Origin of the sequence: Streptomyces sp. NPDC101219, from assembly GCF_044767675.1 — a bacterium.
Lineage (GTDB): Bacteria > Actinomycetota > Actinomycetes > Streptomycetales > Streptomycetaceae > Streptomyces.
The window spans coordinates 247850-431785 of the sequence record NZ_JBIWOK010000007.1 but is presented as its reverse complement, the minus strand read 5'-3'; the positions used below and the strand labels follow the sequence as shown (position 1 = coordinate 431785).

General features: G+C 73.4%; 154 protein-coding genes, 7 tRNA genes, 1 pseudogene and 1 riboswitch (1 of these 163 running past the window's edge). Of the genes and pseudogenes, 45 read left to right on the top strand and 117 right to left on the bottom strand.

Annotated elements, in window-relative coordinates; genetic code table 11:
* Positions 1-409: 409 nt before the first annotated feature.
* Both ACIRPP_RS17135 and ptsP read left to right on the top strand, forming a co-directional pair.
* Entirely contained in the window at positions 410-859 is a 450-nt protein-coding gene (locus ACIRPP_RS17135; protein WP_403643031.1) for a PTS glucose transporter subunit IIA, read from the top strand.
* An 89-nt stretch (positions 860-948) separates the two neighbouring features.
* The gene (gene ptsP, locus ACIRPP_RS17130; RefSeq protein ID WP_403643029.1) at positions 949-2619 is read left to right on the top strand and encodes a phosphoenolpyruvate--protein phosphotransferase; all 1671 of its coding nucleotides are present in this window, start codon (positions 949-951) and stop codon (positions 2617-2619) included.
* A gap of 115 nt (positions 2620-2734) precedes the next feature.
* On the opposite strand, the gene ACIRPP_RS17125 is transcribed toward ptsP, so the two are convergent.
* Together ACIRPP_RS17125 and ACIRPP_RS17120 are read right to left on the bottom strand one after the other, a co-directional pair.
* Entirely contained in the window at positions 2735-3625 is an 891-nt protein-coding gene (locus tag ACIRPP_RS17125; RefSeq protein WP_403643026.1) for a hypothetical protein, read from the bottom strand.
* 22 nt (positions 3626-3647) lie between these two features.
* The gene (locus tag ACIRPP_RS17120) at positions 3648-4931 is read right to left on the bottom strand and encodes an MFS transporter (protein WP_403643023.1); all 1284 of its coding nucleotides are present in this window, start codon (positions 4929-4931) and stop codon (positions 3648-3650) included.
* A gap of 54 nt (positions 4932-4985) precedes the next feature.
* On the opposite strand from ACIRPP_RS17120, the gene ACIRPP_RS17115 reads away from it, so the two are divergent.
* Positions 4986-6305, top strand: coding sequence for an aminotransferase class I/II-fold pyridoxal phosphate-dependent enzyme (locus tag ACIRPP_RS17115; protein ID WP_403643020.1), 1320 nt, complete (start codon positions 4986-4988; stop codon positions 6303-6305).
* 108 nt (positions 6306-6413) lie between these two features.
* Here ACIRPP_RS17115 and ACIRPP_RS17110 read toward each other — a convergent pair whose 3' ends face one another.
* Positions 6414-8381, bottom strand: a complete 1968-nt coding sequence (locus ACIRPP_RS17110) for an acetoacetate--CoA ligase (RefSeq protein WP_403643017.1) — start codon at positions 8379-8381, stop codon at positions 6414-6416.
* Positions 8382-8593: 212 nt separating this feature from the next.
* Here ACIRPP_RS17110 and ACIRPP_RS17105 point away from each other — a divergent pair, with 212 nt between their 5' ends.
* Positions 8594-10957: a glycoside hydrolase family 31 protein gene (locus ACIRPP_RS17105; RefSeq protein ID WP_403643014.1), complete on the top strand. Its 2364-nt coding sequence runs from the start codon at positions 8594-8596 to the stop codon at positions 10955-10957.
* A 24-nt stretch (positions 10958-10981) separates the two neighbouring features.
* On the opposite strand, the gene ACIRPP_RS17100 is transcribed toward ACIRPP_RS17105, so the two are convergent.
* Positions 10982-11539 carry an NUDIX domain-containing protein gene (locus tag ACIRPP_RS17100; protein WP_403643012.1) on the bottom strand — a complete coding sequence of 186 codons (558 nt, stop codon included), beginning with the start codon at positions 11537-11539 and terminating at the stop codon, positions 10982-10984.
* Between the two features lie 331 nt (positions 11540-11870).
* Here ACIRPP_RS17100 and ACIRPP_RS17095 point away from each other — a divergent pair, with 331 nt between their 5' ends.
* Together ACIRPP_RS17095 and glpK are read left to right on the top strand one after the other, a co-directional pair.
* Positions 11871-12596 carry an MIP/aquaporin family protein gene (locus ACIRPP_RS17095; protein ID WP_403643009.1) on the top strand — a complete coding sequence of 242 codons (726 nt, stop codon included), beginning with the start codon at positions 11871-11873 and terminating at the stop codon, positions 12594-12596.
* A gap of 99 nt (positions 12597-12695) precedes the next feature.
* The gene (glpK, locus tag ACIRPP_RS17090; protein ID WP_403643007.1) at positions 12696-14207 is read left to right on the top strand and encodes a glycerol kinase GlpK; all 1512 of its coding nucleotides are present in this window, start codon (positions 12696-12698) and stop codon (positions 14205-14207) included.
* 109 nt (positions 14208-14316) lie between these two features.
* On the opposite strand, the gene ACIRPP_RS17085 is transcribed toward glpK, so the two are convergent.
* The 5 genes and pseudogenes from ACIRPP_RS17085 to ACIRPP_RS17065 form a co-directional block, all read right to left on the bottom strand.
* A complete protein-coding gene (locus ACIRPP_RS17085; RefSeq protein ID WP_403643004.1) occupies positions 14317-14922 on the bottom strand; it encodes a GTP-binding protein in 606 nt (201 codons plus the stop codon).
* Positions 14906-18566 (bottom strand): annotated as a pseudogene (locus tag ACIRPP_RS17080) (hydantoinase B/oxoprolinase family protein); the annotation flags it as partial. The pseudogene ACIRPP_RS17080 and the gene ACIRPP_RS17085, both read right to left, overlap by 17 nt.
* A 24-nt stretch (positions 18567-18590) precedes the next feature.
* Entirely contained in the window at positions 18591-18986 is a 396-nt protein-coding gene (locus ACIRPP_RS17075; protein WP_164337998.1) for a DUF742 domain-containing protein, read from the bottom strand.
* A gap of 9 nt (positions 18987-18995) precedes the next feature.
* Positions 18996-19430, bottom strand: a complete 435-nt coding sequence (locus tag ACIRPP_RS17070; RefSeq protein WP_164337999.1) for a roadblock/LC7 domain-containing protein — start codon at positions 19428-19430, stop codon at positions 18996-18998.
* Positions 19427-22516, bottom strand: coding sequence for a nitrate- and nitrite sensing domain-containing protein (locus ACIRPP_RS17065; protein ID WP_403642999.1), 3090 nt, complete (start codon positions 22514-22516; stop codon positions 19427-19429). The genes ACIRPP_RS17070 and ACIRPP_RS17065 overlap by 4 nt, the downstream gene beginning before the upstream one ends.
* A gap of 417 nt (positions 22517-22933) precedes the next feature.
* Here ACIRPP_RS17065 and ACIRPP_RS17060 point away from each other — a divergent pair, with 417 nt between their 5' ends.
* Complete coding sequence (locus ACIRPP_RS17060; protein WP_403643078.1) at positions 22934-23611, top strand: hypothetical protein; 678 nt, start codon at positions 22934-22936, stop codon at positions 23609-23611.
* A 306-nt stretch (positions 23612-23917) separates the two neighbouring features.
* Positions 23918-24826, top strand: a complete 909-nt coding sequence (locus tag ACIRPP_RS17055) for an IclR family transcriptional regulator (protein WP_403642997.1) — start codon at positions 23918-23920, stop codon at positions 24824-24826.
* Between the two features lie 78 nt (positions 24827-24904).
* Here ACIRPP_RS17055 and ACIRPP_RS17050 read toward each other — a convergent pair whose 3' ends face one another.
* From ACIRPP_RS17050 to ACIRPP_RS17035, 4 genes are all read right to left on the bottom strand, one after another.
* On the bottom strand, positions 24905-29782 hold the full coding sequence (locus ACIRPP_RS17050; protein WP_403642994.1) for a hypothetical protein: 4878 nt from the start codon (positions 29780-29782) through the stop codon (positions 24905-24907).
* A gap of 43 nt (positions 29783-29825) precedes the next feature.
* A complete protein-coding gene (locus ACIRPP_RS17045) occupies positions 29826-30707 on the bottom strand; it encodes a hypothetical protein (protein WP_164348453.1) in 882 nt (293 codons plus the stop codon).
* A 166-nt stretch (positions 30708-30873) separates the two neighbouring features.
* Complete coding sequence (locus ACIRPP_RS17040; RefSeq protein ID WP_164348455.1) at positions 30874-32400, bottom strand: hypothetical protein; 1527 nt, start codon at positions 32398-32400, stop codon at positions 30874-30876.
* A gap of 257 nt (positions 32401-32657) precedes the next feature.
* On the bottom strand, positions 32658-33365 hold the full coding sequence (locus ACIRPP_RS17035) for a GntR family transcriptional regulator (RefSeq protein ID WP_403642989.1): 708 nt from the start codon (positions 33363-33365) through the stop codon (positions 32658-32660).
* 186 nt (positions 33366-33551) lie between these two features.
* Between ACIRPP_RS17035 and ACIRPP_RS17030 the strand changes: the two genes are divergently transcribed.
* The 5 genes from ACIRPP_RS17030 (at position 33552) to ACIRPP_RS17010 (ending at position 38197) form a co-directional block, all read left to right on the top strand.
* The gene (locus tag ACIRPP_RS17030) at positions 33552-34871 is read left to right on the top strand and encodes an MFS transporter (protein ID WP_403642987.1); all 1320 of its coding nucleotides are present in this window, start codon (positions 33552-33554) and stop codon (positions 34869-34871) included.
* 188 nt (positions 34872-35059) lie between these two features.
* Positions 35060-35857 carry a putative hydro-lyase gene (locus tag ACIRPP_RS17025; protein ID WP_403643076.1) on the top strand — a complete coding sequence of 266 codons (798 nt, stop codon included), beginning with the start codon at positions 35060-35062 and terminating at the stop codon, positions 35855-35857.
* Positions 35858-35904: 47 nt separating this feature from the next.
* Complete coding sequence (locus tag ACIRPP_RS17020) at positions 35905-36663, top strand: LamB/YcsF family protein (protein ID WP_403642985.1); 759 nt, start codon at positions 35905-35907, stop codon at positions 36661-36663.
* A complete protein-coding gene (locus ACIRPP_RS17015) occupies positions 36660-37331 on the top strand; it encodes an allophanate hydrolase subunit 1 (RefSeq protein WP_403642983.1) in 672 nt (223 codons plus the stop codon). The genes ACIRPP_RS17020 and ACIRPP_RS17015 overlap by 4 nt, the downstream gene beginning before the upstream one ends.
* Entirely contained in the window at positions 37328-38197 is an 870-nt protein-coding gene (locus ACIRPP_RS17010; RefSeq protein ID WP_403642981.1) for a biotin-dependent carboxyltransferase family protein, read from the top strand. The genes ACIRPP_RS17015 and ACIRPP_RS17010 overlap by 4 nt, the downstream gene beginning before the upstream one ends.
* A gap of 48 nt (positions 38198-38245) precedes the next feature.
* On the opposite strand, the gene ACIRPP_RS17005 is transcribed toward ACIRPP_RS17010, so the two are convergent.
* Both ACIRPP_RS17005 and ACIRPP_RS17000 read right to left on the bottom strand, forming a co-directional pair.
* Complete coding sequence (locus ACIRPP_RS17005) at positions 38246-39664, bottom strand: HEAT repeat domain-containing protein (RefSeq protein WP_403642980.1); 1419 nt, start codon at positions 39662-39664, stop codon at positions 38246-38248.
* Between the two features lie 297 nt (positions 39665-39961).
* Complete coding sequence (locus ACIRPP_RS17000; protein ID WP_192235576.1) at positions 39962-40354, bottom strand: ankyrin repeat domain-containing protein; 393 nt, start codon at positions 40352-40354, stop codon at positions 39962-39964.
* A gap of 307 nt (positions 40355-40661) precedes the next feature.
* On the opposite strand from ACIRPP_RS17000, the gene ACIRPP_RS16995 reads away from it, so the two are divergent.
* A complete protein-coding gene (locus ACIRPP_RS16995; RefSeq protein WP_164332459.1) occupies positions 40662-40856 on the top strand; it encodes a hypothetical protein in 195 nt (64 codons plus the stop codon).
* A 46-nt stretch (positions 40857-40902) separates the two neighbouring features.
* Positions 40903-42654, top strand: a complete 1752-nt coding sequence (locus ACIRPP_RS16990; RefSeq protein ID WP_403642978.1) for a hypothetical protein — start codon at positions 40903-40905, stop codon at positions 42652-42654.
* 29 nt (positions 42655-42683) lie between these two features.
* Here ACIRPP_RS16990 and ACIRPP_RS16985 read toward each other — a convergent pair whose 3' ends face one another.
* The gene (locus ACIRPP_RS16985; RefSeq protein WP_403642976.1) at positions 42684-44183 is read right to left on the bottom strand and encodes a PLP-dependent aminotransferase family protein; all 1500 of its coding nucleotides are present in this window, start codon (positions 44181-44183) and stop codon (positions 42684-42686) included.
* 101 nt (positions 44184-44284) lie between these two features.
* Here ACIRPP_RS16985 and ACIRPP_RS16980 point away from each other — a divergent pair, with 101 nt between their 5' ends.
* From ACIRPP_RS16980 to ACIRPP_RS16965, 4 genes are all read left to right on the top strand, one after another.
* The gene (locus tag ACIRPP_RS16980; RefSeq protein WP_403642973.1) at positions 44285-44950 is read left to right on the top strand and encodes a YitT family protein; all 666 of its coding nucleotides are present in this window, start codon (positions 44285-44287) and stop codon (positions 44948-44950) included.
* Complete coding sequence (locus ACIRPP_RS16975) at positions 44947-45714, top strand: glycerophosphodiester phosphodiesterase (protein ID WP_403642971.1); 768 nt, start codon at positions 44947-44949, stop codon at positions 45712-45714. The genes ACIRPP_RS16980 and ACIRPP_RS16975 overlap by 4 nt, the downstream gene beginning before the upstream one ends.
* Before the next feature lie 58 nt (positions 45715-45772).
* Positions 45773-47125, top strand: coding sequence for an MFS transporter (locus ACIRPP_RS16970; protein ID WP_403642968.1), 1353 nt, complete (start codon positions 45773-45775; stop codon positions 47123-47125).
* Between the two features lie 278 nt (positions 47126-47403).
* Positions 47404-47778: an RNA polymerase-binding protein RbpA gene (locus tag ACIRPP_RS16965; RefSeq protein WP_003977404.1), complete on the top strand. Its 375-nt coding sequence runs from the start codon at positions 47404-47406 to the stop codon at positions 47776-47778.
* A gap of 271 nt (positions 47779-48049) precedes the next feature.
* Here ACIRPP_RS16965 and fxsA read toward each other — a convergent pair whose 3' ends face one another.
* The 4 genes from fxsA to ACIRPP_RS16945 all read right to left on the bottom strand — a co-directional run bounded on the left by fxsA (position 48050) and on the right by ACIRPP_RS16945 (position 52317).
* The gene (gene fxsA / locus ACIRPP_RS16960) at positions 48050-48631 is read right to left on the bottom strand and encodes an FxsA family membrane protein (protein ID WP_403642965.1); all 582 of its coding nucleotides are present in this window, start codon (positions 48629-48631) and stop codon (positions 48050-48052) included.
* 46 nt (positions 48632-48677) lie between these two features.
* On the bottom strand, positions 48678-49607 hold the full coding sequence (locus tag ACIRPP_RS16955; RefSeq protein WP_403642962.1) for a polyprenol monophosphomannose synthase: 930 nt from the start codon (positions 49605-49607) through the stop codon (positions 48678-48680).
* Positions 49608-50183: 576 nt separating this feature from the next.
* Entirely contained in the window at positions 50184-51788 is a 1605-nt protein-coding gene (locus ACIRPP_RS16950) for an amidohydrolase (protein WP_403642959.1), read from the bottom strand.
* 88 nt (positions 51789-51876) lie between these two features.
* On the bottom strand, positions 51877-52317 hold the full coding sequence (locus tag ACIRPP_RS16945) for an Lrp/AsnC family transcriptional regulator (protein ID WP_164338175.1): 441 nt from the start codon (positions 52315-52317) through the stop codon (positions 51877-51879).
* Positions 52318-52584: 267 nt separating this feature from the next.
* Between ACIRPP_RS16945 and ACIRPP_RS16940 the strand changes: the two genes are divergently transcribed.
* A complete protein-coding gene (locus ACIRPP_RS16940) occupies positions 52585-53013 on the top strand; it encodes a hypothetical protein (protein ID WP_403642956.1) in 429 nt (142 codons plus the stop codon).
* Between the two features lie 465 nt (positions 53014-53478).
* Here ACIRPP_RS16940 and ACIRPP_RS16935 read toward each other — a convergent pair whose 3' ends face one another.
* Entirely contained in the window at positions 53479-54651 is a 1173-nt protein-coding gene (locus ACIRPP_RS16935) for an acyl-CoA dehydrogenase family protein (protein ID WP_403642953.1), read from the bottom strand.
* A 326-nt stretch (positions 54652-54977) separates the two neighbouring features.
* On the opposite strand from ACIRPP_RS16935, the gene ACIRPP_RS16930 reads away from it, so the two are divergent.
* Entirely contained in the window at positions 54978-56216 is a 1239-nt protein-coding gene (locus ACIRPP_RS16930) for a glycoside hydrolase family 18 protein (RefSeq protein ID WP_403642950.1), read from the top strand.
* Positions 56217-56304: 88 nt separating this feature from the next.
* On the opposite strand, the gene ACIRPP_RS16925 is transcribed toward ACIRPP_RS16930, so the two are convergent.
* The 3 genes from ACIRPP_RS16925 to ACIRPP_RS16915 all read right to left on the bottom strand — a co-directional run bounded on the left by ACIRPP_RS16925 (position 56305) and on the right by ACIRPP_RS16915 (position 58719).
* Positions 56305-56964 (bottom strand): TetR/AcrR family transcriptional regulator, encoded by a 660-nt coding sequence (locus ACIRPP_RS16925; RefSeq protein WP_403642947.1) that lies wholly within the window; start codon positions 56962-56964, stop codon positions 56305-56307.
* Positions 56965-57028: 64 nt separating this feature from the next.
* Positions 57029-57175, bottom strand: a complete 147-nt coding sequence (locus ACIRPP_RS16920; RefSeq protein WP_164333228.1) for an SCO1431 family membrane protein — start codon at positions 57173-57175, stop codon at positions 57029-57031.
* A gap of 164 nt (positions 57176-57339) precedes the next feature.
* On the bottom strand, positions 57340-58719 hold the full coding sequence (locus ACIRPP_RS16915) for a peptidase C39 family protein (RefSeq protein ID WP_403642944.1): 1380 nt from the start codon (positions 58717-58719) through the stop codon (positions 57340-57342).
* 297 nt (positions 58720-59016) lie between these two features.
* On the opposite strand from ACIRPP_RS16915, the gene ACIRPP_RS16910 reads away from it, so the two are divergent.
* Both ACIRPP_RS16910 and ACIRPP_RS16905 read left to right on the top strand, forming a co-directional pair.
* Positions 59017-59637: a uridine kinase gene (locus ACIRPP_RS16910; protein ID WP_403642941.1), complete on the top strand. Its 621-nt coding sequence runs from the start codon at positions 59017-59019 to the stop codon at positions 59635-59637.
* 433 nt (positions 59638-60070) lie between these two features.
* A complete protein-coding gene (locus tag ACIRPP_RS16905) occupies positions 60071-61930 on the top strand; it encodes an AAA family ATPase (RefSeq protein ID WP_403643073.1) in 1860 nt (619 codons plus the stop codon).
* A 22-nt stretch (positions 61931-61952) separates the two neighbouring features.
* Here the strand turns inward: ACIRPP_RS16905 and ACIRPP_RS16900 are convergent, their stop codons facing one another.
* From ACIRPP_RS16900 to ACIRPP_RS16860, 9 genes are all read right to left on the bottom strand, one after another.
* Positions 61953-63041 carry a hemolysin family protein gene (locus ACIRPP_RS16900; RefSeq protein ID WP_403642939.1) on the bottom strand — a complete coding sequence of 363 codons (1089 nt, stop codon included), beginning with the start codon at positions 63039-63041 and terminating at the stop codon, positions 61953-61955.
* Complete coding sequence (locus tag ACIRPP_RS16895) at positions 63038-64369, bottom strand: hemolysin family protein (RefSeq protein ID WP_403642936.1); 1332 nt, start codon at positions 64367-64369, stop codon at positions 63038-63040. The genes ACIRPP_RS16900 and ACIRPP_RS16895 overlap by 4 nt, the downstream gene beginning before the upstream one ends.
* Positions 64370-64781: 412 nt before the next feature.
* Positions 64782-65252 carry a PH domain-containing protein gene (locus ACIRPP_RS16890; RefSeq protein ID WP_403642933.1) on the bottom strand — a complete coding sequence of 157 codons (471 nt, stop codon included), beginning with the start codon at positions 65250-65252 and terminating at the stop codon, positions 64782-64784.
* Between the two features lie 20 nt (positions 65253-65272).
* Positions 65273-66136, bottom strand: a complete 864-nt coding sequence (gene hisG / locus ACIRPP_RS16885; RefSeq protein ID WP_403642931.1) for an ATP phosphoribosyltransferase — start codon at positions 66134-66136, stop codon at positions 65273-65275.
* A 48-nt stretch (positions 66137-66184) separates the two neighbouring features.
* Positions 66185-66457 (bottom strand): phosphoribosyl-ATP diphosphatase, encoded by a 273-nt coding sequence (locus tag ACIRPP_RS16880; protein ID WP_004990764.1) that lies wholly within the window; start codon positions 66455-66457, stop codon positions 66185-66187.
* A 34-nt stretch (positions 66458-66491) separates the two neighbouring features.
* Complete coding sequence (gene ribH, locus ACIRPP_RS16875) at positions 66492-66977, bottom strand: 6,7-dimethyl-8-ribityllumazine synthase (RefSeq protein ID WP_403642928.1); 486 nt, start codon at positions 66975-66977, stop codon at positions 66492-66494.
* Between the two features lie 20 nt (positions 66978-66997).
* Positions 66998-68353: a bifunctional 3,4-dihydroxy-2-butanone-4-phosphate synthase/GTP cyclohydrolase II gene (locus ACIRPP_RS16870; protein WP_403642925.1), complete on the bottom strand. Its 1356-nt coding sequence runs from the start codon at positions 68351-68353 to the stop codon at positions 66998-67000.
* Positions 68350-68994, bottom strand: a complete 645-nt coding sequence (locus ACIRPP_RS16865; RefSeq protein WP_403642923.1) for a nicotinamide riboside transporter PnuC — start codon at positions 68992-68994, stop codon at positions 68350-68352. Before ACIRPP_RS16865 ends, ACIRPP_RS16870 begins: the two co-directional genes overlap by 4 nt.
* Positions 68991-69605, bottom strand: coding sequence for a riboflavin synthase (locus ACIRPP_RS16860; RefSeq protein WP_164346022.1), 615 nt, complete (start codon positions 69603-69605; stop codon positions 68991-68993). The genes ACIRPP_RS16865 and ACIRPP_RS16860 overlap by 4 nt, the downstream gene beginning before the upstream one ends.
* 145 nt (positions 69606-69750) lie before the next feature.
* A riboswitch (FMN riboswitch) is annotated at positions 69751-69881 on the bottom strand.
* 268 nt (positions 69882-70149) lie between these two features.
* Between ACIRPP_RS16860 and ACIRPP_RS16855 the strand changes: the two genes are divergently transcribed.
* A complete protein-coding gene (locus ACIRPP_RS16855; protein WP_403642920.1) occupies positions 70150-72480 on the top strand; it encodes a chitinase C-terminal domain-containing protein in 2331 nt (776 codons plus the stop codon).
* A gap of 281 nt (positions 72481-72761) precedes the next feature.
* The gene (locus tag ACIRPP_RS16850) at positions 72762-73520 is read left to right on the top strand and encodes an SDR family oxidoreductase (RefSeq protein WP_403642917.1); all 759 of its coding nucleotides are present in this window, start codon (positions 72762-72764) and stop codon (positions 73518-73520) included.
* 184 nt (positions 73521-73704) lie between these two features.
* On the opposite strand, the gene ACIRPP_RS16845 is transcribed toward ACIRPP_RS16850, so the two are convergent.
* Entirely contained in the window at positions 73705-74910 is a 1206-nt protein-coding gene (locus ACIRPP_RS16845) for an ROK family transcriptional regulator (RefSeq protein ID WP_403642914.1), read from the bottom strand.
* 138 nt (positions 74911-75048) lie between these two features.
* Between ACIRPP_RS16845 and ACIRPP_RS16840 the strand changes: the two genes are divergently transcribed.
* A complete protein-coding gene (locus tag ACIRPP_RS16840) occupies positions 75049-76254 on the top strand; it encodes an MFS transporter (protein WP_164439003.1) in 1206 nt (401 codons plus the stop codon).
* Here the strand turns inward: ACIRPP_RS16840 and ACIRPP_RS16835 are convergent.
* Positions 76214-76678, bottom strand: a complete 465-nt coding sequence (locus ACIRPP_RS16835) for an acyl-CoA thioesterase (RefSeq protein WP_403642912.1) — start codon at positions 76676-76678, stop codon at positions 76214-76216. The two genes, ACIRPP_RS16840 and ACIRPP_RS16835, sit on opposite strands and share 41 nt — an antisense overlap.
* Before the next feature lie 176 nt (positions 76679-76854).
* On the opposite strand from ACIRPP_RS16835, the gene ACIRPP_RS16830 reads away from it, so the two are divergent.
* Entirely contained in the window at positions 76855-78282 is a 1428-nt protein-coding gene (locus tag ACIRPP_RS16830) for a uracil-xanthine permease family protein (RefSeq protein ID WP_403642909.1), read from the top strand.
* Here ACIRPP_RS16830 and ACIRPP_RS16825 read toward each other — a convergent pair.
* A complete protein-coding gene (locus tag ACIRPP_RS16825; RefSeq protein WP_403643071.1) occupies positions 78264-79376 on the bottom strand; it encodes a glycoside hydrolase family 6 protein in 1113 nt (370 codons plus the stop codon). The genes ACIRPP_RS16830 and ACIRPP_RS16825 overlap by 19 nt on opposite strands.
* Before the next feature lie 173 nt (positions 79377-79549).
* Here ACIRPP_RS16825 and ACIRPP_RS16820 point away from each other — a divergent pair, with 173 nt between their 5' ends.
* Positions 79550-80311, top strand: coding sequence for a DUF5995 family protein (locus ACIRPP_RS16820; protein ID WP_403642906.1), 762 nt, complete (start codon positions 79550-79552; stop codon positions 80309-80311).
* Here ACIRPP_RS16820 and ACIRPP_RS16815 read toward each other — a convergent pair.
* The 10 genes from ACIRPP_RS16815 to fmt all read right to left on the bottom strand — a co-directional run bounded on the left by ACIRPP_RS16815 (position 80272) and on the right by fmt (position 92959).
* A complete protein-coding gene (locus ACIRPP_RS16815; protein WP_403642903.1) occupies positions 80272-81969 on the bottom strand; it encodes a flavin monoamine oxidase family protein in 1698 nt (565 codons plus the stop codon). The two genes, ACIRPP_RS16820 and ACIRPP_RS16815, sit on opposite strands and share 40 nt — an antisense overlap.
* Positions 81970-82027: 58 nt before the next feature.
* Complete coding sequence (locus ACIRPP_RS16810) at positions 82028-82816, bottom strand: carbon-nitrogen hydrolase family protein (protein ID WP_164442836.1); 789 nt, start codon at positions 82814-82816, stop codon at positions 82028-82030.
* Between the two features lie 259 nt (positions 82817-83075).
* A complete protein-coding gene (locus ACIRPP_RS16805; protein ID WP_403642901.1) occupies positions 83076-84350 on the bottom strand; it encodes an MFS transporter in 1275 nt (424 codons plus the stop codon).
* A gap of 332 nt (positions 84351-84682) precedes the next feature.
* Positions 84683-85135, bottom strand: a complete 453-nt coding sequence (locus ACIRPP_RS16800) for an Lrp/AsnC family transcriptional regulator (RefSeq protein ID WP_164343190.1) — start codon at positions 85133-85135, stop codon at positions 84683-84685.
* Between the two features lie 10 nt (positions 85136-85145).
* Entirely contained in the window at positions 85146-86624 is a 1479-nt protein-coding gene (locus ACIRPP_RS16795) for an amino acid permease (RefSeq protein ID WP_403642897.1), read from the bottom strand.
* A gap of 298 nt (positions 86625-86922) precedes the next feature.
* On the bottom strand, positions 86923-88365 hold the full coding sequence (locus ACIRPP_RS16790; protein WP_403643068.1) for a GuaB1 family IMP dehydrogenase-related protein: 1443 nt from the start codon (positions 88363-88365) through the stop codon (positions 86923-86925).
* A gap of 226 nt (positions 88366-88591) precedes the next feature.
* Positions 88592-89635 (bottom strand): sugar-binding domain-containing protein, encoded by a 1044-nt coding sequence (locus ACIRPP_RS16785; protein WP_164334253.1) that lies wholly within the window; start codon positions 89633-89635, stop codon positions 88592-88594.
* Positions 89636-89713: 78 nt separating this feature from the next.
* Entirely contained in the window at positions 89714-90400 is a 687-nt protein-coding gene (gene rpe, locus ACIRPP_RS16780; RefSeq protein WP_403642894.1) for a ribulose-phosphate 3-epimerase, read from the bottom strand.
* 128 nt (positions 90401-90528) lie between these two features.
* Positions 90529-91947, bottom strand: a complete 1419-nt coding sequence (locus ACIRPP_RS16775) for an RsmB/NOP family class I SAM-dependent RNA methyltransferase (protein WP_403642891.1) — start codon at positions 91945-91947, stop codon at positions 90529-90531.
* Between the two features lie 79 nt (positions 91948-92026).
* The gene (gene fmt / locus ACIRPP_RS16770) at positions 92027-92959 is read right to left on the bottom strand and encodes a methionyl-tRNA formyltransferase (protein ID WP_403642889.1); all 933 of its coding nucleotides are present in this window, start codon (positions 92957-92959) and stop codon (positions 92027-92029) included.
* 292 nt (positions 92960-93251) lie between these two features.
* On the opposite strand from fmt, the gene ACIRPP_RS16765 reads away from it, so the two are divergent.
* Complete coding sequence (locus ACIRPP_RS16765; protein WP_403642887.1) at positions 93252-93791, top strand: hypothetical protein; 540 nt, start codon at positions 93252-93254, stop codon at positions 93789-93791.
* Between the two features lie 660 nt (positions 93792-94451).
* On the opposite strand, the gene ACIRPP_RS16760 is transcribed toward ACIRPP_RS16765, so the two are convergent.
* The 15 genes from ACIRPP_RS16760 to pyrR all read right to left on the bottom strand — a co-directional run bounded on the left by ACIRPP_RS16760 (position 94452) and on the right by pyrR (position 111206).
* A complete protein-coding gene (locus ACIRPP_RS16760; protein ID WP_403642884.1) occupies positions 94452-94589 on the bottom strand; it encodes a hypothetical protein in 138 nt (45 codons plus the stop codon).
* A gap of 53 nt (positions 94590-94642) precedes the next feature.
* Positions 94643-96793, bottom strand: coding sequence for a primosomal protein N' (locus tag ACIRPP_RS16755; protein ID WP_403642882.1), 2151 nt, complete (start codon positions 96791-96793; stop codon positions 94643-94645).
* Between the two features lie 131 nt (positions 96794-96924).
* On the bottom strand, positions 96925-98133 hold the full coding sequence (metK, locus tag ACIRPP_RS16750; protein ID WP_403642879.1) for a methionine adenosyltransferase: 1209 nt from the start codon (positions 98131-98133) through the stop codon (positions 96925-96927).
* 240 nt (positions 98134-98373) lie between these two features.
* The gene (gene coaBC / locus ACIRPP_RS16745; protein ID WP_403642876.1) at positions 98374-99576 is read right to left on the bottom strand and encodes a bifunctional phosphopantothenoylcysteine decarboxylase/phosphopantothenate--cysteine ligase CoaBC; all 1203 of its coding nucleotides are present in this window, start codon (positions 99574-99576) and stop codon (positions 98374-98376) included.
* A 109-nt stretch (positions 99577-99685) separates the two neighbouring features.
* The gene (gene rpoZ, locus ACIRPP_RS16740) at positions 99686-99958 is read right to left on the bottom strand and encodes a DNA-directed RNA polymerase subunit omega (RefSeq protein ID WP_004933985.1); all 273 of its coding nucleotides are present in this window, start codon (positions 99956-99958) and stop codon (positions 99686-99688) included.
* 62 nt (positions 99959-100020) lie between these two features.
* Entirely contained in the window at positions 100021-100614 is a 594-nt protein-coding gene (gene gmk / locus ACIRPP_RS16735; protein ID WP_403642873.1) for a guanylate kinase, read from the bottom strand.
* A gap of 37 nt (positions 100615-100651) precedes the next feature.
* Positions 100652-100975, bottom strand: a complete 324-nt coding sequence (locus ACIRPP_RS16730; protein WP_003977346.1) for an integration host factor — start codon at positions 100973-100975, stop codon at positions 100652-100654.
* A 256-nt stretch (positions 100976-101231) separates the two neighbouring features.
* Entirely contained in the window at positions 101232-102077 is an 846-nt protein-coding gene (gene pyrF, locus ACIRPP_RS16725; RefSeq protein ID WP_403642868.1) for an orotidine-5'-phosphate decarboxylase, read from the bottom strand.
* Positions 102074-103180, bottom strand: a complete 1107-nt coding sequence (locus ACIRPP_RS16720; protein ID WP_403642865.1) for a quinone-dependent dihydroorotate dehydrogenase — start codon at positions 103178-103180, stop codon at positions 102074-102076. The genes pyrF and ACIRPP_RS16720 overlap by 4 nt, the downstream gene beginning before the upstream one ends.
* Positions 103181-103248: 68 nt before the next feature.
* Positions 103249-106557: a carbamoyl-phosphate synthase large subunit gene (carB, locus tag ACIRPP_RS16715; protein WP_403642862.1), complete on the bottom strand. Its 3309-nt coding sequence runs from the start codon at positions 106555-106557 to the stop codon at positions 103249-103251.
* Positions 106550-107692 (bottom strand): glutamine-hydrolyzing carbamoyl-phosphate synthase small subunit, encoded by a 1143-nt coding sequence (gene carA / locus ACIRPP_RS16710; protein WP_403642860.1) that lies wholly within the window; start codon positions 107690-107692, stop codon positions 106550-106552. The genes carB and carA overlap by 8 nt, the downstream gene beginning before the upstream one ends.
* Positions 107689-108249 carry a hypothetical protein gene (locus ACIRPP_RS16705; RefSeq protein WP_403642858.1) on the bottom strand — a complete coding sequence of 187 codons (561 nt, stop codon included), beginning with the start codon at positions 108247-108249 and terminating at the stop codon, positions 107689-107691. The genes carA and ACIRPP_RS16705 overlap by 4 nt, the downstream gene beginning before the upstream one ends.
* The gene (locus tag ACIRPP_RS16700) at positions 108246-109532 is read right to left on the bottom strand and encodes a dihydroorotase (protein WP_192230420.1); all 1287 of its coding nucleotides are present in this window, start codon (positions 109530-109532) and stop codon (positions 108246-108248) included. The genes ACIRPP_RS16705 and ACIRPP_RS16700 overlap by 4 nt, the downstream gene beginning before the upstream one ends.
* A 4-nt stretch (positions 109533-109536) precedes the next feature.
* Complete coding sequence (locus ACIRPP_RS16695) at positions 109537-110517, bottom strand: aspartate carbamoyltransferase catalytic subunit (protein ID WP_192230421.1); 981 nt, start codon at positions 110515-110517, stop codon at positions 109537-109539.
* 119 nt (positions 110518-110636) lie between these two features.
* A complete protein-coding gene (pyrR, locus tag ACIRPP_RS16690) occupies positions 110637-111206 on the bottom strand; it encodes a bifunctional pyr operon transcriptional regulator/uracil phosphoribosyltransferase PyrR (protein ID WP_164343087.1) in 570 nt (189 codons plus the stop codon).
* A 276-nt stretch (positions 111207-111482) separates the two neighbouring features.
* Between pyrR and bldD the strand changes: the two genes are divergently transcribed.
* A complete protein-coding gene (bldD, locus tag ACIRPP_RS16685) occupies positions 111483-111986 on the top strand; it encodes a transcriptional regulator BldD (RefSeq protein ID WP_210875293.1) in 504 nt (167 codons plus the stop codon).
* Positions 111987-112427: 441 nt separating this feature from the next.
* Here the strand turns inward: bldD and nusB are convergent, their stop codons facing one another.
* The 13 genes from nusB to ACIRPP_RS16620 all read right to left on the bottom strand — a co-directional run bounded on the left by nusB (position 112428) and on the right by ACIRPP_RS16620 (position 125535).
* Entirely contained in the window at positions 112428-112856 is a 429-nt protein-coding gene (gene nusB / locus ACIRPP_RS16680) for a transcription antitermination factor NusB (RefSeq protein WP_164343085.1), read from the bottom strand.
* 2 nt (positions 112857-112858) lie between these two features.
* Positions 112859-113425 (bottom strand): elongation factor P, encoded by a 567-nt coding sequence (efp, locus tag ACIRPP_RS16675; protein WP_403642853.1) that lies wholly within the window; start codon positions 113423-113425, stop codon positions 112859-112861.
* A gap of 55 nt (positions 113426-113480) precedes the next feature.
* Positions 113481-114587: an aminopeptidase P family protein gene (locus tag ACIRPP_RS16670; RefSeq protein WP_403642850.1), complete on the bottom strand. Its 1107-nt coding sequence runs from the start codon at positions 114585-114587 to the stop codon at positions 113481-113483.
* A 143-nt stretch (positions 114588-114730) separates the two neighbouring features.
* Positions 114731-115615, bottom strand: a complete 885-nt coding sequence (locus ACIRPP_RS16665; RefSeq protein ID WP_403642848.1) for a Pro-rich N-terminal domain-containing protein — start codon at positions 115613-115615, stop codon at positions 114731-114733.
* 246 nt (positions 115616-115861) lie between these two features.
* Entirely contained in the window at positions 115862-116956 is a 1095-nt protein-coding gene (gene aroB / locus ACIRPP_RS16660) for a 3-dehydroquinate synthase (protein ID WP_403642845.1), read from the bottom strand.
* Entirely contained in the window at positions 116953-117465 is a 513-nt protein-coding gene (locus ACIRPP_RS16655) for a shikimate kinase (protein WP_403642842.1), read from the bottom strand. Before ACIRPP_RS16655 ends, aroB begins: the two co-directional genes overlap by 4 nt.
* Complete coding sequence (gene aroC / locus ACIRPP_RS16650; protein ID WP_403642839.1) at positions 117462-118646, bottom strand: chorismate synthase; 1185 nt, start codon at positions 118644-118646, stop codon at positions 117462-117464. The genes ACIRPP_RS16655 and aroC overlap by 4 nt, the downstream gene beginning before the upstream one ends.
* A gap of 195 nt (positions 118647-118841) precedes the next feature.
* Complete coding sequence (locus ACIRPP_RS16645) at positions 118842-119669, bottom strand: shikimate dehydrogenase (RefSeq protein WP_403642836.1); 828 nt, start codon at positions 119667-119669, stop codon at positions 118842-118844.
* Positions 119669-121435, bottom strand: a complete 1767-nt coding sequence (gene mltG / locus ACIRPP_RS16640; RefSeq protein ID WP_403642834.1) for an endolytic transglycosylase MltG — start codon at positions 121433-121435, stop codon at positions 119669-119671. The genes ACIRPP_RS16645 and mltG overlap by 1 nt, the downstream gene beginning before the upstream one ends.
* A gap of 120 nt (positions 121436-121555) precedes the next feature.
* A complete protein-coding gene (ruvX, locus tag ACIRPP_RS16635) occupies positions 121556-122020 on the bottom strand; it encodes a Holliday junction resolvase RuvX (RefSeq protein WP_403642831.1) in 465 nt (154 codons plus the stop codon).
* 11 nt (positions 122021-122031) lie between these two features.
* Positions 122032-124701, bottom strand: a complete 2670-nt coding sequence (gene alaS / locus ACIRPP_RS16630) for an alanine--tRNA ligase (protein WP_403642828.1) — start codon at positions 124699-124701, stop codon at positions 122032-122034.
* Positions 124701-125081 carry a hypothetical protein gene (locus ACIRPP_RS16625; protein ID WP_403642825.1) on the bottom strand — a complete coding sequence of 127 codons (381 nt, stop codon included), beginning with the start codon at positions 125079-125081 and terminating at the stop codon, positions 124701-124703. The genes alaS and ACIRPP_RS16625 overlap by 1 nt, the downstream gene beginning before the upstream one ends.
* Positions 125082-125088: 7 nt before the next feature.
* On the bottom strand, positions 125089-125535 hold the full coding sequence (locus ACIRPP_RS16620; RefSeq protein ID WP_403642822.1) for a DUF948 domain-containing protein: 447 nt from the start codon (positions 125533-125535) through the stop codon (positions 125089-125091).
* 160 nt (positions 125536-125695) lie between these two features.
* Here ACIRPP_RS16620 and ACIRPP_RS16615 point away from each other — a divergent pair, with 160 nt between their 5' ends.
* The gene (locus tag ACIRPP_RS16615) at positions 125696-127858 is read left to right on the top strand and encodes an ATP-binding protein (RefSeq protein WP_403642819.1); all 2163 of its coding nucleotides are present in this window, start codon (positions 125696-125698) and stop codon (positions 127856-127858) included.
* 21 nt (positions 127859-127879) lie between these two features.
* Here ACIRPP_RS16615 and rpsD read toward each other — a convergent pair whose 3' ends face one another.
* The 5 genes from rpsD to ACIRPP_RS16590 all read right to left on the bottom strand — a co-directional run bounded on the left by rpsD (position 127880) and on the right by ACIRPP_RS16590 (position 133125).
* Positions 127880-128494, bottom strand: coding sequence for a 30S ribosomal protein S4 (gene rpsD, locus ACIRPP_RS16610; RefSeq protein ID WP_164332637.1), 615 nt, complete (start codon positions 128492-128494; stop codon positions 127880-127882).
* Positions 128495-128825: 331 nt separating this feature from the next.
* Complete coding sequence (locus ACIRPP_RS16605) at positions 128826-130181, bottom strand: replication-associated recombination protein A (RefSeq protein WP_403642814.1); 1356 nt, start codon at positions 130179-130181, stop codon at positions 128826-128828.
* A 43-nt stretch (positions 130182-130224) separates the two neighbouring features.
* Positions 130225-130884 (bottom strand): vitamin K epoxide reductase family protein, encoded by a 660-nt coding sequence (locus ACIRPP_RS16600; protein ID WP_403642811.1) that lies wholly within the window; start codon positions 130882-130884, stop codon positions 130225-130227.
* 256 nt (positions 130885-131140) lie between these two features.
* Entirely contained in the window at positions 131141-132403 is a 1263-nt protein-coding gene (hisS, locus tag ACIRPP_RS16595; protein WP_403642807.1) for a histidine--tRNA ligase, read from the bottom strand.
* An 11-nt stretch (positions 132404-132414) separates the two neighbouring features.
* Positions 132415-133125: an MBL fold metallo-hydrolase gene (locus tag ACIRPP_RS16590; protein WP_164332633.1), complete on the bottom strand. Its 711-nt coding sequence runs from the start codon at positions 133123-133125 to the stop codon at positions 132415-132417.
* 179 nt (positions 133126-133304) lie between these two features.
* Here ACIRPP_RS16590 and ACIRPP_RS16585 point away from each other — a divergent pair, with 179 nt between their 5' ends.
* Together ACIRPP_RS16585 and ACIRPP_RS16580 are read left to right on the top strand one after the other, a co-directional pair.
* The gene (locus ACIRPP_RS16585; RefSeq protein WP_403642804.1) at positions 133305-134138 is read left to right on the top strand and encodes a peptidylprolyl isomerase; all 834 of its coding nucleotides are present in this window, start codon (positions 133305-133307) and stop codon (positions 134136-134138) included.
* Between the two features lie 137 nt (positions 134139-134275).
* On the top strand, positions 134276-135505 hold the full coding sequence (locus ACIRPP_RS16580; RefSeq protein WP_403642801.1) for a DUF349 domain-containing protein: 1230 nt from the start codon (positions 134276-134278) through the stop codon (positions 135503-135505).
* Positions 135506-135605: 100 nt separating this feature from the next.
* On the opposite strand, the gene relA is transcribed toward ACIRPP_RS16580, so the two are convergent.
* The 16 genes from relA to pgsA form a co-directional block, all read right to left on the bottom strand.
* Positions 135606-138137: a GTP pyrophosphokinase gene (relA, locus tag ACIRPP_RS16575; RefSeq protein ID WP_403642798.1), complete on the bottom strand. Its 2532-nt coding sequence runs from the start codon at positions 138135-138137 to the stop codon at positions 135606-135608.
* Between the two features lie 232 nt (positions 138138-138369).
* The gene (locus tag ACIRPP_RS16570; protein WP_403642795.1) at positions 138370-138819 is read right to left on the bottom strand and encodes a hypothetical protein; all 450 of its coding nucleotides are present in this window, start codon (positions 138817-138819) and stop codon (positions 138370-138372) included.
* A 210-nt stretch (positions 138820-139029) separates the two neighbouring features.
* Positions 139030-139569, bottom strand: coding sequence for an adenine phosphoribosyltransferase (locus tag ACIRPP_RS16565; RefSeq protein ID WP_164332628.1), 540 nt, complete (start codon positions 139567-139569; stop codon positions 139030-139032).
* Positions 139566-140678, bottom strand: coding sequence for a protein translocase subunit SecF (gene secF, locus ACIRPP_RS16560; protein ID WP_403642793.1), 1113 nt, complete (start codon positions 140676-140678; stop codon positions 139566-139568). Before secF ends, ACIRPP_RS16565 begins: the two co-directional genes overlap by 4 nt.
* A gap of 1 nt (position 140679) precedes the next feature.
* Positions 140680-142407: a protein translocase subunit SecD gene (gene secD / locus ACIRPP_RS16555; protein WP_403642790.1), complete on the bottom strand. Its 1728-nt coding sequence runs from the start codon at positions 142405-142407 to the stop codon at positions 140680-140682.
* A 137-nt stretch (positions 142408-142544) separates the two neighbouring features.
* Entirely contained in the window at positions 142545-143036 is a 492-nt protein-coding gene (yajC, locus tag ACIRPP_RS16550) for a preprotein translocase subunit YajC (RefSeq protein WP_164343714.1), read from the bottom strand.
* A 165-nt stretch (positions 143037-143201) separates the two neighbouring features.
* A complete protein-coding gene (ruvB, locus tag ACIRPP_RS16545) occupies positions 143202-144272 on the bottom strand; it encodes a Holliday junction branch migration DNA helicase RuvB (RefSeq protein ID WP_164343712.1) in 1071 nt (356 codons plus the stop codon).
* Between the two features lie 29 nt (positions 144273-144301).
* Positions 144302-144907, bottom strand: a complete 606-nt coding sequence (gene ruvA / locus ACIRPP_RS16540; RefSeq protein WP_403642786.1) for a Holliday junction branch migration protein RuvA — start codon at positions 144905-144907, stop codon at positions 144302-144304.
* Positions 144904-145524, bottom strand: coding sequence for a crossover junction endodeoxyribonuclease RuvC (gene ruvC, locus ACIRPP_RS16535; RefSeq protein WP_403642783.1), 621 nt, complete (start codon positions 145522-145524; stop codon positions 144904-144906). Before ruvC ends, ruvA begins: the two co-directional genes overlap by 4 nt.
* A 144-nt stretch (positions 145525-145668) precedes the next feature.
* On the bottom strand, positions 145669-146421 hold the full coding sequence (locus ACIRPP_RS16530; RefSeq protein ID WP_362093257.1) for a YebC/PmpR family DNA-binding transcriptional regulator: 753 nt from the start codon (positions 146419-146421) through the stop codon (positions 145669-145671).
* 49 nt (positions 146422-146470) lie between these two features.
* Positions 146471-147079, bottom strand: coding sequence for a pyridoxal 5'-phosphate synthase glutaminase subunit PdxT (gene pdxT, locus ACIRPP_RS16525; RefSeq protein WP_192231712.1), 609 nt, complete (start codon positions 147077-147079; stop codon positions 146471-146473).
* A gap of 8 nt (positions 147080-147087) precedes the next feature.
* Positions 147088-147999 carry a pyridoxal 5'-phosphate synthase lyase subunit PdxS gene (pdxS, locus tag ACIRPP_RS16520; protein ID WP_164335858.1) on the bottom strand — a complete coding sequence of 304 codons (912 nt, stop codon included), beginning with the start codon at positions 147997-147999 and terminating at the stop codon, positions 147088-147090.
* A gap of 196 nt (positions 148000-148195) precedes the next feature.
* Positions 148196-148738, bottom strand: a complete 543-nt coding sequence (locus ACIRPP_RS16515) for a hypothetical protein (RefSeq protein WP_192231710.1) — start codon at positions 148736-148738, stop codon at positions 148196-148198.
* A gap of 717 nt (positions 148739-149455) precedes the next feature.
* Complete coding sequence (locus ACIRPP_RS16510; protein ID WP_403642779.1) at positions 149456-150619, bottom strand: glycosyltransferase family 4 protein; 1164 nt, start codon at positions 150617-150619, stop codon at positions 149456-149458.
* A complete protein-coding gene (locus ACIRPP_RS16505; RefSeq protein ID WP_403642776.1) occupies positions 150616-151548 on the bottom strand; it encodes a phosphatidylinositol mannoside acyltransferase in 933 nt (310 codons plus the stop codon). Before ACIRPP_RS16505 ends, ACIRPP_RS16510 begins: the two co-directional genes overlap by 4 nt.
* Positions 151545-152327, bottom strand: a complete 783-nt coding sequence (gene pgsA, locus ACIRPP_RS16500) for a phosphatidylinositol phosphate synthase (protein ID WP_403642773.1) — start codon at positions 152325-152327, stop codon at positions 151545-151547. The genes ACIRPP_RS16505 and pgsA overlap by 4 nt, the downstream gene beginning before the upstream one ends.
* A 240-nt stretch (positions 152328-152567) precedes the next feature.
* Here pgsA and ACIRPP_RS16495 point away from each other — a divergent pair, with 240 nt between their 5' ends.
* Positions 152568-154766: an elongation factor G-like protein EF-G2 gene (locus ACIRPP_RS16495; RefSeq protein WP_403642770.1), complete on the top strand. Its 2199-nt coding sequence runs from the start codon at positions 152568-152570 to the stop codon at positions 154764-154766.
* 243 nt (positions 154767-155009) lie between these two features.
* The gene (locus ACIRPP_RS16490) at positions 155010-156665 is read left to right on the top strand and encodes a hypothetical protein (RefSeq protein WP_403642767.1); all 1656 of its coding nucleotides are present in this window, start codon (positions 155010-155012) and stop codon (positions 156663-156665) included.
* Between the two features lie 33 nt (positions 156666-156698).
* Here ACIRPP_RS16490 and ACIRPP_RS16485 read toward each other — a convergent pair whose 3' ends face one another.
* From ACIRPP_RS16485 to ACIRPP_RS16470, 4 genes are all read right to left on the bottom strand, one after another.
* A complete protein-coding gene (locus ACIRPP_RS16485) occupies positions 156699-157247 on the bottom strand; it encodes an HIT family protein (RefSeq protein ID WP_403642764.1) in 549 nt (182 codons plus the stop codon).
* A 78-nt stretch (positions 157248-157325) separates the two neighbouring features.
* Positions 157326-159302 (bottom strand): threonine--tRNA ligase, encoded by a 1977-nt coding sequence (gene thrS / locus ACIRPP_RS16480; RefSeq protein ID WP_403642762.1) that lies wholly within the window; start codon positions 159300-159302, stop codon positions 157326-157328.
* A gap of 93 nt (positions 159303-159395) precedes the next feature.
* Positions 159396-160694, bottom strand: coding sequence for a hypothetical protein (locus tag ACIRPP_RS16475; RefSeq protein ID WP_403642759.1), 1299 nt, complete (start codon positions 160692-160694; stop codon positions 159396-159398).
* Positions 160691-161257 (bottom strand): DUF4365 domain-containing protein, encoded by a 567-nt coding sequence (locus tag ACIRPP_RS16470; RefSeq protein WP_403642757.1) that lies wholly within the window; start codon positions 161255-161257, stop codon positions 160691-160693. The genes ACIRPP_RS16475 and ACIRPP_RS16470 overlap by 4 nt, the downstream gene beginning before the upstream one ends.
* Positions 161258-161426: 169 nt before the next feature.
* Here ACIRPP_RS16470 and ACIRPP_RS16465 point away from each other — a divergent pair, with 169 nt between their 5' ends.
* On the top strand, positions 161427-162152 hold the full coding sequence (locus tag ACIRPP_RS16465; protein WP_403642755.1) for an exonuclease domain-containing protein: 726 nt from the start codon (positions 161427-161429) through the stop codon (positions 162150-162152).
* A gap of 65 nt (positions 162153-162217) precedes the next feature.
* Here the strand turns inward: ACIRPP_RS16465 and ACIRPP_RS16460 are convergent.
* The 4 genes from ACIRPP_RS16460 to ACIRPP_RS16445 form a co-directional block, all read right to left on the bottom strand.
* Positions 162218-162289, bottom strand: a tRNA-Val gene (locus tag ACIRPP_RS16460).
* A gap of 39 nt (positions 162290-162328) precedes the next feature.
* Complete coding sequence (locus ACIRPP_RS16455) at positions 162329-162778, bottom strand: SRPBCC family protein (RefSeq protein ID WP_403642752.1); 450 nt, start codon at positions 162776-162778, stop codon at positions 162329-162331.
* A gap of 431 nt (positions 162779-163209) precedes the next feature.
* A tRNA-Val gene (locus tag ACIRPP_RS16450) sits at positions 163210-163281 on the bottom strand.
* Positions 163282-163381: 100 nt separating this feature from the next.
* Complete coding sequence (locus ACIRPP_RS16445; RefSeq protein ID WP_403642749.1) at positions 163382-163843, bottom strand: TIGR02611 family protein; 462 nt, start codon at positions 163841-163843, stop codon at positions 163382-163384.
* Positions 163844-164034: 191 nt separating this feature from the next.
* Between ACIRPP_RS16445 and ACIRPP_RS16440 the strand changes: the two genes are divergently transcribed.
* Both ACIRPP_RS16440 and ACIRPP_RS16435 read left to right on the top strand, forming a co-directional pair.
* Entirely contained in the window at positions 164035-164448 is a 414-nt protein-coding gene (locus ACIRPP_RS16440; RefSeq protein WP_004002642.1) for an SsgA family sporulation/cell division regulator, read from the top strand.
* Between the two features lie 349 nt (positions 164449-164797).
* Positions 164798-165358, top strand: coding sequence for a CGNR zinc finger domain-containing protein (locus tag ACIRPP_RS16435; RefSeq protein WP_164338926.1), 561 nt, complete (start codon positions 164798-164800; stop codon positions 165356-165358).
* Between the two features lie 70 nt (positions 165359-165428).
* Here ACIRPP_RS16435 and ACIRPP_RS16430 read toward each other — a convergent pair whose 3' ends face one another.
* Complete coding sequence (locus tag ACIRPP_RS16430; protein ID WP_164338920.1) at positions 165429-165602, bottom strand: hypothetical protein; 174 nt, start codon at positions 165600-165602, stop codon at positions 165429-165431.
* A gap of 167 nt (positions 165603-165769) precedes the next feature.
* Complete coding sequence (locus tag ACIRPP_RS16425; protein WP_403642746.1) at positions 165770-166213, bottom strand: hypothetical protein; 444 nt, start codon at positions 166211-166213, stop codon at positions 165770-165772.
* Positions 166214-166442: 229 nt separating this feature from the next.
* Here ACIRPP_RS16425 and ACIRPP_RS16420 point away from each other — a divergent pair, with 229 nt between their 5' ends.
* Positions 166443-166964 (top strand): DsbA family protein, encoded by a 522-nt coding sequence (locus ACIRPP_RS16420; protein WP_403642743.1) that lies wholly within the window; start codon positions 166443-166445, stop codon positions 166962-166964.
* 35 nt (positions 166965-166999) lie between these two features.
* On the opposite strand, the gene ACIRPP_RS16415 is transcribed toward ACIRPP_RS16420, so the two are convergent.
* The 3 genes from ACIRPP_RS16415 to ACIRPP_RS16405 form a co-directional block, all read right to left on the bottom strand.
* Complete coding sequence (locus ACIRPP_RS16415; RefSeq protein ID WP_403642740.1) at positions 167000-167824, bottom strand: GNAT family N-acetyltransferase; 825 nt, start codon at positions 167822-167824, stop codon at positions 167000-167002.
* Between the two features lie 64 nt (positions 167825-167888).
* Positions 167889-168710 (bottom strand): aminotransferase class IV, encoded by an 822-nt coding sequence (locus ACIRPP_RS16410; protein ID WP_403642737.1) that lies wholly within the window; start codon positions 168708-168710, stop codon positions 167889-167891.
* A complete protein-coding gene (locus tag ACIRPP_RS16405; protein WP_403642735.1) occupies positions 168711-169760 on the bottom strand; it encodes a chorismate-binding protein in 1050 nt (349 codons plus the stop codon).
* Positions 169761-169937: 177 nt separating this feature from the next.
* Between ACIRPP_RS16405 and ACIRPP_RS16400 the strand changes: the two genes are divergently transcribed.
* The 5 genes from ACIRPP_RS16400 (at position 169938) to ACIRPP_RS16380 (ending at position 170399) form a co-directional block, all read left to right on the top strand.
* Positions 169938-170010, top strand: a tRNA-Gly gene (locus ACIRPP_RS16400).
* A 36-nt stretch (positions 170011-170046) separates the two neighbouring features.
* Positions 170047-170120, top strand: a tRNA-Cys gene (locus ACIRPP_RS16395).
* A gap of 1 nt (position 170121) precedes the next feature.
* A tRNA-Val gene (locus tag ACIRPP_RS16390) sits at positions 170122-170193 on the top strand.
* 19 nt (positions 170194-170212) lie between these two features.
* Positions 170213-170284 (top strand) — tRNA-Val (locus ACIRPP_RS16385).
* 43 nt (positions 170285-170327) lie between these two features.
* Positions 170328-170399 (top strand) — tRNA-Val (locus ACIRPP_RS16380).
* A 68-nt stretch (positions 170400-170467) separates the two neighbouring features.
* On the opposite strand, the gene ACIRPP_RS16375 is transcribed toward ACIRPP_RS16380, so the two are convergent.
* The 3 genes from ACIRPP_RS16375 to ACIRPP_RS16365 all read right to left on the bottom strand — a co-directional run bounded on the left by ACIRPP_RS16375 (position 170468) and on the right by ACIRPP_RS16365 (position 172167).
* Positions 170468-170749: a zf-TFIIB domain-containing protein gene (locus ACIRPP_RS16375; RefSeq protein ID WP_403642732.1), complete on the bottom strand. Its 282-nt coding sequence runs from the start codon at positions 170747-170749 to the stop codon at positions 170468-170470.
* A gap of 80 nt (positions 170750-170829) precedes the next feature.
* The gene (locus ACIRPP_RS16370; protein ID WP_403642729.1) at positions 170830-171792 is read right to left on the bottom strand and encodes a phosphotransferase family protein; all 963 of its coding nucleotides are present in this window, start codon (positions 171790-171792) and stop codon (positions 170830-170832) included.
* A gap of 165 nt (positions 171793-171957) precedes the next feature.
* Complete coding sequence (locus ACIRPP_RS16365; protein ID WP_403642727.1) at positions 171958-172167, bottom strand: hypothetical protein; 210 nt, start codon at positions 172165-172167, stop codon at positions 171958-171960.
* Between the two features lie 562 nt (positions 172168-172729).
* Here ACIRPP_RS16365 and ACIRPP_RS16360 point away from each other — a divergent pair.
* On the top strand, positions 172730-174163 hold the full coding sequence (locus ACIRPP_RS16360; protein WP_403642725.1) for a protein kinase: 1434 nt from the start codon (positions 172730-172732) through the stop codon (positions 174161-174163).
* A 47-nt stretch (positions 174164-174210) separates the two neighbouring features.
* Here ACIRPP_RS16360 and ACIRPP_RS16355 read toward each other — a convergent pair whose 3' ends face one another.
* From ACIRPP_RS16355 to ACIRPP_RS16330, 6 genes are all read right to left on the bottom strand, one after another.
* Positions 174211-175029, bottom strand: coding sequence for a TrmH family RNA methyltransferase (locus ACIRPP_RS16355; RefSeq protein WP_403642722.1), 819 nt, complete (start codon positions 175027-175029; stop codon positions 174211-174213).
* A 69-nt stretch (positions 175030-175098) separates the two neighbouring features.
* Positions 175099-176325 carry a uroporphyrinogen-III C-methyltransferase gene (cobA, locus tag ACIRPP_RS16350; protein WP_403642720.1) on the bottom strand — a complete coding sequence of 409 codons (1227 nt, stop codon included), beginning with the start codon at positions 176323-176325 and terminating at the stop codon, positions 175099-175101.
* Between the two features lie 322 nt (positions 176326-176647).
* A complete protein-coding gene (gene cobT / locus ACIRPP_RS16345; RefSeq protein WP_403642718.1) occupies positions 176648-180589 on the bottom strand; it encodes a nicotinate-nucleotide--dimethylbenzimidazole phosphoribosyltransferase in 3942 nt (1313 codons plus the stop codon).
* Positions 180590-180969: 380 nt separating this feature from the next.
* A complete protein-coding gene (cbiE, locus tag ACIRPP_RS16340) occupies positions 180970-182178 on the bottom strand; it encodes a precorrin-6y C5,15-methyltransferase (decarboxylating) subunit CbiE (protein ID WP_403642715.1) in 1209 nt (402 codons plus the stop codon).
* A 126-nt stretch (positions 182179-182304) separates the two neighbouring features.
* Positions 182305-182943 carry a GNAT family N-acetyltransferase gene (locus tag ACIRPP_RS16335; RefSeq protein ID WP_403642713.1) on the bottom strand — a complete coding sequence of 213 codons (639 nt, stop codon included), beginning with the start codon at positions 182941-182943 and terminating at the stop codon, positions 182305-182307.
* A gap of 173 nt (positions 182944-183116) precedes the next feature.
* Positions 183117-183936 carry the 3' portion of a MetQ/NlpA family ABC transporter substrate-binding protein gene (locus tag ACIRPP_RS16330; protein ID WP_403642710.1) on the bottom strand. Its footprint extends 11 nt past the window's final position, so the window shows 820 of its 831 coding nt (coding positions 12-831); its start codon lies beyond the right edge, outside the window; the stop codon is at positions 183117-183119.

The following is a 183936-nucleotide window of genomic DNA, read 5'->3' as shown; positions in this document are numbered from 1 at the left end:
ACTTTTGGCACGCTGTTGAGTTCTCAAGGAACGGACGCTTCCTTCGTACTCACCCTCTCGGGCTTTCCTCCGGGCGCTTCCCTTCGGTGTTTCCGACTCTATCAGCACTTTTCCGGCCCTTTGACCACCCTCCCGCGAGCACGCAGAAGAGGATCCCCGGAGTAGGATCTGACGAGTTGGTTTGCCTGCCGGGCAGGACGCACGTTCGCATCCCTCAGCCCCAAGCAGGAGTCACGACTGTACACGGGGTCGCGGACCACGCGCAAATCCATTAGGGTGATGTGGTCTAGACCTCTAATCCGGATCTTCCGCCCGGAACCGGTACGTCCTATGACATACCCTGCTGCAGTGCGCGGTCCGGGACAGGTAGTGGCCGCGCTTCTCCAGATCTCCACCCGGGAGGCTTCCCATGACCACCGTGACGTCCCCGCTCTCAGGACGGGCCATCGGACTGGCAGCTGTGCCCGATCCCGTCTTCTCCGGGGCCATGGTCGGCCCGGGTACCGCGATCGATCCCGTACGGGAGCCCTCCACGGCCGTCTCCCCCGTGGACGGTGTCATCGTCTCGCTGCACCCGCACGCCTTCGTCGTCGTCGACGGCGGTGGACACGGCGTCCTCACCCACCTCGGCATCGACACGGTGCAGCTGAACGGCGAGGGTTTCGAACTCCTCGTCAACAAGGGCGACACGGTCACCCGGGGCCAGAGCATCGTGCGCTGGGACCCCGCCGCCGTCGAGGCCGCCGGCAAGTCCCCGGTGTGCCCGGTGGTGGCGCTGGAAGCCGGTGCCGACGTGCTCTCCGAGCTGCGCGAGGACGGCGACGTGGCGGCCGGGGACACCCTCTTCCTCTGGAAGTGATGACCGCGGTGCCGGCGCTCCTGGCGTTTACGTAAGAACGACAACCAACGCTGCGGCCGGGTGCGCCGCACTATTCGGAGACGGGTGAGATGGAGACAACGCTGCAGGGTGTGGGCGTGAGCCACGGCGTGGCGATCGGCGAGGTGCGGCACATGGGTACGGCCGTGCTCGAACCGCCGGCCAGGCAGATCACGGCCGACGAGGCCGAGCGTGAGCAGGGGAGGGCTCGCAAGGCCGTGGAGGCGGTCGCCGCCGACCTGATGGCGCGCGGCAATCTGGCGGGCGGCGAGGCCCAGGCGGTGCTCGAGGCGCAGGCCATGATGGCGCAGGACCCCGAGCTGATGACGGACGTGGAGCGGCGCATCACCGGCGGGAGCACCGCTGAGCGGGCGGTGTACGACGCGTTCGCGGCCTACCGTGAGCTGCTGGCCGGAGCCGGTGAGTACATGGCCGGCCGGGTGGCCGACCTGGACGACGTGCGCAACCGCATCGTCGCCCGGCTGCTGGGCGTGCCGATGCCGGGCGTTCCGGACAGCGACGAGCCGTACGTCCTCGTGGCCCGTGACCTCGCTCCCGCGGACACCGCGCTGCTCGATCCGACGCTGGTGCTCGGTTTCGTGACGGAGGAGGGCGGGCCCACCAGTCACAGCGCCATCCTGGCGCGGGCACTCGGGGTGCCCGCCGTGGTGGCCCTGCCGGGCGCCGGTGAGCTCGCCGAGGGCACGGTGATCGCGGTGGACGGCAGCTCCGGCGAGATCTTCGTGAATCCGAGCGAGGAAAAGAAGGCGCAGCTGGAGGCCGCGGCGGCCGAGCGCCGGGCGGCGCTGGAGGCGGCGACGGGCCCGGGGGCGACCTCCGACGGGCACAAGGTGCCGCTGCTCGCCAACATCGGTGGTCCCGCCGATGTGGCGGCGGCCGTGGAGGCGGGTGCCGAGGGCGTCGGTCTCTTCCGTACGGAGTTCCTCTTCCTGGACGACAGCAAGAACGCCCCGTCCAAGGAGAAGCAGGTCGCGGCGTACCGGCAGGTGCTGGAGGCGTTCCCCGACGGCCGGGTCGTCGTGCGGGTGCTGGACGCGGGTGCGGACAAGCCGCTGGACTTCCTGACCCCGGGCGACGAGCCGAACCCCGCCCTGGGCGTGCGGGGCCTGCGGACGCTGCTCGACCACCCGGAGGTGCTGCGGACGCAGCTGTCCGCGCTGGCCGAGGCCGCCGAGGGGCTGTCGGTGTACCTCGAGGTGATGGCGCCGATGGTGGCCGACCGCGCGGATGCCCGGGCCTTCGCCGAGGCCTGCCGGGAGGCGGGTCTGCGGGCGAAGATCGGTGCGATGGTCGAGATCCCGTCGGCCGCCCTGCGGGCGCGGTCCATCCTGCAGGAGGTGGAGTTCCTCTCGCTGGGCACGAACGATCTGGCGCAGTACACGTTCGCCGCCGACCGGCAGGTGGGTGCGGTGTCGCGGCTGCAGGACCCGTGGCAGCCCGCGCTGCTCGACCTGGTGGCGCTGTCCGCGGAGGCGGCGCGGGCCGAGGGCAAGAGCTGCGGTGTCTGCGGTGAGGCGGCGTCCGATCCGCTGCTCGCGTGTGTGCTGACCGGTCTGGGTGTCACCTCTCTTTCCATGGGTGCGGCGTCCATCCCCTATGTACGGGCGACGCTGGCGAAGTACACGCTGGCGCAGTGCGAGCGGGCCGCGTCGGCAGCTCGGGCGGCGGACAGTGCCGACGAGGCGCGCAGCGCCGCCCGGTCGGTGCTGTCGGGCGAGTAGTCCGTCCGTCAGCAGGTTGCAGGTCGGCGGGTCGCTCACGCGGCCGGCGAATGGGGTGCTCCCGTGGCCGGGAGTGCCCCTTCGCCGTGTGCGGGCCGGGTAGCGGTGGCGGGTGTCAGTGGCCGTGGGCCGGGCCCGCTCCGCTGTCGCCCAGGTCGGGTGCTGCGCAGTAGTCGACGTTGGACTCGGGGGCGATGAGGTCTCCGGATTGCACGTCGGTGCAGTAGGCGTCGAAGACCTCGCCGGCCGTGAGCGGGACGAGGCCGTAGCCGCGCAGTCGCCAGCCGTGGACGCGGTCGGGGGCGCCGGGTGTGCTGACCCGCACGACGAGTCCGCCCGGGCTGTGGGTGGCGAGTCCGACGGCGAGGACGGCGGTGAACTCCAGTGCCTCGGCCTCGTCCAGGTCCGGCCGGCCGTCGTGGTCGTCGGCGTGGAGGACGGCGAGGAGTGTCTCGGCGGGCCCGGAGACGCTGCACACCAGGTGCAGGTGGCCGGGCGGGGCGGTGTCCAGGATGCGGGTGAGCAGGTGAGAAGCGCGGGCGTGGGCCGCGCGGCCCAGGTCCTCGCCGCAGGTGGTGCAGGGGCCCAGGCGGGCGAGGAGGGAGGCGGCGTACTCCCAGGTCGCCTGCCGGACGCTCTCGTCTACGAGAGTGGGGACGAGGGCGGACAGGGATTCGCCGTCGTAGGGGACGGCGGGGCCGGTGGCGGCGAGTTCCGCGGTGAAGCGGGTGCGGCTGGTGTGGCTGTCCGGGTCGAGGCCGCCGCGCGCGCAGTAGTCGGCGTACTCCTCGGGGTCGAAGAGGGTCAGGGTGGTGTGGCCGCCCTGGAGGGCGCGGGTCCGTAGGACGGCCTCCACGTGCCTGAGGTAGGTGGCGTGGTCCTGGAAGGCGAAGCTGCGGTAGCGCCGCATGGCGCGGAAGTCGTGTTCGTCGGTGAGCAGGCCGATGGTGCCCGCGATCTCACGGCGCAGGGCGCGTCGCAGGGTCCGGTGGTCGGTGTGTGCCATGTGTCCCCCTGTGCACGGTCGGTCAATGCTCACTCACCGTAGTCGGGGGCACTGACAGTGGGGTCCGGGTGAGGCGGTCGCGCACCAGCCGGTGCTGAACCAGGCAGGTCGCGGCGATGGTGGTGCCGAAGGCGGCCCAGCCGAGGGGGCCGACGGCGATGGCGGTGGTGACCGTGAGCGGGCCGATGCTGCGCTGGGCGGCCTGGGCGAGGCCGTGTGCTCCGAGGTAGGAGCCCTGGGCGGCCTCGGGTGCGAGGGCGACGGAGAGTTCCCAGGAGACGGTGGCGTGGAGCATCTCGGCGACGGTGAACGCGACGGCGGCGGCGGTGAGGAAGAGGGTGGCGGCGACGGCTCCGTCGGCGGTGGAGAGGGCGAGGGTGATGCCGCCGAGGCAGAAGAGGCCACTGAGGGGCAGCAGGAGGGTGCGGGCTGCCGCGGTGGTGGCGCCGAAGCGGGCCAGGGGGACCTGGAGGGCCACGACCATCACGTTGTTGAGCACCATCAGCAGGGGGGCCAGGCCGTGCGGGGCGTCCGTGGCGTGGACGATCCACAGCGGGAGGCCCACCTTGAAGACCGCGTCGTCGAGGAAGAGGACGGTCTCGGTGGCGACGTAGGCGAGATAGGTGCGGTCGCGCCAGGGACTGGCCGGGCGGGTCGCGGGGGCGTCGTCGCGGGAGGTGGTGACGGTGCGGGAGGTGGTGACGGTGCGGGAGGCGGACGGGGGTTCGCCGCAGCGCAGGGTGAGCAGGGCGCAGGCGAGGAAGGACAGGCCGTCTCCGACGAGGAGCCACTGGTAGGCGGCGGAGTCGTTGAGGGCGAGGGCGGCTGCCGCGGCGAGGCCGCCGAGGGCCCAGCCCGCGTTGGCGACGGTGCGCTGGATGGCCTGGTACCGGACGCGGTCGGGGCCGGCGATGCGGGTGGCGTACAGCTTGGTGAGGACGTTCCCGGCGCGGTCGCCGAGGCTGCCGACGGCGCAGAAGGCGAGGAGCAGGGCGAAGTCGTCGGTGGTGAGCAGGGCGAGGGCGGCGAGGGCGCGCACGGTCTGGACGACGATCAGCACGCGCGTGAGGGGAAAGCGGTCGGCGATGTGGCCGGCCAGCGGCGAGCCGATGATGCCGACGGCTCCGGCGACGGCGACGAGGGTGCCGATCCGGGCGACGGAGAGGTGGGAGACGTAGGTGAAGTAGAGGACGGACACGGAGGTCCACAGGCCGCTGCCGATGCGGTCGACGAGGGCGATGGTGACCATGCGGCGGCCGTCCGGGCCGCCGGGAACGCGTTCGGACCAGATGACTGCGCGGCGCACCGGATGCACTGCTCCCCCTTGCGTCAAATTATGTATTGATACATAATTCATTCTGTGGCATCACAATATGCGATCAGTGGGACGACAGCCAAGGGAATTGCCGCATCGGTCGAACGCGGCGTGGCCGAGGGCGCTTTGGGGCCGGGCACCGCGCTGCCCCCGGTGCGGCGGCTGGCGGAGGAACTGGGCGTCAGCCCGGGGACGGTCGCCACGGCGTACAAGGAGCTGCGACGGCGCGGCATCGTCGTCACGCGCGGGCGCGGCGGGACGGTGGTCGCACCGGCGCCCGCCGTGGCGTCACGACGTCCGCCGCGCGTCCCGGAGGGCGTGCGGGACCTGGCCGGGGGGCACCCCGACCCCGCTCTGCTTCCCGGGCCGGTCCCTCCCGGGGGCCTGGCCCTCGACGCCCGCTCGCACCGGGCCACGCCCCGGCTGGCCAAGCTGGAACAGGCGGTGCGGGAGCTGCTGGAACCCGACGGCGTGCCCGTGGCGCACGTGAGCTTCGCCCACGGGGCACTGGATCTGATCGGACGGCTGCTGTCCGTGGAGCTGCGTCCCGGGGACGCGGTGGCCATGGAGGACCCCGGCTACCACCATCTGCTGGATCTGCTCACCGCGCTCGGGCTGCGGGCGGTGCCGGTGGCGGTGGACGACGAGGGCATGCGGCCGGACGCGCTGCGGGCGGCACTGCGGGCCGGGGTGCGCTGCGTGGTGTGCAGTCCGCGCGCCCAGAACCCGCGGGGCGGTCACTTCTCCGCGGCCCGCAGGGACGCGCTGGCGGAGCTTCTTCGGGGGCATGCGGACGTGCTGGTCGTCGAGAACGACCACGCCTCCGCCGTCGCCGGGGCCCCGCTGCACACGCTGGCCGCCGCCGGTCTGCCGCGGTGGGTGCACGTGCGGACGGTGAGCAAGTTCCTGGGCGCCGACCTGCGGTGGGCCGCGGCGGCCGGCGACCCCGTCACCCAGGCCCGGCACGACGGCCGGATGCTGCTGACGTCGGGCTGGGTCAGCCACCTGCTGCAGGAGGTCCTGCACGGCCTGCTGACCGACGACGGCACGCGTGCCCTGGTGGCGCGCGCCGGGGAGACGTACGCCCTGCGTCGCACCGCGCTGCTGCGCGAGCTCGGCACGCGCGGCATCGAGGCGCACGGGGCGAGCGGGCTGAACGTGTGGGTGCCGGTCCGGGACGAGTCGGCGGTGGTCAACGGGCTGCGGTCGTACGGCTGGTGGGTCGCGGCCGGGGCCCGTTTCCGGCTGTCGTCCCCGCCGGGCGTGCGGATCAGCACGGCCGCGCTGGAGCCGGCCGACGCGGTGCGCCTGGCCTCGGACTTCGCCGCTGTGCTCGGTGAGTCCGAGGCCACGTACGGGGGATGACGTGCCCCGCCCGGCTGTGCCGCGCCGGGTCGTGCTGCACCCGGCCGTGCCGCGCCCGGTCGTGCCCCGCCCGGCCGTGCCGCGCCCGGTCGTGGTGCACCCGGCCGCTCAGGCGCGTTTGCGGGCCAGGTCCTCGTAGAAGGCCAGGAGGTCGAGGTTGTCGATGGAGCCGGGGTTGACCGCCTTCTCCAGCGGGGTGCCCTGCAGGAGCCGTTTGACCGGGACCTCGATGCGCTTGCCGGTGAGGGTGTGCGGGATCCCGGGCACCTCGATGACCTCGTCCGGGACGTGGCGCGGTGACAGTTCCCGGCGGATGGTCCGCTTGATGCGGTCCAGCAGGTCGTCGTCGAGCGTGGCCCCGGGGGCCAGGTGGACGAACAGGGGCATCCAGTAGCCGCCGTCGGGCTGTTCGATGCCGATGACGAGCGATTCCCTGATCTCGGGCAGCCGCTCCACCGCCTCGTAGATGTCGGCGGACCCCATGCGCACGCCCTGCCGGTTGAGCGTGGAGTCCGAGCGGCCGTGGATGATCACCGAGCCGCGCGAGGTGACGGTGATCCAGTCGCCGTGCCGCCAGACGCCGGGATAGACGTCGAAGTAGCTGTCGTGGTAGCGGCTGCCGTCCGGGTCGTTCCAGAAGTGGACGGGCATCGACGGCATGGGGTTGGTGACGACGAGCTCGCCGACCTCGTCGGTCAGGGGCCGGCCTGCCGGGTCCCAGGACTGCAGGTCGGTGCCCAGGCAGGCGGCCTGGAGCTCGCCCACGTACACCGGCAGCGTGGGCACGGCGCCGGCGAAGCAGGAGCAGACGTCGGTGCCGCCGCTGACGGAGGCGATCCACAGGTCGTCGCGCACCTCGTCGTGGAGCCACTGGAAGCCGTCGGGCGGGAGCGGCGAGCCGGTGGTGGCGACGCACTGCACCGCGGACAGGTCGAAGTCGCGCGCGGGGTGCACGCCGGCCTTGCGGCAGGCCATCACGTAGGCGGCGGACGTGCCGTACAGGGTGGCCCCGGTGCGTTCGGCGATCCGCCACTGGGCCGCCGTGTCCGGGTAGCCGGGGCTGCCGTCGTACAGGACGATCGTCGTGCCGGTGAGGAGGCCGGAGACGAGGAAGTTCCACATCATCCAGCCGGTCGAGGTGTACCAGAAGAAGCGGTCGTCCGGCCCCAGGTCGCAGTGCAGGCCGAGCTGCTTGAGGTGTTCCAGCAGGATGCCGCCCTGCGACTGGACGATCGCCTTGGGCAGGCCGGTGGTGCCGGAGGAGTAGAGCACCCACAGGGGGTGGTCGAAGGGCACCTGGTCGAAGACCGGTTCGGTGTCGGCGGAGGTGAGGGACGACCAGTCCAGCGCACCGTCGGGGGCGTCGGTGCCCAGCAGCGGGATGTGCACGACGGCCCGCAGGGTGGGCAGCTCGCGGCGCAGCTCGGCGACGACGTCCCGGCGGTCGTGCTCCTTGCCGCCGTAGCGGTATCCGTCGACGGTGAACAGGACGACCGGTTCGACCTGCTGGAAGCGGTCGAGCACGCTGCGGGCGCCGAAGTCGGGCGCGCAGGACGTCCACACGCCGCCCACGGCGGCCGTGGCGAGGAAGGCGACGACGGCCTGGGGGACGTTGGGCAGGTAGCCGCTGACACGGTCTCCCGGGCGTACGCCCAGGGCCCGCAGCTCGGCGGCCAGGGATCCGACCTGCCGGCTGAGCTCGGCCCAGGTGACGGGGCGCGGCTCGTGGGTCTCGTCCACATGGAGCAGGGCGGGGGCGTCGGGCCGGTCCGCGGCCGCGCGCAGGGCGTGTTCGGCGTAGTTGAGTGTCGCGCCGGGGAACCACTGGGCGCCCGGCATGGAGCGGTCCGCGAGCACGCGGTCGGGCGGCGTCGAGAAACGGACGTCGAACCACTGTGCGACGGCTGCCCAGAAGGTCTCGAGCTCCTCCACCGACCAGCGGTGCAGGGCCGCGTACCCGCCCTCGGCGGGGGCACCGTGGTGCCGGGCGGCCCAGGCCTGGAACTCGGTGATCCGCGCGCGGGCGATGCGTTCCGGATCGGGCTGCCAGAGGGGCAGGGCATTCGCGGTCGACATGGGGCGGCTCCCGGACTGTGCGCATGGTGTGCGTCCCGCGCGCACGGGCTGGGGTGTGCGCGTGACGCGGCTGACAGGGACGATGCCATGTGATCGACTTCCGCACCAGGGTGCCCCTCACACACGCCGTGTCGTGGGATGTGCTCCGCCCGTGGATGAACGGCAGTTGAACGGCACGCCCGCGGGCAGCGGCGAGTGGCAGGGTGAGCAGCATGGACGGTCGTGACCTGGTGCGTTCGGTGAGGGCGGTCGGCTCGATGGGCCCGGCTCAGGGGTTGCGCGCCGTACGGGCGGCGTGGCGCAGGCACCGCGCCGACGCCACCGGACTGCCGCGGCGCGGCCCCGAGCGGGCGCGCGCGCCGGGCGCGGTCCGGGAGGGGGTGCCCGGGCCGGGCGGCGGGGTCGTCCGGTTCGCCCGCTCCGAGCTGCGCGTGCTGGTCACGGGGAGCGGGGCGGTCTTCCTGGGCTGGGACGGGGCGGGGCCCGAACCGTCGTACGCGCTGGCCGGACCGTGTCCCGAGCCGGATCCGCGGGCGGTGCTCGAACCGGACACGGACGGCGGCTGGCGGGTCGTGGCCGAGCGGGTGACCGTCGCCGTGTCCCGCCAGGGCGCCGTGGACGTGCTCACCCCCGGAGGGGTGCTGCTGCGCCGGGAAATGCCGCCCCGGTGGTGGGAGCCGGCCGGCGGTGGCCCGGCCCGCTGGATGCAGCGCTCGGAGGTGGCGGCCGACGCCCGGTTCTTCGGGCTCGGCGGGCGGGCGCCGGGGCCCCGGCTGCGCTCCGGCCGGTACCGGCTGTGGAACACCGGCCCGCGCCCCGGCGGGACCGGGGACGGTCCGCCGCCCTGCACGATGCCGGTCCAGGTGGTGGTGGCCGACGCGGGCACCCATCTGGTCTTCCACGACAACCCGTGGGACGGCACGGTGACGCTGCTGGAGGGAGAGGAGGGCCGTGGCTCGGGGCACGACCGGCCCGGGACGAGCGAGCTGCGCATGGCGGGCGGCCCGCTGCGCTGCTGGGTGATGGCGGGCACGCCCGCGCGCGTGCTGCTGGCCTGGGCCTCCCTGAGCGGGGCGCCCGCGGTCCCGCCCGGGTGGGCGTTCGGCCACCATCTCGCGGGGGCCGGTGCGGGCGGTGCGGAGGAGGTCCGCCGGATCGTGGCCGGGCACCGGGAGCACGGGCTGCCGCTCGACGCCGTGCACCTGGACTCCGGCCGGCCCGGCGCGCGTGAGGTGTTCACCGTCGGCCGGGACCGGTTCCCCGCGCTGCCGGAGCTGGCGGACGAGCTGCGACAGGACGGCGTCCGGCTGGTGTCGGCGGTCCGCCCCGCGGTCGGTGCCGGGCCGGGCGGCTCCGTCCACGACCGCGGTGCGGCCGGGGACGTCTTCGTGCGGGACGCGGCGGGGACCGTGGTGCGGGGTGTGGGCGCGGCCGGGGAGGCCGTCTTCCCCGACCTCACCGACGCGCGCGTGCGGGACTGGTGGGGCGGTCTGTACGCGGAGCCGCTCGCGCTGGGATGCGCGGGCTTCTGGCACGAGGGGGACGAGCCGACGTCGCTCACCGCGTTCGGTGAGGCGACGCTGCCCCGGTCGGCGCGGCACGCCCTGGACGGCGCCGGCGGGGATCATCGCGAGGCGCACAACGTGTACGCGCTGTCCATGGCCCGGGCGGCGTACGAAGGGCTGCGGCGGCTGGTGCCCGACGAGCGGCCGTGCGTGGTGTCGCGCGCCGGGTGGGCCGGCCAGCAGCGGTACGGGGGCGTCCGCTCGGGGCCGGTGGCGGCGGGCTGGCCGGGGCTGCGGGCGTCGCTGGCGGTGGTCCTGGGCCTCGGCCTGTGCGGGGTGCCCCTGGCGGGCGCGGACGTCGGAGGGACCGGCGACGCGCCGTCCCCCGAGCTGTACGTGCGGTGGCTGCAGCTCGGCGCGCATCTGCCGTTGCTGCGCACCCACGCGGTCCCGCGCGAGGGGCGCCCGCACACCGGCGGGTCCGGCGTCGACGTGGTGGCCCTCGCCCGGGCGGCGCTGCTCGAACGGCGTCGTCTGCAGCCGTACTTCATGACGCTGGCGCACCTGGCCCGGCGCACGGGGGCGCCGCCGGTGCGGCCCCTGTGGTGGGCGACGCCGGAGGACCGCGCCCTGCGGGACTGCGAGGATGCCTTCCTGCTGGGCGACGCCCTGCTGGTGGCGCCGGTGACGGCTCCCGGCACCGTGCGCCGCACCGTGCCCCTGCCGCGCGGGCGCTGGTACGACACAGCGACGGAGCGGGCGTACGAGGGCCCGGCCCGGGTGGCGGCCGACGCGCCGCTGGAGCGGATACCGGTGTTCGCCCGGGCCGGCGCGGTGCTGCCCGTGCGGGGGCCGCGCGGCGGGCTGGAACTGGAGGTCTGGGCGCCCGCCCGGGGCCGGAGCGGGGGCGGCACGGTGCTGCCGGACACCGGGGACGGGTGGAAGGAGCCGGAGCCGGAGCGGTACACCACCCGGTGGGCGGGCTCCCGGGTCGTCGTCGAGCGCGAGGGGGACGACGGTGCCGGGCCCCCGCCCCATCCGGTGCGGCTGCGCGGGGTGGAGGCGGGCTGACGCGCGGCGGGACGCCCGCCGGGGTCAGATGTAGCGGCCCTCGAACCAGGCCCGCGCGGCGAGGGTGTGAAGGGGGAACGCGAGTTCCTCGGGGCGACGCATCAGGCGGCGGCCGTCGGTCTCGTCGGTGGCGGTGAAGGGCGGCAGGACGTCGGCGGAGCGCTCCGGGAGGAGCCCGAACAGCAGCAGGTGCCCGTCCGGGGAGCTCATGGCGTCGGCGAGCCGCACGTCGCGGCTCTCCGCGTCGATGCCGGTCTCCTCCCTCAGTTCGCGGACGACGGCCTGCCGCCAGTCCTCCCGGTCGTCGAGGAAGCCGCCGGGCAGCGCCGCTCCGCCGCGCGCGGGAGGGATGGTCCGGGTGATGACGACCAGGCCGGTGCCCTGGGTGTCGTACACGGGCTGGAGGGCCACCGCGACGGGCAGCGGGTTGCGGTAGGCCGTGGTGCTGCAGGCCGGGCAGGTGCGGGGCCAGCCGGTGACGCCCTGTCCGTAGCGCGTGCCGCAGCTCGAACAGTGGGAGCCCGGTGCGGCGTTGCCGGCGGGTGGGTGAGTTCTGGACACGCGCGGACTGTATCCGATCATCACAACGTCCGGCCGGGGGCGTACGGACGGCTCCCCCGCGCGGGGCGCACAACCGGTGCGGTCGGCGACCTTGACGCCCCCTGGGCGCCGGTGAACACTTCCCGTGTCAGTCGGCATCGCCGCACATCCCGGCGCATTCCAGCACGCCGCGGCGGGGGTCCCGTATGCCGGGGCCCGCTCCCCCACGGGCGGTGCGACGGCAACGCACGCCCGTCACGCAGGCCGGGCGGGGCGCGGACCGCCCCTGCTCCCGGCCGGCGCCGCCATGGGAAACGCATCCTGCACGTGAGGTCCGGGGCCGAGGCGTCCCGGGCCGGGCCTAGGAGCCGCCATGAGCAATGGAGACATATTCGTCGGGGAGATCATCGGCACCGCCATCCTCATCCTGTTCGGCGCCGGGGTCGTCGCGGCGGTCGTCCTGAACTACTCGAAGGCCAAGGACGCCGGATGGGTCGTCATCGCGCTGGGCTGGGGTTTCGGTGTGATGGCGGGGGCCTACACCGCGGCGCCCCTGTCCGGCGGGCACCTCAACCCGGCGGTCACCCTCGGCATCGCCATCGACACCGGGGACTGGGACCAGGTCCACGTGTACGTGGCCGGGCAGCTGGTGGGCGCGATGCTGGGCGCCGTGCTGTGCTGGCTGGTCTACTACGCGCAGTTCCGGGCCAACGCGGAGGAGGACCTCGCCCAGCCGACGCTCGGCATCTTCTCCACGATCCCCGCGATCCGCCATCCCGTCGCCAACCTCGTCACCGAGATCATCGCGACCGTGGGTCTGGTGCTGCCGATCCTGGCCTTCGGACTCACCAAGGGGCTCGGCGAGTCGGGCACCTCCATCCTGATCGTCTCGTTCCTGGTGGTCGGCATCGGCCTGTCGCTCGGCGGTCCGACCGGATACGCCATCAACCCGGCCCGCGACCTGGGGCCGCGCGTGGTGCACGCGCTGCTCCCGATCCCCAACAAGGGCACCTCGGACTGGGGATACGCGTGGGTCCCCGTCGTGGGGCCCCTCATCGGGGCGGCCCTGTCCGGGGTCATCTTCAACGCGGCCTTCTGATCCGCAGCACGGCCCTCCGCACGAACAGCCCTCCGCACGAGCAGTCTTCCGAACGAGCAGTTCTCCGAACGTACCGAACGTACCGACGAAGGGGACGCCATGACGGACACGTTCGTCGCCGCGATCGATCAGGGCACCACCTCCAGTCGTTGCATCGTCTTCAACCAGCACGGCGCGATCGTCGCCGTCGACCAGCGCGAACACCGCCAGATCTTCCCCAAGCCGGGCTGGGTGGAGCACGACGCCACCGAGATCTGGTCCAAGGTGCAGGCGGTGGTCGCCGGGGCGCTCGCGAAGGCCGGTCTGCGGGCCGACGAGCTGAGCGCGCTCGGCATCACCAACCAGCGGGAGACCACGGTCCTGTGGGACCGCGCCACGGGCAAGCCCGTGCACAACGCGATCGTGTGGCAGGACACGCGCACGGCCGCCCTCTGCCGCCAACTGGGCGGCTCCGACGGGCAGGACCGTTTCCGCGAACAGACCGGGCTGCCGCTGGCCAGCTACTTCTCCGGGCCCAAGGCGGCCTGGCTGCTGGACAACGTGCCCGGGCTCCGGGCCCGCGCGGAGAACGGCGACATCGCGTTCGGCACCATCGACTCCTGGCTCATCTGGAACCTGACGGGCGGCCCGGACGGCGGCCGGCACGTCACGGACGTGACCAACGCGGGCCGCACCATGCTGATGAACCTGGAGACGCTCCAGTGGGATCCCTCGATCCTGTCGGCGATGAACGTGCCGGAGGCGGTCCTGCCGGAGATCAGGTCGTCCGCGGAGGTGTACGGCACGGCCGTGGGCCCCCTGGCTGGCGTGCCGGTGGCGTCGGCCCTCGGGGACCAGCAGGCGGCGGTGTTCGGGCAGGCGTGCTTCGACGTGGGCACGGCGAAGAACACCTACGGCACGGGCAGCTTCCTGCTGCTGAACACCGGTGACCGGCCGGTGCCGTCGAAGAGCGGGCTCTTGACGACGATGGGCTACCGGATCGGTGAGGAGGCGCCCGTCTACTGCCTGGAGGGGTCCATCGCCATCACCGGGGCGCTGGTCCAGTGGTTCCGCGACCAGCTCGGCATCATCCGCAGCGCCGACGAGATCGAGCCGCTGGCGGCGAGCGTGTCGGACAACGGCGGGGCGTACATCGTGCCCGCGTTCTCGGGCCTGTTCGCGCCCTACTGGCGTTCCGACGCGCGGGGCGTGGTCACCGGCCTCACCCGGTACGTCACCAAGGCCCACCTCGCGCGGGCGGTGCTGGAGGCGACGAGCTGGCAGACCCGTGAGGTGGTGGACGCCATGCACCAGGACTCCGGGGTGCGCATCACCACCCTGAAGGTCGACGGCGGCATGACGAAGAACAACCTGCTGATGCAGCATCAGGCGGACGTGCTCGGCGTGCCGGTGATCCGGCCCAGGGTGTCCGAGACGACCTGCCTGGGGGCCGCCTACGCCGCCGGGCTGGCCACGGGCGTGTGGAACGGGCTGGACGAACTGAAGGCGCACTGGCAGAAGGACGCCGAGTGGGAGCCGGCGATGGCGGCCGAGGTGCGCGAGAGCGAGTACCGCAACTGGCGCAGGGCCGTGGAGAAGAGCTTCGGCTGGGTCGAGGAGGGCGACGGGTGAACCCGCCCCGCGCGTGACCGCCTCGGGCGTGATCCCCTCACGCGCGTGCTCCCGCCGCGTCGGCGCGGCGGGAGCACGGCTTCGTCCGTGAGATGGTGCGGGCCCGGGGTCAGGTGGTGACGGCCGGGCGCTGCCGCGCGGCCTGCGCCATGGCGTGCTGGACCACGCCGACCAGGACCTCCTTGACCGACTCACGGTCCCGGGCGTCGCACATCAGCAGCGGGACGTGGTCGTCGAGGTCGAGGGCCTGCCGGATGTCCTCGGGCGGGTAACGGTCGGCGCCCTCGAAGCAGTTGACCCCGACCACGAAGGGGATGGAGCGGCGCTCGAAGTAGTCGATGGCCGCGAAACAGTCCTCCAGCCGCCGCGTGTCGGCGAGGACGGTGGCGCCGAGGGCGCCCTCGGACAGTTCGTCCCACATGAACCAGAACCGCTCCTGACCGGGCGTGCCGAAGAGGTACAGCACGAGGTCCTCGCGCAGCGTGATGCGGCCGAAGTCCATGGCCACGGTGGTGGTGTTCTTCGCCTCCACCCCGCTGACGTCGTCGACCGGACGTCCCGCCTCGGTGAGCAGTTCCTCGGTGCGCAGCGGCCGGATCTCGCTCACGGCGCCGACGAGCGTGGTCTTGCCCACGCCGAAGCCGCCGGCCACGAGGATCTTGAGCGTGACGGGCTCGACCGGCGGCTTCCCGCGCTCGGAACGGCCGAAGATCATCGGTTGCTTCTCCTGCTCTGAGGGGCGGACGGTGGGCCGTACCCTCCGCCGCCGGGGGTTTCGATGACGAGGACGTCTCCGGGGCGCACATCGGCCGAGTCGCTCCCGGCGAGGCGGACGACGGTGCCGTCCGCCCGTTCGATCCGGTTGGCGCCGGGCGCACCGGGCTCACCTCCGGCCATCCCGTACGGGGGGACCCGGCGGTGCTGGGACAGGGTGGAGACGGTCATGGGTTCCAGGAAGCGGAGCCGGCGCACCGCGCCGTCCCCTCCGGGCCACCGTCCGGCGCCGCCGCTGCCGGTGCGCACCGCGAACTCCTCCAGGCGGACGGGCAGTCGCCACTCGAGCACCTCGGGGTCGGTCAGGCGCGAGTTGGTCATGTGGGTCTGCACCACGGAGGCGCCGGGGAAGCCGTCGCCGGCCCCGGACCCGGAGGCGACGGTCTCGTAGTACTGGTGGCGGGCGTTGCCGAAGGTGATGTTGTTCATGGTGCCGGAGCCCTCCGCCTGGACGCCGAGCGCGGCGTAGAGGGCGCCGGTGATGGCCTGGGAGGTCTCGACGTTGCCCGCGACGACGGCGGCGGGCGGCTCGGGGGCCAGCATGGACCCGGGCGGCACGACGATCGTCAGGGGCCGCAGGCACCCGTCGTTGAGGGGGATGTCGTCGGCGACGAGGGTGCGGAAGACGTACAGGACGGCCGCGTTCACGACGGCGGACGGGGCGTTGAAGTTGGTCGGCAGCTGGGCGGACGTCCCGGTGAAGTCGACGGTCGCGGAGCGGTGGGCGCGGTCGACGCTCACGCGCACGCGGATGACCGCGCCCGAGTCGGTCTCGTAGGCGTACTCGCCGTCGTCGAGGGCGTCGATGACGCGCCGCACCGCCTCCTCGGCGTTGTCCTGGACGTGCTTCATGTACGCCTGGACGACGTCGAGGCCGTAGGTGTCGATCATGTGCCGGACCTCGTCGACGCCCTTCTGGTTGGCGGCGATCTGGGCGCGCAGGTCGGCGAGGTTGGTGGCCGGGTTGCGGGAGGGATGGGGCGCGGAGGTCAGCAGGCGGAGGGTGTCCTCCTCCAGGAGACGGCCGTGCTCGGCGAGCAGCCAGTTGTCGAAGAGGACGCCCTCCTCCTCGATGGTGCGGCTGTCGGCGGGCATGGAGCCGGGGGCGATGCCGCCGATCTCGGCGTGGTGGCCGCGTGAGGCCACCAGGAAGAGGACCTCCGGCTCACCGTCCGGGCCGGTGTCGGCGTCGGGGCGGCCGGGGCCGAAGACGGGGGTGATGACGGTGACGTCGGGCAGGTGGGTGCCGCCGTGGTAGGGGTCGTTGACGGCGTAGGTGTCGCCGGGCCGCATGCGGGAGCCGCGCCGCCCAAGGACCTCCTTCACGCTGGTGCCCATCGAGCCCAGGTGGACGGGGATGTGGGGGGCGTTGGCCACCAGGTTGCCGTCCGGGTCGAAGAGGGCGCAGGAGAAGTCCAGGCGCTCCTTGATGTTGACGGACTGGGCGGTCGATTCGAGGCGGGCGCCCATCTGTTCGGCGATGGACATGAAGAGGTTGTTGAAGACCTCCAGCAGCACCGGGTCCGCTTCTGTGTCCAGTCGGGAACTCTGTGTGACCGTGGCCCGTTCCATGATCAGGTGCCCGCCGTCGGTCGCGGCGGCGCGCCAGCCGTCGTCGACGACGGTGGTGGAACCGGCCTCGGTGATGATCGCGGGTCCGGTGACGGTCCGGCCGGGAGCGAGTTCCTGCCGCTGGTGCAGGGGCACGTCGCGCCAGGCGCCGCCGGTGTGGAGCCGGACGGTGCTCGGGTCGCCGGCGGCTTCGGCAGGGGTGGCGAGGGTGGAGAGGTCGGGGGGTGCGGTGATGCCGGTGGCTTCCACGGAGAGGGCTTCGACGACGACCGGCCGGTCGAGTGTGAAGGAGTACGTGGCGCGATGACGGTCCTCGAAGGCGTGCCGCATCGTCTCCGGCCGGCTCAGTTCCACGGTGAGGGTGGTGTCGGTGCCGTCGTAGCGGAGCTGGGCCCGGCGGGTCACCTCGATCCGGTCGTCGGGGACGTCCTCGGCCCGCAGTTCGGTGCGGGCGGCGGCCTCCAGGTCGTCGGCCGTCTTCTCCACGCCCGGCATCGAGGCGGGTTCGAGCGGCACCTCGACGGACTGCTCCCGCATGGCGGTGGTATCGGCGAGCCCGATGCCGAGGGCGGAGAGGACGCCCGCCATGGGCGGCACCAGGACGGTGCGGATGCCGAGCGAGTCGGCGACCATGCACGCGTGCTGGCCGCCGGCGCCGCCGAAGGTCGTCAGCGCGTAGCGAGTGACGTCGTGGCCCTTCTGCACGGAGATCCGCTTCACCGCGGCGGCGATGTTCGCCACGGCGATCTGCAGGTAGCCCTCGGCGACCTGTTCCGGTGTGCGGTCGTCGCCCGTCCGCTCCCGGATCTCGCGCGCGAGGCCGGCGAAACGGTCCCGGACCAGGGCGGTGTCGAGGGGCTGGTCGCGGCCGGGGCCGAAGACCGTGGGGAAATGCGCCGCCTGGATGCGGCCGAGCATCACGTTGGCGTCGGTGACCGCGAGGGGGCCGCCGCCCCGGTAGCAGGCCGGTCCAGGGTCGGCGCCCGCCGAGTCGGGACCGACCCGGTAGCGGGAGCCGTCGAAGTGCAGGACCGAGCCGCCGCCGGCCGCCACGGTGTGGATGTCCAGCATCGGCGCGCGCAGCCGGACGCCGGCGATCAGTGTGGTGAAGACGCGTTCGTAGGCGCCCGCGAAGTGCGAGACGTCGGTGGAGGTGCCGCCCATGTCGAAGCCGATGACCCGGTCGAAGCCGGCCAGCTGCGACATGCGCGCCATCCCGACGATGCCGCCGGCCGGTCCGGACAGGATGGCGTCCTTGCCGCGGAACTGCCCGGCCTCGGTGAGCCCGCCGTTGGACTGCATGAACATCAGCCGGGCGCCTCCGAGTGCGTCGGCGACACGCCGCACATAGCGGCGGAGCCCGGGCGAGAGGTAGGCGTCGACGACGGCGGTGTCCCCGCGGGGGACGAGCTTCATCAGGGGGCTGACCTCGCTGGAGAGCGAGATCTGCGGGAAACCCACGCGGGCGGCGAGCTCCCCCACGGCCTGTTCATGGGCGGGGTGGAGGTGGCTGTGCAGACAGACCACGGCGACGGCCCGGATGCCGTCGTCGTACGCCTGCCGCAGCGGCCCGGCCAGGGCGTGGAGGTCGGGCGGGCGCAGCACGGTGCCGTCGGGGGCGACGCGTTCGTCCACCTCGACGACCCGCTCGTACAGCATGTCGGGCAGGTCGATGCGGCGGGCGAAGATGTGCGGGCGGTTCTGGTAGGCGATGCGGAGGGCGTCGCGGAAGCCGCGGGTGATGACGAGCAGGGTCCGCTCGCCCTTGTGTTCGAGGAGGGCGTTGGTGGCGACCGTCGTCCCCATCCGGACGGCCTCGACCGGCTCCGCGGAGTCCCCCAGCAGCTCACGGATGCCCGCGACCGCCGCGTCGGCGGTGGCGCCCGCGCCGGGGCGGGCGGCGGCCGGGTTGTCCGAGAGCACCTTGTGCGTGAGCAGCCGGCCGTCGGGACGGCGCGCGACGATGTCGGTGAACGTGCCGCCCCTGTCGACCCAGAACTGCCAGCCCGTCATGTCAGTACCCCGCTCCCGCGCCGTTCACAGCGCCCGGAGGCCGTCGATCACGTCGCGCAGAATACTCTCGTCCGGCAGCTCGGCGGGCGGTACCGGACGGTTCACGTGCACGAACGCGGCGTCGACGAGATCGCCGACGAGGACCCGCACCACGCCGATCGGAAGATCCAGTTCCGCGGCGAGTTCGGCGACCGTCTGGGGCGTGTCCCGGCACCGTTCCACGATGTCCACGTGCTCCGGGGACAGCGTGGGGTCGGTCTCCGGGTCGTCGGCGTGACGCTCGGTGACGACCATCGCGATCAGGTCGAGGCGGTGCTGGGCCGCACTGGTGGTGCGGCCGCGGGTCATGGCGTAGGGGCGGACCACCGGTCCGGCCTCGTCGTCGAACCAGTGGCTGCTTCCCTGCCCGTCAGAGCTCATGTCATCCCACTACCCGCCGGAGGGCAGATCGGTGCGTGGAGCGGCCGCCAGATGCGCACCGACCCGCTTGACGAGGAGCGTCATCTCGTAGGCGACCTGTCCGACGTCGGAGTCGGCATCGGCGAGCACGGCCAGGCAGCTGCCGTCGCCGGCGGCCGTGACGAACAGGAACGCCTCGTCGAGCTCCACGACGGTCTGGCGGACACTGCCCGCCTCGAAGTGGCGGCCCACGCCCTTGGCGAGGCTGTGGAATCCGGAGGCGACGGCGGCCAGGTGCTCGCTGTCCTCCCGGGTCAGGTCCCGGGACGCGCCGGTGGGCAGGCCGTCGCCGGACAGGACGATCGCCTTGCGGATACTGGCGACGCGCTCCACCAGGTCGTCCAGCAGCCAGTTCAGCTGCCCCTTGTCGGTCGCGTCGTGGCCGGTCGTGTTCGGTGCGGTCATCGACCGTCCCCCTTGCTCGTTCCTCGTGGTGCCGTGCCGTCGTGGCCTTCGTCGCCCGCGGCGTTCTCCTCACGGCCGCGCTGCCAGCCGCGCTGCAGCGAGGCCATGCGGCTGCGTACTTCCTCCGCGTCCCGCTCGACGGGCGGGCCGGTGTCCTCGGTGTGCCGTTCGGCACTGTGCTTGAGCTGCGGCGCGAGGCTGGCCTGCCGCACCCGGCGGGGCAGCGCGCCGTCGGCGGCGCCCGGCCGTGCGGGGCCGTCGTCCGGCTGCGGCCGGGCCGCCGGTGCGCCGTCCTGTCCGCCGTTCTGCCCGCCGGGTCCGACGGCGGGGAGGCGGGTGCGGCGGGGCAGACCGGAGGGCGTCTCGGAGCCGGGATTCCGGCCGGAGGGCGCGGCGGGCGGGTCGTGGTCCGGTGCGTCCTGGTCCCGGCCGCCGGATCCGCCGGGCGCGGGGCGGGCGTCGTCGCCGCGCCGGCGGGCCGGCAGGGGCGGCAGTGCGGGCCGGCCGGTGTCTCCTCCGGCGTCCGGTGCCCCGGGCTCCCCCGGCCCGTCGGCGCGGGATCCGATGGCGGGGGATGAGGTGCGGCGCCGGCTCGGCAGCGGGGTGGCGGGCTCCCGGTACGGCCGGTCGGTGCCGGGGGTCTGCGCCTGCCTGCCGTCCCGCCGTCGTTCCGCCAGGGACGGCGGACCGTCCCGTTCGGGGCGCGAGGACGACACGGCGCCGTTCTGCTCCGGCCGGTCGCAGCGGGAGCGCGGGTCCCCGACCGGACGGCCGTGCGAACTGACCAGCTTCGGGCTCCTGCGGCGCATCAGGGGGACGGGGGCGGCCACCTGGTCGTCCGTCGCGTCCTCCGGTCCGCCGTCGGTTCCCGGGCGGCCGCGCTGCGGCTCCCGTCCCCTGGAGCGCTCGTCGTCGGTGCGGGCCGGGGAGCGGCGGCGGAACAGCCCGCCGTGCTCGCCGTCCTCGTCGTCCAGCGCGCCGGGGAACCCGTCGAGGGCGCCCGGGTCGACGGAGGCGTCCAGGCCCACCGGGGCTTCCAGTTCGACGGGGCCGTCGAGCAGCCCGGCGGGCAGACCGGGCAGTGCGACGGGCACCTGGGACAGGGCGGCGCGGCGGCTCTCCTCGGACTCCTTGTCCCTGGCGTCCTTGCCGCGCTGCGGCCGGTCGAGCCGGAAGCCGACGCCGTTGGTGTCGGGCACGTCGTCCGTGAGCAGCGCGTCGGGGATGAACACGACGGCGGTGGTGCCGCCGTACGGGGAGGGCTGCAGGGAGACCCGGACGTTCTGCCGCTGGGCGAGCCGGCTGACCACGAACAATCCGAGCCGGTCGGTGTCGGACAGCTCGAACTCCGGGGTCTCGGCGAGCCGCAGGTTGGCGTCCAGCAGCGCCTCGGCCGTCATACCGAGGCCCCGGTCGTGGATCTCCAGGGTGAAGCCGTTGGCGACGCGTTCGCCGAGGACCTGCACCGCGGTGTGCGGCGGCGAGAACACGGTGGCGTTCTCCAGGAGTTCGGCCACGAGATGGGTGAGGTCGGTGACGGCGGGACCGGTGACGGCGACCCGCGGCAGGCGCCGCACCTCGATGCGTTCGTAGTCCTCCACCTCGGCGACGGCGGCGCGCACGATGTCCATGAGCTGGACCGGCTTGCGCCACTGCCGGGACGGTGCGGCGCCGGAGAGGATGACCAGACCCTCGGCGTGCCGGCGCATACGGGTCGTGAGGTGGTCCAGCCGGAACAGATCGGCCAGTTCCTCGGTGTCCTCGGTCCTGCGCTCCATGGTGTCCAGGAGGGTGAGCTGCTTGTGCAGCAGGACCTGGCTGCGCCGGGCGAGGTTGACGAACACCTCGGAGACGCCGGCGCGCAGCTCGGCCTGTTTGACGGCGGCCTCGACGGCGGCGCGGTGGAGGGTGTTGAGGGCCTGGCCGACCTCGCCGATCTCGTTCTTGTCGTACTCCAGGCGCGGCACCTCGGTCTCGACGTCGACCTGTTCGCCCGCGGAAAGACGGCGCATCACGCCGGGCAGCCGCACCCCGGACGCCTCGAGGGCCTCCAGGCGGAGCTGTCGCAGGTCGCGGATGAGGCCGCGTCCGACGCGTACCGACAGGAACAGCGACAGCAGCAGGGCGAGCAGGCCCAGCACCCCGGCGACGACGGCCTGGGTGATGACGCCCATGGCGACCGGCCGGACCCGGTCCTGGTAGCGGTCGACGGCCTGGTCGTTGAGGGAGCCGAGTTCCTCGAGCACGGTGCCGGCCGCGGTGTCCCAGCTCTTCGCGCTGATCCCGCGGGGCGGCCCGGTGCCGGAGGAGACGGCCGCCTCCTCACCGACGCGCAGCGGGGCGGACGAGGCGTTCTTCCAGAAGGTCACGTAGCGGTCGCGTTCGGCGCTCGGGAGCTGCGGCAGGCTCGCGTCGTACAGCAGCGAACGCTGGGCGACGAGGTCGGAGACCTCCCGCACCTCGGCGCGGGACAGCCTGCCGACGATCAGGGCGGAGCCGAGCAGGGCGTCCTCGCGGGAGAGGAGCTCACGGGCCCGGGCGAGGTTGACGAGGGCCCGGTACTGCTTGTCCAGGCTGACGTCGTCGACGACGTGGAGGTTGGCCAGCAGGATGTAGCAGGGGTCGACGAGCCGGTTGTACAGGTCCAGCGCCTGGGCGCGGTCGACGGTGCCGTCCTCGACGCTGCGCCGCAGCGACTCGATCCCGTCGAAGGAGTCGAGGACCGCGCTCAGGTCCTCGGTGTCCTCGCCCAACGCCTCGCGGACGTCGGACTTCGCCACGTTCGCGCGGACGCTGCTGACGGCCTTGTCGGTGGCGGCGCGGCTGCGGCGGAGGGCGGCGAGCCCGTCGGAGGCGCGCGGGTCGGCGAGGTGGACCAGCGTCAGGCGCCGCTCCTGTTGCAGGACGCGAACGGTGTCCTCGACGGGGTAGCCGACTTCCTCCATGACCGAGGAGACGTCGAACAGGTGGCTCGCCTCCCGCCCCGTGAGCACCGTGGCGAAGGCCCAGATGGTCGTCAGGGACAGCAGCGGCACGAGAAGCAGCGCCACGATCTTCCGGCGGATGGACTTCCCGCGAAAGCGCATGGCCTCCCCCAGCTCGGCCCCCTTCCGGCCGGGGGCGCACATGTGCGTCAACAAACGGCGCGAGCCTACTACCGAGGCACAGTTAACTCGAAGACCTGTCCGGAAGCCGAACTTCCGGAGCGGCGGGCCGTGATGGCGACGTGTCCGGGCATTGCGGGAGATCGCCACCCGGCCTCCCGGGGCACGCCCGGCCGGTCGATCCGGGGCCCGGTGCACGGCAGTTGGCCGGAATTCCGCCCGGTCGGGAACCTTTTCGCGTTCTGTTCGTCCTTCTCTGTGGGAAATGGGGGCGGAATCGGCCACAGGAGCCGTGTCCCGCACCTGGGCGGCGTAAATCAGCGCAAGCCGGGCAGTCGCGGAAGGTACGGGTCCGCGGATCCGGGCAGCGGACTGGCGGCGGTGGGGAGTGACACGGTGATGGGCACGGCGGAGCGGCGCGAGGCGCCGGAGGAGGGTGCGGCGGTCCAGGTGATGACGCGTGCGGACACGGACGCACCCGACCGGGTCACCCCCGGCGACGGACGGACGGAGGCCGGCACGACGGGTCGCCCGATGTCCTCCCGGGACGGTGCGGGGAGGTCCGGCCCGGCGCGCGGCGCCCGCCCGGAGCAGCCCCGTGAGCGGGGCGGCGACGCGGCACGGGCGGACACGCGGCATCCCGTGACGGAGCCGGTGGCACAGCAGGTGACGGAGGATCGGGAAGCCTCCCGGCCCCTGTGGGTCGAGGAGCCCGCCCGGCGGCGCCGACTGCCCGATCCGGTCCGGACGGCGGCCGTCCGCGCGGTGCTCGTCATCGCGGTGACGCTGATTCAGGCCATGATCGCCTTCCTGTGCACCCTGGCCGGGTCCTGGCTGGCGTTCCCGATGGTGATCAGCAGCGTGATCAGCACCATCCTGGCCACCTGGGGCGTCCTGGACGTCTGGGTCACCCGCCAGGTGTGGAACCAGCGCCATGGAGTGGTCTCCACGCCCCGCAGCACCGCCCGGGCCCTGCGGCGCGAGCGGCGCCGGGCCCGTCGCGAGGCGCGCGCCGCGGAGCGGACGCAGGCCCGCATACGCCGCCGCGGCGGAGCGGGGCAGCTGTCGCACCCCTGAGGCGCCTGCGGGTGTGACCCTCGTCCGGGAAGGCGCCGTCGCAGCTGTGACTCCGTCACGGGTGCGACGGCGTGCGGGCTGTGCCCCGTGCGGGCGGTGACCCTGAGTCGGTGGACCGGTCGGCACGGAGCCGGAAGGGCCGGACCACCGGCCACATCCGGCCACCACCCCTGGAGATAATCTGCTCGTTCGCACCGCGCCCCCGCATGCGCCGTGCGAACGGCATCCCGGTGCAGCGGGGGGCTCGGTCCCGCGGCGTGCGGCCGACTCCCGCCGGGCCGGCAGGCAGGCGGCAGGAGTGGAGCCATGGTCCCGACGCGCGAGCAGTCCCGCCCCGAGGAGACGCACGGGCGGGGCACGGACCGGTCGGGTCGCGGCCCCAGCGGCTCCCCTGGCGGCTCCCCTGGCGGCTCCACTGACGGCTCCACTGACGGCTCCAGGGATGGCTCCACGGGCAGCTCCACGGGCTCGGTCCAGTCGGTGGACCGCGCGGTGAGCGTGCTCGAGATCCTCGCCCGGCTCGGCGAGGCGGGCGTGACCGAGATCGCCGGCGACCTCGGGGTGCACAAGTCCACGGCGTCCCGGCTGCTCGGGGTCCTGGAGAACCGCGGCCTGGTGACGCAGAGTCATGACCGGGGCAAGTACCGGCTGGGCGCCGGTGTCCTGCGCCTCGCCGGGGCGGCGGCCGTCCGGCTGGACATCTCCCAGGAGGGCGTCCCCGTCTGCCGGGAACTGGCCGACGAACTGTGCGAGACCGTCAACCTCGCAGTGCTGGACGACGACGCCGCGGTCAACATCATGCAGGCCCGCGGCACGGCCGCCGTCACCGCCCAGAACTGGCTCGGCCGGCGCACCCCGCTGCACGCCACCGCCAACGGCAAGGTGCTGCTGGCCCATCTCCCGCCGACCCTGCGGGACGGGCTCCTGGCCCGGCCCCTCCAGCGCTTCACGGAGCACACCGTCACCGGGGCCGCCGCGTTGCGGGGCGAGCTGGAGACGGTCGTCGAGCAGGGGTACGCAAGCACCCTCGAGGAGCTGGAGCTCGGCCTCTCCGCCGTGGCAGCCCCGGTGCGGTCCCACGAGGGCAGGGTCGTCGCCGCGATCAGTGTCTCCGGCCCCGTGTACCGGCTCACCCCGCAGCGGCTGCCGGCGCTGGGAGAACGGGCGGCAGCGGCGGCGGCCGACCTGTCCCGGCGCATGGGCTACGGCTTCTGACGCACCGGGACCCCCGGAGCCGTCGTGTCCTCGGCCCCGGCGCCCGTCCGGCCGGGCGGCTCCCGCCCCTTCCGCGGATCAGCCGCCGGCCGGGACCGCCCCGGACGCCGGCGCCGCTCCCCCGCCCCGGCTCCTGTCCGCCACGTCCCGGCCCCCGCCCTGCTCTTCGTCCCGGTCGCGGTCCTCGTCTGCGCTCCCGGTCCCGCTTCCGCCCTGGCGCTGTTCCTGGTGCGGGAGCTGCTGACCGGCCCGGTCCGGCTGCCGGTCACGGCCGGGTGCCGGCGCGGGCCGCTTGAACATGCGGGTGGCCGTGATCTCGCTGTGCGCGGCCTCCTGGTCGGGGTCCTGCTGGGGCAGGCCGGGCCGCAGGTGTTCCTCCACACTGATGTACTTGAGGCCCGCCCGCAGGTCGGCGTCGTTGCGCAGGCGGATGACCAGCGGGAACTCGGCGAGCGCCGTGGTGTCGAACAAGCCGGTGGTGTACAGGAGCTGCACGCCCAGCGCGTCCGCGACGGCCCGCTGGAGTTCCAGCAGGTAGGTCGCGTTGGCACGGCCGATGGGGTTGTCGAGGAACAGGGTGCCCGCGTGGCGGTGCCGGTCCCGGCCCCGGTCGTTGGAGCGCAGGGCGGCCATCGTGCAGTACAGGGCGATGGCCGCGGTGAGCAGCTGGCCGCCGGAGAACACGTCGCCCATCTGTCCGACGGGCACGCGCTCGGCGCGCAGGACGGCGTCCGGCTTGAGGATCTCCACGGCGACGCCCTTGGGTCCGAGCGCGGCGCCGACTCCGCGCAGCAGCAGGGACATGCCGTCGCGGCGCAGGTCGGAGTTCTTCCGCACGGCGGCCCGGGTGGCCTCGTCGACGACCTCGCCGAGCCGCTCAGTGAGGGTGGCCTGGTCGGGCTCGTCAAAGCGGATGCGCAGGAACTCCTGTCCCGACCACTCACCGAGCCCCTCGGGAAGCCGCGACAGCCGCTGGGCCGACCGCAGGGTGGCGAGCGCGGACTCGACCAGGCCCCGCAGCCGGTCGACGATCGAGTCGCGGTTGCGCTCGAGCTGTTCGAGCTCGTCGGTGAGGACCCGGAGCCGGGGGGCGAAGGCGTCCGCCCACTTCTGGGCGTGCTCGGGCAGCGCGGAGGCGGGCAGTTCGCGGATCTGCTGCCGCGCCGGGGTGCGGACCTGTTCGTAGCGGGTGGAGTTGGCGTGCCGGACGAGGATGTCGGCGGCCTCGCGCACGGCCGCCTCTGCGGCGCTCAGGTCGGCGGCGCAGCCGCGCAGCGAGCGGCGGGCCTCGGCGGCGGCCTGCCGGGCGTCCTCGAGGCTGCCGGGGTAGGGCTCGGGCTGTTCCGGTTCCTCCTCGGGGGTGTGCTCGCGCAGCAGGTCGCGGAGGAGGGCGGCGATCTCGTCGAAGCCGCCGGCCGCGTCCTCGGCGGCGCGGTGCGCGTCGAGGAGTTCGGCGTGGGCCTGGCGGGCCTGGTCCAACGCCTCCGTGCGCGAGGTGAGTTCGGCGGTGGCGGTGCGCAGCAGGGCCTGGGCGTGTTCGGCGTCGCCGGGCCGCATGTCGTCGGGCAGCTCGGTGTGTTCGTCGCCGTCCTCGGGGGCGAGGCGTTCGGCCTCGCCGCGCAGCCGGCCGAGCTGTTCGCTCGCGCCCGACATCCGGGTCTCCAGCAGCTGCACGAGTTCCTCGGCGCGGGCGGCGGCGGCCTGCCGGCTCGGGCCGTCGGAGCCGTCGGGCGACTGGAGCAGTTGTTCGGCGCGGTTGCGGACCTTGTTGCTGAGCCGGTCCAGCTCCGCGCGGGCGGCGCTCTCGTCGCTCTCCGCCCGGGCCTGTTCGGCGCGCAGGTCGGCGCCGACGCCGACCTTCTCGTACACCTGGGAGGCGGCCCGGTACGCCTCGCGCAGGGCCGGCAGGGAGGCCTGCGGCGCCTCGTTCCGGCCGTCCCGGGTGGCGTCCCCTGAGCCGTCCGGACCGGAGGCCTTGTCCGGGGCGTCCTCGGGCACGTCCTCGGGGGCGCCGGCGATCTCGGAGCGCTCGGCGCGCAGGGTCCGCGCGGTGCGCCGGGCGTCGTCCGCGGCCCGTTGGGCGGCGCGCCGGTCCTCGTCGGCGGCCCGGGCGCGTTCCAGGCAGGTGCGGGCGCGGGTCTCCGCCTCGGCCGCGTCGTCGGCGAGTTCCCGCAGCTTCGCCTGCCAGCCGGCCCGTTCCCGCAGCCGGAAGGCGAGCCCTGCCAGGGCGTCGGCGGCGCGGCGGGCCTTCTGCGCGGCCTCCTGGCGTTCGTCGCGTGCCCGGGCCGCTTCGGCGGCGGCCTCCTCGGCCTCCGCGCGCAGCGTGCGCGCCTCGGTGAGCTCCGCCTCGGCCTCGGCGGCGAAGGTCCGGGCCTCCTCGGCCGCCCGTGCCAGTTCCGCGAGCCGGCCGGCGGGGCAGCCGCTCCGCCAGGAGGCGAGGCGCGCCGCCAGCTCCCGGTCCTTGGCGAGGCGTGCGGCCAGGGCCCGGATCTCCTCGTCCCGCTCGGCGGCCCGGGCCCGCAGCGCGTGCCGTTCCTCGTCGGCGGCGTGCTCGTCGTGCATGGCCGGGTTCGGCGGTACGAGGAAGACGTCCCCGGTGTCCGCGTCGGCCGCCGGGGCCGGGGCGAGCAGGGCGGCGGCGGTGCCGACGGCGACGGCGGAGCGGGGCAGCAGGGCCGCGTCGCCGAGCGCCTCGCGGGCGCGGGCGTGGGAGCCGGGGTCGGTGATGACGACGCCGTCGACCAGTTCGGGCCGGGCGGCCAGCACCCGCGCGTGGTCGGTGGGGTCGACGGCCTGGGCGAGGTAGCGCCAGCCGGGCAGGGCGGGGATGCCGTGCTCGCCGAGGAACTCCACCGTGGCCAGGACGTCCGGGCCGGGCGGCAGGAGTCCGCCGTCGCCGAGGGCGCCGAGGATGCGGGCGTCGTCGGCGGCGGCGGTGCGCAGCTCGAACAGCTGCCGTTCGGCGGAGGTGACGGCGTCGTCGAGCAGGCCGCGCAGTTCGTCGGCGAAGCGGTCCAGTTCCTCGGCGGTGAGGGTGCCCTCGGGCGGGGCGGTGTCCGCCGGGGAGTCCGTGTCCGGCCGGGGGCGGGGCACCGGCGGGCGGGCGGTCGTGCCGGTCAGGCCGAGGAGTTCGGCCGCCCGCTCCTCGGCGGCGAGGGCGTCGGCGGTCCCGCGTTCGGCCTGGTGGGCGCGTTCCGCCGCGGTGGCCGCGTCCGCCGCGCGGGCCGCGGTGAGTTCCGCGCGGGCCTCGGCTGCGGCGGCCTCGCGGGCCTGTTCGGCGGCCCTGCGGGCCGCCTCCCTGGCGGTGTCCCAGGCAGCGACGGCGGTCTTCTCCGCGTCGCTGGCGGCGAGGGCGGCCCGGGCCGGATCGGCGTCGGGGGCGCTGTCGTCGAGCCAGCCGGCCCGGACCGCTTCGGCGGTCTCCTGCTCGACCTCGGTGAGGCGCTGCCTGAGGTGGCCGAGCTCGCTGCGGGCCCGCTGCGCCTCGGTGGCGGCGGTGGTGGAGTCCCGGTAGGCGGCGTCGCTGACCTCCTGGAGCGCGGCGGACCGCTCCTCGCCCTCGTTGGCGAGCTGCTCGGCGTCGTCGGCGGCCGCGTGCAGGGCGCGGACGAGATCGGCGGCGGCCTTCGCTCGGGCGGCCAGGGCCGGAGCCGCGTCCCGTTCGGCCTCCTGGATCGCGGCGGACACCCTGGTCACGCGGTCGGCTGCGGCGCGGTGCCGCAGGACGGCCTCGGCGGCCTGCCAGGCGGCGTGCAGGGTGCGCGCGTCGGCGAGTTGGCGTTTCTGCGCGGCGGCGGACTTCTCGGCGGCGGCGAGGGACAGGGAGGCGTGCCGGTAGGCGAGTTCGGCGGAGATCAGCGCACTGCGGTCCCGGGCGGTCTCGGTGTGGGTGACGGCGTAGGCCGCGGCGGTGACCCGCTGGGCGAGGTCGGCGGCCCGGACGCGTTCTTGGGCGCCGCGGGCGGACAGCCGGCGGGCCAGGGTGCGGGTGCGGCGCTCGGCGGCGGTGTGGATGTCGCGGGCCCGGGCGCGGGCGTCGGCGGCCTCCACGATCCGGCCGAGCAGGTCGACGGATCCGGCGGTGAAGTCGCGTTCGGCGATGAGCTCGGCGCGGCGGCCCAGCTTGTTGCCGAATCCGCTGACGAGGTCGGCGAGTCCGTCGGTGTCGCGGGTGTCGGTGACGGCGCGCAGCAGCAGGTCGGTGAAGTCGGAGTCCTTCTTCACCGCGAAGAGGCCGGCGGCCTCGCCCTCGTCGGCGTTCATCTCCCGCTGGTAGCGGAAGAGTTCGGGGTCGAGGCCGAGGTCGCCGAGGTGCTCGGTCCAGCGTTCGTGGATCTCCTCCCAGTGGACCTCCAGGTGCGGGTAGGTCTTGCCGGCCTCGGTGAGGGCGTCCCGGAAGCCCTTCATGGTGCGGCGCCGGCCGCGGGCGCCCGACTGTCCTTCGACGGGCGGCCGGACGGCGGTGGACTCGGCGACGGGGAGATTGTCGAGGCTCAGTCCGGGGCCGGGCCGGAAGGAGTACCAGGCTTCGGCGAACTTGCGCGGGTCGTTGGAGACCTGACGGCCGCGCCACTCGCTGACCTTGCCGACGACGACGCACTCGCCGGTCTGGACGTGCTGCCATTCCAGGGCCACGTGGCCGCAGTCGTCGGCGAGCAGGAACTTGCGCAGCACGCCGGAGCTGGCGCCGCCGAGGGTGTTGCGGTGGCCGGGCAGCATCACCGAGAAGATCAGCTTGAGCAGGACGGACTTGCCGCCGCCGTTCTCCAGGAAGAGGACCCCGGCGGGGGCGGGGCGGCGCGGCGGGCCGACGGGCTCCTCCTCGAAGAACTCCGCCTGCGTGGGCGCGGGGTGGGGCACGGTCCCGCCCACGCCGCGCAGGTCGAGCACGGTGTCGGCGTAGCGTGCGCCGGCCGGTCCGATGGAGTAGAGGCGGACCCGGGACAGCTCGTACATGGCGGACTCTCGTGAGGCTTCGTGTGGGGGGCGGGCGGGGCGGTCAGGCGGAGTGGAAGGGGAGGCCGGCGTCGGCGACGAGGTCCAGGTCGTCCCCGTCCTCGGGGGGCAGCAGGGTCGGGGTGCCGTCGGTGACGGGGACGACGCCCAGGTCGAGCAGTTCGGCCAGGGCGGCGCTGCCGGCCATGTCGCGCACCTGGAGCTGGTAGCGGGCCGTGGTGCGGTAGGTGCCGCCGCCGTCGTCGCCGGTGCGCTGCAGGAAGCCGGAGTCGGTCAGGAACGTGACGGCCTTGGCGACGATGCCGGTGGTGGAGCCGGACAGGCGGCGGGCGTCCTTGGTGGCGCCGGTCGCGGTGCGGCGGGCCCACACCCGCCAGGCGGCCTCCAGTCCGGGCGCGTCGCTCACCGGATCGGTGATCTCGCCCTGTTCGGCGGCCCGCTCCTCCAGCCGGTGGCAGGCCTGGCGCACGAAGGCGTCCACGCCGTTGACCGTGACGCGGCCGATGTAGCCGTCGTCGGCGAGGTCCTCGGGGCGGGGGAAGGCCAGGGCCGCGACGGCGAGGTGGGCGAGTCCGTGCAGGAAGCGGTCGCCGCCGTCGGCGGAGGTGCGGCGTGCGTAGTCGCCCATGCGGACCGCGAACACGGAGTCCTCGGCCGCGGTCACGGCCATGCCCGCGCGGGGGGACACCTCCAGCACCACCAGTCCGAGGCCGGTGGCCACGGCGTCGGCGAGCCGCGCGAACGGCGGGTCCTCGCGGTAGCGGCGCAGCAGGTCGGCGTACTCCTGGTCGCGGGCGGGCTGCAGTTTGGGCTGGAGGCCGAAGGCGACGAGCCGGGCCGCGTCGGCGGCGTCGGCGGGCGTGACGGCATGGCCGGCCGCTGTCGCACCTGCCTCGGCCTCGCTCCACTCGGCATGCTCGGTCACGGTCGGGGCTCCTTGCTTCGGTCGGTGGGGGCGACGCGGTGGACGGTGGGGACGACGCGGTGGTGGTGGGGGGCGACCGAAGGGACGGCACCGCCGCGGCCGGCGGACCGGACGGCGGCGCCCCTGGCCGGCACGGGCCGCGAACGGACCGGCACCGGGCGGCCGCTCATGCGGCCTCCGTCCGGTCCGCCGCCATGCCCGCCGCGTCGAGCAGGGCCGTGCCGACGATGAGGTCGGCGCCGCCGAACTCCGGGTCGTCGAGTTCGGTGCCGTCGTCGACGGCGAACAGCAGGGTCCGCTCGCCCTGGCGGTAGGCGGTGCCCACCGGCGGGCTGGCGGCATGGACCGCCAGCAGGGCCACCAGGTAGGGCAGTTCGGGATCCCGGCGGCGGGCCTCGGCGAGCAGGCCGGACAGTCTGCGGGGCGCGTCGGCGGGCAGGTCGAGCAGTTCGGTCGCGGCGGCCAGCTGCTCCTCGCTGAAGCGGCTGTCGTCGGGGGTGGCGATCAGGTCGGGTTCGGGCATCTCGGCGCCGAGGTGCTCCCGCTCCACGGGGGGTGTCAGCAGGATGTCGACGAGGTCGACGAGGCGGACCGACACGGGGGTGCGCAGTCCGGTGCCGTGGGTGAAGAACGCGTCGGTGACCCGTACCGCCCGCTCCACGGGCATCGGGAGGAGCGGGGACAGCAGGTGGCCGTACAGGTCGGTGCCCGATGTGGCGGTGGGCGTGGCGAAGGCCTGCCGGTCCTGCTCGGCGCGGAACAGGGGCCCGGCCTCCAGCAGCCGGGACTGCAGCTGCGTGTGACGCCGGATGCAGTCCTTGACGATGTCGACGAGTTCGGCGGCGCGCCGCTTGTGCTCGGGGTCCTCGGACTCGTCGCGGGCCTTGCGGATGTTGGTCAGGATCGCGTTCTCGTGGCGGTACCGGTCGGCCACGTGGTCCAGTGCCTCGGCGATCATGTCGGGCACGGTGCTCAGCCAGTCGACCGCCCGGACATTGCGCCGGGTGGCGTCCAGGGCGCGGCGGAGGGTCTCGCTGTACTGCACGGTCCGGTAGCGGGCCTGCTCGGCGGCGAGCTGGGCGTCGGCCAGCCTGCCCCGGCTGATCAGCACCTCCAGCTTCACCTCGGCGGCGATCTGCGCGCTGGTGACATCGGTGTCGAGGGCGCCCACGAGGACGTTGACGGCCTCGTCGGTGGTCCGCAGGTAGACGGTGCCGCCCGGGCCGGGGACCTCCTCGATCAGTTTGAAGTCGTAGTCGCGGCGGACATACGTGCCGTCCGCCCCGAACACGCCGTACACCGCGCGGAAGCCACGGTCGACGCTGCCGACGTTGATCAGATTCTCCAGGACCCAGCAGGCCACCCGTTCGTGCTCGGCGGCGGAACGGCGCGGAGCCTGGGCGGCGATGCGCGGGATCAGCCGGGCCACTATCTGGTCGTGGTCGGCGCCCGTGTCGAAGTCCATGTTCAGGGTGACCAGATCGATGGCGGCGAGGGCGATCTCGGCCATGCCGTACACCGAGTACTCGCCCGCCAGATTGGCCTTGCGGGCGTCGAGATCGTGCAGCGGGGCGGTGCACGCGAGCGCGCGCAGCCGCCGCGCCAGACCCTCGTCGGCGGCCGGGCCCGGTGCGGGTCGCGGCCCCGCGCTGAGCTGGGGCGGAACGCTGTCCGTCGATGCAGGCGAAGTCACGGTGCACAGACTAGGTCCTCGGTCTGACAAGGACCCAAACGAGGCAGATGCGCCCCGGCGTCACGGTTGTCGCACGGAGCTCGGGCACGGAGCACGGAGCATGGAGCCCGGAGCACGGCACAGCGCGCCACGGCGCCCCGGCACACGACCCACAGCGATCGTCGCCCAGCGCCCAGGGCCCAGCGCCCGGCGGGCGGCACCCGGCCGGCGGCACCCGGCGGCCGCCGCGGAGACCGCCGCCCGAGCCGTCCGTCCGCTCAGTCCGTACCGCCGCCGTCGCCCCCGACGCGACGCCGGTACACCTCCACCACCCGTTCCAGCGAGTCGTCGAGGTACCCGGCGAGCAGTTCCTCGGCGTGCCGCAGGTCCCCAGACCGCAGGGCTTCGAGCAGGGCGACATTTCGTGCGATGTACGGTTCGTGCAGCCGTCGCGGGTCGTCCACCACGTGGAAGGCGAGCCGGAGTTCGGCGAAGACGCTGCGCATCAGCTCGTCGGTGCGCTCGCTGCCGGCGAGGGCCACCAGTTCGCTGTGGAAGTGGATATTGGCCGTACCCACCCCTTTCCAGTCACCTTCGCGAGCCGCCCGGCGGCCTTCCTCCACCGCCGCGGCGAGCGCGTCGAGCCGGTGGGGCGGGGCGCCGAGCCCGCGGACCACCGCGCACTCGACGAGCCGGCGGGTGCGGTAGATGTCCTCCACGTCCTCGACCGCCAGCACCCGCACGAACACGCCCCGGTTCAACTCGTGGACGAGCAGCCTCTCGTGGGTGAGCAGCCGGAACGCCTCGCGGAGCGTGTTGCGGGAGACGCCGAGCGCGCCGCCGATGCTGTCCTCCGACAGCCGTGTCCCGGGCGGGAAGTAGCCGTCGGCGATCCGGCTCCTGAGGATGGCCGACACCCGCTCGGCGGTGCTGGTCCGGCCCAGCAGGGCGCGGTCGTCGGCCAGTCCGCTCAACTGCTCTGCCATGCCCGGAATTCAATCGTATGCCGGAGACCGAGACAACAAGGGTATTGAAGGATCGTTCAACGATCCTCTACGTTGCTCCGCACGGCGTCTCCCCCACACCGGCGCCGGCCCTTCCGAACCACCCGCTCATCACTCGCTCATCACCACCGTCCGCATCCCCCCTCCTTCCGTCTGCGAGGCCGGCCCATGAGCACACCCCCTCCCCCACGCACCCTGATCGACAAGCACCGGCCCGCCCCGGCCGAACGCGCCGAGGACGACGGGCCGTTCGGCTGGCTGCGGGCCCTCGGTCCGCGCGGCCGACGCGCCTTCGGCGGCGCGTTCGGCGGCTACGCCCTCGACTCCTACGACTACTTCACGCTGCCGCTCACGATGGTCGCGCTGTCCGCCTACTTCGGCCTCAACAGCGGTCAGACCGGGCTGCTCACCACCGTCACCCTCGTGGTCTCCGCGGTGGGCGGCGCCCTCGCCGGCGTGCTGGCGGACCGGATCGGCCGGGTCAAGGCGCTCCTGCTGACGGTGATCACCTACGCCGTGTTCACCGTCGCCTGCGGGTTCGCCCCGAACTACGAGACGCTGCTGGTCTTCCGCGCGCTGCAGGGGCTGGGCTTCGGCGGTGAGTGGGCGGTCGGCGCGATCCTGGTCGCCGAGTACGCGAGCGCGAAGCACCGGGGCCGCACACTGGGCGCGATCCAGAGTGCCTGGGCCGTGGGCTGGACCCTTGCCGTGGTCGTGTACACGGTGATCTTCTCGCTGCTCGACCCCGACCTGGCCTGGCGGGTGATGTTCTGGACCGGCGCCCTGCCCGCGCTGCTCGTGGTGTGGGTCCGGCGCAGTGTGCGGGACGCCCCTGAGGCCGCCGAGGCCCGGGAGCGGAGCCCGCAGAAGGGCTCGTTCGCCGTGATCCTGCGGCCCGGCCGGCCCGGCGCCCCGGGGCTGCTGCGCACCACGGTCTTCGCGGTGCTGCTCTCCACCGGCGTCCAGGGCGGCTACTACACCCTGGCCACCTGGGTGCCGACGTACCTGAAGACCGAGCGGGACCTGTCGGTCGTCGGCACCGGCGGTTATCTGACGTTCCTGATATCGGGCGCCTTCCTCGGCTACCTCACCGGCGGCTACCTGACCGATGTGCTGGGGCGGCGGCGCAACATCTGGCTGTTCGCGCTGCTGTCGGCGGTCTGCATCCTGGCGTACGCGAATCTGCCGAGCGGCGCCGACACCCTGGTGCTGGTGCTGGGCTTCCCCCTGGGCTTCTGCATGTCGGCGATCTTCAGCGGCTTCGGCTCCTACCTCAGCGAGCTGTACCCGACGGCGGTGCGCGGCACCGGGCAGGGCTTCACGTACAACACCGGGCGGGCCGTGGGCGCGGTGTTCCCGACGATGGTGGGTTTCCTCGCCGACAGCTGGGGCGTGGGCGGTGCGCTGGTGTTCGGCGCGATCGGCTACGGCGTGGCGGCGCTGGCGCTGCTGGGACTGCCGGAGACCCGGGGGAAGGAACTGGTGTGAACCGCACCGAGCACCGGCCGGACACGGCTGCACACGCGCCCGCCGGGCGCGCGTCGGCCGGCCACCCGGCCGACACCCAGGAAAACCGCCCGGCCCACACACCAGACAACCGCCCGGCCCACACACCAGGGGACCACCCGGCCGGCACGCCGGGGAACCTCCCGCCGGCCGCCGGGGACGACCGCCCGGTGGTCCTGGCCGAGGAGGACGCGCGCGCGTGGAGCCCGGCGACGGCCCGCGCGCGCGTGCGGGACGGGCTGTCGGGGCCGACGGCCGGCGTCGCGGCGGGCCACACCCAGGCGAACCTGATCTCGGTGCCCGCGGACTGGGCGTACGAGATGCTCCTGTTCTGCCAGCGCAATCCCAAGCCGTGTCCCGTCCTGGACGTCACCGACGCGGGGGCCGTCACCACCGTCCTCGCGGACGGCGCGGACCTGCGCACCGACCTGCCGCGCTACCGGGTCTGGGAGCACGGCGAGCTGGTCGACGAGCCGACGGACGTGCGCGCGCACTGGCGCGGCGACCTGGTCTCCTTCCTGATCGGGTGCAGCTTCACCTTCGAGTGGGCGCTGTCGGCGGCGGGCGTGCCGATCCGGCACGTCGAGCAGGGCCGCAACGTGCCCATGTACGTGACGGCCCGGCGATGCCGTCCGGCGGGCAGGCTGCGCGGCCCGCTGGTGGTCTCCATGCGGCCGGTGCCGCCCCGGCACCTGGCGGCGGCGATCCGGGAGAGCAGCCTGCTGCCGGCGGTGCACGGCGGCCCCGTGCACTGCGGTGACCCCGCGGCCCTGGGCATCGACGACCTGACCCGGCCCGACTTCGGCGAGGCCGTGGACGCCGAACCCGACGACATCCCGGTGTTCTGGGCCTGCGGGGTGACCCCACAGGCCGCGGTGACGGCCTCGCGTCCGCCGTTCGCCATCACCCACGCACCGGGCCGCATGTTCCTCACCGACGCCCGCGACGACCAGTACCGGGTGCTCTGACGCAGCCGCCCGTGCCGCGTCCCACCGGAAGGAGACACGAGAGTTCCATGATCCCGATCGACCTGAACGCCGACCTCGGCGAGGGCTTCGGCCGCTGGCGGCTCACCGACGACGAACAGCTGCTGTCGGTCGTCACCAGCGCCAATGTGGCCTGCGGCTTCCATGCCGGGGACCCCGTCACCATGCGCCGGGTGTGCGACCTGGCGGCCGCGCGGGGAGTGCGGATCGGCGCGCAGGTCGCCTACCGCGACCTGGCCGGGTTCGGGCGGCGGGCGATGGATGTACCGCCCGCCGAACTCGCGGCCGAGGTCGCGTACCAGATCGGCGCGCTGGAGGTCTTCGCCCGCGCGGCGGGCTCCCGCGTGTCCTACGTCAAGCCGCACGGCGCCCTCTACAACCGGGTCGTCCACGACGAGGAGCAGGCCGAGGCGGTCGTCGACGGGATCCTGCTGGCGGACCCCACGCTGCCGGTGCTCGGCCTGCCCGGCTCCCGGCTGCTGGAGGTGGCGGCGAAGGCGGGCCTGACGGCGGTCACGGAGGCGTTCGCCGACCGCGCGTACACCGACGAGGGCACGCTGGTGCCGCGCCACGTGGCCGGTGCCGTGGTCGCCGATCCGTCGGCGGTGGTCGCCCGCTCCGTGGACCTGGCCCGCTCGGGGCGGGTCGAGGCGCTGTCCGGTCGGTCGATCGAGGTGCGGGCGCGTTCTCTGTGCCTGCACGGCGACACGGACGGCGCGGTGGCCATGGCCCGGCTGGTGCGGGGCCGGCTGGAGGCGGCGGGGCTGCGATTGGAGGCGTTCGCATGAGGGTGCTGCCGGTCGGTACGGACGCCCTGCTGATCGAGGTCTCCTCGGGTGAGGAGGCGCAGGCGCTCCACGCCGAGCTGCTGCGCCGCCGGGCGGCGGGCTCCCTGCGGATGCGCGAGATCGTGCCGGCGGCCCGCACGGTGCTGCTGGACGGCCTGGCCGACCCGGCCGGGCCGGCCGCGGACCTGGCCGCGACCCGGCTTCCGCCGGCGGCTCCCGCCCCGCCGCGCACGGTCGAGGTCCCGGTGCGCTACGACGGCCCCGACCTCGCGGAGGTCGCCGCGCACTGGGGGGTGTCCGTGCCGGAGGTGGCCCGGATCCACGCAGGCGCCGAGTTCCGGGTGGCCTTCTGCGGTTTCGCCCCCGGCTTCGGCTACCTGACGGGGCTGCCCGGCCGCTACGACACCCCGCGCCGGGCGACACCGCGCACGGCGGTGCCGGCGGGTTCGGTCGCCCTGGCCGGGCCGTATACGGGGGTGTATCCGAGGACGTCGCCGGGCGGCTGGCAGCTGATCGGTACGACGGACGTGGTCCTGTGGGACCCCGCGCGGGAGCCCGCGGCGCTCCTCGTGCCGGGCACCCGGGTGCGTTTCGTGCCGGTCGGCGACCCGGAGCCGGCGGACCCGGCGGCGGGGGCGGGCACCGCGAGCGCGGTGGCGGCGGCATGACGGACCGTGCGCTGGCGGTGGTCCGGGCCGGGGCGCTGACCACGGTGCAGGATCAGGGCCGCCCGGGCCATGCCCACCTCGGTGTGCCGCGTTCCGGGGCGCTGGACGGACCCGCGGCGGCGCTCGTCAACCGGCTGGTCGGCAATGCGCCGGACGCGGCCGTCCTGGAGACGACCGTCGACGGCTGCGCGCTGCGCCCCCGTTCGGCGGTGACGGTCGCGGTGGCCGGGGCGCCGTGCCCGGTCACCGTGGACGGCCGTCCGGCCGCCTGGGGCGCGCCGGTCCGGGTGCGGGCCGGGGAGGTGCTGGAGGTCGGCCGCGCGTGCCGTGGTGTCCGCGCCTATGTGGGCGTCTCCGGCGGGATCGCCGTGGATCCGGTGCTCGGCAGCCGTTCGACGGACCTGCTGTCGGGACTGGGCCCGGCGCCCCTGACGGACGGCGCGGTGCTGCCGCTGGGCACCCCGGCGGCGCCGCCCGCGCGGGTGGACGTCGCCCCGCGGCCGGCTCCCCCTGCGGAGCTGGTGCTGCGGGTGACGCCGGGCCCCCGGGACGACTGGTTCACCCCGGAGGCGGTACGGATCTTCACGTCCCGGACGTACCGCGTCTCCCCGTCGAGCAACCGGATCGGTCTGCGCACGACCGGGCCGGCGCTGGAGCGGGCCCGGCGGGAGGAACTGCCGAGCGAGGGGATGGTGCTGGGCGCGGTGCAGGTGCCGCCGGAGGGGACACCGGTGGTGTTCCTGGCCGACCATCCGACGACGGGGGGCTACCCGGTGATCGCGGTGGTGCACCCGGACGACCTGCCGGCGGCGGCCCAGGCGTCGCCCGGCACGCCCGTCCGCTTCGTCGCCGTACGCCGCCGCTGACGCATCCCCTCCTCACCTCCCCGCGGGAGGTAAGGAGGGGGGCGGCTCTCACACGGCGGGCTCCTCGGGGCCGATGCGGCTGCGGACCGCGGTCTGCACCTCGGCCTCCTCGGCCGGGTCGGCGGCGAGGCGGCGCAGGCGTTCGACGACGCGGGAGTCCCCGGTGCCGGCGTGCCGGGCGGCGATCTCGCGGGTGGACTCCTCGCAGTCCCAGAGGCACTCGACGGCGAGGCCGGCGGCGAAGGAGGGGTCGGTCGCGGCCAGGGCGCGGGCGGTCCGGCCGCGCAGGTGGGACGAGGCGGTCTCGCGGTAGACGTGGCGCAGGACGGGGGCGGCGCAGGTGATGCCGAGGCGTCCGGCGCCGTCGACGAGGGTCCACAGGGTGGTCGCGTCGGGGCCCTCGCCGCGTACCGCCTCGCGGAGCGCGGCCAGGACCGGCTCGCGGTCCTGGACACCACCGCGGCAGGCGAGGACGCGTCCGGCGGCGGCGCCGAGCCGGTCCGGACGGCCGGCCCAGCGGCGGGCCCGGTCGACGGCGGCGAGACTGCGCATGCGTTCGAAGGCGTCGACCGCCGCGTCGGCGACGGCCGCGGAACCGGTGGCGACGGCGTCCTCGATCAGGGTGAGGGCGTCGGGAGCGTGGTGGTCGGCGAGATACCGCAGGGCGGTGCAGCGGGCTCCGTCGGCGCCGTCCCGGGCGGCCCGGACGATCTCGGCCCGGTCGTCGGGGCCGGCCACGGCGGCCAGGCAGCGGGCGGCGGGGACGTGGAGGGCGGCGCCGCGCTCCAGGCCCTGCTGGGCCCAGTCGAGCACCGCTTCCACGCTCCAGCCGGGGCGGGGCCCGGTGGGGCGCATCTGGCGTTGCCAGCGGTCGAAGCACCCCGTCTCCTGGGCGGCGCGCACCCGGGCGGACACGGCGGGGCGGGGATCGTCGGCCCACAGGCGCCAGGGCCGGGGTTCGAAGGCGTCGCGGACGGTGGCGGCGAGTTCCGCCTGACCCTCGGGGTCGGTGGGGAACCGGTCGAGCACCGGCTGCGCGAGGGAGCGCAGCCCCGCGTCGTCGTCGCGCAGGGCGAGTTCGTCCAGGGCCCAGGCCCAGTTGGAGCCGTGAGCGGCGTACCTGCGCAACAGGGCGAGGGCGTCGCCCCTGCCGTAGGAGGCGAGGTGGCCGAGGACGGCCAGGGCGAGCCCGGTGCGGGACTCCTCGGTGTCCAGGAGGTCCTCGGGGTCGAAGAGGTGGGCCTCGATCGCGTCCAGGTCGCCGTGCAGATCGAGGTGGAGGCGGGCGTAGTAGAGGGAGCGGTTCTCGACCTGCCAGTCGTGGCGGGGGTCGTTGAGCACGCAGTGGTTGAGGGCCGCGAGCGCCTCCGGGCGCGGCGCGGTGAGCGCGTGGAGCGTGCCGTCGCCGCGACCTCGCTGGAGCAGGCCGAGCAGCGTGCCGCTGGGCGCTATGTCCGGATCGAACATGGGAAACAGCCTCACATCAAGCGTCGACGCAACCGGGGACGTGCATTACCTGGCCGCGTGACAACACGTCGGGGCGCCCGCCGTTTCCTGCTTGCTGTAGACCATGTTCCTCTGCCTCTCGTCGGTGGCCCATACGGGCCGCGTCACGCCCGCGCGGTGCGGCAACACCTGCCCGGCCATCGCGTCCGTGAATCACGTCGTCATGATGACCCGGCGGTCACATCTGCCGCGACCGAAATTCCGGCGGCCCCGTACCGCCTCCCCCGTTGTCCTCGTGTGTCCCGTGCGGCGCGCCGGTCAGCGCGCGCCGAACAGCTCCAGCAGTTCCGTCCGTTCGAACATGCGGGCCGTGTCGACCGCCGAGGGGGTGCCGAGGGTGGGATCGGCACCGCCCTGCAGGAGCGCCTCGATGACCTCGGTCTCCCCCTTGAAGACCGCCCCGGCGAGGGGGGTCTGGCCCCGGTCGTTGACGCGGTCGGCGTCGGCACCGCGCTCCAGCAGGGCGCGCACCGCCTCGGCGTGGCCGTGGTAGGCGGCGAGCATGACGAGCGAGTCACCCCGGTCGTTGGTGAGGTTGGCCGGCACGCCCGCGTCCACGTAGGCCGCGAGTTCCTCGGTCCGGCCGCGCCGGGCCATCTGGAAGATCCTGGTCGCCAGCTCCACGACCTCGGGGTCGGGGGGTTCAGTCATCGCCGGACCGCCTCTCACTGCGGATCACGTCGTACAGGGGGACAGGGCGTACGGCCGCGAGCGGTGCGGTCGTACGGGTGAATCGCCAGGGTATCGGCTCGCGCGGCACATGAGCCGCGGCGCCCGAGGTAAAGATCACCCGGGGTCGGTCCCCGCGTGCCCGGCCCGTGGCGGGCGTTCCCCGGACACTCCGCCTGATGGGCGAATTCCACCACAAATCACCCAGTTGCACCTTTAATAGTATAGATACATTCTGTGAGCCTGGAAGTACTCATGGTGACTGTCCCCGCAAACCAGGAGAACTCACATGATCCTCTCGATCTCCGGCGTCGTGCTGCTCGGCATCGTCCTGTTCATCTTCTGCCGCAAGGACGGCCTGAAGCCGCTGCACGCCATCGTCGCCATGCTGTTCGGCTTCTACCTGGCCAGTACGGCCATCGCACCGAGCATCAAGGCGGGCGGCGAGAGTCTCGCCAGCCTGCTCGGCGGCATCAAGTTCTGACCCGCTGCACGCCCCGCCCGCCCGTACGCACCCCCTGGAGACAGCAGTGGCCCGGCGCCCCCTCCCCCGCATTCTGAGCAACGGCAGCGCGCAGCTCGCCCGGAGCCGGGAGCTGGCCCGGACGGCGGCCGACAGCGCCACCGACGTCCTCCACCCGCTGATCACGATCACGCGCGGTCTGCGCCGACTGGCCTCGGCCGGGCGGCGCAGATTGTCCGACACCCCCAAGGACAAGCGCGGCGCGCTGCTGTTCCTGGTGGCGTCCGTGATCCTGGTCGTGGCGCTGCTGCCGTACGGCCCGCTCCTCGCGGGCATCACCCTGATGGCGGCGGCGGCCTGGCAGGGCCGGGACCGCACCCCACGCGTTCCCGAGGGTCCCGACGAGTCGCAGGTCCAGCGGCTGAAGTCCCTCTACGAGGCCCTCGTGCCCTGCTTCGGTGCTCCCGACGACCCGGAACCGCTGTACGTCCACGGCGGTCCCTGGGAGAGCGCCTTCCCCGAGTACGAGTTCGACGGCACCGGCCGGATCTCCCACCTGGTGATCGCCTACCCCGCCTACTTCGCCGACGGCGAGGCGGAGGCGCGGACCCGGATCGAGCACCTGCTCGCCGCCAAGTCGGGGCGCTGCCGCGAATACCACTTCGACTGGGACGAGGAGGGCAACCGGCTCACGGTGCGCGTCCTCGACCCGCTGCCCGCCGACGTGGTCGCCCAGCGCTTCGTCACCGCACCGGGCGAGACGGTGCTGGGCTTCACCGACCCCAGCCGGGTCCGGCGGACGCTGCCGCTCACCCACGGCGCCGAACAGCGCGACGTGCCCCCCGTCGTGTGGCGGACCGGCATCCGCTCGACCGAGCCGCACCTGCTCGCGGCCGGCCAGCCGGGCAGCGGCACGTCCACCCTGCTGCGCTCCATCGCCCTGCAGGCTCTCCGGCACGGTGACGTGATGATCATCGACGGCGGCGGCACCGGCGAGTACGCCTGCCTGGCGGGACGGGACGGCGTGCTGGCCGTCGAGTGCGGCCCGGCCGGCGCCCGGACCTCGCTGGAGTGGGCGACGCGCGAGACCGAGCGCCGGCTGATCGCCGTCAACCGGGCCCACCAGGCGGGCGACCCGCCGCCCGAGGACACCCGGCGGCCCCTGTGGCTGCTGCTCGACCGTCCCAGCGCGTTCACCCACCTGGCCGCGGCCGACGGCCACGAGGACCCGCAGTCCCTCCTCCAGGTGCCGCTGCGGCACGGCCGCCCGGCCAACGTCACCGTGGTGGTCGCCGAACAGCTCGACTGCCTGCACCACCTCAGCGACGCGGTGCGTCAGCACACCCGCGCGCGTGTCGTCCTCGGCCCCGCGACGGCGGAGCAGCTGACGGCCGCGCTCGGTGCGCCCCCGCCCACCAGCACCGTCGACGAAGTCCCGCCGGGCCGCGGCTACGCCCGCCTCGGCACGGGCCCGGTGCTCCGGCTGCAGGTCCCGGCCACGCCCGACCCGTACGACGACGCCGTCGGCGAGACCCACCGGCAGGCGGTGCTGGACCTGCTGCCGCCGCGGTCGGAGCCCGCCGGTGCCCAGGAGCGGCCCGGCGCCGGCCCGGCGGACCACGAACCGCCGGGACCGGGGCCGAGCGCCGTGGGCGAGGAGCTGAAGATCTCCATGGAGAAGCCGCCCGGTCCCGTCCCGCCCGCGGCCCCCGGGGCGGCGGAGCGGGCGCCGGAGCCCGGCGGGGAGGCCGCCACGTCCCTGGAGAAGGTGCCGGTGGAAGCGGTGGCCGCGGAGGCCGGGGCCACCGAAGCGGGCTGACCGCCGGTCCGGGGCGCCGTGCCCGTTCGCTACGCGACGAACGAGCGCGGCGCCTCCGTGCCGTTCGTGCCGCCGCTCTCCACCCTGCGGACCGCCGCGGCCAGCCGGGCCGCCGCCTCGTCCGCCACGGCTCCGCTCACGGTGAACGGCAGGCGCACATATCCCTCGAACGCCCCGTCCACCCCGAAGCGCGGCCCGGACGGCACCCGGACGCCGACCCGCTCCCCCGCCTCGGCGATCCGCGAGCCGGAGAGACCGGCGGTGCGCACCCACAGGGTCAGTCCGCCGTGCGGCACCTCGAACTCCCAGCCGGGCAGCTCCCGCCGCACCGCCGCGACCAGGGCGTCGCGGTGGTCGCGGGCCTGCGCCCGGCGCAGCTCGACGGCCTGCTCCCAGCCACCGGTCGTGAACAGCCAGTTCACGGCGAGCTGCTCCAGCACGGGCGTGCCCATGTCGGCATACGCGCGGGCCGCGACCAGGCTGCGGATCACGTCGGGGGCCGCCCGCACCCAGCCGATGCGCATGCCCGCCCAGAAGGCCTTGCTGGCGGAGCCGACCGTGACCACGGTGGAGCCGGCCGGGTCGAAGGCGCACACCGGGCGCGGCATCCGCACGTCGGGGTCGAGCCACAGCTCGGTCATGGTCTCGTCGGAGACCAGCACGGTCCCCGCCGAGCGTGCCGCGTCCACCAGGGCGCGGCGCCGGTCCTCGTCGGCGAGCGCGCCGGTCGGGTTGTGGAAGTCGGCGACGACGTAGGCGATCCGGGGCGCCGCCTCACGCAGCACCTGGCGCCAGCGGTCCATGTCCCAGCCGTCCAGGCCCGGGGCCATCGCGACCGGGACGAGCCGGGCGCCGGCCTCCCGCATCAGCTGCAGGATGTTGGCGTAGGACGGCGACTCGACGGCGATGCGCTCGCCCCGGCCGCCGAAGAGGTGGCAGATGGCGTCGATGGCGCCCATCGCACCGGTGGTCACCATGATCTGCTCGGGCATGGTGGGGATGCCCCGCGCGGTGTACCGGTCGGCGATCATCGAGCGCAGCGCGGGCAGCCCGGCCGGGTAGTCGCCGTGGGTGTGCGCGTACGGCGGGAGTTCCTCCAGGGCCCCCTGGACGGCACGGGTCAGCCAGGGCTCGGGCGCGGGCAGCGCGGCGCAGCCGAGGTCGATCATGGCGCCGAGGGCCTCGGGCGGCAGCGGTTCGAGTCCGCGCGCCGGCACCGGGTTGCCGGCCGGCACCGCGGTCCAGCTGCCGGCTCCGCGCCGGGACTCCAGAAAGCCCTCGCCGCGCAGCGCCTCGTAGGCGGCGGCCACGGTCGTGCGGCTGACGGACAGGGAGAGGGCCAGTTCCCGCTCGGCGGGCAGCCGGGCGGCGACCGGGACGCGGCCCTCCAGGACCAGCAGCCGGATGCCGTCGGCCAGCGCGCGGTAGGCGGGAGGGCGCCGGGTCCCGGGGCCGGCCGGGCGGTCCTGCTGGGACTGGAGCAGCCGGGACAGTTGCGCGGCACCCACTGCCGAGGTCCACTGCGCCATGGAAATCAGTCCACCTTCCGCGGATTGGCCATGGATGATGAGTCCATCCCCGCCACAGGGTGTCATGCGTCGGTCCACTTCCACCACACAGGGGGCACTCCTTGGCCAGCCACTCACCCCGGTCCGGGCATCTCGCGCGGCGGCTGTTCCAGCTGTACGCCGGCCTGGCGCTGTACGGCGCCAGCTCCGCGCTGCTGGTCCGGTCGGGCCTGGGACTGGAACCGTGGAACGTGCTGCACCAGGGCCTGGCCGGGCTGACCGGGCTGTCGATCGGCGTGGTGCTGACCATCGTGGGCGCGGTCGTGCTGCTGCTGTGGATCCCGCTGCGCCAGCGGCCCGGCCTGGGCACCGTCTCCAACGTGCTGGTGATCGGCATGGCGATGGACGCGACGCTGGCCCTGGTGCCGGACGCGCACACCCTGACCGTGCGGGTGCCCCTGCTGGTGGCGGGCATCGTGCTCAACGGCGCGGCGACGGGCCTGTACATCGCCGCCCGCTTCGGGCCGGGCCCGCGCGACGGGCTGATGACCGGGCTGCACCAGCGCACCGGGGTGTCGATCCGGGTGGTGCGCACCGCGCTGGAGATCACGGTGGTGGTCACCGGGTTCCTGCTCGGCGGCACCGTGGGCGTCGGCACCCTGCTGTACGCGCTGACCATCGGCCCGCTCGCCCAGCTCTTCCTGCGCGTGTTCGCCGTGCCCGGGCCGGACGGTGGCGGCAGGGTCGTTGCGGAGGGCCGGCCGGGGCGCGCGATACTGCGACCGTGACCCCGCGGATACGCCACCCCTACCTCGACCATCCCGGCCCCCTCGCGTTCGCCCACCGGGGCGGAGCGGCCGACGGCCTGGAGAACACCGTGCGGCAGTTCCGGTGCGCCGTCGAGACGGGCTACCGGTACCTGGAGACCGACGTCCACGCCACCCGCGACGGGCGGCTGGTCGCCTTCCACGACGCCACGCTGGACCGGGTGACGGACGGGGCCGGGCGGATCGCCGACCTGCCCTGGCGGGACGTGGCGCAGGCTCGGGTGGGGGGAGCCGAGCCGGTGCCGCTGTTCGAGGAACTGCTCCAGACGTTCCCCGAGGCGCGGTGGAACGTCGACGTCAAGGCCGAGCCCGCGCTGCTGCCCTTCCTGGAACTGATCGAGCGCGCGAACGCCTGGGACCGGGTCTGCCTCGGCTCGTTCTCGGAGGCCCGGGTGGTGCGGGCGGAGCGGCTGGCGGGTCCGCGCCTGGCCACCTCGTACGGCACGCGGGGCGTGCTGGGGCTGCGACTGCGGTCCTGGGGGCTGCCCGCGGTCCTGCGCCCGACAGCGGTGGCCGCCCAGGTGCCCCAGTCGCAGTCGGGGGTCCCGGTGGTCGATCACCGCTTCGTCCGGGCCGCCCATGCCCGCGGGCTCCAGGTGCACGTGTGGACGGTCAACGAAGCCGAGCGGATGCACCAGTTCCTGGACCTGGGAGTGGATGGCATCATGACCGATCGCATCGACACACTGCGCAAGGTCCTGGAGGACCGCGGACTCTGGGTCTGAGGTCTGAGGTCCCCTCCCCCGGCCCGGGCGCGATTCACGGGGAAGCGAGGGGGGACGGGTGGGCACCGACACCGTGCGATCACCGGCACCGGACGAGGCGGCCGGCCGGCGGCGCGAACAGCACGGCTGGTACGTCTACGACTGGGCGTGCTCGGTCTACTCCACCACCGTGGTCACGGTGTTCCTCGGTCCCTATCTGACGTCGGTCGCCGAGGCCGCGGCGGACGCGGAGGGGTTCGTGCACCCGCTGGGGATCCCGGTCCGCGCGGGCTCCTTCTTCGCCTACGCGGTGTCCCTGTCGGTGATCCTGGCGGTCGTGCTGATGCCGCTGGCGGGCGCCGCCGCCGACCGGACGGGACGCAAGAAGCCGCTGCTGGCGGCCGCCGCGTACACCGGCGCCGCGGCCACCGCGGGGATGTTCTTCCTGGCCGGCGAGCGCTATCTGCTCGGCGGGCTGCTGCTGGTGGTGGCGAACGCGGCGCAGTCCGTGGCGATGATGCTCTACAACGCGTACCTGCCGCAGATCGCCACACCCGAGGAACGCGACGCCGTGTCCTCGCGGGGCTGGGCGTTCGGCTACGCGGCCGGGGCCCTGGTGCTCATGGCCAACCTGGTCCTCTACACCGCGCACGACTCCTTCGGGGTGTCGGAGGGCATGGCGGTGCGCATCTGCCTGGCGTCGGCCGGGCTGTGGTGGGGCGCCTTCACCCTGGTGCCGCTGCGCCGGCTCCGTGACCGGCGGGCCCCCGCGCGGGAGGCGGGCGGCGCCGTGTCCGGGTTCCGGCAGCTCGCGGCGACGCTCCGGGACATGCGCCGCCACCCGCTCACCCTGGCCTTCCTGCTCGCCTATCTGGTCTACAACGACGGCATCCAGACGGTGATCTCCCAGGCGTCCCTCTACGGCTCGAAGGAACTGGGGCTCGGGCAGTCGACGCTCATCGTGGCGGTCCTGCTGGTCCAGGTGCTGGCCGTGGCGGGCGCGCTCGCACTGGGCCGACTGGCCCGCACCTACGGGGCCAAGCGCACCGTCCTCGGTTCCCTCGTCGCCTGGACGCTGACACTGGCCGCCGGGTACTTCCTGCCCGCGAACGCGCCCGTGTGGTTCTTCGTGCTGGCCGCGGGCATCGGGCTGGTCCTGGGCGGCAGCCAGGCGCTGTCCCGGTCGTTGTTCTCCCACATGGTCCCGCCGGGCAAGGAGGCCGAGTACTTCTCCGCGTACGAGCTGAGCGACCGCGGGATGAGCTGGCTCGGGCCGCTGCTGTTCGGCCTGACCTATCAGGTGACCGGCAGCTACCGTGACGCGATCCTGTCGCTGGTGGGCTTCTTCGTCCTGGGGTTCGTGCTGCTCGCGCGCGTTCCGGTGCGGCGGGCGATCGCCGACGCGGGCAACCCCGTCCCCGAGCGGATTTAGCGCCGGGAGCGAAAGGGCTGTAGTGTACGCGTTTGGCCTGCCAGGCGTACCGTTACTGCGCGTCAAAGATGCCGAACGCTGAGTCACATCTCGCAACAGAGGTGACAAAGCGGACGTCGGGGGGTACTGCACTGGTTGACAAGGCTGCGGCTACGACGGCGACGCATGACCCGGATCGGATCTCGGGACGGGGAATCTTTACCGCCGCCCGGACGTTGACCGGATGACGACGACAGCGACACCTGTCCTGTGGGCGACAAGCCCGGGAGGCACGATTCATGAGTGAGCGAGCTCTTCGCGGCACGCGCCTCGTGGTGACCAGCTACGAGACGGACCGCGGCATCGACCTGGCCCCGCGCCAGGCCGTGGAGTACGCATGCGAGAAGGGGCACCGCTTCGAAATGCCCTTCTCGGTCGAGGCGGAGATCCCGCCGGAGTGGGAGTGCAAGGTCTGCGGTGCCCAGGCACTCCTGGTGGACGGCGACGGCCCCGAGGAGAAGAAGGCCAAGCCTGCGCGTACGCACTGGGACATGCTGATGGAACGGCGCACCCGCGAGGAACTCGAAGAGGTCCTCGAGGAGCGTCTGGCCGTACTGCGTTCCGGTGCGATGAACATCGCGGTTCATCCGCGGGACAGCCGCAAGTCGGCCTGATCCCAGCGCGGCTCGGACGACCCGCACCCCGCACGTGAGCACAGGACCGCGGGCACCCCACCTCCGGGTGGGGTGCCCGCGGTCCTTCGTGGCCGGGAAGCGGCGGTGTGTCCGGACCCGGCGGTGCGTCCGCGCCCGGCGGTGCGTCCGCGCCCGGCGGTGCGTCCGCGCCCGGCGGTGCGGACCCGGCGGTGCGTCCACGCCCGGCGGTCCGGACCCGGCGGTGTGTCCGCGCCCGGCGGCCGCCGCGGGCCACCGCCCCCGGCGCGGATCAGCGGGTGAGCGGGGGACGCGGCTCCTGCGGTGAACCGCCCGGGCCGGCCCCGGGCTCGTCCCGGATCACCTCGCCCTGCACCACCTTGCCGTCGGGCCGGTGCATGCGCGCCTGCTGGAAGGCGTCCCCCAGGGACCCGTCCGCGACCTCGCGCAGCTTGCGCTCCACGGCGCGCTCGGCGGTGCGGCTGACGGCCCGCTGGACCGGGGGCACGAGCAGCAGCAGACCCAGTGCGTCCGAGATCAGGCCGGGAAGGATCAGCAGCAGGCCGCCCAGCATCATCAGCCCGTTGCCCTCGCTGTTCGGCCGGGGCCCGGCGACGGACCCGCTCTGCTGCTGTTGCAGCGTCTCGCCGAGGTTCTTGAAGGCCCGGCGGCCGGCCCGCTTGATGACGGCGGAGCCGAGCACCAGACCGGCCACCAGGACCAGCAGCACCACCAGACCGTTCGTCGCCCCGGCGAGCAGGGTCAGCAGCCAGATCTCCAGCACGAGCCATGCGGCGACGGCCAACGGCAGCACGGTGCGCAGCCGGGAGCGCCGGGGCCGGGCGGGATGCGGGGTCTGAGCGCCAGTCGTCATGCTCCCAGTGTGCCTGGGCCCGGCTCAGTGCGGGATAAGCGGCTGATCAGGTGTCCTGCGGCGTCGTGTCCCGGCGCTCTCCGCCGTGCTCCTGGCCGGGGCTGCTCCCGCCGGTCCGGGCGTCCGCGGGCGCGGGGGCCCGCTGCCCGGTCTCCGCCGCGGCATCCGGACCGCCGTCCACGGTCTTGTGGCCGGTGCGTCCGAGGACCTTGCCGACCCGCTCGCCGACGCCCCAGGCGGTGACCCGCCACAGCGCCTCGACAAGGATGTCCCGGCTCATCTTGGAGTCGCCGAGTTCGCGCTCGACGAAGGTGATGGGCACCTCGACGACGTGGTAGCCGGCCTTCACCGCGCGGCGCGCCAGGTCGACCTGGAAGCAGTAGCCCTGGGAGGCGACGTCGTCGAGACCGAGGCCCTTGAGCGTCTCGGTGCGGAAGGCGCGGAAACCGCCGGTGATGTCCCGCAGGGGCAGGTCGAGCGCCACGCGGGAGTAGAGGCTCCCCCCGCGCGAGATGATCTCGCGGGACCTGGGCCAGTTGACCACCCGGCCGCCGGGCACCCAGCGCGAGCCGAGCACCAGGTCGGCGCCCTTGAGGGCGGTGAGCAGACGGGGCAGCTCCTCCGGCTGGTGGGAGCCGTCGGCGTCCATCTCGATCAGGACGCCGTAGCCGTGTTCCATGCCCCAGCGGAAGCCCGCGAGGTAGGCGGCGCCCAGGCCCTCCTTGCCGGTGCGGTGCAGCACCTTGACCAGTTCGTCCTCCGCCGCCAGCTCGTCGGCCAGCTTGCCGGTGCCGTCGGGGCTGTTGTCGTCGGCCACCAGGACGTGCGCCTCGGGAACGGCCTCCCGCACCCGTCGCACGATCGCCTTGATGTTCTCCGCCTCGTTGTAGGTCGGGATGATCACCAAAGCCGTGCCGAGCGGGCCGAAAGTCCTCCCCTGGGCTCCTGCCGCGAGGATCCCGTCGCCGTCGTTCACTGCTGCCCCTTCATGTCCTGTGCGCAGGGTCCCACCATAGTGGTCACGGCCTGCGCCGACGTGAGGGGACGTGCGTACGGTGGTGTCACTTTCCGATGACCGGGTAGGTGCTCCCGTCGGCCGTGTGCGGCGAAGGCCCCGCGGGGCGCGGTGCGACGGTGGCGCGGCGGCGTGCAGCGGATGGGGGCCCGGCGCCCTTCGGGCCGGCCCGGGACCCGCCGGCTGCGGATCGACCTGTGCCGTTGTCTACTGAGCGCCCGGCCCCATCCGGGGTCGCACCTCCCCGACCGGCCGGAACGTTCCCCCCGGGCTGCGCGGGCGCTGTGCCTGGCTCCCAGTGACGGTGTTCCGGTGCAGGACACCGTCCCTGACCCAGCGGCGCCGCCACGAGTGGCCGGAAGTTCCGCGGTCGGGTGTCCGGTGGTGGACCCGGCCGAACCTACCGGTCGTCCGCGGCTGCCTGTCAACAGCCGCCCGACCTGCGCCTCTGCCGCAAACGGCCTGGTCAGGGCAGAGGATGTGCAGGTCGGGCGACCGGGCCGGCGGGCATGATCGTCACCGTACCGGCCGTGCGGATCACTCGCCCGGCCGTACGTGGACGGTGTGCCCGCCGACCACGGTGCGCAGGCACACGGGCAGGTCGCTGCCCGGCGTGAGGTCGGGCAGCCCCGGGGTGCCGGAGCGGGGGTCGGTGGACCAGCGGGCCACCCGGTCGTCGGGGGCCTGGACCACGAGTGGGCCGGTCCGCCACACGGCGTAGTCGGCGGGGGCGCCGGGCACCAGGACGCCCGCGTCGTCGCGCCCGACCGCCCGCCAGCCGCCGCGGGTGTGGGCGGTGAACGCGGCACGCACCGAGACACGGTGCTCCGGGGTGCGGTGGAACGCGGCGGCCCGGACGGTGCCCCACGGGTCGAGGGGCGTCACCGGGCTGTCGGAGCCGAAGGCGAGGGGGACGCCGGCGCGCAGCAGGGCCGCGAACGGGTTCAGGGTGCGGGCCCGCTCCGCGCCCAGCCGCCGGGCGTACATGCCGTCCTCGCCGCCCCACAGGGCGTCGAAGGCCGGCTGGACGGAGGCGGTCAGCCCGAGTTCGGCGAACGCGGCGACGGTGCCGGGGGTGAGCATCTCGGCGTGCTCGACGCGGTGCCGGGCGGCCCGGATCCGGGCGAGGCCCAGCTTGTCGGCGGCGGCCCGCATCCCCTCGGTGACGGCGCCGATCGCGGCGTCGCCGATGGCGTGGAAGCCGGCCTGGAGCCCCGCCTCCGTGCAGGCGACCACATGGGCGGCGACGGCCGCGGCGTCCAGGTGGGCGGTGCCCGTGTGGGCGGCGTCCGCGTAGGGCTCGTGCAGGCACGCGGTGTGCGAGCCGAGGGCGCCGTCGGCGAACAGGTCACCGGCGGCGCCGGCGGCCCCGAGCTCCCGCGCGCGGACGACGTTCTGCTCGGCCCAGTAGCCGACCACGCGCGGCACGTCGTCCTCGGCGGCGAGCCGCAGCAGGCCGGTGAAGTCGTCCTCGGAGGAGATCTCGGGGCCGCCGCACTCGTGGACGGTGCCGATGCCGAGCGAGGCGGCGTGGGCGAGGGCGGCGCGCTGGGCCTCGGTGCGCTGTGCGGGCGTGACGGCGCCGAGGGCGGTGGCCCGCACCGCGTGGTGGGCGTCCCCGGTGAGCGGGGCGTCCTCCCGGACGACGAGGCCGGGGACGAGATCGAGCAGCGCGGTGGTGACGACCGCCGAGTGCACGTCGATGCGGCTCAGGTAGAGGGGGCGCCCGCCGGTGGCCGCGTCGAGTTCGGCGCGGGTGGGGGGACGGCCGCCGGGCCAGCGCGCGGCGTCCCAGCCGTGGCCGAGCAGGACGCGGTCGTGGGGGCGGGCCGCGGCGAAGTCGCGTACGCGGGCGAGTGCGGCCTCCAGGGACGGGGCGTCGGACAGGTCGAGGCCGGTGAGTGCGAGGCCGGTGGCCGTGGTGTGGACGTGCGCGTCGGTGAACGCCGGGGTGACCAGCGCACCGTCGAGGTCGATCACCTCGTCGACGCCGTCGGCGAAGGCGTCGGCCGCTCCCTCGGAGCCGACCCACGCCACCTGGCCCCGCTCGACGACCATCGCGGTGGCGAACGGGTCGGCGGGACTGTGGACCTCTCCGCGGCGGAGCAGGACGGTGCGGATCGGGACGGTGCGTTCGCTCATGCCCCACAGTCTCGCTCCCCGGACGTCCGGGCCCGCAGCCAGGTCCGGTTCCCCGGGGCACCGCGGGGCGCCCGGCCCGGCGGGGCGGTCAGATGCGCGGGGGGCGCGCTTCGTAGGGCGTGGAGAGGACCACCGTCGTGCGGGTCGAGACGCCGGCCAGCGTGCGGACGCGGGCCAGCAGCTCCTCCAGCTCGTGGGGTGTGGACACGCGCACCTTGAGGATGTAGTTCTCGTCGCCCGCGACGCTGTGGCACGCCTCGATCTCGGGAACCTCGGACAGGCGGTCGGCGATGTCGTCGGGGGCGCTGGGGTCGAAGGGTTTGACCGAGATGAAGGCGGTGATCGGCAGGCCGACGGCCTCCGGGTCCACGACCGCGGCGTAGCCGCGCACCACGCCGCGCTGTTCCAGCCGGCGCACCCGCTGGTGCACGGCCGAGGTGGACAGGCCCGTGGCCTTGCCCAGGTCTGTGTAGCTCATCCGCCCGTCTTTGACGAGCAGCTGCACGATCTGTCGGTCCAGCTCCTCCATGGCGGAGAACCTACAGGGCCGGTGATCGCCGCGGATACCTGAACGGCCCAGGTCATGCCTCGTCCGTGCGGCGGAGGGCGCGCGGCCGGTCCCGCGCGGGGGACAAAGACCCGCGCACGGGGCACCTGCGAGCGGCATGTGACGAACGCCACACACTTCGAACAGTCTCCGTGATGTTCTCGTGATTACCCCCCAGGGGGGACGGGAAGTGCTTGCTGTGGTCGAGGCCGCAATGCCGTCACGGCCCAGCCCGAGGGGGAGAACCCAATGCAGAGTCTTCAGCGCCGTACCGCGTCCAAGCGCCGGCAGCCGGTGGTCGAGCTCTTTCCGGAAGGTGTCGAACGGGACGCCCTGGACGAGGAGTCGGACACCTACGACACCTTCGAGATGTACCGGGTGGTCTGCCCGGACTGCGCCCAGCCGATCGCGCTGCTGGCGGACGAGGAGGTCCTTCCGGAGCACGCGCTGTGCGCCTCGCCGTGGAACCCGTTCGGGCTCACGGTCTGCGCCGGGACCGGCCGCCGGGCCTCCGACGCGCGCCCCGCGGACGAGTCCGTCACCCCGCAGGAGCAGGACACCGCGCTGTTGTTGACGCTGCCCCAGGGGCTCGACTGGCGGACGCAGCCGTTCTCGCACGTCGGCGGGCCGGGCTCGCGCCCGATCCGGGTTCCCGGCATGCGCCGCCACGCCGCCTGACCGCCGCTGCGGCCGAGGGCGGCGGCCCGCCCCCGCCCTCACCCGTAAGTGTGGACGCGCGGACACGGGGACCCACCCAGGAGACGTCCCCGCGCGGCGTCCGGTGTCCCCGCGCGTCCCGCAACGGGGTGCCGGGCCACGGCACTTGCCCCCCGTCCGCCGGCCCTCGCCCCGGGGGTCGCGCCGTGCGCGGGACGGGGGGCGAACGCACGGCCTATTCCGTCGGCGGGTGACGTGCCCGGTCGCTCCCGCGTTGCCCGGGTATGACGACCCCCACGTACTCGACGACCGGGCGTCAGCGCCGTCTCTTCGTCCCGCCGCCCGCCCCGGCCCCGCCCCGGCTGCCCGATCCGCCGATCTACCGCGATCTGCTGCGGACCTGGGCCGACCGCGGGCGCACCCTGCCGGGGCGCCACGATCCCGAATGGGCCCGGCTCGCGGCGCCCTTCCGGGGGCTCGGTCAGTTCAGCGGGACTCCGGACCCGCGAGATGACGGGCGATGACCATGCGCTGGATCTGGTTGGTGCCCTCGACGATCTGCAGCACCTTGGCCTCGCGCATGTAGCGCTCGGCCGGGAAGTCCGCGGTGTAGCCGTAGCCGCCGAGGATCTGCACGGCGTCGGTGGTGACCCGCATCGCCGTGTCGGTGCAGTGCAGCTTCGCCATGGCCGCCTGCTTCGCGAAGGGCCGTCCGGCGTCGCGCAGCCGGGCCGCCGCGAGGTACAGGGCGCGGCCCGCCTCGATCTGGGTGGCCATGTCGGCGAGCATGAACCTGAGCCCCTGGAAGTCGGCGATCGGCTTGCCGAACTGCCGGCGCTCCGAGGCGTACCGCAGGGCCTCATCGAGCGCCGCCTGGGCCAGGCCGACGGCGCAGGCCGCGATGCCGAGCCGGCCGCCGTCCAGCGCGGACAGGGCGATGGCGAAGCCCTGGCCCTCCTCGCCGATGCGCCGGTCGTCGCCGACGCGTACGCCGTCGAGGTGGACCTGGGCGGTGGGCGAGCCCTTCATGCCCATCTTCTTCTCGGGTGCCGCGCCGCCCAGCCCCTCGGCGTCGCCGGGCACCAGGAAGGCGGAGATGCCGCGCGGGCCGTCCTCGCCGGTGCGGGCCATGACCGTGTAGAAGTCGGCGATGCCGCCGTGGGTGATCCACGCCTTGGTGCCGGTGATCACCCAGTGGTCGCCGTCGCGCACGGCCCTGGTGCGCAGGGAGGCCGCGTCGGAGCCGGAGGCGGGCTCGGAGAGGCAGTAGGCGCCCAGCAGGCCGCCGCCGAGCATCGCGGGCAGGTGTTCGGCCTGCTGCTCCTTGGATCCGTAGGCGGCGAGCGCGTAGGAGGCGAGGGTGTGCACGCTGACGCCCAGGCCGACGGTCAGGCGGGCCGCGGCGAGCTCCTCCAGGACCTGGAGGTAGACCTCGTACGGCTGGTCGCCGCCGCCGAACTCCGCGTCGTAGGGAAGGCCGAGCAGTCCGGACTCGGACAGGAGGGTGAACAGCTCGCGCGGGAAGCGGCCAGCGTCCTCCTCCTCGGCCGCCCGCGGGGCGATCTCGCGCTGGGCGATGTCCCGGACGAGCGAGATGAGGTCCCGGGCCTCGTCGGTGGGCAGTTGCCGGTCCACCGGCTGCGGGGCGTGGTCGGGCATGGCGACGCTCTCCTCCCTGTCGGGCACATCGGCGGATGTGCGCCTTGGGTTGGGGGCGGCTCCGCCGGGTCGTTCCGGTGCCTTCCCGCTGCTCGCGCTTCCGGGTCTCGGAAGCTGCTGATCAGCGGCTTGCGCTGTGAGTATGCCCGATCCGCGGCATCCCGTCACCAGTTAACGACCGCTTACTTCAGGAAACCGCCGGCCGTCCGGATTGGTCCGCACCATTGACCGGAGTGGTCTAGTCCTCCTAGTGTTTCGCTTCCCACCGGGTCGCTGCGTTCATGCCAAAACGACCCGGGCTCCCCTCCCCCACGAGGAGACACCGGATGCCGTCCCCCCACCGCCCCCGCACCCTGCGGGCGCTCCTGTCCACCGCCTGCGCCGCCGTACTCGGCGCCGGACTGCTCGCCGGCGCGAGCACCCCGACCGCGACCGCCGCGACCTCGGCTCAGGAGGCCGCCGCCGGTTCGAAGGTCATCGGCTACTTCACCGAATGGGGCACCTACGACCGCTCGTACCTCGTCAGGAACATCGACACCTCGGGCTCGGCGGAGAAGCTCACCCACATCAACTACGCCTTCGGCAACGTCACCGGCGGCCGGTGCGCCATGGGCGACTCCTACGCGGCCACCGAGCGCGCCTACACGGCCGGCCAGTCCGTCGACGGTGTCGCCGACACCTGGGACCAACCGCTGCGGGGCACCTTCAACCAGCTGCGCGAGCTGAAGAAGAAGCACCCGGACCTCAGGATCCTGTGGTCCTTCGGCGGCTGGACCTGGTCCGGCGGGTTCGGCGAGGCCGCGAAGGACCCGGCCGCCTTCGCCCGGTCCTGCCACGACCTGGTCGAGGACCCCCGGTGGGCCGACGTCTTCGACGGCATCGACATCGACTGGGAGTACCCCAACGCCTGCGGCGCCACCTGTGACACCAGCGGCCGGGACGCGTTCCGCGACGTGATGGCGGCGATGCGCACCACGTTCGGCTCCGAGAACCTGGTCACCGCGGCGATCCCCGCCGACGCCACACCCGGTGGCAAGATCGACGCCGCCGACTACGCGGGCGCCGCGCAGTACGTCGACTGGTACAACCCGATGACGTACGACTACTTCGGCGCCTGGGACGCCACCGGCCCCACCGCCCCGCACTCACCGCTGACCTCGTACGACGGCATCCCCGAGGCCGGCTTCCACAGCTCCGCCACCATCGCCGGGCTCAAAGGCCTCGGCATCCCGTCGTCGAAGCTGCTGCTCGGCATCGGCTTCTACGGCCGCGGCTGGACCGGGGTCACCCGGTCCGCGCCGGGCGGTACGGCGAGCGGGCCGGCCCCGGGCACGTACGAGCCGGGCATCGACGACTACAAGGTGCTCCGGACCGAGTGCCCCGCCACCGGCACCGTCGGCGGCACCGCCTACGCCAAGTGCGGTGACGAGTGGTGGAGTTACGACACCCCGGCCACCATCGCGGACAAGATGGACTACAAGGACCGGGAGGGCCTGGCCGGGACGTTCTTCTGGGAGCTGAGCGGCGACACCGCCGACGGTGAGCTGATCCGGGCCATCCGCTAGCCGGACGCACGCGGGACACCGGGGCGGGGGTTCCACGGGGGGGACCTCCGCCCTCCGGGGCGCCCGGGGCCGTGCGGGCGGGCCCGGCTCAGGTGTCCCGGCGGGCGGGCTCCGGGGCCGGGTGGGCGGGGTCCAGCTCCTCGATGGCCCGCAGGGCGCCGCCGAGCGTCTTCACCAGCAGGTCCGTCATGACCTCGCGCGGCAGCTCGGGCCGCTCGATCCAGGCGAGGGTGGCACCCTCGACGCTGCACACCCAGGACAGCAGCCCCATCCGGGCCACCGGGGAGATCGCGTCGCCCCGTCCGTAGGCGCCCTCGGCGATGGTGGTCACGATCGCCTCGCGCACCCCGTCCCGGACGGCCTGCACCTCGGTGTCGAAACCGACGCCGCCGCTGACGATCGTGCGGTAGGCGGCCTGGTGGTGCTCGGCGTAGCGCAGGTAGCCGTCGATGGTGCGGTGCACCCGGTCCACCGGCGGCCGGTCGGTCCCGCTCCCCGCGAAGGTGACGAGATCGGCGACCGCGTCCTCGATGATCGCCAGGTAGTAGCCCCGCTTGGAGTGGAAGTAGTAGTAGATCAGCCCCTTGGCGACCTGCGCCTGGCGCGCGATGTCGTCCATGGAGAGCGCGTCGTAGGAGGTGTCGGCGAACAGGCGCCGCCCGATCGCGATGAGCTCTGCACGACGCGTCAGGGAGCGTTCGGTACGGCGTACGCGCGGGCGTGCGGCCGGTTGCTGACTGACACTCAAGGCGACCCTGGTCTTCTGCGGGGGGCGGGACCCCCGCAGTATGGCAGGTCGCCCCGCGGCCGGGTCAGAGGAGTCCGAGCCGGGTCACCAGCATCGCCAGGACCACGACGAGGGTCCAGCCCATCACGTGCTCGAGGATCTTCGGGCCGTCCTCCTGGGGACCTCCGGTGCGGGCGCGGGTGGCGGTGACGGTGGCTGCGGTGGCGGTCATGGCATCTCGCTGGTCTCGGTGGTGCGGTGGTTCCCCCGTACGGAGTTGTCCACTTTGCCACCGGAAGCGGCCTCTGCGGCCGAGACCTTGGTCACACGGGCGGCTGGATCCCGCATTCCGGGGTACAGCCGCCCGCGCTTCCGGGGCACAGCCGCCCGCGCGCCTCAGCGCACGCCCACCGCCGCCAGCGCCCTGCGCTGCCGCGCTCCGGGGCGGGCCGGGAAGTAGAGGTAGCAGATCCCGCCGGTGCCGGAGACGACCTTGCCGGAGGCGTTGTACCGCTTGGTCCGCAGCCAGATGTTCTCCCACTCGCGCCGCCGGTAGACCCGCCGCACGGCCTCGTTGCTGGGGGAGGCCGGGTCGTTGGCGATCACGTCGCCGTCGGCGGTGAAGCCGATCACGGTCATCAGGTGCCCGGCTGTGCCGTACCCGGCGCCGGTCAGCTCCTCCTTCAGGAAGGACTGGGAGGTGATCACCGGGATGCCCGCGGCGATCAGGGTCTCCAGGTCGGCCAGGGAGCCGAGCCGGGTGACCACGCCCCGGATCCCCTCGAAGCCGGCCGCGTAGGCCGCGTTGAACGGCCAGTTGCCGCAGCCGGCGTAGGCGTGGTCGTAGGTGTGCCGGGCCGCGTGGCACACCTGCGGGTCGTCGTACGACGGATCGACCCAGGCCAGTTCCTCCTCGGAGAGCCGGCCGCCCCAGTACTCGATGATCATCTGTGAGGACGTGGGGCTGCACCACGCCTCGCCGCCGTTGTCGTACTCCGGGTACCGGCCCTTGTGGATCTCCTGCGAGTAGCGCGGGACGGCCAGTTCCCGGGCCACGCGGGGCGGGGAGGCCGGGACGGTGAAACGGTCGGGGATGTCGGAGCCCATCGCGCCGAGCCGCCACACGGCGGGCGTGAGCCGGGTGCCGGGGCGGCGGTGGAGGGTGAGCCGCAGCCGGTGGGCGACCAGGCGCGTGCCCGAGGCCGGGTCGTCGACGGCGAGGGTGTCGGTCCACACGGTGCTGCGGCCGTCGCCCTGGCCGTCCAGCGAGGTCCGCCGGATGTCCCGGTCGCCGGACGCCCAGCGGCCCATGACGTACCAGGGGGTGTGCGTGCCGTCGTCGTAGGTGCCGCGCAGTTCGATCTGGAGCCAGGTGCCCTCCGGGGTCCGGGCGTTCCAGGAGGCGATCACCTCGGTCGTGGGGACGGAGAGCCGGTGCAGGGGGGAGGTCCAGGTCGCGTACTCCCACGGGGCGGTGCGGCCGGTGTGGGGGTCGGTGTACTCGGTGGTGCCCGCCGGGCGGGAGATCACCAGGGCGGGCCGCGAGCCGGCGACGGCCCGGGTGCCGCGGGCGGTGCCGGTGCGCCAGTCGGCGTGGGTCGTCCAGGCGCGGTTGTCGACGAGGCGCCCGGGAGCGCGGCCATCGGCCGGGGCGGCGGGGGCGGCGGCGGGGGCCGGGCGCGGGGCGGCGGCCGCCGAGGTCGCGCCGCCGGCCACGGTCGCGGCGACCGCGGCCGTCAACAGGATTCTGCGGGACGGCTGTTCGGCTTGGCTCATGGGTGGCAGACCCCCAGGTGTCCGAGTCGGGGCAGGTCCGGTGCACGGCCGGTCGGACGGTGTGCGTCCACCGGTGGGAACGGGCGTGCGCCCACTATGGACGCAGCCGCGCCGGTCCGGCCAGCACCCGGGGCCGTGCCGCGCCGGCCAATATGGGTCTCGACCTCTGACGGCGCCCCGGGGGAGCGAGGACGCACCCGCGGGTCCGCCGGCGGCGGGCGCCGTCGTGCGGGCGGGTCCGCCCACGGCCTACAGTGCTGGCGTCCTGTCCCCTCCCCCACACCCCGGGAGCCGGCCGTGCACGCTCTCGCCGCCCGCATCCACCGGCTCGCCCCGTCCTGCGGCCCGGTGCGGCTCGTCGGCGTCGACGGGCACGCGGGCTCCGGAAAGTCCACGTTCGCCGGCCGGCTGGCCGCGGCCCTGGGCGGCGCCCCGGTGCTGCGGCTCGACGACGTCGCCAGCCACGAGGAGCTGTTCGCGTGGACCGGGCGGCTGTCCGACCAGGTGATCGAGCCGCTCCGGGCCGGCCGGACGGCGCGCTACTCCCCCTACGACTGGCACTCCCGCCGCTTCGGGGAGCCCCGGCCGCTGCCGCCCGCGCCGGTCGTCCTCGTCGAGGGGGTCGGCGCGGGACGCCGGGCCCTGCGCCCGCACCTGGCGCTGCTGCTGTGGATGGACCTGCCCGCGGCGGACTCCTGGGCGCGGGGGCGGGCCCGGGACGGCGCGGAGCTGCGGGAGTTCTGGGACGGGTGGGTGGCGGCGGAACGGCGGCACTTCGCCGAGGACCCCTCCCGGCCGTTCGCGGACCTTCTGGTGCGGCAGCGGGAGGAGGGGTACGAGGTGCTCCCCGGGCCCGCCGTGACGGCTGATGCGGGACCGCCGTTCACCGTCGGTGACGGACCGCCAGCAGTGTGCTGAACCTGTGAAAACGCCTCGTCGGACAAGTTGCCCGGGTACCCCAACTTGGCTTGACCGCCGGGCCGTACAGGTCTTACGTTCTCAATGTGCGGCCCTTCGGGACCGCTCGCGGACACGAAGCCCCCGGTTGTTCCCCCGTGATCGGGGGCTTCGTTCTGCCCGCTCCGCGCCCTCCGGACGCCGCGGGCCCCCTGTCCGTCACGCTCGGTCACCGTTCGGCGGCCCCGCGTGCCCCCTCCCTCCACCGCCCCGGCCGGGCGGCACCCTACGGCCGTGGCGCCGTCGCGGGTACGATGCCCTCGGTGCGATCGGGGGACGCTGCTGCGCACCTGCAACTCCGGTCCGTGGCACAGCGGTTCGACCTTGACCTTGGGGAGCCGACGGACGAGGGCCGGCCGGCACACCGACAGGGGCACGGTTCGTGGGGGACGCGATGGACTTCGGCACGCATGGCCCGCAGGCCCCGGCCGACCTGGCCTGGCTGCGGGGCGTCGACGCCTACACCATGGGCGCCTATCCGCAGGCCGAGGAGGAGTTCCGGAACGCGGTACGGATCGACCCCGGGATGGCCGACGGCTGGCTCGGGCTGCACGCGCTGCGGGTCGACACGACGACCGCGCTGCTGCGCATGTTCCGGCACCGGGACCGCTTCGGCGAGCAGCGCACCCGGCACCGACGCACCCTCAACTCCTGGTACTGGCTGGGGTGGTGGGTGCAGCCCGTGCTGGAGAGCCCGCGGGACCTGCTGCTCGCGCACGCCTCCCACTGGCTGGACGGCCGGCACGTCCCCGAACTGGACCGGGCGCTTGCCGGACTGCCGCCCGTGGACACCGAACCCCAGGTCCGCTTCCTGCACGCCTGCCGTGCCTATCTCGTCAAGGACTGGGAGCAGTTGGTCCGGCACACCGACCCGCTGCTCGGTGACCCGCTGCTCGGCATCGAGGCGGGCCTGTTCGGCGGCATGGCCCGGGTCCGGCTGGAGATGTACGGGCAGGCCGAACCCCTGCTGTCCGCGGCCCTGATGCGCTGCCGCAGCGAGCAGCCGCAGCGCAAGGAACTGCGCTACTGGCTGGCCCGGGCGCACGAGGGGACCGGCCGCAGCGCCGCCGCACTCCCCCTGTACCGGGCCGTGCACCGGGTCGACCCCGCCTTCATGGACACCTCGGCGCGGCTCGCGGCGATCTCCGAGGGGGACGGCTACGACGACGCGGGCCTCGCCGCGATCACGCTCACCGGCGCCGGCCAGGACACCCTGGACACACCCGACACCCTCGATCCGCTGTTCGGCACGGAGGGCCGCGACCTGCGGCTGTCCGACCCGGAGCCGCCGCCCGCCCCGCTGCCCCCGCTGTCCGTCGCCCCGGTGCGGGAGCGGACGGGCTCCGCGCAGGTGCCGCTGCCCACCGGGCCCACCGATCCGGCGTTACTGGAGGAGGCCCTCGCCGAGTTGGAGCGCATGGTCGGTCTCGAACCGGTGAAGCGACAGGTCAAAGCGCTGTCGGCGCAGCTCAACATGGCGCGGCTGCGGGCCGGGCAGGGCCTGCCGGTGCAGCCGCCCAAACGGCACTTCGTCTTCTCCGGCCCCTCCGGCACCGGGAAGACCACCGTGGCCCGCATCCTGGGCCGGGTCTTCTACGCCCTCGGACTGCTCGGCGGCGACCATCTCGTGGAGGCGCAGCGCGCCGACCTGGTCGGCGAGTACCTCGGGCAGACGGCCGTGAAGGCCAACGAGCTGATCGACTCCGCGCTCGGCGGGGTCCTCTTCGTCGACGAGGCCTACTCGCTCTCCAACTCCGGGTACGGCAAGGGCGACGCGTACGGCGACGAGGCCCTGCAGGTGCTGCTGAAGCGGGCCGAGGACAACCGCGACCACCTGGTGGTGATCCTGGCCGGCTATCCGGAGGGCATGGACCGGCTGCTGACCGCCAACCCGGGGCTGTCCTCCCGGTTCACCACCCGGGTCGACTTCCCGTCCTACCGGCCGCTGGAGCTGACCGAGATCGGCAAGGTGCTCGCGGCCGACAACGGGGACGTGTGGGACGAGGAGGCCCTGGACGAGCTGCGGTCCGTCGCCGGTCACGTGGTGGACCAGCAGTGGATCGACGAGCTGGGCAACGGGCGTTTCCTGCGCACCCTGTACGAGAAGAGCTGCGCGTACCGCGACCTGCGGCTGTCCACCGTGCCGGGCACGCTGACCCGGGAGGACCTGTCGACGCTGCGGCTGCCGGACCTGATGCAGGCGTACGGGGAGGTCCTGTCGGGCCGCAGCCCGCAGGACCCCCCGGGACGGTGACGCGCCGCCGGCGCGGCGAACGCTAGGTGGCCAGGGCCTGTTCCGGCTCGCCGCTCGCGCGGGGCTCGGTCAGCCGCACCTGTGGCAGCTGCCGGTGGGCGGGGTCGTGGACCTCGCCGACCAGCGTCTCCAGGACGTCCTCCAGGGCGACCAGGCCCAGTACCGCCCCGGACGCGTCGGCCACCTGAGCCAGATGGGTGGCGGCGCGGCGCATCACCGTGAGGGCGTCGTCCAGCGGGACGTCGGCGCGCAGGGTGGTCATCGGCCGCCACAGCCTGCGCGGCACCGGACGCTCGTCGTCCTCCAGGTCGAGGACGTCCTTCACGTGCAGGTAGCCCAGGTAGGCGTCGCCGTCCTCGGCGGCGACCGGGAAGCGGGAGTAGCCGGTGCGGGCGGTGAGCTCCACCACGCGCGCCGGGGTGACCGACGGTTCGACGGTCACCAGCGACGCGTGCCCGAGCAGGACGTCCGTCACCGGGCGGCTGGCCAGTCCGAGGGCGTCCTCCAGGCGTTCGGTCTCCTCCGGGTCGAGCAGGCCGGCCCGGCCGGAGTGCTCCACCAGCCGGTTGAGCTGCTCGCTGGTGAAGACGGCCTCCACCTCGTCCTTCGGCTCGACCCGGAACAGCCGCAGGACGGCCTCCGAGCAGGCGCCGAGCGCGGCCGTGACCGGGCGGCACAGGCGGGCGAACCAGACCAGGCCGGGGCTGAGCCACAGCGCGGCCTTCTCGGGGGCCGCCATCGCGAGGTTCTTGGGGAGCATCTCCCCGATGACGAGGTGGAAGAAGACCACCGCGGCGAGCGCGATGACGTAGCCGAGCGGGTGGACCATGCCCGGCGGCAGGTGGATCCACGCGAAGACGGGCTCCAGCAGGCGGGCCACCGTCGGCTCGGCGACCGCGCCGAGCGTCAGGGAGCAGACGGTGATGCCGAACTGGGCCGCCGCCATCATCTGCGGCAGGTGTTCCAGTCCGTGCAGCACCTGGCGGGCGCGGGCGGTGCCGAGCGGTTCGATCTGGCTGCGGCGCACGGACACGAGCGCGAACTCGGCGCCGACGAAGAATCCGTTGGCGAGCACCAGCAGCGCGGCGAACAGGAGTTGGAGGACGCTCATCCCGCGGCCTCCACCAGCGGCAGCGGCGCGGTCCTGACCAGGCGGACCCGGTCGGCGCGGTAGTGGCCGACCCGGCGCACCGACAGGCGCCAGCCGGGCAGCTCCACCTGGTCGCCGACGGCCGGGATGCGGCCGAGGACGTCGGCCACCAGTCCGGCGACGGTCTCGTAGGGCCCGTCGGGTGCCTCCAGGCCGATGCGGCGCAGCTGGTCGACGCGAACGCCCCCGTCGACGTCCCAGACGGGGTTGCCGTCCTGCGGCGGGGCGGCGGTGAGCTGGGGCGTGTCCGGGTCGTCGTGCTCGTCGCGGACCTCGCCGACGATCTCCTCGACGATGTCCTCGAGGGTGACGACGCCCGCGGTGCCGCCGTACTCGTCGACGACGACGGCGATGGGCTGTTCGCTGCGCAGCCGGGTCAGCAGCGCCCGCACGGGCAGCGTCTCGGGCACCAGCAGCGCGGGGCGGGCGATGTCCTCGACGGGGGTGCGGAGCCGGTCGCGGGCGGGCACGGCGAGCGCGTCCTTGAGATGGACGATGCCGGTCACCTCGTCGATCCGCTCCCGGTAGACGGGGAAGCGGGACAGGCCGGTGGCCCGGGTGAGGTTGACGACGTCCTGGGCGGTGGCCGAGGACTGCAGGGCGCTCACCTTCACGCGCGGTGTCATCACGTGCTGCGCGGCCAGCTCCGCCAGGGACAGGGTGCGCACGAAGAGGTCGGCCGTGTCCTGTTCCAGGGCGCCGGCCCGGGCGGAGTGCCGGGCCAGGGAGACCAGTTCGCCCGGGGTGCGGGCGGAGGCGAGTTCCTGGGTGGGTTCGATGCCGAAGAGGCGCACCAGCCGGTTGGCGACGGCGTTCAGTCCGGCGATGACCGGGCGGAACAGCCGGGCGAAGACCTGCTGCGGGCCGGCGACGAAGCGGGCGACCTGCAGCGGGCGGGAGACGGCCCAGTTCTTGGGCACGAGTTCACCGATCACCATCTGCACGGCGGAGGCCAGCAGTACGCCGACGACCACGCAGATGCCGGACACGGCACCGCCGGGCACGCCGAGGGCGGTGACCGGGCCGTGCAGCAGCCGGGCGAGGGCCGGTTCGGCGAGCATGCCGACGACGAGGGAGGTGAGGGTGATGCCGAGCTGGGTGCCGGAGAGCTGGAAGGACAGCTCCTTGAGGGAGGCCACGACGCGGCGGGCGCGCCGGTCACCGGTCGCGGCGGCCCGTTCGGCGTCGGGGCGCTCGACGGTGACGAGGCCGAACTCGGCGGCCACGAAGAAGCCGTTGGCGAGAATCAGCAGGAGTGCGGCTGCCAGGAGCAGCAGGGGGGTGGTCATGATGCCACCGCCTCCGTGGGGACGCGGACCGGGCGGGGCCGGCCGGCGCTATGTCGGGAGGGGGCGGCGCAGGTACTGCCGGACGATCCGTCCATCGCCTGAGAGGGTCACTCCTCGGGTCGCAGGAATCCCCTGGCGCACCGGGCGGGCGGCAGGGGTGCGGGCGCGGTCGTCGCGCCTTTGGTCCACCAGATTAATCGGGACACGGGCGACTGCGGCAGGGTGAGGGCCCGGACGGGTCCCCGATGTGCGTCACGGCCGGTCCCGGCGGGGTGCCGGAACGGGCCGTGGTGCGGTGCCGGGGGCGGCGGGTCAGCCGCGGAGTGCCTCGGGGCCGGCCGTGGTGCGGTGCCGGGGACGGGCCGTGGTGCGGTGCCGGGGACGGGCCGTGGTGCGGTGCCGGGGCGGCGGGTCAGCCGCGGGGTGCCTCGGGGCCGGCCGTGGACCGGGCGGCGGCCAGGGCGCGCAGGGCGCGGGCGTCGGCGATGGCGTGCTGCTTGGCGATGCCCGGCTGGATGCCGAGCGCGGGCATGCTGGTGCCGTCGCTGAGGTCGAGGAACACCCAGGGGTCGCCGGGGCGCAGGTGCACCTGGATGATTTCCGGCCACTCCAGGCGGCGGCGGGTGACGATGTTGACGACGGTGACGCCGGTCTCGTCGCACTCGACCCGGGGCCGGGCGAGCAGGTACAGCACGCTGCCGAGGAGGGCCCCGGTGACCACGAAGCTGAGGCGTTCGCCCGGGCTCAGCCGGGTGAGGAGGACGCCGATCAGGCTGACGGCGACGAAGATCGCGACGCCCATCGTGAGCAGCACGGCGCGGGTGCGGCCGGGGCGGAAGGTGACGGGCAGGGCGGGCAGCCCGGACGAGGTGGCATCCGACATGGTGTCGCTCCCGGTCCCGGTCAGAGGCGGCAGGCGTGGATGGCGGTGGTGAGGATGGCCCGCGCCCCGATGTCGTACAGGTCGTCCATGATGCGCTGGGCCTCCTTGGAGGGGACCATGGCGCGGACGGCGACCCAGCCCTCGTTGTGCAGCGGGGAGACCGTCGGGGACTCCAGTCCCGGGGTCAGGGCGACGGCCTTCTCCAGCTGCTCGACCCGGCAGTCGTAGTCCATCATCACGTAGGTGCGGGCCACCAGGACGCCCTGGAGGCGGCGCAGGAACTGCTGGACCTTCGGCTCGACGCTGTCGTCGGGGTCGGCCATGGCGCCGGTGCGGCGGATGACGACCGCCTCGGACGTCATGATGGGCTCGCCGATGACCTGCAAACCCGCGTTGCGCAGGGAGGTGCCGGTCTCGACGACGTCGGCGATGACCTCGGCGACGCCGAGTTCGATGGCGGTCTCCACCGCGCCGTCGAGGTGGACGACGGAGGCGTCGATGCCCTTGTCCTCCAGGTGGCGGGCGACGATGCCCTCGTAGGAGGTGGCGATGGTCATGCCGGTGAGGTCGGTGACGCCGTTCGCCGTGCCGGGGCGGGTGGCGAAGCGGAAGGTGGAGCGGGCGAAGCCGAGGGGCAGGATCTCCTCGGCGCGGGCGCCGGAGTCGACGAGCAGGTCCCGTCCGGTGATGCCGATGTCGAGGCGGCCGGAGGAGACGTAGATCGCGATGTCGCGCGGGCGGAGGTAGAAGAACTCCACCTCGTTGGTCGGGTCGACGACCCGCAGTTCCTTGGTCTCACGGCGCTGCTGGTAGCCGGCCTCATGCAGCATCTCCGCCGCAGGGCCGGACAGGGAACCCTTGTTGGGGAGGGCGATGCGCAGCATGAGGTCGGCTTCCTTCGCGGTGTCGGGGTGGTGGGGCGTGCGGAACGGTCAGAGGTGGGCGTAGACGTCGTCGAGGGAGATGCCGCGGGCGACCATCATCACCTGGACGTGGTACAGCAGCTGGGAGATCTCCTCGGCGGCCGCTTCCTTGCCCTCGTACTCGGCGGCCATCCAGACCTCTGCGGCCTCTTCGACGACCTTCTTGCCGATGGCATGGACGCCCTTGTCCACCAGTTCGGCCGTGCGGGAAGTGGCGGGGTCGCCGTGGGCGGCCTTGTGCTGGAGCTCGGTGAAGAGCTCCTCGAACGTCTTCTTGGACATGGTGGTCCTTACCCTACGCGCTGACGGGCCCTGCTCACCGCCAGGGTTCGGATACTGAACGCAGGCAGGCGGCGGTCGCCACGGCGGCGGTGACGGCCTCGTGCCCCTTGTCCTCGCTGGATCCGGGCAGTCCGGCACGGTCCAGGGCCTGCTCCTCGGTGTCGCAGGTGAGGACGCCGAATCCGACGGGCACGCCGGTGTCGACGGAGACCCGGGTCAGGCCCTGGGTGACGCCCTGGCACACGTAGTCGAAGTGGGGTGTGCCGCCCCGGATGACGACGCCGAGGGCGACGACCGCGTCGTAGCCGCGTCCGGCGAGGACCTTGGCGACGACGGGGAGTTCCCAGCTGCCGGGGACCCGGAGCAGGGTCGGCTCGTCGATGCCGAGGTCGTGCAGGGCGCGCAGGGCGCCGTCGACCAGTCCGTCCATCACCTTCTCGTGCCACTGCGCGGCGATGACGGCGACCCGCAGGTCCCCCACGTCGCGTACGGACAGTTCCGGTGCACCCTTGCCGCTCACGTCTCTCCTCGGTGGTTCGCTTACTGGTTGCCGCAGGCCGGCACGGTCGGTGCGTCCAGCCAGGGCAGGTCGTGGCCCATCCGGTCCCGCTTGGTGCGCAGGTACCGGAGGTTGTGCTCGCTCGCGGTGACGGGCATCGGCTCACGGGCGGTGACGGCGATGCCGTGGCGGACGAGCGCGTCGGACTTGTCCGGGTTGTTGGTCAGCAGACGGACGCTGCGCACGCCGAGGTCGGCGAGGACCTGCGCGCCGGCCGCGTAGTCGCGGGCGTCGGCGGGCAGGCCGAGCTCGAGGTTGGCGTCGAGGGTGTCCCGGCCGCGTTCCTGGAGTTCGTAGGCGCGCAGCTTGGACATCAGGCCGATGCCGCGCCCCTCGTGGCCGCGGAGGTAGACGACGACGCCCCGTCCCTCGGCCTGGATGCGGGCCAGGGAGGCGTCCAGCTGGGGCCCGCAGTCGCAGCGCTGGGAGCCGAAGACGTCTCCGGTGAGGCATTCGGAGTGGACGCGGACGAGGACGTCCTCACCGTCGCCGATGTCGCCGTGGACCAGGGCGACGTGCTCGACGCCGTCGACGGTGGAGCGGTAGCCGTACGCGGTGAAGGTGCCGTGCGCGGTGGGCAGGCGGACCTCGGCCTCCCGGCGCACGGTGGGCTCACTGCTGCGGCGGTAGGCGATGAGGTCCTCGATGGAGATGATCGTCAAGCCGTGCTTGCGGGCGAACGGGACGAGTTCGGGCAGCCGCAGCATGCTGCCGTCCTCGCCGGCGATCTCGACGATGGCGCCCGCCGGGCGCAGTCCGGCGAGCCGGGCGAGGTCGACGGCGGCCTCGGTGTGGCCGTTGCGCACCAGGACGCCGCCGGGGCGGGCGCGCAGCGGGAAGACGTGGCCGGGCCGGACCAGGTCGGAGGGTTCGGCGGTGCCGCCGGCCAGCAGCCGGAGGGTGGTGGCGCGGTCGGCGGCGGAGATGCCGGTGGTCACGCCGTGGGCGGCGGAGGCGTCGACGGAGACGGTGAAGGCGGTCTTCATCGACTCGGTGTTGTCGTCCACCATCTGCGGCAGCCGGAGGCGGTCCAGTTCGTCGCCCTCCATGGGGGCGCAGATCAGGCCGCGGCACTCGCTCATCATGAAGGCGACGATCTCGGGGGTGGCCATCTCGGCGGCGATGACGAGGTCGCCCTCGTTCTCGCGGTCCTCGTCGTCGACGACGACGACCGGCCGGCCGGCCGCGATGTCGGCGACGGCCTGCTCGACCGGGTCGAGCGCCAGGTCCTCGCCGTCGTCGAGGACCGGTGGCACGACGGGGCGGGACAACGGCCGGCTCCGCTGCTGCGGGGCGGCCTCGTCGAGGGTGGTGGCGGGTGACGGGCGGGCGCTCATGCCGGCGCTCCTTCCAGGGCGGGCCGCACGTCCTCGCGGGAGCGCAGCCACCAGTCGCGCAGTCCCCACAGGACCAGCGCGCCGTAGATGATGTAGACGAAACCGGAGAAGGCGAAGCCGTTGGCGAAGTTCAGCGGGACGCCGACGAGGTCGACCAGCAGCCAGGCGAACCAGAACTCGACCATGCCGCGGGCCTGCGCGTACATGGCGACGACGGTGCCGACGAAGATGTAGGCGTCCGGCCACGGGTCCCAGGACAGGGACGGGTAGAGCGTGAACAGCCCGCCGACGGCGAGGGTGCCGGCGGCCGCGGCGCCCACCAGGACCGCGCGCTCACGGCCGGTGGCGAAGCGGACGGCGATCGATCCGTCCTGGGCCTGCTGCCGGCCGCGGTTCCACTGGGCGAAGCCCCAGGCGGCGACCAGCATGACGACGATCTGCTTGCCGGCGCTGCCCGAGAGGTGGGCGGTGGCGAAGGCGGCGAAGAGGATGAGGCCGCTGAGGAACTGGGCGGGCCAGGTCCACAGGGACCGGCGCCAGCCGAGCGCGAGGGCCAGCAGGCCGATCACGTTGCCGATCATGTCGGACCACTTGATGTGCTGGCCGAGGACGGTGAACGCCTCGGAGTTCAGCCAGTTCACCGCCCGTCCCCCTTCCCGAGGTCCCGGTCGCCGATCATGCGCTCGACGTACTTGGCGATGACGTCCACCTCGAGGTTGACGGGGTCGCCGGGCTGCTTGAGGCCGAGCGTGGTCAGGTCGAGGGTGGTCGGGATGAGGCTGACCGTGAAGAAGTCGGGTCCTGCGTCGACGACGGTGAGGCTGATGCCGTCGACGGTGATGGAGCCCTTCTCGACGACGTAGCGGGAGAGGTCGGCGGGCAGCGAGATCCGTACCAGTTCCCAGTTCTCGGAGGGCTTGCGTTCGAGGATCTCGCCGGTGCCGTCGACGTGGCCCTGCACGATGTGTCCGCCGAGGCGGGCGCCGAGGGCCATGGGGCGTTCGAGGTTCACCCGGGAGCCGACGGCGAGGGCGCCGAGGCTGGAGCGGTTCAGGGTCTCGGCCATCACGTCGGCGGTGAACTCGTCGCCCTCGTGCTCGACGACGGTGAGGCAGACGCCGTTGACGGCGATGGAGTCCCCGTGCTTCGCGTCCTGGGTGACGACGGGGCCGCGCAGCCGGAAGCGACAGGCGTCGTCGAGGGTCTCGACGGCGGTGACCTCGCCCAGCTCTTCGACGATTCCGGTGAACACTTCCCGGGTCCTCCTGCCTCTTCGGGCACGGACTCCGGGGCTGTCGATGACGACAGATCGTACGGGCGGGGACACCGGGGGCGACGCCGGACGGAGTCCGCCGCGAGGACGGACCGGTACGGCGGCGCGCATGGATGCCCGCCCGCCGCGCACTGCCTCCCATCCGGACTTTAACCGTCGGTCCAGGAATTTCACCTGGTCAACCGGCCGCTGGAGGCGACCGGGTCGCGGACTGTAACCGCCGGTTCGGACTTTCACCGACCCCGGAGTGCGCTGCTACTGGTACAGGGCCAGTGTGCCATGACCGGCCGGGGTCCATACAGGCGGTGGGTGTGGAGTGGCTCACAACCCGTGGCGTCCGGCGCGCCCAGGGTGACGGGGCGCACTCCCGGACGCCGGCGGAGCGTTCGGTTCCGGCGGCGCCGGCCGTGAACTCCCGCCGCGGGGCGCGCCGGTGACCGTCCGTCGAATTGGTCCATACCTATTGACGCTTTGGTCTAGTCCTCTTAGATTCTGCGCCACCTTCCGTGGAGAGGAACCGACTGTGCCGTCCCCCTCACGTCCCGGGGCGAGACCTGCCCTGCTCGCCTCCGCCGCCGCCGTCGCGGGCCTCTTGCTCGCGGCCCTTCCCGCCACCGTGTCGCACGCCGCCGACCAGGAGTCCTGTCGCCCCGACGGGCTGTACCGGACACCGGGGGTCGAGGTCCCCTACTGCTCGGTCTACGACGCGGACGGGCGCGAGAAGATGGGCGCCGACCACCAGCGCCGGGTGATCGGCTACTTCACCGGCTGGCGCACCGGCAAGGACGGAAAGCCCGCCTACCTCGCGTCCGACATCCCCTGGGAGAAGATCACCCACATCAACTACGCGTTCGCCCACGTGGACAAGGGCAACAAGCTCTCCGTCGGTCCGGACGGCGCCACCAACCCGGCGACCGGCACGACCTGGCCCGGCGTGCCCGGCGCGGAGATGGACCCGGCGCTGCCCTACAAGGGCCACTTCAACCTGCTGACGAAGTTCAAGAAGCAGCACCCCGACGTCAAGACGCTGATCTCGGTGGGCGGTTGGGCCGAGACGGGCGGCTACTTCGACGCCGACGGCGACCGGGTGGACTCCGGCGGCTTCTACTCCATGGCCACCAACGCGGACGGCTCGGTCAACCACGCCGGCATCGACACGTTCGCCGACTCGGCGGTCGACTTCCTGCGGACGTACGGCTTCAACGGCCTCGACATCGACTACGAGTACCCGACCACCATGAAGGACGCGGGCAACCCGCTCGACCGGTCCTTCGCCAACGCCCGCCGGGCCGGCCTGGTCAAGGGCTACGCGGAACTGATGAAGACCCTGCGCGAGAAGCTGGACCGCGCGGGCGAGGCGGACGGCAGGCACTACCTGCTGACGGTGGCGGCCCCCTCCTCCGGCTACCTGCTGCGCGGCATGGAGACCTTCCAGGTCCAGAAGTACCTGGACTACGTCAACATCATGTCCTACGACCTGCACGGCGCCTGGAACGAGTACGTCGGCCCCAACGCCTCGCTCTTCGACGACGGCAAGGACGCCGAACTGGCCTCCGCCGGCGTCTACACCACGTCCCAGTACGGCGGGATCGGCTACCTCAACACCGACTGGGCCTACCACTACTTCCGGGGCTCGATGCCGGCCGGCCGCATCAACATCGGCCTGCCGTACTACACCCGCGGGTTCAAGAACGTCACCGGCGGCACCGACGGACTGTGGGGCAAGGCCCCCTCGACGGACTGCCCCGCCGGGTCCGGGCTGACCAAGTGCGGCGACGGCGCCACCGGCATCGACAACCTCTGGCACGACCTGGACGACGACGGCCGGGAGTCGCCCGCCGGATCCAACCCGATGTGGCACGCCAAGAACCTGGAGAAGGGCGTCGTCGGCGACTACGTCACCGACTACGGCTTCCCCGCCGGCACCGAACTGACCGGGACCTATGCCCGCAAGTACGACTCCACCCTGGTCGCGCCCTGGCTGTGGAACGCGGAGAAGAAGGTCTTCCTGTCCACCGAGGACGAGCAGTCCGTGAAGGCCAAGGCCGACTACGTCGTGGACCGCGGCATCGGCGGCACGATGGTGTGGGAACTCGCCGGTGACTACGACTGGAACGCCGCCACGGGCCAGTACGAGCCGGGCTCGACGCTGACCACCGCGATGTACGAGAAGTTCCGGTCCGCCGCCCCCTACGGAGCGACCCGGGCCACCACCGACATGCCGTCGGAGGCCCTGGACATCGACGTCGACTTCGGTCAGTTCCCGCTCGGCGACTCCAACTACCCGATCAGTCCCAAGCTGAAGATCACCAACAACACGTCGGCGGCCCTGCCCGGCGGCACGGAGTTCCGGTTCGACTACGGGACGTCCGCGCCCGGCAACGCCAAGGACCAGTCCGGCTGGGGCACCACGGTGATCGCTTCGGACCACACCGGGGACAACGTGGGCGGCCTGAAGGGCGACCACCACCGGGTGTCGCTGAAACTGCCGGCCTGGCAGTCGCTGGCCCCGGGCGACTCGGCGGAGCTGGACTTCGTCTATCACCTGCCGGTGTCGACCCCCTCGAACTGGACGGTGACGTTCGGCGGGAAGACCTACGCCCTGGCCGGTGACCTGGCCCGCGGCACCACGGTCGTGGAGCCGGGCGGCACCAGCCCCACCGACCCGCCCACCACACCGCCCGGTGAGCCCGGCGACTGCGCGGACCCGGCGTGGAACGCCTCGACCGCGTACGGCGGGGGCAGCGTGGTCTCGCACGAGGGCCACGTGTGGAAGTCCCAGTGGTGGACGCAGGGCGAGGAGCCCGGCACCACCGGCGCATGGGGCGCCTGGCGGGATCAGGGAGCCTGCTGACGCCCCCACCGGACCGGTCCGGCGGCGGTGACGACGGCCCTTGCCCGCCGCCGGGCCTCACCACGGCGCGCCCTGGCGGCGCCGCCCCCGTGCCGCGCGGCGCACCCCATGGTGCCGCGCGGCACGGGCGTGCCCGGGGCCGAGCGAGTGCGACGGGGCAGCGATTCGGACAAGCTGGAGGGTGCGTCGCCGGGCGGTGTCACATTCCGGGGCCGCCGCCCGTCCTCCCGGTGAAGGGCGCTCCGCCCGGGAGCGCCCCGTGTCCGAAGGGACGGAACAGCATGAGCACGATCCTGGTGACCGGAGGGACCGGAACGCTCGGCCGGCCCGTGACCGAACAGCTGCGCGCGGCGGGCCACGACCTGCGGGTGCTCAGCCGGCACGCGGTGCCCTACTCCGTCGACCTGCGCGAGGGGGGCAGCGCCCTGGACGCGGCGCTCTCGGGAGTGGACACCGTCGTCCACTGCGCCACCTCACCGCGCGGCGGGGACGAGCGGGCCGCGCGGAATCTGATCACGGCGGCCCGTCGGGCCGGGGTGGGTCACCTGGTCTACATCTCCATCGTGGGCGTCGACCGGGTGCCGTTCGGCTACTACCGCTCGAAGCTCGCGGTGGAGCGGCTGATCGAGGACTCGGGGATCGACTGGACGGTGCTGCGCGCCACCCAGTTCCACGACCTGCTGCTGCAGGTCTTCCAGGGGCTGTCCAAGGTGCCCGTCATGGTGCTGCCCGCGCGGGTGAAGGACCAGCCGGTCGACGTCACCGAGGTCGCGGACCGGCTGTGCGAGCTGGCGCAGGCGGCCCCGGCGGGCCGGGTCGAGGACATGGGCGGTCCGGAGGTCAGGACGCTGCACTCCCTCGCCCGCTCCTATCTGGAGGCCACGGGCCGCCGCCGGGCGGTGGTGAAGGTGCCGCTCAGGGGAGCCGCCTACCGGGCGTTCCGCGCGGGCGGCCATCTGGCGCCGGACCGTGCGGTGGGGACGCGCACGTTCGAGGAGTTCCTGGCGCGCCGGCGGCAGGAGACCCGGGCGCACCACTGAGCGCCCCCGGCCGGCCGGCACGGCTGCGGCGCCCGGACCGGGCGTGACGCCACGCCGGGCCGGGGGGCCCGGTCCGCGTCGCGGCACGGGGCTTCCGTACCGGCCGGGGGCGCCTCGCGTCTCCGGCCTCCTACCCCCGGTGGGAGGCCGGGGGCAGGAGGCCGGGGGCAGGAGGCCGGGGACCCTACCCCCGGTAGCTGCCGAAGAGGTCGTCCTGGGCGTGCTCGCGCGCCGTCAGCAGGGCGCCCTTGAGCACCGCCGAGCCGCCCAGCGCACCCGGGCGCACCTCGGTCGGCAGCGGTGACATCCGCGCCAGGCGGTCCCGTACCCGCACGGCCAGGGGCTCGCCGCCCGCCTGCCCGATCTCCCCGCCCAGCACCACGCACCCGGGATCCAGCACCGCCACGGCCGACGCCACCCCCACGACGACCCGGTCGGCGAGGGCGTCCAGGAAGCGGTGAGCCCCCGGCACCGGGGCCGCGTCCGCCTCCTCCAGAGCCCGTACGGCCGTCAGGACGGCGCCGGCCGCCTCCGGCTCGACGCCCGGCCGGGGCGGGACGGCATGGGCACGTGCGAGGTCCGCGACCGCGGATGCTCCCGCCAGGGAGTGGAAGCCGCCCGCGCAGTCGGTCGCGGAGGGCAGGCCGCCGGTGCCGGGGACGGGCAGGAAGCCGATCTCGCCGGCGCCGCCGGAGGCACCCCGGCGCAGGACGCCGTCGAGGACCACGGCCGCGCCGGTGCCGTGCCCCAGCCAGAGCAGGACGAAGGTGTCGCGGTCGCGGGCGGCCCCCTCGCGCTGCTCGGCCAGCGCGGCGAGGTTGGTCTCGTTGCCGACGCTGACGCGGGTCGTGGGGTGGCGTTCCTGGAGGGCGGCCACCAGCCGGCGGTGCCACTCGGGCAGGGCGGTGCTGTCGCGCAGTTCGCCCGTCGCCGGGTCGATGAGGCCGGGTGCGCCGATCCCCACGGTGTGCAGCGCGTCGGCGCCGGCCTCCTTGACCGTCCGCTCGACCAGCGCCACCGCCTGCTGCACGGCCGGCCCGGTCCCCGTGTCGCCGGTGATCGGGGCGGCGGCCCGGGCCAGGACCCGCCCGACGAGGTCGGAGACGACCACGGCGACGCCCTCGGTGCGCACGTCGAGCGCGGCCAGGTGCGCCCGGTCGGCGACGATCCCGTACAGCTTGGCCTTGGGGCCGCGCCGCTGCTCGCCGGCCTCCCCGGCGACCGCGATCAGTCCGGCCGCGGTGAGGCGTTCGACGAGGTCGGCGACGGTGGGACGGGAGAGCCCGGTGAGGTCCTTGAGCCGCCCTGCGGTCAGCGGGCCCTCCCGCTGGAGCAGGCGCAGGGCGAGCCGGTCGTTGATGGCTCGGGCGGTGCTCGGGGATGCGGCCATGCCGGGATCCTTCCAGATGGGCCGGGGCGGCCGGAGACGGGACGGGGGACCGGCCGACATCCCCTTATCTTTCAGGCAGGGTTCCTGATAATTTACCCCGGCGCAGATCGCGCGGCGACGACCGGAGGGGGCGGGAGCATGGGTCCAGGGGTGTACGGACCACGTGACGTGAGGAGGGCGCGGTACGCCGTCGCCGCGGTGTTCGCCGTGCACGGCGCGGTCACGGGCTCGTTCGCCACCCGTGTGCCGTGGATCCAGGACCACGCCGGGGTGAGCGCCGGGCAGCTGGGGCTGGCCCTCGCCTTCCCCGCGCTCGGCGCGTCGATCGCCATGCCGGTCGCCGGGCGCGTCAGCCACCGCTTCGGGGCCCGCGCCGCGCTGCGCGGGCTGCTCGCCCTGTGGACGGCCTCACTCGTCCTGCCGTCCCTCGCCCCGGGCATGCTGACGCTCTGCCTGGCGCTGTTCACCTACGGCGCCACGGCCGGCATGTCCGACGTGGCGATGAACGCGCTCGGCGTGGAGGTGGAGAACCGGCTGGACCGGTCGATCATGTCGGGACTGCACGGCATGTGGAGCGCCGGAGCCCTCGTCGGCTCGGCGGCCGGCGCGCTCGCCGCCCACCTCGGCGCGGACGCCCGGCTGCACCACCTGCTGGCCGCCGCCGTGCTGACGGCGGTGGGCGTCGCCGCCTGCCGCTGGGTGCTGGACCTCCAGCCCGCCGAGGACGAGGACCCGCCCCCGCGGTTCGCCCTGCCGCCCCGCTCCGCGCTGCTGATCGGCGCGATCGGGTTCTGCGCGGTCTTCGCCGAGGGCGCGAGCCTGGACTGGTCGGCGGTCTACCTGCGCGACCGCATGGACGCCTCCGCCGGTCTGGCCGCCGCCTGCACCACGGGGTTCACGCTCACCATGGCGGTGGCGCGGATCGCCGGGGACCGGGTGGTGGACCGCTTCGGCGCGGTGCGCACGGTCCGCGCGAGCGGGGTGGTCGCGGTGCTCGGCGGTCTGCTGATCGTGCTGGCGGACCATCCCGCCACCGCGATGGCGGGCTTCGCGCTGACCGGTCTCGGTATCGCGGTGGTGGTCCCGCTGTGCTTCGCCGCGGCGGGCCGCAGCGGGACGAACCCGAGCCTGGCGATCGCGGGCGTCGCGACCATCACCTACACCTCGGGCCTGGTCGCCCCGAGCGCGATCGGGATGGTGGCCCAGGCGACCAGCCTGATGGTGTCGTTCGCGGTGGTCACAGTCCTGTCGTGCGGTGTCGCCGGGCTGGCGGGCGTGCTCCGGGCCGGCGACCGCACGAAGGTCACACGGCCGGCGGCAGCAGTTCCCGGGCCACGGCCCTGAAGGACTCGGTCCAGGGCGTCGGGCGCAGCGTCTCGGCGTCCAGCCGGACCAGCACCCGGCTGCCCCGCGCGTAGGTCACCGTGCCGTCCGGTGAGCAGACCCGGAAGCCGTACGTCAGCCCCGTCCGGCCGAGCCGCTCCAGCCACAGGTGGACGGCGTACGCGCCGGCCCGGGCCACCGGTGCCTCGTAGGTGATCCGCAGTTCCTTGACCGCGTTGCAGGCGTCGCCGGCCGCCGCCCAGTCGCCGTCGAAGCGGACGCCGTGTCGCTCCCAGAACGCCGCCCAGGCCCGCTCGACCAGCAACGGGTACCGGGAGTTGTGCATCAGGCCCAGCGCGTCGAGGTCGTCGAAGTGGACGGTGGCGGGCATCAGCAGCCCGTACGGGACGGCGGCGGCGGGGGCGGGCGGGGCTTCGACGGTCACAGTGGTGCTCCTGGGGCGTGCGGGATCAATGCCGCATACGGCGAAGAGCGGCACGGGCCCATCCTAAGCAGACGCTCAGCCGCTGCGCGGGACCCCCGCCGCGCCGTACGGAGCACTCCTTTCCAGCCCCGACAATGGTCCGGACACGCTGCACGTACGAACGAAAGCGACACCCCATGGATCTCGGCGTCCGCTGGAGACTGCACGGTGACGGGCGCACCCCCGCGCCCGGTGCGGTGGTCCGCCCCGACGAACGGCTCTCCTGGCCCCGTACCGCGGGACTCGGCGCCCAGCACGTCGTCGCGATGTTCGGCGCGTCGTTCGTCGCACCCGTGCTCATGGGCCTGGACCCGAACCTGGCCATCATGATGTCCGGGGTCGCCACCATCGTGTTCCTGCTGGCGACCCGCGGCCGGGTGCCGAGCTACCTGGGCTGCTCGCTGTCCTTCGTCGGCGTCGCCGCGGTCATCCGCGCCCAGGGCGGGTCCAGCGCCACCGTCACCGGCGCGGTGTTCGTGGTGGGCGCCGCGCTGTTCCTGGTGGGGCTCGCCGTCCAGCGCTTCGGGGCGCGGATCATCCACGCGGCGATGCCGCCGGTCGTCACCGGCGCGGTGGTGATGCTGATCGGCTTCAACCTCGCTCCGGTCACCGCCACCACCTACTGGCCGCAGGACCAGTGGACCGCCCTGTTCGTCATGCTGTTCACCGGCCTCGCGGTGGTGTGCCTGCGCGGCTTCTGGTCCCGGATCGCGATCTTCCTCGGGCTGGTCTTCGGCTACGTCCTGTCCTGGGCGCTGGACCGCGTCTTCGGGCAGATCCACTCCGCCGACGCGAGCGGCAAGGTCACCGACCACTGGCGGCTCGACCTGTCCGCCGTGGGCCAGGCCGACTGGATCGGCCTGCCGGCCCTGCACGGACCGTCCTTCGAGTGGTCCGCGATCCTGGTCGCCCTGCCGGTGGTGATCGCCCTCGTCGCGGAGAACGCCGGACACGTCAAGGCCGTCGGCGAGATGACCGGCGACGACCTCGACGGCAAGCTGGGCACCGCGATCTCCGCCGACGGCGTCGGCTCCATGCTGTCCACCGCCGTGGGCGGTCCGCCCAACACCACCTACTCCGAGAACATCGGCGTCATGGCCGCCACGCGCGTGTACTCCACCGCCGCCTACTGGGCCGCCGCCTTCTTCGCCCTGCTGTTCGGCCTCTGCCCGAAGTTCGGCGCGGTCGTCGCGGCGATCCCGGGCGGCGTGCTGGGCGGCATCACCGTCATCCTCTACGGCATGATCGGCCTGCTCGGCGCGCAGATCTGGATCAACGCCGGGGTGGACCTGCGCAATCCGCTGAACCTGGTCCCGGCCGCCGCGGGCATCATCATCGGCGTCGGCAACGTCACGATGGAGTTCACCGACACCTTCTCGCTGAGCGGCATCGCGCTCGGCACCGTCGTGGTCATCACCGGCTACCACGCCCTGCGCGCCTTCGCCCCGGCCCACCTCAAGACGCAGGAGCCGCTGCTCGACGAGGGCACGTCCTCCTACACCGTGCCCGCCGACGGCGGCCCGGGCGACGCCGGCGGCGACGGACCTCAGCGCGCCAAGTCGTAGGCGTACGACGGTGTGAAGGTGCCCGGCGCGCCCTTGCAGCCGTCGGACTCCCCCGGCAGCTTCACCCACAGGTAGGCGTCGATGCGGGCCTCGCCCGTGTCGAGGGTGGGCGCCCGGCCCAGCTTGCGTCCGGCCGGGTCGCACCACTCGCCGTCGGCCGGGGCACCGGCGCCGTTGCGGCTGGTGTCGATGACGGCGCCGAGGCCGGATCCGCCGAGGGCGTCCAGCACCCGGCGGTTGTAGGCGATCTCGTCGGCGGTGCTGTGGAAGTTGGAGACGTTGCTGAACACGCCGTCGGAGGAGGCGGACGAGGCCGCGCCGGCCTGCCGCAGCCAGGCGGCCTGCCGGGCGGGCGCGTTCCACCCGGAGTGTCCGGCGTCGAAGTAGACCCGGGCCCGGGGGTTGGCCTGCTTGATCACCCGCCCGGCCCGCGCCAGGGAGGCGAAGCGGTCGGCGCGGGCCCCCGCGGACAGGCACTCGGCCTGCGCCACCGAGTCCGGCTCCAGCACGACGATGACCTCGCCGCCGCCCAGCCCGGCCGCGAACCGGTCGATCCAGCCGTCGTAGGCGTCGAGGTCGGGAGCGCCGCCCTGGGAGTGCCCGCCGCAGTCCCGGTCGGGTATCGCGTACGGCACCAGCACGGGCACCCGGCCCTGGGCCGCGCCGCCGGAGGTGACCGCGCGGACCCGCGCCGTCACGGTGTCGGGCGTGTAGTCGGCGAACCACACCGCCGCGGGCCGGTCGGCGATCCGGGACTCTATGACCGCGCGCCGCGGGTCGCCGGGATGGGCCCGCACCCAGTCCAGCACCCGCGACTCCGGGTGGCGGTACAGCCCCGGGGACGCGGAGGCCGGCTGCCGCTGCGTCGCGGTGCGCGACGGGGACGGCTTCGGCGGCGGCTTCTTCGACGGGGTGGCCGAGGGCGGCGCCGGTGTGGGCGACGGGGACGCCGACGGCACGGCGGGCAGCGGCTCCAGCAGGGGGGTGCCGGTCACCTCGGGCCGCGCCTCGTCGGAGCCGCGGCCGTCCCCGACGGCCTGGATCATGCCGGTCGCGGTGCCGATCGCGACCACGACGGAGGCCGCCGCGACCATGGCGCCGCGCCCGGCGGCGCGTCTGCGCGCGGCCCGCCGGCCGGACCGGCGCTGGGCACGTGAGCCTGCCACCGTACTGCTCCCCCTCCCCCGCGGCGGACGCGTTCCCCCGTTCCGGGGAAGCGTCGGGCCCGCCGCCACTGCCCCCACCCTAAACGTGCGACTCTGCGCCCATGCCGGAGTGCGAACAAGTCCTGATGTCGGTGGACACGGTCATCGCCCGGATGCGTGCCGTCGACGCCGCCCTGCCCGAGCGGGACGGGATCGCGGTCTTCAACCGTGTCTACCTCGCCGTCACCGAGTCGGTGGACCGGCGCATCGACGCTGGCCGGTTCGCCGACGCGCGGGCGGCGACCGTCCTGGACGTGCGGTTCGCGCAGCGCTACCTGGCCGCCCTCGACGCGGTGCTGGACGACCGCCGGCCGCCGGCCTGCTGGCGGCCCCTGTTCCAGTTCCGCCGTCATCCCGGGGTACGCCCGCTGCAGTTCGCGCTGGCGGGCATCAACGCGCACATCGGCCACGACCTGGCGCTCGCCGTGGTGGACACCTGCCGTACCCTCGGCTGCGAACCGGCGCGCCTGGAGGACGACTTCGACCGGGTGGGCGACCTCCTCGTCTCGCTGGAGGAGCGGATCCGCGAGGAGCTGATGCCGGGCCCCGACCTGTTGGAGATCGCGGACCCGCTGACCCATCTGCTGGGCGCGTGGAGTCTGGAGCGGGCCCGCGACGCGGCCTGGACGGCGGCCCGGGCCCTGTGGGCGCTGCGCGGGCTGCCGGACGTCGCCGGGGACCTGACCGCGCGGCTGGACACCGCGGTGGGCTTCGCGGGCCGCATGCTGCTCACGCCGCTGCCCGGCCTGCCGGAGGGGAGGTCCGGCCGGTCGGGCAGGGCCGCTCAGTCCTCGGGCAGTTCCACCGGCGCGATCTCGTCGTAGACGTCGCCGGGGCCCGGGTTGGACGGGTCGGTCCCGCCGCCGAGGTGGTGCATGACGCCCCAGACGGCGTTGAGGGCGGTCTGCACGGCGCCCTCCGCCCAGCCTGCCGTCCAGGAGATGTCGTCGCCCGCCAGGAAGATGCCCCGCTTGTCCTCGGGCAGCCGGTCCTGCATGAAGTGGGTGAACAGCCGCCGCTGGTAGCGGTAGTGGCCGGGCAGGTTGGCCTTGAACGCGCCCATGAAGTAGGGCTCGTTCTCCCAGGACACGGTGACCGGGTTGCCGATGATGTGCTTGCGGATGTCGACCTTCGGATAGATCTCGCCGAGCGACTTCAGCATGACCTCCATCCGCTCGTTCGCGGACAGCGGCAGCCACTTCAGGCTGTCGTCGCACCAGGTGTAGGACAGGCAGATGACCGCCGGCCGGTCGGGGCCGTCGTCGAGCAGGTAGGTGCCGCGGGTCATGCGGTCGGTGAGCGTCATCGACATGACGTCCCGGCCCGTCTCCTCGTCCTTGTCCAGCCAGAAGGGCCGGTCGACGGGCACGAACAGCTTGGAGCTCTCCATGTAGTGGGTGCGCTCGATCGCCGTCCAGTGGTCGATGGGGAACAGCGCGTCGTCGCAGGCCACCTTGGACAGCAGCATCCAGGACTGGGCGGTGAAGATCGCGGCGCGGTAGGTGCGGATGTCGCCCTCCGCGTCGGTCACCGTGATGCGGTTGCCCGCGGTGCGGTGCAGCCGGGTGACCGCCGGGCGGGGCTCGCCGTCCACGTGCAGGGACTTCAGCGAGGTGCCGTACGGCCAGTGGACGATCTTCTCCGGCTCGCGCTCCCACATCCTCAGCGGCAGCTGCTGGGAGCCGCCGACGATGCCGCGGTGGTGGTCGTCGGCCTCGGTGTAGACGACGCGGAGGATCTCCAGGATGGAGTTGGGGAAGTCGGTGTCCCAGCCGCCGGTGCCGAAGCCGACCTGGCCGAAGATCTCGCGGTGCCGGAAGGACTTGAAGGCCTCGGACTCGCAGAGGAAGCCGTAGAAGGTCTGGTGGTCCAGCTTCTCCACCAGCCGGGACCAGATCTCCCGGATGCGCGGGACGTCCCGCTCGCGCAGGGCGCGGTTCATGTCGGTGAAGTCGGCGCCCTCCTCCAGGCACCGGGCCCAGGCGTCGGCCACGTCCCGGTAGACCTGCGGCAGGTCGTCGAGCGTCTCCGCGTAGTGGGACTCGCCCTTGAGGTCGACGACGGTCGACGGGGTTGCCTCCGCCAGCGGGTTGGGGAACGGCCGCGTCTCCAGGCCGACGAGGTCGATGTAGTGCTGGAGCGCCGTGGAGGACGGCGGGAACCGCATGGCGCCCATCTCGGCGGTGAGGGAGGGGTCGCAGCCGTCGAAGCCGACGGTGCGCAGCCGGCCGCCGATCCGGTCGGCCTCGTACACGACCGGCTTCAGGCCCATCTTCATCAGCTCGTAGGCGGCGACGATGCCCGACAGTCCGCCGCCGATGACGGCGACCTCGGTGCCGTGCTCGGTCGCGGGCACCTGCCCGAGGCCGGCCGGGTGGGCGAGGAAGTCGTCGTAGGCGTAGGGGAAGTCCGGGCCGAACATGGTGATCGGCGGCTGCTGCTCGTCGGCGTGCTCGACGGCGTTGGGCACCGTGGACGTCATGGGGTGCGGACTCCTTGCACGGGTGGGACCGGGGTACGGCTGGGGTGGGACGAGGGGGTCAGGTGAGCGGCCCGTAGAGCTCCGGGCGGCGGTCGCGCAGATACGGGTTGGCGGCGCGGGAGGCGGCCAGGAACTCGGGGTCGGCGTCGGCGCAGACGAGTTCCTCGGCGCGGCCGGCGCGGGCGCGGGCCACGCCGTCGGGCCCGGCGAGCACGGACAGGCCGGCGAACTCCAAGTCCCCCTCCGTGCCGACGCGGTTGGCGTAGGCGACGTACATCTGGTTCTCGAAGGCGCGCACCGGCACGAGGGACTCGGCGACGAACTGGAAGGGGTGCATCAGCGCGGTGGGCACCAGCAGCAGGTCGGTGCCCGCCAGGGCGTGGGCCCGCACGTTCTCCGGGAACTCGACGTCGTAGCAGATCACCAGGCCGACGGTGAGGCCGTTCAGCTCGGCCTGCACGACCGGCCGGCCGCCCGGGGTGAAGTGCTCCTGCTCGAAGCAGCCGAAGAGGTGCGTCTTGCGGTAGTTGGCGAGCCGGGCGCCGTCGGCGCGTACGAGCTGGACGGAGTTGTACACCGCGTCGCCGTCCCGCTCGGGGTAGGAGTAGGCGATCGCCAGTCCGTGGCGGACGGCGGTCTCCGCGACCGCGTCGGCGGCGTCGCCGTCGGCGGGCTCGGCCAGCCGGCCGATGTCGTCGCCGATGGCGTAGCCGGTCAGGAACAGCTCCGAGGTGACCAGCAGCCCGGCTCCGGTGGCGGCGGCACGGCCCGCGGCCTCGTCGAGGACCTTGAGGTTCCCGGCGACGGATCCGGGCCGTCCGGAGCTCTGGAGCAGGGCGGTACGCATGCGTGTTCCTCACCGGTACGCGGGCTTCTGGGGGTCAGCTAGACCGTACGGTCGGCCCGCTCACCCGGACAAGACGGACCCGTTGCGCGCCGGTGAGCGGTTCGTTGCGTCTCGGGGGCGGTCCGCGGTGATTCGTTGCGCGGGCCGTCCGAAGGCTTCCGGAGGGACGGAAACGCAGGTCAGGGCGGGGATGCGGGGGCCTGCACGGCGGGCTTTCGCCCGCGCCCGGGCCGGGTGGTCCGGGCGCGGGCGGGCCCGCTCAGCGGTCGGCGTCCCCCGGGGCCGTCGCGGCGGGGGTCCCGTCACCGGCGGCCGTCCCGTTGGAGGCCTCCTCGCGGAGGCCGGGGCGGGCCCGGCGCGGCCGGGCGACGAGACACAGCGCCGTCACCAGGTAAGGCACCGCGAGGACCGCGAAGACGGTGCCGTGCGGGGCCCGGGCGGCGAGCAGGGCGTAGCCGCCGAACACGGCGACCGTGGCCAGCTCGGTGCCCAGTCCCGCCACCGAGGTCAGGGTGGCCCGCCCGGCACCCCCGATGCGGTGCTGGAGCCGTGCGTCGGCCAGGACGGTCGCCGCCTGGAAGCCGCCGAAGGCGACGGCCACGAGGAGCACGCCCGACGGCGTGCCGGTGGCGGAGCCCACGGCCAGGGCGAGTGCGGCCACCGCCAGCAGCACCGCGAGACCGGTGGTGCCGAGGCGTTCGCCCTCGCCGGCCAGCAGGCTTCCGGCGGTGGCCCCGGCCCAGATCACCAGCAGCAGGAGGGGCACCGTGCCGTCGGCGACTCCGGTGTCGCGGACCAGCAGGGGCGTGTACTCGTCCAGGGCGCCCCAGACCGCGGTGACCGCCGGGACCAGGAGCAGGGCGCCCCGCACCGACCGGTCGGCGCGCGCCTCGGCGAGCCCGCTGCGCAGGGCGGCGGTCCAGTGGTCGTGCCCGGCGGGCGCCGGGGTGCGGTGCTCGGGGAAGCGGGTGGCCGTGGCCGCCGCCAGCAGGCACACCAGGACGCTGGCGGCACCGACGGCGAGGTGGCCGCCCCAGGTCAGGACGGGGCCGGCGAGCAGCATCGACGCCATCACGGCGATCAGGCCGGCCGCGCGTGCCCGCCCCATGACACGGGCATAGCGGCCGACGGCGCCGAGCCGTTCGAGTTCGTCGTGGACCAGCGCCTCCATGGCGCCGGAGACGAGGGCTCCGCCGATGCCCCACAGCACGAAGCCGGCCGCGAAGGAGCCGTAGGAGGGCAGCAGGACCCACAGGGTGAAGCCGGCGGCGGTGAACAGCGGGCCGAGGCACAGCAGCAGCCGGCGGGACACGGCGTCGGCCCAGGCGCCGGACGGGATCTCCAGCACGATGTTGGTGATCGACCAGAGGGCGAACAGGGAGGAGATCTCCCCGACCGAGAGGCCGGTGTCGCTGAACAGCAGCGCGTACACCGGGTAGAGCAGGACGCATTCCTCGAGGAACGCGTAGCCGTACAGCGTGCTGGTCAGCCGGCGGACGGGGTCGCGGGGCGCACGCGTGGACGTGAGGGGCATGAGGCCTTCCCGTAAGGGCGGTTCGGACACCGGACGTGGGACGTACGGCGGCCGGGCGGCCCTCGGGAGGCACGGCGGGGGGATCAATGTCGCCAGGTCATGACACCGATGGTAGTCCGCCGGGCCGGGATCCGTCCCGGCGTCGGCGGAGCCGGTGCCCGGCCTTCCAGGGTCTTTCGTTCGGATCAGGCCGGATCAGGGAGCGGAGCCCGACGCTGGGGCTCGCAAGGCGGAGGAGGGCGGCAGGGCGGAGCCCTGACAACCGACGACAACGCGGCGAGGCGCGGTGCCGGGCCCCGCGAGCCCGGCATGATCCGAACGAGAGGCCCTGGCTAGGTCGGCGACCCGGAGGAGAAGCGGCGCAGCAGCGGCGACAGCACCAGCACGGACTTGGTCCGCTCGACGAAGGGCTCTCCGGCGATGCGTTCCAGCACCCGCTCGAAGTGCCGCATGTCGGAGGCGAAGACCTGCGCGACCGCGTCCGCCTCCCCGGTGACGGTGGAGGCGGACACGACCTCCTGGTAGCGCTCCAGGCCGCGCTGGATGGTCTCCGGGGAGGTGTTGCCGCGGCAGTAGATCTCGACGAACCCCTCGGTCTCCCAGCCGAGCGCGGCCGGGTCGACCCGGACGGTGAATCCAGTGATGGCCCCGGTGGCGCGGAGCCGGTCCACGCGCCGTTTCACGGCGGGCGCGGAGAGGCCGACGACCTGGCCGATGTCCGCGTAGGACCGGCGGGCGTCCTCGGCGAGGGCGTGCACGATGCGTTCGTCGAGATCGTTCAGCACTGCGGGTGGTTCACTTTGCTTCCGTGGTGTCCGATGCGGCGAGCCGGGAGCGGCGGTAGCCGTACCCGAAGTAGAACACGAGTCCCACGGCCATCCAGACACCGAAGACGACCCAGGTGACGGTGGACAGGCTGCCCATCATCCACAGGCAGAAGCCGAGGCCGACGGCGGGCAGCAGCGGCGACAGCGGTACGCGGAAGGTGCGGGGCATGTCGGGGCGGCTCCGGCGCAGCACCACGACGGCCACGTTGACCAGGGCGAACGCGAACAGGGTGCCGATGCTGGTGGCGTCGGCGAGCTGGCCGAGGGGGATGGCGGCGGCGAGCACGCCGCAGAAGAGGGACACGATCAGGGTGTTTTGGCGGGGCGTGCCGGTCTTGGGGCTGACCCGGCCGAACACCTTGGGCACCAGCCCGTCGCGGGACATGGCGAACAGGATGCGGGTCTGGCCGTAGAGCACGGTGAGGACGACGCTGGCGATGGCGATGACCGCGCAGAACGCCAGCAGGGTGCCCCAGAAGGACTGGCCGGTGACCTCGGTCATGATCTGGGCGAGGTCGGCCTCCGACTCGGTGAACCGCTGCCAGGGCTTGGCGCCCACGGCGACGGCGGCGACCAGCACGTAGAGCGCGGTGATGATGGCGAGCGACAGCAGGATCGCGCGGGGCAGGTCGCGCTGGGCGTTCTTGGCCTCCTCGCCCGCGGTGGAGGCGGCGTCGAAGCCGATGTACGAGAAGAACAGGGTCGCCCCGGCGGCGCTGACGCCGGCCATGCCGAGCGGCATGAAGTTGTCGTAGTTGCCGGAGCGGAAGCCCTGGACGCCGATGGCGCAGAACAGCACGAGGGCGCCGATCTTCACCACGACCATGATCGTGTTGGCCCGGGCGGACTCGCGGGCGCCGCCCATGAGGAACGCCATGGCGAGCAGGACGACGATCAGCGCGGGCAGGTTGAAGACGCCTCCGTCACCGGGCGGCGCGGACAGCGCGGCGGGGATGGTGACGCCGATGGTGCCGTCGAGGAGTTCGTTGAGGTACTCGCCCCAGCCGACGGCGACGGCGGCGACCGAGACGCCGTACTCCAGCATCAGGCACCAGCCGCAGACCCAGGCGACGAGTTCGCCCATCGTTGCGTACGCGTACGAGTAGGAGGAGCCGGAGACGGGGATGGTGCCGGCCAGTTCCGCGTAGGACAGCGCGGAGAACAGGGCGGTCAGTCCCGCGATCACGAAGGACAGGGTGACCGCCGGGCCGGCCTTGGGCACGGCCTCGCCGAGCACCACGAAGATGCCGGTGCCGAGGGTGGCACCGATGCTGATCATGGTCAGCTGCCACAGCCCGAGGGAGCGGCGCAGCGACCCGCCCTCGCCCTGGCCGCCCTCCGCGACCAGGCGTTCCACGGGCTTGCGACGCATCAGGCGCGCACCGGCGCCCTGGGCGGGCGGGGTGGGGGGAGGCGGGTTGAGCGGGGGTGCGCCTTGATCGAGCACGCGCTGACTCCTTCGTCACTGCCGGTCCTGCGCGAGGGGGACCGGCGGACTCCCGCGACAGCCGGGACCCGTCGGGCGGGTCCCCGCCGCACCACGTACAGCGCGTAACCCTACGAGTTCGCGCGTTGCCTTCGAAATGCAGCAACCTTGCGCGCCTCCGCAAGATCATTGCGTTCGCGGGGGCCGGGTGGCTGTTCGTTGCGCACGCCCCTTCCCGTCGGCGTGGCGGGGCACGCCGACGGGCTCCGCCGGCCCCGGGACGGGCCGGCGGAGCCGGGCGGGAGAGGGGTGGCGCGGGTCAGGTCCAGCTGGCGTGCAGCGGCTTGCCCTCGGCGTATCCGGCGGCGCTCTGGACGCCGACGACGGCCTTCTCGGCGAACTCCTCCAGCGAACCGGCGCCGGCGTAGGTGCAGGAGGAGCGGACGCCCGCGATGATCGAGTCGATCAGGTCCTCGACGCCGGGGCGGTCCGGGTCCAGGAACATCCGGGAGGTGGAGATCCCCTCCTCGAACAGCGCCTTGCGGGCGCGGTCGTAGGACGACTCCTCCGAGGTGCGGTTGCGCACGGCGCGCGCGGAGGCCATGCCGAAGGACTCCTTGTAGGGGCGTCCGTTCGCGTCGTGCTGAAGGTCGCCGGGGGACTCGTAAGTCCCGGCGAACCAGGAGCCCACCATCACGTTGGACGCGCCGGCCGCGAGGGCCATGGCGACGTCGCGCGGGTGGCGGATACCGCCGTCGGCCCACACGTGCTTGCCGTGCCTGCGCGCCTCGGCGGCGCACTCCAGCACGGCGGAGAACTGCGGCCGGCCGACGCCGGTCATCATGCGGGTGGTGCACATGGCGCCGGGGCCGACACCGACCTTGACGATGTCCGCACCCGCCTCGATCAGGTCGCGCACACCGGCCGCGGCGACGACGTTGCCCGCGGCGACCGGCACCTGCGGGTCGAGGTCGCGCACCAGCTTCAGCGCGTTGATCATCGACTCCTGGTGGCCGTGCGCGGTGTCGATGACGAGGGTGTCCACACCCGCGTCCAGCAGTTGCTGGGCCTTCCCCGCGACGTCGCCGTTGATGCCGACGGCGGCGGCGATGCGCAGCCGCCCCCGGGCGTCGGTGGCCGGCGTGTACAGCGTGGCGCGCAGGGCGCCCTTGCGGGTCAGGATGCCCGCCAGGCGGCCGCTGGAGTCGACGGCCGGGGCGTAGCGCCGGTTGGCGCCGTCGAGGGTGTTGAAGGCCTCGCGGGGGTCCATGGCGGCGTCGATGAGCAGCAGGTCCCGGGACATGACCTCGGCGAGCTGGGTGAAGCGGTCCACGCCGGACAGGTCGGTGTCGGTGACCACGCCGACCGGCCGCCCGTCGTCGTCGACCACGACGCCCGCGTTGTGCGCCCGCTTGGGCAGCAGGGCCAGGGCGTCGGCCACGGTCTGGTGCGGGGCGAGCACGATCGGGGTGTCGAGCACCAGGTGACGGCTCTTGACCCAGGCCACGACCTCGGTGACGACCTCGATCGGGATGTCCTGCGGGATGACCACGAGTCCGCCGCGGCGGGCCACGGTCTCGGCCATGCGGCGCCCGGCGATGGCGGTCATGTTGGCGACGACGAGCGGGATGGTGGTGCCCGTGCCGTCCGGGGAGCTGAGGTCCACGCCCTGACGCGAGCCGACCGCGGAGCGGCTCGGCACCATGAACACGTCGTCGTACGTCAGGTCGTACGGGGGCTGGATGTCGTTGAGGAAACGCACGTGCTGCACATCCCAGTCGATCAGAGGTGGCCCCCGGACAGGTCAGCCAGGGGGAAAGAGCACGTACTTCATTCTCGCACGACGGACGGACGGTCCCCCGCGGTCGCATCGTCCAGCCCTGGCCCGCACCCCCTTGGAGGAACCTCCGAACGGCGCCGGGCGGGCCACCGGAACGCGCCCCGCCGCGGCGGGTCCGGCGCGGACCCGCCGCACGGGCGACGGGGCGTCAGATGCCGTCGGGGTCCGACCGGTTGAGGGCGGGCTTCGGCGCCGGACCGGCGGCCAGCAGGTAGTCGGCGGCCGAGGTGTCGGTCACCAGGCTGGTGACGAGCCCGGACCGCAGCACCGCGTCGATCGCGGGGCCCTTGCGCTGCCCGCCCGCGATGGCGACCACCTCGGGGATGCGGCGGAGCTGGTCGGCCTTGACGGTGATGCACCGCTCCCCCAGGTCGCGCCCGATGCGGCGGCCGTCGGAGTCGAAGAGGTGCGCGGACATCTCGGCGGCGACCCCGAGGGAGGCGTAGTGCGCCCGCTCCTCGTCGCTGAGCATGTCGTGGACCGTCGAGATGCCCGGCTCCCAGGAGCCGATGGACACGCACGCCACGGTGACCTTGTCGAAGTACTCGAAGGCCCGCGCGATGCCGGTCTGGTGCCGCAGCGCCTGCGCGGTGGCCGCGTCCGGGAGCAGCATCGGCGCGTAGATGGGGTGCGCGTCGCCGCCCGACACCTGCGCGGCGCGCCGGACCGCCTCCACCGAACCGCGCTCGGCGGTCCCGGCGTCGTACACGCCGGTGAGCTGCACCACGGTGCACGGCGGCAGCTTGTCGAGCGCCGCCGCCATGTGGATGGTGGACCGGCCCCAGGCCAGCCCCAGCACATCCCCCTCGTCGACCAGTTCGCCGAGCAGGTCGGCGGCCACTTCTCCCAGATTCTCGGGGTCGGGGGTCTCCTCGGCCTCGGCCGGGGACTCGACCACCACGGCGTGCCTCAGGCCGTAGCGGGCGCGCAGCGCGTCGGAGCGCTCCGCGTCCAGCTCGGCCGGCACTCGGATCTCGATGCGCACGAGATCCCGTTCGAGGGCGGTCTCCAGGACCCGGGCCACCTTGAAGCGGCTGACGCCGAACTCCTCCGCGATCTGGATCTTGGACTTTCCCTCGAGGTAGAAGCGGCGGGCCATGGCCGCCGCCTGCACCAGCTCAGCGGGTCCCATCCGCATGGCTGACCGGCCCGCCGACATACCCGACACGGCGATCTCCTCACTGCTGTTCACACTCTGGATTCGCCGTTCATCCTTGCAGATCCGGCGCTGTCGATGGGTCCTGCTGGCTGCCGTTCACGCCCCGGACGCTCAGTGGTCGCACGCCCAGGACGCCTTGCCCGTGGCGGCCTCCGCCTGGTCGCGCAGGGCACGGACCGCCTCGGCCGGGTCCTCGGCCCCGTACACGGCGGACCCGGCGACGAAGACGTCGGCGCCCGCGTCCGCGCACTGCTCGATGGTGGCCGCCGACACCCCGCCGTCGACCTGCAGCCACAGCTGAAGGCCGTGCTTGCGGATCAGCTCACGGGTGCGGCGGATCTTCGGCAGCATGATGTCGAGGAATGCCTGCCCACCGAAGCCCGGCTCAACCGTCATGATCAGCAGCATGTCCAGCTCGGGCAGCAGGTCCTCGTACGGCTCGACCGGCGTCGCGGGCTTGAGCGCCATGGAGGCCCGGGCGCCCTTGGCGCGGATCTCGCGGGCGAGCCGGACCGGCGCGGCGGCGGCCTCGACGTGGAAGGTGACCGAGCCGGCGCCCGCCTCCACGTACTGGGGCGCCCACCGGTCGGGGGCCTCGATCATCAGGTGGCAGTCCAGCGGCGTGTCCGTCGCGCGGGCGAGCGACTCCACGACCGGCACGCCGAGCGTGAGATTGGGGACGAAATGGTTGTCCATGACGTCGACGTGGAGCCAGTCGGCTCCCTCGACCGCCCTCGCCTCGTCCGCGAGGCGGGCGAAATCGGCGGACAGGATGCTGGGGTTGATCTGCGCGGCCATGCACCAAGCCTGCCATGCCCGGCCCGCCCGGCTCCCGCCGGTCCAGACCTCTGCCGGTTCCCGGCACCTTTCGCCCGCCGGACGGGGCCCGCGCCGGGCGGGCGAGGGCGGGCACGGACGGGGCGGGGTCAGCCGGTCCGGCGGATCAACGCCAGGTACATCGCGTCCGTCCCGTGCAGGTGCGGCCAGAGCTGTACGTCGGGCCCCTCCCCCAGGCCGGGCAGGTCCCCCAGCAGCGGGCGGGCGTCGACGAGCTCGGTCTCCGGGAACTGTTTCAGCAGGTCACCGACGACGGCCCGGGTCTCGGCGAGGTGCGGCGAGCAGGTCGCGTAGCCGACCACTCCCCCGACCCGTACGGACTCCAGGGCGGTGCGCAGCAGTCCGCGCTGGAGGGGCGCGAAGCCGTCCAGGTCGGCGGGGCGGCGCCGCCAGCGCGCCTCGGGGCGGCGGCGCAGGGCCCCGAGTCCGGTGCACGGCACGTCGACCAGCACCCGGTCGAAACTGCCGGGCCGCCACGGCGGGCGGGTGCCGTCGGCGGCGATCACCTGGTACGGGCCCTGGTTCCCGGCCAGCGCCCGGGCGACCAGGCCGGCCCGGTGCGGCTGCTTCTCGGAGGCGAGCAGCACGGCACCGCGTTCGGCGGCGAGCGCGCCGAGCAGCGCGGCCTTGCCGCCGGGGCCCGCGCAGCCGTCCAGCCAGAACCGGTCCGGGCCGTCCAGGGGCGCGTGGGCGAGCGCGAGGGCCACCAGCTGGCTGCCCTCGTCCTGCACCCCGGCCCGGCCCTCGGCCACGGCCGGCACGGCGCCGGGCTCCCCGCCCTCGGCCAGCCGCACGGCGTACGGGGACCAGCGTCCCGGCACGGCGGCCTGCTCGTCGAGCAGTTCGCCGGTCGTGGCGCGGCCGGGGCGGGCCACCAGGGTGACCTCCGGACGCTCGTTGTCGGCCCGCAGCAGGTCCTCGATGCCGGCCCGGCCGCCGCCGAGGGAGTCCCACAGCGCGGAGACGATCCAGCGGGGGTGCGAGTGGACGACGGCGAGGTGGTCCTCGGGGTCGGCGTCGTAGGGCGGCGCGACCTGCTCCAGCCAGCCGTCGAGGTCCTGCCGGGCGACCTTGCGCAGTACGGCGTTGACGAACTTGGCCCGTCCGTCGCCGAGCACCACCCGGGCCAGCTCGACGGACGCGGACACGGCGGCGTGCGCCGGGATCCGGGTGCCGAGCAGCTGGTGCGCGCCGAGGCTCAGCACGTCGAGCACCGGCGGGTCCACCTCCCGCAGCGGCCGGTCGACGCAGGCCGCGATCACGGCGTCGTAGGTGCCCTGGTGGCGCAGCGTGCCGTACACCAGCTCGGTGGCGAGCGCCGCGTCCCGGGCGTCCAGCTCCCCCTTCTCGCGCGCCTTGCGCAGCAGCGGCGGCAGGACGAGGTTGGCGTAGGCGTCCCGCTCGTCAACGGCCCGCAGGGCCTCGAAGGCGAGGATGCGGACGGGGTCCTTCTGGGGCCTACGGTACGGCTTGCCGGTCCGGCGGGGCCGACGGGGCTGGTCGCTCACGGAAAAGGGTGCTCCGGGTGTGGGGTGAAGTGCGCGCTCCAGCCTACGCCGTCGTGGCCGGCCGCCGGGGTCCGCGGGGTCAGGCGCCGACGGTCTCCCCCGCGCCGATGCGCACCCCGCGCGCCCAGTCCGCCGCCCGCATCGGCTTCTTGCCCTGGGCCTGCACCCACAGCAGCTCCACGGCGTGGGAACCGGTGCCGGCGTACACGTTGTTCTTGGCCGCGGACAGCTCCCCGGGCGCCAGGTCGGTGCGGTCGGGCGCGGGGGCGACCTGGACCAGCTTGAGCCGCTCGCCCCGGAAGGTGGTCCAGGCGCCCGGCGCGGGCGTGCAGCCGCGCACCACCCGGTCGACGCGCAGCGCCGGGGTGCGCCAGTCGACGCGGGCGTCCTCGACGGTCACCTTGGGGGCGTGGCTGATGCCTTCGGCGGGCTGCGGCACGGCGTGCAGGGTGCCGTCCTCGATGCCGTCCATCGTGGCGGCGAGCAGCCCGGCCCCGGCGAACGCGAGCCTGGTGAGCAGGTCGCCGCTGGTGTCGGTGGGGCGGATCTCCTCGGTGACCGTCCCGTACACCGGCCCGGAGTCGAGGCCCTCCTCGATGAGGAAGGTGGACGCGCCGGTGATCTCGTCGCCCGCCATGATGGCGTGCTGCACGGGCGCGGCACCGCGCCAGGCGGGCAGCAGCGAGAAGTGCAGGTTGACCCAGCCCCGGGCGGGGATGTCGAGCGCGGCGCGGGGCAGCAGGGCGCCGTAGGCGACGACGGGGCAGCAGTCCGGCGCGATCCGCGCGAGCCGCTCCAGGAACTCCGGGTCCTTCGGCTTGGCGGGCTTCAGCACCTCGATGCCCGCGTCGGCGGCCCGTTCGGCGACGGGAGAGGCGATCAGCCTGCGGCCCCGTCCGGCCGGCGCGTCGGGTCGCGTGACGACGGCGGCCACCTCGTGCCGTCCGGAGGCGAGAAGAGCGTCCAGGGCGGGAACGGCGACCTCGGGGGTGCCGGCGAAGACCAGCTTCATGGGGTGGTTCGGGCCTCTCGGGCGGGGACGGCGGGCAGCGCACCAGTCTATGGCGGGAGCGGTCCGGGCCCCTCACCGAGACGAGTGAACCGGACCGGGAGAAACCCCGGCAGAAAGGTGCGGTAAGGGGCCCCGGCGTGCGGCTTCGCGGGCGCGGGCGGGGAAAAATTCCTGGGCCGAAGACCGGGGCCCCCGTGACCCGCCGGGCGGATCGGCGTTGGTCAAGAAAGAGTTGACCACACCGGGCCCGAGGCGGGCCCTCCCTTTCAACGCCGGTTCGAGAGGCTTGTTCATGGCCGACCACGCAACCCACGACGCCCAGGCTCGGGCCAGCCTGCACTTGCTGGTGCGGGACATCGAGCGGGTCCGCCGGCAGGTGGACGCACTGCGTACCCTCACCGCCCAGTTGGGCAACGTCTACCGCCCACGCCGCCCGGGCCCCTCCACGGGCTTCGTCGTCTACGGGCGGGCGCCCGCCCCCACCGTCCGGCTCGCCCAGGAACTGCGGGACAGCGTCGAGACGCTGGTCACGGCGGCCGTCGACTTCGACCGCTCCCTGGGCTTCTCGTGGGACGCGGTGGGTTCCGCACTCGGCGTCACCAAGCAGGCCGTGCACCGCCGTTACGGTGCCCGCCGGACGCCCGCGCAGGCCGCGCCGGCCGAGCCCGCGGAGCACACCGCGGAGCCCTCCGGCACCCGCACGGTCAACGTGGGCGCGGGCGTCCCGTCCGTCCCCGCCGCCCGCTCCATGCCCACCCAGCCCACGGCAGGCAGCCCCGCCCTGCGCGAGGACCCCCGCCCCACCGCCTTCCCCGGCCCCCGCAACGGCTGACGCCGCCCCCAGGCACCCCGCCCTCCCCGCCCCCAGCGCCGGGAGGGCGGCGGCGTGTCGGGCCGGAGCCCGCACACGCGGACAGTGCCCGGACTCCACCCCGACGGTCGGCGGTACGCGGCGGCGCTCTCTGGGCGACACCCCCCACAGGGCCGAGGCCGGCCCGCGCCACGACTCCCCCGGCAGGCGCCGATTCCGCCCGACCCGGGCCTCACCGATGTCCGGCGGGCCGGATGCCGACCCGGACCGGTCGCCGCCTGCGCCGGCCAGGCGGGCGCACCCGCCGGCAGGGGCGCCGGGGGCCCGGGTCCCGCACACGGACATTCCCCGGACCGCACCCCGCCGGCCGGCACCACTCCACCGCGGCACCCGCGGCAGGCGAACGGGACCGGCCCGCCGGCCGACGGCCCGCACCGCTCCACCCGACCCGGGCCTCAGCCCAAGACCGGCGGGCCCATGCCGATCCACGCCGGGTCGCCACCGGTGCGCGCCGTGCGGGCCGCCGGGAGGGCGCCGGTGTCCACGGCGGCCCGGGTCCCGCACGCGGACGGCCCCCGGATTCCACCCGACGGCCGGCATCACTCCACCGCGGCACCCGCGGCAGGCGAACGGGACCGGCCCGCCGGCCGACGGCCCGCACCGCTCCATCCGACCCGGGCCTCAGCCCAAGACCGGCGGGCCCATGCCGATCCACGCCGGGTCGCCACCGGTGCGCGCCGTGCGGGAGACGTACGGCGTCGACGTCGTGCGCGAGGACGCGGACCCGGCGCTGCTGATCGCGGTGGCGGTGTGCGTCATCCACCTCGTGGACAAGGACGCCGGCCCTGCGCCGCTTCCACCGGAACCGCACCTCAGCCGATGTCCGGCGGGTCGATGCGGACCCAGACCGGGTCGGCGCCGGCGCGGGCCGTGCGGGCGGCCTGGGCGGTCTTCAGGGCGTGGGCCAGGGCGGCGCCGCGGCCCGGGGGGACGCGGATCAGGGCCCGTTCCCAGTGCTCGCCCGGCGGCGGCGCCCCGGGGCGGCGGGGGCGCCCCGGCGGGGTGACGGGCAGCGGGACCGGGCCGAGGACCTCGGCCTCGGCGGGGAGTTCGACGCCGGCCAGGAACGCCGCCACCGCCTCCGGCGGGCCCGCCACCGCCGCCATCCGGGAGACCGGCGGGAAGCCCAGTTCGGCGCGCTCGGACAGCTCCCGCAGGGCGTGCCCCACCGGGTCCCAGCGCACCAGGGCCTGCACCGGCCGCAGCGTGGGCTCGGCGACGACCACCACCGTGCCGCCCGCCGACTGCGGCCGGACGAGGCCGGCGGCGCCGATCCAGCGGCGCAGGGCGTCCTCGCCGGCCCGCAGGTCGGGACGGTTCACCATGGCCCAGCCGTCGAGCAGCAGCGCCGCCGCGTACCCGCCCTCGGCGACCGGTTCGGCGCCCGGGGTGCTCACCACCAGCGCGGGCGAGCCGGGCACCGTGTCCAGGACCTGCTCGCGTCCCGAGGTCCGCACCGGCACCGCGGGGAAGGCCCGGCCCAGTTCCTCCGCGGTCCGCCGCGCCCCGACCACCTGGGCGCGCAGACGGAAGCCGCCGCACTCCGGACAGTGCCAGCCGCCCTCCTCGCGCCCGCACCAGCCGCATCGCAGGTCGCCGGAGCCGGGTGCCTCCAGGGGCCCGGAGCAGTGCCGGCAGCGCGCCGGTGCCCGGCAGTTCGCGCAGGCCATCCGCGGCACGTAGCCGCGCCGGGGCACCTGCACCAGGACCGGCCCGTGCCGCAGGCCCTCGCGGGCCGCCTGCCAGGCGAGCGTGGGCAGCCGGGCGGCGCGGGCGGCCTCGTCCCGGGCGAGGTCGGTGTCCCCGACGGTCCGCACCAGGGGGGCGGCGGAGCGGGCCCGGTCGCGCCCGGCGACCAGGGGGCCGGCCCAGCCCGTCTCGACCAGCTGGGCGGCCTCCACGGTGCAGCTCCAGCTGCCCAGCAGGAAGCCGCAGCCGTCCTGAGCGGCGCGCAGCAGCAGGACCTCCCGGGCGTGCGGCTGGGGGGCGTGCGGCTCGCTGTGGCTGTCGTCGCCGTCGTCCCAGAGGGCGACGAGGCCGAGGCCGGCCACGGGGGCGAACATCGCGGCCCGGGTGCCGATGACCGCGCGCACCGCGCCCCGGCGGACCGCGAGCCAGCGCGCGTACCGCTTCTCGGGTCCGGCGTCGGCGGTGAGCACCGCGTGCCGGCCGTCCCCGAGGAGGGCGGTGAGCGCGGCATCGAGGCGGGCGACGGCGCGGCCGTCCGGCAGCACGACGAGGGCACCGCGTCCGGAGGACAGGGTCGCGGCGACGGCCCGGGCGAGTTCCTCGCTCCACTCCGGTCCCGGCAGCGCGTTCCACACGGCCCGTGGGGCGCCTCCTGCGGCCAGCGCCCGCAGGAACCCCGGCCCCTGCTCGTAGCGGGCCCAGGAGCCCGGCCCGGGTGTCTCGGGGGGCGGCAGCGGGTCGGGCGAGGGGCGCTTCTCGGCGCGGGCGTTGCGCGGGGGCACCGCGAGCTGGAGGACGTCGGCGACGCTGCCCGCGTACCGGTCGGCGACGGCTCGGGCGAGACCGAGCAGTTCCTCGCTGAGCACCGGTTCGGGCGAGACGACCTGGGCGAGGGCGGCGAGGGGCCCGGAGTAGTCGGACTCGGCGCGGCGCTCGACGAGGAAGCCGTCGATCAGCCCGCCGCCCTCGCGCCGCCCGTCGCGCACCCGGTGCCGTCCGGCGCCGAACCGCACGCGGACCCGGACACCCGGCTGCGCGTCGGCGTCGAGTTCCTCGGGCACGGCGTAGTCGAAGTAGCGGTCGAGGTGGAGGACGCCCTTGTCGACGAGGACCCGGGCGACCGGCAGCTCGCCGGCCAGGGCGGCGCCCCGCCAGGTCCGCGGCTTGGCCCGGGGCACGCGCGCCGCGCGGACGGTCTCCCGGATGAGCGCGAGCTGCTCCGGCGGTGGTGCGTCCCGCGCATCGCCGTCCGCCTGTCCGTTCTCGCTGCTCACGCTTGCATTCTTACCAAACGGCACCGACAGCCGGGCGCCCGCAGGCGGTCCCGGAAGCGCTCCGGCGGCGACGAGCGGGGCCCGGCACCCCGTCGGAGGGGTGCCGGGCCCGGGCGGAGCGGGAGGGCCGGTTACAGCCCGGCGGCCTTGCGCAGCTCGTCGACGCGGTCGGTCCGCTCCCAGGTGAAGTCGGGCAGCTCACGGCCGAAGTGGCCGTAGGCGGCGGTCTGGGAGTAGATCGGGCGGAGCAGGTTCAGGTCGCGGATGATCGCGGCCGGACGCAGGTCGAAGACCTCGTCGATGGCCCGCTCGATCCGGTCGGGGTCGACCTTGGCCGTGCCGAAGGTCTCCACGAACAGCCCGACCGGCTCCGCCTTGCCGATGGCGTACGCCACCTGGACCTCGCAGCGCGCGGCCAGACCGGCCGCCACCACGTTCTTCGCGACCCAGCGCATCGCGTACGCCGCGGAGCGGTCCACCTTGGACGGGTCCTTGCCGGAGAAGGCGCCGCCGCCGTGGCGGGCCATGCCGCCGTAGGTGTCGATGATGATCTTCCGGCCGGTCAGGCCGGCGTCGCCCATCGGGCCGCCGATCTCGAAGCGTCCGGTGGGGTTGACCAGCAGACGGTAGTTCTCCGTGTCCAGCTTGATGCCCTCGTCGAGCAGCGCCTTCAGCTCCGGCTCCACGACGAACTCGCGGATGTCGGGGGCCAGCAGCGACTCCAGGTCGATGTCGCTGGCGTGCTGGGAGGAGACCACGACGGTGTCCAGCCGGACGGCCTTGTCGCCGTCGTACTCGATGGTGACCTGGGTCTTGCCGTCGGGGCGGAGGTAGGGGATCGTGCCGTTCTTGCGCACGTCGGACAGGCGCTTGGCCAGGCGGTGCGCGAGGAAGACGGGCAGCGGCATCAGCGTCGGCGTCTCGTCCGTCGCATAGCCGAACATCAGGCCCTGGTCGCCGGCGCCCTGCCGGTCCAGTTCGTCGTCGTCGCCCTCGACGCGGGTCTCGTAGGCCGTGTCGACGCCCTGCGCGATGTCCGGGGACTGCGAGCCGATCGACACCGAGACGCCGCAGGAGGCCCCGTCGAAGCCCTTCTTCGACGAGTCGTAGCCGATCTCGAGGATCTTGTTGCGGACCAGCGTCGCGATGTCCGCGTACGTCTTGGTCGTGACCTCACCGGCCACATGCACCAGACCGGTCGTGATCAGGGTCTCGACGGCGACGCGCGAGGTGGGGTCCTCACGCAGGAGGGCGTCGAGGATGGTGTCGCTGATCTGGTCAGCGATCTTGTCGGGGTGACCCTCGGTCACGGACTCCGAGGTGAACAGACGACGGGACACAATGCTCCCTGGGGTTGCAGCGGCTGCTGGCTGATCATTGGCGGACGGCGGGGGCTGCACCCGGCGCCGTCCGTCGGACAGTTTATCGGTCGCGCTCCGCCGCGGGCCTCCCTGTCTCGCCTCTCGGGAGCGCTGTGACCTGCGGCACGGGCATTCTGCCCGCAGCCGGGGGTCATTGACCAGAGGCGCCACGCCCGCACACGGAGCGTTTCGGGTGACGTCGGGCCCGCCCGCGCGCGGTCAGGCCAGCCGTCCGGCGACCAGGTCCCAGACGGTGTCGGCCAGGGCTTCCTTGGGGCCGTGCGGGACGGGTGTCTCGCTGCCGTCGGCGCCCAGCACCACGGCCTCGTTCTCCTCCGACCCGAAGGTGCGGCGCTCGCCCACCTCGTTGACCACGAGCAGGTCGCAGCCCTTGCGCTTGAGCTTGGCGCGGCCGTTGGCGAGGACGTCGTCGGTCTCGGCGGCGAAGCCGACGATCACCTGTCCGGGCCGGGCCCGGTCGGCGGCGATCTCGGCCAGTACGTCGGGGTTGCGCACCAGGGCGACCGGCTCCGGCTCCTGGCCGTCCTTCTTCTTGATCTTCCCGGCGGCGTAGGCGGCCGGGCGGAAGTCGGCGACGGCGGCCGCCATGACCACGGCGTCGGCGTCCGCGGCCGCCCGGATCACCGCCTCGCGCAGTTCCAGGGCCGTGCCGACGGGGACGACGTCCACCCCGGCCGGGTCGGGCAGGGCGGCGTTGGCGGCGACCAGGGTGACCCGGGCGCCCCGCGCGGCGGCGGTGCGGGCGAGGGCGTAGCCCTGCTTGCCGGAGGAGCGGTTGCCGAGGAAGCGGACGGGGTCCAGCGGCTCGCGGGTGCCTCCGGCGCTGACGACGACATGCCGTCCGGCGAGGTCGGGTCCGGCGGTGCCGCGGGCGAGGACCCGGCGGCAGACCTCGAAGATCTCCGCCGGGTCGGGCAGCCGGCCCTTGCCGGTGTCGACGCCGGTGAGGCGGCCGACGGCCGGTTCGACGACGACGGCGCCGCGCGCGCGGAGGGTCGCCACGTTGTCCTGGGTGGCCGGGTGCTCCCACATCTCGGTGTGCATGGCGGGGGCGAAGACCACCGGGCAGCGGGCGGTGAGCAGGGTGTTGGTGAGCAGGTCGTCGGCGAGTCCGTGGGCGGCCCTGGCGAGCGTGTCGGCCGTGGCGGGGGCGACGACGACCAGGTCGGCCTGCTGGCCGATGCGCACGTGCGGAACCTCGTGGACGTCGTCCCACACCTCGGTGGACACCGGGTTCCCGGACAGGGCGGACCAGGTGGCGGCGCCGACGAAGTGCAGCGCGGAGGCGGTGGGCACGACGCGGACGTCGTGTCCCGACTCGGTCAGCCGCCGCAGCAGCTCGCACGCCTTGTAGGCGGCGATGCCGCCGCTGACGCCCAGGACGACCTTCGGCTTGTCCACCGTCACTCCCCGATCCGGAAAACGTACGACCCCATGACACACCACAGACCCGGCAGGCGGCCTGCCGGGTCTGGAGTGAGGTCAGCTGGACGCTGCACCTGGTGCTTGCCTACTGACCGGGGCCCTCGACGGCCTCGGAGGTCAGCAGTCCCGCGTTGATCTCGCGCAGCGCGATCGAGAGCGGCTTCTCGTGGACGTGCGTGTCGACGAGGGGACCGACGTACTCGAGGAGACCCTCACCGAGCTGCGAGTAGTACGCGTTGATCTGGCGGGCCCGCTTGGCCGCGTAGATCACGAGGCTGTACTTCGAGTCCGTGGCCTCGAGGAGCTCGTCGATCGGCGGGTTGATGATGCCCTCGGGCGCGGAGATGGAAGAGGACACGCTCTACCTTCCGATGGATGGGAAAGATGCTGTTCGGACGATCACTGAACGATCGCTCAGGATCACTCGACGTTCATCAAGGCTAGCAGCTCGCGGGCCACGTCCTCGACGGAGGTGTTGACCAGGGTCGTATCGAACTCCGGCTCCGCCGCCAGTTCCGTCTTCGCGGCCAGCAGACGGCGCTCGATCACCTCGGGCGACTCGGTGCCCCGGCCCGTGAGCCGGCGCACCAGTTCCTCCCAGGAGGGAGGGGCCAGGAACACCAGCTGGGCCTCGCCCATGGTCTCGCGGATCTGCCGGGCGCCCTGGAGGTCGATCTCCAGGAGGACGGGCACACCCGCCTCCAGGCGCTCCAGCACGGCCGCGCGGGGCGTGCCGTAGCGGTTGCCGGCGAATTCGGCCCACTCCAGCAGCTCGCCGTTGGCGATCAGCTTGTCCATCTCCTCGTCGGTGACGAAGTAGTACTGGACGCCGTGCTGTTCGCCGGGGCGGGGCTTGCGGGTCGTCGCCGACACCGAGAGCCAGACCTCGGGGTGTTTCTTGCGCATATGGGCGACGACCGTGCTCTTGCCGACCCCGGAGGGGCCGGAGAGCACGGTCAGCCGCGGACGTGCGTCCGGGGGTTCGGGGGACGTCCCCCGGGGTGTTGCTGCCATACGGCGATTATTCCAGGAATCCCTCAGTGCCCGGGACTCAGGAGCCGGTGCTGCCGAACTCCCGCTCCAGGGACGCGATCTGGTTGGATCCGAGACCCCGCACGCGGCGGCTCTCGGAGATGCCCAGACGCTCCATGATCTGCTTGGCACGGACTTTGCCGACGCCGGGCAGGGACTCGAGCAGGGCGGAGACCTTCATCTTGCCGATGACGTCGTTCTCCTGGCCCTGCTTGATGACCTCGTGGAGGGAGGCGCCGGAGTGCTTGAGTCGATTCTTGACCTCGGCCCGCTCCCGGCGAGCCGCGGCGGCCTTTTCGAGCGCGGCTGCGCGCTGTTCAGGGGTAAGGGGCGGAAGAGCCACGCCTACGTCACCTCGGATGTCGAACTGTCGGATACGGACCGGTGAGGAACCTAGTCGCCCCACACCTGGGGAGCCACGAGCAACACGCTTGCCCGTTTACTCTGCGTCGGAGACTAGCGGCCAACTCGGCCAGAGTCAGCGAGAACAGCGGAAAAGTCCAGGTCAGCCTTTGCGAGAGCGGACATAAGGGACATATTGCACGCGATCCAAGGGTGTATCCAGGTCACCGGCCTCCCGAGAACCCCTTGTCGGGAGCTCACGCGGACGCCACCGCGGTCCTGATCTCCTCCGCGAACCGGTCCGCGGCGTCACGCAGAGCGACGACGTCGGCACCGTGGCGCAACACTCCCCGGCTGACGTTCGGCACGACGTTGCGCACCGCGCTGCCGAACACAGCCGGCAGGTCGGCCGCCGTGGCCCCCTGCGCGCCGATGCCGGGCGCGAGCAGCGGTCCGCCGATGTCCAGGTCGTACTCCGCGAGGTCGCCGAGCGTGGCGCCGACCACCGCGCCGAAGGAGCCCAGCGGCTCCTCGCCCGCGTTCTCGGCGGCGAGGTGCCCCAGCACGGTGGCCGCGACGGTGCGTCCGTCGGCGCGCACCGCGTGCTGCACCTCGTGACCCTCCGGGTTGGACGTCAGCGCCAGCACGAACAGCCCGGTGCCGCTCTCCCGGGCCAGCGCGACGGCCGGGGCGAGCGAGCCGTAGCCCAGGTACGGGGAGACGGTGAGCGCGTCGGAGAACAGCGGGGCGTCCTTGTGCAGGAACGACTCGGCGTAGGCGGCCATGGTGGAGCCGATGTCGCCGCGCTTGGCGTCCATCACGACCAGGGCGCCGGCCTCCCGGGCCTCGCGCACCGTCCGCTCCAGCACGGCCACGCCCCGGGATCCGAAGCGCTCGAAGAACGCGCTCTGCGGCTTCAGCACGGCCACCCGGTCCGCGACCGCCTCGACGACGGTGCGGCTGAACCGCTCCAGGCCTGCGACGTCGTCGTTCAGGCCCCACTGGGCCAGCAGGGAGGCGTGTGGGTCGATGCCGACACACAGCGGGCCGCGCGCGTCCATCGCCCGGCGCAGCCGCAGGCCGAAGGGGTCGAGTACGCTCATGTCGTGCTCCTCACGTCGGCGCCCACCGCGTCGGCGAGCGTGGGGTACGGGCTGGTGCGCAGCCGGGCGGCCAGCCCCTTGTGCAGGCCCCGGCACCAGAAGGGGCCCCGGTAGACGAGCGCGCTGTAACCCTGGACGAGGGTGGCACCGGCCAGGATGCGCTGCCAGGCGTCCTCGGCGGTCTCGACGCCGCCGACGCCCACGAGGGTGATCCGGTCGCCCACACGCGCGTACAGCCGTCGCAGCACCTGAAGGGAGCGCTCCTTGAGCGGGGCGCCGGACAGGCCGCCGGTCTCCTGCACGAGCGTCTCGTCGGAGCGCAGGCCGAGCCCGTCGCGGGCGATGGTGGTGTTGGTGGCGATGATGCCGTCCAGGCCGAGTTCCACGGCCAGGTCGGCGACCGCGTCGACGTCCTCGTCGGCGAGGTCCGGCGCGATCTTGACCAGCAGCGGGACGCGGCGCGCGGGGACGGCCCGGTCGGCGGCCTCGCGCACGGCGGTCAGCAGCGGGCGCAGGTGACCGACGGCCTGGAGGTCGCGCAGTCCGGGCGTGTTCGGGGAGGAGACGTTGACCACGAGGTAGTCGGCGTGCGGCGCCAGGCGCTCCGCCGACGTCACGTAGTCGGCGACCGCCTCCGCCTCGGGGACCGCCTTGGTCTTGCCGATGTTGACCCCGACGACCGTGCGGAAGACGGGCGTGCGGGAGGCGAGGCGGGCGGCGACGGCGAGCGAGCCCTCGTTGTTGAAGCCCATGCGGTTGATCAGGGCCCGGTCGGGCACCAGCCGGAACAGCCGCTGCCGGGGGTTGCCGGGCTGCGGCCGGCCCGTCACCGTGCCGATCTCGACGTGGTCGAAGCCGAGCATGGCCATGCCGTCGATGCCGACGGCGTTCTTGTCGAACCCGGCCGCGAGCCCCAGAGGGCTGTGCAGGCGCAGTCCGAGGGCCTCGGTGCGCAGTTCCCGGTGGCGGGGGGCCAGGACGGCGGCGACGAAGGTGCGCAGTACCGGCACGCTCGCCACCCGGCGGATCCAGCGGAAGGCGAGGTGGTGCGCCCGCTCCGGGTCCATCCGCTGGAAGAACAGGCGGAAGAAGAGGTCGTACATCGTCGAATGTGTCCCAGTGTCCTCATGAGGAGGGGGACACCGCGTCGACGGTGTCCCCCTGCTCGCTGCTAGTCGCGGGCCGCGGTCAGATGTTCCGCGTGTTCCTGGAGCGATCGGACGCCCACCTCGCCCCGGTGCAGGGCGTCGATGCCCTGCACGGCGGCGGCGAGCGCCTGCACCGTGGTCAGGCAGGGCACGGAGCGGGCCACCGCCGCGGTGCGGATGTCGTAGCCGTCGAGGCGGCCGCCGGTGCCGTAGGGGGTGTTGACGATGAGGTCGACCTCGCCGTCGTGGATGAGCTGGACGATGGTCTTCTCGCCGTTCGGCCCGGTGCCCTCGGACTGCTTGCGCACGACGGTGGCGTTGATGCCGTTGCGCTTGAGGACCTCGGCGGTGCCGGAGGTGGCGAGCAGTTCGAAGCCGTGGGCGACCAGCTCGCGCGCCGGGAAGATCATCGACCGCTTGTCGCGGTTGGCGACCGAGATGAAGGCCCGGCCCTTGGTGGGCAGCGGCCCGTACGCGCCCGCCTGCGACTTGGCGTAGGCCGTGCCGAAGACGGAGTCGATGCCCATGACCTCGCCGGTGGAGCGCATCTCCGGGCCGAGGACGGTGTCGACGCCGCGGCCGTGGATGTCCCGGAAGCGGGCCCAGGGCAGCACGGCCTCCTTGACGGAGATCGGCGCGTCCAGCGGCAGCTCGCCGCCGTCGCCGGTGGCCGGGAGCAGGCCCTCGGCGCGCAGTTCGGCGATGGTGGCGCCCAGCGAGATCCGCGCGGCGGCCTTGGCCAGCGGCACCGCGGTGGCCTTCGAGGTGAAGGGGACGGTGCGCGAGGCGCGCGGGTTGGCCTCCAGGACGTACAGGATGTCGCCGGAGAGGGCGAACTGGATGTTGATCAGACCGCGCACGCCGACCCCGCGGGCGATGCCCTCGGTGGAGGCGCGCAGCCGCTTGATGTCGAAGCCGCCGAGGGTGATCGGGGGCAGGGCGCACGCCGAGTCGCCGGAGTGGATGCCGGCCTCCTCGATGTGCTCCATGACGCCGCCGAGGTAGAGCTCCTCGCCGTCGTAGAGCGCGTCCACGTCGATCTCTATGGCGTCGTCGAGGAAGCGGTCGACCAGCACCGGCCGGGAGGGGCTGATCTCCGTGGACTCGGCGATGTAGGACTCCAGCCGGGCCTCGTCGTAGACGATCTCCATGCCGCGTCCGCCGAGCACGTAGGACGGGCGGACCAGCACGGGGTAGCCGATCTCGTCGGCGATGGCCTTGGCCTCGGCGAAGGCGGTGGCGGTGCCGTGCTTGGGGGCGGGCAGGCCGGCCTCCTTCAGGACCCGGCCGAAGGCGCCGCGGTCCTCGGCGGCGTGGATGGCCTCCGGCGGGGTGCCGACGATGGGCACGCCGTTGTCCTTGAGCGCCTGGGCGAGGCCCAGCGGGGTCTGCCCGCCGAGTTGGACGACGACGCCCGCGACCGGGCCGGCCTGCTGCTCGGCGTGGACGATCTCCAGGACGTCCTCCAGGGTGAGCGGCTCGAAGTAGAGCCGGTCGGAGGTGTCGTAGTCGGTGGAGACGGTCTCCGGGTTGCAGTTGACCATCACGGTCTCGTACCCGGCGTCGGACAGCGCGAAGGAGGCGTGGACGCAGGAGTAGTCGAACTCGATGCCCTGGCCGATGCGGTTGGGACCGGAGCCCAGGATGATGACGGCGGGCTTCTCCCGGGGCGCGACCTCGCTCTCCTCGTCGTAGGAGGAGTAGAAGTACGGGGTCTTCGCGGCGAACTCGGCGGCGCAGGTGTCGACCGTCTTGTAGACCGGGCGGATGCCGAGGATCTGGCGGACCTCGCGGACGACGTCTTCGCGCAGTCCGCGGATCTCGCCGATCTGCTGGTCGGAGAAGCCGTGCCGCTTTGCCTCGGCGAGCAGGTCGTGGGTCAGCTCGGGGGCGGCGGCCAGCTCGTCGGCGATCTCCTTGATGAGGAACAGCTGGTCGACGAACCAGGGGTCGATCTTCGTGGCCTCGAAGACCTCCTCGGGCGTGGCGCCCGCGCGGATGGCCCCCATGACCGCGTTGATCCGGCCGTCGGTGGGGCGGACCGCCTCGCGCAGCAGTTCGGCCTTGTCGCCGGGCTCGCCGACGAAGGTGAACTGGCTGCCCTTCTTCTCCAGCGAGCGCAGCGCCTTCTGGAACGCCTCGGTGAAGTTGCGGCCGATGGCCATGGCCTCGCCGACCGACTTCATGGTGGTGGTGAGGGTGGAGTCGGCGCTGGGGAACTTCTCGAAGGCGAACCGGGGGGCCTTGACGACGACGTAGTCGAGGGTCGGCTCGAAGGAGGCAGGGGTCTCGCGCGTGATGTCGTTGGGGATCTCGTCCAGGGTGTAGCCGACGGCCAGCTTGGCGGCGATCTTGGCGATCGGGAAGCCGGTGGCCTTGGAGGCGAGCGCGGAGGAGCGCGAGACCCGGGGGTTCATCTCGATGACGATGATCCGCCCGTCCTCGGGGTTCACCGCGAACTGGATGTTGCAGCCGCCGGTGTCGACGCCGACCTCGCGGATGACCGCGATGCCGATGTCCCGCAGGGTCTGGTACTCGCGGTCGGTGAGCGTCATCGCGGGGGCGACGGTGATGGAGTCGCCGGTGTGCACGCCCATGGGGTCGAAGTTCTCGATGGAGCAGACGACCACGACGTTGTCGTGCTTGTCGCGCATCAGCTCCAGCTCGTACTCCTTCCAGCCGAGGATGGACTCCTCCAGGAGCACCTCGGTGGTCGGCGAGAGGGTGAGGCCCTGGCCGGCGATGCGGCGCAGCTCGTCCTCGTCGTGGGCGAAGCCGGATCCGGCGCCGCCCATGGTGAAGGAGGGGCGGACCACGACCGGGTAGCCGCCGAGTTCCTCGACGCCCTTGAGGACGTCGTCCATGGAGTGGCAGATGTAGGAGCGGGCGGACTCGCCGTGCCCGATCGTGCGGCGGACGGCCTCGACGACCTCCTTGAACCGGTCGCGGTCCTCGCCCTTGTGGATCGCCTCCACGTTGGCGCCGATCAGTTCGACGCCGTACTTCTCCAGGACGCCGTTGTCGTGCAGGGCGATGGCCGTGTTGAGGGCCGTCTGGCCGCCCAGGGTGGGCAGCAGCGCGTCGGGCCGCTCCTTGGCGATGATCTTCTCGACGAACTCGGGGGTGATCGGCTCGACATAGGTGGCGTCGGCGATCTCCGGGTCGGTCATGATCGTCGCCGGGTTGGAGTTGACCAGGACGACGCGCAGGCCCTCGGCCTTGAGGACGCGGCACGCCTGGGTGCCGGAGTAGTCGAACTCGGCGGCCTGTCCGATGACGATCGGGCCGGAGCCGATGACCAGGACGGACCGGATATCGGAGCGCTTAGGCACGCTGGCCCTCCATCAGGGAGACGAAGCGGTCGAACAGGTACGCGGCGTCGTGCGGGCCCGCCGCCGCTTCGGGGTGGTACTGGACGCTGAAGGCGGGCCGGTCGAGCAGCCGCAGTCCTTCCACCACGTTGTCGTTGAGGCACACGTGGGACACCTCGGCGCGGCCGAACGGGGTGTCGGAGACCGTGTCGAGGGGGGCGTCGACGGCGAAGCCGTGGTTGTGCGAGGTGACCTCGACCTTGCCGGTCGCGCGGTCCTGCACCGGCTGGTTGATGCCGCGGTGGCCGTACTTCAGCTTGTAGGTGCCGAAGCCGAGGGCGCGGCCGAGGATCTGGTTGCCGAAGCAGATCCCGAACAGCGGGGTGCCGCGCTCCAGCACGCCCCGCATGACGGAGACGGCGTGGTCGGCGGTGGCGGGGTCGCCGGGACCGTTGGAGAAGAACACGCCGTCGGGCTTGACGGCGTAGACGTCCTCGACGGTGGCGGTCGGGGGCAGGATGTGCACCTCGATGCCGCGCTGGGTCATGCGCTGCGCGGTCATGCCCTTGATGCCGAGGTCGATCGCGGCGACGGTGAACCGCTTCTCGCCCTCCGCGGGGACCACGTACGGCTCGGTGGTGGCGACCTCGGCGGCCAGGTCGGCTCCCTCCATCGCGGGCACCTCCCGCACGCTCGCGAGCAGCGCGGCGTCCTCGCGGACGGCGTCGCCGCTGAAGATGCCCACGCGCATGGCGCCCCGCTCGCGCAGATGCCGGGTGAGGGCGCGGGTGTCGATGCCGCTGATGCCGACGATGCCCTGGGCGGACAGCTCGTCGTCCAGGGTGCGGCGGGAGCGCCAGTTGGAGGGCACCCGGGCGGGGTCGCGCACGACGTAGCCGGCGACCCAGATGCGCTTCGACTCGGGGTCGTCGTCGTTGACGCCGGTGTTGCCGACGTGCGGGGCGGTCATCACGACGACCTGGCGGTGGTAGGACGGGTCGGTGAGCGTCTCCTGGTAGCCGGTCATGCCGGTGGAGAACACCGCTTCGCCGAAGGTCTCCCCCACCGCCCCGTAGGCACGGCCGCGGAAGACCCGGCCGTCCTCCAGGACGAGTACGGCGGGAACCCTCGCGGTCCCCCTGGTGGAGGTTGTCATCGTGCGCCTTCCGTCGTGGAGATCATGTCGTTGAGGGCGTCGGCCCACTCCGTGTGCTCGGCCGCGCGGTCGGAGCGGAAGCCGGAGTCGATGAGCCGTTCGCCGTGGGCCCAGGTCACCACGAGCAGGCCGCCCTCGGTGAGGACCTTGCCGGCGATGCCCTTGTCGAGGCGGGCGCCGCGCAGGGCGGCGGCGGGGACGAAGAAGTCGCCGGCCCCGGGGCGGACGACGTCCACTCCCGCGTCGGTGAGCGTGAGCTCGGCCCGGCTGCGGGTGCCCAGGCCGCGGGCCACGATGCGGTCGAGCCACTGGCCGGCGGTGGTGGAGCCGTGGTAGCGGCCGGTCATCGTCAGCCGGGCGGGGCCCGGGTCGTCCGGCGCGGACGGCAGCTCGGGCAGGTCGCCCTGGAGCGTGCCGCGCCACTTCCAGCCCTCGCGCATCAGCCAGTAGACGAAGACGACGAAGAGGGCGAGGCCGACCACCCAGCCGATGCGGGCGGCCCAGTCGGTCACTTCCGCCGATTCCTTCTCGGCGGCCAGCAGGAGTACAGGTGTCACGTGAGCTTCCCGTCGACGAGGGTGGCCTTGCCCCGGAGCCAGGTGTGGGTGACACGGCCCGGCAGCTCGCGGCCCTCGTAGGGGGTGTTGCGGCTGCGCGAGGCGAAGCCCGCGGGGTCCACGGATCCACGGTATGCCGTGTCGACGAGGGTGAGGTTGGCGGGCTCACCAGCCGAGACGGGGCGGCCGTGCCCGGCGGCCTGCCCGATGCGGGCGGGCGCGAAGGACATCCGCTCGGCGACGCCGGCCCAGTCCAGCAGGCCGGTGTCGACCATGGTCTCCTGCACCACCGACAGGGCGGTCTCCAGGCCGACCATGCCCATGGCGGCGGCGGCCCACTCGCAGTCCTTGTCCTCGTGCGGGTGCGGGGCGTGGTCGGTGGCGACGATGTCGATGGTGCCGTCGGCCAGCGCCTCGCGCAGGGCGAGCACGTCCCGCTCGGTGCGCAGCGGCGGGTTGACCTTGTAGACCGGGTTGTAGGTGCGCACCAGTTCGTCGGTGAGGAGCAGGTGGTGCGGGGTGACCTCGGCGGTGACGCGGATGCCGCGGGCCTTGGCCCAGCGGACGATCTCGACGGAGCCGGCGGTCGACAGGTGGCAGATGTGGACGCGGGAGCCGACGTGATCGGCGAGCAGCACGTCCCGGGCGATGATCGACTCCTCGGCGACGGCGGGCCAGCCGCCGAGCCCGAGTTCGGCGGAGACGACGCCCTCGTTCATCTCGGCGCCCTCGGTCAGGCGCGGCTCCTGGGCGTGCTGGGCGACGACGCCGTCGAACGCCTTCACGTACTCCAGGGCCCGGCGCATGATCACGGCGTCGTGGACGCACTTGCCGTCGTCGGAGAAGACGGTGACGCCGGCCGCGGACTCGTGCATGGCGCCCAGCTCGGCCAGCTTCTGCCCCTCGAGGCCGACGGTGACGGCGCCGACGGGCCGCACGTCGCAGTAGCCGTGCTCCTTGCCGAGCCGCCAGACCTGCTCGACGACGCCGGCGGTGTCGGCGACGGGGAAGGTGTTGGCCATGGCGAACACGGCGGTGTAGCCGCCGCTCGCCGCGGCCCGGGTGCCGGTGAGGACGGTCTCGGAGTCCTCGCGGCCGGGCTCACGCAGGTGGGTGTGCAGGTCGACGAGGCCGGGCAGCAGCACCTTGCCGTCGGCCTCGACGACCTCGGCGCCCTCGGCGGACAGTCCGGTGCCGACCTCGGCGACGGTGCCGGCGTCGATCAGGACGTCCTGGGGCGGGCCGCCGAGCACCTTCGCGCCGCGGATCAGGGTCTTGCTCATGGTCTTACTTCTCCTCGGTCGCGCGGGCGTGGGTGAGGGCGGGTTCGTTGCCGCCGAGCAGCAGGTAGAGGACGGCCATCCGGATGGAGACGCCGTTGGCGACCTGCTCCACGACGGTGCAGCGGTCGGAGTCGGCGACCTCGGCGGTGATCTCCATGCCGCGGACCATCGGGCCGGGGTGCATCACGATGGCGTGGTCGGGCATCTTGCGCATGCGGTCGCCGTCGAGGCCGTAGCGGCGGGAGTACTCGCGCTCGGTGGGGAAGAACGCGTCGTTCATCCGCTCGCGCTGCACGCGCAGCAGCATCACCGCGTCGGACTTGGTGAGCGTGGAGTCGAGGTCGTAGGAGACCTCGCAGGGCCAGGTCCCGACGCCGACCGGCAGCAGCGTGGGCGGGGCGACGAGGGTGACCTCGGCGCCGAGGGTGTGCAGCAGGTCGACGTTGGAGCGGGCGACCCTGCTGTGCAGGATGTCGCCTACCAGGGTGATGCGGCGTCCGTCGAGGTCCTTGCCGAGTCCGGCGTCGCGGCCGACCAGGCGGCGGCGCATGGTGAAGGCGTCCAGCAGCGCCTGGGTGGGGTGCTGGTGGGTGCCGTCGCCGGCGTTGACGACGGTGGCGTCGATCCAGCCGGAGGTGGCCAGCCGGTAGGGGGCACCGGAGGCGCTGTGCCGGATGACGACGGCGTCGACGCCCATGGCCTCCAGGGTCTGGGCGGTGTCCTTCAGGGACTCGCCCTTGGAGACGCTGGATCCTTTGGCGGTGAAGTTGATGACGTCCGCGGACAGCCGCTTCTCGGCGGCCTCGAAGGAGATCCGGGTCCGGGTGGAGTCCTCGAAGAAGAGGTTGACGACGGTGCGGCCGCGCAGGGTGGGGAGTTTCTTGATCGGCCGGTCGGCGACCCGGGCCATCTCCTCGGCGGTGTCGAGGATCAGGACGGCGTCGTCGCGGGAGAGGTCGGCGGCCGAGATGAGATGACGCTGCATCTGTCAGGCTCCGTAAGACAGTTCATGCGGAAAAAGCGGGAAAGTCAGGCGATCCGGGCAGCCGGGGGCGTGTGAGGGCAGCGTGCACCCGCACGCCCGCCGACGGGCGTGCCGAAGCGCTACTGGGTGGTCTGCTTCGCGCCGAGCAGCACGGTGTCGCGACCGTCCTCCTCGACGACCAGGACCTTGACCGTCTCCCGCAGCGACGTGGGGAGGTTCTTGCCGACGTAGTCGGCGCGGATGGGCAGTTCGCGGTGGCCGCGGTCGACGAGGACGGCGAGCTGCACCGCGCGCGGACGCCCGATGTCGTTCAGCGCGTCGAGGGCGGCGCGGATGGTCCGGCCGGAGAAGAGCACGTCGTCGACGAGGACGACCAGGCGGCCGTCGATGCCGTCACCGGGGATCTCGGTGCGGGCCAGGGCACGCGGGGGGTGCATGCGCAGGTCGTCGCGGTACATGGTGATGTCGAGCGAGCCGACCGGGACCTTGCGCTCGGTGATCTGCTCCAGCTTGGCGGCGAGGCGCTGGGCGAGGAAGACGCCCCGCGTCGGAATGCCGAGGAGCACCACGTCGTCGGCGCCCTTGGCGCGTTCGACGATCTCGTGGGCGATGCGGGTCAGTACCCGCGCGATGTCGGGGCCTTCGAGAACGGGCCGCGCACCGGACTGTGCGTCCTGCTGTTCGTCCATGGGAAACGGACCTCCTTCTCCGCCTCACGGGACGGACCTTAAAGGACGTCGGATGTGCGGCCCCTACGCTATCAGGTGGCGGCCGTGGGCCGACGCGCCCCCCGATCACCCCCCGAATCACCCGTTCGGAGCAGCCGATCTTGGTTACCACGGAAGAGTCGGGGTGGACCATTCGGCTTGACGGGCGAGAGTAACGCTGCGTAACCTCACAGTGAGTTACCAGCCGCGCGGCTTGGAAACCAGGCCGGACGCGTAGACACAGTGCCGGGGAGCTATATGTCCAGCGAATACGCCAAACAGCTCGGGGCCAAGCTCCGGGCGATCCGCACCCAGCAGGGCCTTTCCCTCCACGGTGTCGAGGAGAAGTCCCAGGGACGCTGGAAGGCGGTCGTGGTCGGGTCCTACGAGCGCGGTGACCGCGCCGTGACCGTGCAGCGCCTCGCGGAGCTGGCGGACTTCTACGGCGTGCCGGTGCAGGAGCTGCTGCCCGGCACGACCCCGGGCGGCGCCGCCGAGCCGCCGCCCAAGCTGGTCCTGGACCTGGAGCGGCTGGCCACGGTGCCGGCCGAGAAGGCGGGTCCCCTGCAGCGCTACGCGGCGACGATCCAGTCCCAGCGCGGCGACTACAACGGCAAGGTGCTCTCGATCCGCCAGGACGACCTGCGCACCCTCGCCGTCATCTACGACCAGTCGCCCTCGGTCCTCACCGAGCAGCTGATCAGCTGGGGCGTGCTGGACGCGGACGCGCGGCGCGCCGTCGCCACGCACGACGAGAGCTGACCGCACCGCGCGCGTCGAGCAGAAACGTACCGCCGGGGTGGCCGGAACCTGTCGCAGGGTTCCCGCCACCCCGGCGGTTTCTGTATGCGGGGACGGGCCCGCGCCGCCCGGGCCGGGTGGTCGAAGGAGCGGAACGTCACCCGGACGCACCAACGCGCCCGGGCCGGCCGTGCGGCACGTAGCACCGGCTGCCGGCTCCCGGCTCCCGGCTCCCGGCCGATCGGCCTCCCGGCGTCCCGGCCCCAGCAGCAGGCCGTGCGGCACGCCGGCGGCCGCGTGGACGCCCGGCGCGGGCCCCGCACGCCGGTCCCGCCGGGACGCGCGGGCATGCGAACGGCCCGCGGCTCCTTGCGGGCCGCGGGCCGTCGGTGGCCGAGCGGGCGGGCCCCGCGTGCGTCACGGGGCGTGCACCTGGTCCCGGCGTTCCTGCTCCGCGTGTTCCTACTCCCGGCGCAGCGAGGGCTTGAGTTCCTTCAGCCGGCCGAGCAGACCGTTGATGAACGACGGCGACTCGTCCGTGGAGAACTCCTTGGCCAGCTGCACCATCTCGTCGAGCACGACGGCGTCCGGCGTCTCGTCGACCCACAGCAGCTCGTAGGCGCCGAGGCGCAGGATGCTGCGGTCGACGACGGGCATCCGGTCGAGCGTCCAGCCGACGGAGTACTGGGCGATCAGCTCGTCGATGCGCTGCGCGTGCTCCGCGTAGCCCTCGACCAGCTGCATCGTGTACTCGCTCACCGGCGGCTGCCGGGTGTCGGTCCGGGAGTGCCGGATCCAGTCCGCGAGGACCGTCAGGACGTCGGCACCGCGCTGGTCGCCCTCGAAGAGGATCTGGAAGGCGCGCTTGCGGGCCGTGTTGCGGGCAGCCACGGTTAGCCGTTCACCCGGCCGAGGTAGTCGCTGGTACGGGTGTCGACCTTGATCTTCTCGCCGGTGACGATGAAGAGCGGGACCTGGATCTGGTGGCCGGTCTCCAGCGTGGCGGGCTTGGTGCCGCCGGTGGAGCGGTCGCCCTGCACGCCGGGCTCGGTGTCCTGGACGGTCAGCTCGACGGCGGCGGGCAGCTCGACCGAGAGCACCTCGCCCTCGTGCGTGGCCACCGTGGCCTCGAAGCCCTCGACGAGGAAGTGGGCGGCGTCGCCGACGACCTTGCGGTCGATGTGCAGCTGGTCGTAGGTCTCCATGTCCATGAAGACGAAGTAGTCGCCGTCCATGTAGGAGAACTGCATGTCGCGCTTGTCGACGGTGGCCGTTTCGACCTTGACGCCGGCGTTGAAGGTCTTGTCGACGGTCTTGCCGGACAGCACGTTCTTCAGCTTGGTGCGCACGAAGGCCGGGCCCTTGCCGGGCTTGACGTGCTGGAACTCGACGACGGACCAGAGCTGGCCGCCTTCCAGCTTGAGCACCATGCCGTTCTTGAGGTCGTTCGTGGAAGCCACGTTGCGGAATCTCCTGGACTGACGTGAGACGACCCGGGGCAGGCACTCGGCGCGGCTACAGCGCGAGCAGCTCCTTGGTCGTGATGGTGAGTAGCTCGGGTCCGCCGTCCGCCTCGGGGCGCACGACGAGCGTGTCATCGATCCGGACACCGCCCCGGCCCGGGAGGTGGACCCCCGGTTCGACGGTGACCGGCACGCAAGCGTCCAGTTTACCCATGGCCGCCGGGCCCAACTGAGGGTCCTCGTCGATTTCGAGTCCGACGCCGTGACCGGTGAGTGCGGGAAGGGCCTCCGCGTAGCCGGCCGAGTCCAGTACCTGCCGGGCGGCGTGGTCGACATCGCGGCAGGCCGCACCGGGTACGAGGGACTCCCGGCCGGCCCGCTGGGCGGCGAAGACGAGGTCGTACAGCTCGATCTGCCAGGCCGCCGGAGCGGTGCCGATGACGAACGTACGGCCGATCTCGCAGCGGTAGCCGCGGTAGGCGGCGCCGAGGCAGACGGAGAGGAAGTCGCCCTCCTCGACCCGGCGGTCGGTGGGCCGGTGTCCGCGCCGGCCGGCGTTCGGGCCGGTGGCGACCGAGGTGGCGAAGGCCGGGCCGTCGGCTCCGTGGTCGACGAGGCGGCGCTCCAGCTCCAGGGCGAGGTGCCGTTCGGTGCGGCCGACGAGGATGGACTCCAGCAGCTCGCCGAGGGCCTGGTCGGCGATCTCGGCGCCGATGCGCAGGCAGGAGATCTCCTCCTCGTCCTTGATCACCCGCAGCTGCTCGACGGCGCCGCCGACGTCGGCCAGGCGCAGGCCGGGTGCGACGGACCGCAGCGCGCGGTGCCGGGCGACGGTGAGGTGGTGCTCCTCGACCGCGAGGGAGTCGGCGCCCCCGGCGGCGGCGAGGCCGGTGGCGGCGACCGCGGGATCACCGTCGCCGCCGGACACGACGTGCCGGCGCAGCGCCTCGTCGGGCCGGGCGTGCGGGACCCGGTCGTCGGGCGGGCTGCCGCAGACCAGGAGGTCCTCGGCCGGGCCCAGCAGGAGCACGGCGCCCTCCGGCGCGGCACCCGCCAGGTAGCGCACGTTGGCGGGCCGGGAGACGAGCGCCGCCGCGCTGCCCCCGGCGTTGCAGCATTCCCTGAGCCGGGCCCTGCGGGCCGCGTACACCTCTGACATGACCCGAGCCTATGAGCGGTGGCCGGATGCCGCCGGTCGAGAGGGGCCGAGCGGGGGCCGCGACGGCATGCCTCCAGGTGGGACGCACATCGCCCGCGGCGACCGGGTGAGGGGGCCGCAGACACGCCCCTGCGGCCGCCGCGTCACCAGGCCGGGGGGCTGGCGAGCGACCGGGCGAGGACGTCGTCCAGCAGCTTGGCGGTCTCCGGGATGCCGAGCTGGGAGTTGTCGATGATGGGCAGTCCCGAGCCGTACCAGCCGGCCATGCGGCCGTGGATGCGGGCCACCTCCTCGTCGCTGAGGCGCCGGTTGCCGCTGCGTTCCGCGTTGCGCTCCAGGACGATGTCGAGGCCCGGCAGCAGGACGACCGGCAGCAGGCCGGGGCCCACGTGGCGCTTCCAGCCGCCGAGGCCGACGACGGGACGGTCGGGGAACACGGCGTCGTCGAGGATGCAGGAGATGCCGTTGGCGAGGAAGTTGCGGGCGGCGAAGCCACAGGTGCGGCGGGCGAGGCGGTACTGCGCCTCGGAGTTGTCGTTCCACCCGGTCTGCGGGTCGGCGAAGCCGGAGCGGACCCATTCGCGCACGTCGTCGAGGCTGATGTGCGCGGTCGGCATCCGGCGGTGGTCCGCCCAGTACTTGGCGACGCTGGTCTTGCCCGCCCCGGCGGGGCCTATGAGCAGGACCGCTATGGCCGTGCCCGACGGGTCGGGGGCGGCGGTCTGGGGTGCGGCGGGGACGGCGACGGGGCCGCCGGGCGGCAGCGGCACATGGCCCGTGGTGTCCGGCGGCGGCGCGACGGAGGCGTGCCGGGGGCCGGGGGCGTGGGGCGGGGCCGGGGCGTGCGGCGCGGGTCCGGGCGGAGGCGCGGGGTAGCCAGGCGGCGGGGGCGGGGCGGGCGCGGGGACGGGACCCTGGTGCGCTCCCGGGTGGGGCCCCGGGTGGTGTGCGGCCGGTGACCAGCCGCCGGCCGGTCCGTGCCCCTGCTGATGGGGCGGCGGCAGCGGTGAACCCACTGCGTGCTGCATCCGGTGCCACTCCGTCTCGTACAGGCGATGGGCGCTGACAGCAGGGGGTACCCCGCCTGCCCACAGACTAAAGGGCATGGGCACCGCCGTTCGAACGGGACCGCCCCCAGCCGTTGTTGTGGCAACGGTCGGGGGCGGCTCCGAGTGCCCGCCGGGGCGGGAGAAATCCGGCGGACCGCCGGAAGGGGCCCCAGGAGCCGTCCGGGTCCTGGGGCGCGGGCCGTGGACGGCCGGCCCGCGCGGGTCCTACTCCCCGACCTCGCCGTACGCGGCGAGCAGCACCGCCGGGTCGGGGCCCTCCAGGACGACCGGCTTGGCCAGGCCGTCGAGGACGATGAAGCGCAGCAGGTCGCCGCGGGACTTCTTGTCGACCTTCATCGTCTCCAGCAGCTTGGGCCACTGGTCGTGGCGGTAGTGCAGCGGGAGCCCGACCGCTTCGAGGACGGTGCGGTGGCGGTCCGCGGTGGCGTCGTCGAGACGGCCCGCGAGGCGGCCGAGTTCGGCGGCGAAGTGCATGCCCACCGACACCGCGGCGCCGTGGCGCCACTTGTAGCGCTCGTTCTTCTCGATGGCGTGGCCGAGCGTGTGGCCGTAGTTGAGGATCTCCCGGCGGCCCGACTCCTTGAGGTCGTCGGACACGACATCGGCCTTGACCCGGATGGACCGCTCGATGAGTTCGGCGGTGTGGGGTCCCGCGGGGGTGCGAGCGGCCTGCGGGTCGGCCTCGACGAGGTCCAGGATCACCGGGTCGGCGATGAAGCCGGCCTTGATGACCTCGGCCAGACCGGAGACGTAGTCGTTGACGGAGAGCGAGTCCAGGGCGGCCAGGTCGCACAGCACACCGGCGGGCGGGTGGAAGGCGCCCACGAGGTTCTTGCCCTCGGCGGTGTTGATGCCGGTCTTGCCGCCGACTGCGGCGTCCACCATGGCCAGCACCGTGGTGGGCACGGCGATCCAGCGCACGCCCCGCAGCCAGGTCGCGGCCACGAACCCGGCCAGGTCGGTGGTGGCCCCGCCACCCACGCCGACGACGACGTCGGTGCGGGTGAACCCGGACTGGCCCAGTGCCTTCCAGCAGTAGGCGGCGACCTCGGCGGTCTTGGCCTCCTCCGCGTTGGGCACCTGGATGGCGATCGCCTCGTAGCCCTGCTCCGCCAGGTCGGCGCGGAGCGCGTCGCCCGTCTCGGCCAGCGCCTCCGGGTGCAGCACGGCGACCCGCTTGGCCCGGTCGCCGATCAGCCCGGCGAGTTCGCCGAGGAGCCGGCGGCCCACCAGGACGTCGTAGGGGTCCGTTCCCGCGCTGCCGCCGATGGGGATGCGGGTCACTGACTCGCTGCTCATGCTTCCTTCAACTCCAGTGCGTCCAGGGCGGCTTCGGTGACCTCTTCGGGCGTGCGGCCGTCGGTGGGGACGACGGCCGTGGCGACCTCCTCGTACAGGTGCCGCCGGGCCTGCATCAGCTCGCGCCACTGCTTGCGCGGGTTGACCGCGAGCAGTGGGCGGGCGGTGTTCAGGCCGGTGCGCCGGACCGCTTCCTCGACGTCCATGGAAAGGTAGACGACGCGCTGCGCGGCGAGCAGGGCGCGGGTGCCGGCGTCGAGGACGGCGCCGCCGCCGAGCGACAGCACGCCGTCGTGTCCCTGGAGCGCCTCGCGCACGGCGTCCTTCTCCAGGGCGCGGAAGGCGTCCTCGCCGTCCTCGACGAAGATGTCGGCGATGCTGCGGCCCTGGGCGGCGACGATGTCGTCGTCGGTGTCCCGGTGACCGACGCCGAGGCGCTCGGCCAGCAGCCGTCCCACGGTGGACTTGCCCACGCCCATCGGGCCGACCAGGACGATGAGCGGGCTCACCGGACGGCCAGCGCGTCGAGGTAGGAGCGCACGTTGCGGCGGGTCTCGGTGACGCTGTCGCCGCCGAACTTCTCCGCGACCGCGTCGGCCAGCACCAGCGCGACCATCGCCTCCGCGACGATCCCGGCCGCCGGCACCGCGCACACGTCGGAGCGCTGGTGGTGGGCGGCGGCCGCCTCGCCGGTGGCCACGTCGACCGTGCGCAGCGCCCGGGGCACGGTCGCGATCGGCTTCATCGCCGCCTTCACCCGCAGCAGCTCGCCCGTGGTCAGCCCGCCCTCGGTGCCTCCGGAGCGGCCGGTCGCCCGCTTGATGCCGTCGTCGGTGGCGAGGATCTCGTCGTGCGCCTTGGAGCCGGGCACCCGCGCCAGGTCGAAGCCGTCGCCGACCTCCACGCCCTTGATGGCCTGGATGCCCATCAGGGCCGCGGCCAGCCGCGCGTCCAGACGCCGGTCCCAGTGCACGTGGGAGCCCAGCCCCACCGGCACCCCGTAGGCCAGGACCTCCACCACACCGCCCAGGGTGTCGCCGTCCTTGTGGGCCTGGTCGATCTCGGCGACCATCGCCTTCGAGGCGTCCGCGTCCAGGCAGCGCACCGGGTCCTCGTCCAGCCGCTCCACGTCGGAGGGCGTCGGGTACACCCCGTACGGGGCCTTCGCCGCCGCCAGCTCCACCACGTGGGAGACGATCTCGATCCCGGCGGTCTCCTTCAGGTACGACCGGGCCACCGCCCCCAGCGCCACCCGGGCCGCGGTCTCCCGCGCGGAGGCCCGCTCCAGGATCGGGCGCGCCTCGTCGAAGCCGTACTTCTGCATGCCCGCGAGGTCGGCGTGACCGGGGCGGGGGCGGGTCAGCGGCGCGTTGCGGGCGAGGCCGGCCAGCACCTCCGGGTCCACCGGATCGGCCGCCATGACCTGCTCCCACTTCGGCCACTCGGTGTTGCCCACCATGATCGCGACCGGGGAGCCCAGCGTCAGGCCGTGCCGGACACCGCCGAGGAAGGTGATCTCGTCGCGCTCGAACTTCATCCGGGCACCGCGTCCGTAGCCCAGCCGCCGCCGCGCCAGGTGGTCCGCCACCATCTCCGTGGTGATCGGCACGCCGGCGGGCAGACCCTCCAGCGTCGCGACGAGTGCGGGACCGTGGGACTCCCCCGCGGTCAGCCAGCGCAACCTGCTCAACGGTGCTCCTCCATGCTCGCGCCCGGTACTGCCCTGCGCACGCGGGTCGTCGTGTGCGGTCGTGGCGGCGACGGGTGCGCGGGCCCCGGTCCGCCATGTCCGATCCTTTCACGTCCACACGACATTTCCGGTCGCCGGTCCATCAGTCGGACGTGCGGCCGGGACGCGCGGGGGCGGCGCGTGCGGGGGCGGGGGTCAGCGGGTGGCGAGGGCGTGCTCGCCCGCCGCGCGCATGGCGTCCAGCGGGGCCGGGGAGCGTCCGGTCATCTGCTCGACCTGGAGCACCGCCTGGTGCACCAGCAGGTCGAGCCCGCCGACCACGGCGCCGCCGTGGGCCGACCAGCGGGCGGCGAGGACGGTCGGCCAGGGGTCGTAGAGCACGTCGAAGAGGGCGGCCGGGCGTTCCGGGACGGCCCGGGCCAGCTCGTCGGTGACCCCGGCGGGGGTCGTGGTGACCACCAGCGGGGCGTGCAGGGCCTCCCGGGCGTCGTCCCAGGCGGCGATGCGGACGGTGACCTCCAGCCGCTCGGCCCACTCGCGCATCTCGGCGGCGCGGGCCTCGCTGCGCACGTAGACCGTCACCTCACCGGCGCAGATCCGGGACAGCGCGGCCAGCGCGGACGAGGCGGTGGCGCCCGCGCCCAGGACGGCGGCCGTGTCCACCTTGTCGATGCCGTGCTCGCGCAGCGCGGCCACCATGCCCGGGATGTCGGTGTTGTCCCCGCTGCGGCGGCCGTCGTCGGCGAACACGACGGTGTTGACCGCGTCGACCGAGGCGGCGGTCGCGCTGATGTCGTCCAGCAGCGGGATCACCGCCCGCTTCAGCGGCATGGTCAGCGACAGGCCCGCCCACTCGCGTCCGAGCGTCTCGAAGAACCCCGGCAGCGCCTTCTCGTCGACCTCGAAGCGGTCGTAGCGCCAGTCCTGGAGCCCCAGCTCCGCGTACGCGGCGCGGTGCAGCACCGGGGAGAGCGAGTGGGCGATCGGGGAGCCGAGCACGGCGGCCCGGCGGGGTGCGGACATCAGTTCTTCCTCGAGGCGTTCCACTCGTCGACCAGCTTCTGGTGCTCGGCGTTGGTCTTGGTGAACTTGCTGGTCTTGCCGTCCATCGAGATGAAGTAGAACCAGCCGTCGTCGGTGGGCTTCAGGGCGCCCTTGACCGCGTCCTCGCCCGGGTTGCCGATCGGGCCGGGCGGCAGGCCCTTGTAGAAGTAGGTGTTGTACGGGTTGTCGTAGTTGCGGAGTTCCTTGAGCGAGAGGTCGATCTTGCTCTGGTTCTTGATGTAGTTGTACGTCGAGTCGAACTCCAGCATGCCGTTGGTCTCGGTGTTGCCGGGTTCCAGCCGGTTGTAGATGACCTCGGCCATCTTGCGGAAGTCGCTGTGGCTGGTGCCCTCCGCCTGGACCAGGCTGGCGACCGTGATCAGCTGCCAGGGGTTCTCCAGGCCGAGGCTCTCGGCCTTCTTCTCGACGCCCAGCTTTTCGTAGGTCTTGGTGGCCTGCTCGACCATGCGCTTGAGAACGTCCTCGGGCTCCTGGCCCTTGGAGACGCCGTAGCTGGACGGGAAGAGGAAGCCCTCCAGCGGGTCCTTGACCTTGTCGTGGTCCTTCGCCCAGTCCGGCAGGCCCAGCTTCTCCCAGTCCTTCTTGGCGACCTTGGCGGTGGTGCCCTTGTCCACCTCCAGGCGCTGGTCGATGAGGGCGTAGATCTCGGCGTTGCGCTTGCCCTCGGCGATGACCAGGTTGTTCCGGCTCTTGGGGCTGAGCATCAGGGCGACCGCGCTCTCGGCCGACATCTGCTTCTGGAGGGTGTAGACGCCGTCCTGGATCGACTTGCCCTCCGGGTTGGACGCCTGGGCCGCGACGAACGCGTCGACGCTCTTGACCACGCCCGCGTCCTTGAGCAGCTGCCCGATCCGGTTGCCGAACGCGCCCTTGGGGATCGAGACGGTGACCTGCTGGCCGTTGCCGTCGCCCGCGAAGTCCGCGGCGCTGCCGAAACGATCCTGGTAGAACTGCCAGCCGAAATAGCTCGCCCCGACCACACCGCCGCCCAGGACCAGGGCCACCACGAGGCAGGCACAGCCGCCGCGCTTCTTCTTCTCCTTGCCGCCCCGGCCCCGGCGCTCGCCGCGTCCCGCGTCGTCCGGTTCGTCGTCGTCATCGTCGTCGCGGCCGGAGAAGAAGGCGTGCTCGCCCTGGTCGGGACCCGGATCCCAGTCGGTGCGCCCCTCCGGCTCGGGTTCCGCTTCCGGTTCCGGTTCGGGCCGGGTGCCGCGGCGGCCCGGGGGCTCGGGCGGCGGGTAGGCCTCGGGGGTGCCGTAGTAGTCGGCCTGCTGGGCGGGGTACGCCCCGGTCTGCTGCCCGTAGGGGTCGGGGCCGGCCGCGTACGGGTCCTGCGGGTGCGCACCGGTCTGCCAGCCGCCGCTGTCGTACTGCTGCTGGTGCTGCTGGGCGGCGTACGGGCGCCCGTACTGGTCGTACTGCTGCTGGTCGTACGGGTGCTGCTGATGCTGCTGGTGCTGCTGGTCGTACTGCTGCTGGTCGTAGGGGCGGCCGTACTGGTCGTACTGCTGCGGGTACTGCTGCTGCCCGCCGTAGTCGCCCTGCTCGGCCGTCCCCCATTCGCCGTACTGCTGCTGCGCCTGCGGCTGCTGCGGGTACTGCTGCTGGCCGCCGTAGGACTGCGGGCCCTCGGGGGCCTGCTGTCCTCTCCATCCGCCGTCCCCGTACAACGGGTCGTCCGGATGCCACGGTTCGGAGCCCTGGCCCCGGCCATACTCAGTCATCGATCCCCTAGAGCCGCGAGGTGGCGGTCGCGCGGCTCGAGCCCGGCGTCCGCCCCGCCTCTTTCTGTGCGGTGGCTGTTCGAACACCGCCGCATCGCGCGGAACGTTACCGTATCGCGATCAGATGACCACTTCGACGCCCTCTCCGGGTGGTGTACCTGACACCCGTTCGGATTCGAGGGCCTGCTGGAGGATGATCACAGCGGCCGCCTGGTCGATGACGGAACGTCCCTTCCTGGACTTCACGCCCGACGCCCGCAGGCCCTGGCTCGCCGTCACGGTCGTCATGCGCTCGTCGAGGAGCCTCACCGGAACCGGCGCGATCATGCCTGCCAGTTCCCGGGCGAAGCCGCGCACCTTGGCCGCGGCGGGACCCTCGCCCCCCTTGAGGGAGCGAGGGAGACCGACGACGACCTCGATCGGCTCGTACTCCTCGACGAGCTGCTTCAGCCGCCGGTGGGCGGCCGGCACGTCCCGGCCCGGGACGGTCTCGACGGGAGTGGCGAGGATCCCGTCGGGGTCGCACGAGGCGACCCCGATCCGGGCGTCCCCGACGTCGATCGCGAGCCGGCGTCCTCTGCGCATGGCCCGGCCGCCTACTTGGCCGTGTCGGCGACGAGGCGCTCGACGGCGTCGACGGCGTCACCCACGGCGGCCGGGTTCTGGCCGCCGCCCTGGGCGACGTCCGGCTTGCCGCCACCGCCGCCGCCGAGGGTCTTGGCGGCCGCGCGGACCAGCTCGCCGGCCTTGAGGCCCCGCTCGCGGGCCGCCTCGTTGGTGGCGATCACCGTCAGCGGCCGGCCGTTGTTCACCGTGAAGAGGGCCACGACGGCGGCCCGGCCGCCCTGGATCCGGCCGCGCACGTCGAGGACCAGCTTGCGCAGGTCGTCGGCGGTCGTGCCGTCCGGCACCCGGCCGGTGACCACGGCGACCCCGCGGACGTCCTTGGCGCCCTCGGCCAGCCCGGCGGCGGCCTGGAGCACCTTCTCGGCGCGGAACTTCTCGATCTCCTTCTCGGCGTCCTTCAGCTTGCCGAGCATGGCGGACACCTTCTCCGGCAGCTCCTCCGGGCGGCCCTTCAGCAGCTCGGTGAGCTGGTTGACCACGGTGTGCTCGCGGGCCAGGAAGGTGTAGGCGTCGACCCCGACCAGGGCCTCGATGCGGCGCACACCGGAACCGATGGAGGACTCGCCGAGCAGCTTCACCAGGCCCAGCTGGGCGGTGTTGTGGACGTGGGTGCCGCCGCACAGCTCCTTGGAGAAGTCACCGATGGTGACCACGCGGACCCGCTCGCCGTACTTCTCGCCGAACTCGGCGATGGCGCCCTGCTTCTTGGCCTCGTCGATGCCCATGATGTCGGCGCGCACGTCCAGGTCGCGGGCCAGCACCTCGTTGATCTTCTGCTCGACGTCGAGCATCACCGTCTGCGGCACGGCGGACGGCGAGCCGAAGTCGAAGCGGAAGCGGCCCGGCTGGTTCTCCGAACCGGCCTGGGCGGCCGTCGGGCCGAGCGCGTCGCGCAGGGCCTGGTGGGTGAGGTGGGTGGCCGAGTGGGCGCGGGCGATGGCCTTGCGGCGGCGGTCGTCGATGGAGGCGTGGGCCTTGGAGCCGACGGTCACCTCGCCGACCTGGACGACGCCCTTGTGGACGTGGACGCCCGGGACCGGCGTCTGGCAGTCGCGGACCTCGACCACGGCGCCGGAGTCGGTGCGGATCCGGCCGGTGTCGCCGATCTGGCCGCCGCCCTCGGCGTAGAACGGGGTGCGGTCGAGGACGATCTCGACCTCGTCGCCCTCGGTGGCGGCCGGCGAGGACACTCCGTCGACGAGGATGCCGACGACGGTCGACTCGCCCTCGGTGTCGGTGTAGCCGATGAAGTCGGTGGCCCCGGCGCGGTCGGCGATCTCGCGGTAGGCGCCGAGGTCGGCGTGGCCGGTCTTCTTGGCCTTGGCGTCGGCCTTGGCGCGCTCCCGCTGCTCCTTCATCAGGCGGCGGAAGCCGTCCTCGTCCACGGACAGCCCCTGCTCGGCGGCCATCTCCAGGGTGAGGTCGATGGGGAAGCCCCAGGTGTCGTGGAGCAGGAAGGCCTTGTCGCCGGGCAGCACGGTGGAACCGGCGGCCTTGGTCTCGCTGACGGCGGTGTCGAGGATGTTCGTGCCGGCCTTCAGCGTCTTCAGGAAGGCGTTCTCCTCGGCGAGGGCGACCTTCTCGATGCGCTCGCGGTCGGTGATCAGCTCGGGGTACTGCTGTCCCATCATGGCGATGACGACGTCGACCAGGTCCTTGACGACCGGCCCGGTGGCGCCGAGCAGCCGCATGTTGCGGATGGCACGGCGCATGATGCGGCGCAGCACGTAGCCGCGGCCCTCATTGCCCGGGGTGACGCCGTCGCCGATGAGCATGACCGAGGTGCGCATGTGGTCGGTGACCACGCGCAGCGACACGTCGGAGTGCTGGGCGTCGCCGTAACGGACGCCGGTCAGCTCGGTGGCCTTGTCGATGACGGCCATCGAGGTGTCGATCTCGTACATGTTCTGCACGCCCTGCAGAATCATGGCGAGGCGTTCCAGGCCGAGGCCGGTGTCGATGTTCTTGCTGGGCAGCTCGCCGAGGATCGGGTAGTCCTTGCCGGACCCCTCGCCCCGCTCGTACTGCATGAAGACGAGGTTCCAGATCTCCACGTACCGCTCGTCGTTGACGGCGGGGCCGCCCTCGGGGCCGAACTCGGGGCCGCGGTCGTAGTTGATCTCGGAGCACGGCCCGCAGGGGCCGGGGACGCCCATGTCCCAGTAGTTGTCCTTCTTGCCCAGGCGCTGGATCCGCTCGGCGGGCACACCGACGACATCGCGCCACAGGCGCTCGGCCTCGTCGTCCTCCTCGTAGACGGTGATCCACAGGCGCTCGGGGTCGAGGCCGTAACCGCCCTTGTCCTGGGGGCTGGTGAGCAGCTCCCAGGCCAGCTCGACGGCGCCCTGCTTGAAGTAGTCGCCGAAGGAGAAGTTGCCGCACATCTGGAAGAACGTGCCGTGCCGGGTGGTCTTGCCGACCTCTTCGATGTCCGGGGTGCGCACGCACTTCTGCACGCTGGTGGCGCGGGCGAAGGGCGGCTTGACCTCGCCCAGGAAGTAGGGCTTGAACGGGACCATGCCGGCCGGGACGAGCAGCAGAGTCGGGTCGTCCGCGATGAGCGACGCCGAAGGGACGACGGTGTGCCCGCGCTCCTCGAAGAAGCTCAGCCAGCGGCGGCGGATCTCGGCCGACTCCATCAGTGGTCCTCATTCCGGTTGTACGGGTACGTCTTGTACGTCTGGTGGGCCGGCCGGATCGCCGAACCCTCGGCGTACGGGGCGGTGTTGCGGTTCTCGATGGCGGTGTGGCGCCGGGGCGGGGGCAGTTCGCGGTCGACGGGGGCGGAGATGCCGAGCGCGTCGCCCAGTTCGGCCTCCCGCCGGGCCATGTTGTCGCGGACCTCGACAGCGAAGTCGGCGGCCCTCTCGCGCAGCCGGCCGCCCGCCTCCAGCGCCTTGTTCGTCACGGTGACGGCGAGGTGTTCGGGCGTCAGCTGCCGCAGTTTGCGGTTGACCTTGGTGGTGGCCCACACGCCGGCGGCCACGCCGGTGCTGAACCAGAAGGTACGGCGGAACATCGCTGGGTCAGTCCCTCTTTCCGCGGGTGCGCTTCTGCCGTCGCGCACCGGGGACGGTGCGGCCCACGATCACGGTGCGCCGCGAGGCCCGCGCCGGTGCGTCCTCCTCCTTGCGGCCGCCGATGGCCCGGCGCACGCCGTAGCCGAAGGCGGCGACCTTCACCAGGGGGCCGCCGAAGGTGGAGGCGACGGTGGTGGACAGGGCGGAGGCGTTGGAGGTGACCTCCTGGACGTCGGACGCGATCGCGTCGACCCGCTCGATCTGGGTCTGCGCGGACCGCACCGCCGCGGAGGCGTCGGCGAGCAGCGGAACGGCCTGGTCGGTCACGTCCGCGACCAGCTTGGCGGTCGCCCTGAGCGTCTGGGCCAGCCTCACGAGAGCCACCGCGAGGAAGGAGACCAGAATCGCCCAGAACACGGCCACCAGAATGCCGGCCACCTCTCCACCGGACACTGTGCACCCGCTCCCTGTACCTGCCTGGACATCGAGAAAGTCGTGGCACCGAGCCTATCGCGCCGGGGGTGGGACTCCGTACCGCATTACCGTGCGGCGGCGCGGGAATCGCGGGAAGCGATTGTACGCGGTGTTTACGGGCCAGTACGCTCCGTGTCCCATGCGGGAAATTCGCTGCTCCCCCACCCCGGTGGAGGGCAATCTGCCCCTGGAACCGGACGTCTTCGTGGGCCGCTCGGCCGAACTGGCCGGGCTGTCCCGTGCCCTTGGGGCGTCGCGCCTGGTGACGGTGACCGGGCCCGGCGGCATCGGAAAGTCCCGGCTGGCCGTGCGGGCCGCCGCGTCGGCGGGGCCGCGGGACGGGGTGTGGCGGGTGGAACTGGCCGCGCTGACGGACCCGGAGTGCGTGGATCACGTGGTGGCGGCGGCCCTCGGCATCACCGACCACACCGGCAGGCCGCCGCGCGAGGTGCTGCTGGACCATCTCGCCGGACGGCGGCTGCTGCTGGTGCTGGACGGCTTCGAGCACCTGGTGGACACCTGCGCCGGGCTGGTGTCGCGGCTGCTGGGCCGGGCGCCGGGGCTGCGCGTGCTGGCGGTGGGGCGCAGGCCGCTGGCGGTGGCCGGGGAGCGGCTGTTCCCGCTGGCGCCGATGGACGAGGACGAGTCGGTGCGGCTGCTGGCCGAGCGGGCGGAACGGCAGGGCGCCGCGGTCGGCGACGAGCGGGTGGCGCGGGAGCTGTGCAGACGGCTGGAGGGCCTTCCGCTGGCGGTGGAGCTGGCCGCGGGGCGGCTGGGCACGCTGTCGGCCGCCCAGTTGCTCGAACGCTTCGACGACCGGTTCCGGCTGCTGCGCGGCGGCCGGCGCGACGGCCTGCCCCGGCACCGGGCGCTGCGCACGGCGGTCGGCTGGAGCCATGAACTGTGCACGCCCCGGGAGCGGTTGCTGTGGGCGCGGCTGTCGGTGTTCGCGGACGGCTTCGACCTGGAGGCGGCCGAGTACGTCTGCGGCGGGGACGGTCTGCCGGCCGAGGACGTGCTGGACGTGCTGTCGGCCCTGCTGGCCCAGTCGGTGGTGACCCGGGAGGAGACCCCGGCGGGGGTGCGCTACCGGATGCTGGACACCCTGCGGGCGTACGGCGCCGAGTGGCTGGCCGGGGCGGGCGACGAGGAGCGGCTCGGACGGCGGCACCGGGACTGGTACGTGGGCCTCGCCACCTGGTGGGAGCTGGACTGGTTCTCCCCGCGGCAGGGTGAGATCGCCGCCCGCGCGGAAGCGGAGCTGCCGAATCTGCGCCGTGCGCTGGAGCTGGCCCTGACCGACCCGGAGGAGGCCCACCTCGGCCAGTACCTGGCGGGCTCCCTGTGGTTCTACTGGGTGGGCTGCGGGCGGCTCTCGGAGGGACGGCACTGGCTGGAGCAGGCCGCCCGCCTCGACTCGGGTCACGAGCGGTCCCGGCTGAAGGCCCTTTGGGTGCTGGGCCACGTGGCGATCCTCCAGGGCGACACCGGGCCCGCGCTGGCCGCGCTCCAGGAGTGCGGCCGGGAGGCCGAGCGCACCGACAGCCCGGCCGCGCTGGCCTACGCGGAGCACCGCACCGGCTGCGTGGCCCTGGTCACGGACGACATGCCCCGGGCCCAGACCCTGCTGCGCTCGGCCCTCGAGCGGTACGAGCAGGCCGGAGAGCTCAACAGCAACGTGCTCATGGGCCGGGTCGAGCTGGCCATGGCCCGGGCGTTCCAGGGGCACCTGTCCGACGCCGTGCGCCTGTGCGAGGAGGTGCGGCGGGTGTGCGACGACCACGGCGAGCGGTGGGCCCGCGGTTACGCGCTCTACGTGCTGGCGTACGCGGCCTGGCGGGACGGCGACTGCGCGGCGGCCCGTGACCTGCTCGACGACTGCCTGGCCGGGGCGCACGGCTTCAGCGACCTGCTCGGGTCGGTGCTCGCGCTGGAGCTGCTGGCGCTGGTGACGGTGTCCGAGGGGGACGCGGCCGAGGCGGCGGTGCTCCAGGGGGCGGCCGGCCGGATGTGGCGGGCGGTGGGGCTGCGGCTGTTCGGCTCCGCGCACTACGGCGCGCCGCGGGTGATCTGCGAGGCGCGGGCCCGGCAGGAGCTCGGTGACGCCGGGTACGAGGAGTGTGTGAGCAGGGGGGCGTCGCTGGGGCGGGACGCGGCGGTGGCCCGGGCGCTGCGCCGGGGGCCGGGGGCGCCGGGGTCCGCGGGGCCGGTGCCGCTGCGGGTGCCGCCCGCGGCGGAGGTGCCCCGGACGCAGGAACCCGCCGCCTCGCCCACCCGGAAGGGCGGGGAGACGGCGGGCTGAGGTACCGCGTGCCTGCTGGGGTCAGCGGGCGTAGTACTCGACGACGAGCTGCTCGTCGCAGATCACCGGGATCTCCTTGCGGTTCGGCTCACGGTCCAGGCGGAACGCCAGGGCCTTGAGGTTCACCTGGAGGTAGCGCGGGGTCTCGCCGTCGGGGGCGAAGCCGCCCTCGCGGGCGATCGTGAAGAGCGTCTTGTCCTTGCTGCGCTCACGGACCTGCACGACGTCGTCCGGGCGGACACGGAAGGAGGGCTTGTCGACCTTCTTGCCGTTGACCTGGATGTGGCCGTGCGTGACCATCTGGCGGGCCTGGTAGATCGTGCGGGCGATGCCCGAACGCAGGACCAGCGCGTCGAGACGGCGCTCGAGCTCGATGACGAGGGCGTCACCGGTCTTGATGGTCGTCTTGGCGGCCCGCTCGTAGGCGCGGACGAGCTGGCGCTCGCTCACGTCGTACTGCGCGCGCAGACGCTGCTTCTCCAGCAGACGGACCTTGTAGTCCGAGTTCTGCTTGCGGCCGCGGCCGTGCTCGCCCGGCGGGTAGGGGCGGGCCTCGAAGTACTTGACGGCCTTCGGGGTCAGCGCGATACCGAGGGCACGCGACTTCTTGACCTTGGGGCGGGACTGATTCGCCACTGTCTCTGTCTCTTTTCCAAAGTTTCCGGCTCACCAGGGTTAAGGGAGGTCGCATCCGCAGCCGGGGAAACCCCGCGGGTCCGCAGTGGACCTGCCGGGCAGCCGCTCCCTGGTCTGGGCACATACGTGCAGCACGCGAGCGGCCCACCGGCCGGTCCCGGGATTCCGGGTGGTGGTGGGCTGCCCGCGACACCGTTCGCCGGTGCGCGACGCTCCTGGAGAACCCCGCCCGGGGGCCGGGTCTCCGGCTGGATGTCCCGCTCTGGTGATGCCGGCTCTCCTGACGGGACCGGACACGGGACGCAGCGCTTCGGGTGATTCTACAGGGTGGTCAGGACCGCTTCCGACCGAGGTGCTTCCTGGTCCATTCGACCGCGTCCGCGTACCGCGCCTCGGCGCCGTGCCGGGTGGGCGCGTAGTAGGTGCGGTCCTTGAGGGCGTCCGGGGCGTACTGCTGCTCGGCGATGCCCTCGGGCAGGTCGTGCGGGTAGACGTAGCCCTTGGCGTGGCCCAGCTTGGCGGCGCCCTTGTAGTGCCCGTCACGCAGATGCGACGGCACGGGCCCGGCGTGGCCCTTGCGCACGTCGTCCAGGGCGGCGCCGATGGCGGTGGTGGCCGCGTTGGACTTGGGGGCGAGCGCCAGGGCGATGGTGGCGTGGCTGAGCGTGAGCGCCGCCTCGGGGAAGCCGATCATGGCGACGGCCTGGGCGGCGGCGACCGCGATCGGCAGCGCGTTCGGGTCGGCCAGTCCGATGTCCTCGCTCGCGGAGATCATCAGCCGGCGGGCGATGAAGCGGGGGTCCTCACCGGCCTCGATCATGCGGGCCAGATAGTGCAGGGCGGCGTCCACGTCGGATCCGCGGATCGACTTGATCAGGGCGCTGGCGACGTCGTAGTGCTGGTCGCCGTCGCGGTCGTAGGCCACCGCCGCCCGGTCGACGGTCTCCTCCAGGGTGGTCAGGGAGATCTCCGGCTCCCCCTTGTCGAGCGCGGCCCCCGCGGCGGCCTCCAGGGCGGTGAGGGCGCGGCGGGCGTCGCCGCCCGCGATGCGCAGCAGGTGGTCCGCGGTGTCGTCGGGGAGGGTCAGGGAGCCTTTCAGGCCGCGTTCGTCGGTCAGGGCCCGGGTCAGCAGGCCGCGCAGGTCGTCGTCGGTGAGGGGCTCCAGGGTCAGCAGGAGCGAGCGGGAGAGCAGCGGGGAGATGACCGAGAAGTAGGGGTTCTCGGTGGTGGCGGCGATCAGGGTGACCCAGCGGTTCTCCACGGCGGGCAGCAGGGAGTCCTGCTGGGCCTTGCTGAAGCGGTGGATCTCGTCCAGGAAGAGGACGGTCTCCTGGCCGTATCCGCCGGAGGCGCGGCGGGCGCCGTCGATGACGGCGCGCACCTCCTTGACCCCGGCGGTGATCGCGGACAGTTCGACGAAGCGCTTGTCGGTCGCCTTGGAGACGACGTAGGCCAGGGTGGTCTTGCCGGTGCCGGGCGGGCCCCAGAGGATCACCGAGGAGGGGCCGGCCGGGCCGCCGGACCCCTCGCCGACCAGCCGGCGCAGGGGTGAGCCCGGCTTGAGCAGGTGCTGCTGTCCCACCATCTCGTCGAGGGTGCGGGGGCGCATCCGGACCGCCAGGGGACTGCCGGCCGGGTCCTTCTCCTGGCGTTCTTCTGCTGCGGCGGTGAACAGGTCGGGCTCCACGTCCGCAACCCTAAAGGACCGCACCGACAGTGCGGCCGGGCGGTCAGCCGGTCCAGAAGGTCCACCAGCGGGTCAGGATCAGCATCCCGATGACGCCGACGTGCAGCACGGGCAGGACCCAGGTGAACTCGCCGAAGAAGCTCCTGAGCCAGCCGGGGGCGGGCAGGAAGCCGTTGCGGACGTTGAAGGAGGTGACGTACCAGAACATGACGAGGGTGGCGACCCAGGCCAGGCAGCACCACAGGCACAGGGCGTTGATCCGGTACAGGGACTGGTACATCAGCCAGGCGCAGAAGACCGTGCCGAACAGGGTGCCGGCGTTGAGCGTGAGCCAGTACCAGCGGGGGAAGCGGGCCCCGGCCAGCAGGCTCATCCCGACGCAGACCACGATGCCGTAGGTGACCAGGCCGAGCATCGGGTTCGGGAAGCCGAACACGGAGGCCTGGTCGCTCTGCATCACGCTGCCGCAGGAGACGACGGGGTTGAGGCTGCACCCGGGGGTGAACGTCTCGCCCTTGACCTCGGCCTCGAGCAGCTTGAACTTGTCCAGCGTGATGACCCAGGCCGCGAGCACCCCCGCGGCACCGGTGATCACCAGCAGCAGGGCGAGGGCCCGGCTCGCGCCCTCCCTGCGTGGTGCTGCGGCACGTTCCGGCGAGGGCTGGGGCTCCATGGAGACGTCCTTGACTGTCGTCTTGCTCATCACGCCGATTCCGTCACTGGGTGTGTGGACCTGCTTCGGGCAGGGCCATTGTGCCGCACCCTCCTGTGTGCACGGGGCCCCGCGGGCACACGACCATACGGGCGCTCGCCCGGGAGCGTGCGGTTCCGGCCGACGTCCGTGCCCGGCTCGCACACGCACTCCCACCGGGGTCCCTCCGCGGAGTGGATCACGGCCCGCGGAGTTGACGAAGGCGCCGGGTGCCCGCGGGCACCCGGCGCCTTCGTCGTACGCCGTGTCAGCCGAGCCGGGACTCCAGCTCCGCGACGATCTCGTTGACCCCGACCGCGCTCTGCTCGCCGGACTCCATGTCCTTGAGCTGGACGACGCCCTCGGCCAGGTCGCGCTCGCCCAGCACCAGGGCGTAGCGGGCGCCGGAGCGGTGGGCGGCCTTCATGGCGGCCTTGAGGCCCTTGCCGCCGTAGGCGAAGTCGGCGGCGACGCCGTTCTTGCGCAGCTCGGTGACCTTGGTGAACAGCACCCGGCGGGCCTCCTCGCCGAGCGGTACCGCGAACACGCTGGTAGTGGCGGGGAGTTCGAGCTCGACACCCTCCGCCTCCAGGGCCAGCACGGTGCGGTCGACGCCGAGGGCCCAGCCGACGGACGGCAGGGCGGGGCCGCCGATCATCTCCGACAGGCCGTCGTAGCGGCCGCCGCCGCCCACCGCGGACTGGGAGCCCAGGCCGTCGTGGACGAACTCGAAGGTGGTGCGGGTGTAGTAGTCCAGGCCGCGCACCAGCCGGGCGTCGTCCTCGAAGGCGACGCCGGCCGCCGTGATCAGCTCACGGACCTCCTCGTGGTACGCCTTGCAGGCGTCGCAGAGGTAGTCGCGCAGCAGCGGGGCGCCGCCGAGCTGCTTCTGCACCGACTCCCGCTTGTCGTCCAGGACGCGCAGCGGGTTGATCTCCGCGCGGCGCAGGGTGTCCTCGTCCAGGTCCAGGCCGCGCAGGAAGTCCTGCAGCGCGGCCCGGTACACCGGGCGGCACTCCTGGTCGCCGAGGCTGTTGAGCAGGATGCGGAACTCGCTCAGGCCCAGCGAGCGGTACGCCTGGTCGGCGAGGATGATCAGCTCGGCGTCCAGGGCCGGGTCCTCCGCGCCGATCGCCTCGGCACCGACCTGCGAGAAGTGGCGGTAGCGGCCCTTCTGCGGGCGCTCGTAGCGGTAGTACGAACCCGAGTACCAGAGCTTGACCGGGAGGTTGCCCGCCTTGTGCAGGTTGGCCTCCAGGGCGGCGCGCAGCACCGAGGCGGTGCCCTCGGGGCGCAGGGCGAGCCGGTCGCCGCCCTTGGTCTCGAAGGCGTACATCTCCTTGGTGACGATGTCGGTGGACTCCCCGACACCGCGCGCGAACAGTTCGACGTTCTCGAAGCCCGGCGTCTCGATGTAGCCGTAGCCGGAGCCCCGCAGCGGCGCGGCGATGGCGTCGCGCACGGCCAGGTACTTGGCGCTGTCCGGCGGGATCAGGTCGTAGGTGCCCTTGGGGGCCTTGAAGGTGCTCACGGAAGTACTCGTCACATTCCTCGTCGGGGAGCGTCCACGTCCGCTCCCTGGCCGGCGGCCACCTGCCGCAGATACGGGTTGGTGGCGCGCTCCTGGCCGATGGTCGTCTGGGGGCCGTGACCGGACAGCACCACGGTCGAGTCGTCGAGCGGCAGGCACACGCGGGCCAGCGAGTCGAGCATCTCGGCCATGTCACCGCCGGGCAGGTCGGTGCGTCCGATGGAGCCGGCGAACAGCAGGTCGCCCGAGAACATGACCGGCGGGATGTCCGCCGCCTCGGGCAGGCCGAAGGTCACCGACCCCTTGGTATGGCCCGGCGCGTGCGCGACGGAGAACTCCAGGCCCGCCAGCTTCAGCCGCGCGCCGTCGGTGAGTTCCCTGAGGTCGTCCGGCTCGCCCACGGTCAGCTCCCCCATCAGCGGCATGCCGATGGCACGGCCGATGCCCTTCTCGGGGTCGCTCATCATGTACCGGTCCTGCGGGTGGATCCAGGCGGGCACGTCGTGCGCGCCGCAGACCGGGACGACCGAGGCGACGTGGTCGATGTGTCCGTGGGTGAGGACGACGGCGACCGGCTTCAGGCGGTGCTTGCGGACCGCCTCCGCGACGCCGTCGGCGGCCTGGTGGCCGGGGTCGATGATCACGCACTCCTCACCGGCGGCGGGGGCGACGAGATAACAGTTCGTCCCCCAGGCCCCGGCGGGGAACCCGGCAATGAGCACGATCGTCCTTCGTTGGGTCGGTACGGGAGGCTTGCGACGGGCTGCGCCCGTGGTCAGAGCCTACCGGCGCTGCCGATTCCACAGCGAACCCATATACGGTACGGGGCAGACGCAGGCGGTCGGCTTCACCGCACGCACGCGTACCGGCCGGCACACGAGACGCATGAGGAGACAACCCGGTGGTCAGACAGGAACAGCGGCGGCGTCAGCTCGCCCGGGAGAAGTTCTTGCGCCAGCAGCAGCGGCGCACCGAAGCACGGCGCAAGGCGCGCACGCGCAACGCGGTGATCGCCTCGGCGCTCGGTGTGGTGCTGATCGGCAGCGGGGCGCTGTACACGGCCGGGGTGTTCCAGCAGGACGACGACGCCAGCGCCAATGCGGGCGCGGAGGTCACCCCGAGCGCTCCGCCGACGAGCAAGGTGCCGGACCCGTGCGAAAAGCCCGCGCCGGGCGAGCCCGTGACCAAGACCTGGAAGAAGGAACCGGCGCTCGAGATCGACAGGTCGGCGTCGTACACGATGAAGCTGGAGACGACCTGCGGCGACATCGACGTGGCCCTCAAGGCCAAGGACGCGCCGCACACGGTGAACTCGTTCCGCTTCCTGCTCGGCCAGGGCTACCTGGACCACACCAAGTGCCACCGGCTGACCACCGAGGGCATCTACGTGCTGCAGTGCGGTGACCCGACGGCCACCGGCACCGGCGGGCCGGGCTACACGATCCCGGACGAGAACCTCAAGGACAAGAGCCTCAAGGACAACGTCTACCCGGCGGGCACGGTCGCGATGGCCAATACCGGGCAGAAGGACAGTGGCGGCAGCCAGTTCTTCCTGGTCTACCAGGACAGCCAGCTCCCGCCCAACTACACACCGTTCGGCACCGTCTCGAAGCCGGGCATGGAGGTGCTGAAGAAAATCGCCGCCGCGGGAGCCACGGCCCCCGACCCCACGACCGGCAACACCGCGCCCCATGCGACGGTCGTGATCGACAAGGCGACGGTCACGGAATCCTGACCGTCAACTGGGCCATCTCGGTCGCGCGGGATGCGGACAGGGGTCCCGTCGGTCGCTTATGTTGGCCGTGACGAAACTGTGGACGATGCCCGGGGGAGCTTCGAGGCCCCTCGACGGCATCATGTGGAGGAGGCGCTGTGAGCAGCGACCCGTGGGGCCGCGTCGACGAGACGGGGACCGTGTACGTGCGGACGGCCGACGGTGAGAAGGTCGTCGGTTCCTGGCAGGCGGGTTCCCCCGAGGAAGCCCTGGCCTACTTCGAGCGCAAGTACGAGGGCCTGGTTGTCGAGATCGGCCTCCTCGAGAAGCGAGTGAAGACCACCGACCTGTCCTCCAAGGACGCCCGGACCGCCATCGACCACCTGCGTGAGCAGGTCGACGCCCACCACGCGGTGGGCGACCTGGACGCCCTGCGGGTCCGGCTGGACAAGCTGGTGGAGCTGGTGGAGGCGCGGCGCGAGGAGCGCAGGGCGCAGCGGGCCAGGCAGGCCGAGGAGGCCCGCCGGGCCAAGGAGGCGCTGGTCACCGAGGCGGAGGAGCTGGCGCAGTCCGACCAGTGGCGGGCGGCCGGTGAGCGGCTGCGGGCCCTGGTGGACACCTGGAAGGGCCTGCCCCGGCTGGACCGCAAGTCCGACGACGAGCTGTGGCACCGCTTCTCGCACGCCCGCTCGGCGTTCTCCAAGCGGCGCAAGCAGCACTTCGCGCAGCTCGACGCGCAGCGCGAGGAGGCCCGCCGCACCAAGGAACGGCTGGTCGCGGAGGCCGAGTCGCTGTCGGACTCCACGGAGTGGGGTGCGACGGCCGCGCGCTACCGCGAGCTGATGGCGGAGTGGAAGGCGGCCGGCCGTGCCCAGCGCGAGCACGAGGACGACCTGTGGAACCGCTTCCGCGGCGCGCAGGACGTCTTCTTCGCCGCCCGCAGCTCGGTGTTCGCCGAGCGGGACGCCGAGCAGGCGGAGAACCTGAAGCTGAAGGAGGAGCTGGCCGGCGAGGCCGAGAAGCTCCTGCCGGTCACCGACCTGAAGGCCGCCCGTGCCGCGTTCCGCGCGGTCAACGAGCGCTGGGAGGCCATCGGCCACGTGCCGCGGGACGCCCGCCCGAAGGTCGAGGGCCGGATGCAGGCCGTGGAGCGGGCGCTGCAGGCGGCCGAGGAGGCCGAGTGGCGCCGGACCAACCCGGAGGCACGCGCGCGTGCCGCGGGTCTGACCGGTCAGCTGCAGGCGGCCGTCGACAAGCTGCAGGGGCAGATCGAGCAGGCCCGGGCGCAGGGCAACGACGCGAAGGCGCAGAAGCTGGAGCGGGAGCTCGAGGGCCGTCAGGCGCTGCTCGACCAGGCGCTGAAGGGTCTGCAGGAGTTCGGCGGCTGAGCCGCCGGTCCGCCCGGGCACACGCAAAGGGGGCTGCCGCACCGGCCGGTGCGGCAGCCCCCTTTGCGTGTGCCGTCCCTGAGGTGCGGTTGCCCGGCCCTCAGGTGCGGTTGCGGGCCGAGGTGACCCGGTAGACGTCGTAGACGCCCTCCACGCCCCGTACCGCCTTCAGGACGTGGCCCAGGTGCTTGGGGTCGCCCATCTCGAAGGTGAAGCGGGAGGTGGCGACGCGGTCGCGGGAGGTCTGCACGGCCGCCGAGAGGATGTTGACGTGCTGGTCGGACAGCACGCGCGTGACGTCCGAGAGCAGCCGGGAGCGGTCCAGCGCCTCGACCTGGATGGCGACCAGGAAGACCGACGACTGGGTGGGCGCCCACTCCACGTCGAGGATGCGCTCGGGCTCCCTGGACAGCGAGTCGACGTTGACGCAGTCGCTGCGGTGCACCGAGACGCCGCTGCCGCGGGTGACGAAGCCGATGATCGGGTCGCCGGGCACCGGGGTGCAGCAGCGGGCCAGTTTCACCCACACGTCCTCGACGCCCTTGACGACGACGCCGGGGTCGGCGCTGGAGCGGCGCTTGCGGCGGCTGCGGGCCGGCGGGACCGACTCGTCGATCTCCTCGGTGGCCGCCTCCTCGCCGCCGAGGGCCTGCACCAGCTTCTGCACGATGTTCTGCGCGGACACGTGGCCCTCGCCGATCGCCGCGTACAGGGCGGAGATGTCGGAGTAGCGCATCTCGTGCGCCAGGGTGACCAGGGAGTCGCCGGTGAGGATGCGCTGGATGGGCAGGTTCTGCTTGCGCATGGCGCGGACGATGGAGTCCTTGCCCTGCTCGATCGCCTCGTCGCGGCGCTCCTTGGAGAACCAGGCGCGGATCTTGTTGCGGGCGCGGGGCGACTTGACGAAGCCGAGCCAGTCGCGGGACGGGCCGGCGCCGGCCGCCTTGGAGGTGAAGACCTCCACCAGGTCGCCGTTGTCGAGGGTCGACTCCAGCGGCACCAGGCGGCCGTTGACCCGGGCCCCTATCGTGCGGTGGCCCACCTCGGTGTGCACCGCGTACGCGAAGTCGACGGGGGTGGCGCCCGCGGGGAGCGCTATGACATCGCCCTTGGGGGTGAAGACGAAGACCTCGTTGCGGGACAGGTCGAAGCGCAGGGACTCCAGGAACTCGCCCGGGTCCTCGGTCTCCTTCTGCCAGTCCAGCAGCTGCCGCAGCCACGCCATGTCGTTGAGGTGGTCGTCCTTGCTCTTGCCGGACGACTTGGGCGCGTCGGTGCGGATCTTGGAGGCGCCGGCCACTGCCTCCTGCTTGTACTTCCAGTGCGCGGCGATGCCGTACTCGGCGCGGCGGTGCATGTCGAAGGTGCGGATCTGCAGCTCGACGGGCTTGCCGCCGGGGCCGATCACCGTGGTGTGCAGCGACTGGTACATGTTGAACTTGGGCATCGCGATGTAGTCCTTGAACCGGCCGGGGACCGGGTTCCATCGCGCGTGCACCGTGCCGAGGGCCGCGTAGCAGTCGCGGACGGTGTCCACGAGGACGCGGATGCCCACCAGGTCGTAGATCTCCGCGAAGTCACGGCCGCGGACGATCATCTTCTGGTAGACGCTGTAGTAGTGCTTGGGGCGGCCGGTGACGGTGGCCTTGATGCGGGCCGCCCGCAGGTCCTGCTGCACCTCGTCGGTGACGATGGCGAGGTACTCGTCGCGCTTGGGGGCGCGCTCGGCGACCAGGCGGACGATCTCGTCGTACATCTTGGGGTAGAGGATCGCGAAGGCGAGGTCCTCCAGCTCCCACTTGATGGTGTTCATGCCCAGGCGGTGGGCGAGCGGCGCGTAGATCTCCAGGGTCTCGCGCGCCTTCTTCTCCTGCTTCTCGCGCTTGAGGTAGCGCATGGTGCGCATGTTGTGCAGCCGGTCGGCGAGCTTGATGACCAGGACCCGGGGGTCCTTGGCCATGGCGACGACCATCTTGCGCACGGTCTCGGCCTGGGCGGCCTCGCCGAACTTGACCTTGTCCAGCTTCGTGACGCCGTCGACGAGCAGGGTGACCACGTCGCCGAAGTCGCGGCGCAGGTCCTCCAGGCCGTACTCGGTGTCCTCCACGGTGTCGTGCAGCAGGCCGGCCATCAGCGTGGCCGGGTCCATGCCCAGCTCGGCGAGGATGGTGGTGACGGCCAGCGGGTGCGTGATGTACGGGTCGCCGCTCTTGCGCTTCTGGCCGCGGTGCCAGCGCTCGGCGACCTGGTACGCCTTCTCGATCTGGCGGAGCGTCGAGTTCTCGATCTTGGGGTCGTTGCTGCGCACGATCCGCAGCAGCGGCTCCAGCACCGGGTTGTACGGGTTGGCGCGCTGCACGCCGAGCCGGGCGAGACGGGCGCGGACGCGGTTGGAGGAGCCGGAGCGGGCGGGCTGGCCGGTGTTCGGGCGGACCGCGGGGGCGGAGCGCTCCGGGGGCGGGGACGGCTTGGGCCGCGGCTGCTCGGGCTTGTCTACGGGGGTGGCCTGGGCATGCTGGACCGGACCGCGGGTGTCGTTCTTCGCCTGCGGCGCGCTCGGTGCGGGCTTGGCCGCGGGGGCCGAGGCGGGCTCGGGCTTGGCGGCGGTCAGGTGCTGGGCCTCGTCTGGCAAGAGGACTCCTCGTGCGCGGTCCGGGTCCCCCGGTCAGGCTCCGGAAGAGTCCATGGTAGCCATCCCCCGCCCGCGGATCGCCCGGGGAGCGGTGTGAGAACGGTCCACCCCCGGGACGCGGTGGACGGGCGCCGGGCGGACGGGCCGCCCGGCGACGCCGGAGGGAGCCCTCCCCGCTGGGGGGAGGACTCCCTCGGTCAGGTCACCTGCGGTCCGTGGACCGCGCGGACCGTCAGCGCCACACGAACAGGGACGCTCCCTTGACCTTGATGCCCTTCTCGGCCAGCACATTGCCCCACGGCACGTTCTTGATCTTGCCGGAGGCGCCGCAGCCGGCGTTGTACCACTTCGTCTTGCCCTTCACGAAGCCCTTCACCTTGATGCAGGGCTTGCCGCGCTCGGCCTTCCACTCGTAGGTCACCTTAAGGCCGTCCCGGCCGAAGAGACCGCAGCCGTTCTTGATCTCCTTGCTCCACTTGAACGGGATGCCGACGGCGCGCTTCCAGCTGCCGCAGGCCATGGGAGTGGCCGCCACCTCGACGCCGGCCTTCGCGGCCCCGGCGGTCGCCCCGCCGTCGTCCGCCTCCGGCACCAGCTGGGCGGCGTCGATCACGATCGCCGTGTCCTTCTCCGTGGTCGCGCCGGCGGGAGCGGCGGCCGCCCCCAGGGTTGCGGCGGACATCAGTGCTACGGCCCCCGTAGCGATCTTTCGCGAGATCATTGTTCTCCTCTGTCGGTGTCGCCCTGGTCATGAGCGACGCCCCACATCAAATCGAACAACTACCCGATGGCTCCAGGGACTTGAGAAACTTCTGAGGTTCCGGTCCTCACCGCCGACGTATGAGGACCGGCCCCTCGGGAGGGGCCGGTCCTCATGTGTGGGTGATGCAGGTCAGACCGTGAGCAGCGCCTCCAGCGGGGCACCGAGGAGGGCCGGCTCCACCCGGGCACGGCCGCCGAGGAAGCCCAGCTCCATCAGCACGGCGAGGCCCGAGACCTCGGCGCCCGCCCTGCGGACGAGCTGCAGGGACGCCTCGGCGGTGCCGCCGGTGGCGAGCACGTCGTCCACCACCAGGATCCGGTCACCGGCGCAGATGTCCTCCGCGTGCACCTCGATCTCGGCTGAGCCGTATTCGAGGTCGTAGGCCTGGGCGAGGGTCGCCCCGGGGAGCTTGCCCGCCTTGCGCACGGGGATGAAACCCAGGCCGGCCCGTACCGCGACCGGGGCGCCGAGGATGAAGCCGCGGGCCTCCAGCCCGACGATCTTCGTGGCGCCCGTGGCCGCCGCGATGCCGGCGAGGGCGTCGGTGAGCGCGGTGAAGGCCGCCGGGTCCGCGAGGAGCGGGGTGATGTCCTTGAACATCACCCCGGGCTCGGGGTGGTCCGGCACGTCCCTGATCCGGCTGAGGAGCAGTTCTTGGATGTCGGTCATCGTCGCTTTCCTGAGGGCCGGCCGCGCCCGCGGCTGCGGGAGGCCGGCTGGTTGCGTGGGCCGACGACGGCCGGGGCCGCTGCCTCCAGGCCGTCGTCGTACCCCGCCGTGGCGGGCGGGGTGTCCTGGGAATCGTCCCCGCCATGGGCCCGCTTGGCCAGCACGCGCTTCCTCAGGGACTTCATGGCGGGCTCGCGCTCCTTGAGGTCGGCGACGAGCGGGGTGGCGATGAAGATCGAGGAGTACGCGCCCGCGGCGAGGCCGACGAACAGCGAGAGCGAGATGTCGTTGAGCATGCCGGCGCCGAGGACGCCGCCGCCGATGAACAGCAGACCCGCCACCGGCAGCAGTGCCACGACCGTGGTGTTGACCGAGCGCACCAGGGTGCCGTTGATGGACCGGTTGGCGATCTCGCTGTAGGTCCAGCGGGTCTGCTTGGTGATGTCCCTGGTCTGTTCCTTGAGGCTGTCGAAGACCACGACCGTGTCGTAGAGCGAGTAGCCGAGGATGGTCAGCAGACCGATCACCGTGCCCGGCGTGACCTCGAAACCGACCAGGGCGTAGATACCGACGGTGATGGTGATGTCGTGGATCAGCGCGACGAAGGCGGCGACGGCCATGCGCCACTCGAAGGCGATCGCCAAATAGATCACGACCAGGAACAGGAAGATGCCCAGGCCCTGCCAGGCCTTGTTGGCGATCTGCTCGCCCCAGCTGGGGCCGACCAGTTCGGCGTTGATCTGCTCGCCGTCCAGCTGGAGGTCGTCGGCCAGCCGGTCCTTGATCCGGTCCGACTCCTTGGTGTCGATGCCCGCGACCTGGATCCGCAGGCTGCCGTCGCCCAGCTTCTGGACGATGGCGTCGTGCCCGGAGGCACTCTCCGCGTAGCCCTCGGCCGCGGAGACGGAGGCGCTCATGTTCTTCGGCGTGGTGAAGACCGCGCCGCCCTGGAACTCGATGCCCATGTGCAGGCCGCGCACCCCGAGGCCGAGGACGGCCGCGATGGTGATCAGGACGGAGACGCCGTACCAGATCCAGCGGTTCTTGATGAAGTCGTAGCCGGCCTCGCCGTGGTGCAGGCGGGCGCCGAGGTTGCCCAGCTTGGACATCTCAGGCCTCCTTCGATTCGACGGCGCCGACGGTGGCGGGGACGGGACGGCGGGTGCGCCGCAGCGGCGGCTTGGCGCCGAGGGCCTTCGGGTCCAGACCGGACCACTTGTGTCCGCGGGCGAAGAAGGGCCGGCGGGCCATCAGCGTCAGCAGCGGCTTGGTGAAGAAGAAGACCACGACGACGTCGAGGACCGTGGTGAGGCCGAGCGTGAACGCGAAGCCCTGGACCTTGCCGACGGTGACGACGAAGAGGACCGCGGCGGCGAGGAACGACACGAAGTCGGAGACCAGCACGGTGCGCCGGGCGCGCGGCCAGGCCCGCTCCACGGCGGGGCGCAGGGAGCGGCCCTCACGGATCTCGTCCCGGACCCGTTCGAAGAACACGATGAAGGAGTCGGCCGTGATGCCGATCGCGACGATGGCACCGCACACGGCCGGCAGGTTCAGCGCGAAGCCGATGGTCGGGCCGAGCAGCGACATGATCACGTAGGTCAGCGCGGCGGACACCAGCAGCGACAGGATCGCGATGAAGGACAGGCCGCGGTAGTAGAAGAGCAGGTAGAGCACGACCAGGGCGAGGCCGATGGCGCCCGCGATCAGGCCGGCCTGCAGCTGCTCACCGCCGAGCGCGGCGGTCACGGTGGTGACGCTGTCCTCACGGAAGGACAGGGGCAGGGAGCCGTAGGACAGGATGTTGGCCAGGTTCTTGGCCTCCTCCTGCTTGAAGTTCCCGGAGATCTCGGCCGAGCCGCTGAGGGCCTGCCGGACGTAGGGGTTGGAGACGACGTTCCCGTCCAGGACGATGGCGAACTCGTTCTGCGGGGACTGCTTCTGCGCCAGCTTGCCGGTGATGGAGGCGAACTTCTTGGAGCCGCCGTCGGTGAATCCCAGCGTGACCTTCCAGCCGGCGCCGCCCTGGGTGTCGTAGACGGCCTCCGCCTTGTCGACGTCGCCGCCCTCGACCTCGGCCGGGCCGAGCAGGTACTTCTGCCACTGTCCCGCCGAGTCCTGGCCGCAGGCCACGGTGCCCTCGGTGGGCTTGACGCCCTTGCCCGCGTCGACGCGCTGGGCGGGCTTGGTGCAGTCGAGCGCGGCGTACTGTGCCTCGATGCCGCCGGCGCCCTTGCCGGAACCGCTCGCGGAGGCGGATGCGCCGGGCGTCGGGTCCGCCTTCAGCGCCTCGGTGACGGCGCGGCCCTGTGAGGTGGCGCCGTCCGTCGGGGTGGGGGAAGCCGCCTGGTCGCCGTCGGCGTCCTCGCCGGACCCCGTGCTCGCGGAGGCACTGGGGGACGCGCCGGAGTCGGGCGTCGCGGCGGCGCCGGACCGGTCCCGCTTCAGGACCGGGCGGAAGTAGAGCTTCGCGGTGGTGCCGACCTGTTCCCGGGCCTGTTCGGAATTCGTGCCCTTGGGAATGTTGACGATGATGTTGCGGGTGCCCTGGGTCTGGACCTCGGCCTCGGAGACACCCAGCCCGTTGACCCGGCGCTCCATGATGGAGACGGCCGTGTCCATGTTCGTCTTGTTGATCGCGGACTCCTGGCCGGCCTCGGGGACCGCGGCGAGCGTGATGCTCGTGCCGCCCGCCAGGTCGATACCGAGCCGCGGAGTGGTGTGTCCGGAGGCGAACATGCCTCCGGTGAGCGCCACGAGGGCGATCAGAATCAGGGCCAGCGAGCGCCCGGGCTTGCTTTGGGCGCTCGCCTTCTGTCCCTTTTTGAGTGCAGCCACCTTCTTGTTACTCCCTCTCGGGCCGCGACGTCACCCGAGGAAGGCGTGGCGCGGCCATGACATGGTGTGGGGATGTCCTGCGAGCCGGCCGTCTCGCGGGGGGCGCGGACCCTGAGGACCCGCGCCCCCCGGGACGACTACTTCGCTTCTGAGCCGCCGTCGGTCTTCTTCGCCTTGTCGTCCGCCCCGGCCTCGTCGACGGCGTCGGACGGCTCGTCGGCCGCGTCCTTCTTGCCGAAGTCGACGGGCTTGTCCTCGGAGGCGTCGGCGTCGGAGGACTCGTCGGTTTCCGTGAGGGAGGAGGCGTCGTCCGGGACGAGGTCGCCGTCGGACTTCAGGTCGTGCTCGATGCCGTGGACGATCTGGTTGTACTCCTCGTCGCTGAGGACGGCACCGATGGAGTTCTTGGCGAACAGCAGTTCCACGCCCGGTCCGGCGTCGAGCAGGACGGTGTCCTCGCTGACCTCCTTGACCGTGGCGTACATGCCCCCGATGGTGCGGACGCCGGAACCCGGCTGCATCTGGTTCCGCATCTCGATGGCCTGCTGCTGCTTCTTCTTGGCCGACCGGGTCATCAGGAACATGGCCCCGATGAGCACAATGAACGGGAGGAGGGTCAGGAGACTCACGGGTCGGAACTTCCTTCACATGACCGTGCTGGTGAACGGCCTGTTGGTTGGGGGTGTGTGGCGCCACCGGCAACGGCGGCATCGGCGGAGTCTAGGCGAGTCCGCGCGCAGGGAACAACGCTCAGCATGGCACCCGGGTTCCTGCCCGGGCCACCGTCGCCACGGTCACGCCCCGAACAGGTCCCCTTGTCCGTTTCCGGCGGCCCCGGAACGCGGCGGTACGAGGCCGAGGTGCGTCCATGCCGCCGGGGTGGCGACCCGGCCGCGCGGGGTGCGGGCCAGCAGCCCCTCCCGTACGAGGAAGGGCTCCGCCACCTCTTCCACCGTCTCACGTTCCTCGCCCACCGCGACGGCGAGCGTGGACAGGCCCACCGGTCCCCCGCCGAACAGCTTGAGCAGCGCTTCGAGCACCGCCCGGTCGAGCCGGTCCAGGCCCCGGGTGTCCACCTCGTACACCTTGAGGGCCGCCGCGGCGATCTCCCGGTCGATCCGGCCGTCCGCCTTGACCTGCGCGTAGTCACGGACGCGGCGCAGCAGGCGGTTGGCGATGCGCGGGGTGCCGCGGGAGCGGCCGGCGATCTCGGCGGCGCCGTCGGTGTCGATCTCCACGTCGAGCAGGCTCGCGGACCGGTGCACGACCCGCTCCAGCTCAGCGGGCTCGTAGAACTCCATGTGCGCGGTGAAGCCGAACCGGTCGCGCAGCGGGGGCGGCAGCAGGCCCGCGCGGGTGGTGGCGCCGACGAGGGTGAAGGGCGGCAGCTCCAGCGGGATGGCGGTGGCGCCGGGGCCCTTGCCGACGATGACGTCGACGCGGAAGTCCTCCATCGCCATGTACAGCATCTCCTCGGCGGGCCGGGACATGCGGTGGATCTCGTCGAGGAAGAGGACCTCGCCCTCCTGGAGCGAGGACAGGATCGCGGCGAGGTCGCCCGCGTGCTGGATGGCCGGCCCGGAGGTGATGCGGATGGGCGCCTCCATCTCCGCGGCGATGATCATCGAAAGGGTGGTCTTGCCGAGACCCGGGGCGCCGGAGAGCAGGACGTGGTCGGCGGTGGCGCCGCGGGCCCGCGCGGCGCGCAGCACCAGGTCGAGCTGTTCGCGCACCTTCTCCTGGCCGATGAACTCGCCCAGGTCCTTGGGGCGCAGGGCGGCCTCGACGGCCTGGTCCTCCCGGTCGGCGACAGGGCCCACCAGCCGCTCGGGAGCGGGGGTGTCGGTCGTGTCGTCCCAGTTCACTGAAAGGTCTCCTAGCGGTGGGCCGCGGGCTATCGGGCGCGGTTGAGGGTCTGCAGCGCCGCCTTCAGCAGGACGCCGATCTGCGGGGGGCCGCCGGCCGCCTCGGCCTGGGGTGCCACGGCGGTGACCGCCTCGTCGGCCTCGCGGCTCGCGTAGCCGAGGCCGATCAGGGCGGCGTGCAGCTGGTCGCGCCAGCCGGTGGTGACGGGGGCGCCGACGGAGGGGGCGCCGAGGGGTTCGCCGAGCCGGTCCTTGAGTTCCAGCAGCAGTTTCTGGGCGCCCTTCTTGCCGATGCCGGGGACGGCGGTGAGCGCCTTCTCGTCGGCGGTGGCGACGGCACGGCGCAGGGCGTCGGGGCTGTGCACGGCCAGCATGGCCTGGGCGAGGCGGGGGCCGACGCCGCTGGCGGTCTGGAGCAGCTCGAACGTCTGGCGTTCGTCGTCGTCCGCGAAGCCGTACAGCGTCAGGGAGTCCTCGCGGACCACCAGGGACGTGGCCAGCCGGGCGTGCTGCCCGACGCGCAGCGCGGACAGGGTGTTCGGCGTGCACTGGACGGCCATGCCGACGCCGCCGACCTCGACGACCGCGGCGTCGGGGGCGAGTGCGGCGACCGTGCCGCTGACGAAGGCGATCATGCGGGGCGCCCCTTCGATGGGTTCGGTGCCGCGGTGGTCCCCGCGGCGGGTGTGCGCGCGGCCGGGCGCCGCGCGGCGGGTCGTCGCTCCGCGGGCGCCGCCGCCCCGGCGTGCCGGGCGACCGCCTGCTGGAGGCGGTTCTGGGCGGGGGCCCGCCAGATGTGGCAGATGGCGAGCGCGAGCGCGTCGGCGGCGTCGGCGGGCTTCGGTGGCGCGTCGAGCCGCAGCAACCGGGTCACCATGGCGCCGACCTGGGCCTTGTCGGCACGGCCCGAGCCGGTGACGGCGGCCTTGACCTCACTGGGGGTGTGCAGGGCGACGGGCAGGCCGCGGCGGGAGGCGCACAGCAGGGCGACGGCGCTGGCCTGGGCCGTGCCCATGACCGTGCGTACGTTGTGCTGGCTGAAGACGCGCTCCACGGCGACGGACTCCGGCCGGTGCTCGTCCAGCCACTGCTCCAGGCCCTCCTCGAGGGCGACCAGGCGCCGGCCCAGGTCGGCGTCGGCGGGCGTCCGCACGACCCCGACGCCGAGCATGGTGAGCGGCCGTCCGGCGACTCCCTCGACCACCCCGACGCCGCACCGGGTCAGACCCGGGTCCACCCCCAGTACGCGCACGCTCCACCTTCCCTGGCCGTCGTCCGTCCGTGCAGGCTATCCGCTGCCACCGACAACCCCGGGCAAGGCAACGGGCCGACGGGGTCGTCCCGTCGGCCCGGTGTGCCGTTCCACCGCGTGTGTAGCGCATCGCCCCGGCGCGGGCTACGCGTCGACCTTCTCCATGATCTCGTCGCTGACATCGAAGTTGGCGAAGACGTTCTGCACGTCGTCGCTGTCCTCGAGCGCGTCGATCAGCTTGAAGATCTTCTTCGCGCCCTCCTCGTCCAGCTCGACCTGCATGGTCGGGACGAAGTTGGCGTCGGCGGACTCGTAGTCGATGCCGGCGTCCTGGAGGGCGGTGCGCACCGCGACCAGGTCGGTCGGCTCGCTGATGACCTCGAAGGACTCACCGAGGTCGTTGACCTCCTCGGCGCCCGCGTCGAGCACGGCACCCAGCACGTCGTCCTCGGACAGCTCGCCCTTGGGGACGATCACGACGCCCTTGCGGTTGAACAGGTACGACACGGAGCCCGGGTCGGCCATGGAGCCGCCGTTGCGCGTCATGGCGACGCGGACCTCGGAGGCGGCACGGTTGCGGTTGTCGGTGAGGCACTCGATGAGCACCGCGACACCGTTCGGACCGTAGCCCTCGTACATGATCGTCTCGTAGTCGGCGCCGCCGGCCTCCAGGCCCGCGCCCCGCTTGACCGCGGAGTCGATGTTCTTGTTGGGAACCGACTGCTTCTTGGCCTTCTGGATGGCGTCGTAGAGCGTGGGGTTGCCTTCGGGGTCGGCACCGCCCATCCGGGCCGCCACCTCGATGTTCTTGATCAGCTTCGCGAAGAGCTTGCCGCGCTTGGCATCGATGACGGCCTTCTTGTGCTTCGTCGTGGCCCATTTAGAGTGGCCGGACATCTGCCTGTCTCCTTCGCGTAACCCATCCCTGCAACGAACGCATGGAATCCTACAAGGACTCGGCCCGCCGGCACGCGCGTGTCATGTCCACGAACAGCGCATGGACCCGGTGGTCGCCGGTCAGTTCCGGGTGGAACGACGTGGCCAGCGCGTTGCCCTGACGGACCGCGACGATGTGGCCGTCGTGCTCGGCGAGCACCTCCGCGCGGGCGCCCACGGACTCGACCCACGGGGCGCGGATGAACACCCCGTGCACCGGATCGCCCGGCACGCCCCGCACGTCGACGGCCGCCTCGAAGGACTCGTTCTGCCGTCCGAAGGCGTTGCGGCGCACGATCATGTCGATGCCGCCGACGGTCTCCTGCCCGGAGCGCGGGTCCAGGATCTTGTCGGCGAGCAGGATCATCCCGGCGCAGGTGCCGTAGACGGGCATGCCCTCGCGGACGCGGGCGCGCAGCGGCTCCAGCAGGCCGAAGAGGACGGCCAGCTTGGAGATGGTGGTCGACTCGCCGCCGGGCAGGACGAGACCGTCCACCCCGGCGAGCTCCTCGGGGCGCCGCACGGGCCTGGCCACGGCGTCGGCCGCGGCCAGGGCCACCAGGTGCTCCCGTACGTCGCCCTGGAGGGCCAGGACGCCGATCACAGGTGAAGCGGGCATCCGGGCGCCTACCAGCCGCGGTTGGCGTAGCGCTCGGCCTCGGGGAGGGTGTCGCAGTTGATGCCGACCATGGCCTCGCCCAGGTTGCGGGACGCGTCCGCGATGATCTTCGGGTCGTCGTAGAAGGTGGTCGCCTTCACGATCGCCGCGGCCCGCTTGGCCGGGTCGCCCGACTTGAAGATGCCCGAGCCGACGAAGACGCCCTCGGCACCGAGCTGACGCATCAGGGCGGCGTCGGCGGGCGTGGCCACACCGCCGGCGGAGAACAGCACGACGGGCAGCCTGCCCAGGTCGGCGACCTCCTTGACCAGCTCGTACGGGGCGCGCAGCTCCTTGGCGGCGGCGTACAGCTCGTGGTTGTCGTAGCCACGCAGCCTGGCGATCTCGTTCTTGATCTGGCGCAGGTGGCGCACGGCCTCGACGACGTTGCCGGTGCCGGCCTCGCCCTTGGAGCGGATCATGGCGGCGCCCTCGGCGATGCGGCGCAGGGCCTCGCCCAGGTTGGTGGCACCGCAGACGAAGGGGGTGGTGAACGACCACTTGTCGGAGTGGTTGACCTCGTCGGCCGGGGTGAGCACCTCGGACTCGTCGATGTAGTCGACGCCGAGCGACTGCAGCACCTGGGCCTCGACGAAGTGGCCGATGCGGGACTTGGCCATCACCGGGATGGACACGGCCTCGATGATGCCCTCGATCATGTCCGGGTCGGACATGCGGGCCACGCCGCCGTCCTTGCGGATGTCGGCCGGGACCCGCTCCAGGGCCATGACCGCGACGGCGCCCGCGTCCTCGGCGATCTTCGCCTGCTCCGGCGTGACGACGTCCATGATCACGCCGCCCTTGAGCTGCTCGGCCATGCCGCGCTTCACGCGGGCGGTGCCGGTCTCGGGGGCCTGGTTTTCGGAGAGCGTGCTGGACACGAGTGACCTCACTGAGGGGGAAGAGGATTTCTGCAGCTCCGAGGAAACGTGAACGGACCAGTCCACAGCAAGGGCCAATGGGAAGCCGGTGGATCGTTTTCCGGGCCACCGGGCCACCGGGCCGCCGGGCCGCCGGGTCACCGAGCCGCCGGGCCCGGTGCGGTGCGGTGCGCGTACCGTGCGCGCGGGGGCGGTGCTACGCCACCCGTTCGACCAGGGCGGCCGGGGGCTCGTCGTCCATCTCGAAGGCCATCGGGAACGGGGCGTGGCCCGCCAGCCGGAACCAGCGCACCTTGCGGTGCCGACGCAGCGCCCGGGCCGCCCGCACCGCGTCGTTGTGGAAGCGGCGGGCCATCGGCACCCGGCGCACCGCCTCGGCCAGCTCCAGCGTCGCGGCCTCTCCCCCGGGCGCCTCCCGGACCGCGTCCACCTGCGGCGCCTCCGCGAACACGGCGCGCAGCGCCTGACTCAGCTCGCTCTCCGCGACCTCGCGCTGCTCCTCCACCGCCTGCCGGGCGGCGTGCGCCGCCTCGTACAGCACGATCGAGGCGGCCGGGTCCAGGACACCCGAGGTCGCCAGCTCCTGCGCCACCGAGGCGCGGCGGAGCAGCTGGGCGTCGAGTGCGGCGCGGGCCGCGTCGATCCGGGCGTGCAGCCGGTCCAGGCGCCCCGCCGTCCAGCTCAGGTACAGGCCGATCACGACGAGCGCGACGAGGATCCAGATGAGGGTTGGGGTCACGGGCGGCAAGGCTACCGGGGCGCTCCGCTGGGGGTGCGAGTGCCTGTGACGTGCCGTCGGCTGTCGGCGCGCCGTCCTCGGGGGCTGCCGCCCCCGGGCCCCGCTTCGGCCTGGACGGCCTCGTCCTCAAACGCCGGACGGGCTGGAAGACGCGCTCCATCCCGACCGCCGACACCGGCCTCAGGGACTGCCGCCCCCGAACCCCCGCATCGGCCCGAACGGCCTCGTCCTCAAACGCCGGACCGGCTGGAAGACGCGCTCCATCCCGACCGCGGGCACCGGCCTCAGGGGCTGCCGCCCCCGAACCCCCGCATCGGCCCGAACGGCCTCGTCCTCAAACGCCGGACCGGCTGGAAGACACGGCGCCTGGCACCAGGGCACCCCCGCCCCGCCGCGCGCCGAGCAGGCTGGGAGAGGCGCCCCCTGGCACCGAGGCGTCCCGTGCCCCGGGCCGGACGCCGGACGGGCTGGATGCGCCCGGCACCCCGGCCGCCGGCACCGGCCCCCAGGGGCTGCCGCCCCCGAACCCCCGCATCGGCCCGAACGGCCTCGTCCTCAAACGCCGGACCGGCTGGGGGACACACCCCTGGGCAACAGGGCACCCCGCCCCGGCCACGCGCCGAGCAGGCTGGAAGACGCGCCCCCTGACACCAAGACGACCCGTGCCCCAGGCCGGACGCCGAACGAGCTGGATGCGCCCCACCTGCCCCGGAGGGGTCAGTCGCGGGCCAGGCCGAAGCGGGACCAGAGGCCTGTGGTGCGGTCGTCGGCGGCTACGGCTGCCGCGCCGGCGGTGACCGTCTCGTAGACGGAGAGGATGTCCGCGCCCACGGTGGACCAGTCGAAGCGGCGGACGTGGGTGCTGCCGCGGTCGCGGAGCTTGGCGCGGCGCTCGGGGTCCCCGAGGAGCCGTACGGCGGCCGAGGCGAGCGCGTCGGCGTCCTCGTTGGGGAACAGTTCGCCGGCCGCGCCGCGGTCGAGGACCTGGGCGAAGGCGTCGAGGTCGGAGGCGAGGACCGGGGCGCCCGCGGACATCGCCTCGACGAGGATGATGCCGAAGCTCTCGCCGCCGGTGTTGGGCGCGACGTAGAGGTCGACGCTGCGCAGCAGGCGGGCCTTGTCCTCGTCGCTGATCATGCCGAGGAACTCGACGCGGGAGCGCAGGTCCGCGGGCAGTTTCTCGACGGCCTCCTCCTCGTCGCCGCGCCCGGCGACCAACAGCCGGGTCTGCGGGCGGGCGGCGAGGATCTTCGGCAGGGCGCGCATCAGGACCGGCAGGCCCTTGCGGGGCTCGTCGATCCGGCCGATGAAGCCGATCGTGTCGCCCTGCCACTCTGGCTTCGGCTCGGCGCGGGCGAAGAAGTCCACGTCGACGCCGTTGGGGATCACGACCGCGTCGCCGCCCAGGTGCTCGACGAGGGTGCGACGGGCGTACTCGCTGACCGCGATCCGCGCGCTGATCTTCTCCAGGGCCGCCTGGAGGATCGCGTACGCCGCGATCATCGCGCGCGAGCGCGGGTTGGAGGTGTGGAACGTGGCGACGATCGGTCCCTGCGCGGCCCAGCAGGTCAGCAGGCCCAGCGAGGGCGAGGTCGGCTCGTGGATGTGGATGACGTCGAAGGCGCCCTCGTGCAGCCAGCGCCGTACCCGGGCGGCCGACAGGAAGCCGAAGTTCAGGCGGGCCACGGAGCCGTTGTACGGCACCGGTACCGCGCGGCCGGCCGAGACGACGTACGGCGGCAGCGGGGTGTCGTCGTCGGCGGGGGCGAGCACGGAGACCTCGTGGCCCAGGCGGATGAAGTACTCGGCCAGGTCGCGGATGTGGAACTGGACGCCGCCCGGGACGTCCCACGAGTAGGGGCAGACGATGCCGATCCTCACGGGGTGTCCTCCGGGGCCTTCCGGGCGGGGTCACGGGCGGGGTCGAGGTCCTTGAGCCACAAGCGCTGGAGCATGTGCCAGTCCTCCGGGTGGTCGGCGATGCCGGTGGCGAAGGCGTCGGCCAGCGCCTGCGTCATGGAGGACGCCTTCTCGGCGCGGGTGCCTGACGCGGGAACCTCGACGGGCGGGTGCACGCGGCCCCGCATCACCGGCGAGTCGTCGTACCAGAGGGTCACCGGCAGCAGCCGTGCCCCGGTCTGCAGTGCGAGCAGGGCGGGGCCGGCCGGCATCCGCGCGGTCTCGCCGAAGAAGTCGACCTCGACCCCCGAGGCGGACAGGTCCCGGTCGGCGACCAGGCAGACCAGGCCGCCGTCGCGCAGCCGGCGGGCCAGGGTGCCGAAGGCGGTGCCCCCGCTGTGCGGCAGGACCTCCATGCCGAGGCCCTCGCGGTAGGCGACGAACCGGTCGTACAGCGTCTCCGGCTTCAGGCGCTCGGCGACGGTGGTGAACGGGATGCCGAGCCGGGTGGTCACCCAGGCGCCCGCGAGGTCCCAGTTGGCGAGGTGGGGCAGCGCCAGGACGACGCCCCGGCCGGCCGCCATACCGTCGGTGAGGTGGTGCAGGTCCTCGGGCTCGAACCCGTTCCTGATCCGCTCCTCGCTCCAGGCGGGCAACCGGAAGGACTCCATCCAGTAGCGCAGGTAGGAGCGCATGCCCGCGCGGGACAGCTCGGCGAGCCGCTGCGGGCCCGCGTCCGGGACCACGCGCGCGTAGTTGCCCTCCAGCCGCAGCACGCCCGTGCCGCGGCGTCGCCACGCGACGTCGGCGATGCTCCGGCCCAGCCGCACGGCGACGGGCTCGGGGAGTTTCCTGACGGTGCTCCAGCCGGCGCCGTACAGGGTGTCGGTCAGCCGTTCCCGGGCGCTCACTTCGCGGCCTCGCTCCCCCGGCTCCCGCTGCGGCCGGCGACCGAGTCGTCGCCGGTGTCCTCCTCGTCGGCGGCCACCGCGTCGCCCGCCACCGCGTCCGCCTCCGTGGCCTCCCGGCGCACGGTGACGACCCGCTGGATCAGCGTCACGAGGCTGCCCACGGCGACGATCCACAGGGCGACCGGCAGCAGGTACTGGATGCCGGGCACCCCGAAGGCGTGCAGGCCCGCGAGTCCGGCCGCGACCAGCGAGATCACCAGCCGCTCGGCCCGCTCCACCAGTCCGTTCACCGCGACCGGCAGGCCGATCGACTCGCCGCGGGCCTTGGTGTACGACACGACCTGGCCGCTGGCCAGGCAGAAGATCGACACCGCGCACAGCACGGTGTCGTCGCCCCCGGCCGCGTACCACAGGGCGAAGCCGCCGAAGATCGCCCCGTCGGCGACCCGGTCGAGGGTGGAGTCGAGGAAGGCGCCCCAGCGGCTGGAGCGGCCCAGCTGGCGGGCCATGTTGCCGTCGACCAGGTCGGAGAACACGAACAGCGTGATCACCACGGTGCCCCAGAAGAACTCACCCATGGGGTAGAAGACCAGCGCACCCGCGACCACGCCGGCCGTACCGATGAGCGTGACCGTGTCCGGGCTGACCCCCCGCCGGATGAGAAACGCGGCGAACGGCGTGAGGACACGCGTGAAGAATGCACGCGCGTACTTGTTCAGCATGGCCTTCCCGACGGTCGGTGTGGCCGCGCGGCCCCTGCTGGCCACCGGCTGGCCCATCGTAGTCACGCGCACGCGCGGGCGGCCGGGCACCCGCCCGGACCGCCCGCCGGGGCACGGACGTCCGGGGCACATGTCCGCCCGCGGCGCCACCCGGCGGCCGTCCCGCGTCCGCCGTATGGACGCACCGTGACGGGAGTGGAAAGCTCGGAGTACCGCGGGCGCCGCCGGAGCCGCACCGCACGCGGGTTCCGCCGGTCCGCGCCCACAGCGACCTCACCGTGTCCGGGAGGCAGGATCATGGGCGACAAGGCGCACACACACCCCGGAGCCGCCGGCAGGGCACAGGCGGCCGACCACCCCGCGTCCGTACGGAATGTGGTGCTGGTCGGCCACTCCGGATCGGGCAAGACAACGCTGGTGGAAGCTCTCGCACTGACCGCGGGAGCGGTGAACCGGGCGGGCCGCGTGGAGGACGGCGGCACGCTCTCCGACTACGACGAGATCGAGCACCGGCAGCAGCGCTCGGTGCAGCTCTCCCTGGTGCCCGTCGAATGGGACGGGATCAAGGTCAACCTCCTCGACACCCCCGGCTACGCGGACTTCGTCGGGGAGCTGCGGGCCGGTCTGCGCGCGGCGGACGCGGCCCTCTTCGTCGTCTCGGCCTCCGACGGCGTGGACGGCTCCACCCGCATGGTCTGGGACGAGTGCGCGGCCGTCGGCATGCCGCGCGCCATCGTCGTCACCCACCTGGAAGCGGCACGCGCCGACTTCGAGGAGATGACCCGGGTGTGCGCGGAGACGTTCGGCGGCGACGACCCCGACGCCGTCCTGCCGCTCTACCTGCCGCTGCGCGGCGCGGAGGGACCCGACGGGCACGCGCCCGTGACCGGCCTGATCGGACTGCTGTCGCAGAAGCTCTTCGACTACTCCACCGGCGAGCGCAAGGAGTCCGAGCCCGGCCCGGACCAGCTGCCGCTCATCGCGGACGCCCGCAACCGGCTCATCGAGGGGATCATCGCGGAGAGCGAGGACGAGACCCTCATGGACCGCTACCTCGGCGGCGAGGACATCGACACCGGCACCCTGATCGAGGACCTGGAGCGCGCCGTGGCCCGCGGGGTGTTCTTCCCCGTCCTGGCCGCCTCCCCCGCCGCCGACGGGGCCCGCCAGGGCCTCGGCACCCTCGAACTGCTGGACCTGGTCACGGGCGGGTTCCCGACGCCCCTGGAGCACGGCACGCCCCGGGTCACCACGGTCGACGGCAAGCCGCGCGAGCTGACGCCCTGCGATCCCGCGGCCCCGCTGGTCGCCGAGGTCGTCAAGACCTCCTCCGACCCGTACGTCGGCCGGCTCTCCCTCGTCCGCGTCTTCTCCGGCACCCTGCGCGCCGATCAGACCGTCCACGTCTCCGGCCACGGGCTCGCCGACCGCGGCCACGAGGACCACGACGTCGACGAACGCATCGGCGCGCTGACCACTCCGTTCGGCAAGCAGCAGCGCCCGGTCCCGCACGTCATCGCCGGCGACCTCGCGTGTGTGGCGAAACTCGGCCGCGCGGAGACCGGGGACACCCTCTCCGCCAAGGACGACCCGCTGCTCGTGGAACCCTGGGAGATGCCCGACCCGCTGCTCCCGCTGGCCATCCGCGCCCACAGCAAGCCCGACGAGGACAAACTCTCCCAGGGTCTGTCCCGGCTCGTCGCCGAGGACCCCACCATGCGGCTCGAACAGAACCAGGACACCCACCAGGTGGTGCTGTGGTGCCTGGGCGAGGCCCACGCCGACGTCGCCCTGGAGCGGCTGCGCAGCCGCTACGGCGTCCAGGTCGACGTCGTGCCGCACCAGGTGGCGCTGCGGGAGACCTTCGGCTCCCCTGCGTCCGGACGGGGCCGGCACGTCAAACAGTCCGGCGGCCACGGCCAGTTCGCCATCTGCGAGATCGAGGTGGAACCCCTGCCCGGCGGCTCCGGCGTCGAGTTCGTCGACAAGGTCGTCGGCGGCGCCGTCCCGCGCCAGTTCATCCCCTCCGTCGAGAAGGGCGTCCGCGCCCAGGCGGCCCGGGGCGTCGCCGACGGTCACCCCCTCGTCGACATCCGGGTGACGCTGCTGGACGGCAAGGCCCACTCGGTGGACTCCTCCGACGCCGCCTTCCAGACGGCCGGCGCGCTGGCCCTGCGGGAGGCCGCCGCGGACGCGGTGATCCACCTCCTGGAGCCCGTCGCGGAGGTCACGGTCCTGGTCGGCGACGACTACGTGGGCCCGGTGATGAGCGACCTGTCCGGCCGCCGCGGCCGGGTGCTCGGCACCGAACAGTCCTCCGCCGGACGCACCCTGGTCCGGGCCGACGTGCCCGAGATCGAGATCGGCCGGTACGCCGTCGACCTGCGCTCGCTCTCGCACGGCACCGCCCGCTTCAGCCGCCGCTACGCGCGGCACGAGCCGATGCCGCCGCAGGTCGCCCAGCGGCTGCGGCAGGAGACCCGCATGGCCTCGTAGGGAGCGGCGCCGGGCGCCCGCGCGAGCTGTCGCCGGGCGCCCGCGCACGCGCCCGTCCACCCCGCACACCACCGAACGCTTCACTCCGCCCCGGGCCCCGCACTCCGGGCCCGCGCACGGGCCGTCACGGTCCGCAGACGGACACGCCCCGCTGCCGATACGCTGAAGACCTGATCAACAGGTGTGCGCAGCAGGGAAGTCGGGAAGGCCGCAAGACGACAGTCGCGGCGATCGGGGGCGGGAATGACCGTTGAGAGCGGTTACGCGGACTTCTTCGGTCCGCAGGTGCCGCGCATGGGCGACGAGGGACAGACGCCGACCTTCGCGCTGGCCTCGGCCGCCTACCGGGACAACGAGGCCGACGAGATACTCAAGGCCAACAACGAATGGCACAAGTCGGCCGTCTCCAAGCCCAGGATCAAGCTGTTCCGGCCCAATCTCGGGGAGGCCTTCTCCCGGGCCGTCATCGACCGGATGCTCGGCTCCGGGCGGGCGCCGCTCGTGCAGTCCTTCGGCACCCAGCCGCACGTGGTCGTCGAGCACAGCCTCGCCGCCCACCGCATCCGCCGGGAGCGCGACAACTGGCTCAGTGCCGTCATGGTCCTGTGCGGCGTGCTCTTCCTGCCGGGCCTGCTCGTCTGGCTGCTGGTGTTCCAGATCCGCACCACCATGACCAAGCGCGAGGACAAGCGCGCCGGGGCCCTGGCCACCACGCTGCTCGTCGGCGTGGGCGCCCTCGCAGTGCTGTTCGTGCTCCGGATGCCCTTCGACGGGTTCTGGGGCTGGTACGCACGGGCCTGCGTCGTCGCACCCGTCGCCGGCTGGTTCTGGGCCAAGCGGATCTGCGAACGCACCGCCCACGACCTGCGGGAACGCTGGGACAGCCTGCTGTCCGGCGGCAGCGTCGGCGCCAAGGTGCCGGAGGCGGTGCCCAGCAGCCCCGGGGAGACCGCCGCCGAGGAGCTGCGCCAGTCCCTGGCCCGGCTCAGCGCCGAGCAGCAGTCCAACTCCGTCTTCTACGCCGGCCCCAAGGGGATACTCGGCATGGGCACCCGCTGGGGCAGCTGGCAGCTCGCCGAGGAACTGGTCCCCGCCGACCCCGACCGGGAGATCAACCCCTTCCGCAGCTGGGACGTCATCAAGGCCATCCACGACCGGCTGCGCATGCTGGAGCGCGGCCCCCTGCACACCGGCGGCTTCACCAAGCCCTCCGTCCGCCACTGGATCGTCACCCCCATCGGTGAGAACGCCACCGCCGTCTCCCGGCCCGAGGGCACCGACGTCGAGGCGTACCAGGTCAAGCAGCACGCCATACAGGAGATCTGCAACAAGCAGCAGTTCGGCGCCGGAGACCGCCACTACCTGGGCGTGCAGTGGACCCTGTGGGACGGCCAGCTCGTCATCACCATGCTGATCACCGTGACGGTGCTGCACGAGACGCTCCGCATCGAGGTCACCGGCCACGCGCTGGGGCCCGTGCACCCCCTGTTCACCACCAAGCCGGCCGCCAAGGAGAAGACGGTCCAGAAGTCGGTCAAGTTCTGGGAGACCCGCACGGTCAAGCTGCCGCTGGTCGACGCGGACGAGGTGGTGCGCCTCACCGCCCGCGCGCCCCTGACCTGGTATCCGCCGCTGCTGTACTGGCTGGGCGGCAAGCTGACCCTGCCGGAGCCGTTCGGTCTGCGGCACGCCTGGGCGGACAAGCCGTGGCGGCACCGCTTCATGGCCGACGACGCGCTGCGCGCCGCGACGCCCGTCCTGCGCGCGGTGCACTCCGCCGCGATCAAGGTCCTGGCGGAGAACGGCGTGGACACCGAGAAGTTCGGCGCCCGCTCCTCGGCCCTCAGCGGGGCGGTGCAGGAGGCGGCGCCCAAGAAGGCCGACGTCTACGACGCGTGAGGGGTGCCCCCGGCCGGGGGCACCCACCGCCGGTCAGGAGGAGGGCCAGGCGTCCGCGAGCATCTTGCGGGTGTCGCCCAGCAGCTGCGGGAGCACCTTCGTGTGGCCCACCACCGGCATGAAATTGGTGTCCCCGCCCCAGCGGGGGACGACGTGCTGGTGCAGGTGGGCGGCGATACCCGCGCCCGCCACCGTCCCCTGGTTCATGCCGATGTTGAAGCCGTGTGCGCCGGAGGCGGTGCGCAGTGCCGTCATCGCCTGCTTGGTCAGCTCACCGAGCTCGGCCGTCTCCTCGGGGGTGAGGTCCGTGTAGTCGGCGACGTGCCGATACGGCACGACCATGCAGTGGCCGCCGGTGTACGGGTAGAGGTTCAGGACGGCGTAGACGCGTTCGCCCCGCCGGAGCACCAGTCCGTCCTCGTCGGACTTGGCCGGGATCGAGCAGAAGGGGCAGTCGTCGTCGGCGCCGGGGCCGCTCGGCTTGTTCTCGCCCTGGATGTAGGCCATCCGGTGGGGCGTCCAGAGACGCTGGAACGCGTCCGGCGTCCCCACTCCCAGCTGCTGCTCCGGCTCACTCGTCATGCGTGCAGCATATGGCGTCCGGGGGGTGGCACGGCACGGGCCCCCGGAACGCTTCCCGGGGGCCCGTGGCGTCGTGGATCAGACCTGCGCGCGCTCCTCGACGACGTTCACGATCTTCGCGATGGCCTCGTCGACGGGGATGCCGTTCTCCTGGGAGCCGTCGCGGTAGCGGAAGGAGACGGCCCCGTTGGCCATGTCCTCATCACCCGCGATGACCATGAACGGCACCTTCTGCTTCTGGGCGTTGCGGATCTTCTTCTGCATGCGGTCGGAGGAGGAGTCCACCTCCACCCGCAGGCCCCGCTTCTTGGCCTGTGCCGCGAACTTCTCCAGGTACTCGACGTGGGCGTCGCCGATCGGGATGCCGATCGCCTGCACCGGCGCCAGCCAGGCCGGGAAAGCGCCCGCGTAGTGCTCCAGGAGCACCGCGAAGAACCGCTCGATGGAGCCGAACAGCGCACGGTGGATCATGACCGGGCGGGTCTTGGAACCGTCGGCCGCCGTGTACTCCAGATCGAAGCGCTCCGGCAGGTTGAAGTCGAGCTGGATGGTCGACATCTGCCAGGTGCGGCCGATGGCGTCCTTGGCCTGGACGGAGATCTTCGGGCCGTAGAAGGCGGCGCCGCCCGGGTCGGCCACGAGTTCCAGGTTCTGCTTCTCGGCGACCTGGCGCAGCGTCTCGGTGGCCTCCTCCCACGCCTCGTCGGTGCCGACGAACTTCTCCGGGTCCTTGGTGGACAGCTCCAGGTAGAAGTCGTTCAGGCCGTAGTCGCGCAGCAGGTTCAGGACGAAGGTGAGGGTCTTGTCGAGCTCCTCCGACATCTGCTCGCGGGTGCAGTAGATGTGCGCGTCGTCCTGGGTGAAGCCGCGGGCGCGGGTCAGGCCGTGCACGACGCCCGACTTCTCGTACCGGTACACGGTCCCGAACTCGAACAGGCGCAGCGGCAGTTCACGGTAGGAACGCCCGCGTGCGTCGAAGATCAGGTTGTGCATCGGGCAGTTCATGGGCTTGAGGTAGTAGTCCACGCCCTCGTCGAGCTGCATGGGCGGGTACATGCCGTCGGCGTACCAGTCCAGGTGGCCCGAGGTCTCGAAGAGCTTCCCCTTGGTGGCGTGCGGGGTGTAGACGAACTCGTAGCCCTCCTCCTCGTGCCTGCGCCGCGAGTAGTCCTCCATGACCCGGCGGACGATGCCGCCCCTGGGGTGGAAGACGGCGAGGCCGGAGCCGATCTGCTCCGGGACGGAGAACAGGTCCAGCTCGCTGCCCAGCTTGCGGTGGTCGCGCTTCTCGGCCTCGGCGAGGAACTCCAGGTGCGCCTTGAGCTCGTCCTTGGTCGGCCAGGCGGTGCCGTAGATGCGCTGGAGCTGCTTGTTCTTCTCGCTGCCGCGCCAGTACGCGGAGGCGTTCCGCATCAGCTTGAACGCCGGGATGTTCCGGGTGGTGGGCAGGTGGGGACCGCGGCAGAGGTCCTTCCAGCACAGCTCGCCGGTCTTGGCGTCGAGGTTGTCGTAGATCGTCAGCTCGCCCGCGCCGACCTCTACGTCGGCGCCGTCGTCGTGCGAGGCGGCGCCCTTGAGGCCGATCAGCTCCAGCTTGTACGGCTCGCCGGCGAGTTCCTCGCGGGCCTCGTCGTCGGTGACGACGCGGCGGGAGAAGCGCTGGCCGCGCTTCTGGATCTCCTGCATCTTCTTCTCGATGGCCTTGAGGTCATCGGGGTGGAAGGGCCGGTCCACGTCGAAGTCGTAGTAGAAGCCGTCCTTGACCGGCGGGCCGATGCCCAGCTTGGCCTCAGGGAACAGTTCCTGCACGGCCTGGGCCATGACGTGGGCGGTGGAGTGGCGGAGGATGTTCAGGCCGTCCTCGGAGGAGATCTCGACCGCCTCGACGGTCTCGCCGTCCGCCACCTCGCAGGAGAGGTCCCTGAGCTCGCCGGAGATCCGGGCGGCGATGACCGAGCGCTCGCCGGCGAAGAGTTCGGCGGCCGTAGTGCCCGTCGTCACCACGCGTTCTTCCCGCTCGGAATCGCGTTGGATGATCACACGGACGTCTGACACCGGTCTCTCCTGACTGAAGGCTGTGGCCGCGGCGCCGTACCGGAGCGCACGCATGGGTGCGATCGTACCGACCCGACGGGGCCCTCTGCGAAATCATTCCTCGCGGACGGTGCCCGGCCGGGCGGCGTCGCGGCCCTCGCGGCGGCCGGTGCGCGGTCCGTCGCCCGGGGGGCAGGGGGCCTCGCTGAAGCCGGCCGCCGCCCCGGTGCGCTCCTGGAGGGCCTTCATGAGCCGGTCGCGTTCGGCCTCCTCGACCTCCAGGGGCTCGACCTCCTCGACCCCGGTCAGGCGGCGGAACCCGCCCCGGCTCTCCAGCCGGCCGCGGATTCGGACGGGCAGTCCTGCGAGGTGGGCCTGCCCGGCGGTGCGGTAGTCCGCCTCGCCGAGGGTGAGCCGTACGGAGCCGAGTTCCGCGCCGGCGAGGACGCGCAGGCGTACGGTGCCGCCGCCGCGCGGCCCGGGCCGGTGCATGCGGACCACGGCCCCGGTGATGCGTACGGGTACGGAGGGTTCGGCGTGCCGGTAGCGGGCCCCGGCCTCGCGCAGGGCGGGCAGGTCCCCGGGGGAGAACTCGACGGGTTCCGCGCCGGCCGCGCAGCCGTCGGGCGGTCCGGCCGCGGGGGCCCAGGCGACGGCGATGCGGGCGCCCTCGGTGCCCTGGACGAGCGTGACGAGCGCCTCGGTGAGGTCGTGGCTCACGCCGGCGGCGACGGCGGTGTCGAAGGCGTCCGGGGAGCCGGTGGCCCTGCGGTAGTCGATGGCCTCGCGGGCCGCGTGCAGGGCGTGGTGGAGGCGTACGGCGAGGGTGCGGCCGGTGCTGACGGGAACGAAGGCGGTGAGGCGGCGGCCGCCGGGCGCGGGGGCGACGAGGACGTCGTCGAGGGCGGCGGTGGCCGGGCGGCGGTGGCGGGCGCCGTGGTAGCCGGCCCGGGCGCGGGTGGCGAGGGCGGCGGCGAGGAGGGTGCGGCGGGCGGCGGCGCGCAGGTCTTCCTCGGTGGTCCAGGCGGTGGCGCCGCCGGGTGCGGCGGGGGCGTCGCGCCACCAGCGGATCTCGTCGCTGGGCACGGCGAGGGAGACGAGGATCTCGCGGGCGGTGGGGGTGGCGGCGCGGGCGAGGGCGGTGAGGGCCTCGGCGAGCAGGTCGTCGCTGTCGGGGAAGGCGCGGCTGTCGGGGATCAGCAGGCTGGTCGCGGCGTCGGCGGGGCCGGGCGGGGTCCACCGGCCGTAGCGTCCGGGGGCGCCGCCGCGGCGCTGCCAGCCGTGGCGGTGCAGCAGGGCGGCGAGGACGGCGGGGTCGGTGTCGGCGGGGGCGGGCGGGCGGCCGTGCCAGGCGGCTTCGGCGGGGTGGGGGCGGACGGGGTGCTGGGGTTCGCCCGTGGGGCGGTTGGTCATGGTGTGCCTCCGGTCCCGACGCGCGTCATGATCTCGCACAGCGCGCGGTCGTCGAAGACGCGGCTGGTGGGGATGCGCACGGTGGTGCGGCCGCGGCCGGTGACGGGGTGGCCGGCGAGGTTGGTCCAGTAGCAGCAGTGCCTGAGTTCGAGCCGGTCGTGGCCGGCGCGCAGCCAGTCGTCCGGGAAGCGCGGGACGAGCATGACGACGAGGATCTTGTGCACGGTGACGGGGGTGCGGGCCAGCTTGGCGAGGTGCGCGTTGTCCAGCGTGAAGGCGAAGGAGCGGCCGGGCGGGCGGGGCGGGACCTGGTAGGTCGCCTTGAGCTGGACCTTGATGGTGACCTCGTCGTCGACGGTGTGGCCTGGGGCGGTGTGGCTGACGTGCCAGTCGATGCCGTTGTCGGGGAAGGGCTGGGACAGGGAGCAGCCCGCGGCCGCGGCGACGGCGTGCAGGTAGGCGACCTGCAGGGTCTCCATGCAGGCGGTGGTGGCGAGGGAGCCGCGGGAGGGGGCCGTGCGCCCGGGCAGCAGCCCGCCCCGTTCGGGCTGCGCTATGGCCATGGCCAACAGCCTTCCAGAACAAGTGTTTCCCCGTGTCGGGTCGCTGAACTGCAAAGACCCGTACTCCTGTTGTCTCCTTCCGGCGTACGGCGCAAACGGGGCGGGTATCACCCGGTCGTGGCAGCGGACGGTGCGTCAACTGCCGAGGGTGATCGAGGGGTTGTTGGGTATGGCGTGCTGGTACGAGGGGCCGTTGGCCGCATTCGACACGGAGACGACGGGCGTGGACGTCGAGACCGACCGGATCGTGTCGGCCGCCGTCGTCATCCAGGAGGCGCCGGGCAGCCGTCCGCGGGTCAACCGGTGGCTGGTGAACCCGGGGGTTCCGGTGCCGGCCGCGGCGACGGAGGTGCACGGTCTGACGGACGAGCAGGTGCAGCGCAACGGGCGGTGGCCGGCTCCGGTGATGTACGAGATAGCGGAGGTGCTGGCGGAGCAGGCCCGGGTGGGCCGGCCGCTGGTGGTGATGAACGCGCCGTTCGATCTGACGCTGCTGGACCGGGAGTTGCGCCGTCACCGGGCGTCGTCGCTGGGCCGCTGGTTCGACCGGAATCCGCTGCTGGTGCTGGATCCGCGGGTGCTGGACAAGCATCTGGACCGGTACCGCAAGGGCCGCCGGACACTGGCGGACCTGTGCGCGCTCTACGGGGTGCCGCTGGAGGCGGCGCACGACGCGGCGGCGGACGCGGTGGCGGCGCTGGAGGTGACGCGGGCGGTGGGGCGGCGCTTCGCCACGCGGCTGGAGCGGCTCTCGCCGGGCGAGCTGCACACCCTGCAGGCGGTGTGGCACGCGGCGCAGGCGCGGGGGCTGGAGACGTGGTTCGCGCGCAACGGTTCGCGGGAGGCGGTGGACCCGGCCTGGCCACTCCGTCCGGATCTGCCGGCGGCCGCGTAGGGCGCCGCGGAGCGGTGTCCACAGACGACGAAGCCGGTCCGTCGGGGACGGACCGGCTTTCCCGGTGGGCGATACTGGGTTCGAACCAGTGACCTCTTCGGTGTGAACGAAGCGCTCTCCCACTGAGCTAATCGCCCGGGAACGGACTGAACAATACAGGTCCCGGGACGCTTCCTTCAAACCGCTTCGAGGTGGGCGGCCAGGGCGTGCCGCCCCGCGCGCATCATGACGGTGTGGTTGGCGCGGAACAGACAGCGCGCGGGCACGGCGAGGCGGCGCAGCAGCGGCTTGCGGACCTCGGCCTCCTGCTCGTAGCGGGCGAGGCAGCCGCCGCCCTCGGCGGGGGTGACGGTCCAGCGGGCGCGGCCGTCGATGTCCCCGGTGAGCGTCACCTCCAGGATCCCGGCCGCGGGGTCGCGCCGCTCCTCGCGCAGGACCACGACGAGGTCGTAGGGGAGGACGGAGCGGATGCGGGCGGTGCCGGCAGTGTCGTCGATCCGGGTGACCTCGCGGACCTGGGGCCACCAGCGGGGGTAGTCCTCGATGCGTTCCAGGGCGCGGTAGACGACGGGGGCGGGGGCGGTCAGGGTCCACCGGCTGCGGAACCGGTAGTGGTTGACGTCCATGGGCGTCAGTGTGCCGGGCCGGGGCGCCTGAGCCCGGTGTGCGGCGCGCCGGGCCGAAGTCGCCGGGTGTGCCGGGCCGTTCACGGCGGCTGGGTGCCGCCTCCGGGGTGTGCGGGGCATTGTGCGGGTGCGGGTGCGGTTACGGAGAAATGCGCGTCGGTATTCCGGAAGGGGTGCGGCGGATTCCCGCCGGATAGCGGAGTGTTGGCTTCTTCCGATACTCACCGGATGGCCGGAAGGCGGTGTTCGGCGTGGCCTTCGCATACCGCTCGGGCGATAACGCGGCCGCTCTGCGGGTGTGGCGGGACGGGTGGCGTGCGGCGGCGGAAAGTAACGGGCCGTCACCGAGGGGGGCCGGTGGTGCGGCGGACGCCGCGGGGGAAAGGGAGCGGCCCGGCCCACTGATCGTGGGCCGGGCCGCTGTGATCCGGTGGGCGATACTGGGTTCGAACCAGTGACCTCTTCGGTGTGAACGAAGCGCTCTCCCACTGAGCTAATCGCCCGGACGCAGGAAGAAGATTACCCCATGTCAGGGGGTGCTCATGACCAGCGGCCGACGGACCGCCGCACCCCCGCCCGCGGCGGCGCGGCCCGCGCCCCGGATCACTGGTCCGTGATCTTCCAGGGCATCTGCAGGCCGAACTTCCACAGGTAGACACCGGCCAGCGCGCCCGCGATCACCAGGCCGACCGAGGTCAGGATGATGTTGCGGCGGCGCACCTTGGGATCCAGGGCCCGCTGGGCGGCCTCGGTGACCTTGCGCTTGGTCCAGCGGAGCACCAGCTGCGCCCAGGCGAACTCGGTTCCCCAGATCGCCAGGCCGGCGAAGATCACGACCCAGCCGGGGCCCGGCAGGACCAGCATCGCGGCCCCCGCCGCCACGACCGCGAGACCGACGACGAAGACGCCGACCTGCCAGCTGACGTGGAGGGCCCGGCGCGCTTTGATGAAGGCGGGCGCCCGGGAGCCGAGCGCCCGCTCCTGTGGCTCCTCGTCCGCCTCCGCCCGGCCCGCCCGGTCAGCTGTCATGGTCGCCTCGCCGGCCTTGTCACTCCCCGTGTTCATACGCCCAAACCCTACCGGAGCGATTCGCCTCACCGGAATGGGCGCAGCGGGCGATCGATCTCTCGGCCGGAAGAGTTACGTAAACGCACGCAAAACACGCAGAGGGGTTTACAACGGCACCGTAGGTGGCATGTCGATTTCGCCGACGTGCGAATCCCCGAGCGCACACTGAGCGAAAGGCCCTGGCGCTTATGAACACCACGGTCAGCTGCGAGCTGCACCTGCGCCTCGTTGTGTCGAGCGAGTCCTCCCTGCCTGTCCCCGCAGGCCTGCGGTACGACACGGCCGACCCCTACGCCGTGCACGCCACCTTCCACACCGGAGCCGAGGAGACCGTCGAGTGGGTGTTCGCCCGCGACCTCCTCGCCGAGGGACTTCACCGCCCCACGGGCACCGGCGACGTCCGCGTCTGGCCGTCGCGCAGTCATGGTCAGGGCGTCGTCTGCATCGCTCTCAGCTCCCCGGAGGGCGAGGCGCTGCTCGAGGCCCCGGCGCGGGCCCTGGAGTCCTTCCTGAAGCGCACCGACGCCGCCGTGCCGCCCGGCACGGAACACCGGCACTTCGACCTCGATCAGGAGCTCTCGCACATCCTGGCGGAAAGCTAGGCGAGACCCCCACAAGCAGCCCGGCGCCGTCGACTCGGGGTGACGGCTCGGGCCAGAACGACCGTGCACGGCACGCGACGGCGCCGGTACCGCGGGATTCCGCGGTACCGGCGCCGTCGCGTCGTGCTGCCCGGACCCGGCGGCCGACGTGCGCGGGCCCGCGCGCGGGTCGCGGCCCGGATCGTGCACGGACGGTGACCCTGGGTCGCGGGGCGGGAACACGCGGGCGTTCCCGGACGTTGTCCTCGAAACCATGTGCGGGCCGACGGCGGCCCTCCGCCCGCCGGAGCCACTACCATCGGCCAGCAATCGGCGGGCACCCGCCCGTCCCCAGGCCAGGGAGCGAATCGTGCTGATCACCCACGACACCCGGTGTGCGCTGGACACCGTGGTGGATCTGGTGAACTCCGCGCCGGAGGACGACTCGGCGCCGGACGGACTGCCGGACGTCGCGGCTCTCGAGGTGTTCGTACGGGAACACGCGGTCAGTGAGGTCGGGGTGCTCACGGACTTCGACCTGTCGGCGGTGCGCAGGCTGCGTTCCCGTTTCGCGGCCGTCTTCGCCGCGCCCGACGCCCGCACGGCGGCGGGTCTGATCAACGAGCTGATCGCCGCCGCGGGCACCACGCCCCGGCTGACCGACCACGACGGCTACGACTGGCACGTGCACTACTTCGCCCCGGGCGCCTCGGTCGCCGACCACCTGGCCGCCGACTGCGGCATGGCTCTCGCCTTCTTCGTGGTCGCCGGGGAGCAGGAGCGGCTGCGGCGCTGCGAGGCGCCCGACTGCCGGCACGCCTTCGTGGACCTCTCCCGCAACCGCTCGCGGCGCTACTGCGACAGCCGGACCTGCGGCAACCGGCTGCACGTGGCCGCGTACCGGGCGCGGCGCAAGGAGGCGGCGGGCTGACCGCCCGGCGACGGGATGCCGCCGTGCCGACGCGGTCCCGACGGGTGGCGCCGGGTACCGCGGGTACGGCTCACAGCCACAGCAGGTCGTGCAGGGCAGCCGTGAGCAGCAGACACCCGATCACCGCCAGGAAGATCATCAGCGGTGGCTGGGAAAGGGCGAAGAGGCATCCGCGCGGCTCGTCCTGCGGCGGCGCGGCATCGCTCTGTGTCGTGTCCAGCATCTCGCCGCGATGATGGCGCATCGGCCGCACCGAAGCGATCAACGCTCACCGGGTGAACGCGGGGCCTCCGATTACGTGATCAAAGCTTCGGGTTGTGATCACTTCCGGCCGCGACGCGTCCCCCTGTGACGTTTGGGCCCCTGTGACGTTTCGACGTCCCGGCCGGCGCGCGGCGGGTGGGGCGGGGCTCAGATGCCGTGCTTCTTGAGGATGGCCTCGATGTCGCTGAAGTCGTCGTCGCCGCCCTGCGAGGCCGGTGCGGGCCGCGTCTCCCGGCGGGGTCCCTGACCGAGGGAGGGCGCCGAGGCCGCCGGGGCGACCGCGTCCTCCTGCCGGGCGGCGGCCCGGGCCGCCCTGCGTTCCTTGCGGGTGCCGCCGCGGCGGCGCTCCACGGCGCGGGTCGTCACGAACATCACCCACGACAGGCCGAGCAGCCCGAAGCCCGCCCAGGCCGTGGGGCTGAAGGCGGTGTCGGCCAGCCACTCCACCACGCCGGTCATGACGAGGCCGATGGGCACCAGGGAGTAGGCGGCGATGCGGGTCGCGGCCAGGAAACGCTTGCGGTAGGCCGTGATCACCGCGATGCCCAGGCCGGCCGCGGACACGGCGGAGCAGACGGTCTCGGCAATCATCCGGTCCTCCAGGCTGGGGGGTGGTGCCGCTGTGGGCCCTTCGTCCCTTCCATCCTGCACCTATGGGGCCCCGCCGGGCCATGCCCGGGCCCGAGATCAGGGAGATCTCCGGGTCGTCTCCTCCGCAGGTGCCGGTGCGGGCGCGGCCCGCGGACGGGCCCGCAGGGGCGGGCGGGCAGGTGCCGGGGGCCGGTTGGGTGGTGCGGGGCGCGGCTGGAAGACTGTGACCATGAGTGACTCCTCCCCCCGCCCTGCCGTCCCCGTGCTCGACGTGTGGTGCGAGCTGCAGTGCCCGGACTGCCGCACGGCCCTGGACGACGTGCGCGCGCTGCGTGCCCGCTACGGCGACCGTCTCGAGGTACGACTGCGGCACTTCCCGCTGGAGAAGCACAAGCACTCCTTCGCCGCCGCGCAGGCCGCCGAGGAGGCGCTGGTCCAGGGCAGGGGCTGGGCGTATGCGGAGGCCGTGCTGGCGCGGGTCGGGGAGCTGGACCGCGCGGGCGAGTCCGTCCTGGTCGGGACGGCCCGGGAGCTGGGACTGGACGCCGAGGAGTTCGACACCGCCCTGATCGACGGGCGGCACATCCTGGTCGTGGACGCCGACCACGCCGAGGGCAAGGCGATCGGTGTGACGGGCACGCCGACCTACGTGGTCGGCGGGGAGCGGCTCGACGGCGGCAAGAGCCAGGAGGGTCTGCGCGAGCGGATCGAGGGGATCGTGGACCGGCTGCTCGCCGGACAGGAGGGCTGAGCCGGGCCCTGTGACCGGCCCGGCCCGCGTGCCGGTCACAGCAGCGGCTTGTACATCGCGTACTGCGTGGTCGTGTAGCCGAGGGAGTCGTAGAGCCGTTCGGCCGGGGTGTTGTCCGCGAACACGTTGAGGCCGATGCGGCGCCGGCCCGCGGCGATCGCCTGGGCCTCGGCCGTCAGCATGAGGGTGCGGCCGTGGCCCCGTCCGCGGTGGCGGGCGGAGGTCTCGACGTCGAAGACGTAGGCGCCCTGCCCGCGGACCGAGAGCCACAGGGTGCCCACCGGGGTGCCCTCGTGCTCCAGCACGCTGAACAGCATGCCCTCGCTGGTGCGCCCGTCGGGCAGCAGGACGGCGTGGTCGCGCTCCGACTTGGCCCGGGCCTCGGCGCCGGGCACGCCCCGCTCGCTCCAGCTGTGCGCGTAGTCGGTCTTGCCCTGCTCCAGGTAGGGCCCGAACTCGGCGTCGGTCATGGGACGGACCCGGCTGCCCTCGGGCAGGGCGGGCGGGGTGTCGCCCAGGTCCTTCTCCAAGTTCCGGTTGCGCACGACGTAGCCGAGCGCGGTGGCCAGACGCAGGCCCGCGGCGGAGCGGGCGGGGACCGACGCCTCGATACGCCGGCAGCCCCAGCCGCGCGCCACCTCCTCGGCGGCGAGCGCGGCGACGGTGCCCCGGCCCCGCCCGCGGTCCGCCTCCTGGATGCGCAGGGTCATGATCCGGGCCACGGCGTCACCGAAGACGGGGTCGGTGCCGATGTGGATCGCGCCGACGGGACGGCTGTTCACGCACACCTGGTAGTGGCGTGAGCGGGTGCCGTCGGCGTTCTGCTGAAGCGGCTCGGCCGGCCGCAGGGTGGTGGTCATCACGGGAGTTCTACCCGCTGCCGGCCCGTGGGTCAGCCGAATATGCGGGTGCGGTCGGACACGCTCACGGGTCGAGGTCGGCCGCCGCGTGCTCGTCGAAGATCCGCATGGCCTTGGCGGTCACCGGGCCGGGGGCGCCGGGCAGTTCGCGGTCGTCGACGCGGTGCACGGCCTGGACGTCGCGGAGGGTGGAGGTGAGGAAGATCTCCTCCGCCCGCTCCAGGACGTCGAACGGCAGGTCGGTCTCCCGGGCGCCGGTCCATTCGACGGCCAGGGCGCGGGTGATGCCGGCGAGGCAGCCCGACGCGACGGGCGGGGTGTGCAGTTCGCCGTCGAGGACGACGAACACGTTGGACCCGGTGCCTTCGCAGAGCTGTCCGACGGTGTTGGCGAACAGCGCCTCGGTGGCGCCCCGTTCGCGGGCGCGGGCGAGGGCGACGACGTTCTCGGCGTAGGAGGTGGTCTTCAGGCCGGTGAGCGCGCCGCGTTCGTTGCGGGTCCACGGGACGGTGACGGCGGCGGTCGTGTCGGGGCGACGGGCGGTCTCGCCGAGGGCGACGACGAGGGTGGTGCCGTGCTCCCCCCGGTCGGAGCCGAGGGGCCCGTGGCCGCCGGTGTAGGTGATGCGCAGCCGGCCGAGCGGCATCGGGTTGGCGTCGAGGACCGCGGCGCACGCGCGGCGCACCTCGTCGAGGTCGGGTTCGGGCAGGCCGAGCCCCCGGGCCGAGCGGGTCAGCCGGTCGAGATGGCGGGTGAGCGCGAACGGGCGCCCGTCCACGGCCTTCACCGTCTCGAAGATGCCGTCGCCCACGGTCAGCCCGTGGTCGAGGACGGAGACGCGGGCGGACTCGATGTCCTGCAGCCCGCCGTCGAGCCAGATCTTCACCTATCGCATCCCTTCACTCACCGCGTGGGTGCCCGACGCTACCGCGAGCAGCCGGGACGCCTTCAGTTCGGTCTCGCGCCACTCCCCCTCGGGGTCGGAGCCCCAGGTGATGCCGGCTCCGGTGCCGAAGCGCAGGACGGCGGCGCCGCCTGCGGCCCGGTCGATCCAGAAGGTGCGGATGCCGACGGCCAGCTCGGCGGTGCCGCGGTCGGCGTCGACCCAGCCGATGCCGCCGCAGTACGGCCCTCGGGGGGCGGGTTCCAGCGCGTCGATGATCCGCAGGGCACTCGACTTGGGTGCGCCGGTGACGGAGCCGGGCGGGAAGGCGGCGGCGAGCAGCTCGGGCCAGCCGGTCCCGGCCCGCAGGTCGCCTCGGACGGTGGACACCAGGTGCACGAGCCCCGGGTGTTTCTCGACGGCGCACAGGTCGGGCACGGTGACGGTGCCGGTGGCGCAGACCCGGCCGATGTCGTTGCGGACGAGGTCCACGATCATGACGTTCTCGGCGTAGTCCTTCTCCAGCAGGTCGGCCTCGGTGCGGCCGGTGCCCTTGATCGGGCCGGACTCGACGGTGCGCCCGTCGCGGCGGAGGAAGAGTTCCGGCGAGGCGGTGGCGATCTCCACGCCGTACGCGGGCAGGCGAATCGTTCCGGCGTAGGGGGCGGGATTGCCGCGTGCCAGCAGTGCGGTCAGCCGGTCCACGTCGGCGTCGGCGGGGACCGGCGCGGTCAGCACCCGGCAGAGGTTCGCCTGGTACACCTCGCCGGCCGCTATGCGGTCGCGGATCGCCCGTACACCCGCCGTGTACGCGGCGTGGTCCAGGGACGACGTCCAGTCACCGGGGGCGGGGCCGCGCCAGGCGTCCGGCACCGGGGCCGGGACCGGCTCCTCGCGCACGTCCCGGAAGCGTGCGCAGGTCAGACGGCCCTCGAAGTCCGCGCAGACGGCCCAGAAGCCCCGGGAGTCCAGCGCCGAGGGGTCGTCGGTGACGTCGAGGAGGCCGGTGGCCACCCGGGTGCCGAAGCGGGCGAGAGGCGGGAGGTCGTGCACCCGACGAGTGTAGGGCGGGGGCTGTCGCGGTGGCCTTGTCGAGTCCGTCACGGTGCGCTGACCTGGTACGTGAGCGGACGCAGCGCAGCACGCTGCACAAACGCGTTTTTGTGCTGGCCCCGGAATCCGCTAGAGTTCACCTCGTCGCCGGGACGCGCAAGCCGACCGAACCGACAGGCGGACGTAGCTCAGTTGGTAGAGCGCAACCTTGCCAAGGTTGAGGTCGCGAGTTCGAACCTCGTCGTCCGCTCGAAGGAAGAGGGGGATCCCGGTCCCCTACACTCCTGGTGGAGTGGCCGAGAGGCGAGGCAACGGCCTGCAAAGCCGTCTACACGGGTTCAAATCCCGTCTCCACCTCCAAGGACGATTAGCTCAGCGGGAGAGCGCTTCCCTGACACGGAAGAGGTCACTGGTTCAATCCCAGTATCGTCCACTGGATCTTCGGATCCCCCGCGCGATTAGCTCAGCGGGAGAGCGCTTCCCTGACACGGAAGAGGTCACTGGTTCAATCCCAGTATCGCGCACGCAGTGCCCACGACCGGCCACGGCCGGTGACCGTGGTCCCGAGGACGATTAGCTCAGCGGGAGAGCGCTTCCCTGACACGGAAGAGGTCACTGGTTCAATCCCAGTATCGTCCACACCCCACCGGAACCCCCGGCCGCCCAGCGGCCGGGGGTTTCTGCGTCTCCGGGGCCCGGGGGACGCGTCAGGACGAGAACAGCATGCGCCCGAAGCTCTTCTGGCGGCGGTGACCGTAGTGGGCGCCGTGCGGGGCGGCACCCCAGGCGGGCGGCTGCGGGGCGGCCGGGTACGCCTGCGGCGCGGCGGGCAGCGGCGGGGCGGGCTGCGCCCACTGGGCCTCCAGCCGGGTCAGCGACTCCAGTTCGCCGTAGTCCAGGAAGATCCCCCGGCACCCGCTGCACTGCTCGATCTGTACGCCGTTCCGGTTGTAGGTGTGCATCGGCGCGTGGCACTTCGGACACTGCATGACGGCTCCAACTCCTCGCTGATCGGTCCCGCTTCACTTGTCGCCAGGACAGACTCCGTCCGGCTCCGGTCGGTTGCACACTACGTCGTCCCGCCCGGCGCCAACTCCCCCTCGGCGGCTGCCGGGACGGTCGCGATCCGGGCACAGGCGTCGACGACGCACCGTTCCACCTCGTCCAGGGGACGGCCGTCGGCGGCGCACTTGACGATCATGCGGGCGGCGGTCTGCACGGTGAGGGCCCGGGCCGGGACGTCGAGCGCGGCCCAGGGGTCGCCGACGGCGGGGACGGCCGGGCCCCGGGCGGCCCGGTAGGCGTCGAGGAACCGCGCCCAGTCCCCCGGGCCGAGCAGGCCGCACGCGTACCAGGCCGCAGGGCGGGCGAGGTCCCAGGCGGGGGCGCCGAGCCCCACGTCGTCCACGTCGATCAGCCGCCACGGCCCGTGGCCCAGGCGGACGAGCTGGCCCAGGTGGAAGTCGCCGTGGCAGAGCGCGGCCGGGCCGGGCGCCGGGGCGTCGCCGCGGACCCAGCGGGGCAGGGCGGCCCAGGCGCGCAGCACCACGGAGGCGGCCGGGTGGCGCCCCAGCCCGCCGAGGCCGGCCACGGCGGCGGCCGCCTTGGCCGGGCCGCGCGCGGGAGGCACCGCGGCCGGGACGGGCGCCCGGTGCAGGCGGGCCAGGAGGGTGGCGGCGGCCTCCCAGGGGGCGGCGTCGGGATCGTCCGGGTCGACGGGGCTCGCGTACGGCCAGCGGGTCACCGGACGGCCGTGCAGCGCCACGGGCGCCGGGTCGAGCGGCGGGAGGAACACGCCGGGGAGCCGTGCGGCGAGGACGAGCCGGCGCGTCAGCCGGGCGGGGTCCTCGTCCGGGGCGTGCGCCTTGGCGACGATGCCGCCGTGGCGCACGACGAGACCGTCGGGGCGGTCGGCGAGCGTGGCCGCGGCGCAGGAGCAGGAGCCGTGCGGGGGGTGCGCGGGCGCTGCCGCTCGCGCGTGGCCGGCGAGTGCGGCGGTCAGGGGCCCGGGGCCGGCGGGGGCGGAGGTCACGAGGGCAGCATGCCAGGCCTGCCACGGCCGGTGTGCGGACAGGACAATGCCGGCGCAGCTCCCCAGCTGCGCCGGCATCCTGCCGTCCGCCGCACCCCCGTCCCCACGGGGTTTCATGGGCCGATGTCCCCGCCCGGACCGCTCTTCCGGGCCTGGGGCCGCTTCTCAGCGCCCCAGCATCTCGCCCACGGACGACGCCTGTGTGGCCACTGTCTCCCACCCGTCGAAGACGAGGAGGAGCAGGACCGCCAGGGGAAGGGCCATCAGCGTCGCCACCAGCGGGTGGCGGCGGCCCTCGCGGCGCGGCCGGGACGCGGCGGCGCCGGCCATCCGTTCCCGCGTGCGGACCAGGGTCCGCGGTGCCGTGTGGGCCATGATGGTCCCTCTCCTGAACCGTTTCTGTTGTCCTTGGCAGCGGCGGGCGTCCGACCTCGGGGGACGAGTGCTGCACCCGCCGCTGGACTCCAAATCTAGGAGCCGGGGGCCGCCCGGGCGTCATGCCCTCGTACCGAATGCCGGGCCTCCCGGAGGATGAGCCGCACCGCGCGGTGTACTCCCCTGGGTGGAGACGGGCCGGCGTGACTCAGGGAGATCCCCGAGGGGACGGAGCGTGACGTCGCTCACTTCTGCGGGCTTTGGGCCCGTGTCCGACCCGGCCCGGTACCCGGCAGGACCGGTCGGCGTGCGGTGCCCGGACGCCGTCCCGAGGGGTCTCCCGGGCGGTGCCGGGTGATCGGCTCCGGAGTGATCAATGTCCGTGCGGGATCGGCCGGTTGACGCCGTCCGGGGGCGCGTCCGGCCTGCGTGGGCGCTGCTGACCGGTTCTCAAATCCGGCGCGGGCCAGGGACAATCGGCCGCTCCGGGAGGGCGCGGCCTCTGCGCACCGGCGGGTGTGGAAACGTAAGCTGTGGCACGTCACAGGACCGGGCAGCGGGGATGAACATGGCGATGATGCGCCTGAGGCGCGAGGACCCGCGCGTCGTCGGCTCTTTCAGACTTCACCGACGGCTCGGCGCGGGCGGGATGGGCGTGGTCTACCTGGGCTCCGACAAGAGGGGGCAGCGGGTCGCGTTGAAGGTCATCCGGCCGGATCTGGCCGAGGACCAGGAGTTCCGCTCCCGGTTCGCGCGCGAGGTGTCGGCCGCCCGTCGTATCCGCGGCGGCTGCACGGCCCGGCTGGTGGCCGCCGACCTGGACGCGGACCGTCCGTGGTTCGCCACGCAGTACGTGCCCGGCCCGTCCCTGCACGACAAGGTGGCCGCGGAGGGCGCGCTGGGCGCGGCGGAGGTCGCGGCGATCGGCGCGGCGCTCTCGGAAGGCCTGGTCGCCGTCCACGAGGCCGGTGTGGTGCACCGGGACCTCAAGCCGTCCAACATCCTGCTGTCCCCGAAGGGGCCGCGGATCATCGACTTCGGCATCGCCTGGGCCACCGGCGCCTCGACGCTGACCCATGTGGGCACGGCGGTGGGCTCCCCCGGTTTCCTCGCCCCCGAACAGGTGCGGGGCGCGGCCGTCACGCCCGCCACGGACGTGTTCTCGCTCGGCGCCACGCTCGCGTACGCCTCGATGGGCGACTCGCCGTTCGGGCACGGGAGTTCGGAGGTGATGCTGTACCGCGTCGTGCACGAGGAGGCGCATCTGCAGGGGGTGCCGGACGCGCTCGCACCGCTCGTGCGGGCCTGTCTCGCGAAGGATCCCGAGGAGCGTCCCAGCACGCTGCAACTGTCGCTGCGGCTCAAGGAGATCGCGGCGCGCGAGGCGCAGGGTCTCGCCGACTTCCGTCCGCCGGCGCCGCGCGGCGCCGAGGTGGAGCGGACCGCGGGCCGGCCGGCCGACACCTACCCGGACCAGGAGCGGCGGCGCCCGTCCGGGCAGGGCCCCCGGAGCGAGGGGGCGGGTACGCCCGCGCCGCGCCCGGGTGCGGCCGACCGCGGCTCCGTTCCCTCCCGGGGCGGCTCCGGCGCCCGCCGCGGCGGCAGCGTGCCCGCCTCGCGCGGCGGTTCCGCGTCCCGAGGCGGCTCGCGCGGCGGTACGCCGTCGCGGTCCGGGTCCCGGGCGACGCCCGCCGGGCGCGGCACGCGGCCGGGTACGGGGGCGCGCCGTCCGGGGCAGCGGCCCACGGGGACCCGGCTGCGGCCGGCCAATCCCCGGCTGCTGCGCCAGCGGCTGTTCGTGTTCGTCGTGGTGACGCTGGTGGTGGCCCTCGGCATCGCCCTGGTGCAGGGCTGCCAGGCCCGCGCCCAGGGGCACGGCGGCGGCACCGGCGACGACGTGCGCACGCAGCAACGGGACGAGCGGTGGGAGCGGCCGCCGGGCGGCGCCCCGCCGCTGTCCGAGCGGCACGTGTCTGCGATGGAGCGCGGGGACTGACCGACTGCCCGGGTCCGGCGGGGAGTTGCGCCGTTGATCTATGGGTGTCAGGCCCCCGGGCGTCCCGTGGCGACGGCGTAGAAGGCGACCGCGGCGGCCGCGCCGACGTTGAGGGAGTCGACGCCGTGGGCCATCGGGATGCGCACCCACTCGTCGGCCGCGACGAGGGCCTGGGTGGACAGTCCGTCCCCTTCCGCGCCGAGCATGAGCGCCACCCGGTCCATCCGGTGCGGGGCGGCCTCGTCGAGGGGCCGGGCCTTCTCGTCCGGAGTGAGGGCGAGGAGGGTGAAGCCCGCCTCGCGGACCGATTCCAGGTTCTTGGGCCAGGAGTCCAGCCGGGCGTACGGCACGGAGAAGACCGCCCCCATGGAGACCTTGACGCTGCGGCGGTACAGGGGGTCGGCGCAGTCCGGGGAGAGCAGCACCGCGTCCATGCCGAGGGCGGCGGCCGAGCGGAAGATGGCGCCGATGTTGGTGTGGTCGTTCACGGACTCCATGACGACCACGCGGCGGGCCGTCCGCAGCAGGTCGGCCGCGGCGGGCAGGGGCTTGCGCTGCATGGAGGCGAGGGCGCCGCGGTGCACGTGGTAGCCGGTGACGCGTTCGGCCAGCTCGGGGGTGACGGCGTAGACGGGGGCGGGGAGTTCGTCGATGACGTCGCGCATGACGTCGACCCACTTGGCCGAGAGCAGCATGGACCGCATCTCGTACCCGGCGTCCTTGGCCCGGCGGATGACCTTCTCGCCCTCGGCGATGAAGAGTCCCTCGGCGGGTTCGCGCCTGCGGCGCAGTTCGACGTCGGTCAGGCCCGTGTAGTCGCGCAGGCGGGGGTCGTCGGGGTCCGAGACGGTGATGAGATCGGCCACGGGGGTGATACTGCCTTGTCCTGGGTGCGGTGCCAACGGCTGGGATCGGTCGTGTTACCGAGGGTTACTTCAGGCCGCGGGGCCCACGCCGACGACCTCGCCGATGACGATGACGGCGGGCGGCCTGACCTCCTCGCGGACCACGGTCTCGCCGACGGTCGCGAGGGTGGCGTCGACGCGGCGCTGGGCGGCCGTGGTGCCCTCCTGGACGAGGGCGACGGGGGTGTCGGGGGACTTGCCGTGTTGGATCAGGGCCTCGGCGATCCGGCCGATCTTGTCGACGCCCATCAGGACGACGAGGGTGCCGCCCAGCTTCGCCAGCGACGGCCAGTCCGCCAGGGACCGCTCGTCGTCGGGCGCGACATGGCCGCTGACCACGGTGAACTCGTGCGCCACCCCGCGGTGGGTGACGGGGATGCCGGCCGCGCCCGGGACCGAGATGGAGCTGGAGATGCCGGGGACGACGGTGCACGGGACGCCCGCCTCGGCGAGCGCCTGGAGTTCCTCCATGCCCCGCCCGAAGACGTACGGGTCGCCGCCCTTGAGGCGGACCACGGCCTTGCCCTGCCGGGCGTGCTCGATGAGCGCGTTGTTGATGGCCTCCTGGGCCATGAACCGCCCGTACGGGATCTTCGCCGCGTCGATCACCTCGACGTGCGGCGGCAGTTCGGCGAGCAGGTCGCGCGGGCCGAGCCGGTCGGCGATGACGACGTCGGCCTCGGCGAGCAGCCGCCGGCCGCGCACCGTGATCAGGTCCGGGTCGCCGGGACCGCCGCCGACCAGGGCGACGCCCGGGGTGCGGGTGCGGTGGTGCGGGGCGACGAGGGTGCCGTCGCGCAGTCCCTCGACCACGGCGTCGCGCACGGCGGCGGTGTGGCGCGGGTCGCGGCCCTTGACGTCGGTGGTGAGGACCGCCACCGTGACGCCCTCGCTGTGGCCGGTCGCCGGGGTCCAGGCGGTGGCCTCGTCGGCGTCGTCGGCGCGCACGCACCAGATCCGGTTGCGCTCGCCCTCGGCCGAGGCGCGGGTGTTGGCGTCGTGGTCGCTGGTGGCGATGAGGGCGTACCAGGCACCGGTGAGGTCGCCCTCCGCGTATCCGCGCCGCTCCCAGGTGATCTCGCCGGCGTCGGCCATGGCCTCGACGGACGGGGTGACCTCGGGCGACACCAGGAGGATGTCGGCGCCCGCCGCGATCAGGGACGGGAGGCGGCGCTGGGCGACCTGGCCGCCGCCGAGGACGACCACGCGGCGACCGCTGAGACGGAGGCCCACGGGGTAGGCGGGGTGTTCGGCCATAGGGTCGGCTCCTCGTGAGGGCGGCGTGCGGTGGGCGCTGCGGCACTGGAGCGGCCCTGACGTGCGGATTCTAGACCGGTGCGGCGCGGGTCCGGCGGGCTGCCCGGCATGCGGCGGGTGAGCGGGGGCGACGGCGGGGCGCCACGGGCGTTGCGCTCACGCCCCGCCGCCGGCCGGGAACCCGCCGGTGGGTGGGGTCCCGGCCGGGGGGTGGGGTCCCGGCCGGCGGCCGGAGTGCCGCCGGTGGGTGGGGTCCCGCCGGTGGCCGGGGTGCCGTCGGCGCGGGGTCCGGTCCCGTACGTGCGCGGGGTCCCGCGTCGGGCTACTTCTCGGTGACCCCCGCCGAGTCGAAGGTCGCCACCTCGTGCATGGCGCGGGCCGTGCTCTGCACCAACGGCAGGGCGAGCAGCGCGCCGGTGCCCTCGCCGAGGCGCAGGTCGAGGTCGACCAGGGGGCGCAGTCCCAGCTTGTTGAGGGCGGCCACATGGCCCGGCTCGGCGCTGCGGTGTCCCGCGATGCACGCGGCGAGCACCTCGGGTGCGATGGCGCGGGCCACCAGGGCGGCGGCGCCCGCGCTGACGCCGTCGAGGATCACCGGCGTGCGCAGGGACGCGCCTCCGAGCAGCAGTCCGACCATGGCGGCGTGTTCGAAGCCGCCGACCGCGGCGAGGACGCCGAGCGGGTCGGCCGGGTCCGGCCGGTGGTGTTCGAGGGCACGGCGGACGACGTCGGTCTTGCGGACCAGGGTCTCGTCGTTGATGCCGGTGCCCCGGCCGGTGACCTCCGCCGGGTCGGCGCCGGTGAACACCGAGATCAGGGCCGCGGACGCGGTGGTGTTCGCGATGCCCATCTCGCCGGTGAGGAGGGCCTTGTTGCCGGCCGCGACCAGGTCGCGGGCCGTCTCGATGCCCACCTCGATCGCCTGCTTGGCCTCCTCGCGGGTCATGGCGGGCCCGGTGGTCATGTCGGACGTGCCGGCGCGGATCTTGCGCGGCAGCAGACCGGGCGTCGCCGGGAGGTCGGACGCGACGCCGACGTCGATGACACACACCTCGGCGCCCACCTGGGCGGCGAAGGCGTTGCAGACCGCTCCCCCGCCGAGGAAGTTGGCCACCATCTGCGCGGTGACCTCCTGCGGCCAGGGCGTGACGCCCTGGGCGTGCACGCCGTGGTCACCGGCGAAGACCGCGACGGCGGCGGGCTCCGGGATGGGCGGCGGGCACTGCCGGGACAGACCCGACAGCTGCGCCGAGATGATCTCCAGCATGCCGAGCGCCCCGGCGGGCTTGGTCATGCGCTTCTGCCGCTCCCACGCCTCGCCGAGGGCCTTGGCGTCCAGCGGGCGGATCTGTGCGACGGTCTCGGCGAGCAGGTCGTGGGGGTCCTCTCCGGGCAGGGCGCGGCGGCCGTAGGTCTCCTCGTGCACGACCCAGGACAGCGGGCGGCGCTTGGACCAGCCGGCCTGCATCAGCTCGGGCTCGTCCGGGAATTCGTCGACGTAGCCGACGCACAGGTAGGCGACGACCTCCAGGTGCTCCGGGAGGCCGAGCGCGCGGACCATCTCCCGCTCGTCGAAGAAGCTGACCCAGCCGACCCCGAGGCCCTCGGCGCGCGCGGCGAGCCAGAGGTTCTCCACCGCGAGCGCGGAGGAGTAGGGCGCCATCTGCGGCTGGGTGTGCCGGCCGAGGGTGTGCCGGCCGCCGCGGGTGGGGTCGGCGGTGACGACGATGTTCACCGGGGTGTCGAGGATGGCCTCGATCTTCAGTTCCTTGAACTGCTTCGCCCGGCCCTTGGGGAGGGACTTGGCGTAGGCGTCGCGCTGGCGCATGGCCAGTTCGTGCATGCTGCGCCGGGTGTCGGCGGAGCGGATGACGACGAAGTCCCAGGGCTGCGAGTGGCCGACGGAGGGCGCGGTGTGGGCGGCCTCCAGGACCCGGAGCAGCACTTCGTGCGGGATCGGGTCGCTGCGGAAGCCGTTGCGGATGTCCCGCCGTTCGCGCATGACCTTCAGGACGGCCTCGCGCTCGGCGTCGTCGTAGCCGGGCGCGGCCGGGCCGGCGGGGGGCGGTGCCGCGTCCGGGTCCGGGTCCGCTGCCGCGTCCGGGTCCGGGTCCGCTGCCGCGTCCGATGCCGTGGGCGTGTCCGCCGGGTCGCCGTCCCGGGCGGGCGGGACCTCGGCTTCGGCGCCCTGGGTGTCCATGTCGTCCGCCTGCTGGAGCAGGCCGGCTTCGCCCCCGGCCGCCGCGCCCTGCGGTGCGCGGGGCGCGGGCACGGCGGCGACCGGCTGCTCCTCCGTGAGGTGCAGGGGGTGCGGCGGCGTCGGTGCGAGGTGCGGGGTGGTCGGTACGGATCCCTCCACCGGGACGAACTCGCCCACGGGCTGCTCCGGCGCGGCGCTGTCCTGGTCACCGGCGGCCGGCCGGTCCGGGTCGGCGGGCTCGGGCAGCGCGGGGTGTGCCTCGGCTGCGGCGAGCGGGACGGGCGGCGTCTGCTGCGGATCCTGGAGCGCCCGGGCGTCCGCCTCCGCCGCGGCCGGAAGTCCCTCCTGGGTGGGGAGGGGCACGTCGGACACCGGTGCCTCGGGTACGGCGCCGGGGGCGTGGGCGTCCTGCGCCGCGGCCACCGCGTCGGTGGGCTCCGGGGCCTCGGGGGTCCCGGGGGCCTGTTCCGGGTGCTGCTGCGGGGCGGCGGCCGGGCCGGGGTGGGACACCTCGGGCACGGGGGCGGCGGCGCCCCCGGCGGGGGCCGGGGGTGCGACCGGCTCATGCCCCTCGGCCGGGGCCGCCTGGGGCGTCCCGTCCTGAGCGAGCGGGGCCTCCGGGGCCGGGGCGCCGGGGTCGGCGGGGACGTCCACGGCGGCGGGGCCGAACATGGCGTCGTGCTGCTCGACCGGGGCGGGGGCGTGCTGCGGCACCGTCTCCGGGGCAGCGGCGACGGGCTCCGCGGCGACGGGGGTGTCGGGCCCGGCGACGGGGGCCACGGCCTCCGGGGCGGCGGGCTCGGCCTGCTCCGCGACCACGGGCCCGGCCTGCTCGGCGGGGGCCGGCTCAGCGGGTTCAGCAGGCTCAGCGATCTCGGCGGGCTCCGTGACGACCGGCTCGGCCTGCTCCGCGACGACCGCCTCGGGGGCGGCGACGTCCGCGACGACGGCCTCGGGCACGGGAGCATCCGCGACGGCCGGCTCGGGCGCGCCGGGCGTCTCCGCGACCGGCTCCCCGACGGCGGGCCCGGGCACGGCACCCTCCGCGTCGGCGGCCTGGGGGGCTACGGGCTCCGGACCTGCGGCCTCGGGAGCTGCGGCCTCGGGAGCTGCGGGCTCCCCCCCGGTGCCATCACCCGGTACGGCGCCCGTCGGTACCTCGACGGGGTGCCCTGCGGGCGCGGCGTCGGAGGCTGGGGCCCCCACCGGTTCCGGTGCCTCTGCGGTCGGGGGCGTCGCAACGTCCGGCGCTTCCGGCGCGACGGCACCGTCGGTCCCCCCGACGGCCGTACCGGGCTCGGCAGCCGCCTCGGGGACGGTCACGGCCTCCTGCGGGACCGGTGCGGGGACGCCCTGGGCATCCGGGACCGCCGTCGCGGCCGGTGCTCCGGAGGCCGCCGCGGGCACGGCGTCCGGCTGCGGGTCCCGCTGCCAGGCTTCACCGGCTGCCGCAGCGGCGGCCGGTGCGTCGGCGGCGGACGGCCCGGCCTCCGGGTACGCCGTCCCGGCGGGGGTCGCCCCGAGCGGCACGGCAGCCCGCTCGCCCCAGGGCACGGCGCCCTGAGGGGCGGCCTCCGGGGTCCGCGGGACGTCCAGGTACTCGGGGCCCATGGTCGGCGGGCCCGCCTGCCGCGCCGGCACGTCGGCGGGGCCGCGGTCGGCGAGGGAGCGCACCGGGCTGGCGGAGGCGCTGGGGATGGGCGGGCCGAGGTGCAGCGGGCGGCGCGGCGCGGCGGGCGTGCCCTGCTCGTGCGGGGTGCCGTGGGCGGGCGTCGCCCGCTGCACCGGGTCGGGCAGGCGGAAGCCGCCGAGGTCGACCGAGCCGCTGTCGCGGCCGGCGGTCTCGTGCGGGCCCGGCTGGTGCACGGTCTCCACGACCGGCTCGGGCGCGGGCGGCGCCACCTCGTTGCCCCAGGCGCCCTGCGCGCCGGGGAGGAGAAGGTCTTCCTCGGGGGAGTGCTCGGAGAGGTAGGTGTACGCGCCGGGCGCCGGGGCGCCCTGCTGCTCCACCGTGCCTGCGTTCTCCGGCTGTCCCTCGCCCGGGACCTGGCCGGTGTCGGTCATGCGTACCCCTCGCCCATCGGTTAGTGCTCCTACGACCCGCTCGCCCGGAACGGCGCACCGACCGCCCCACACTGAAGAACGAGCGTGCGTCCCCAGCGGCACGAACGGCCGGTCCAAAAAAGGCGACAAAGCCATTCACTGGCATTCTCGCGGCCGTTCGGCCGTCGCGTCAGCTTGATCGGCGACGGTTCCGCTGTGGACTGCGCCACGTTGCGCGTCCTCGGGTTGTGCCGTACCACACGCGCCCCAAAACGGGCGTGTTTTCGGGACATTGGCCGACGAGCCGGCGAGCGTCCGAGTTGCGGTACAACGGTCGGTCAGCCTACCGCGCGCGGTACGACAAGCCGATCAGGGGGACGGCGCCGCGTTCGGTGCCGCGGTCAGGCGCCGCGCGCGGGCAGTACCCCGCTGAGCAGGAACGCGACGCTCCGCTCGGTCTCCGTCCAGACCCGGGTGTCGAGTTCGACGGACTGGAGCAGCGCGCACTCGACCCGGTAGCCGTGTTCGGTGAGGTCCCGGCCGACACGTTCGGCGGTGTCGCGGGTGGCGGCGTGCGTGACGATGCGCTGCGGGCGCCGGTCGGCGACCGCGGAGACCACGGCCGCTCCCCCGCCGCCGACCCGGACCACGTCGGGTTCGGGCAGGTTCTCCAGGACGTGCGGGGCGGTGCCGTGGACGATCTGGAGCTGGACGCCGTACCGGCGGGCGGTGGCGTCGGTGCGGGCGCAGGCCCCGGGGTCGCTGTCGACGGCGAGGACGGCGGCGCCGGCCCGGGCGGCCTCGGTCGCGAAGAGGCCGCTGCCGCAGCCGATGTCCCAGACGAGGTCGCCCACGCGGGGCCCGAGGCGGGCGAGTTGGGAGACCCGCAGCATTTCCCGCTCGCCCTCGCCGAGGCCGCCGCCGTGGGCCTCGGCGGGCAGGGACCAGCCACGCGGGCCGGAGGCGGGGTCGCGTCCGGCGATCCAGCCGGTGTCGGCGGCGCCGGCGGGGCCGCCGATGACGATGACGACGTTGGGGTCGCGCCAGGTGTGGTCGGCCGCCTTGTCGGAGGTGACCACGGTGACCTGTTCACGGGCGGTGCCGAGTTCCTCGCAGATCACGAAGGTGCGGTGGACGCCCTCCATGAGCAGGCCCAGTTCGGCGGGCCCGGCGCCGGGCGAGGTCAGGACGGCCACCTTGGTGTGGGCCCGGCAGACGTTCACCGCGCGGCGCAGGGTGCGCGGGTGGGCGACCACCACCTGGGCGTCGTCCCAGGGCATGCCGGCCCGGGCGAAGGCGGCGGCCACCGAGGAGACGGCGGGGACGACCTCGACCTCGAGGCCGAACTCGGGGGCGCGCAGGGTGCGGACGACACCGAAGAAGCCCGGGTCGCCGTCCGCGAGGACGACGGCGGTGCCGCGGTGACCGGCGATGCGGCGGGCGGCGAGGGCGACGGATCCGAGCCGGATGCGCTCGGCGCCCGCGGGCACCTCGGGCAGCGCCAGGTGGTGGGCGGCGCCGGCCACCAGGGTGGCGGCGCCCAGGGCGGAGCGTGCCGCGGCGGTCAGCGGCGAGCCGTCCCAGCCGATCACCGTGACCCGGTCGGCCATCGTCGTCAGTCTCCAGGGGTTCGCGCAGGTCGTGGTCGGCCGCCCGGCCGGAGGCCGGGCTTGGTGAGGGTACCTGGTGGGGCTCCGGGCCCGGGCGGGCAGTGGTGCCGTTCGCCGGGGCCGGGGTCAGTTCCAGTCGGTGAACGAGGTGTAGCCGCCGGTGTCGGCGAGCTGTTCGGCGGCGCCGTCGAGGTCCTCGGGGAGCAGGCTCCAGACGATGAAGTCGGTGCGCACGTCGGTCCAGCCGCCGTCCTCGGTGCGCAGGTGGGCTATGCAGGCGTTGCGCAGGACGCCCTCGCTGATGCAGCCGATCTTCTGGGCGACCTGCTGGGCGGCGGTGTTGTCGGCGGCGGTGCGCAGCTCGATGCGCTGGAGCCGCTGGTCGCCGATGAGCCACCGGGCGGTGGCCAGGGCGGCCTCACAGGCGTAGCCCTCGCCGCGCGCCCAGGGGGCGATGATGTAGGAGAGTTCGGTGGAGCGGATGTGCCAGTTGGTCCGGGAGAGGCGGACGACGCCGACCAGGCGCTGGGTGAGGAACTCGGTGACGGCGAGGTCCAGGCCCCGTCCGGCGGCGCGTTCGGCGGGGGCGGACTCGGTGATCCAGGTGCGGGCCGCCTGTTCGGAGAACGGCTGGGGCACGTCGGTCCAGGCGGCGACCTGCTCGTCGTTCATCATGGCGGCGAAGGCGGGCACGTCGTCTCCGTCGAGGGGACGCAGCACCAACCGCTCCGTGCTGATGGAGATGTTGGGGAAGGTGCTCGTCATGCGCCGCTCCGTAACCTGAGAGACCGTCGGGGTGCTGCTGAACTGCCCAGCATGCAGCATGAAAGCACTCTGCCGCACCACGGGGTGCGCCCCGCTCGCACAACGGCGCGAGGGGCACCCCCGCCCTGCGGCGGGAGTGCCCCTCGTGGACGGGTCCAGTCCTGCGGGCGGGGTCAGAAGGAGGCGACCACGGAGCCCGCGTACTTCTCGTCGATGAACTTCTTCACCTCGGGCGAGGTCAGCAGGCCGGCGAGCTTCTTGACGCGCGGGTCGTCCTCCTGGCCCTCCTTCACGGCGAGGAGGTTGCTGTTCGGGTTGTTCTTCGCGGACTCCAGGACGAGGGCGTCCTCGGCGGGCTTGAGGTCGGCCTCGATGGCGTAGTTGCCGTTGACCACCGCGGCGTCCACGTCGTCCAGGGAGCGCGGCGTCTGGGCCGCCTCCAGCTCCTTGAACTTGAGGTTCTTGGGGTTGTCGGTGATGTCCGCGGGGGTGGCGGCGGTGCCGACGCCGTCCTTGAGGGTGATCAGGCCGTTGGCGGCGAGCAGCTGCAGCGCGCGGCCCTCGTTGACGGTGTCGTTGGGGACGGCGACGGTGGCGCCGTTCTTCAGCGCGTCGGCCTTGTCGACCTTGTTGGAGTACAGGCCGAGCGGCTCCAGGTGCACGTCGACGACGGACGTGATGTGGGTGCCGTTCTTCTTGTTGAAGTCGTCGAGGTAGGGCTGGGTCTGGAAGAAGTTGGCGCCGACGGAGCCGTCCTCGGTCGCCGTGTTCGGCGTGACGTAGTCGGTGAACTCCTTGACCTCCAGCTCCAGGCCCGCCTCCTTCGCGAGGTTGTCCTTGACGAAGGTCAGGATCTCGGCGTGCGGTACGGGGCTGGCGGCGACGACCAGGGGGCCGTTGCCGTCGGAGGAGGCGTCGTCCTTGTCGGAGCCGCAGGCGGTGAGGCCGAGGGTGAGGGCTCCGGCGGCGAGGACAGCGGTGGTGATCTTGGCG

Coding starts and splice junctions, on each gene's coding strand:
- ACIRPP_RS16920 (WP_164333228.1), bottom strand. CDS start 57,175: ATGACCGCCACCGCAGCCACCGTCACCGCCACCCGCGCCCGCACCGGA.
- ACIRPP_RS16470 (WP_403642757.1), bottom strand. CDS start 161,257: ATGGCCATAGCGCAGCCCGAACGGGGCGGGCTGCTGCCCGGGCGCACG.
- ACIRPP_RS16815 (WP_403642903.1), bottom strand. CDS start 81,969: ATGACGTCCACGGTGCCCAACGCCGTCGAGCACGCCGACGAGCAGCAG.
- ACIRPP_RS16670 (WP_403642850.1), bottom strand. CDS start 114,587: ATGTCAGAGGTGTACGCGGCCCGCAGGGCCCGGCTCAGGGAATGCTGC.
- ACIRPP_RS16940 (WP_403642956.1), top strand. CDS start 52,585: ATGCAGAGTCTTCAGCGCCGTACCGCGTCCAAGCGCCGGCAGCCGGTG.
- ACIRPP_RS16565 (WP_164332628.1), bottom strand. CDS start 139,569: ATGACCGACATCCAAGAACTGCTCCTCAGCCGGATCAGGGACGTGCCG.
- ACIRPP_RS16365 (WP_403642727.1), bottom strand. CDS start 172,167: ATGGCCCACACGGCACCGCGGACCCTGGTCCGCACGCGGGAACGGATG.
- ACIRPP_RS16905 (WP_403643073.1), top strand. CDS start 60,071: ATGGACTTCGGCACGCATGGCCCGCAGGCCCCGGCCGACCTGGCCTGG.
- ACIRPP_RS17085 (WP_403643004.1), bottom strand. CDS start 14,922: ATGATCTTCGGCCGTTCCGAGCGCGGGAAGCCGCCGGTCGAGCCCGTC.
- ACIRPP_RS17050 (WP_403642994.1), bottom strand. CDS start 29,782: ATGTACGAGCTGTCCCGGGTCCGCCTCTACTCCATCGGACCGGCCGGC.
- bldD (WP_210875293.1), top strand. CDS start 111,483: ATGTCCAGCGAATACGCCAAACAGCTCGGGGCCAAGCTCCGGGCGATC.
- ACIRPP_RS16465 (WP_403642755.1), top strand. CDS start 161,427: ATGGCGTGCTGGTACGAGGGGCCGTTGGCCGCATTCGACACGGAGACG.
- ACIRPP_RS17135 (WP_403643031.1), top strand. CDS start 410: ATGACCACCGTGACGTCCCCGCTCTCAGGACGGGCCATCGGACTGGCA.
- ACIRPP_RS16900 (WP_403642939.1), bottom strand. CDS start 63,041: ATGAGCGTCCTCCAACTCCTGTTCGCCGCGCTGCTGGTGCTCGCCAAC.
- ACIRPP_RS16995 (WP_164332459.1), top strand. CDS start 40,662: ATGATCCTCTCGATCTCCGGCGTCGTGCTGCTCGGCATCGTCCTGTTC.
- carA (WP_403642860.1), bottom strand. CDS start 107,692: ATGACAACCTCCACCAGGGGGACCGCGAGGGTTCCCGCCGTACTCGTC.
- ACIRPP_RS16485 (WP_403642764.1), bottom strand. CDS start 157,247: ATGACGAGTGAGCCGGAGCAGCAGCTGGGAGTGGGGACGCCGGACGCG.
- ACIRPP_RS17105 (WP_403643014.1), top strand. CDS start 8,594: ATGGACGGTCGTGACCTGGTGCGTTCGGTGAGGGCGGTCGGCTCGATG.
- ACIRPP_RS16530 (WP_362093257.1), bottom strand. CDS start 146,421: ATGTCCGGCCACTCTAAATGGGCCACGACGAAGCACAAGAAGGCCGTC.
- ACIRPP_RS16445 (WP_403642749.1), bottom strand. CDS start 163,843: ATGAACACGGGGAGTGACAAGGCCGGCGAGGCGACCATGACAGCTGAC.
- cobA (WP_403642720.1), bottom strand. CDS start 176,325: ATGGCCGAACACCCCGCCTACCCCGTGGGCCTCCGTCTCAGCGGTCGC.
- ACIRPP_RS17020 (WP_403642985.1), top strand. CDS start 35,905: ATGATCCCGATCGACCTGAACGCCGACCTCGGCGAGGGCTTCGGCCGC.
- ACIRPP_RS17095 (WP_403643009.1), top strand. CDS start 11,871: ATGAGCAATGGAGACATATTCGTCGGGGAGATCATCGGCACCGCCATC.
- ACIRPP_RS17070 (WP_164337999.1), bottom strand. CDS start 19,430: ATGACCGCACCGAACACGACCGGCCACGACGCGACCGACAAGGGGCAG.
- ACIRPP_RS16850 (WP_403642917.1), top strand. CDS start 72,762: ATGAGCACGATCCTGGTGACCGGAGGGACCGGAACGCTCGGCCGGCCC.
- ACIRPP_RS16950 (WP_403642959.1), bottom strand. CDS start 51,788: ATGAGCGAACGCACCGTCCCGATCCGCACCGTCCTGCTCCGCCGCGGA.
- ACIRPP_RS16625 (WP_403642825.1), bottom strand. CDS start 125,081: ATGTTCCGCCGTACCTTCTGGTTCAGCACCGGCGTGGCCGCCGGCGTG.
- ACIRPP_RS16490 (WP_403642767.1), top strand. CDS start 155,010: ATGACCGTTGAGAGCGGTTACGCGGACTTCTTCGGTCCGCAGGTGCCG.
- ACIRPP_RS16825 (WP_403643071.1), bottom strand. CDS start 79,376: ATGGTCGCGGCGGCCTCCGTCGTGGTCGCGATCGGCACCGCGACCGGC.
- ACIRPP_RS16430 (WP_164338920.1), bottom strand. CDS start 165,602: ATGCGCCATCATCGCGGCGAGATGCTGGACACGACACAGAGCGATGCC.
- ACIRPP_RS17125 (WP_403643026.1), bottom strand. CDS start 3,625: ATGGCACACACCGACCACCGGACCCTGCGACGCGCCCTGCGCCGTGAG.
- ACIRPP_RS16440 (WP_004002642.1), top strand. CDS start 164,035: ATGAACACCACGGTCAGCTGCGAGCTGCACCTGCGCCTCGTTGTGTCG.
- aroB (WP_403642845.1), bottom strand. CDS start 116,956: ATGAGCAGCGAGTCAGTGACCCGCATCCCCATCGGCGGCAGCGCGGGA.
- ACIRPP_RS17000 (WP_192235576.1), bottom strand. CDS start 40,354: ATGACTGAACCCCCCGACCCCGAGGTCGTGGAGCTGGCGACCAGGATC.
- ruvX (WP_403642831.1), bottom strand. CDS start 122,020: ATGCGCAGAGGACGCCGGCTCGCGATCGACGTCGGGGACGCCCGGATC.
- ACIRPP_RS17065 (WP_403642999.1), bottom strand. CDS start 22,516: ATGCGCTTTCGCGGGAAGTCCATCCGCCGGAAGATCGTGGCGCTGCTT.
- ACIRPP_RS16360 (WP_403642725.1), top strand. CDS start 172,730: ATGAACATGGCGATGATGCGCCTGAGGCGCGAGGACCCGCGCGTCGTC.
- ACIRPP_RS16830 (WP_403642909.1), top strand. CDS start 76,855: ATGGATCTCGGCGTCCGCTGGAGACTGCACGGTGACGGGCGCACCCCC.
- ACIRPP_RS16810 (WP_164442836.1), bottom strand. CDS start 82,816: ATGCGTACCGCCCTGCTCCAGAGCTCCGGACGGCCCGGATCCGTCGCC.
- ACIRPP_RS16475 (WP_403642759.1), bottom strand. CDS start 160,694: ATGACCAACCGCCCCACGGGCGAACCCCAGCACCCCGTCCGCCCCCAC.
- ACIRPP_RS16935 (WP_403642953.1), bottom strand. CDS start 54,651: ATGCCCGACCACGCCCCGCAGCCGGTGGACCGGCAACTGCCCACCGAC.
- pyrR (WP_164343087.1), bottom strand. CDS start 111,206: ATGGACGAACAGCAGGACGCACAGTCCGGTGCGCGGCCCGTTCTCGAA.
- ACIRPP_RS16700 (WP_192230420.1), bottom strand. CDS start 109,532: ATGAGCAAGACCCTGATCCGCGGCGCGAAGGTGCTCGGCGGCCCGCCC.
- alaS (WP_403642828.1), bottom strand. CDS start 124,701: ATGGAGTCGGCCGAGATCCGCCGCCGCTGGCTGAGCTTCTTCGAGGAG.
- ACIRPP_RS16425 (WP_403642746.1), bottom strand. CDS start 166,213: ATGATTGCCGAGACCGTCTGCTCCGCCGTGTCCGCGGCCGGCCTGGGC.
- ptsP (WP_403643029.1), top strand. CDS start 949: ATGGAGACAACGCTGCAGGGTGTGGGCGTGAGCCACGGCGTGGCGATC.
- ACIRPP_RS16665 (WP_403642848.1), bottom strand. CDS start 115,615: ATGCAGCACGCAGTGGGTTCACCGCTGCCGCCGCCCCATCAGCAGGGG.
- ruvA (WP_403642786.1), bottom strand. CDS start 144,907: ATGATCGCCTTCGTCAGCGGCACGGTCGCCGCACTCGCCCCCGACGCC.
- ACIRPP_RS17035 (WP_403642989.1), bottom strand. CDS start 33,365: ATGGCAGAGCAGTTGAGCGGACTGGCCGACGACCGCGCCCTGCTGGGC.
- hisG (WP_403642931.1), bottom strand. CDS start 66,136: ATGCTGCGCATCGCCCTCCCCAACAAGGGTTCCCTGTCCGGCCCTGCG.
- ACIRPP_RS16455 (WP_403642752.1), bottom strand. CDS start 162,778: ATGGACGTCAACCACTACCGGTTCCGCAGCCGGTGGACCCTGACCGCC.
- ACIRPP_RS17055 (WP_403642997.1), top strand. CDS start 23,918: ATGGTCCCGACGCGCGAGCAGTCCCGCCCCGAGGAGACGCACGGGCGG.
- cbiE (WP_403642715.1), bottom strand. CDS start 182,178: ATGGCCGACCGGGTCACGGTGATCGGCTGGGACGGCTCGCCGCTGACC.
- gmk (WP_403642873.1), bottom strand. CDS start 100,614: ATGGCAGCAACACCCCGGGGGACGTCCCCCGAACCCCCGGACGCACGT.
- ACIRPP_RS17005 (WP_403642980.1), bottom strand. CDS start 39,664: ATGTTCGATCCGGACATAGCGCCCAGCGGCACGCTGCTCGGCCTGCTC.
- ACIRPP_RS16765 (WP_403642887.1), top strand. CDS start 93,252: ATGGCCGACCACGCAACCCACGACGCCCAGGCTCGGGCCAGCCTGCAC.
- ACIRPP_RS16985 (WP_403642976.1), bottom strand. CDS start 44,183: ATGGCGCAGTGGACCTCGGCAGTGGGTGCCGCGCAACTGTCCCGGCTG.
- ACIRPP_RS16760 (WP_403642884.1), bottom strand. CDS start 94,589: ATGACGCACACCGCCACCGCGATCAGCAGCGCCGGGTCCGCGTCCTCG.
- ACIRPP_RS17100 (WP_403643012.1), bottom strand. CDS start 11,539: ATGATCGGATACAGTCCGCGCGTGTCCAGAACTCACCCACCCGCCGGC.
- ACIRPP_RS16880 (WP_004990764.1), bottom strand. CDS start 66,457: ATGTCCAAGAAGACGTTCGAGGAGCTCTTCACCGAGCTCCAGCACAAG.
- ACIRPP_RS16840 (WP_164439003.1), top strand. CDS start 75,049: ATGGGTCCAGGGGTGTACGGACCACGTGACGTGAGGAGGGCGCGGTAC.
- pdxT (WP_192231712.1), bottom strand. CDS start 147,079: ATGCCCGCTTCACCTGTGATCGGCGTCCTGGCCCTCCAGGGCGACGTA.
- fxsA (WP_403642965.1), bottom strand. CDS start 48,631: ATGACGACTGGCGCTCAGACCCCGCATCCCGCCCGGCCCCGGCGCTCC.
- pyrF (WP_403642868.1), bottom strand. CDS start 102,077: ATGAGCGTACTCGACCCCTTCGGCCTGCGGCTGCGCCGGGCGATGGAC.
- ACIRPP_RS16615 (WP_403642819.1), top strand. CDS start 125,696: ATGCGGGAAATTCGCTGCTCCCCCACCCCGGTGGAGGGCAATCTGCCC.
- ACIRPP_RS17075 (WP_164337998.1), bottom strand. CDS start 18,986: ATGAGCTCTGACGGGCAGGGAAGCAGCCACTGGTTCGACGACGAGGCC.
- ACIRPP_RS16720 (WP_403642865.1), bottom strand. CDS start 103,180: ATGTACGACCTCTTCTTCCGCCTGTTCTTCCAGCGGATGGACCCGGAG.
- ACIRPP_RS16820 (WP_403642906.1), top strand. CDS start 79,550: ATGCCGGAGTGCGAACAAGTCCTGATGTCGGTGGACACGGTCATCGCC.
- ACIRPP_RS16570 (WP_403642795.1), bottom strand. CDS start 138,819: ATGTCCGCCGCAACCCTGGGGGCGGCCGCCGCTCCCGCCGGCGCGACC.
- ACIRPP_RS16915 (WP_403642944.1), bottom strand. CDS start 58,719: ATGAGCCAAGCCGAACAGCCGTCCCGCAGAATCCTGTTGACGGCCGCG.
- ACIRPP_RS16890 (WP_403642933.1), bottom strand. CDS start 65,252: ATGTCGGATGCCACCTCGTCCGGGCTGCCCGCCCTGCCCGTCACCTTC.
- ACIRPP_RS16420 (WP_403642743.1), top strand. CDS start 166,443: ATGAGTGACTCCTCCCCCCGCCCTGCCGTCCCCGTGCTCGACGTGTGG.
- fmt (WP_403642889.1), bottom strand. CDS start 92,959: ATGAAGCTGGTCTTCGCCGGCACCCCCGAGGTCGCCGTTCCCGCCCTG.
- ACIRPP_RS16375 (WP_403642732.1), bottom strand. CDS start 170,749: ATGCAGTGTCCGAAGTGCCACGCGCCGATGCACACCTACAACCGGAAC.
- glpK (WP_403643007.1), top strand. CDS start 12,696: ATGACGGACACGTTCGTCGCCGCGATCGATCAGGGCACCACCTCCAGT.
- ACIRPP_RS16805 (WP_403642901.1), bottom strand. CDS start 84,350: ATGCCCCTCACGTCCACGCGTGCGCCCCGCGACCCCGTCCGCCGGCTG.
- mltG (WP_403642834.1), bottom strand. CDS start 121,435: ATGACTGAGTATGGCCGGGGCCAGGGCTCCGAACCGTGGCATCCGGAC.
- ACIRPP_RS17060 (WP_403643078.1), top strand. CDS start 22,934: ATGGGCACGGCGGAGCGGCGCGAGGCGCCGGAGGAGGGTGCGGCGGTC.
- pgsA (WP_403642773.1), bottom strand. CDS start 152,327: ATGGGCCAGCCGGTGGCCAGCAGGGGCCGCGCGGCCACACCGACCGTC.
- rpe (WP_403642894.1), bottom strand. CDS start 90,400: ATGGCCGCGCAGATCAACCCCAGCATCCTGTCCGCCGATTTCGCCCGC.
- ACIRPP_RS17030 (WP_403642987.1), top strand. CDS start 33,552: ATGAGCACACCCCCTCCCCCACGCACCCTGATCGACAAGCACCGGCCC.
- ACIRPP_RS17110 (WP_403643017.1), bottom strand. CDS start 8,381: ATGTCGACCGCGAATGCCCTGCCCCTCTGGCAGCCCGATCCGGAACGC.
- ACIRPP_RS16930 (WP_403642950.1), top strand. CDS start 54,978: ATGCCGTCCCCCCACCGCCCCCGCACCCTGCGGGCGCTCCTGTCCACC.
- ACIRPP_RS16695 (WP_192230421.1), bottom strand. CDS start 110,517: ATGCAGCGTCATCTCATCTCGGCCGCCGACCTCTCCCGCGACGACGCC.
- ACIRPP_RS16495 (WP_403642770.1), top strand. CDS start 152,568: ATGGGCGACAAGGCGCACACACACCCCGGAGCCGCCGGCAGGGCACAG.
- ACIRPP_RS16870 (WP_403642925.1), bottom strand. CDS start 68,353: ATGAGCGCCCGCCCGTCACCCGCCACCACCCTCGACGAGGCCGCCCCG.
- ACIRPP_RS16600 (WP_403642811.1), bottom strand. CDS start 130,884: ATGAGCAAGACGACAGTCAAGGACGTCTCCATGGAGCCCCAGCCCTCG.
- ACIRPP_RS16335 (WP_403642713.1), bottom strand. CDS start 182,943: ATGACGAGCACCTTCCCCAACATCTCCATCAGCACGGAGCGGTTGGTG.
- ACIRPP_RS16415 (WP_403642740.1), bottom strand. CDS start 167,824: ATGACCACCACCCTGCGGCCGGCCGAGCCGCTTCAGCAGAACGCCGAC.
- ACIRPP_RS16645 (WP_403642836.1), bottom strand. CDS start 119,669: ATGTCCGCACCCCGCCGGGCCGCCGTGCTCGGCTCCCCGATCGCCCAC.
- secF (WP_403642793.1), bottom strand. CDS start 140,678: ATGTCCAAGCTGGGCAACCTCGGCGCCCGCCTGCACCACGGCGAGGCC.
- ACIRPP_RS16965 (WP_003977404.1), top strand. CDS start 47,404: ATGAGTGAGCGAGCTCTTCGCGGCACGCGCCTCGTGGTGACCAGCTAC.
- ACIRPP_RS16845 (WP_403642914.1), bottom strand. CDS start 74,910: ATGGCCGCATCCCCGAGCACCGCCCGAGCCATCAACGACCGGCTCGCC.
- cobT (WP_403642718.1), bottom strand. CDS start 180,589: ATGACCGACACCGGCCAGGTCCCGGGCGAGGGACAGCCGGAGAACGCA.
- ACIRPP_RS17015 (WP_403642983.1), top strand. CDS start 36,660: ATGAGGGTGCTGCCGGTCGGTACGGACGCCCTGCTGATCGAGGTCTCC.
- ACIRPP_RS17010 (WP_403642981.1), top strand. CDS start 37,328: ATGACGGACCGTGCGCTGGCGGTGGTCCGGGCCGGGGCGCTGACCACG.
- ACIRPP_RS16945 (WP_164338175.1), bottom strand. CDS start 52,317: ATGGAGGAGCTGGACCGACAGATCGTGCAGCTGCTCGTCAAAGACGGG.
- ACIRPP_RS16895 (WP_403642936.1), bottom strand. CDS start 64,369: ATGACCACCCCCCTGCTGCTCCTGGCAGCCGCACTCCTGCTGATTCTC.